Source organism: Streptomyces sp. NPDC056169, from assembly GCF_042268445.1.
In the GTDB taxonomy this organism is placed as follows: Bacteria; Actinomycetota; Actinomycetes; order Streptomycetales; family Streptomycetaceae; genus Streptomyces.
In genome coordinates this window covers 1-228857 of record NZ_JBHJUO010000010.1, presented here as the reverse complement: position 1 = coordinate 228857, position 228857 = coordinate 1, and the positions used below count along the sequence as shown (strand labels likewise).

Sequence of the window (228857 nt, the reverse complement as noted above, 5' to 3'; positions counted from 1 at the left end):
CGGAACTCTCCGACCGCTACATCAGCGACCGCTTCCTGCCCGACAAGGCCATCGACCTGATGGACCAGGCCGGGGCCCGGGTACGGCTCCGCAGCGCCGGCCGCTCCACCGAGGTCGTCAGCCGCGAGGACCGCCTCGCGAAGCTGCGGCGCGAGAAGGACGAGGCCGTCGCCGGCGAGGAGTTCGAGAAGGCCTCGGAGCTGAAGCGGCAGATGGCCGAAGTGGAGGGCGAGCTCGCGGGCATCGAGGAACGGCGCGAGGGCGTCGTCTCCGTCACCGCCGCCGACATCGCCGACATCGTCTCCCGCCGCACGGGCATCCCGGTCGCCCAGCTCACCGCCAGCGAGAAGGAGAAGCTCCTCAAGCTGGAGGAGGAGATGCACGCGAGGATCGTCGGCCAGGACGAGGCGGTCACCGCGGTCTCCGAGGCCGTACGACGCAACCGGGCCGGCATGGGCGACCCGAACCGCCCCGTCGGCTCGTTCCTGTTCCTCGGTCCCACCGGCGTCGGCAAGACGGAACTCGCCAAGACGCTCGCCGAGCTGCTGTTCGGCGACGAAAGCCGCATGATCCGCTTCGACATGAGCGAGTTCCAGGAGAAGCACACCGTGGCCCGGCTCGTCGGCGCACCTCCCGGATACGTCGGTTACGAGGAGGCCGGCCAGCTCACCGAGAAGGTCCGCCGCCAGCCGTACAGCGTCGTGCTGTTCGACGAGGTCGAGAAGGGGCACCCCGACGTCTTCAACACCCTGCTCCAGATCCTCGACGACGGCCGGCTCACCGACGGACAGGGCCGCACGGTCGACTTCCGCCACTGCGTCGTCATCATGACGTCCAACATCGGCGCCCAGCGCATCCTCGCCCACGAGGGCGACGCGGCCGACCTCAAGGACGAGCTGATGCAGGACCTGCGCGGGAAGTTCCTGCCCGAGTTCCTCAACCGCATCGACGACATCATCGTCTTCCACAGCCTCACCGAGGGCGACCTCTCGGAGATCCTCGAACACCTCCTGGACCGCAGCAAGCACCGCGTCCACGCCCAGGGCATGACCCTTGAGGTCACCGAAGCGGCGAAGAAACTCCTCGTCGCGCACGGCTACCAGCCGGCGTTCGGCGCCCGCCCGCTGCGCCGCACGATCCAGCGGGAACTCGACAACCGCATCGCGTCCCTGCTGCTCGGCGGCGAGGCCGGACCCGGCGACACGATCGTCGCCGACATCGTGGACGACTCGCTCCACTGCCTGATCCGCAAGAGCGAGCCGCAGGAGGAGGCCGCCTAAGGGCTGTCACGTAATGACCCTCGGAGCCCGGCAGGTGGGCTATCCCATGACCGCTCGGGCTGCGTCGAGGAACGCCAGCCGGTTGTCCTCCAAGTAGTCCCGCAGGCTCTCGCCGTCGGGCAAGCCTTCCCACACCGTCCGGTTGAGGTCGAGGAAGTACGCACGGGCCGCGTCATGTACGGGCAGCGCGAACTGGATGCGGATGAGCCGCTCTGCGACCCACAGCCTGTTCATGACGCCCTGGGTCGTGACGAACCAGGCGTGGGTATCGTCCCACTCGGCAGGCCGACTGAACGCGGAGCGTTCGGCCTCGGCCGCCACCTCGATGAACCGCTCCAGCAGCGCCAGCCGTTCCGCGCGCCGAGCCTCTGACAACGCGCTCTGCTGCCGCTGCTGTTCAGCACGTTCCGCTGACAACTGAGTCCTGTGCTGGACGAGGTAGGACAGCATGCCGCCGAGGACAACGCCGCCCACCGATATGAGGGACACCCAGACCTGACCTGACATGGTCTCCATGGTCCCATGCACTGTGGCTGGTGTGATCACGGCGTCGGAGCCGTCCTGGATAGCCCCGTTCACCGGGCTGAGCCGTGGACGGCACCCTGGTCCCGACTCGGGACCACGCCGTGGCCGCCCAGTCGAAGAACTATCGGTACTCCACCAACCACCAGGTCGTCGCCGACGCCGACACCCTCCTGATCGTCGTGGTGGGCCGGCCGCTTACCGGAAACCGAAACGACTGCAAGGCATGGGAGGAATCCGGCGCCAAAGCCGCAGTCGGCAAGACACTCACCATCGCCGACGGCGGCTACAGTCCACCACGCCATGCTCGGCCTAGCCCGCGTGTACAACCTCGCCCTCGCCGGATAGGCGAGACAGCGACCGGCCCCGCCTGAGGCGACTCACAGTTCATTTACGGGACAGCCCTTAGCCTCGCCGTTTCACCGCGCTCGCAGCCTTTCTGCTCGCCCAGCCGTGATCAGTTTTGCTGTGAGAGACCCAGTTCGGACAGATCACTGTAGAGGCGGTTCAGCGTGTACGCGCCCAGGCCGAGGCCTTGGTCGATTCGGCGTCGTGCGGCTGGGTTTCGGTAGTGGGGTTCCAGCAGCAGGAAGAAGTCCTCTGCGTGTTGTTCGTCGATTTCGGAGTGGAGGCCGTAGTGCATCAGGTCGGCTTGAGCGACCCAACCGCGGTTCACAGCCGCGTTGCCCGTGATGGCCGATACCGAGGCGAATGCGTACTCGATCGCGCCCATGCAGCCGATTCCTACCTGCGGGTCCTCCCACGTACACACCGCACTGAGAACGCTGTTGTACGCGTGGACGGCCGGCATCATCGTCAGGCCGTTCAGCCGTACGGTGTCGCTGCCGATGCTGGCCAGAAATCCGCGGAAGGTCTCGTGATGGAATTCCTGAGGGCGGAATCCGCCATGTTCTTCCACGACATTGCCCAGGATGCCGATGCGATCCGCGGGGTGCTCGATCCGGGACACCAGCGCAGCCATCGGGCGGGCGAAGTAGGTGACGGCGAAACCTAGTTGCTCCTGGCTTGCGCGGAAGCTCTCCAACGACATGCTTCCGTCCACCAGCGTTCGGAAGTACGGATTGTTCAGGACACCGGTCTCGGTCACGATGTGCTTGGCGCGCGCTGTCACCAGCGGGGCCTTGGTTGTCCGCAGATGGGTGGTCACGGTCGTTTCTCCTGGCGTGTTGTTCCTGAGCGCGGCTCGATGCGGGACCGGCGGAGCCCCTCTGATCGCCGGTGCCGAGTGGAATCAGCACCCGACGGCGAGGGGCTCCGGACGAGTGGACGTTGTCCGGTTCTGTCGGCTCAGGAACGCAGGGGTCCCAGGAGGCGGTGACCTCGGTCGTTCGGGTCAGTACTGCTGTGGAACACGCGAATGGCGTCTCTCAGCTCGTCAGTCGAGATGGAGCCGGAGTTGTCGGTGTCGATGTCGGCGAACGACACGTCGATGTCTTCGTCGCTCAGCGCGAAAGAGGACTGAAACAGGCGCTTGAACTCGGACTTGTCGAGTTCGCCGTCTCCGTCGACGTCGGCGGTGGCCACGAAGACCTTGGCGGACGGCGTGACAATCCGCGCGTAATCATCCGGCTTGTCCCCCAGGCTGACGAACCCGGCCAGGAATTCGCCGCGTGATACGACGCCGTCCCCGTCTGTGTCCATAGGGGCGAACAATCTCTTCCAGTACTCCAGCAGGGATCTCTGCAGCGCGCTGGCGGGGGCGGTTCCTGGTGTGAGCTTGAATTCCTGCGTTGTGCGGCCCACCCAGGCGTACACGTCGGTTTCGCCGACCCACCCGTCGCGCTCGTGATGGAACACGTTGTAGTAATGCTGGGCCTTGCTGTGGATAATGGATTCTTCCGGCACGCGAAGACCTCGAATTTTATTGTTCGGTGGGTGAATCGGATACCCACCGCGACCCGGTCCACGAGCAATTACTCGTGAGCTCAGGGTGGCAGCGTTTCCCTTGCCGGACGCCGGTACCAAAGCTTCACCACTCATTCGAGTGAACGATTCGACCTGGCAGTTTCAGCCCGGTTCACCGGCGGTGGATGTCCTCAAGCAGGTTCCGCATCGCTGTGCGGAAGATTTCAGTCTGGTGGCCACCGATGAAAGAGGTGTGCCCGACAGTTGATGACCAATGCAGCCGCCTCAGCCCAACCGAAACGGCGAGGCCAGGGCCTGTCCGGCCCGGTGGGAAAATCGGTGGCGGGTCGTCGTGGGCCCGTCCTACGATCGTCGCGATGACGACGACTCACTCTGTTCACAGATTGGGGGACCCGTCCGCGCAAGGTGAGTGCTGATGCTCACCTCGACAGCGAACGGGGCCTCCCGCCTCTCCCTCTGGCTGCGCGTGCGCGAGTTCGCCGTGCCGCCCACCATGATCGAAACCGCTACCGCGCGCCGCCTCAGCGGCGACTGGGCGGGAGCCTGTGCCGCCGCCGGGATCGACGTCGACCTCGACCTCCGATCCCTGGCGCGCGCCCACGGCCCGGAACTCGCCCGCCAGGTCCGGGGCGACCTGCGCCATCTGGCACCCGATCTGCTGCGCTGGCACCTGCCGCGGATCGCTCCCGACGGACTGCTGCGCCCGGGCCTGACCGTCGCACTCGCCCGGTACGGGCAGGACGGCCCGGCCGGCGCGGAGCCGGCGCCGCACCTCGTGGTGCGGACGCCGCCCGCCTGGGCGGACGCCGGTCAGCGGATCAGCCTCGCCTGGTGGGACGGTCACACGACCGGGCCCGGCCCCGGGAGCGGTACCGCGCCGCGGCATCCGCATCCCCACCCCAGCCGACGGTTCCGGTTCGACCTGCACCGCCATCTCTGGGACGCCCGCAGGGCCGGCGAACTCCGGTCCCGGTCGGGGGACGGCCGCGCCACCGCGCCCGCCCCCGGTCCGGTGGAGCCTCCGGCGGAGCGATCGACCGGACCCCTGCCGCCCGGGCTCAGCTGCGCCGTCGACCGGTGGGCGGCCGAGGCCGAGCTCCTGAACCTCGCGGAGGGCCGGTCCGGCGGGGGCCCCGTCGTGGTGCGGCTCGGCTCCCGGCGGCGGGTGCTCCTGGAACCACTCCCCGACGGCGGGGCGGCGGTCGCTCCGGCGCCTCCGGAGAACCCCGCCGCCACACTGCCGGTGCTGCCCGACGCGGCCACCTGGACCCTGCCCGACCTCGAACTGCTCCGCGCCGGACTGATCGAGGCCGACCGACTGCACCCGCTCGTCGCCGCGGCACTCGTACCGGACCATCGGCCGACCGGCCCGGTCCGGTCACCGGACCCGGCGGGACAGCCGCGCGTCGTGGAGTGCCGGGGCGCCCGGCACCGGATCGGCCTGGTCGACGGCGTCCTGGTCCCCCTGGACCACGAACAGGGCGAGGTCCGACGAGAGGAACTCCTCGCCGCACTGACCGGTACACCGCTGCCGTGCCTCCAGGCCATCGACGAGGCCCACCGCCGACCGGACTGCCTCACCGGGGTCCGCGAACGCCTGGACCACGGGGACACCGCCGGTGCGCTGGCCGTCGTCGAAGGCCTCGTCGGCCCCGACGCCCTGCTGCGCGCCGGCGCCCTGCGCGACGAACTGGAGGCCGCCGCGCAGCGGCGGATCACGTACGGCCTGTACAGGGCGGGCCTCATCGGCCCCGCCCCCGACCGCCTCCTCCCGGGCAACCGCCGCCCCCGCGACCGGCGTTCGCACCCCCGCAACGTGACTCCTCGCTGACCGGGCCGCCTTGGCCCCACCCTCCGCATCCGCCCTCCCGAACCCTCAGGTGATCACCCATGCCGACGCACACCCTGTACGCCGCCACCCCCGCGCACCCCGCCGAGCACGACCAACTCGACGTCGCCGCCGATCTGTCGGCCCTGCTGCGCGACGCGCGCACCGAGCCACGCCCCGACCCCCAGCTGGAGGCCCTGACCCTGGCCGTCGCCGCCGACCTGCCCGTACTCCTGTGGGGCGAACCGGGCATCGGCAAGACCGCGGCCCTGACCCAGCTGGCCGCTTCCCTCGACCTTCCGCTGACGACGGTGATCGCCAGCGTCCACGAGCCCTCGGACTTCTCGGGACTCCCCGTCGTCGGCGACGATCCCGCCGAGCAGGGCATCCCCATGGCACCGCCCGACTGGGCCGTGCGTCTCGTGCGCGCCGGGCGGGGGCTGCTGTTCCTCGACGAGCTGTCCACGGCGACCCCCGCCGTACAGGCCGCCCTCCTGCGCCTCGTGCTCGAACGGCGGGTGGGAGCCCTGCGGTTGCCGTCCGGGGTACGGATCGTGGCCGCCGCCAACCCGCGCGCGTCGGCGGCCGACGGCTGGGAGCTCAGCCCGCCGCTGGCCAACCGGTTCGTGCACCTCCAGTGGACGCACGACCACGAGGTGGTCGTCCGCGGCCTCGGCGGGACCTGGCCGCGGGCCACCCTGCCACAGCTCGACCCGGCGAAGCTGCCGGAGGCCGTGGGCTTCGCCCGCCGCGCGGTCTGCGAGCTCCTCGCCGCCCGCCCCGCCCTCGTCCACCGGCTGCCGAGCGGGGAGACGCGCCGGGGCGGCGCCTGGCCGTCCCCCCGAAGCTGGGAGATGACCCTCCACCTGGTCGCCTTCGCCACCGCCGCGGGCTCCGCGCGCGACGTACTGTCCCTGCTCGTCAGGGGCGCCGTGGGCGACGGGCCGGGCCTTGAACTCCTGGCCGCCCTGGACCGGATGGACCTGCCGGACCCCGAGACGCTGCTCGCCGACCCCGACAACGCCGACCTCCCCGAGCGGGGCGACCTGCGTCAGACAGCGCTGGACGGCGTCGTGGCGGCGGTCCGCGCACGCCCGGAGAAGTCCCGCTGGGACGCGGCCTGGGCCCTCCTGGCCCGGGCGATGGAGACCGGGGCGCCCGACCTGCTCGTCGTCCCCGCGACGGCCCTCGCCGCACTGCGCAAGGAGGAATGGGACGTGCCCGCGTCGATCGACCGGCTCGCCGGGGCGGTCTCCCTGTCCCGGCGGGCGGACCGCGCGGCGGCCCGGGTCGCGGTCGCGGAGGAGGCGGCCCGATGACCGGGCGGCGGCGTACCCCGAGCGCGGCCTCCGCCTCCCCGGCGGCAATGTCCGTCTCCCCGACGGCGGCTGCACTCGACCGCGACAAGCTCTTCGCCGCCCGGCTGCACGCCGTACGGGCCCGGCCCTACCTGGCGACCGCCCTCTTCGCCCTCCACGTCGTGGAGTCGCGGCGGGTGCCGACGATGGCCGTCGACCGGTACTGGCGTTGCTACGTCTCCCCGGCCTTCGTCGACCGGATGCCGGTGGAGGAGCTGGCCGGGGTGTGGGTGCACGAGGTGTCGCACCTGCTCCGCGACCACCACGGCCGCGGTGACCGGGTCGCGCGACAGCGCGGTCTGAGCGGCCCGGGCGACCGGCTGCGGATCAACATCGCCGCGGACTGCGAGATCAACGACGACGTGTTCGGCGACGGCCTGGCCCGACCCGAAGGCGCCGTCGACCCGGAGTCCCTGGGGCTCCCGGAAGGGGAGCTCATGGAGGACTACCTCCGTCAGTTCCGGCTCGGCCCGCACCTGGAGAGGGCGGCCTGGCTGGACTGCGGCAGTGGCGCCGACGGCCTGGAGCGGCCCTGGGACCTGGGGCCGGACGGCGCGCACGGCCTCAGCGAACAGGAGCAGGACGCCGTCCGGTTCCGGGTGGCCCAGGGCATCACAGGCCGGCCGGGGAACGCCCCCCGGGGCTGGCGCCGGTGGGCGGCGGAGGCCTTCCACACGCCCCAGCCGTGGCGGGAGCTGCTCGGAGCGGCGGTGCGCTCGGCGGCCACCGGCTCGGGAGCGGGCGAGGACCACACGTACGGGCGGCCCTCGCGGCGCGCGGCGGCGGTGCCCGGAGCCGTTCTGCCCAGCCTGCGGCGCAGACCGCCCCGGGTCTCCGTCGTCATCGACACGTCCGCCTCGGTGAGCGACACCGAGCTGGGCGGTGCGCTCCTCGAAGTCGCCGCGATCTCCCGGGCCGTCGGAGGCCGTCGTGACCTGGTCACCGTGGTCCCGTGCGACGCGGCGGCCCGGATCGCGCACCCGCTGTGCCGCGCCGAGGGCATCCCGCTGATCGGCGGCGGGGGTACGGATCTGCGGACCGGCTTCGCCGCGGCGCTCGCCGCGCGGCCCCGGCCGGACGTCGTCGTCGTCCTGACCGACGGCCAGACACCCTGGCCGGAGAGACGGCCGCCGTGCCGGACGGTGGTGGGACGGTTCTCCCGCCCGTACACACCCCGCTGGGACGAGGACGACCCCGACTACGTACCGGACGCGCCGCCCGACTGGGCACGCGTGGTGGACATCGGCTAGCCCCACGCCGCCGCTCCGGCCGCTCCCGCCGCCTCGCCGCACCGCATCGTTTCCACCCGTCGGAGGCCCAGGCTCAGGTGCCCAGCGCCCGTGCCAGGAGTCCGCGGCGGTGGCGGGTGCCCGTCTTCGCGAAGACCGACTTGAGATGGTCCTGGACGGTGTGCGCGGACAGCGACATCGCCAGCGCAGCCGCGCCGGTGTCGGCGCCGTCCGCGAGGTGGCCGAGCAGCTCCGTCTCGCGGCCCGTCAGGCCGTGGGCCCGGCAGAACACGTCCAGGCGGTCGGCCGGGGTGGTCTCCTCGATGGTCACGGCGATCTCCCGATCGAGCGGTGTCGGCCCTTCCGCCCCCGGACCGTCGTCGATGCGCGCCGCGCGCAGTGTCAGCCAGAGGCCGTCGGCCAGGTGCACGCGCGCGCGTGCAGGGTTCGGGTCGACGCCCGCCTCGCGGGCGAGCAGCTGCGCGGCCACGTTGTACGCGGCCGCCGGGATCGGCGCCCGGCCCTCCTCCGGGGGGATCAGGCCCGCCAGATAGGCGGGGGCCCCGGGCGTCTGGCCGCGCACCCGCAGGTCCGGGGAGAGCAGCAGGACCAGCGGGCCCGGCCGGTCCGCCCCCGGCGGGCGGGCCGGGAACGCCTCGGACTGGGCGCGCCGGAGGGCCTCCGTGACCGGCCCGGCGACCGCGTCCAGGTACGCCAGGTCCGCCGGGCCGAACTCCGCCCCGTACCGCCACAGATCGAGGAAGCCCCAGCAGCCGAAGCGGTCCCTGAACACCGCCGAGGCCACGTCCCGCACCCCCGCCGGCCGCAACAGCTCCTCCCACAGCGGCCCCCGCTCGTCCTCCGGCAGACCGCTCAGCGCGGCGGCGCCCGCGAGAGACGTCCAGCGGTCCGCGCGCGTCAGGTACTTGAGCCGGATCAGCCGGGGCAGCTCCGGCAGGACGGGGACCCGTGCCACCGGCGCGCACCCCACCGAGGTCACCGGGTCGGTCAGCAGGAACGCGAAGGCCTCGGCCCCGAGCAGCGCCCGGAACTCCCGGAGCAGCCGGACCCGCAGCGTGTGGGCGTCACCGCCGGAAGCGCCGGTCGCGTCGGTCGCGTCGAACCTGCCGGATCCGCCGGACCTGCTGGGCGCGCCGGACCCGCCGGACCCGCTGGCCGAACCGGTCGAACCCGTCGCGCAGATCCGCAGGACGCGCTCGCGGGAGCGGGCGTGGGCGGCGGGAAGGGCCATGCGCGGAGCGTACGGGCCGATACCCCAGAGATCTGGGATGTACGCGACGCGATGCCGCCGTCCACGCTGGAAGCGTTCCCCCGGACCCAGGGAGGAGGGGCCGTGATCACCCTGCACATCGAACACCCGATCACCGACTACACCGTGTGGAAGGCGGCGTTCGACCGCTTCGCCGACGCCCGCAAAGACGCCGGCGTCCTCCGGCACCAGGTGCGCCGGCCCGTCGACGACCCCGCCTACGTCGTCGTCGACCTGTCCTTCGCGACAGCCGAGCGCGCCGAGGGCTTCCTGGAGTTCCTCCGCACGCGCGTGTGGGCGAGCCCCGCACGGGCCCCGGCGCTGGCCGGCACGCCCGTCACCCGGGTCCTCGCCACGGAAGAGGAGGAGGATGAGGAGGAGACGGAGGCAGGGGAGGGGGAAGCAGAGAGGGAGGGGACCTGACCTACGGAGCGGGGCCGCAGGGCCGATTCCCCCGGACCGATTCCCCCGGACCGGCTCCCCGGAGCGGCTTCCGGCGTAGCCTGAGCGCCATGAGGCAGGACGCCGACCCCGGGCTCTTCGGGCCCCGCTCCGTCACCTGGCAGCTGCACGGCGACCCCGTGATGTGGATCGCCGGGGTCCGGGCCCTCTGGCTTCAGGCACTGCACCCCGTCGCCGTCCGTGGCGTCATGATCAACAGCAGTTTCCGCGAGGACCCCTGGGGCCGGCTCATGCGGACCGCGAACTTCGTCGGGACCCTGAGTTACGGGACCACCGACGCGGCGGAGGCGGCGGGCGCCCGCGTCCGCAGGATCCACCGGCTGCTCGGCGTCGACGACCCCGAACTCCTGCTCTGGGTCCACTGCGCCGAGGTCGACTCGTATCTCTCGGTGGCGCGCCGCTCGGGCATCCCGCTCACCGACGCCGAGGCCGACCGCTACCTCGACGAGCACCGTGTCTCCGCCCGTCTCGTCGGCCTCGACCCGGAGACCGTGCCGGGCTCCGTCGCCGCTCTCGACCGCTACTTCACGACCGTGCTGCCCCGCCTCGCCGCCGGACCCGACGCGCGGACCGTGGAGGACTTCTTGCGCCGTCCGCCGGTGAAACCCGTCCTGATACCGGCGCGCGAGGTGATCTGGCGGCGCGTGACAGCGCTCGCGTACGACACTCTGCCCCCCTACGCCCACGCCCTCTACGGCAGGCCCGCCCCGGCGGCCGGGACCGTCGACCGACGGCTCGTCGCGACCGCCAACCTCCTCCGGTGCATCCCCGACCGCCTGCGCTGGCGACTGCCGCCCCGGCACATCCTCCGGGCCGTGGAACGCCTCGGTCAGGACACCCGCCCCGATCCCTACGCCCGCCTCGGGACCCGGGGCCGGCCGGGTGCCGGCACCCCTTCCGGTCCCTGACACGCGACCTACCCGTACCCACTGTCAGAGGCTGCGGCCATACTGGACATGTCGGGGAGGGTGCACGGAAGCGACGGGGGCGACACCACACGATGGGGGACAGCGGGCTGATCCAGGGCCGGTACCGGCTGCACGAGGTCATCGGCCGCGGAGGCATGGGCGAGGTCTGGCGTGCCACCGACGAGGCACTCGGGCGCGGCGTCGCCGTGAAGTGCCTCAAACCGCTCGGTCCGCAGCACGACCCGCACTTCCTGTCGGTGGTCCGCGAGCGCTTCCGGCGCGAGGCCCGCGTCGCCGCCGCCCTCCAGCACCGGGGCATCACCGTCGTGCACGACTTCGGCGAGTACGACGGCGTGCTCTACCTCGTCATGGAGCTCCTGGAGGGACGCAACCTCAGCCAGCTCCTCGCGGCCAACGCCCAGCACCCGCTGCCCGTCCAGGACCTCGTCGAGATCGCCGACCAGGTCGCCGACGCCCTCGCGTACACGCACCGCCAGGGGATCGTCCACCGCGACCTGAAGCCCGCCAACATCATGCGGCTCGCGGACGGGACGGTGAAGATCTGCGACTTCGGGATAGCGCGACTCGGGACGGACATGGGCTTCACGTCCAAGCTCACCGGGACAGGCATCGCCATGGGGACGCCCCACTACATGTCCCCGGAGCAGATCGGCGGCGGCGAGGTCGACCACCGCAGCGACCTCTACTCGCTGGGGTGCGTGCTGTACGAACTGGCCACCGGCGCCCCGCCCTTCGACCTGGGCGACTCCTGGGCGATCCTCATCGGCCACCGGGACACGGTGCCGAGCCCGCCGCGCTCCCACCGCGCGGAGCTGCCCCCCTACTTCGACCGGATCGTCCTCGACCTGCTCGCCAAGGTCCCCGAGGAGCGGCCGGCCGACGCGGGCGACCTGCGGCGCCGGATCGTCTCCGGCCGCTTCGCCCCGACGGCCGTCCCGGTTCCGGCGACGGGCCCGGGCACCGGCCACGGCACGGAGCTCGCGGAGACCGCGCCGTACCCGGTGCCGGGAGCTCCACGACCCGGCGGCACCGGCGCGCCCGCGCCCGCGTGGGCCCGTGAGATGCGCGGCGGACACCGGCCCGGGGCCGCGGACGCTCCGGCCGGCACCGCCACGGCGCCGCGTCCGGTCGCCCACGACCCGGCCGCGGCCGTGCTCACCACCGAGTGGACCACCGCCACGCGCGCGTCGGACGCGAGCTCGCTCGCCGACGAGACGACCGCCCCCGCGCCCGCCCCCGGGCCCACCGCCGAGCTGCTCGCCGTCCTCGCCGGCCGGTACCGCGCCGGGATCGGCCTCGGCCGGCTCGACCGCTGGGACGAGGCCGAGTCGGTGCACCGGTCCGTCGCCGAGCACCGCGCCCGCGTCCTCGGCGAGGACCACCCCGACACCCTGACCAGCCGTTACGAGGTCGGTTTCGCGCTCGCCCGGCTCAACCGCCCCGCCGACGCCCTGGACGTCTTCGACCGGGTCGCCGAGGGCCGCGCCCGGGCCCTCGGCGCCGACCACCCCGACACCCTGGCGGCGCGCCAGGAGCGGGCGTACGCGCTGGGCCGCCTCGGACGGCACACCGAGGCGTACGAGCTGTACGTCGCCGTGCTCGCCGCCCGCGAGCGCACCGTGGGCCCCGACCACCCCGACACCCTGCGCTGCCGCCACAACCTTGCCTTCACGCTCGGCCGGCTGGGCCGCCTGGAGGAGTCGTACCGCGCGGCGCACGAGGTCGTCGAGGCCCGGGCCCGGCTGCTCGGCGAGGACCACCCCGACACGCTGGTGACCCGCCACGAAGTCGCGTACACCCTCGGGCGTCTCGGCCGCGGGCAGGAGGCGCTCGCCCAGTACCGCGCGGTGGCCGACGCGCGCGCCGCGGCCCTCGGCGACGACCACCCGGACACCCTGACCGCCCGCTACGAGACCGGGGTCTGCCTCGGCCGCATGGGGCAGGCCGCCGACGCGCTCGACGTCTGCCGTGACGTCATCGCCGCCCGCACGCGCGTGCAGGGCTCCGACGGACCCGAGACCCTGCGCGCCCGCCACGCGCTCGCGGTCAACCTCGGCCGGCTCGGGCGCTGGGCGGAGGCGCTCGACGAGTCAGAGAGCGTCCGCTCCGCCCGGAAGCGCGTCCTCGGCCCCGACCACCACGACACCCTCCTGAGCCACCGCGAGACCGCCGTCGCCCTCGGCCGGCTCGGCCGCTGGGAGGAGGCCCTGGCGGCCCACCGGGCCATCGCCGCCGTCCGCACCCGGGTCCTCGGCCCGGACCACCCCGACACCCTCGCCGGTCTCGACGACGAGGCCCAGTGCCTGGAGCGCCTCGGCCGCCCCGCGGAGGCCGCCGCCCTCCACCGGGGCGCGGCCGGCCTGTCGGCCTCGGACGCGCCGTGACCCGGCGGCGGGGTGCCGCCGTGAGCCCCGGCGTTCGGGTGCGGCCGTGAGACGGCGGCGCCCGCGCTGTGCGGCGCGATCTCGGGCGGGGACACGTACCGGCTCGCTGCCGTAGGGCTCTCCGGGCGCTCCGCGGGCTCCCCGGGTGCTCCGAGGGCTCCCCGGTCCTGCCCCTTCCCCGGCCCGTCGAGCCCGTGTGAGCATGAGCCATGACCGACCGTGATCCGCTTCCCGGCGTCCCCACCGCACCCCGCGCGTACGACGCCGTCGTCGTCGGCGGCGGCCACAACGGCCTCGTCGCCGCCGCCTACCTGGCCCGGGCCGGCCGGTCCGTCCTCGTCCTTGAGCGGCTCGGCTCCACCGGCGGGGCCGCCGTCTCCACGCGGCCCTTCGCCGGGGTCGACGCCCGGCTCTCCCGGTACTCGTACCTCGTCTCGCTCCTCCCCGAGAAGATCGTGCGGGAGCTGGGGCTGCGCTTCGCCGTACGGAAACGGTCGGTCTCCTCGTACACGCCGAAGGGCGACAGCGGCCTCCTCGTCGGCGGAGGGCCCGAGCGCACCCGGGCCTCCTTCGCCGCGCTCACCGGCTCCCACCGCGAGTACGAGGCCTGGCAGGCCTTCTACGGCCGCACCGGCCGGGCCGCACGCCGGATCTTCCCCACCCTCACCGAGCCCCTGCCCACCCGCGCCGCGCTCCGCGCCCGCCTCGACGACGCCGAGACCTGGCGGATGCTCTTCGAGGAACCCCTCGGCGTGACCGTCGAGCGGAGCTTCGCCGACGACCTCGTCCGCGGAGTCGTCCTCACCGACGCGCTCATCGGCACGTTCGCCGACGCCCACGACCCCACGCTCCTCCAGAACCGCTGCTTCCTCTACCACGTCATCGGCGGCGGCACCGGCGACTGGGACGTCCCCGTCGGCGGCATGGGCGCCCTCACCGACGCCCTCGCGGACGCGGCCCGCACCGCCGGGGCCCACGTCCTCACCGGTCACGAGGCCACCCGCATCGAGACCGACGGCCGCCGCGCCGCGATCACCTACCGCACCGCCGACGGCGAGGGCACCGTCGAGGCCGGTCAGGTCCTCGTCAACGCCTCTCCGCAGGAGCTCGCGGCCCTGCTCGGCGAGACGCCCCCGCCGCCCCCGGAAGGCGCCCAGCTCAAGGTCAACATGCTCCTCACCCGGCTGCCGAGGCTCCGCGACCGCTCCGTCGACCCGCGCGAGGCCTTCGCCGGGACCTTCCACATCGCCGAGGGGTACGGGCAGCTGGCCGCCGCCCACGCCGAGGCCGCCGCCGGCCACCTCCCCTCGGCCCCGCCCTCCGAGATCTACTGCCACTCCCTGACCGACCCCACGATCCTCGGCCCCGAGCTCGCCGCCCGCGGCCACCAGACCCTCACCCTCTTCGGGCTGCACACCCCCGCCCGGCTGTTCGCCGCCGACAACGACGGCACCCGCGCCGCGCTCCTCAAGGCGACCCTCGCCCAGCTCGACGCCCACCTCGACGAGCCGATCGCCGACTGTCTCGCCCTCGACGAGGACGGCCGCCCCTGTATCGAGGCGAAGACCCCGCTCGACCTCGAACGCGAGCTGCGGCTGCCCGGCGGCCACATCTTCCACCGCGACCTCTCCTTCCCGTACGGGGACGGGGACACCGGCCGCTGGGGCGTCGAGACCCGCCACGCCAACGTGCTGCTGTGCGGAGCGGGCGCGATCCGGGGCGGGGGAGTCAGCGGCGTCCCCGGCCACAACGCCGCGATGGCCGCGCTGGGGCGGTGACCGAACGCCGGTGACGGAACGCCGGTCACGGAACGGCGGTCACGGAACGGCGGTCACGGAACGGCGGTGACCGGGCGCCGGTGACCGAACGGCGGTACCGGGCTGCGGTGACCGAGCAGCGCGCCCAGGTTGACGCCGACCCGCTCCCCGCCAGGGGCGTGAAGCTGATCTGCGAGCGCGCTTAAGAAATCCTCGATGGACCCGGAGCCCCACGTACGGAAGATTCTCTTCCAGGGATCTTGGGCACACAGTCGTGCCCACGCCCGCACATCACAGGACACGCACGTCGGGAGCCGTTGCATTGAAGGCGCTGGTCAAGCTGAAGGCGGAGCCGGGACTCTGGCTCACGGACGTGCCCGAGCCGGAGACCGGCCCCGGGGACGTACTGATCAAGGTCAAGCGGACCGGTATCTGCGGAACCGACCTCCACATCCGCTCCTGGGACGGCTGGGCGCAGAAGTCCATCGCCACGCCGCTGACGATCGGTCACGAGTTCGTCGGCGAGGTCGTCTCCGTCGGCCGTGACGTCTCCGACATCGCCGTCGGCGACCTGGTCAGCGGCGAGGGCCACCTCGTCTGCGGCAAGTGCCGCAACTGTCTCGCCGGCCGCCGCCACCTCTGCCGCGCCACCGTCGGCCTCGGCGTCGGCCGGGACGGCGCCTTCGCCGAGTACGTGGCGCTGCCCGCGTCCAACGTGTGGGTGCACCGCGTCCCCGTCGACCTCGACATCGCCGCGATCTTCGACCCCTTCGGCAACGCCGTGCACACGGCACTCTCCTTCCCGCTCGTCGGCGAGGACGTCCTCGTCACCGGCGCGGGCCCGATCGGCATCATGGCCGCCGCCGTCGCCAAGCACGCCGGCGCCCGCAACGTCGTCATCACCGACGTCAGCGAGGAGCGCCTGGCCCTGGCGCGCAAGACGGGCGTCACCCTCGCCCTCAACGTCGCCGAGCAGACCATCGCCGACGGCCAGCGCACCCTCGGTCTGAAGGAGGGCTTCGACGTCGGCCTGGAGATGTCGGGCAACCCGCACGCCATGCGCGACATGGTCGCCAACATGACCAACGGCGGAAAGATCGCCATGCTGGGCCTGCCCAGCGAGGACTTCGCCGTCGACTGGGCGAAGATCGTCACGTCCATGATCACGGTCAAGGGCATCTACGGCCGCGAGATGTTCGAGACCTGGTACGCGATGTCGGTGCTCCTGGAGGCGGGCCTCGACCTGGCCCCCGTCGTCACCGGCCGGTACGCGTACACCGACTTCGAGGCCGCCTTCGACGACGCGGCCTCCGGCAAGAGCGGCAAGATCATCCTCGACTGGACTGCGGGAGCCTGACCCATGTTCGATTCCGTACGCGACGACATCCGTGCCACCCTCGAAGAGATCCGCGCGGCCGGCCTCCACAAGCCCGAGCGCGTGATCGGCACCCCCCAGTCGGCCACCGTCGCCGTCACCGCGGGCGGCCGCCCCGGCGAGGTCCTCAACTTCTGCGCCAACAACTACCTGGGCCTGGCCGACCACCCCGACGTGGTCGCCGCCGCCCACGAGGCCCTCGACCGCTGGGGCTACGGCATGGCGTCCGTCCGCTTCATCTGCGGCACGCAGGAGGTGCACAAGGAGCTGGAGGCGCGCCTCTCGGCCTTCCTCGGCCAGGAGGACACGATCCTCTACTCCTCCTGCTTCGACGCCAACGGCGGCGTCTTCGAGACGATCCTCGGCGCCGAGGACGCCGTCATCTCCGACGCCCTCAACCACGCGTCGATCATCGACGGCATCCGCCTCTCCAAGGCCCGCCGCTTCCGCTACGCCAACCGCGACATGGCCGATCTGGAGCAGCAGCTCAAGGAGGCCACCGAGGGCGGCGCCCGCCGCAAGCTGATCGTCACCGACGGCGTCTTCTCGATGGACGGCTACGTCGCCCCGCTCGCCGAGATCTGCGACCTGGCCGAGCGGTACGACGCCATGGTCATGGTCGACGACTCGCACGCCGTCGGCTTCGTCGGCCCCGGCGGCCGCGGCACCCCCGAGCTGCACGGCGTCATGGACCGCGTCGACATCATCACCGGCACCCTCGGCAAGGCCCTCGGCGGCGCCTCCGGCGGCTACGTCGCGGCCCGCGCCGAGATCGTCGCCCTGCTGCGCCAGCGCTCGCGCCCGTACCTCTTCTCCAACACCCTCGCCCCGGTCATCGCCGCCGCCTCCCTCAAGGTCCTCGACCTCCTGGAGTCCGCCGGCGACCTGCGCGACCGGCTGAACGCCAACACGGCGCTCTTCCGCTCCCGCATGACCGAGGAGGGCTTCGACATCCTCCCCGGCGACCACGCCATCGCCCCCGTCATGATCGGTGACGCGGCCGTCGCCGGCCGGATGGCCGAGCTCCTCCTGGAGCGCGGCGTGTACGTGATCGGCTTCTCGTACCCGGTCGTGCCGCAGGGCCAGGCGCGCATCCGCGTCCAGCTGTCCGCCGCGCACTCCACGGAGGACGTGAACCGGGTCGTGGACGCGTTCGTCGAGGCCCGCGCCGCCCTCTAGCGTGGCGGGCGCAGGCCCCGCGGCCTGCGAAACTAGGAGCATGATCGAAGCGCGGCGGTTGCACATCCTCCGTGCGGTGGCGGACCACCGTACGGTCACGGCGGCGGCCGCCGCGCTCTATCTCACCCCCTCCGCGGTCTCCCAGCAGCTCGCCGCCCTGGAGCAGGAGACCGGCCACCGCCTGGTGGACCGCAGCGCCCGGGGCGCGCGCCTCACCCCGGCCGGCGAGATCCTGCTCAGCCACGCCAACGCCGTCCTCGCCCAGCTGGAGCGCGCCGAGTCCGAACTCGCCGCCTACAGCTCCGGCGAGGCCGGTACGGTCACGGTCGCCGCCTTCGCCACCGGCATCGGACTCGTGGTGGCCCCGGCCCTCACGGCCCTGGCCCGCACCGCGCCCGGCATCCGGGTCCGGGTGCGGGACGCGGAGGGCGACGAGAGCCTGATGATGGTCCTCGACCGGCAGGTCGACGTGGCCGTCGCGGTCGAGTACCGCGGAGCCCCGGGCGAGGACGACGCCCGCCTCACCCGCGTCCCGCTCTACGCGGAACCCTTCGACGCGGTGCTGCCGCCCGGCCATCCCCTGGCGGCCGGGGAGCGGGTCGCACTCGGCGACCTCGCCAAGGACGCCTGGATCGGCCAGTCCGCCGGGAACCCCTGCCACGACGTGACCGTCCTGGCCTGCGAGTACGCCGGTTTCACACTGCGTCCGGAGCACTCGTCCGACGACTTCCGCGCGGTCGTCGCCCTCGCGGCGGCGTCCGCCGGCGTGGCGCTCGTGCCGCGTTCGGCGCTGCGCGGCACGGATCTGTCGGGCGTGGAGGTCCGCCCGATCGACGGCGTCGCCCCGACCCGCAGGGTCTTCGCCGCAGTCCGGCGCGGCGCGGAGGAACACCCCCTGATCAGCCCCGTACTGACCGCCCTGCGCACGGCGTCGGAAACCGACGACTGACCCAACGGAAACTGCCCCCTCGCCAACGGAGACCGACCCCCTCGACGGGCGGGCGCCCGCTCGCCGCCGAGGGGGTCGACCCGGCTACCAGACGGTGGAGAATCCGAGGCGGAGACGCTCGTCCCCGGTGGCCACGGCGAGCGAGCCGTCCTTCACCAGGGCCGCCTCGTCAGGGGTGAGCGCGCGCCCGAAGAGACGCACGTCGTCCAGGGTGCCGCGGAAGAGCTGCGCGACCCCGGCCGGCTGGTTGGGGAAGTCGGGCCGGGCGCCGATGTGGATGTTGAACTCGGCCGCGGGGGTGAGGTTCCGGTCCGCCGCCGAGCTCCCCGCCGGCATGACGGCCGTGGCCGGAAGGCCCCCGTCCACCGCGAGGCCGAGGGTGAGGCCTTCGCGGGTGAACACGACGTGGTGCCATGCGCCGTCGTTGTACGAGGAGGGCAGGGTCACCTCCGTGGAACCGATGTCCGTGCCGACCGTGGCGCGCAGGACGCCCGTACCGGGTTCGGCCCGGACGGAGAAGTGCCGGCCCTTCTTCAGCGGGTCGGTGCCCGGCATCCCGTACGCCCACACGAGCGGGAGCGTGTCGGTGGTCGCCGAGTGCCGGAACCAGGCCGTGACGGTGAAGTTCCCGTCGTCGACCCGCAGGGACGGAGAGCAGACGAGCCGCAGGTAGTCGTCCTGGCCGTCGAGCTCCATGGCCTTGCCGCCGCCGCGTGCTCCGAGCGCGGCCCCGCCGTGGACGACGGCGTGGTTGCCGGCCTCGCCGGGCGCCCGCTCGCGGGTGTCGGCGGTGCGCGGGCGGCGCAGCTCGGTCGCGGCGTCGTCCATGTCCTTCTCGGTGAAGGCCGTGAAGACGAGGTTGCCGTGCGGGATGTTGCCGGCCGTCTCGTACAGGACGCCGAGGGAGCCGTCGGACCGCACCGCCAGGTCGGAGTAGCCGGTGCGGGCCGGCGAGATCAGGGTGCCGACCGTCTTCCAGGTCTTGCCCTCGTCGTACGAGGAGCGGACGGCCAGCTCACGCCGGTCCTCCAGCGGGCTGGGGCCGAGCCGCGAGGGACCGGAGTAGAGGAGCCGGTCGGGCTTGCCGTCGCGGTCCTGCGCGTGCAGCCGCAGCAGCGAGCCGAACGTCGGGGAGGTGTCCAGGTTGGCCACCGGGGTGAAGGGTGCGGCGAAGGTGGCGCCGCCGTCGGCGCTCGTGGTCTCCAGCCGGTGCTCGTTGGTGGCGCAGCGGGTGGGCTCGGAGTTGCGCGCGTTGACGTACACGCCGCCGTCGACGGTCTGCGCGACCGTCAACTCGGCGGGGAACGAACCGGACTTGCTGACGGGCGTGGTCGTGGCGCCGAGCTGCCAGGTCAGACCGCCGTCGTCGCTGTAGGACAGGTGGGCGCCCGCGGTCGTGTTGTTCCCCGCCGTGTGGTCGCCGGGCACGATCAGCCGGCCGTGGTGCGGCCCGCGGTCGAGCTGAATGCCGTGGCCGGGGCCGGTGGACACCCAGGTCCACCCCGTGGCCTTCAACTGCGGCATCTCGACGCTCGGGGACCAGGTCTGCCCGTTGTCCGTGCTGTGCACGGCGTGGACGGTACGGGGGAAGCCGCCGCGCGCGGGCTTGGCCGCGTCACGGTTCCAGTCGCTGCTGGAGTACAGCAGGGTGATCCGGCCGGTCACCGCGTCCACGACGGGGACGGGGTTGCCGTGCGCGAGCGCGTCGCCCGCGCCGACGACGACCTGGATGTCCGTCCAGGTCGCACCGCCGTCGAGGGACCTCTTGAGCACGATGTCGTTGTCGCCGACGTCGTGGCAGCCGGTCGCCGTCAGCCGCGTACGACCCTCGGCGAAGGCGAGGAGCGCGCCGGTCGTGCTGGTGACGAGGGCCGGTATGCGCGTGCAGTAGTAGTTCTCGCGCACCTTGAACGGGGTGGTGGACACCTGCGTCGTGAGCGATGCGGTGGTGACGGCGGCGGCCGTCGTCGTGTTCGTGGCGGTCGCGGCGGTCGCGGCGGTCGCGGCGGTCGCGGCGGTCGCGGCGGTCGCGGCGGTCGCGGCGGTCATCGCGGGCGGCGCCGACGCGGCCGCGCGCGACGGCGGCGTGACCGCGAGGACGACCGCCGCCAGGACGGCGGGGGAGAGCGCGCACAGCCAGGCGGACAGCGCGAAGCGGCGCGCGCCCGGTGGGCGGCGCTCGGACAGGGGCAGCATGAAGGAACACCTCGATGTGAAGGCGAAGCCCTACGTCCTTCGCCGCCGACATCGTGCGAGTGCGGCAGCTTCTTGCGTGGCCTCTGACACGGCATTCAGGCCATTCGGTGGCCGGAACCAGGAGAAAAATACCTTTCCCCTCGGAATCCGGCGCTGCCCACCTCGGTGCACTGCCATGATCCACCCGCAAGGTATGTGACATTTCACATTGCTCTCAGATGAGGGCAACGGAAGAGGGAGGGACCCCATGAAGAGTCTTGCCACTGTTGCGGTCGCCGCTGCGACCCTGGCTACCCTGGCCACCGGCCAGGAAGCCGTCGCCGCGCCGACCGGGCCGGTCGGCGCCGTCGTCACCTGCGGCACCCCCGGTGCGCCCGGGATCCTACTGACCAGGGCCTGTGTCGAGGTGACCGGCAACCAGGTCCGCTTCTACGGGGTCGCAGCCACGACCAACTCCGGGTGGCAGCCCCAGCAGGTCGGCTTCACGGTCTCCGGCACGGTCGTCGGCGGCGCCCCGATCGCGCCCATCAACCCGACCGTGCTCGTGCAGGCGGGCGCGACCTCGGTCGGCAGCATCATCACCACCGCGCCGTGCGGTTCGACGGTCACCGGCAACTTCTCCGTGAACCAGGGGGGCTGGCCCCCGTCGACCGCGACCGTCTCGGCCGTGGTGTCCTGCTGACCAGAGGCTCCACCCGGCTCCCGAGCCCGCACCAAGAGCGACTCGCCGCCACCCCGGTGACCCACGCACTCTGAGCCCCTGCGACAGCACCCCGCCCCGGGAACGGCACCGGAACCTCCGGACACAGACCGCCTCGGGGGTCGCGAACTCAGAGTGCGTGTACGGGCCGGGCCGGAGAAGTCCTCACCGAGGTCGGCCCGGCAGAGCCGGGCGGCCGGCCCCCTGCGCCCCGCGCCCCACCGAGCAGGAGCTGTCGAACTGGGAAGGCCTGCCGGTGTTCGTCCGCGAGGGCGTGTTCGGCGAGCCGGTCAAGGTCCACCTGACGTTGGCGCTGGGATCCGCTGGGGCTGAGGCCGGGTCTACTGAGGGCTGCGGGAGGCGGGCTGACGTTCGGGGAGCCGGCGGCGGGCAGTGGCTGCGAGCCGGTGGCGCGGCCGCCGAGCTGGCGGCTCTGGATCCGCAGCAGGCCCGGCTGCTGGGGCTCGCCTCGGCCGGCGACCGAGATCAAGGACGATGGGGCGGCTGGGCCTGGAGGCGGTTGTGCCGCGTTCGTCAGCGGGCCGGTTGCGGCGACCCCCGCGGACCGGAAGGGCACCGCGAACGGGCGACGCGACAGACGCTCGCCCAGGCGTTCGTCTCATCCCCCCGGTGAGATCTTCCCGCCGGGACGGTACCGCACGTGATCACTTGTGCGCACTCCGTCCCGACGGTTCGCCCCGGGGCTTGCCCTGTACCTCTCAATCGGCCGACCTGGTCCAGCCGTTGGCGTCGATCCGCGCTCCGTCGGCCGGCCGCACCTCGTCGAACACGGGGCGTCCCGCGCTGTCGAGAAGCCGCAGCCCGTCCACGTACACGCCCCGCCCCACGTACCGCTGGTCCGTGGTGTACCGCCAGCGGAGGAGGGTGTCCGGCCCGGGCAGCGGCGCGGACGCGGTGTGCCAGACGCGGCCGGACCAGCCGCCGACGGCGCCGGTCGGGTGCTCGGTGCGGCCGTCCGTGGTGAAGGGCACCGGCTGCCAGGTCGTGCCGCCGTCGGTCGAGGCCTCCAGGGCGACCGGGTCGGCGCCCGGCTCGGTGTCCCACCACAGCGCGCACTCCAGGCGGGCGGCGCCCGGCACCTGAGGGAGCGTCAGCGTGGCGGTGGTGGCGCTCGCCATGCCCGAGAACCAGGCGGTACGGCCCCGGGCGGGGCGGACGGGGACGGCGCGGGCCAGGCCGTTCGCCGCGGCGACCCGGGGCGCCGAGCCGGACCGCCACGAGCGCACCGGGTGGACCGAGTTGCCGAGGACGATCAGGAAGGCGTCGGTCGTCGGGTCGAGGACGAGGCTGGTCCCGGTGAATCCGGTGTGACCGGCCGTGCGCGGTGTGGCCATCGCGCCCATGTACCAGTGCTGGTAGAGCTCGAAGCCGAGGCCGTGCTCGTCGCCGGGGAAGGCGGTGTTGAAGTCGGTGAACATCAGCTCCACGGACTCGGGGGAGAGGATGCGGGCCCGGCCGTACGCGCCGCCGTTGAGGAGGGTGCGGGCCAGGATCGCGAGGTCCCAGGCGCGGGAGAAGATCCCGGCGTGGCCGGCGACTCCGCCCATGCTGTAGGCGTTCTCGTCGTGGACCTCGCCCCGCACCATGCCCCGGTCGAGGCCGGACCAGGGGCGCCGGGCGTCCTCGGTGGCGGCGATGTCCGCCCGCCAGGAGAGCGGTGGATTGAAACGCGTGCGGTGCATCCCGAGCGGAGCGGTGATCTCGTCGTGGAGCAGGACCTCCAGACCGTGACCGGTGATCTCCTCCAGGATCAGCTGGAGCGAGATCAGATTCAGATCGGAGTAGAGGTACGCGGAGCCCGGCGGGTTCGCCGGCACCTCGTTCCACAGCAGTCGCAGCTTCCCCTCCCGGGTCGGCTCCCGGTACAGCGGGATCCAGGACCGGAAACCCGAGGTGTGCGTGAGCAGCTGACGTACCGTGACGTCCTGCTTCCCGCCGCCCCCGAACTCCGGGAGGTACGCGGTGACCTTCGCCTCCAGATCGAGCGCCCCGCGCTCGATCTGCTGCACCGCCAGGATCGAGGTGAAGAGCTTGGAGACGGACGCCAGGTCGAAGACCGTGTCCTCGGTCATCGGGCGCTGCTCCTCCGGCGGCAGCTCGACGCCCGTGTCCGTCTTCTCGTCGTACGCGGAGTACCGCACGGCCGAGCCGATCGGCCGGTGCAGGGCGACGGTCCCGCCGCGCCCGGCGAGCAGCACGGCCCCCGCGTACCAGGGGTGCGTGGGGGAGGGAGCGAGGAAGGCCTCGGCGTCGGCGACCAGCCGGTCCAGCTGCGCGGGGAGCAGCCCGGCCCGCTCGGCCGACCCGCGCCGCAGGGTCGTCCGCCGCGCGGCCCGCCCGGGTCCCGCACCTGCGGACCCCGCCCCTTCGGCCCCCGTCGCCTCGGCCCCGGTCCCCTCGGACCCCGGCGCCGCCGCGGCCCCGGGCACCGCACCGATCACCACCGCGCCTCCCAGGGCCAGTACGCCGCCGCCGAACGCGCGCCGGCTCAGAACTCCGTCTCGTGCCGCATCCTCCGTCATGCCCACCCTCTCCCACGAGGAGCCGCGACGAAACGTCGACGTGCCGACGCTGTACGACCGGATGCGCAGCGGGGACGATGGGGCCGACCGAGGAGAGGAGGGGCGCCGTGTCCCAGGAGGAACGTGACGCCAGGCTGGGTCTCACGGGCTTGACCGGTGCGGAGCGGGAGGCCCGGGTGCGTCTGTTGACGGAGCGGGTGGAGCGGGAGGCCGCCGCGGCGAGGGCCGCGCTGGATGCGCAACGAGCAGAGCGCCGCGCGCGACGGGACGCCGCGTCGGTCCCCGACGCCTCGGAAGGAGGGTGAGGCGCGGCGGGCGGCATCCGAGGCGGGGGCGCCGTGACCAAAGAATCTGACGCAGCATCAGAAAATCTCTTCCCTCCGCCGCGCCGCTGCGGCATCCTGCCGCCCATGAAGACGGAGCTGAGTCGCACCCTGGGGATCGAGCACGCCATCTTCGGCTTCACGCCCTTCCCCGCGGTGGCCGCCGCCCTCACCAGAGCCGGCGGATTCGGAGTTCTCGGCGCGGTCCGCTACACCGCGCCCGACGACCTCGCGCGCGACCTCGACTGGATGCAGGAGCACACGGACGGGCTGCCCTACGGCCTCGACGTCGTGATGCCCGCCAAGAAGGTCGAAGGCGTCAGCGAGGCGGACGTCGAGGCCATGATCCCCGAGGAGCACCGCGCGTTCGTCCGCGCGACCCTCGCCAAGCACGGCGTGCCCGAACTCGCCGAGGGCGAGGCCTCCGGCTGGCGGATCACCGGCTGGATGGAGCAGGTCGCCCGCGGCCAGCTCGACGTTGCCTTCGACTACCCGATCAAACTGCTCGCCAACGCCCTCGGCTCCCCGCCCCCGGACGTCGTCGCCCGCGCCCACGACCACGGGGTCCTCGTCGCCGCCCTCGCGGGCAGCGCCCGCCACGCCCGCCACCACGCCGACGCCGGCATCGACGTCGTCGTCGCCCAGGGGTACGAGGCGGGCGGCCACACAGGCGAGATCGCGTCCATGGTCCTCACTCCCGAGGTCGTCGAGGCGGTGTCCCCGCTGCCCGTGCTCGCCGCCGGCGGCATCGGCAGCGGAGAGCAGATCGCCGCCGGACTCGCCCTCGGCGCCCAGGGCGTCTGGCTCGGTTCGATCTGGCTCACCACCACCGAGGCCGACCTGCACTCGCGCGCCCTGACCGCCAAGCTCCTCGCCGCCGGCTCCGGCGACACGGTCCGCTCCCGCGCGCTGACCGGCAAGCCCGCGCGCCAGCTCCGTACCGAATGGACCGACGCCTGGGACGACCCGGCGGGCCCCGGCCCGCTCCCCATGCCGCTCCAGGGACTCCTCGTCGCCGAGGCCGTGTCCCGTATCCAGAAGTACGAGGTCGATCCGCTCCTCGGCACGCCCGTCGGGCAGATCGTCGGCCGGATGAACTCCGAGCGCAGTGTCCAGCAGGTCGTCGACGAGCTCACCCGGGGCTTCGAGAAGGCCGTCGACCGCATCAACCGCATCGCGGGACGGAGCGCGGAATGAGCCAGTCCACCAGCCCTGCCGGATTCTGGGCGCAGGCCGCCGCCGACCCCGGCCGTACGGTGCTCGTCGCCCCCGACGGCGAGGAGTGGACCGCCGGCCGGCTGCACACCGAGGCCAATCGGCTCGTCCACGGGCTGCGCGCCGCCGGACTCGAACGCGGCGACGCCTTCGCGGTCGTCCTGCCCAACGGCCCCGAGTTCTTCACGGCCCATCTCGCCGCCACCCAGGCCGGGTTCTACCTGGTCCCCGTCAACCACCACTTCGTCGGCCCCGAGATCGCCTGGATCGTCGCCGACTCCGGCGCCAAGGTCCTGCTGGCCCACGAGCGGTTCGGCGAGGCGGCGACCCTCGCCGCCGACGAGGCCGGGCTCGCCCCCAGCCACCGGTACGCCGTCGGCACGGTCCCCGGCTTCCGCCCGTACGCCGAACTCCTCGACGGGCAGGACGGCTCCGCGCCCGCCGACCGCACGCTCGGCTGGGTCATGAACTACACCTCCGGGACCACCGGACGCCCCCGGGGCATCCGTCGCCCGCTGCCCGGCAGGCTCCCCGAGGAGACCCCCCTCGGCGGCTTCCTCGGCATCTTCGGCATCCGGCCCGCCGACGGCAACGTCCACCTCGTGTGCTCGCCGCTCTACCACACGGCCGTCCTCCAGTTCGCCTCCGCGGCCCTGCACATCGGGCACCCGCTGGTCCTCATGGACCGGTGGACGCCGGAGGAGATGCTGCGGCTCATCGACCGGTACGCGTGCACCCACACCCACATGGTCCCCACCCAGTTCCACCGCCTGCTCTCCCTCCCCGAGGAGGTACGGGAGCGGTACGACGTCTCCTCCATGCGCCACGCCATCCACGGCGCCGCGCCCTGCCCCGAGCACGTCAAGCGGGCGATGATCGACTGGTGGGGCCGGTGCGTCGAGGAGTACTACGCCGCCAGCGAGGGCGGCGGCGCCTTCGCCACGGCGGAGGAGTGGCTGAAGAAGCCCGGCACGGTCGGCAGGGCCTGGCCGATCAGCGAACTCGCCGTCTTCGACGACGACGGGAAGCGCCTGCCGCCCGGCGAAGTGGGCACCGTCTACCTGAAGATGAACACCGGCGGATTCCAGTACCACAAGGACGAGGCGAAGACGGCGAAGAACCGCATCGGCGACTTCTTCACCGTCGGCGACCTCGGCGTCCTCGACGCGGACGGCTACCTCTTCCTCCGCGACCGCAAGATCGACATGATCATCTCCGGTGGGGTCAACATCTACCCGGCCGAGATCGAGGCCGCGCTCCTCACCCACCCGGCCGTCGCGGACGCCGCCGCCTTCGGCATCCCCCACGCCGACTGGGGCGAGGAGGTCAAGGCGGTCGTCGAGGCGGCCGAAGGACACGAGCCGGGGCCCGCGCTCGCCGACGAGATCCTGGCCCACTGCGGCGACCGCCTCGCCGGCTTCAAGCGCCCCAAGTCGGTCGACTTCATCACCACCATGCCCCGCGACCCCAACGGCAAGCTGTACAAGCGCCGCCTCCGCGACCCGTACTGGGAGGGCCGCGAGCGCCCGCTGTGACCAGGCCGGCCGTAGCCGCACCCGCGTCATGCGGTGCGGGTCCGGGAGAAGGCCGTCAGCCCCCGCCGGGATCGCGTTCACCAAGCACACCGGCCGCGCCCCCGTCGGACAGGTCCGTGCGGACTGCGAGTTCCGGGTCACGGGACACGACACGCCGCGTCCCATGCAGGAGCGCGCGGCCGGTCCGCGGGGTGAAACGTCGGGGTTCTGGTGCGGTCGGATGGGCCAACAGGCTCCCTCGTGAGCGACTTGGGTGTCGCTACCGAAGGTGACGTGTGGCCAAGTCCGGCCACACGAGCTGGAGCAGGTCGACCAAGCTCGCCGCGAATTCCGCGCTGCTGTGCACCGTGCCCTCAACGAGACCTGAGCGGGCGCCGGCCGTGCCACGCAATCCTGAGAAATCGTAGGGTCCGCCACCGACCATACGGCCGGGTGGACCTCAGCGCTTGCGCTTCCAGGTGGTTCGAACGGTGTCGGCGGTGCGCCTGCCTGCGATGAGCCGACTGCTCCGGTTCCTTGTCGATCATGTGGACACGACCAGCTCGGGCCCTGGCCATCGTGCTCTTCGCCTTGGCCGCCACTCTCGCCGCTGCACCGGACGACACGGTTGCGCAGCAGACATGCACGGCGGCCGAAGCCCATCTCTCGGCGGGATCCCTGGACCGGGCGCAGCAGCTGTACGAGTCGCTGAAAGCCGGCGACGGCGACCAGCAATGCGCGGCAGACGGCCTCAGGCTGGTGGCCGATGCGCGTCGGGACGCGGCTGAGCTGGTCACTGCCGGGCAGCTCTTGATCCGCTCCGGAGACCTCGACGCCGCCAAGGGCAAGTTCGACGCGGCCGTCGAGCTTGATTCGGCGAGCGCCGCCGCGGCCGCCGGCATCGCGCGTGTCTCGGACCTGAAGAGCCGTCCTCTCCCGACCGCCGTGTCGAACGGCGATCGCTTCTACAGGGACTGGGCGCTTCCTCTGGGGCGTCTGGTCGTGCTCACCGCGATCGGGTTGCTGGTCCTCTACGCTCTCGCAGGCCTGTGCTCGCGGTGGCTGGTGAAGGTGGACGCGGTCACATGGCCGGTGTGGATCCGGCGAACTGCCGCTGTCCTCGGTGTGTTTCTGCTGTTCGCCGCAGCGGTCATGGCACCGCTGTTCGCCATGTTCAGCCCCTTCGAGCCCACCTGGACGCAGTGCTGGATCGGAGTGCTGGTAGTCGCGGTCGTCGGCGTGGGGGCAGCAGGTCTCGTGACCTGGGGTGCACGCGGCGCTACGTGGGAGCACTGGCGCGGGCTGTTGCTTGCCCTCGGTGTCGTCATGGTGGCCGGGGTCCTTCCGGTGCTTCTGGCATCGGAACTCGGTTACGACGTGCGGCTCATGTTCGTGCACATCGCTCTCGCGGCGATCGGCGTCTTCCTGACGGCGGCGGCGTTGGGACAGAACCTCCGTCTCCAGGTCGAGGTCCAGCAGCCCGACGGGCAGGTGAACGCCGCGTCCTCCGACTATCTGCTCGCCAGGATGAAGGGCCTCGGCACGGAGTCTCCGCAGTCCCTGAACAAGAGCACGTCCACACCGGCAAGCACGCCCCTGAGCCAGATTCCCGTCGAGGAGCTCAGTGTCCTGCCCGCGGGCAAGTTCGTGGGACCGCTGACCCGTTTGTTCTTCGCGCTCAGGCCCGATCTCACCTGGCGTGCCAGGGTCACTCTCGTGGACGACAACCGCGTGGCGACCACCCTCTCGCGCAACGGACAGCATGCTGCCGGCGCGGTATTCAGCAGGGCGGACCTGAGGCTTCCCGCCGACCCGGACACGGACAGGGCCAAGGCGCAGATGATCACCGGCGCCGCCGCCTTCATCCTGGTCGAGCTGAGCGCGGTTCACCAGGAACTTCAGGACGGCCTGTACGGCGCCTCCCAGTGGAAGAGCGTCACCCGGCAGGTGATCGCGCACAGCAGGTCGCTGCTTGCAGAGGACGAGAAGCGTGGGGCCACGAAGGTGGAACTCCTTGCCAAGGCCGTCGACGACGACCCGGACAACGAACTGGCGCGCTTCGAGTACCTGTGGGCTGCCTACGAACAGCAGCCGGACGAGAAGACGGATTTCGCCGGGTTCGCGCGCTCCATCGACCACCAGTACGCCCGGTCACGGATCTCGCGGATGACCGACGACCACGAGGGCTGGATGCCGCTGAAGATGCGCATCCTCTACAGCAGCGCCACCCAGTGGCTCAACGCCTACGTCGAAGGGGGCGGAACGGCCGCGGAACGCGCCGCGATGCTGATCAGCTCCCGGACGTCCGCGGATGAACTCGACCGCCTCTGCGATCCGAGAACGGTCACCTGGAAGGGCAGGACGCTGCGGCGCATGCAAGCCGTGATGCACCCCCACGCCCGCACACTCGTGGCGTGCCTTGAGGCACTGCAGGACGGTCCCGAAGCCGGGCCGACCACTGCGGAGCACTCTCACGAAGGTGCTCCCGCCTCACCACGGCTGGCCTACGACCATGCCTGCCTGCACATGTTCACCGCGCGGCGGAGGGATATGGGGGAGCAGGCCCGTCAGCAGCAATGGTCGTACGCGATCGACGACCTGCGGCAGACCCTCGTCACCGAAGCCGACAAGAGGACCGTTCAGCACGACCCGTGCTTCAAAGAACTCCACACGAACTCGAGTTTCCGGGAACTGGTCGGCCTGGGGTCCGCTCCGTAGGACGGGGCCGACGGCACCGAGTAGCGCGCTCGCCTCGGTGCCGCCGCGATTACCGTCCTGCCGGGACGTTCGGCGTCATCGGACCGGGCGCGGGGGGAGAGGTGCCTGGCTGCCGATGTCGTCGAAGGCGTTGACCTGTGTCGTGGGGATGTGGCTCTCGTTGGCCTCGCTGCCCCGACCGAAGTGGTTCAGGAGCAGGTTGAGGAGGACGGCGACGAGGCATCCCGCCGTGATGCCCGATCCCAGCACCATGGTGACGGGCGCGGGGAGCCGGTCGTAGAAGTCGGCCGCTGCGATGGGGAAGAGGCCGAAGGCGAGGGCGACGGACACGATGATGCCGTTGTGCCCGGTGGCCAGGGACGCCTTGGCGAGGGTGCGGATCCCGGCGACGATGATCGAGCCGAAGAAGACGACTGCCGCCCCGCCGAGTACGGGCAGGGGCACGAGGGCGACCAAGGAGCCCAGGACCGGCACGAGACCCATGAGGACCAGGATCGCTCCGCACAGGGTGACGGCGTACCGGCTGCGGATGCGGCTGATCGCGACGAGGCCGACGTTCTGGGCGTAGGCGCAGCCCACGAAGGCTCCCAGGGCGCCGCCGAGTGCGGTGCCCAGTCCCTGGGCGCGCAGGCTGCCCGCGATGACGCGGTCGTCGACCGGTCGGTCGACGACCGTTCCCACCGCGATCAGTGACGCGGTGGACTCCGTCATGGAGACGAGCATGACGACGAGCATGGTGGCGATGACCGGCACCTGGAACTGCGGGGCGCCGAAGGCGAAGGGTTCCGGGAGTGCGAACAGCGGTGCCTGGGAGAGGTGGTGGAAGTCGACCTTGCCCATCGGTACCGCGGCGGCCGTGCCGGCGATGAGGCCGAGCAGGATCGCCACCCTTTGCAGGAAGCGTCCGCTGAGGATCCGATGGAGGAGGAGGGTGAAGGCGAGAGTCCCGGCGGCGAGCGCGAGGTTGGAAGGTGAGCCGTAGCCGGTGGACTCGGGGTCGCCACCCCGGGCCCACTCCCCGGCCACCGGCAGCAGTGAGAGGCCGACCAGTGTGATGACGGATCCGCTGACGACGGGTGGGAAGAAGCGGACGATCCGGCAGAAGACCGGAGCCAGGAGGAAGCAGACCACCCCGGCGACGAGAGTGGCGCCGAACACCAGGGGCAGGGTGTCCGGTCCCCGTGACACGGAAGCCGCCAGGACCGGGGAAACCACGGCGAACGAGACGCCGTTGGTGACGGGCAGCCCGGCTCCGACACCCCAGAAGCGCAGCGTCTGGGCGACGGTGGTGAGGCCCGCGACGAGCAGGCTCGCGGCCAGCAGCGCGGTGAGCTGCGCCGCGGTCAGGCCGAGCGCGCCGCCGATGATCAGCGGGGGCGCCGCGAGACCCGCGTACATGCTGGCCACGTGCTGCAGGGCGGCGGGGAACATCCGCCGCATGGGGAGCACTTCGTCCGCGGGATGGGCGGGGAGGGGCGGGTGGGAGCGGTCGTGCGTGAATGGTGCAGGGGAGCGCAAGGGGACAGTCCCTCCGAGGGGCCGCCCGGCCGGCACACGGCGGGGACGGTCGAAGCGAAGCACGGCCGGATGAGTCGGGCAGGCGGACGGACCTGTCCGGGGGACGGAAACCGTGCCGGGATTCCGGGTGCGGAGAACGGCACGATTCCTTATTGCGGAATTCACTTTCCACTGTGGACGGCTGTGACCCTACGAACGGGCCCTCGGGCCGTCAACTCCTCCAGGCGGACGAATTGGTTCCTGGATTTCTTTGGAGGTACGCACAAGCGCGTCGCTCAAGGGGGTCGACGCGCGTCGACCGGCGTTCTGGGTGTCCGGGGAAGCCGGAGGTCTTGGCCGGAGCGGCCCCTGGCCCCTACGGTGTCCGGCTATGCCATCCCGAGATGATCTCCATGGAGCGTCCGAGGGCGAAAACTCCGCCTATCCGCCGCTCGAGCCCCGCCGCGCCGCCCGTGTGCGCGAGGAGCTCGGACTTACTCGAGGCCAGGTCGCCTGGGCCGTCTCGGCCTTCCAGGGGCGCCCCCTCCATCCCGACACGCTCCTGGCCTGGGAGTCCGGCGCCGAGGTGCCGACGACCCGTCAAGTCGACGCGCTGGCGGCCGCGTTGTGGTGTTCGCCGAGTGATCTGCTCGGCGAACCGGGCACGCTGCTGCAGTGCCGGAGGCTCCTCGGGCTGACGGTGGAGGAGGTGGCCGTCGGGGTCGGCATGACCCGGGACCGCTATGCCGAGGCGGAACGGCGCAACCGCTGGCGCGGGTCCGGGCGCCAGACCCAGGCGCTGTTCGACGTGCTTCGGCCGCCGCCGGCCTGCTTCGTCGGCGCGTGCGGCAGGACGGGGCAGCTGCGGGTGCTGTTGCGGGAGGCGGTCACGGGGTGGTGGCCGAACTACGTACGGCCCGTCGCGAAGATCGTCCCCGTGGCGCCGGCAGAGATCCACCACGCCCTGGAGCAGCTCCATCTGGCGTACCAGCGGATCGACAACCACGGCCGGACCGGAGCTGCCGCCGAAGCGGTCGAGCGTGAGGCCTTGGCGTTCCTCGACCGGGTCGACGAACAGCTGTGGCGGCGGCTGGGTCCTCGGGAGGCCTGACCGTGCCGCGCCCGTCCGCCCGGAGGGGAGGTCTTGACAGGCTTGCCGTCGGGTGAGCCAATAGGGCAACCCTGCAATTATGGAAACTTCGTTCCGCATCGTGGACGATTCGTTTGAAGCAGTCCTTGGCAAGGGCCTGTCGGGGTTCGCTCACCCCGTTCGCGGGTGGCGAGGACGGCGGCGGGCGGGTCGGCCCGGGCCCGCGGGTCGGCGTCACGTCCCCCTTAGACTTCGTGCGCGAGACGGTCTCCCTTGGTGACCGACTTCCCCGTTCGGCACGGAACTTGAGAGGGACAACACGATGGCGGGCCGCGATCCCTTCGTACTCGACGACCCCGTGGGCGAGTCCCTCCGGGGCCGTCACGCCCCTCTCGCCCGCCGCGTCGGCAGGGCCTTCACCTATCTGCCGGACGTCTCGACCTTCGCGGCCGTGTCCACCGACCCGGATCCGGTGAGGTGGGCCGACCTCACCGAACTCCTCGGCCGGGGGGAGTTCGCCGACATGTTCAGCTGCCCGGTCCTCCCGCCGTCGGACTGGGAGCCCGTCTTCGTCCTGGAAGGCCGCCAGATGATCCGGCCGGGCGACGGCGCGTCCGGGACTCCGGGAGACGCGACGGACGACGGCGTGGTCGAACTGGGTACGGACGACGTGCCCGAGATGCTGGACCTCGTCGAACGCACCCGGCCCGGGCCGTTCTGGTCCCGGACCCCCGAACTCGGCACCTACCTCGGCATCCGCGAGAAGGGCGCGCTGGTGGCCATGGCCGGCGAGCGGCTCCGGCCGCCGGGATGGACCGAGATCAGCGCGGTCTGCACCGCGCCCGAGGCCCGCGGGCAGGGACACGCCGCCCGTCTGGTCGGCGCGCTCGCCGCACGCATCGAGGCGCGGGGCGAAGGGTCCTTCCTCCACGTGGCCGAGGCGAACACCGGCGCGATCGCCCTCTACGAGAAGCTGGGCTTCGTGACGCGCAAGCACGTGACCTTCCGCGGCTTCCGCACCCCGTAGGGCCCCAGCCCCTGTCCGGTCTCAGGGTCGGGGCGCCAGCAGTTCGTCGAGTTCGGCCGTGAAGAGCAGGGTCGGGTCGAGGTCCATGCCGGTGAAGTGGCCGGCGAGTTCCAGCGACAGTACGCCGTGCATCCGGGTCCAGAAGGCCAGGAACCGGTGGAGGGCCCCGGGCGGGGCGGGATGGCCCGCGGCCCAGCCCCGATGGTCCTCCAGGTAGCTGCCGAACGGGCTCGTCGCGCCCGTCTGGGGCAGTGCCGCGCACGCGTCGAGCAGCGTCGTCATGATCTCGGAGGAGATGGCGGTGGTGTCCGCGGGCGCCTGGTACCCGGGGACGGGTGTGCCGTAGACGAGGAAGTACCGCTGAGGGTCCGTCAGGGCCCAGTCGCGCAGGGCGTGTGCGAGTCCGGACAGGTCGGCACCGGCGGCCGCGGCGTCGCCGAGGGTGTCGGCGAGGCTCCGGTACGCCTCCCGGACGAGCTCGGTGATCAGCTCGTCGCGCCCGGCGAAGTAGCGGTAGAGCGCCGGTCCGCTCATGCCCATCTGCTTGGCGATCGCGTTGAGCGAGAGCGCCGAGGCCCCCGCCGTGGCGATCTGTTCCCAGGCGCGTTGCGTGATCTCGGCCCGTACCTGGGCTCGATAGCGCTCCCGAGGGGTGTCCGTACCTGTCGCCGCCATGGTCCGCCACCGTCCCCGCTCATCCGGCTACAACCTCAAGGGTTGGTGAGAAGTTATCACGCACCCGTTGACCCGTCACCGGGCGGCGAGTTACAACATCTAACGAAAGTGTGAGCCTCTACCTTCGAGGTGGAGGGTCCTCACGCCCGACCGACAGAGGAGAACTCCATGTCCGGCACCCGCGGCACCCGCAGCCCTCGCAGCACCGGCATTCGCGCAGCCCTCGTCACCGTCCCGGTCGCCCTCGGCCTCCTCGGCACCGTCGCCGCCGCACCCGCCGCACCCGCACCCGCCGGTGCCGTCGCGTCCGCCGACTCCCGCGCCGCCAGGGCCTCCCTCACCTGCCGCGGCGAGGGCGTCGTCCCCGACGCCCTCGTCCGTCACCGGACCGAGATCGTGATCGACGCCCCGCTGCACACCATCTGGAAGCTCCAGACCGACGTGGAGCGCTGGCCGTCCTGGCAGGCCCCCGTCGAGGCCGTGGAGCGCCTCGACCACGGCCACCTCCGCAGGGGTTCGGCCTTCCGGTGGACGCTGCCGATCCCGCCCCATCCCTCGATTCCCGCCACCAGCCTGGAGATCACCTCGACCGTGCGGCAGATCGAGCAGCACTCGTGCATCCGCTGGACCGGCCCGGCGATCGGCGAAGGGCTGCGCATCGACGGCGTCCACGTGTGGACCTTCACCGCGGTCAAGGGGGGAGGTGTACGGGTCAGCACCGAGGAGACCCACACCGGCCCCCAGGTCGAGGCGGACGTTCCCGCCGCGACCCGACTTCTCCGCGAGGGTCTTGAAGCGTGGCTGCGGGACTTGAAGTCCGCGGCCGAAGCCGCTGCCCGCAACCCGGCCCACTGACGCGCGGCGAGGGCTCGCCCCGCCCTCGGGCGGGCGGGGCTACGTCTCGGGCACGGTCCGCGTGCGCGTGAGCGCCGGGACCAACTGCGCCTCCTCGTACGTGAAGTGCTCTTCCAGGCGGGTCGCCAGCCGGTCCACCTCGGCGCGGAGGGCCGCCGGTGCGGCTCCCGAGGTGAGGAGCGCCTCCAGTTCCTCCACCGTGCGGGCGACCACCTTGTGCTCCTCGCGCATCCGGTCCAGCGAGTCGGCCAGCTCCGGGAACTCGCGCTCCAGGAGGTCGAAGACGCTGTCCTCGTTGTGGTGGTGGGCGTGCAGCGCGCCGCAGAAGGTCAGGCAGTGGCGGGCGAGCCGCCGGCCGAGCGCCGGGGTATCCACTGATTCCGCCGCGCCCTCCGCTTCCCCCGTAACCACCGCCTCCGCTTCCCCCGTAACCTCCGCCTCCGTCGCCGCCTCCGCGGAGTCCAACCCCTCGCGTAACGTCGTCAGTTCTGCCCGCAGTTCGGCATGGACCTTGACCAGGTGGCCGGCGATCGCCCGGTGCCGCGCCGGGTCCCCGAGGTCCAGGCGGTGCAGGGCGACGACCGGGATGATCCTGTCCGTGGCCGCCTGGTAGGTGGCGAATCCCGGGTCGCGGTCCGCCTGTTCCGCGTACAGGCGGTCCCGTTCCTCGCCCTCCGTCACCACCGCCGTCGCCGCGAAGCGCTCGACGGTCCCGTCCGGGGTGCCGAGCTCGACGGTCACGTGCGGGTCGGCGCTGAGGTTGTGGAACCAGGCCGGGTGCTTCGGCCCGCCGACGTTCGACGCGAAGACGTGCAGCCGCGCGCCGTCGCGCACGTACACGGCGGGGTTGGTGTGCGGCCGACCGCTGCGGGCACCCGTCGTGGTGAGGAGGAGCAGGGCCGCGCCCTCGAACATCCCGCCCACCCGGCCGCCGTTGGCGCGGAACTCCTCGATGACCTGCTGGTTGAAATCGGACATGGCGGTGCCTTCCGGTAGCATCGATCACGACGGATCTATTTGCTTTGAAAGCAAAGCTAAAAGGGAGGGTGCAGGGTGTCAACCGCGCGCCAGGGGAGCGGGGCCGCCGACGGCCCGGACGTGGACGACGCCGTCCGTACGCTGCTGCTGCTCATGCCCCGGATGGTCGGGCGGGTCAAGCGCATCAGGATCCCCGACGAGCTGCAGTCGCTCACGCTCGCGCCCCGCCACCTCTCCCTGCTCGCCTACCTCCTGTTCGACGGGCCGCTGAGCGTCAACGAGCTCGCCGCGCGCCTGGAGGTCGCCCCCACCACCGTGAGCCTGATGGTCGGGGACCTGACGAAGAAGGGTGTCCTCGGGCGGGCCGAGGACCCCGCCGATCGCAGGCGCAAGATCGTCTCGATCGCCGAAGAGCATCGCGCGGCCATCGATGGCTGGCTCGGTCGCAGCGCCGGCGCCTGGCGCGCGGCCCTGGAACCGCTCGGTCCGGCCGAGCGGCGGATGTTCGTCGAGACCCTCGCCGCGTACGAGCGCGGCCTCACCGACCACGACGACTGAACGAAACGGGCGAAAGCCCCCTTGTGGCAGGATGCGGATCATGAGTTCGAGCACGGCGTCATTGGCCAGACAGTGGACCACCTGGGGCCCGGTGGTGGCGGCGCTTGTGCTCGGCGTGGCCTGGGGGCGCGACCTTCCCGGCTTCGCCGTCGTCCTCATCGCGCTCTGTCTCGTCGCCGCCGTCCTCGCGGCGGTCCACCACGCGGAAGTGGTCGCCCACCGCGTCGGCGAACCCTACGGCTCGCTCGTCCTCGCCGTCGCCGTCACCGTCATCGAGGTCGGACTCATCGTCACCCTCATGGCGGGAGGCGGCGAGAAGACCTCGACGTACGCCCGTGACACCGTCTTCGCCGCCGTCATGATCACCTGCAACGGCATCGTCGGCCTCTCCCTCCTCGTCGGCGCGCTCCGCAACCGCGTCGCGGTCTTCAACGCGGAGGGCTCCGGCGGCGCGCTCGCGACCGTCTGCACCCTCGCCGTGATGACGCTCGTCCTGCCGACCTTCACCACGAGTGAGCCCGGCCCCGAGTTCTCCACCGCGCAGCTCGCCTTCGCCGCCGTCGCCTCGCTCTGTCTGTACGGCGTGTTCGTCGCCGTCCAGACCATCCGGCACCGCGACTACTTCCTCCCCGTGCCCCGGCCGGGCGAGGAGTCGGCGGACGACCACGCCGACCCGCCGACCAAGCGCGAGACCCTCACCAGCCTCGGTCTGCTCCTCGTCGCCCTCATCGCCGTCGTGGGCAACGCCAAGCTGGTCTCGCCCACCATCGAGGACGGCGTCGAGTCGGCGGGTCTGCCGAACGCGGTCGTCGGTGTCGTCATCGCGCTGATGGTGCTGCTGCCCGAGACCCTCGCCGCCGTCCGCGCGGCGCGCCGGGACCGCATGCAGACCAGCCTCAACCTCGCCTACGGCTCCGCGATCGCCAGCATCGGCCTGACGATTCCGGCGATCGCGCTCGCCTCGATCTGGCTGTCCGGGCCCCTCGTGCTGGGCCTGGGACCGGTCCACATGGTCCTGCTCACCCTCACCGGCGTGGTGAGCGCCCTGACCGTGGTGCCCGGACGGGCCACGCTCCTCCAGGGCGGCGTCCATCTCGTGATCTTCGCCGCCTTCGTGTTCCTCTCGCTCAGCCCCTGACGACCACCACCCGCAGCGCAGGCGAGCGCAGGATGTCCTTCTCGCAGAACCGGGAGGTCACCCAGCGCTCGCCCGCGTACAGCCGGGTCTGGTCGCTGTAGTGCGGTGACGCGGGGTTCGAGGACTGGGAGTACGAGAGCAGGGTGCGGGCCACCGGGCACCGGCCCCCGTCCCAGCCCACCGCCTGTACGTGGCTGGTCCCGTGGGCGACCTCCACATAGCCGCCGCCCGCCGCGTTCCACACGGGCTCCGTCTTGTTCCAGACGCCCAGCGACTCGGTTCCGCCGCTGATCGGCAGCCGTTCCCCGTTCCGTACGACGAACTGGTGGGAACCGAGCGGTGCGTCCAGCGGGATCCCCGCCGCCCGCAGCTCGGCCGCCGCGTCCCGCAGCGCCTTCGCGAAGCCCGGCGCCGCCGTGTTCACGGTGTGCGGGGTACGGACCGGGTCGGCCGCCGAGAACGGCACCTTCCACTGCTCGGCCGCCGGCACCGAACCGGCGAACTTCCGCCAGAACCGGTCGAAGAACAGCGCACCCCGGCTCTCCGCGTTCATCGTCCGGTCCCAGGCTCCGATCACCCGGCAGGCCTCGGGGTCGTCCGGCAGCGCCGCCGGGCAGGCCGCGGCGACATCGGCCGCCGCCAGGTCACCGGCCGGAGCCCGGTTCGCGAACTGCTGGCGCTGGAGGTCGGCCACCGTGAGCCGCCCCCGCTCCGCCATCGCCGCCACGTCCTCGACACCGCCCCGGGTGCGCAGCGAGCGCTGCGTGGCCGTCGTGCCGAAGACCCGCTCGTAGCCGGTCAGCGGCCGGTCGGCGTTGGTCAGCCAGGCGCTGTCGTTGGAGTTCTCGACGTACGGAGTGTCCTGGAGCGTCGGCATCCGCGCCGGTCCGAAGGTCCCCGGCTGGAGCGCGTCCGGGTCGGAGCCGAGCGCGCAGTCGGAGCGCGAGCCGTCGAGCACCGCGACGCCCGAGGCCGGGTAGGTGGCCCGGCCGAGCGGGGTCGAGCAGCGCTGCGCGAGCTCGTCGGTGATCCGGGGCAGCACCTGCGACTGGCTGAAGTAGGAGTGCCCCGCCGAGTCGGCCGCGATCGTGTTGACCCACGGCAGCCCCTGCGTGCGCCGCAGGGTCTCGGCGACGTCCCGCGTCGAGCGCGCCTTGCCGAAACCGAGAGCGGTGTCGGAGCCGCGCAGATTGGCCGCGTTGGGGTCGTTGAGCGCGTACGCCGTCGTGGCGGTCCACGGCAGCGGGAGCTGCGGACCGAGGCCGCCGACGACAGGGCCGTACCGCGTCCACCACTGGGTACGGGTGACGGGGTCGCCGCCCTTGACCGGCACGGTCACCGTGCGCGCGGTCATCCGCTCCGGGCGCCCGTCCACCAGGTAGGAGGTGGGGTCGCCCGGGGCGAGCGTCAGCTGATGGAGGTTGAGCGGCACTCCGGTGGCGACGGTGTGGCTCCAGGCCACCTTGTCGTTGAAGCCGATGTTGACGACCGTCGTGCCGAGGAGCGAGGCGCCCGACACGTTCAGCTCGCCCGGGATGGTCTGCTGGGACTGCCAGAAACGGCGGCCGCCCTGCCAGGGATAGTGCGGGTTGCCCAGGAGCAGCCCGCGCCCGTCGGCCGTCGCCGCTCCGGAGAACGCGACGGCGTTCGAGCCCATCGTGGCGTTCTCGGCGGCGAACAGCGCACGGGCGGCCTCGGCGGTGCGCGCCGGGTCGGGTGTGGTCCCTGTGGTTGCTGCCGTCCCTGCCGTCCCTGCCGTCCCTGCCGTCCCTGCCGTTCCTGCCGTTCCTGTCGGGGGAGTGGCGGGCGGTCGGGCGGCGGTGATGCCGTCGACGGCCCGGCCCTGTCCGCCGAGGACCGAGACCGCGAAGCCGCGCCGGGCCACGTCGAGCGCGCTCACCGGGCGGACCCAGTCGGCGCCCGCGCAGGCGGGGTCCGTGATGCGGTTCTTCCGCAGCCAGGCGTTGTAGCCGGCCGCCCAGCCGCGCATCAGCTCCTTCAGGTCGCCGCTCGGCCCGGCCGGCGCGGGCGTCCGGAGCAGCGCCTCGACCGTCCCGGCGTCCTTCACGCCGCGGAAGTACAGATCGCTGGACACGTTGGTGGCGGCCGAGGACAGCGAGCCGTCCGGGGCGGCGTCCGGACCGAAGTGCCGGGAGCGCTCGCCGTTCACGGTCAGGAAGCCGTCGGCGAGGACGCAGACCTGGTCGGCGGCCTGTGCCCAGCCCGTACCGAAGCCCAGGTTCGCGTAGTCCTTCGCCACGATGTGCGGGATGCCGTACTCGGTGTACCGGATGACGGCCGACAGGCCCCGGTCGGACGGCCGATGGCCCCGGTCCCCGGAGTCGGCCGCCGCCGCGCCGGGCAGCGTGGCGGTGACGACGGCGAGGGCCGCGCCGGTGAGTGCCAGGTGTTTCAGGCGGGTGCGGAGGTGCAAGGTGCCTCCCAACGGATGGACGAGCACTGCGGGTTGGACCATGCACGCAGTTGCGTGGCCCCTTGTCAACATCCCGTTCGGTATCCGAGGTCGGGGAGGTTCGGGGAGAAGTCCGGGGAGAGGTTCGCGGGGAGGTTCGGGAGGATGTACGGCGCGCCGCACGGTACTTGACCATCCGCCCGCCGCACGCCGAGGATCACGGCATGGAACGACTCCTCAGCCGCACCGTCGACGGCGTCCTGCGCATGAGCGCCCAGCGCGTACCGGACCGCATCGCCGTCCGGTACGCCGACCGGACCTGGACGTACGCCGAGCTGGACGCGGCCGTCACCACCGCCGCCGCCGTCCTGCGGGAGCCGCACCACGGCCTCGGCCTGCCCGACCAGGCCAGGGTCGCGACCTACGGCCACAACTCGGACGCCTACCTCATCGCGTTCCTGGCCTGCGCTCGGGCGGGCCTGATCCACGTGCCGGTCAACCACCATCTGACCGGCGACGACCTCGCGTACCTCCTGGAGCAGTCGGAGAGCTCGCTCGTCCTCGCCGACCCGGCCCTCGCGGACCGCGTTCCGGACGGCTTCGCGGTCAAGCCGCTGCGGGACGCGCCCGGTTCGCTCCTGGACGCGGTCGCCGTGCCGGAGGAGTACGACACCGACCACGACGCCCGGGACATCGTGCAGCTGCTCTACACCTCGGGCACCACCGCCCTCCCCAAGGGCGCGATGATGACCCACCGCGCGCTCGCCCACGAGTACGCGAGCGCCATCGAGGCCCTCGACCTGCGCGAGGACGACCGGCCGGTGCACGCGCTGCCGCTGTACCACTCGGCACAGATGCACGTCTTCCTGCTGCCCTGTCTCGCCGTCGGCGCCGAGAACACGATCGTCGACGGACCCGACCCGGCCGTCCTCTTCGACCTGATCGAGGCGGGCCGTGCGGACAGCTTCTTCGCCCCGCCGACCGTCTGGATCGGCCTCGCCAACCACCCGGAGTTCGCCGGGCGGGACCTCTCCGCGCTGCGCAAGGCCTACTACGGGGCCTCGATCATGCCCGTACCGGTCCTCGAACGGCTGCGGGCGCGGCTGCCCGGCCTGCGCTTCTCCAACTGCTTCGGCCAGTCCGAGATCGGCCCCCTCGCCACCGTCCTCGGCCCCGACGAGCACGAGGGCCGGATGGACTCCTGCGGGCGGCCCGTCCGCCACGTCGAGGCGCGGGTCGTCGACGAGGACGGCAAGGACGTGCCGGACGGCACCGCCGGGGAGATCGTCTACCGTTCGCCGCAGCTGTGCGAGGGCTACTGGCGCAAGCCCGACGAGACCAATGCGGCCTTCCGCGGCGGCTGGTTCCACTCGGGCGACCTCGCCGTGCGCGACGCCGAGGGCTTCCTCACCATCGTCGACCGCGTGAAGGACGTCATCAACTCCGGGGGAGTGCTCGTCGCCTCACGCCAGGTCGAGGACGCCCTCTACACCCACCCCGGCGTCGCCGAGGTGGCCGTGATCGGCCTCCCCGACGAGCGCTGGATCGAGGCGGTCACGGCCGTCGTCGTCCCGCGCGGCGAGGTCACGGAGGCCGAACTCCTCGCGCACGCGCGGGAGAAGCTCGCCCACTTCAAGGCGCCGAAGCGCGTCCACTTCACTCCCGAACTGCCCCGCAATGCGAGCGGCAAGATCCTCAAGCGCGAACTGCGGGACCGCTTCGGCGGGGCGGCGGGGGAGTCCTGACAGAGGCCGTGAACTCGTGACGGAGGCCGACGAGCTCGCGACGGAGCCCGGCGAACTCGTGACGGAGTCCTGATTGAGGCCGGCGAGCCCGGCGAGTCCTGACGGGACCGGGAGACCCGGCCCCGTCAGCCCGCACGAGGAGGCGCGGCCCCGCCGGCCCGTCGGACGAGTCCCGGCCCCGTATGCCGGCCCGTCGGACGAGTCCCGGCCCCGTCAGGCCTCCCGCTCCCGCAGGTCCACGATCCGCTTGATCTTGCCCACCGACCGTTCCAGCGTCTCGGGGTCGACCACCTCGACCCCGACCGAGACCCCGACCCCGTCCTTGACCGCCGCCGCGATCGCCCGGGCCGCCTCCGCCCGCTCCTCGCCCGTCGCGTCCGCGCGGGCCTCGGCCCGTACCGTCAGGGCGTCGAGCCGGCCCTCCCGGGTCAGCCGCAGCTGGAAGTGCGGGGCCACCGCGGGCGTGCGGAGGACGATCTCCTCGATCTGGGTGGGGAAGAGGTTCACCCCGCGCAGGATGATCATGTCGTCGCTGCGCCCCGTGACCTTCTCCATCCGCCGGAACACCCGTGCCGTCCCCGGCAGCAGCCGGGTCAGGTCGCGCGTCCGGTAGCGGATCACCGGCATCGCCTCCTTGGTGAGCGAGGTGAAGACGAGCTCCCCCTCCTCCCCGTCCGGCAGCACCTCGCCCGTGAACGGGTCCACGATCTCCGGGTAGAAGTGGTCCTCCCAGATGTGCAGGCCGTCCTTGGTCTCCACGCACTCCTGCGCCACGCCGGGCCCGATCACCTCCGACAGGCCGTATATGTCGACCGCGTCGATGGCGAACCGCTCCTCGATCTCCTTCCGCATCGCCTCCGTCCACGGCTCGGCGCCGAAGACGCCGACCTTCAGGGAGGTCGAGCGCGGGTCCACGCCCTGCCGCTCGAACTCGTCGAGCAGCGTCAGCATGTACGAGGGGGTCACCATGATGATCTCGGGGCGGAAGTCCTGGATGAGCTGCACCTGCCGCGCCGTCATGCCGCCCGAGGCGGGGATCACCGTGCACCCGAGGCGCTCGGCGCCGTAGTGGGCGCCCAGTCCTCCGGTGAACAGGCCGTATCCGTACGCCACATGGACCTTGTGCCCGGGACGCGCCCCGGCGGCGCGCAGGGAGCGGGCCACCACGTCCGCCCAGGTGTCCAGGTCCCGGTCGGTGTAGCCGACGACGGTGGGCCGGCCGGTGGTGCCGCTGGAGGCGTGGACGCGCCGGATCCGGGACTGGTCGACGGCGAACATCCCGAAGGGGTAGTGGTCGCGCAGGTCGGACTTGACGGTGAAGGGGAAGCGGGCGAGGTCCGCGAGGGTGCGGCAGTCGTCGGGCGTGAGACCGGCCGCGTCGAAGGAGCGCCGGTAGAACGGCACGTTCTCGTAGGCGTGCCGCAGGGTCGCACGCATGCGCTCCAGCTGGAGCAGCGCCAGCTCCTCGCGCCCGAGCCGTTCGCCGCTGTCCAGAAGGTCCGTCATGCGCCACTCCTCCGCAGTCGTAAAACGGACTACCGATCATTCGGTAGTTTCGTTCGAGCCAGTAAAGCCGGAGGTGCCCAGGGCTTGGCAAGAGGTGGGAGGAAGTCAATCCGGGCGTGCCGGTTCACTCTCCCTGATCATGTAATTCGCTCCGATATCACACCTTGGGGTGTTTTTGTGGCGGTTCAGGCACTTATTGGGTGCTGCACGAGAAAGAGTGGATCTTCCGAGACCGGCCCGGTCTCGCCTCTCCCCCTCCAGCTCCGGACGCGCGGGCCCCGCCCGCGTGCCCGGCCGAAAGTGACGTCATGCCTGTCCTGTGCCGACCCGCCGTCGCCGTCCCCGAGCACACGATCACCCGGCAGGAGACCCTCGATCTCGCCCGCCGGCTGCACGCCGGACACGAGCAGCTCCCGCTCGTCCTGCGCCTGATCGAGAACACCGGGGTCGCGAAGCGGCACCTGGTGCAACCCATCGAGCGCACCCTCGCCCACCCCGGCTTCGAGGCGCGAAACGCGCTGTACGAGCACGAGGCCAAGGCGCGCGTCCCCGCCGTCGTCGAGGAGGCGCTCGCCCACGCCGGACTGGAGGCGCGGGACATCGACATGATCGTCTACGTCTCCTGCACCGGTTTCATGATGCCCTCGCTCACCGCCTGGATGATCAACACCCTCGGCTTCCGCGGCGACACCCGCCAGCTGCCGATCGCCCAGCTCGGCTGCGCGGCCGGCGGCGCCGCCGTCAACCGGGCGCACGACTTCTGCACCGCCTACCCCGGTGCGAACGCGCTGATCGTCGCCTGCGAGTTCTGCTCGCTCTGCTACCAGCCGACCGACCTCACCGTCGGAAACCTGCTCTCCAACGGCCTCTTCGGAGACGCCGTCGCCGCCGCCGTCGTCCGCGGCTCCGGCGGTGTCGGCGTCCGTCTGGAGCGCAACGGTTCCCACCTCGTCCCGGACAGCGAGGACTGGATCGCCTACAAGGTCCGGGAGACAGGTTTCCACTTCATGCTCGACAAACGCGTTCCCGGCACCATGGAGCAACTCGCCCCCGCCCTCGTCGACCTCGCCGCCCTGCACGGCCAGGACGCCGGGGGCCAGGACTTCTACCTCGTCCACGCGGGCGGCCCCCGCATCCTCGACGACCTCGGCAGCCACCTCGGCGTCCCCGCCGAAGCCTTCCGGCACAGCCGCGCCACCCTCACCGAGTACGGCAACATCGCCAGCGCCGTCGTCCTCGACGCCCTGCGCCGCCTCTTCGAGGAAGGCGGCCCCGCGGCGGGCGCCACCGGCCTCCTCGCCGGATTCGGGCCCGGCATCACCGCGGAGATCTCCCTCGGCCGCTGGACCGGCGTCCCCGCCCCGGTCGGCGTCCCCGCCCCGGCGACCGCCGGGCTCGGCCTGCCGGCCACCCACGGAAGCGCCACAGTCGGCACCGCAGCCACCGCAGCCATCGCCGTCCCCGCGGGGGTGGCCTCGTGACCACCACCGCCTCCGGCACCGCCGACACCCCCCAGACCCACTTCTGGGCCGTGCCCGACCTCACCGGCCTCGACTTCGACCCGCTGCTCGCCCGACTGCTGCACGAGGACCCCGTCACCCGGGTCCGGCTGCCGCACGGCGAGGGCCACGCCTGGCTCGTCACCCGCTACGAGGACGTCAAGTTCGTCTCCGTCGACCCCCGTTTCAGCCGCCAGGCCGTCTGGGGGCGCTCCATCACCCGCGTCGCCCCGCACTTCATCCCCATGGAAGGCGCCGTCGGCTTCGCCGACCCGCCGGACCACACCCGGATGCGGCGCGTCGTCGCCCGCGCGTTCAGCGCCCGCGCCCTGCGCGAGCTCCGCGACCACGCCCAGGAGGTCATGGACCGCCTCCTCGACCGGGTCGAGGAACACGGCGCCCCCGCCGACCTCATGGAGCTCGTCAACCGCCCCTTCCCGCTCGCCATGGTCAGTGAACTCATGGGCGTCCCCGAGGGCGACCAGCCGCTCATGGCCCGCTGGTCCGACACGATCATCTCCGCCGCGGCCGGCCGGGAGGCCAGCGAGCAGGCCAAGGCCGCCCTGGGCCGGTACTTCACCGAACTCGTCGGCCGCAGCCACGGCACCGGCAAGGAGACCCTGGCCGCCGTCCTCGCCGACGCCGTCGACGAGGACGCCGTCACCGAACACGAGGCCGTCGGACTCGCCGTCCTCATCCAGATCGGCGGCGCCCACGCCGTCCGCAACAACAGCGCCAACATGGTGTACGCGCTGCTCACCCACCCGGAGCACCTCGCCCGGCTGCGCGCCGAGCCCGCCCTCGTCCCGCAGGCCGTCGACGAGCTCCTCCGCTACATCCCGCACCGCAACGCCGTCGGCCTCTCCCGGATCGCCCTGGAGGACGTCGAGGTCGGCGGCGTCACCATCCCGGCCGGCGAGCCGGTCTACGTCTCGTACCTGACCGCCAACCGCGACCCGGACGTCTTCGCCGAGCCCGATCGGCTCGACTTCGACCGCGGCTACAACCCGCACGTCGCCTTCGGCCACGGACCGCACTACTGCCCCGGCTCCGCCCTCGCCCGCATCGAGTCGGAGATCCTCCTCGACTCCCTGTGGACCCGCTTCCCGAACCTGCGCCTCGCCGTCCCCGAGGAGCAGCTCAGGTGGCAGCGCGGAGCCCTCATCCGGGGCCCCGAGACCCTGCCCGTCACCTGGTGAGAGGAACCGACACCCCGTGACCGCCACAGCCATCGGACCGGGCGGCGGCCTCGTCGTCCCGCCCGGCCACGGCAGGACCCTCACCACCGCCGCCCAGCACGTCACCTTCAAGGTGACCGGCGAGCACTCCCGTACCGCTTCCACCTTCGAGGTCGTCGTGCCGCCCGGCTTCGACGTCGGCGCCCACACCCACGGGCACAGCGAGGAGCTCTTCTACGTCCTGGACGGCGAGCTCGACGTCCTCGCCTTCGAGCCGCTCGTCCGCACCCCGGACAGCTGGCGGGAGTGGGAGTCCGGCTCGGGACAGCGCGCGGTGCGGGCCACCCGCGGCACGCTGATCCTCGTGCCGCCGGGCTGCCCGCACGCCTTCGCCAACCCCACGGGGGAACCCGTACGGATGCTCTTCCAGGCCTCGCCCCCGCCCGACCACGAGCGTTACTTCGAGGAGCTCATGGAGATCCTCGGCCCGGGCGGCGAGGTCGACCACGCCGCCGTCGAAGAGCTCCGCCTCCGCTACGACATCGAACAGATCACCCCACTTCGGCACGACGCCGACCGGCCGGGCACGGCCCCTGCCCGGGCGGAGGCGGCCCCCATCCCATGACCCCACCAGCAGAGCACCACGGCCCGGTCGTCCACGACTGGGCCGTGGCCCCGCTTCCCGGCACCGTCTTCGACCCGTTGCCCCACCGGCTCCTCCGCGAGGAGCCGGTCGCCCGGGTCCGCCTCCGGTACGGCGAGGGCGACGCCTGGCTCGTGACCCGCTACGAGGACGTCAAGCAGATCGCCTCCGACCCGCGACTGAGCCGGGCCCTGACGGTCGACAGGCCGGTCACCAGCATGACCCCGCACACCCTCGCGCCGGCCGGGGGAGTGGGCCGCGCCGACCCGCCCGACCACACCAGGCTCCGCAAGCTCGTCGCCCCCACCTTCGGCCGTCGCCGCATGACCGCCCTGCGCGAGCACACCCGGCGGACGGCCGACGCCCTCGCCGTCCGCACCCTGGAGGCGGGCCCGCCCGCCGACCTCGCCGAGACCTTCGTCGGCCCGCTCGCGGCCACGGTCATCGCCGAACTCCTCGGCGTCCCGGCCGCCGACCTCGACCGGGTCGAGCGGTGGCGCGCCGGAATCCTCTCCAGCGACACCACCGCGGCCGAGGGCGAGGCCGTCAAGAAGGAGATCGCCGGCTACTTCGCCGGGCTCGCCCGGCACCGGACCGAGCACCCCGGCGACGACCTCGTCGGCGAACTCGCCGCCGCCCGCGCGACCGGCGGCATCAGCACCCCCGAACTGGTGTCGATGTCCGTCATGCTCACCCTCAACGGCCTCGACGCCGTACGGAACATCGTCGCCACGATGGCGTACGTGCTGCTCGTCCACCCGGAGCAGACGTCGAAGCTCCGCGCCGAACCCGACCGCCTCCCCAGGGCCGTCGACGAACTCCTCCGCTACATCCCGCAGCGCAACGGCGTCGGCATGCCCAGGATCGCCACCGCCGACATCGAGGTCGGCGGCGTCACGATCCGGGAAGGGGAGGCCGTCTACGTCTTCTACCCGGCGGCCAACCGCGACCCGTCCGTGTACACCGAACCCGACCGGCTCGACCTCGAACGGGACGAGGCCCCGCACCTCGCCTTCGGCCACGGCGTCCACTACTGCGCCGGCGCCCAACTGGCCCGGATGGAGGCCGAGGTGATGCTCTCCACCCTCCTCACCCGCTTCCCCGGACTCGCCCTCGCCGTGGAACCCGAACGGATCGCCTGGCGCCGCGGAACCGTCAACCGCGGCCCGGTCTCCCTCCCCGTCACCTGGTGAAGAACCGCCGGCGCCCCGGGCCCCTGGCGGCCGGGGGCCCGGGCACGGTTCCCCGGCGCCCTGGCCAGGCAAAACCTGTTGCCGGGGCGCCGGGCCCGGTGCTGGAGTGGCCGGCATGGAACCCCAGTACCTCCGCGACCTCTACGACCGTCAGCTCCGCCGCGAGGCGCGCCCCGACGGGCCCGGATGCCGTGTCGAGCGCGTCGGAGCCGTCGTCCGGCAGACCGGTCCCGCGCACGCCTGGAACGGTGTCCTCTGGTCCGGCCTCGACGCCGCCGGGGCCGACGCCGCCATCGCCGCGCAGATCGACCACTACCGCACCGCCGGCCTCGCCTTCGAGTGGAAGCTGTACGGGCACGACGGCCCCGCCGACCTCCCCGACCGCCTCCTTGCCGCCGGCTTCACCGCCGAGGACCCCGAGACCCTGATGGCCGCCGACGCCGCGGCCCTGCCCCAGGACGTGCCGCTCCCCGAAGGCGTCGAGCTCCACGCGGTCACCGACGAGGCCGGGGTACGCCAGGTCGTCGAGGTCCACGAACGCGCCTTCGGCACCGACAGCTCCCACATCGGCCGCCAGCTCCTCGACCGGCTCGCCGCCGACCCGGACACGGTCACCGCCGTCGTCGCCGTCGCGGCCGGCGAGCCCGTCAGCGCGGCCCGCCTCGAACTCTGCCCGGGCACCGACTTCGCCGGACTCTGGGGCGGCGGCACCGTCGAGGCCTGGCGGGGCCGCGGCCTCTACCGCGCGCTCGTCGCGCACCGCGCCCGCATCGCCGCCGCCCACGGCCACCGCTACGTCCAGGTCGACGCGGCGGACACGAGCCGTCCGATCCTCCAGCGCCTGGGCTTCCTGACGCTCTCCACGACGACCCCGTACACGTACGCCCCCTGAGGAGCGGGTTCAGCAGGGCGGCGACCTCCTCGCGCAGGCCCCGCCGCGTCGCGTCGCGCGTGAAGTCGGCCTGCGAGACCGGGCGGTGGACGATGTCCCGGCCGGTCGCCCGGGCAATCTCCCCGCCCGCATCGGACGGGCGCCACGCGTGACCGGGGCCGTCAGGCCGTCCAGTGCGCGGGGCGCTCGAAGCCGGCCGGCAGGCGCGTCGCCGCGTTCCCGCGCGCCGCGTTCAGCTGCGGCTGCGTGAGGAAGAGGGCGCCCGTCAGATCCGCCCCCGACAGGTCGGCGTCCCGCAGGTCGACGCCGATGAGATCGGCGAGCGTCAGGTCCGCCCCGGTCAGATCGGCCGCGATCAGGAGCGCCCCGCGCAGATCGGCGCCCCGCAGCTTCGCCCCGCGCAGCCGCTTGCCGATCAGGTCGGCCCCCCGGCGGCTCTTCGGCTTGCCGCCGGCCGTCGCCCGGACCAGCTCGCTGGTGCGCAGGAGCAGCGGGTTCACCTCGGCCCGTACGGGAGCCACGTCGAACTTCTCCAGCGCCTCGGGCGTTCCCCCGGCCAGCTCCTCGACCCGGGCGACCGCCGCGCGCAGCTCGGTGCGGAGCGGACGGGCGGCCGGCAGGGCCAGGGCCTCGGTGAGGTAGCGCAGCAGCTCGTGGAGCTGGCGTACGACGGGGAACACCTCGTACATCCGGCGCGCCGTCTCCGGCGCCTCGCGCCAGGACACGCCGCCGAAGGTCACCTGGGAGACCCGCTGGCCCGCGCCGAAGCAGTCGTACACCGTGCAGCCCTGGAAGCCACTGTCGCGCAGCCGCGTGTGGATGCCGCAGCGGAAGTCCTCCTGGAGGTTGCGGCAGGGCTCACCGGACGACTTGTTCACGGCGAAGTCGGCCGACTTCGCGAAGGGCAGCGCCACGCAGCACAGCCCGAAGCAGTTGGCGCAGTCGCCGCGGAGCGCGGATTCCCGGGTCTCGGGCACGGTGGAACGGTTCCTTCGCATGTCGGGGAGGGTCGACCCACCGTATCGCGCCCCCGGGGAGCGTCCTGTCGATCTTCCGGACAGCCGGCCCACCGATCGTGCAGCCCTCGGCGAAACCCGTTGCGAAGATCAACAACAGGCCGTGATGATCGGCGGCATGCCCACCTTCACGACCTACGACGGCACCGAGCTCGCCTACCGGACGCAGGGGGAGGGGGAGCCGCTGATCTGTCTGCCGGGCGGGCCCATGCGCGACGCCTCCTACCTCGGCGACCTCGGCGGTCTCACCGCTCACCGCACCCTCGTCGTCCTCGACTCCCGCGGCACCGGAGCGAGCGCCGAGCCCGCCGACCCCGGCACGTACCGCTGCGACCGCCAGGTCGGCGACGTCGAGGCCCTCCGCGCCCACCTCGGCCTGGAGCGGATCGACGTCCTCGGCCACTCCGCCGCCGGGAACCTGGCGACCCTGTACGCCGCCGCGCACCCCGAGCGCGTCCGCTCCCTCGTCCTCGTCACGTCCAACGGATGGGCGGTCGGCCACGGCACCACCGACGAGGAGTGGGACGAGGCCGTCACCGTCTTCGCCGACCGGCCCTGGTACGCGGAGGCCCAGGCCGCGCTCGCCACGATCGGGCCCGACACCCCGCTGCCGCGCGTCCTGGAGATCGTGGCCCCCTTCGGCTACGGCCGCTGGGACACGGCCGCCCAAGAACACGCGGCGGCAGCGGAGCGACAGATCCGCTGGGAGGCCGCCTCCGCCTACCACGGCGAGGGTGCCTACGACGCGGAGACGACCCGCCGCGCGCTCACCGCGCTCAAGGCACCGGTGCTGATCCTGGCGGGGGAGTACGACGCGGGACCCACCCCGGCCAAGGCCGCGGAGATCGCGGCCTGCTTCCCCCACGCCGAACTCGTCGTCCAGCCCGGCGCCGGACACTTCCCCTGGGTGGACGACGCGGACGCCTTCGTCCGCCCGATCGCCGCCTTCCTCGACCCGGACGTCCGCACGGTCACCGTGGGCGGCGTACGCCTCGCCTACCGGGTGCGCGGCCCCGAGTCCGCGCCGCCCGTCGTCCTGGTGCACGCCCGCGGCGAGAGCGGCGCCGACTGGCACGACATCGTGGGGGAGCTCGCGGCCGATCACCGGGTATACGCCCTCGACCTGCCCGGCCACGGACTGAGCGACCGCACGGGCCGCTACGGCTTCGAGGACTTCCGCGACGCGATCGGCGGCTTCCTGCACGTCCTCGGCCTCGCCGGGGCGACCGTCGTCGGCCACTCGATGGGCGGCGGGGCCGCGTACCTCCTCGCCCAGCGGGAACCCGGCCTGATCGGCCGCCTCGTCCTGGAGGAGGTGCCCGGGTTCCTCCCGCTCGACCCGCCGCGCGCTGTGGCCGAGCGACCCGAGGGCCCGCTCTCCTTCGACTGGGAGGTCGTCACGACCACCGACGCCCAGCTGAACGCCCCCGACAGCGCCTGGCGGGAGGGCCTCCCGGCGATCACGGCCCCCACCCTCGTCCTGGCCGGGGGCCCGTCCAGCCACGTGCCGCAGGAGCACCTGTCCCGGCTCGCCGAGCGCATTCCCGGCGCCCGCCTGGTCACGATCGAGGCCGGGCACCTGATCCACGCATCGCGGCGGGACGAGTTCCTCGACGCCCTCCGGGAGTTCGGGCTGTGAACGAGCCGAAGGGCTCCCGTCGCACCCGGCATCCCGTACCGGGTCAGCTTCCAGTGACGGGCCTTCCCGCTGCCGCTCCCGCTCCCGTTCCCGGTTCCGTGTCCGCCTCCACGGCCACCGAACGGGCCCAGCGGTAGTCCGCCTTGCCGCTCGGGGAGCGCTGGATCCGGTCGGTGAGGACCAGCTGGCGGGGGACCTTGTACCCCGCGAGGCGCGGGCGGCAGTGGTTCTGCACGGCCTCCAGGTCCAGCGGCGGGGCGTCCGCCCGGAGCTGGACGACCGCGGCGACGTGGTTGCCCCAGCGGGCGTCGGGGACCCCGGCGACCAGCGCGTCGTACACGTCGGGGTGGGACTTCAGGGCCTGCTCCACCTCCTCCGGGTAGACCTTCTCGCCGCCCGTGTTGATGCACTGCGAGCCGCGGCCCAGGACCGTGACGACTCCCTGGGCGTCGACGGTCGCCATGTCGCCGAGGAGCACCCACCGCACGCCGTCCTTCTCGAAGAAGGTCTCGGCGGTCTTGGCCGGGTCGTTGTAGTAGCCGAGCGGGACGTGGCCGCGCTGGGCCAGGCGGCCCGTCTCGCCCGCCGCGACGATCTCGTGGGTCGCCGGGTCGACCACCTGGGTGCGTTCGTTGACGTGGAGCCGGAAGCCCCTGTCCGGACCGGAGTCGTCCGTGGCGCGGCCGTTGGAACCGGACTCCGTGGAACCGAAGTTGTTGAGGAGCAGGACGTTCGGCATGAGCTCCTGGAGCTGGGCCCGCACGGTGTCGGACATGATCGCCCCGGAGGACGAGAGGCTGAAGAGCGCCGACAGGTCGGTGCCCTTGAGCGGCCCGCGCAGGGCGTCGACGAGCGGGCGCAGCATCGCGTCGCCCACGAGGGAGATGCTGGAGACCTTCTCCTTCTCCAGGGTGCGCAGGACCTCCTCCGGCACGTACTTGCGGTGCAGGACGACCCGCTGGCCGTAGTTGAAGGCGATGAACGCCGTCAGCGTGGAGGTGCCGTGCATCAGCGGCGGCGCGGGGAAGAAGGTGATGCCGGGGCCGCCGGCCGCGACCCGCTCGGCCAGCTCCTCGGGGCGCTTCACGGGCTCGCCCGAGGGCTCGCCCCCGAACAGGCCCGCGAAGAACAGGTCCTCCTGGCGCCACAGGACGCCCTTCGGCATCCCGGTCGTCCCGCCGGTGTAGATGATGAAGAGGTCGTCCCCGGAGCGCGGGCCGAAGCCCCGCTCCGCCGATCCGGCGGCCTCCGCCTCGGCGAACGCGACGCAGTCGAGCGCCGGCGCCCCCTCGGGCGGGGTCCCCACCCGCACGAGGTGCCGCAGCTTCTCCGTCTGCGGCAGCGCCGCCGCCACCCGCTCCGTGAACTCCGCGTCGAAGACGAGCGCGGCGAGGTCGGCGTCCCGGTAGAGGTAGACGAGCTCTTCCTCCACGTACCGGTAGTTCACGTTGACCGGCACGATCCGTGCCTTGAGACAGGCGAGGACCGTCTGCAGGTACTCGACGCCGTTGTACAGGTGGAGGCCGAGGTGCTCGCCGGGGCGGATGCCCGCCTCGACGAGGTGGTGGGCGATCCCGTTGGCGGCGGCGTCGAGTTCGGCGTAGGTGAGCCGGCGTTCCTCACCCGTGCCCGGGTGATCGACGTAGACCAGAGCCTCGCGGTCCGGGACCACGTCGACCACCGATTCGAACAGGTCGGCAAGGTTGTACTCCACCGTTCCTCCTGACCCCGGCTCGCGCTGACTCGTACGGGTGCGCAGTGACTCGGCGGTCATTAGAGCGCCGACCGGCGACGGGGGGAAGGGGATGCGCAGAAGAATCTGACTGAGTGTCAGAAAACTATTGAACTGGACCCCCTCCTCCTGCAACCTGTTCCAGAACTGGAGACGGGAGACCCCATGGGTGGCACCGAACACCTCGACGTACGGCGCGAAGGCGCCACGCTCGTCCTCACCTTGAACCGGCCCGAGGCCAAGAACGCCCTCTCGCTGCCGATGCTCGTCGGCCTTTACGACGGCTGGCTGGAGGCCGACGCCGACGACGGCATCCGCTCGATCGTCCTCACCGGCGCCGGCGGGGCCTTCTGCGCCGGCATGGACCTCAAGGCGCTGGCCGGCAAGGGCATGGAGGGCGAGCAGTACCGGGACCGGCTGAAAGCCGACCCCGACCTGCACTGGAAGGCGATGCTCCGCCACCACCGCCCCCGCAAGCCGGTCATCGCGGCCGTCGAGGGGTACTGCGTCGCCGGCGGCACCGAGATCCTCCAGGGCACCGACATCCGGGTCGCCGGCGCCTCCGCCACCTTCGGCCTGTTCGAGGTCCGGCGGGGCCTCTTCCCCATCGGCGGCTCCACGGTCCGCCTGCCCCGCCAGATCGCCCGCACCCACGCCCTGGAGATGCTCCTCACGGGCCGCCCGTACAGCGCGGAGGAGGCCGCCCGCATCGGACTCGTCGGGCGCGTCGTCCCCGACGGCACCACGCTGGAGGCGGCCCTGGAGATCGCCGAACGGATCAACGCGTGCGGGCCGCTGGCCGTCGAGGCGGTGAAGGCCTCCGTCTACGAGACGGCCGAGATGACCGAGACCGAGGGACTGGCCGCCGAGCTCAAGCGGGGGTGGCCGATCTTCGACACGGCGGACGCGAAGGAGGGAGCGCGGGCGTTCGCGGAGAAGCGGGCGCCGGTCTATCGGCGGGAGTGACGTTTCCCCACCCCATCCGCCCCGCCCCTTCCCGAACCGGGGGCTCCGCTCCCGGACCCCCGCGCCTCGAACGCCGGCGGGGCTGAGTTTCACGCCACCCCCAACGAAGGAGCCGCCCCATGAGCCCAACCCCCGCCTCCCCGCCGGAGGCCCTCCACGCTCCCCTCGTCGTCGAGTTCCCCTTCACCCGCTCCCTCGGCCCCGTCCAGTCCGCCTTCCTCACCGGACTGTGCGAACGGACCGTGCTCGGGGTGCGGACCGAGGCGGGCGAGGTGCTCGTCCCGCCCGTCGAGTACGACCCCGTCACCGCCGCCGAGCTCCGCGAGCTCGTCGAGGTCGGCGCCACCGGCACCGTCACCACCTGGGCCTGGAACCCCGAGCCCCGCGCCGGCCAGCCGCTCACGACCCCCTTCGCCTGGGTCCTCGTCCGCCTCGACGGCGCCGGCACCGCCCTCCTGCACGCCCTCGACGCCCCCGGCCCCGAGGCCGTCCGCACCGGACTGCGGGTCCGGATCCGCTGGTCCGCCGAACGCTCCGGCGCCATCACCGACATCGCCTGCTTCGAGCCGTACGACAGCGACGACTCCGGGTCCGAACCCCCGCTCCACGACGGCCGGTTCGACGAACCCGTCACCGGCATCGTCGCCCCCGCCCGCCTCGACTACACCTACAGTCCAGGCCGCGCCCACACCCGCTACCTCCAGGGGCTCGCCGAGCGCCGCACCGTCGGCGAACGCTGCCCCTCCTGCACCAAGGTGTACGTGCCACCCCGCGGCGCCTGCCCCACCTGCGGCGTGGCCACCACCGACCAGGTCGAGGTCGGCCCCCGCGGCACCGTCACCACCTACTGCATCGTCAACATCAAGGCCAAGGGCCTCGCCATCGAAGTCCCTTACGTCTACGCCCACATCGCCCTCGACGGAGCCGGGCTCGCCCTCCACGGCCGCATCGCCGGCATCCCCTACGACGAGGTCCGCATGGGCCTGCGCGTCGAACCCGTGTGGAGCGAGGACGGCCGCTACCCCGACCACTACCGGCCCACCGGCGAGCCCGACGCCGACTACGACACCTACAAGGAGCTGCTGTGACGCCGCACCGGCCGGCACGAGAGGTGGCGATCGTCGCCTTCGCCCAGAGCGACCACCGTCGGCGTACCGACGACCTGTCCGAGGTGGAGATGGTGATGCCCGTCCTCCACGACGTGCTCCGGCAGACCGGACTCAAGACCTCCGACATCGGCTTCACCTGCTCCGGCTCCTCCGACTACCTCGCCGGGCGCGCCTTCTCCTTCACCATGGCCCTCGACGGCGTCGGCGCCTGGCCGCCGATCTCCGAGTCCCACGTCGAGATGGACGGCGCCTGGGCCCTGTACGAGGCCTGGGTGAAGCTCCTCACCGGCGAGGCCGACACCGCCCTCGTCTACGCGTACGGAAAGGCCTCGCCCGGCTCCGTGCGCGACGTCCTCACCCGCCAGCTCGACCCCTACTACGTCGCCCCGCTCTGGCCCGACTCCGTCGCCCTCGCCGCGCTCCAGGCCCAGGCGCTCGTCGACGCGGGCCACACCGACGAACCCGCCCTCGCCGCCATCGCCGCCCGGAGCCGCACGGACGCGGCGGAGAACCCGCACGCCCAGCTGCCCGGCGCCCGCCCCCAGGGCGATTACCTCGTCCGGCCGCTGCGCACCGGCGACTGCCCGCCGATCGGCGACGGCGCCGCCGCCGTGATCCTCGCCGCCGGCGACCGGGCCCGCGACCTCTGCGAGCGCCCCGCCTGGATCCGGGGCATGGACCACCGCATCGAGGCCCACTCCCTCGGCGTCCGCGACCTCACGGACTCGCCCTCCACCCGCCTCGCCGCCGAACGCGCCGGCGCCTTCGACCGGCCCGTCGACACCGCCGAACTCCACGCGCCCTTCACCTCCCAGGAAGTCGTCCTGACGAAGGCACTCGGCCTCGACGACACCGTCCGGATCAACCCCTCCGGCGGCGCCCTCGCCGCCAACCCCGTCATGGCCGCCGGACTCGTCCGCCTCGGCGAGGCCGCCGCCCGCATCCACCGGGGCGCCTCCGACCGCGCCCTCGCCCACGCCACCTCCGGGCCCTGCCTCCAGCAGAACCTGGTCGCCGTCCTGGAAGGGGAGAACCGTGCCTAAGGAGCCAGTAGCCGTCGTCGGCATCGGCCAGACCAAGCACGTCGCCGCCCGCCGGGACGTCTCGATCGCCGGACTCGTCCGCGAGGCGGCCGTCCGCGCCCTGGAGGACGCGGAGCTGACCTGGGCGGACATCGACGCCGTCGTCATCGGCAAGGCCCCCGACTTCTTCGAGGGCGTGATGATGCCGGAGCTGTACCTCGCCGACGCGCTCGGCGCCGTCGGCAAACCCATGCTCCGGGTGCACACGGCCGGGTCGGTCGGCGGCTCCACCGCCCTCGTCGCCGCCAACCTCGTCGCGGCGCGCGTCCACCGGACCGTCCTCACCCTCGCCTTCGAGAAACAGTCCGAGTCCAACGCCATGTGGGGCCTCTCCCTGCCCGTCCCCTTCCAGCAGCCGCTGCTCGCCGGCGCCGGCGGCTTCTTCGCCCCGCACATCCGGGCCTACATGCGCCGCACCGGCGCCCCCGACACGATCGGCTCCCTCGTCGCGTACAAGGACCGGCGCAACGCCCTCAAGAACCCGTACGCCCACCTCCACGAGCACGACCTGACCCTGGAGAAGGTCCAGGCCTCCCCGATGCTCTGGGACCCGATCCGCTACTCCGAGACCTGCCCGTCCTCGGACGGGGCCTGCGCCATGGTCCTCACCGACCGCGAGGGCGCGGCCCGTTCGCCCCGCCCGCCCGCCTGGGTGCACGGCGGCGCGATGCGCAGCGAGCCCACCCTCTTCGCGGGCAAGGACTTCGTCTCGCCGCAGGCGGGCCGGGACTGCGCCGCCGACGTCTACCGACAGGCCGGGGTCACCGACCCCCGGCGGGAGATCGACGCCGTCGAGATGTACGTGCCGTTCTCCTGGTACGAGCCGATGTGGCTGGAGAACCTCGGCTTCGCCGAGGAGGGCGAGGGCTGGAAGCTCACCGAGGCCGGCGTGACCGAACTCGACGGCGACCTGCCCGTGAACCCCTCCGGCGGAGTGCTCTCCACCAATCCCATCGGGGCCTCCGGGATGATCCGCTTCGCCGAGGCCGCGCTCCAGGTACGCGGCGAGGCGGGCGCGCACCAGGTGGAGGGCGCACGCCGGGCGCTCGGCCACGCCTACGGCGGCGGCGCGCAGTTCTTCTCCATGTGGCTCGTCGGGGACACCCCGCCCGCCACCTGAGCCGGGCGGCCGGGTCGGGCCCGCCGTTTACGCTGGCTCCCATGAACGCGGAACGTGACCTGACCCTGCTCCTCGCCGGCATGCGGCCGGAACTCGCCCCCGGGCGGTACGTCTTCACCACGGTGGCCGGCCCCGCCGCACCGGCCGGGGTCGCCCCCGTCGTCACCGTCGCCGAACGGGAGGGCCTCACCCTCGTCGTCCGGCAGGAGGAGGCGGACGCCGCGGCGCTCGCGTACGACTACGTCGCGGGGTGGATCACCCTCCGGGTCCACTCCGCGCTCGACGCCGTGGGGCTCACGGCCGCCGTCGCGGGCGCCCTCGCCGACGCCGGCATGAGCTGCAACGTCGTGGCCGGATTCCATCACGACCACCTGTTCGTCGAACACGCCAGGGCGGAAGAGGCGTTGGCCGTCCTGAACGGACTCGCGCAGGGCGCGGGAAGCTTGCGCGATTGACGGTCACAGAGAGCACCGTCGGGCGTACGCTGGGGCCTTCGCGGGGCCACCCGCCCGGCACCCTGCACCGTGCGCCGGGCGTGCGCCCCCGGTGTGGGGGTGGAACGTGGTACATCAGGACGGCAGGCCGGACCGTAAGGGTTTCGGCCTCTTCGAACGCGAGGCGGCGCTCACGGCGGCCGAGGAAGCACTCGACCTTCTGACGGGCCTCGCCGAGGAGCCCCCTGCCCGACCCCACCGCGTGCCCGCGCCCCGCGAGCACCGGGGCCCCCACCTCGTCGCGGTCCCCGACGCAGGACCGGCCCCCGGTCCGGCGTCCGCGCTCCACAGCGCCTCCACCGACAGCGCCTCCCCGGACGTGCTCCGCGCCGACGTCCCGAGCCCCGACGCCTCCCGCGCCGACGTGCCCCGCGCCGATGCCTCCCGCCCCGACATCCCCCGCGCCACCCGCCGCGGCGGCATCCTCGCCTACGCCGCCCCCGCCGGGCTCGGGAAGACCACCCTGCTCGCCGAGGTCCGGCGCCTCGCCGCCGCCCGCGGCTGCACCGTCCTCTCCGCCCGGGGCGGCGACCAGGAACAGCGGGTCGCCTTCCACGTCGCGCGGCAGCTCCTCCAGCCCCAACTGGCCCACGCCTCCGACACCGAACTCCGCGAGCGCCTCGGCTCCTGGTACGACATCGTCGGCCCCGCCCTCGGGCTGCGCGCCACCGGCGCCGACTCCCCGCCCGACCCGCAGGGCCTGCGCGACGGACTCGACTGGGTCCTCACCCACCTCGCCGTCCGGCGCGCCCCGCTCGTCGTCGTCCTCGACGACGCCCACTGGGCCGACCCCGAGTCCCTCGGCTGGCTCGCCGCTTTCGCTCCGCGCGCCGAGGAGCTGCCCATGCTCCTCGTCGTCGCCTACCGGCCCGACGAACTCCCCGACGAGGGAGTGGAGTTCACCGGCCACCGGTCGGGGCAGCGGCCCCTCGGCCTCGCCCCGCTCACCACGGACGCCATAGCGCGGCTCGTCCGCGACCGCGTCGGCGCCGACGCCGACGACGCCTTCTGCCGCGAGTGCTGGACCGTCACCTCCGGCAACCCCTTCGAGGCCGTCGAACTCGCCGCCAAGGTCCGCGACCGCGGCCTCGAACCCACCGCCGGCGGCGCCCACGAACTCCGCGACCTCGCCGCCGCCCTCAAGGGCAGCGGCCTCGTCACCCGCCTCGAACGCCTCGGCCCCGCCACCGTCCGCCTCGCCTGGGCCTGCGCCGTCCTCGGTACCGAGATCTCCCCGCAGCTCGCCGGGGCCGTCGCCGGGCTCGGCGAGGAGGCAGTCGCCGACTGCGCCGGACGACTGCGCGAGGCCCGCGTCCTCGCCGAGGCCGAAGGGCCCGACGAGCCCCTCCAGTTCGTCCACCCCCTGATCGCCACCACCGTCTACCGCTCCATCCCCGCCGCCACCCGCGTCGCCCTCCACGGACAGGCCGCCTGGTGCGTCGTCGACGCCGGCCTCGGCTCCACCGCCGCCGCCCGCCACCTCCTGGAGACCCACCCCGAGGGCGACTCCTGGGCCGTCGGCCACCTGCGCGCCGCCGCCCGCGAGAACCTCCGCGCCGGCGCCCCCGACGCCGCCCGCCGCTTCCTCGCCCGCGCTCTGCGCGAGCCCCCCGCTGCCGACGACCGGGCAGCCGTCCTCTTCGAGCTCGGCTGCTCCTCCCTGCTCACCGAACCCGCCACCACCGTCAACCACCTCCGCGCCGCCCTGGAGGAGCCCATCGCCGACCCGGCCCTCCGCCACGGCATCGTCTACCGCCTCTCCCAGGTCCTCGCCCACAGCGACCGGCTCGTCGAGGCCTCCGAACTCCTCGGCCGCGAGGCCCGCCAGACCACCGACGCCCGCAGCCGCCTGCGCATGCAGGCCGAGAAGTTCATGTGGGACGCCTTCCGCGCCGACGAACCCGAGTCGCCGGCCCGCTCCCGCCGCCTCACCGCCCTCGCCGACCGGCTCACCGGCCGCGACCTCACCGAGCGGTACGTCATCGGCCTGCGCGCCTGGGACGCCACCCTGCGCGCCGAACCCTCCGCCGTCGCCGTACGCCACGCCGAGCGCGCCCTCGAAGGCGGCCTCAGCTGGGCCGATGAGAGCCGCGGCTTCGAGGTCCCGGTCCTCACCGCCCTCACCTTTCTCTACGCCGACCGCCCCGGCCGCGCCGAGGAGCTGTTCGCCGCCGGCACCGCCGAGTTCGAGAGCCAGGGCTGGCGCGGCGCCCACCTCTCCTTCGCGTACACCCTGCTCGGCTACATCCGCTACCGGCGCGGCCGTCTCGTCGAGGCCGAGGACTTCGTCCGCGCCGGACTGCGCCTCGCGGAGCGCGTCGGACCGCGCACCCCCGCCCAGTGGTACGCGGTCGGCGTCACCATCGAGGTCCTGCTCGCCCGCGGCCGCGTCGAGGAGGCCGACCGCATCGCCCGTGACCACGACTTCGGCGAGCCCTTCCCGGCCGCCGTCACCTTCCCCGACTCCCAGACCGTCCACGCCGAGCTGCTCCTCGCCCGGGGCCGCATCGACGAGGCCGCCGCCGAGCTGGCCGCCGTCGGCCGCCGCCTCGACCCGCGCGGAATGCGCAACCCCGCCTGGTGCCCCTGGCAGCTCCACCTCGCCGTCGCCGAGGCCGTCACGGCCCCCGCCAGGGCCCGGCGGACCGCCCAGGAGGCGGTCGCCCGCGCCCGGCAGTACGGCGCACCCTCCGCGATCGGCTCGGCGCTCCGGGTGCTCGCCGAGGTCTCCGAGCCCTCCGCGCGCGTGAAGCTCCTGGAGGAGTCCGTCGACTGGCTCGACCAGTCACCCGCCGCGTACGAGCTCGCCCGCTCCCTCGTCGCCCTCGGTACCGCCCTCCGCCGCACGGAGCGCGCCGGGGAGGCCGCCGAGCACCTCTACCGGGGCCTGGAGGCCGCCCAGGACTGCGGCGCCGACGGCCTGGTCGACGAGGCACGGGCCGAGCTGGCGGCCGCCGGACTGCGCCCCCGCGCCCTCCATCCGGCCGGCACCGACACGCTCACCGCCCGTGAGCGGCAGGCCGCCGAGCTCACCGTCCGCGACCGGGACGCGGCCCTCGACCTCGGCGTCGACGCGGCGACCGTGAGCCGACTGCTTTCGGCCGTCTACCGGAAACTGGGAACCGACAGGACCGGCCTCGACCAGGCCCTGCGGAACACGCGACGCCCCGGTGAGACGCCCTGAGCGGAGCGGGGCGCCCGGCGCGCGGCATCGCGCGCCGGGGCACGTACCATGGCCGTATGTCCTTCCTCCGCCGCCGCAGCGCCGCCACTCCCGCGGGCCCGGACTTCGACGTCCTGGCCATGGATCCGGGCGACTGGCCCGGCAATCTCGGCGCCGGTCTGCTGCCCGCCCCCGACGGCTCCTGCCAGGGCGTGTTCCTCCGGTACGACCTGTTCGGCGGCCGTGGCCCCGCGATGATCATCGGTAATCTCCCCGAGGGCTCCCCGGCGCGCGAGCTCGCCGACGGGCAGATCCCCTTCGAGGTCGCCCAGCTCCTCGCGGCCCTGGAGAACGACGAGCCGGTCGAGGTGCTCGACACCGAGGACGTCCCGGTGATGCAGGGCGACAACCTCCTCATTGTCCGCCGCCTCAAGCTCTCCGAGAGCCGCATCTCCTGCGTCCAGTTCGACCGCAGCGACAACGTCCTCGTGACGATCGCCAGTTGGGACCGGCCGATCACCGACGACCTGTACGCGCTGCTCAAGCCGCTGCCCGCCGAGCTGTTCCAGCAGGGCTGACGGGGAGCGGGGCCGATGAGCGCGCGCGTCGACGCCTGGATCTGGGCGGTCAGGCTCACCAAGACCCGGGCCCAGGCCGCCGCGGCCTGCCGGGCCGGGCACGTGAAGGTCAACGGCGACCGGGCCAAGCCCGCGCAGTCCGTGAAGCCGGGCGACGAGGTCAGGCTCCTCCACGGCGGCCGCGAACGGATCGTCGAGGTCAAGGAGTTGCACGTCAAGCGGGTCGGTCCGCCCGTCGCCGTCGAGGCCTACGTGGACAACAGCCCGCCCCCGCCGCCCCGCGAGCACGTGGCCGTCGCCGCGGTGCGCGACCGGGGTGCCGGCCGCCCCACCAAGCGCGAGCGCCGCGAGATCGACGACCTGCGAGGCCGTCGCGCCTGACGGCCCACCCCTTCTCCCACGCGAGGGCCGCCCCCGGGAATCCCCGGAGGCGGCCCTCGCCGGTTGCTCAGCGCGGTGCGGAGCCGATCAGCGAGGCGACCCGCGCCGCCGAGGTGCCGATACCCGTCGGGCCATGCCCCACCAGCGGGGTGCCGCTGCCCGCGTGGACGTCCTCGGCGCCGTAACGCCGCACGCTCCGGTGCCAGTTGAGGATCCCCGCGAGCCAGTCCTCCAGCTCCCGCAGATACGCCTCGAAGGCCGCCCTGCCCGCCTTGTCGAGACCGAAGTCCTCGTACAGCAAAGGAACTTCGTTCTTCTTCAGGTGCTCGTACTGCCGCAGCCGCCCGCGCATCAGGTCGTCGACCATCGCCACCCCCGTCGGGTAGTCGCAGTCGAAGAACTTCTGCAGGACGAGCACGCCGTTGTGCACCTCGCCCTCGACCTCGATCTCCTTCTGGTACGAGAACAGGTCGTTGACGAGCGTCGCGTAGTCGGCGACCGAGTTCTCCAGGGCGCGCACCGTGCCCGTCCGGTAGATCTCCGCCGGCAGCGCCTCCGTGTGCCGCAGCCGGCACAGCAGCATCGTCAGCTCGGAGCCGAAGGTGGTCCGGCGCATCTCGATGTAGTCGACGGGGTCGGGCACGCGGTGCTGCGCCTGGTTGTGCAGCTCCCAGAGCCAGCTGTCCAGCATCGCCTCCAGGGCCGCACGGAGCTGGGCCCGCGCCTCCGGGCCCATCGGGCCCGCCGTGCGCGCCCACAGATCGGCGAGGGAGACCTCCAGGGGGTGCGTGGCGCGCGCCGCCCCGGACGCGGGATCGTCCACCGGCATGAAGGACCTGAGCCCGTCCGTGAACCGCTTGGCGCCGCTCAGGTCACGCGGCCGCCCGAAGACGAGGGGGTAGTAGTCGTCCCCGTACGTCCCCCAGGTCAGCCACTCGGCGCTGAGCTCCAGCTCCTCCGGGGTGGCGTCCGGGTCGAGCCCCGCCGAGCAGAGCGCGAAGTCGAAGCCCTCCAGCATCGGCCGGTCCCAGATGTCGTTCAGGAGACCCATGCGCTCGGCCCAGTCCACCGAGAGCCGCAGCGCCTCCTGGTGGTGCGGGCTGAGCGTGAGCGGGTAGGGCAGGTCGAACTCCGGGAGCAGAGACGGCCCCACGTGCTGATGCGGCACATGCGTGAGCGCGCGCAGCCGGGACGCCGCCGGCCGCCCGAAGAGCGTCCGGATGTCGAGGGCGGAGGTGCCGAGCACCCCCTCGAAGCGCGAAGGGCCGCCCACCATGCCCTCGTTCATGTACCGGCTGGAGCGCATGTGCCACTCGTGGCCGCCGGACTGCCAGTCCTGGAGCCCCTTCGCGTACGCCGCCACGGCCGCGCACTCCGCCGGGCTCAGGCCCTTCTCCGCGGCGAGCACCGGCACTTCGGTGAGGGCCGTGTTCTCGAACTGCTGGAGGCGGGAGGTCAGCAGGTCGTTGACGGCGTTCGCCGCCTCCTGCGTCGTGCAGCCGAGGAACTTCTCCAGGACCAGGACGCCGTTGCTGTTCTCGCCCTCGTCCTCCACCTCGCGCTGGTAAGAGAACAGGTCGTTGCGCAGGTGCACGGCGTCCGAGAACGCGTCCTTGAGGACGCGCAGCGGCCGGGAGTGCGCCACCCGGTCCGGGACCTCGGCCCCCGCCGCGTACTCGACGAGCCCGGCGGACCAGGGCGCGCCGCCCACCTTGCGGCGCATCTCGATGTACTCGACGGGGTTGGCGATCCGCCCCTCGTTGATGTTGTCGAGCTCCCAGAGCGACTCGTAGAGCAGGTGCTCGGTCGCCTCGGCGAACCGGGCGCGCCAGGCGTCGGACATCGACGGGATCGTCCGCCGCCAGAGGTCCGCGAGACCCGCCTCGACGGGGTTGGTCGGCTCGGGCATCCCCGTCGCCGGGTCCGCCGGCATGAACATCGGCAGCCGGTCCAGATAGGCCTTGCTGCCCGTCCGGTCCTGGGTGCGCTTGAAGATCTCCAGGAAGTGGTCGTCGAAGAAGAAGACCCACGTGTACCAGTCCGTGACGAGGTCGAGGGCCTCCGCGTCGCAGTCGGGGTGGGTGTACGAGCAGAGCAGCGCGTAGTCGTGGGAGTCGAGGTCGTCCTGCTCCCAGACGCCGGAGCCCTCCAGCATCCCCATCTCCCGCGCCCAGTCACGGGTGTGCGTGCGGGCGGTCTCCAGATGGGGATTGAGCCGCGCCGGATACGGAACATAGAAGTCCGGCATAACGAAGGGCTGAGGCATTTGCTGAGGGGCCTTCCGGTGAGCGGGGCTGTGACCGGCCCAGCCTTACCCGTCGCCCGGATGGCACACGCGATCTCCCGAATAGTCGTATGAACGCCGAGGGGGTGGTGCCGGAGCGCTTCTCCGGCACCACCCCCCGTCTTTCGGCCACCCCTCCGTCAGGCCTGAGAAACCCGCACGTCAGAGGCCTTCACAAAGGCCACGCGATGGCCGAACTGGATCTCGTAGTACTCCTCCTGGCCCCGGACGACGGTGTGCCCGCTGCTGTCGAACACCGGAGCGAAGTAGTACTCGCCCGGGGTGCGGTCACCCACCACGTACCTCTGACCCGCCGGCAGCTTGTACGGCAGCGGCGACACCGCCTGGACCGGAACCCCCGCCGGGTACGCCGAGGCCTCCGGATAGGCCCGCCCGTAGACCGGCACCTCCGCGAGCCCCTCGCGGGGCGTGAGCACGAGCCCCCGCGCGTTCACCGCCGTCGGCTCCTTCCGCGGGTTGTGGAACCACGCCTGCTGCCCGAGGTACCAGATCGCCGTCCACTCGCCCCGGCGCTCCGCCACCGCGAAGCTCTGCCCCGTCGAGGCGCGCGCCCCGGTGTCGTTGACCCCGGTCGTCGACTCCTGCCCACCCGGCCGCAGCCCGATGTCCTTCACCAGGGGCGCGTCGGCGCTCGGCGCGGTGTGCAGGCGCACCGCCCCGCTCCCGTGCGGCGCACAGACCTCGCCCGCCGTCACACAGCCCGTGTAGACCGGCTGATGGCCGCTGTAGTCGGGCCGGATCGTCACCACTCCGGCGGACGGGCCGGCGCTCGGCGTGATCGGGCGGCCGAGCAGCCGGAAGTAGTGCGCCCAGTCCCAGTACGGGCCCGGGTCCGTGTGCATGCCCCGGATCGTCGAGGTCACCGTCCCCGGCACGGTGTCGTGCCCCAGGATGTGCTGCCGGTCCAGCGGGATGTCGTACCGCTGCGCGAGGTACCGCACGAGCCGCGCCGACGTCCGGTACATGGCCTCCGTGTACCAGGAGTCCGGCGAGGTGAGGAAGCCCTCGTGTTCGAGACCCACCGACTTGGCGTTCACGAACCAGTTCCCCGCGTGCCAGCCGACGTCCTTGAGCGGCAGGTGCTGCGCGATGTGCCCGTCGGAGGAGCGCAGCGAGTACTGCCACGACACGTACGTCGGGTCCTGCACCAGCTTCAGCGTGACGTCCCAGGTCGCCTCGGTGTCGTGGATGACGATGTAGTCGATCGACTGCGAGGCGGGCCGGTTCGCCTTGTCGTGGTTGCCGTAGTCGCCGTCGCCGAACTCCTCGTACGGCGCCGGGATCCACTCGCAGGCCACCGAGCGCGGGCACTCCACCGGACCGGCGGCGGGCCGCCGCAGCCCGAGCGAGTCGACCTGCTCGGTGGCGGGCGCCACGGCGGGCACGGCCGCGAGGGTCACCCGCTGGCCGCTGTCCGTCGTCCGGGACTCCCCGCTCCGGATCACGTCGAACACGTCGTTCGCGTACGTCGCCGCCGTCGCCGAGTCGTCGGCGCCCGAGTAGCGCGCCACCGCCCCGAACCAGTCCGCGGGGTCGGTACTCGCCGGCAGCCCGGCCTCCCGCTGCGCCGCGGCGAGCAGCGCCGCCCCGCCCTCGATGTTCGCGGCAGTGGAGTCGCGCAGCTCCTCGGCCGGGATCCCGGAGAGCGCGGACGCCCGCTCCAGGGTCCGCAGCCGGCCCGGCAGCGCCTCCGGCGCGGGCACGGGAGCGGGTACGGGAACCTCCGACGCCGTCCGGACCGCGCGGGCGTCGTCGCCGCGCGCGTCCTCCGAGGCCTCGGAGTGGTGCGGGGTGGACGCGGCGAGCGCCGTCACGGCGTCCGTCAGGTGCATCGGCCCGTAGCCGCCGGTCACGCTGGGCGCACCGCCGTGGGTGTCCCAGCGCGACTGGAGGTACGAGACGCCGAGCAGGACGCTCTCGGGCACGCCGTGGCGCGCGGCGGCCCGCGCGAACTGCCCTTGGAGCGTGCCCGCCTCGGGCACGTCGGCGACGGCGGCCGGCGCCGACGACAGCAGGGGGAGCAGCAGGGCGGCGGACGCGACGGCGCCCGCCACCCTCGGCACACGGCGGACGGGCCGTGGCGGGGGAGTCACACGTCTGTCGGGCGCGGAACGCAGCAAGGCAGCCTCCAGGGGGCGGGGTGACGCGGGGGCGTGCGGGACCGAACCCGTACAGGGGTATCGGCTCCCGGACGATCCGTCAATCACGCCTGCATGGAGGGAAGTTCCCACGTCAGGGCGGGAATGGAGGCCGTTCGGCGGAGTTTCGCGACGAAGGGTCCCGGGCCTGGGACGCGTCAGTGGAGTGGACCAATGGGGCCGCCGCCCGGGAGGTCCGGGAGGCCGGCCGCTCCGGGCCTGCCGAGCTGGTCCGCCGGTGAACTCCGGGCTCGCAGGGCCGCGACTTCACCCCGTAGCTCGGTCAGTTCCCGGTGCAGTGCCTGAATGGCGACGATGGCCACCCCGTTGGCATCGGTGCAGCAGATCGTCCTGTCGTTCTCACCTACCCCGAACGCTTTCCACCAGTCCTGCGCCATGGGCCCCAGGTGGCGTACATGCGGAGGGTCCCAGTGGTACCGCCACGTACTCACCGGCAGTTGTACCACCTGCTCCAGCACCTGGTAGCCATTGACCGGATCGCTGCCGCACACCGCCCCCGACACGGCCCCCGATGTCAGGCCGGCCGGGGTAGCGTCCTGCCGAAGACGCCTCCCGGCGAGGGCCGGCATCCACATCCTGGCCAGGGTCCTTCTCCACCGCCGGCCGCTCATCGCTCCCAGACCACCGCTGTGACCTCGGTCTTCAGCCCACGATCCGAGAAGAGCAGGCTGCCACCCCCACCGCGGTTGCTGGTGTGGTCCACCGGCAGCTGGACGAGACCGTTCCCCAGCCCGCTGCTGTAAGCGGTCTCACCCACCGCCGTGACTTCATGGCCTTTGTTGATCATCGTGGTGTAGTAGGCGGCATTTCCCAGGGCCAGGACGTTCGTACTCGCCACGGCCGGGACGCTCAAGGCGCCGGTGCAGGCAGCCGCCGTGGTCGACAGCACCAGCAGGCGGCGGGTGACTCGCTTCGTGGGCATGGAGGATCCTTCCGGCCGGGACGCCGAATGCGTCCGCGACACCCCTAACGGCCTAACGCCCCAAAGGGCACGACCGGCCGCGCGAGTGGTGCGCCCGTACGAACGTGGAGTTCACCGGCACGCGATGCCGGCCTTGTGGTACGCCGTGTCCCGGTGTGTCGGCACCGGGCGCACGGCGCGCCACCCCCGTGTCGCCGGCCGGACCCGCCCCTTCAGCGCGTTCCGACCGCCGCGCGCACGGCCCGCCGTGCCATGGCGCAGTCGTCGTGCAGCCGCCTCAGGAGCAGCCGCTGTTCCTCACCGGCGGAGAGCGCACCGGAGGGCACCGGGACGGTACCGGCCGGCGGAGCCTCCTTGATGGTGCGCTGCACCGCCGTCTCGTAGGTACGGATCTCCCGCGTCAGCACGATCATCAGGTTCACCAGGAAGGCGTCCCGGGAGGCCGGGCCCGCCTGCTGGGCGAGCTGACTGATCTGGCGCCGGGCCAGCGGCGCGTCACCGAGGACCGCCCACAGCGTCGCCAGGTCGTAGCCGGGCAGGTACCAGCCCGCGTGCTCCCAGTCGACGAGGACCGGACCGGCGGGGGAGAGCAGGATGTTGGAGAGCAGGGCGTCACCGTGACAGAACTGGCCCATGCCCTGCCGGCCGCCCGCGTGCGCCAGACCGTGCAGCAGCTTCTGCAGGTCGTCCCGGTCCCGGTCCGTGAAGAGACCGAGCTCGTGGTAGCGCGCGATCCGCGTCCCGTAGTCCAGCGGGGCGTCGAAGGTCCCGGCCGGCGGCCGCCAGGCGTTGAGCCGGGCGATCGCACCGAGCGCCGCCCGCACGTCGGCGCGGGGCGGGGCCTCGACGGGGTGGCGCGAGAGCGCCGCCGCCCGTCCGGGCATCCGCTCGATCACCAGTGTGCAGTTCTCCGGGTCCGCGGCGATGAGCCGGGGCGCCCGCACCGGCGGCCGGTGCCGGACGAAGGAGCGGTAGGAAGCTATCTCGTGACGGAACCGCTCGACCCACGCGGGGGAGTGGTCCAGTAAACACTTCGCGACCGCCGTCGTCCGCCCGGTCGTCCCGACGATCAGCACGGAGCGGCCGCTGCGGCGCAGCACCTGGACCGGATTGAACTCCGGGCAGATGCGGTGCACCGAGGCGATCGCCATCTTGAGCTGCGCCCCCTGCGGGCCGGACAGGTCGAGTCTTCCGCTCACCGGCTGCGTGCCGGTGCCGCCCGTCCAGCGCCGGGGCCGTACGGCCTGGGGCGCGGGGGCGAGGTACGGCCCGGCACCCGCCGGGACGATGCGGTGCTGCGGCCGGGGCGGGGCGGACACGGAGGACGATGCTGTGTACATGGAGGTGACAGATCCCTTCGTGGTCCGACGAGTTGCGTGCGTCGCCCCGCCCGCCCCCGGGTCCGCACCCTGGGGAATGAGGGCCGGTCGGCGGGGCGGGGTGGCGCGTTCCTACCTGACACCCGGGCGCGGGTGGCGGAACATCGGGCGCACCCTGGCGAACCCTGGCGAATAGTCGCCAGCCCTATGACAGGGGGTTACTGTCAACTCAGCCGAGAACCTGGGGGCTTAGACGTGACCGGACAAACCAACACCCGCCTGGCAGACCTGTTCGGCCTGGCCGGCTGGTCCAAGGGCGAACTCGCGAGACTCGTCAACCGGCAGGCGGCGGCCATGGGCCACCCCCAGCTGGCGACCGATACCTCGCGGGTGCGGCGGTGGATCGACCGGGGCGAGACCCCGCGCGATCCCGTCCCCCGGGTGCTGGCAGCACTGTTCACCGAGCGACTCGGCCGTGTCGTGACCATCGAGGACCTCGGGTTCGAACGACACGGGCGCGCCGGAAAGCGGCAGGCCGTCAGGAACGACGACAACCCTGACAACCTGCCCTGGCCACCCGATCGTACGGCTGCGGTCCTCACCGAATTCACGGGAATGGACCTCATGCTCAACCGACGCGGCCTGGTGGGCGCGGGTGCCGCGCTCGCCGCCGGCTCCGCACTCAGCAGCAGCATGTACGACTGGCTGCAGACCGACCCCGCACGAAAGGCCACCGCCCAGCGCGCCACCGATCCCCTCCACGCCGACCCCGCCGGGTTCGACCGCTATGAGGCCGCCCCCGTCGGGTCGGAGGAGATCGAGGCGCTGGAGTACTCGGTGAACGTGTTCCGCGCGTGGGACGCCTCACGAGGCGGCGGCCTCCAGCGCAAGGCCGTCGTGGGCCAGCTCAACGAGGTGGGCGGCATGCTCGCCTACCGCCACGCCGACCACCTCCAGCGGCGCCTCTGGGGCGTCGCCGCCAACCTGGCCGTCCTGGCCGGTTGGATGTCCCACGACGTGGGTCTTGAACCCACCGCGCAGAAGTACTTCGTCATCGCCGCCCACGCGGCCCGCGAGGGCGGCGACCGTCCCCGGGCAGGCGAGGCGCTGTCCCGGGCCGCCCGCCAGATGGTGCACCTGGGCAGGCCCGACGACGCCCTCGACCTGATGAAGCTGGCCAAGGCCGGCGGGGGCGAGGAGATGCTGCCGCGGACGCAGGCCATGCTGCACACGATCGAGGCCTGGGCGCAGGCCTCGATGGGGCGTGGCCAGGCCATGAAGCGGACGCTGGGCGAGGCGGAGGAGCTCTTCGTCTCCGACCGGGCGGACGTGGAACCGCCCAGCTGGATGCAGAACTTCGACGAGGCCGACATGCACGGCATGCAGGCCCTCGCCTACCGCACCCTCGCCGATCACGACGCCTCCGCCGCGGTCCCCGCGCAGCGGCACGCCAGGCTCGCCCTGGAGCTGCGCAGTCAGGGGCACAACCGCTCGAAGCTCTTCGACTTCATCTCGATGGCCTCGGCGTGCTTCATCGCGGACGACCCGGAGCAGGCCGACCGGTACGCCAGGCTCGCTCTCGTCTCCATGGGGGAGACCTCGTCCCACCGGACGTGGCACCGGCTGCGGGAGATGTACCGGCTCACCGGGCAGTACGCGGGTCACTCGAAGATCGAGGACCTGCGCGAGGAGATCGAGCTCGCCCTGCCCAAGTCGCCGGTCAACCGGCCGAGAACGGGTGAGGCGTGAGCCCCGCCTGAGGACATCGCGGGGCCCTGGTCCTCTCATGGGGGCGGGGTGCGAAGGGGGCGACCCGGAAGCCGGACACGTCGGCGACCCGGAACCGGTCAGTGATCCCGGGCTGCTCGACGATTCCTGGCTCCGTCAGTGGCCGACGCGTACCACCATCACGCAGGCGTCGTCCTCGCGCGGCTCCTCGCCGAACTCCTCGATCACCGCGCGCACGCATTCCTGGGCGTCCCGCGCCTCGGTGAGCCGGGGGCCGAGGGTGAGCAGCCGTCGCGTGCCGGTGTCGTCGTGAACGCCGCTGCCACGGGTCAGTCCGTCCGTGTGCAGCACCAGCAGGTCACCGGGGAGCAGGCGGGTCTCGGTCTCGCCGTACCTCCCGCCGCTCGTCGCCCCGAGGAGCACGCCCTCGGGCCGGCGGAGGGCGAGCCCCGTCCCGTCGCGGAAGAGCAGCGGGGCGGGGTGCCCGGCCTGCGACCAGGTCAGTGTCTGGGCGACCGGGTCGTACCGGCAGCACATCGCGCTGCCGAGCGCGGGCTGTACGGAGGTCTCCAGGAGCTGGTTGAGGTGGCCCATCAGGGCGCCGGGGCGGATTCCGGCCACGGCCATGCCGCGCAGCGCGCCGAGGAGCATGGCCATCGAGGAGGTCGCGGCGACCCCGTGGCCCGTCAGATCGCCGACGGTGAGGAGGGCGTCGCCGCCCGGCAGCGCCAGCGCGTCGTACCAGTCGCCGCCGATGAGGCCGGTGCTGGCGGCCGGCAGGTAGTGGGCCGCCACGTCGAGCGGGGCGGGGCCGTCGTGGGCGAAGCGGAGCGAGCCGCGCCACGGCGGGAGCACCGCTTCCTGGAGCTCGACGGCGACGCGTCGCTCGGTGCGCTCCATGTGACGGCTGCGCTCCAGGCTGTCCCGGCTCTCGCGGACCGCCCGCTGGCTGCGCCGCAGTTCGCTGACGTCGCGGAGAACGGCCCACATGGAGGCGGTGCAGCCGTCGGCGTCGAGGACGGGCTCACCCGTCATGTGGACGGTACGTACACGGCCGTCCGTCCGGATGATCCGGAACTCGCCGTCGATCGGCTTTCCGTCGATGAGGCAGTCCGTCACCATTCCCTGGAGGACGGACTGGTCCTCGGCGAAGACCATGGAGGGCAGCTCGTCCAGCGACATCGGGCCGCTCTCGCGGGGGCGGCCGAAGATCTGGAACAGCTCCTCGGACCAACTCACCTCGTCGGTGAGGAGGTTCCACTCGGCACTGCCGACGCGGGAGAGCAGCGAGCCGGTACGGGCCGGGGGGGCCTCGCCGTAGGCGGTACCGGGGGCGGCGTCGGCGGTGAGTGCCGTGCCGAGGACGGCCTCGGGATCGGCGTCGGCCTTGGCGTCGGTCCCGGGTGCGGCCCCCTCCGGGACGCCGACCCGGAGCTGTCCCAAGTGGGCGCCCAGGTCGTCGAGTTGGTGCACCGCGAGGTCGCACAGGGCACGCTGCCACCGCTGCTGGGGATCGTCGTCGTCCGTCACGGAGTCCCGGCGGACGGCGTCCACCTCGCCGCGCAGGCGACGGGTCTGCGAGATCAGCGCGTCCACCGCATCCGGTTCCGGCGGCTGGGCGGGACGGTCCGCGAACAGATGGGACGGCATGTCGTACTCCGATACAGGCGCGGCGCGGCCAGGTGGGAAAAGGAGGCCCGTCCTCGACTGTTGCACAGCCCGAGACAGCTCGTAAGGGATTTGGCAACACTCGATCCGGTGGTGCTTCCGGCATATGCCAACGGCCCGACGATTATCGGACAGGCCGCGACGCGTTACGGTGCGGGGGTGGTGATCGACGACGGAAACGGCACGGTGAGCACGCACGCGGCAGGTACGCGGATGCGGGGAACGAGCGCGCGTACGGGCGCGCCGGCCGACGCGCGGCCACGCGCGAATCCGGGTGCGGACATACATCCGGGCGGGGGCGCGGACGAGGGTGTGCGTACGGTCACGGGCGCGGCGGGTACGGGTGGGGCGGGTGTGAACGATGTGGGTACGGCGGTGCTGCTCGCCGCCGCGCCCGCCGGACGGGGCCGCGCGATGGACGCCGCGTCCGTACTGCCGGCTCTCGCCGCCGTACCGCCCGCCGTCCTCACCGGCACGGCCACCGCCACCGTCGTCGAACTCGCCGACCCGCTGGACCCCCAGACCGTCCTCACCCGCCTGCGCGCGGCGGCGGCGAGCCCCGGCCCCCTCGTCCTCTTCCTCGCGGGCCAACTCCATCTCGACAAACGGCAGTTCCTGCCCCATCTCGCCCTTGCCCGCACCACCACGGCGACCCTGCGCTACACGGCACTGCCCTGGCACTGGCTGGCCGGCGAACTCGGCGGACGGCCCCCCGGCACCACGACCGTGGTCGCCGACCTCGCGGCGGACCCCGAGGTCTGGCAGCGCCTCGCGGCCGCACCGGACCTGCTCCACCTGGGCCCCGGGCCGTACCTGTACGGACGGGTGACGCCGGCCCCGCGCCGGGGCGAGCCCACGACCCCCGACTACCTCCGCGCCTGGGCGGAGCTCTGGCGCGCCGGCGCCCGCCCGCCGCACCCCGCGATGCACGCCGAGGCGGCCATCCGTGCGGCGGCTCACACGCCCGCCCCGGAGGCGCTCCTCCTGGCCCCCGGGAACCTGGCCCCTGCCCCGAACCCGGCTCCCGCCTCGAACCCGGCCCCTGCTCCGTACGCGGCCCCCGCTCCGTACGCGGCCCCCGTGACGAACCATGCTCCTGCTCCGTACGCGGCTCCCGTACCGCACCAGGCTCCTGCTGGGCACCCGGCTCCTCCTCCGTACCAAGCTCCTCCCGCACGCGCACCCGCACCGGCACCCGCCGTCGCCCAGGATCCGCATCCCGCGATCCTCGAAGCGGCGAGGGCCGGCCGGCACGGCGAGGCGGCCGCGGTGGCCGCCGCCTGGGAGAGCGATGCCCTGCGCCGTCACGGACCCCGGTCCGCGGAGGCCGTGCACTGGACGGAGGTGCGGGCCGACCTCGCCCGCCTCGCCGGCGAACCGGCCCGCAGCTGCGAACTGTGGCTGTCGGCAGCCGAGTTCAGACTCGCCCTGCGGCAACAGGCGGACGACCCCGACGTCGAGGCCGCCGTCGACCGGGCCCACCACCAGTGGGAGCAGATCGGTGACCGTGCCAGGGCCGACTCCCTCGGCCCCGCCCTGGTCGCGCTGCGGGAGAAGGTCCCCGGCCGCCGGCCGGGCGCCCTCGCCGCGCTGCGCCGACGCATGGGCTGAACCGGACCGCCACCCGAACCGGAGAGTCGACGGCACCACCACCCGAAAGGCCATCGTGTGAACCAGCCCGCCACGGCACACCGCTCGCTCGCCACCGCCCAGCGCTCGCTCGCCGATCCCTCCGTGCGCCACCCGCTGTGGCCGCCGCTCACGGCGGGCTGCCCCGTCACCTCCACCGACGAGGTCGCGTATCCCCTCGACATCGACTACGCGTACGACCAGGTCCCGGCCGACCTGTTCACGCGCCCGGCCGCCCATGGCCTCGAACGGTGGGCCCCGCTGCTCCCGCCGCTCGCCGCGCCCGGCCTCGGCGAGGGCAACACCCCGATGGTCGCGCTCTCCGACGGCGTCTGGGTCAAGGACGAGTCGCGCAACCCCACATGGAGCCACAAGGACCGCCTCAACCGGGTCGCCGTCAGTGCCGCCGTCGCCTCGGGCGCGCGCGGGATCGTCGTCTCCTCCTCCGGCAACCACGGCGCTGCGGCCGCCGCCTACGCGGCCCGCGCCGGACTGCCCTGCGCCGTCTTCACCTCCCCGCACGCCCCGCCCGCCGTGGCCTCCCACCTCCGCGCCTACGGGGCGACGGTCCTGACCGTCCCGTACGCGTCGGTCCGCCCCCTGATGCGCCGGATCGTCGACGAACTCGACTTCCAGGCCGTCAGCAGCGTCACGGACACCGCCCACACCGGGCACCCCTTCGGCCCCGAGGGCTACAAGACCCTCGCGTACGAGATCGCCCTCGACCTCGGAAGGGCTCCCGCGGCGGTCCACCTCCCCACCGGATACGGCGAGTTGCTCTTCGGAGTCGCCAAGGGGTTCCAGGAGCTCGCCCGACTCGGGGTGACCGACTCCGTCCCCCGGATGTACGCGACCGAGCCCGCCGCCGCCGGCGCGCTCACCGAGGCCCTCCGCACCGGCCGCCCCACCGCCCGCGTCCCCGTCGGGCCCACCCTCGCCTACGCCATCGACTGCGAGATCAACAGCTACCGCGGCGTCCTCGCCGTCCGGACGACCGGGGGAGCGGCGCGGACGGTGACGGACGATCAGATGATCGCAGCCCGTGTGGAGTTGGCCTCCCAGGGGCTCTGGTGCGAGACCTCGTCGGCGGCCGGCCTCGCCGGTCTGCGGGCCCACGGGCCACGCGAGAACGACGGCCCGGTGGTGTGCGTGGTCACGTCCAGCGGCTACAAGGACGTCGCCACCGCGACGGAGACGTACGAGCCGACGGCCCCGGACTGGCCGGCGATCAAGGCCGCCCTGACGGCTGCCGTGGCGGACTGAGGCACCGGGGAGCGGGGAGCGGGGAGCGGGGCCGAACGGCGTTCGCCCTCAGCTCTGTTCGTCGTGGGCGGCCGGAGGCACGACCCGGATGTTGAACGCGAAGGTGCCCGTCGACAGGGCGATCCCGACGAAGAGCAGCGCGAAATGCTCCTGTCCCCGGGCGGTGGCGATGCCGCCCAGGTCGAGCAGCGAATCGGCGGGCCAGCCGAGGTCGGTCACGAGCCCGCCCACGACCCGCTTGGCCTCCGCGTCCTCCCCGGAGAGGAAGAGCGTGCTGGGCCCCGCCAGGGAGTCCGGTGCGACCATCACCTCGCGGTCGATCGTGCAGAGGGTCTTCACCACGCGGGTCTCCGGGAACGCCCGCTGGATCTCCTCGCCGAGGCTGACGACCGGGTGCGAGAGCGACTCGTCCTCCAGGAAGCCGACCGCGACGTCGAGGAGGACCTTCCCGGCGAGGGCCGGGGCGCCGATCGACGCGAGCAGCGCCACGGAGGCCGTGCCCGGGGTCGCGTTCACGAGGACCTCCGCGTGCGCGGCGGTCCCGGCGGGGTCGTCGACCCGTAACCCCGCCCGGTGGAGCTCCTTGAGCCCGGTGAGGAGCTCTTCGTCACCGGGCCGCCGTGACCCGAGGACGACGTCGTGGCCCGCCCGCAGCCAGCCGGCAGCGAGAGCCCGTCCTACATTGCCTGTTCCGAGGATTCCGATCTTCATGACGCTCATCCTGGTGTCACCGGCGCCCACCCCGCCTCGGCCGGGGGACCGGACCCGCGTCGGCCGCTCGGACTAGGCCGAGCGCTTGGCTGTCTCCTGGGCCGTAGCGTCGGCCGGGTCCTGGGCCGAAGCGGGTGCGGCGGGTGGGACGGCCCCCGGACGCCACAGGCAGAGGACGATCAACAAGACGAACGCGGCGAGCGCCGTGAGCGTGCGCAGGTTGTTGAACAGCTCCCAGCGCCGCAGGATCTCCGCGTGGTCGGCGGGGGCCGCGGTGAGCGCCCACTCCTTGATGCGACCGTTGATCGGCACGTTGCCGAGGCGGGTGATGAGGAAGGACGCGAGCGTCAGCAGAGCCGCCGCGCCCGCCATCAGCCGGGCGCGGCCGCGGGTGAGGACGGCGAGGGTCAGGGCACTCAGCGTCGACACCGCCATGGCCGCCTGCATCGTGATGCCGTTCATCTTCATCAGCTCGGCGTGGAAGGAGAGCCGCATGTCGAGCGGTACGGCGTTGAACGTGGGGACGAGGTTGGCCGCGCCGTACCCGAAGGCACCCGTGAGGAGGCCGGTGGCGAGGAGGGCGAGTCCCTGGAGGACACGGATGGGCATGGTGGAGGGCTCCGGTGGTCGGGTCAGGCGAGCGAGGGGTCGGCGAGGTCGAGGCGCAGCTCGTTTCCCCAGTCGTTGGTGAAGACGGCCGCCGTTCCTTCGTAGCGCACCCCCACGAACGGGTTCGAGCAGTACATGAAGGCCACCCAGCGCAAGGAGCCGTCGGCGTTCAGACGGGCGAGGTGGCCGGTGTTGCCCATGCCGGCGCCACCGCCGCACATCCGTCCCGATCCGTCCGGCAGCGCGCTCTCGAAGAAGTGGTCCACCTCCGCGGTGCCGTCCTCCTCGACGGCCCGGTCCACGTCGATCGGATCGCCGAGACGGAACGGGATCGGTTGCCGGGCGTCCGGGTGGTACGCCCCGGGGCCCTCCACGTGCACCTCCGTGCCGGTGTCGTCCGGGCGGTACAGCCCGTCGCGGTACGGCAATTCCCCGGCCGCCCACAGCCGTACGACTGTCCCCACGTCCCCCGCCACCTCCACACCGTCGTCGATCAGAGGACCGTAACGTGCGGGACCACCGGTGTCGTTCCCGGGGGCGGGCTGAGAGGATCGGAACCATGCCCGTCTCCCCGACTCCGACATCGACCCCCACCACGGCGCCGCCCGCGCCGCCGGCCACCGACCGGCTGCTCCTGCGGAGCGTGCGCCGTGGCGACCTCGCGGCCGTGACCCGGCTGTGGACCGACCCCCAGGTGCGGCATCACCTCGGCGGCCCCGTCACGGAGCCCGTCGTCCGGATCCGGCAGCGGCGGATCGTCGGGGCGGCCGGGTTCCACGCCGTGATCCGGGCCGAGGACGACGTCCTGCTGGGGCTCGTCACCGTGGAGCCCGGCGCGCGGAACGGGGAGACGGAGGTGTCGTACCAGTTCCTGCCCGAGTACTGGGGGAGGGGTTACGCCCGGGAGGCCGTCGGCGCGGTCGTCGCACGGGTCCTGGAGAGCACGCCGAGCGTGGTCGCGGTCACCCAGGAGGCCAACGACCGCTCGCGCCGCCTCCTGGAGGCCGTCGGCATGGAGCACGCGGAGTCCTTCGTGGAGTGGGACGCCCACCAGGTCCTGTACCGGCAGCGCCGAGACTGACCGGCTGCGCCGCGACCGACCTGCCGCGACCGACCTGCCGCGCCGTGACTGACCTGCCGCGCCGTGACCGGCCGGCCCGCGCTCAGCGGGGCCGGCCGCCCGCCGCGAGCGCCGCCACGGCCCGCTCCAGGCGGGCCGCCCGCGTCTTCGCCGTACGCGCCTGCCAGAGGCTCAGGATCACCAGGTAGCGGTCCGTCTTCCCCAGGGCGTCGAAGGCCGCCGCGGCACGCGGATCCGCCGCGAGCGCGACCGCCAGGTCGTCCGGGACGGTCGCGTCCTTCTGGGAGGGGTACGCGGACTCCCACCGCCCGTCCGCCTGTGCCGCCCGCACCTCCGCGAGGCCCGGCTCGCGCATCCGGCCGGCGGCGGTGAGCGCCTCGACCTGGCGGACGTTGACCTGGGACCAGAGGCTCCGCGGCCGACGCGGGGTGATCTTCTGGAGGTACGTGTGCTCGTCGCGCGCGATGCGCTTGCCGGTGATCCAGCCGTAGACGAGCGTGCCGTCGAGGATCTCGTCCGCCGTCGGCGAGGGGAGGTCGCTGCCCTTCTTGGCGAGCAGCAGCCAGATACCCGGGGTGTCCCCGTGGTGCTTCTCCAACCAGGCCTCCAGCTCCTTCCCGTCGCCGAACGCGATGACCGCGAGCCCCTCGACCGTCTCCACCGTCGCCACCGGAAAGTCCTTCCCCCGCACCGCCGCCGACACCGCCGGCGAGTCACGCCGCCATCCTTCGTGCACACGATAGTGACAGCGGCCCGATGACGGCCGGAGCCCGCGGCGACGTACCATCTCCGGGTCGTCCACCAGGGCACCCGCGTCCGGGACACCTACGCCGAGGAGCGCCGACCCATGTCCTTCCTGGTGATCGGCGAGTGCGTCGCCGACATCGTCCGCGCCCCCGCGGGCTCCGGCGCCGCCGACCGCGTCCACCCGGGCGGCAGCCCCGCCAACGTCGCCTACGGTCTCGCCCGCCTCGGCCGGGACGTCACCCTGCTCACCCAGCTCGCCGACGACCCCGCCGGCCGGCTGATCGCCGGCCATCTGACGGGCGCGGGCGTCCGGATCGCCCTCGGCGGCACACCCGCGCGCACCCCTTCGGCGGTCGTCGGCCTCGACGAGCGGGGCCGGGCCACGTACACCTTCGACATCGCCTGGACCCTGGAGGCCGGAGCGGCTGCGGAGGCCGACGCGTCTCCCTCCCATGTGCACATCGGCTCGATCGCCGCCGTCACCGCGCCCGGCGCGGACACCGTGCTCGCCGAGACCGGGCGGCTCCGCGACCGGGTCACGGTCAGCTACGACCCCAACGTCCGCCCGGAGCTGATGGGGGAGCACGCCGAAGCCGTCGCCCGGGTCGAGCGCTGCGTCGCCCTCAGCGACCTCGTCAAGGCGAGCGACGAGGACCTGGCCTGGCTCCACCCCGGCGAGGACCCGCTCGCGGTCGCGGCCCGCTGGCTCACCCTCGGACCGGCCGTCGTCCTGGTCACCCGGGGCGCGGACGGCTCGTTCGCCCTGACCCGGCACCACGCCGTCGCCGCCGGGGCGCCGCCGGTCTCCGTCGTCGACACCGTCGGCGCGGGCGACTCCTTCATGTCCGCCGTCCTCGACACCCTCGCCGGGCAGGACAGGGCGGCGCTCGGCGAGCTCTCCGCCGAGGAGCTCGCGCGGCTGCTCGACCGGGCCGGCAGCGCGGCGGCAGTCACCGTCTCCCGCGCCGGCGCCCAGCCGCCCGACCGAGCCGAACTGGACGCCGCGCACGAGGAGTTCGCCCTCAGGTCCGGGCGTGCGTCGTGATGTCCGAGGCGAACTGCTCGACCATCTCGGGGGTGACCGTCGGGCGGCACTGCCCGATGGCCTCCAGATAGTCCGCCGTGCTCGCCCCCGGCGTAGGGTCGTCCGCGCCCCGGCCGCCGACCGCGACCAGGTCCCGCTCGAAGGAGGCCTGAGCGGCGATCCGGGCCGCGTGTTCGATGTCGGCAGGGGTGAACAGATCGCTCGCCAGGACGAGTTCGTCGATGTCGACGTCCGTCCGGCCGTCCGTGTAGCGGGCCCAGATCGCGGCCCGCGCCACCTTGTCCGGCGTACCGATCGGGATGAGGTAGTCGAAGCGGCCGGGGCGCAGGAACGCCGGGTCGAGGGAGCGGATCGAGTTGGTGGCACAGACGAGGAGGCGCTCGTCCCGCTCCCGGAAACCCGGTATCAGCTTCAGGAGTTCGTTGGTGACGCCGTGCATGCCGCCGGGCTGCGCGGGCTCCGAGCGGACCGGGGCGATCTCCTCGACCTCGTCGATGAAGACGAGGACCCGCTCCAGTTCGGCGATCCGCGCGAACGCGGAGCGCAGCGCGGCGGCGAGGTTCCCCTCGTCGGCGAGCCGGGACGGCAGGATCTCCACGAAGGGCCAGCCGAGCCGGGAGGCGATGCCCCGCGCGAACGTGGTCTTGCCGGTGCCGGGAGGGCCGAAGAGACAGACCGCGCGCGGCGGCCGCACCCCGTGCCGGGTGGCCCGCTCCGGCTCGGCGAGCGGCAGGACCACCCGGCGCTCGATGAGGTCCTTCTCCCGCTCCATCCCGGCGACCTTCGCCCACAGGTCGCCGGGGAGCAGCCGTCCGCCGAGGTCGTCGAGGAGTCCGGCGGCGGGCCCGTGCAGCGGCTCCACCTTCTCGAAGTACGCGACGGCCGGCTGCCGCGTGTACCCGGCGTTCAGCAGACCCTCGCCGAGGAGCTCCTCCTCCGGGAGGACGTACGCGATCCGCCCGACCCGGGCCGCCACGAGCCGCCGCTCCAGCTCCACGAGGAGGGCACTGGCCAGGCCGCGGCCGCGCCACGCCGAGGAGATCGCGATCCGCATCACCCAGGCCCGCTCGCCGGAGACGCAGGCGAGCGCGGCGCCGATGGGCGCGCCCTGGTGGACGGCGACCACGGCCGGCTGCCGGGAGGTGAGGGCCCCGATGCACTCGGCGAGCGAGAACACGGACTCCTGCCCGAGCTCGGCCGTGGTGTCGATCAGATGGACGACGGCCGCGAGATCGCTCTCGCGATAGTCATGGATGTGCCAGTTCACCGCTGGTACCGCCCCTCGTTGGTGCCGATGCGGCGAGGCTAGGCGCGGCCGCGGACACCGGTCGTGCGCCACCGTGCACAAGGCGGCACGGGCAAACGCTCCGTACCGGCTCTATGCCGCTCGCGGTCGCCGGACGGACGCGGTGAACGGCGGCGCCTCCGCGTAGGGGAGGCGCCGCCGTTCCGGGAGAGGTCAGTAGGTCACGTCCTTCTCTTGGTCATGAGCAGCCCGCCGGCCGTGAGGGAGAACAGGCAGACGCACGCACCGGTGATCACGTTGCTCAGGATCGTGCCGGTGTCGGGGTTCTGCCCGACCAGCCACGGAGCGACGATCAGCCAGACGCCCAGGATCAGTACGACGAAGTTCAGGTCCTGCGACCGCTCGGGGGCCATCGACATGCAGAGGCCGAGCGCCGCGATGCCGATGCCGACGACCAGGTTGCTGATGGCGAGTTCCGGCTGGGCGGCGGAGAAATGAACCGTCCACGCGGAGACCGCCGCGTAGATTCCGGCGAGGACCACGAGTTCCTCGACCGCCGCGACACCTCGGGTCTGGAGCATGCGGGCGTAACGATCCCGCATTTCCGACGCATCGGGGTGTCCCGCGATATCACCGGGACGGTGAGAGACGTCGGCCATACGACTCGCCTCCTTATGGCGTCATGCGCGTCTGACCGTTTGTGTGGCAATCATGCCGCGGCTCCATTGTGCGCTTATCTGTCCTTTATGTGTAGGTTTACCCGCTAGGGGAAGCGCACAGAATTCGCCCCGTGAATATGCCCGGAACCACCAAACGAAGGTGGGCCCGGCCGGCCCGGCGTAGCCTGGAAGTGGACTCGGGGCCAGGCCTTTCCACCGCCGGGAGAGCGTGATGGCCGGGATCGTACAGAAGAGCTTCGATTCAGCGGACGAGACCCGTCCCTTCGAGGACGGCAAGGGCAGGCTCGACCTGATCAACGGCGATCGCGGAGCGGTCGGCCGTGCGGTGTTCGAGCCGGGCTGGCAGTGGTCCAAGCACGTGAAGCCGATCGCCGGCACCGACAGCTGTCAGGCGTCGCACGTCGGATACATCGTCAGCGGCAAGATGAAGGTCGTCATGGACGACGGGGAGTCGGTGGAGTTCGGCGCCGGCGACTTCATGGAGGTCAAGCCCGGACACGACGCATGGGTCCTCGGCGACGAGGCCTGCGTCGCCCTCGACTGGGTCGGCTTCGGCGACTACGCCCAGTCGTCCGGTTCCTGACGCACCCCGTCCCGGCCTCCGTCCCGACTTCCGTCCTGACGCACCCACCGTCCTGACGAACTCCCCGACCTGACGTATCCCTCCCGTCCTGGGGCGCGCCCCAGGACGGGAGGAACGCCGCGCCGTCGGCCCTTCCGGGCGCCCCCGGTCAGACAGCGACGGGCTCCTTCGTGGACGCGCCGGAGGCGATGCCGAACGCCGGGTCCGGGACGGACTCGGGCGCGAGGAGGACCGAGGCGGCGCCGTCCACGCCGACCGGCACGTCGCCGTCGATGGTCACCCGGCGCAGCTTGCGCTCGTGGTCGTCGGAGTCGTCGACGCCGTAGTGCTGGGTGGCGCGGTTGTCCCAGATGGCGACGTCGCCGACCTGCCACTGCCAGCGCACCGTGTTCTCCGGGCGCTCGATGTGCGACTGGAAGAGCGCGAGCAGGGCACGGGAGTCGGCGCCGGTGAGGCCGTTGATCCGCTGCACGAAGTTGCCGAGGAGGAGCGTGCGCTCGCCGGTCTCCGGGTGGACCCGCACGACCGGGTGCTCGGTCAGGTACTTCGTCGAGGCGAAGACCTCACGGAAGCGCGCGAGCTGCTCGGGCAGCACGCCCGGGCGCAGGGCCGCGTAGTCGTAGTCGTTGGAGTGCACGGCGCGCAGGCTGTCGGCGAGCGCGCGGAGCGGCTCGGGCAGCTTGGCGTACGCGGTCGCGGTGTTGGCCCAGAGGGTGTTGCCGCCGTACGGCGGAATGGTCACCGCCCGCAGGATCGAGAAGGCCGGGTACGCCGGCACGAAGGTGACGTCCGTGTGCCACTGGTTGGCCCGGGCGCCGTGGTCCGAGTCGATGGGGAAGGAGTAACGGCCGTCGACGGAGGGGACGGTGGGGTGCGCGACGGGGGTGCCGAGGAGCTTGCCGAAGGCCTCGTGGGCCTCCTCGTCCAGGTGGTCCTGGCCACGGAAGAAGACGACCTTGTGCGCGAGGAGCGCGGCACGGATCTCGGCCACGGTCTCGGCTGAGAGGTCGCCGCCGAGGCGGACGCCGGAGATGACGGCGCCGAGGCGGCCGCCGACCTTCTGAACGGTGACGGTGGTGGTCGTGGTCGACATGGTGGGGTGGTCCTTTCGGAGGTGTGTGTGAACGCGCTCAGGAATTAATTCCGGAGCGGAAGCAATGACGTGACGACGAGGAACCCGTCGGCCGGGGGAGGCGCACCGGAGTACGGGACTACCGGTGTGCGGGACCACGGGAGTGCGGGAGTACGTCGCACGAGAGCGGTGTACGGAGGCGGCGCAGCGCGCCGGAGTGGTGCGGGTACGGGCGGCCAGCCCGTCACGCGAAGGGGTCGCGAGAATCAGGCGCCGGAGCCGGCGGGACACGAGGAGGTCGCGAACATGTCCCGGAGACTGACAGCGGCCGTCGCGGGACGTCAAGCGACCGTCCGGGCCCCGAACAGCGCCCCGTGATGGTTGAATCGGCGCCTGCCCGGCGCCGTCCTCCTCGGTCTCCGCAGCCCAGTTCGCCCGCAGCACCCCTGCTGACCAGCGGCGATGCGTCACCACTCCGAGGGATCGGCCCGCACGGGCGGAGCCTCGACGGCCCCGCCGCCGACGGCCCCGCGAATTCACACCGCCGCAACAGTGACGCAGAGAGGCACCCATGACGACCCCCTCCCACGCTTCCCGGATGGCGGGCGACGGCCGGCGCGAGGCCAACGCCGCCACCGTGCTGCGGACCGTCCTCGACCACGGCCCGGTCGCCCGCGGCGCGGTCGCCCGGCTCTCCGGTCTCAGCCCGGCCGCCGTCTCGCGCCAGGCCACCGACCTCACCCGGCTCGGTCTCCTGCGCGAGCTGCCGGAACTGACCGGAGGCGGCGGTGTGGGACGACCGCAGATCCCCGTCGACCTGCACATCGGAGCATCGGGCGGGCCGGTCGTCGGCGGCGTCCATCTCGGCGTGCCCAGCTCGACGTTCGGCCTGGTCGACCTGCGCGGCCGGGTCCTGGCCCGCCGTACCCACCCGCACGGCGGCACCGCGTCGGACGGCCTGCCCGCCGCCGTCGCCCGCGCCCTGCGGGGCTTCCTCGACGAGCACACCCAGGGGCGCCCGCTGCTCGGCGTCGGCGCCGCCGTCGGCGGCTGGGTGGACCCCGCGGCGGGAGTCGTCGTCCGCCACGACGCCCTCGGCTGGCGTCGCCGCCCGCTGGCCGCGGAGCTCGCCCGGGGCCTCGGCGGGCACACCGTACGACTCGACAACCACGCCCGTTCCATCGCCCAGTCGGAGATCCTCTTCGGGCGTCCCGCCGCCCGGCGCAGCCTCGTCCACCTCTTCATCGGCAACGTCGTCGACGCGGCCGTCGGTCTCGCCGGGATCGTGCACCAGGGCCCCGGTTCGGCGGCCGGCGACGTGGCGCACCTGCCGGTACCGGACTCCACCGTCCCCTGCCCGTGCGGGCGTTCGGGCTGCCTGGAGGCGACCGCCTCGAACACCGCGCTCGGTCTCACCGCCGTGCGCAGGGGGATCGTCCCCGAGCCCGACACCTTCCTCGTCGTGGACGCGGCGGCGGCGGGGGACCGGCGCGCCGATCGCCTGCTGCGCGAGCGGGCGCGGGCGGTGGGGCGCGCCATCGCGCTGCTCATCGACGTCCTCAACCCCGACCTGGTCGTCGTGACCGAGCACGCCAGCGTCCTCGAACCGGACTATCTGGAGGAGATCCGCGGGGCGGCGATCGACCTCTCGCACGTCTGCGACGACCCCGAACGCATCGTCAGTCCACATGCCGGACCGGCCACGCTGCCCGTCGCGGCGGGCACGGTTCTGCTGAATCCCCTGTTCAGAAGGCCTCTTCGGACGGTCGACGAGCTGCTCGGCGAGGGCCGGGAAGGGTGATGTCGTCTCAGAATGCGGGCATGACCGGTTGACCGCCTCGCGGAGCCGCTGTCATATTGCTCCCGTGAATCCGGACATGCGCCTCATCTCCCGCAGGCACGTCGACCTCTGTCGACAGGCCAGTGCGGTCTGTGCCGTCCGCATCTGATCCTTCACGGCTGACCCCTCTGCTCCGGTTGCTCGGCCGATCGCCCCGGCGGGTGCGCTGACTCCGTCCCTTCGGGTGCGTTGACTCCGCCCCGGCCGCGCCGAACACCCCCGGACCCACAGCCTTCCGGCCCCCTTTCGCGCCCTGTCGTCCCGGCCACCGACGGCCGGCGACGACTCCTGGCAACCACTGGGAACCACCGGCAATCACTGGGAACCACCGGCAACCACTGACGGCCGCCGGACCGGCCGTCTCGCCGTACGTACACCGTCACACCCCGTCCCGTACCGCGCATCCCGCGTCCCCCGCGTGCCCGGTGCGCGCATTTCTCCCGCAGCGGAAGGAATGCGCGCACCCCGCGCCCTCCGACCTCTTTCACAGGCAGGCAACGATGACCGAGTCGTACCCCACCACGCCCACCGCTCCCACCCGGCGCACCACCCTGCGCGCCGCGGGCGGCGGCGCCCTGCTCCTCGGGCTCGGTCTCGCGGGCTGCCGTTCAGCGGTCTCCGAGACCGAAGCCCCCTCGGGCCAGGCCGGCGAGGCGGGCAAGGCGGGCGCGCAGCCCCGGCGCGGCGGCACCCTCAGCGTCGCCGTCAACGCGGACTTCACGCCCAGCCTGCTCTTCGCCCAGAGCGCCCAGTCGCTCCAGCAGCGGCTGATCTACAACACCCTCACCCGCTACGACGACGGGCTGAAGCCGCAGCCGGAACTCGCCACCTCCTGGGAGTACGCCAAGGACGGCCGCAGCATCACCCTCGCCCTGCGCACCGGCGTCACCTTCCACGACGGCCGCCCCTTCACCGCCGACGACGTGATCTTCGCGGTGAAGAACCTTCAGAACCCTCTCCGAGCAGCCCAGTTGAGGGCCACGGCCGCAGCCGTCACCGGTTTCGAGAAGCGCGGTGACAACGAGCTCGTCCTGAAGCTCGCCCACCCGGTGAACAACCTCTTCGACCTCTTCGAGTTCATGATCATCACCGATCGGCACAGCGTCGAGGACGCCGTCACCGGCAAGAAGCTCATCGGTACGGGACCCTTCCGGCTGACCAAGTGGAGCCCCGGATCCGGGGTCAGCCTCACCCGCAACGAGACGTACTGGCAGCCCGGCCGGCCCTACCTCGACGGCGTCGAACTCCGCGTCGTGCCCCAGGCCGACGCGCTCCTCTCCTCGCTCAGGACCGGCCAGTCCCAGCTCTCCTTCAGCGTCCCCGGCAAGAACCTCGCCGTCGTCGCCGCCACCCCCGAGCTCGCCATCAGCGAGTACGCCACCGGCGGGGGAGCCGTGTACCTCGGCGTCAACACCACCGTCGCCCCGCTGAACGACAAGACCGTCCGGCAGGCCCTCGCCTGGGGCATCGACCGCGAGCGGATCCTCCAGCAGGTCCTCGGCGGCTACGGACTCGCCTCCGCCACCCCCTGGCCCAAGTCCTCGCCCGCCTTCACCGAAGCAGGCCGCACCCACTACACCCACAACCCCGGAAAGGCCCGCGAGCTCCTCAAGTCCGCCGGCCACACCCGCCTCGACCTGCCCCTCCTCCACGTCAACCTGCCCGGCGAGACCGCGGTCGCCGAGGCCGTCCAGTACGACCTCCGGCAGATCGGCGTCCACGTCACCCTCCAGCCCACCGACTCCGCCGCCGCCCAGAAGAACCTCATCTCCCAGAACATGCCCGGCCTCTGGACGATGAGCCACGGCTTCGCCCAGGTCCAGCCGTCCACCCTCGCCGTCAGCGCCTACCCCTTCAACGAGGCCAAGAACACCTCCAAGTTCCGCTCCGCCGCCTACACGAAGGTCGTCCGCGAGGCCTGGACCACCCCCGCCGACGGCGCCCGCGCCAACACCCTCCGGCAGCAGATCACCGACACCCTCCTCGACGAGGCGTTCATCATCGACCTGGCCATCCGCGGCGCCGTCCAGGTCTCCGCCAAGAAGCTCCACGGCGTCACGCTCAACAAGTTCTCCTACCTCAACCTCGACGACGCCTACCTGGCGGGCTGAGATGCGCGGCTATCTGCTGCGGAGACTCCCCTCCGCCCTCCTCGTCCTCCTCCTCGCCTCCCTCCTCGTCTTCGCCGTCCTCCGGCTGGTCCCCGGCGACCCCGCGGCCGTCCTCGCGGGACCCGACGCGAGCGCCGAGGCCGAGGCCGCCATCCGGGCCCGCCTCGGCCTCGACGACCCCCTGCCCGCCCAGTACGCGCGGTGGATCGGCGGCCTCCTCACCGGCGACCTCGGACCCTCCTACGCGATCGGCGGCCAGACCGCCGACCTGATCGGCGACGGCATCGGCGCCACCGTCGAACTCACCCTCGGCGCCCTGCTGTTCGTCGTCGTCCTCGGCACCGCCTTCGGCATCGTCGGCGCGACCTCCCACAACCGCTGGCTCCGCGGCACCGTACGGATCCTCACCACCGGAGCACTGGCCGTCCCGCCCTTCGTCACCGGCGTCCTCCTCGTCCTCCTCTTCGCCGTCCTCCTCGGCGTCCTACCCCCGGGCGGCCGCGTCCCGCTCCTCACCGCACCCGACCTCGGCGTCCAGTACCTCCTGCTGCCCGCCCTCTGCCTCGCCCTGCCCAGCGCCGCCGTCCTCGGCCGCTACCTGGAGGACAGCATCGGGCGCGCCCTCGCCGAGGACTACGTCCGCACCGCCACCGCGGCCGGCATCGCCCCCCGGCGCCTCCTCTGGCGCCACGCCCTGCCCAACGCCCTCCCGCCCGTCGTCACGCTCCTCGGCATGCAGACCGGCCACCTCCTCGGCGGCGCCGTCCTCGTCGAGGCGATCTTCGCCTGGCCGGGCCTCGGCCAGCTCGCCGAACAGGCCCTGGTCCGCCGCGACTACCCCGTCGTCCAGGACCTCCTGCTCCTCCTCGTCACCGTCTTCGTCCTCGTCCAGCTCCTGACCGACCTCGCCCATGCCTGGCTGGACCCCCGGATCAGGTGGGAGTGACCATGACAACCCGCGCTGTCAAACCGTCCCCAGCCACCGTCGAAACGGCCCGAGCCCGCAGGCCCCTTCACCCCTACCGGGCCGCCCTCGCCACCGCCCGCGGCCGGACCGGCCTCGCCCTCGTCGGCCTGGTCGTCCTCGCCGGGCTCCTCGCCCCGCTCCTCTCCGGCCACGGCCCCACCGACCAGAGCGCCCTCGCGCTCGCCGGACCCGGCACCCCCGGCCACCCCCTCGGCACCGACGACCTCGGCCGTGACCTTCTCTCCCGCCTGCTCCACGGCATCCGCGCGGACCTCGGCATCATCGCCGTCGCCGTCCCGCTCGGCGCCGCCCTCGGCTGCCTCCTCGCCCTCGCGGCGGCCGCCCACCCGGTCGCGGACACCGTCGTCCAGCGCGCCTTCGACCTGGTCCTCGCCTTCCCCGGACTGATCCTGGCGCTCGCCGTCACCGCGATCCTCGGCCCCGGCCGGACCCCCGTGATCCTCGTCATCGCCCTCGCGGAGATCCCCGTCTTCGGGCGGCTCCTCCGCACGGGCATCCTCGTCCAGCGCGGCCGGGAGTACGTGACGGCCGCCCGCGTCGGCGGCACCTCCGGCGGCCGGATCCTCACCCGCCACATCCTGCCCAACGCCGCCGACCCGCTCGTCGTCCAGCTTGCCGTCTCGCTCACCGTCGCCGTGTTCATCGAGGGCGCCATGAGCTTCCTCGGTGTGGGGGTACGGCCCCCCGAACCCACCCTGGGCGCCGTACTCAGCCAGTCCATGCCCTACCTCGCCCAGGCCCCGCACTTCGCGGCGGGACCGCTCGTGACCGTGACCGCGCTCGTCCTCGGCCTCTCCCTGACCGCCGAGGCACTGAACCGGGAGATACGCCGATGACCACCCCGCCGCTCCTCGAAGTCCAGGGCCTGGACGTGGAGTTCGCGACCCCGGACGGCGGGGCGCTGCACGCCGTCCGGGACGTGTCCTTCACGCTCCGCCGCGGCGAGACGCTCGCCGTCGTGGGCGAGTCGGGCTCCGGCAAGTCCACCACCGCCCTCGCCCTCCTCCGGATGCTCCCCGGCACCGGCCGGATCAGCGGCGGCTCCGTCCGCCTCGACGGGCAGGACCTCGCCACCGCCGACGAGCCCGCCCTGCGGGCCGTGCGCGGAGCCCGTATCGGCATGGTCTTCCAGGACCCGATGACGGCCCTCAACCCCGTCCTCACCGTCGGCCGCCACCTGGACGAGGTGCTGCGCGCCCACGACGGACACACCAAGCGCGGAGGCCGCCGCGACAAGGCCGCCCGGCGCGCCCGCGCCGTCGAACTCCTCCGGCTCGTCGGCATCCCCGACGCCGAACGCCGCCTCGACGACCATCCGCACCAGTTCTCCGGCGGCCAGCGCCAACGCGTCCTCATCGCCATGGCCCTCGCCGGCGAACCCGACATCCTCCTCGCCGACGAACCCACCACCGCCCTCGACGCCACCGTCCAGGACCAGATCCTCACCCTCCTCGGCGACCTCACCCGCACCTCCGGCACCGCGCTCGTCCTCATCACCCACAACATGGGCGTCGTCGCCCGCGCCTGCGACCGGGTCCTCGTCATGTACGGCGGCACCGTCGTCGAGGACGGCCCCACCGCCGAGGTCCTGTCCCACCCCCGCCACCCCTACACCGCCGGCCTCCTCGCCGCCGTGCCCCGGCTCTCCGCCCCCTCGGGCACCCGGCTCACCGGCATCCCCGGCACCCCGCCCGACCTCTCCCTGCCGCTCGCCGGCTGCGCCTTCGCCGCCCGCTGCTCCCTCGTCGAGGACCGCTGCCACACGACCGTCCCGCCGCTCACCGCCGTGAACGGAGCGGGCACCGGGACGGGCATCGCGACGGGCACGGGCCCGGCCACCGGCACAGGGACCGACGCGGGTACCGACATACGTACCGACATACGTACCGACACAGGTACCGGCACCGTCCGCGCCGCCTGCCTGCCCGCCGCCGAACGCACCACACCCCTGCCGCCGCCGCCCCCGCCGCCCCTCCGGATCGACCGGCCCGCACCCGGCGCCGTCGTCCTCAGCGCCGAGGGGATCCGCAAGACCTACAAGGACCGCGGCCGCCGCTCCTTCACCGCGCTCGACGGCGTCTCGCTCACCCTCGCCGCGGGCGAGACCCTCGGCATCGTCGGCGAATCCGGCTCCGGCAAGTCCACCCTCGCGCGGGTCCTCGCCCACGCCCACCCCGCCGACGGCGGCCGGATCGTCCTCGACGGCCGGGACGTCACGCGCCCCCGCCGGGCCGAACTGCACGCCGTACGCCGCCGCGTCCAGATGGTCTTCCAGGACCCGTACGCCTCGCTCAACCCCCGCATGACCGTCGGGGAGATCGTCGCCGAACCGCTGCGCGCCTTCGGGACCGTCGCCCCGGGGGAGCGCGCCGAGCGCGTCGCGGAACTCCTGCGGCTCGTCGGCCTCGACCCGGCCGCCGCCGACCGCCACCCGCGCTCCTTCTCCGGCGGCCAGCGCCAGCGCGTCGGCATCGCCCGGGCCCTCGCCCCCGAGCCCGCCGTCCTCATCTGCGACGAACCCGTCTCGGCGCTCGACGTCTCCGTCCAGGCCCAGATCGTCGGCCTCCTCACCGACCTCCAGCGCGACCTCGGCCTCGCCCTCGTCTTCATCGCCCACGACCTGGCCGTCGTCCGCCAGGTCAGCCACCGCATCGCCGTCATGCACGAGGGCCGGATCGTCGAGACCGGCGGCGCCGACGAGGTGTGCGAGCGCCCCCGCGACCCGTACACCCGCGCGCTCCTCGCCGCCGCGCCCGAACCCGTACCGGCAGCCGTTCCCGCCCGCGTACCCGTCCCCGTTCCCGTACCCGCCGGGGTGGTGGCCGAGTGAGCGCCTGCTGCACCCCCGGACGCGGCTGTACGGCAGCGGCCGGCGCCGCCGGGACCGTGGATCTCCTTCCCCTGCCGACCGTACGGACCGCCCCGCCGCCCCGCCCCATGGTGGAGCTGCCGGGCGGGACCTTCCGCATGGGCGACGCCTTCGGCGAGGGCTACCCGGCCGACCGCGAGGGACCCGTGCGGGAGGTCACCGTCGCCGCCTTCGCGATCGACGCCACTGCCGTCACCAACGCCCAGTACGCGGAGTTCGTCCGGGCCACCGGGTACCGCACCGACGCCGAACGCTTCGGCTCCTCCTTCGTCTTCCACCTCCTGCTCCACCCCGCCGCCGCACGCCACGTCCTCGGCCGGGTGGAGCAGGCCCCTTGGTGGCTGGGGGTCGAAGGCGCCGCCTGGCACAGCCCCGAGGGCCCCGGCTCCGGCATCCAGGACCGCGCCGACCATCCCGTCGTCCACGTCTCGCACGACGACGCCCTCGCCTACTGCGCCTGGGCGGACGTCCGGCTGCCCACCGAGGCCGAGTGGGAGTACGCGGCCCGCGGCGGCCTCGACGGCGCCCGCTACCCGTGGGGCGACGACTTCACCCCCGGCGGCGAGGAGCGGTGCAACACCTGGACCGGCGACTTCCCGTACCGCTCCGACCGGCCCGGCGGACACATCGGCACCGTGCCCGTCACGGCGTACGCACCCAACGGCCACGGCCTGTACAACACCTCAGGCAACGTCTGGGAGTGGTGCCAGGACGCCTTCGACCCCCCATCCGATGCCGCCCGCCCCGCCGAGCGCGTCATCCGAGGCGGCTCCTACCTCTGCCACACCTCCTACTGCAACCGCTACCGGGTCGCCGCCCGCTCCCACAACACCCCGGACTCCTCGACCGGCCACGGCGGATTCCGCACCGCCCGCTCACTTCCCCCGAATCCGGAAGGACCCGTCCCCGTATGAGCACCGCACCCCGCCGCGACCCCTACGAAGGCTTCCCGGGCCGCGTCGGCCGCACCTTCGCCGAGTCCGAGCCCGCCTGGCCCGGCCGTACGACCCCGCCGGCCAAGGCCCCCAACATCGTCGTCGTCCTCGTCGACGACATGGGCTTCAGCGACATCGGACCCTTCGGATCCGAGATCCCCACACCGGTCCTGGACGGCCTCGCCGACGACGGCGTGCGGCTCACCAACTACCACACCATGCCGCTGTGCTCGCCGGCCCGCGCCGCCCTGCTCACCGGCCTCAACCCGCACCGCGTCGGGTACGCCATGGTCGCCAACTCCGACCCGGGATTCCCCGGCTACGGCATGGAGGTCGCCGACGACATCCCCACCCTCGCCGAACTCCTCCACGACACCGGCTACGCCACCTACGCCGTCGGCAAATGGCACCTCGTCCGCGACTCCGCCTCCAACGCGGCCGACGGCCGCGCCAACTGGCCGCTGCAGAAGGGCTTCGACCAGTACTACGGCGTCCTGGAGGGCCTCACCAGCCTCTTCCACCCGCACCAGCTCGTCCGGGACAACAGCCCCCTCGACATCGACGAGTTCCCCGACGACTACTACTACACCGACGACATCACCGACCAGGCGATCTCCATGGTGAAGTCCCTGCGCGCCCACGACCCCGACAAGCCCTTCTTCCTCTACCTCGCCCACAATGCCGTCCACGGCCCCCTCCAGGCCAAGGCCGAGGACATCGCCCGCCACCGAGGCCGCTACGACGAGGGCTGGGACACCCTGCGCGAGCGCCGCTTCGCCGCCCAGATCGCCGCCGGCCTCTTCCCGCCCGGCACCGAACTCCCCGACCGCAACAGCGAGGCCGGACTCGACGTCCCCGCCTGGGAGTCCCTGACGGTCGATCAGCAGCGGCTCTACGCTCGCTACATGGAGGTGTACGCGGCGCTCGTCGACAACATCGACCAGAACCTCGGCCGGCTCACCGACACCCTCGCCGCCCTCGGCGAACTCGACAACACCGTCATCGTCTTCACTTCCGACAACGGCGGCACCGGCGAAGGCGGCGCGGAAGGCACCCGCTCCTACTTCAGCCGCTTCGTCCACCACCCCCGCCTCCCCGGAGACTGGGACCCCGACGTCGACCGCGACCCCGAACTCATCGGTGGCCCCCGCAGCCTCGTCCACTACCCCCGCGGCTGGGGCATGGCCTCCAACACCCCCTTCCGCCTCTACAAGGGCCACACCTACGCGGGCGGCGTCCGCGTCCCCTTCGTCCTCTCCTGGCCCGAAGGGGTACGCGACGGCAGGCTCGCGACCGGGCTGCGCTCCCAGTACCAGTACGTCACCGACATCGCCCCCACCCTCCTCGAACTCGCCGGTCTCGCCCGTCCCGAGAGCCGCCGCGGCATCCCGCTCCAGGAGCCCGACGGCATCAGCTTCACCCCCGTCCTCGCCGACCCCGCCCATGCGTCGACCCACCCCGAGCAGTACTGCGAGATGACCGGCAACCGCAGCCACTACCGCGACGGCCGCAAACTCGTCACCCTCCACCGGCCCGGCACGCCCTACGACGACTCCGAATGGGCCCTGTACGACATCCGCACCGACCCCACCGAGATCCACGACCTGGCGGCCGAACAGCCCGAGCTGGTCAAGGAGTTGTCAGCGGCCTGGGAGGAGGCCGCCTGGCGCAACGGCGTCTTCCCGCTGCCCGACCACAGCGGCGCCCTCGCCCGCCGCAACCCCGCGGAACAGCGCCTCAGCCGCTCCGTCACCCTGCTGCCCGGCACCCCGGAGCTGGAGCGCTACCGCTCCTCCAGGCTCGTCTCCCTGCGCTCCTTCGACATCACCGTGGCGGTCGAGGAGACCGGCGACGGCGTCCTCGTCTCCCACGGCGACCAGGGCGGCGGCTACAGCCTCTACGTCGAGAACGGCCGGCTGGCCTTCGCGTACAACGAGTACGGCCGCCTCCACGAGACCGACGCGGGCCCGCTCGCCCCCGGCCCCCACGAGATCGTCCTCGTCGCCACCGCCGAGGAGGGCCTGCGCTGGCGGTTCACCGTGCTCGTCGACGGCGAGCACCGGGCCGCGCCCGACAGCGTCCACCAGCTCGTCGGCATGGCACCCTTCCAGGGCATCAGCGTGGGCGTCGACCGCAAGTCCCCCGTCTCGTGGCCCCTCTTCGAACGCCACCGCTCCTTCCGCTTCACCGGCAGGCTCCGCTCCGTCACCTACCGCCCCGGAGCACCCGGCCCCGACGCACCCGAGGCCGTCGCGGCGGCCCTCAAGGAGGCGGCGGCCGCCTTCGAGTAACGGAACGCGGGCACGAACACGGACGGGTCGGGCCCGGGCGGAAATTCCCGGGCCCGACCCCACCCGACCAGCCATAATGCCCCCATGACCACCCAGGATCCCGAGATCACCGAGGCCATCGAGGGCGAACTGCGTCTGCTGGACCCGACCGTCCGCGGCTCCCGCGCCCTCGCCACCGAACTCCTCGACCCCGAGTTCGTCGAGGTCGGTGCCTCCGGCCGCCGCTGGACGTACGAGGAGATGCTCGCCGCGCTCCCCGAACTGACCGGCAGCAGCGAGAGCGGCCCGCGCCACGAACCCGGTGCCTTCACGGGCGCGGTACTCGCCCCGGGAATCGTCCACCTCACGTACGAGTGTGTGCACGACGGCCGTCGAGTCCGCCGCAGTTCGGTGTGGCGGCGCACCCCCGGAGCGCCGGGCGACACCCCCCTGCGGATGTACTACCACCAGGGCACGCCCGCACCCGAAGAACGCGCGTGACGATCCGCCCCGAGCCCCCTGTCGCACCGCTGCTCGCCGCCGCCCGGCGGCTGTGGGAGGACCTGGCGGGCGTGCCCGCGTCGTTCCCGCCGGCGGCGGGTGCGGTGAACGTGGTCGTGTCCCCGGAGTCGGACCTGTGTCCCGCGGGCTGGGTCGGAATCGTGACCCTCGGCGGATCGGCGCTCGTGACCGCTCCGGACGAGCACACCGCGGAGACGGTACGGCAGGCGCTGCGGGGGCTGCCGGTGGAGGCCCTGGCGGACGCCGCAGCGGTCCGCGACGCCCTGCCCGTGACGGCCCTGCTGGGCCCGGCCGCACTGGCGTACGTCTCTCCGGAGAACTTCCGCCCGGCAGAGGCGTCCTCGCAGGTGGAGCGAGCCGATGGCCACCACCCGGCCGTGCGCGCCCTGGAGCGGACGGCGGGCCCCGAGGACGCGGCGGAAGCCGCCCTGGACGAGATCACGTCCCCGGCGTTCGTACTCCGCGAACACGGCGATCCCGGCGATCCCGGCGATGCGGTGGCCGCCGCCGGCTACCGGTCATGGCCCCGGCGGACCGCCCACCTCAGCGTGCTGACCGCGCCGGCCGCGCGGGGACGCGGATGCGCGCGGACCGTGGCATCGGCGGCGGTCGCCCACGCGCTCGCCGCCGGACTGCTGCCCCAGTGGCGCGCCCGTCCCCCGGCCTCGCGGCGGGTCGCCGCCGCACTGGGCTTCGAGGAACTGGGCGCACAACTCTCGGTCGAGCTCGCTCAGGACCGGCGCGGGGTGACGTTGCCGCCGTCGTAGACGTTGTCCGGGGTGATGATCCGGGTGACCGCCTGGGCGAGCAGCGTGGACGGCTCCTGATCGGCGACGCGGCGGATGTCCGTGTTGAGCATGAGGACCAGGGTGGCCTTCTGCGAGGGCAGGTAGACGGTCACCGTCTCGTACCCCGGCAGGGAGCCGTTGTGCCCGATCCAGCCCTCGGTCTCGAAGATGCCGAGGCCGTACGTGGTGCTGGGGAAGCCCGTCGGCAGCGTCTTGAGACGCTGTGCCTGGGTCTCCGGGCTGAGCAGCTTCCCGGTGGCGACGACCTCGGCCCAGTGGCGCAGGTCGTGCAGGTTCGAGATCATCGCCCCGGCCGCCCAGCCCCAGCTCGGGTTCCAGTCCGTGGCGTCCTCGACCTTGCCGCTCAGCGTCTGGTCGGTGTAGCCGTGCGAGTGCGGCTCGGGGAACTCGGCCCCCTCCGGGAACAGCGTGTGGAACAGGCCGGACGGGCGGAGCACCCGGTTGCGGATGACGTCCTGGAGCCGCTGACCGGTCACCTTCTCGACGACCAGGCCGAGCAGGACGAGGTTGGTGTTGGAGTACTGGAACTGCGTGCCCGGCTTGAAGGTGTTCTTGTGCTTCATGCCGTACGGGAGCAGCTCCTCCGGGGTGAAGGGGCGCTGAGGGTCGCTCAGCAGGTCGTGGACGAAGTCCGCGTCGGACGTGTACGGGAACAGGCCGCTGCGCATCTCCGCGAGGTGACGGAGCGTGATCCGGTGCCCGTTGCGCACGTGGGGGACGTACTTCGAGATCGGGTCGTCGAGACCGACCCGGCCGTCGTCGACGAGCTGGAGCAGCGCGGTCACGGTGAAGGTCTTGGTCTCGCTGCCGATCCGGATGTACGAGCCGGCGGACATCGGCTCGCGGGTCACGGTGTCGGCGACGCCGGTCGCGCGGACGTAGCTCCCCTTGCCCGGCATCCACACGCCGACGACGACCCCGGGGATGCCGGCCTTCTTGCGTACGTCCTCGATGGCCTTGTCCAGCCGGGCGTTCACCTCGGGGCCGAGTCCGCCCGGCGGGCAGTCGTCCTTGTCGTGCCGGTCGATGCCCGCGGCGTGGGCGACCGGGGCCGGGGCCACGGCCATCGGGGCCAGCACGGACGCCACGAGCAGCGCTGCGGCGAACAGACGTCGGGTGGGGGTGCGTCGCATCTCGGAGGCGCCTCTTCCAGGTCGGGGGAGCAGGCAGCCACATCACCATCCGAACCCCGGGCGGAGGCCGCCCTCCGAGGAGCGTCCCGCCGAGTCCACTCGTTCGGCGCCGCACGGATCGCTGAGGCGGCCCTGACCCTTCAGGCCCCGCTCACCAGTCCCGGCCGCCGATCAGCTCCTCGACGTCCGCGTCCGCGAACCCGTACGCCGACGCGACGGCCCAGAAGTCCTCGGCGATCGCCTCACGCGCGACGGTCTCGATCTCACTCCCCGCCGCCTCGAACTCCGCCTCCAGAAGGTTGAACTCCTCCGTCGCGGCACGGGTGAGCACGTACAGCGCCGCCAGCTCCGAGGGCCGCTCCGCCTCGATCCGCTCGCACAGCCGCAACAGGATCGCCCTGCCCCGGTCGACGACGTGATCGGGGAAGTACGAGTCCGCGTAGAGCGGCCGCAGAAGCGCGTGCCCTGCTACCTGCTGGTTGGTGATCGGCATGGCACTTCCCCGCCTCCGTAGAAGAACTGACGAGCCGATCATGCACGAGCACACTGACAACGACGCCGACCGTGGACGCCGGACCGCAGGTGACCGCACCTCGCGCCGTCTCACCTGATCAGGAACTTCACCGAACCGAAGTGATCGGGCGCGTTCTGACCCGACTCGAGGAAGGTCACGATCGCACCGTCGTGGCAGTCCGTACCCCGGAACAGAACGGCGCGGCGGTCGGTGTGGTTGGCCGGCCCGTGTGCTTCGGCCATCGTGTTGTAGCAGCGCCCGTCCTCGGGATCGGTGAACTCGAATCCCCCGAACCAGCCTTCCACGCTGTAGGCGAAACTCCCTCGCCCTGCCTGAGCGGGCGTCGCGAACACCGTGCTCAGGGCCGCGGCGGCAACGGCGACGGCCAGCGCCTTGCGGAGGGTCTTCATGGAGTGCTCCTTCAGGTGACGTCTTCGCGGGCAGCCAGTGTGTCCGCCCGGATACGCCGCCAGGACGGCCGTCACCCGAATGGCTGTGGAGGAAACGATCCCCCCTCACCCAAGGGAGCTATCACTCGCTCCGTAAACCCTGCCCCGGCAGCGCAAGCACACGGGCTGAAGAAGCAGTGGACCGACACCGGGCACGACAAGCGGTCCGGACCTGCCCTCGGACCGGACCGCTCACCGCGTGCTGTTCCTCGCTAGGAGGCTCGGCCCGCCGGGTGGAAGTTGATGCGTTCACTGGTGACGGGGAAGCCGGCCTTGGCGAAGTTCGCGGCCATGGGGAAATTGCCCCGGTCCGTCGCCGCGCTGACGAACTCCGCGCCCTGCTCGACGAGGAAGTGGGTGCACTCCGCGAGGAGGTCGTAGGCGTAGCCGCGACCGCGCTGTTCCGGGACGACTCCGATGAAGCCGATGGTCGGTCCGGAGGGGTTGTGCGCCGGGATGTGGATGCCGGCGAGGTCGCCCTCCGGCGTGTGGGCGACCTGCCACCACTCCCGTGGGGACGGGCACCAGTGGAAGAAGTCGAGCTCCTCTTGCGCGGCCTGGTCGAGGCCGCCCTCCTCGATGGCCCTGAGCGCGTGGGCGTCCAGGGTGACGGAGTGGATGCGGCGCAACGCGTCGAGGAACACGGCGTCGTCGGGTTCGGCGCCGAAGCGCAGGCGTCCGGGCCGCTCGGGCAGACCCCGCTCCGGAGTCCAGCGGTACAGGAAGCGTTCCACCAGGAGTTCGTACCCCGCGGCTCGTGCGGCGGCGAAGCGCGCCTCGGCGGCGGCGCGCAGGTCGGTCTTCTCCCGCCAGCCACCGGGCAGGTTGATCTCGAGTTCGACCTGCCAGGGAGCGGAGCGCAGGAGTTCAGCCCCGGCCTCCTCCTGGCCCTCGGCCACGTCGAACCAGTTGATGTTGACGGGCTCCGAGTCGTCGGGCCCGCCCCACCAGGCACCGCGTGCGACGACCTCGCCGTCGCGCAGGGCGACGCGCTTCCAGTCGGGGCGGAACCGCGTACGCCGATGCTTCTCACGGGCGCCCAGGGGGTCGGGGAGTGTGTCGAAGAGATGAGCGTCGCTCGCGGAGAGCGAGCGGATGACCGGATCGGTCATGGATTCCTCCGGGAAACAGGCTGCTTGGAGCGCTCCCGGTCAGAATTGACGAACCACGCCGGGATGGTGGAAAAGGGAGCGCTGGAATGTGGTGAACTGCACGGCACTCGCCTCCTTCCATCCGTCTCAGGGCGTGAAGCCACACCGTACGTGATCTTCCCCGGGCCCGTCCACGGATTTCCGCGCCCCGTGAACCGCAGCGGTGGGGAAAGGCGATCACGATCTAGTGCCGCATCAGGCAGCGTTCGCCCCGACGTGACGCATCGTCCGGTTGCCGTGTTTGGGCGGCATCGACCTGGTGACCGGACTATGCCGAATCACACCGTGATGAGGTGTGTCGCCCTGATGGTGCAATGGCGGAGTGGTCAGTTCGCATTGCCAAGAACATCACCGGCTGCCGTGCGGAAGCCCTTCACGGCCTGGTAGAGGGTGTGCTGTCGCTCGGCGGCGAGAGCGGTGTCCACCACCTTCTGGGAGGAGTCTCCTGAATGGGCGTTCTTCACCATCCGCCGCATCACGTTGGAGAGGTCGCGGGATGCGTGAGCCACACGGTCGGCTGCTTCCACTGTCGAAGGCGGACCTTCAAGGCTGACAACTTCAACGGCACGATGGACGTCCCGAGCCAGTGCGACGAAACGGTGGACCTTCTCGTCCACATCCCGCAGGTCAGGAGTCTCTGGCTGGAGTGCGCCCAACACCGCGTCCATGGCGATGTCTCGGTCGTGAAGAGCGCCGAGGTAGTTCGCGTAGGCGTCCCTGCGGTGCTGCCTACGCCACTGGCCGGACTGCGAGCGTGCGGTAGCACGCCCGTTCACCATCGCCGCGCCGATGGTGGCGAAAGAACCTACTGCGGCGCCGAGCAGCGCGGCGAGTCCAGCATCCATGATTCCATTTTGCCTTTCCCTCTGATCCGTCAGCAGTCAGGTCTGCGGCCCGCCACGGTCTGGAAGCGGGCAGCCAGAATGATCACGTGGCTGAACGTGTGCGGGTTCGTGAGATCGACGACGACGAGGGGCGACGACTGCTGCGGATCGAGGGCGAACGTTGCCTGATGCGGCGCTAGAGGAGCCGTCGGACGAACGGTGCCGTGCCCAGGACGAGGGCGGTGAACACGACCAGTCGTTGCAGGCCGGGCTGAGCGGCGAGGCTGCTGTGCTGGATGCCGTAGGTGGCGTACCAGTTGGCGGCGAGATCGGTCGTCACGATGAAGCAGGCGAGGTCCGTCCCTCGACGCTTGCCGCTGATCAGAAGCGCAGCTGCGAGCGGGTCGAGGAGTGCCAGCGAGGACCAGTAGAGGTTGAGCCACCTCGGAGCCCAGTCGTACGGCTGAAGGCCATGGCGCAGCAGGTCGGTGACGTGCGCGACGGTGCCGACGAGGAGCAGGCCGGCCGCTATGGCGCACACCACTGTCACCACCCAGAACGGGGTGCGGTACATCCACGTGATCACGCCGTTGATGGTCTCAGCCGCTGGTGTTCCCCGTCAGGCACTCTGCCCGGGTGCGGGCCGACCTCGCCGCAAATCGGTTTGCCTCGCCGTGCGGCAAGGGCGAAACTCGCCGCCATGACCACCGATGCGATCGTGCGTCCGGCCCGGCCCTCCGACGCCCGGGTCCTGGCCGAACTGCGGTGGACGTTCAAGCAGGAGGACGACGACGGGCAACCGCCCACCCCTGCCCGGCCCGTGGAAGAGGCCGAGCGTTGGATCCGCGACCGGCTCGGCGATGGCCGCTGGTCGGCCTGGGTCGCGGAGACCGACGGCGAGATCTGCGGTCACGTCTTCCTCTGCCTGGTGGAGCGGATGCCGGAGCCGTACGCGGACAACAACCCGTTTGGCTATGTCACGAACTTCTTCGTCCTGCCGTCCCAACGGAACAAGGGAGCCGGTGCGGCACTCCTGGAGGCCCTGAAGCAGCATGCCCGCAGCGCCGGCCTGGAAGGCCTGATCGTCTGGCCCTCAGAGCGCAGCACCCCGCTCTATCAGCGCTCCGGCTTCCAACCTCCGGAGGAGCTGTTGGAACTCCCGCTCGACACCTGATGAGAGCGGTTGCCAACGAACGCGGAGACCTCGCGAGCCTCTCCGGTGTTCCACGCTGCGACGTCCGCATCGGCCCGATGCCGAGCATCTCCCGTGAACTGTTCGATGAGGCGACTCGGATGCCGGAGCAGATCCGTGAAGGACTGTGTCCCCGCAGCCCGTTGTACCTTTCGATCCACCTCTGCATCCTCCTGCATCGCGGTTTTGGCGGTGTCGTATCAGGCTACGTTCGCCCTGTGTTCGGTGTGGGGTAGGGTCCTTCGCCATGGGTGAGCTGGTGGTGGTCAGGCACGGCGAGACCGTATGGAGCCGGACCGGTCAGCATGCCGGGCGTACCGACCTGCAGCTGACCGAGGCAGGGGAGGGCGCGGCGCGTGCGCTGGCGCCTCGGCTGGCTGGACGGGAGTTCGCCGCCGTCTACAGCAGCCCGCTGACTCGTGCCGTGCGGACCGCCCAACTGGCGGGGCTGAGCGGCGCGGAGCCCGACGTCGACCTGATCGAGTGGGACTACGGCCGCTACGAGGGGCTGACCGCCGAGCAGATTCAGGAGCTCAGGCCCGGCTGGGAGCTGTGGCGCGACGGCGTCGATGCCGGCGAGGACCTCGGGCACGTGACGGCGCGGGTCGACGCCTTCCTCGGCCGGGTCCGGCCGCTGCTGGACAAGGGCGACGTGGCCGTCGTCGCCCACGGCCACCTGTCACGCATCCTCGCCGCGCGCTGGCTCGGGCTCGACGCGTCGGCCGCGCGGCAGTTCGGGCATCCGCATCCGGGGACGATCAACACGCTGGGTTACGAGCATGGCCTGCCGGTCGTGCTCGGGTGGAACGTGCCGTAGTGGCGGGGCTGTCCCTTTCCTCCGTCCAAGGTGTGGCTACCGGCGTGCAGGGGACGTTCGCTCGGGCGATGCGGCGATGCGGCGATGCGGCGACGTGCCGTCGTCGGGGATCTGCGGGGAACGCTCAGGCTCCGTGGTCGCGGGCCGTCGCGATACCCGCCCGTACCGCTTCCAGCAGGGCTTCCAGGCCCTGCGCCCGCTGCCATTCCTCGGCCGAGTGGTGCCAAGTGTGGCGCGTCGCCGGGGTTTCGGGCGGGCCGGCGATGACCTCGACGGTCCGCCTCCCCTTCCGGTCGGGGCCCGTGACCCGCAGGTCCATGTTCCGGATGTGGAACCGCGTCGGATAGTTGCCGAAGATCTCCAGGATCCGGCCGTCGAACGTGTAGAACTCTCTACCTGCCCTGGCCGTGATCTCGTCGGTCATGGGGCGACGCTACACGCGGGGACTCGCGCCTGTCAGGCCCCCGTCCGCCGGCAGCTACGGGACAGCCCCTACGTGTACGCGTCCGTGACGCAGTCGACGGCGCATCGCCAGTGTTCGAAGCGTCGGCGCAGTGCCGCCGCCGCGTGGCATCGTTCCACCGCCGCGTAGCCGTAGCGGTCTCGCGTCACCCGCACCACGGCCTCGACCGTGACGATGGCCGGTTCGCCGTCGCCTGCGGAGCGGCGGGCCGTGGCGATCACATGGTCGGCCGCCCGCTGGAGATCGCGTGCGTACTCCCGTTGGGCGACGGACCGTGCCCGGGAAGCGGCGAACGGTCGTACGGCGCGGCCCTTCCAGACGATGCCCGCCGCGATGAGTCCCACCCCGACGAGGCCGACGAGCACGCCGATCACGATATCGAGGTTCCATCTCATCGCGCACCGCCTTCCCCCAGGACCGCCGTCCTGCTGCCGGTTGATCCGATTCTAGAGCGCGGGACGCCGCGTGCGCGGGCGTGCCCAGGAGGGTGTCCAGATGTCGGCCTCCGAGGGCTCGGCGGCGGGAGCGGACAGGTGGTCGCGGAGGGCCAGGAGCGCGGGGTGTGGATTGTCCACGGACCAGAGCAGCGAGTGCGGATAGACCGGCGTCGGGTCGTGTACGGGGATGCGCCGCAGGTCGTGGGCCTCGGGCCAGACGAGGCGCGTTCCCTCGCCGACGAAGGTCGCGAGCTCGGGGGAGTCGGCCACGGTGTCGAGGAGCGGCTCGGTCCCGAAGTCGGGGCCCGTCACCTCGATCGTGAGCCCGAACGCCGCGGCGAGGTCGGCGTAGTAGGCCGCCCACTCGGTTCCGCTGACGATCCCGGGCACCCAGATCCGGTGCCCGGCGAGCCGCGCCGGCGTGACGGAGCGGGCGGACGCCAGCGCGTGGGCCGGTCCGGTGAGGAGCTGGATCGGCTCGTCCAGGACCGGCAGGGCCCCGATGCCCTCGGGGAGGTGCATGCCGGGCATGGTGACCGCGCGGAAGGACGCGTCGATCGTGCCGGACCGCAGGGCGGCGACCGCCGCTTCGGCGTCGAACAGCGTCACGACGTCGAGCTCGATCTCCGGGTGCGCCCCGTGGAACGCGCGCAGCAGCGCCGCCGGTGCCAGCCGCCTGCCGATCACGTCCACGCGCAGCGCGCGGCTGCCCGGCCGCACGGACGCGATCGCCCGCGCCTCGGCGTGGAGGAGGGCGCGGGCGTGCGGGAGGAAGGCCTGGCCGTCGATCGTGGCCTCGGCGCCGTGCGCGGTACGGGTGAGGAGCCGTACGCCCAGCTCCTTCTCCAGGGCGGCGACGCGCTTGGAGACGGCCTGCTGGGTGATCGACAGTTCGTCGGCGGCCTGCCGGAACCGCCCCGAGTCCAGGACGGCGAGGAAGGTGCGTACGGCTTCGAGATCCACGACGCGAGCCTACAACCCTGGGTTGTCCGCTGTTGCTGATCGAGTTGTTTGCTCCCGGTATCGGGGAGTCGCTTGGATGGTGGCCGGCGACGCGCGGTTGTTCGCGGTGGTTCGACGCGTCGCGGAGAGGGGTACGGGCATGGCGGGCGGACGGGTGGCGCCGGGGCGCGATTTCGGGTGGTTGTGGGCGGCGTACGGGGCGAGCGCACTCGGCACCGGGCTCGCGTTCAGCGCCTTCCCCCTGTTGGCGATCACGGTGCTCCACAAGGGCGCCGCCGAGGTCGCCTCGCTCGCCGCCGTGGGGGCGGCCGTGGGCGCGGCCGTCGCGATCCCGCTCGGACCGTGGGTGGAGTTCCGCCGCAAGCGGTCGGTGATGATCGCGATGGACCTCGTCCGGTGCGCGGCACTGCTGAGCGTCCCCGTCGCGTACGCCCTCGGCCGGCTCGGCCTCGCCCAGCTCCTGCTCGTCTCGGTCGTCGTCGCCGCGGCCGACATCACCTTCGGCGCGGCCGCCGGTGCCTGCCTGAAGGCGCTGGTCCGACCGGAGGCCATGGTCACCGCCCAGGCCCGTCTGGAGTCCACGACCTGGACCGCCACCGTCGTCGGGCCGCCGCTCGGCGGCGCCCTCATCGCCCTCCTCGGCCCCGTCGCCACCGTGGCAGCCGACGCCGTCAGCTATCTGCTCTCGGCGGCGGGCATCCGGGCGATCCGCGGCCGGGAGCCCCGCCCCCGAAGGGCCGAGCGGTCCGGAGCACGCTTCGGCGACCTCGTCGAAGGCTGGCGGCACATCCTCGCCCACCCCCTGCTGCGTCCGCTGTTCTTCCACACCGTCCTGGTCAACGGCCTCATCATGGCCACCGCGCCCCTACTCGCCGTCCTGATGCTCGGGCCGCTGGGGTTCACCCCCTGGCAGTACGGCCTCGCGTTCGCCGTCCCCTGCCTCGGCGGCCTCGTCGGCGCCCGGCTGGCGCCCGGGCTCGTCGAACGGTTCGGCCGCCACCGGGTCCTCCTCGTGTCGGGCACGCTGCGCGTGTGCTGGCCGGTCGGCCTGGTCTTCATCCACCCCGGAGTCACCGGACTCCTGCTCGTGATGGCCGTCGAGCTGGCGCTGATCACCTGCATCGGCGTCTTCAATCCGGTGTTCGCCGCCCACCGGCTCCGCGTGACGGAGACCGACCGGGTGGTCCGGACCCTCACCGCCTGGTCGGTCACCGGCAAGGCGGTGACCGCGACCCTGACCGCCCTCTGGGGCCTGCTTGCGGGCCTCGCCGGGCCCCGGGAGGCGATCGCCCTCGCGGGCGTCCTCCTCCTGGCGACGCCGCTGCTGCTTCCTCGGCGCGAGGCCGGTGGCGAGGCCGGCAGCGAGGCCGGTGGCCAGGCCAGTGGCGAAGCCGGTCGTGAGGGCGGTAGCGAGGCCGGTCGTGAGGGCGGGGCCGAGGGCGGGACGGATACCGAGGGCGCCACCGTCCACACGGGCTGAGGGGCCGCCTCGGAACGGCGGCGCCGACATCAGGATTGACACGTGTAAGTCGACGGTGACACGCTCCTGGTCCGGCACCCGTGTCGCCCCCGCGCAGAAGGAGCAGGACCGCATGAGCACGACCGTCACCACCACCCGAGGACCCGTCCGCGGCGAACGCCGTGCCGACGGCAGCCTCCGCTTCCTGGGCATCCCGTACGCGCAGCCTCCCGTGGGCGACCTGCGGTTCGCCGCGCCCGTCCCGCCGGAGCCGTGGACGGAGCCGCTCGACGCCACCGCGTACGGCCCGACGGCCCAGCGCCGCCCCTTCGGTGAGATCGTGATCATCCCCGAGCCCACCATCCCGGGTGAGGGCGTCCTCAACCTCAACGTCTTCACCCCCGGCGCCGACCCGGAGGCCGGGCTTCCCGTCCTCGTCTGGATCCACGGCGGCGGCTATGTCGCCGGTTCCGCCGCCAGCCCCTGGTACGACGGGGCCGCCTTCAACCGCGACGGCGTCATCGTCGTCTCGCTCGGCTACCGGCTCGGCATCGAGGGCTTCCTGCACCTGGAGGACGCCCCCGACAACCGCGGCGTACGGGACTGGATAGCCGCCCTGGAATGGGTCCGCGACAACATCGCGGCCTTCGGCGGCGACCCGGCCAAGGTCACCATCGCGGGACAGAGCGCCGGCGGCGGAGCCGTCCAGACCCTGCTCGCCGTCCCGTCCGCCCGGGACCTCTTCCGTGGCGTGATCTCCGTCTCCGGCGCGGTCCTGCGCCCCGACGGCCCCGAGGTCGCCCGCGCCGCCGCCCGGCTCCTCACCTCCCGCACCGGCGTCCCCGCCACCGCGGCGGCGCTGCGGGACCTCGGCGACGACGAGATGCTCGCGCTCCAGGACCGGCTGGCCGAGGACGGCCCCGACCGCGAGGGCCTGCCGCCGATGCTGGCCCTCGCCCCCTTCGCGGACGGCGAGCTGATCCCCGTACCCGCGCAGGAGGCCCTGACGACGGGCGGCGCGGGCGACGGCGTCCCGCTGATGCTCGGCTTCACCGAGCACGAGTTCTCGATGGTCCCCGCGCCCGAGGGCGTGCCGGTGCCGCTGCTGCTCGGCGGCGTCGGCCTCGACGCCGCCCGTACCGACGCCTTCACCGAGGCGTACGCGGCGGGCGGCGAGGCCTCCTTCTTCGGCCAGGCGATGACCGACGTGGTCTTCCGCGCCCCGAACCTCGCCGTCGCGGACGCCCGCGCCGCGCGGGAACAGCCCACCTGGCTCTACGAGTTCGCCTGGCGCTCGCCGGTCATGGGCATCGCCTTCCACTGCCTCGACCTGCCCTTCGCCTTCGACGTCCTCGACTCCGAAGGCGTCGCCCCCGTCGCCGGGGACACCCCGCCGCGCGCACTCGCCGACGCCGTCCACCGGGCCTGGGTCGCCTTCGTGACCGACCAGGACCCGGGCGCCGACTGGCCGCGCTACACCTCCGACAAGCGCGCCACGATGATCTGGGACGCCGAGCCCCGGATCGCCGACGACCCGCTGAGCGCGGTCCGCGCGATCTGGCTGGACTGAGCGGGAATACTCCCGCGGAGCTCCCCGCGGACCGTGTCACACGTTCTTCATGCGCTGTGCATGGTCCGTGGGGGAGGGCGCGCGGATGATCGGCTGTGGCCCCGGGAGCCGCACGACAGTGCCCCGGGACGCCTCCTGAAGCGCCGTCAGTCGCGCCCGCCGCCCTGCCCGAGGAGCCCCGTCATGTCCAGCCGCCGCCGTTTCCTCGCCGGGTCCGCCGTCACGCTCGGCCTCGGTGGGCTCCCCGCGACCGGCGCCGTCGGGGCCGGTGGGGCCGTCGGTGCCGGTGGGGCCGTCGGCGCCGTCGGGCTCCTCGGGGCCGTCGCGGGACCGGCCGGGGCCGCCGTGCCCGAGGACACCACCCGCCCGCCGAACCTGATCGTGGTGCTCGCCGACGACCTCGGATACGGCGAGCTCGGCGCGTACGGGCAGAAGCTCATCTCCACCCCGCGCATCGACGCGCTCGCCGCCGACGGACTCCGGTTCACGGACGCCTACTCGACGGCGGCCGTCTGCGCCCCCTCCCGCTGCTCCCTCCTCACCGGACTGCACACCGGGCACGCGACCGTACGCGCCAACCCGTCCGGCGCCCAGGGCTCCCTCACCGCCGCCGACACCACCTTCGCCCAGGTGCTCAGGGCCCGCGGCTACCGCACCGGCGTGATCGGCAAATGGGGATTCGGGCCCGAGAGCGCCGGCCAGGACAGCCACCCGAACGCCCGCGGCTTCGAGGAGTTCCACGGCTACATCGACCACGGCCACGCGCACCAGTACTACCCCGAGTACCTCTGGCACAACGGCGCCAAGGAGCCCCTGCCCGGGAACGCGGGCGGCGCCAAGGGCACCTACGCGCCCGACCTGCTGCGGCAGCGTGCCCTCGACTTCCTCGACCGCCACGCCGCCGAACCGTTCCTCCTCCTGCTGACGCCGACCGTGCCGCACGCACCCAGCGACATCCCCGACACCGGCGCGTACGCCTCCCGGACCTGGACCGCCGCCAACAAGGGCCACGCCGCGCAGGTCAGCCTCTTCGACGCCCTCGTCGGCGACGTCGTCGACCGGCTGGGCGCCCTCGGACTCGCGGACGACACCGTCCTCCTCGTCACGAGCGACAACGGCCCCCACGAGGAGGGCGGGGTCAATCCCGACCTGTTCGACGCCAACGGACCGCTGCGCGGTTACAAGCGCAACCTGTACGAAGGCGGTGTACGCGTCCCCCTCGTCGCCTGGGGCCCCGGCCGCGTCCTGCCCGGCACGAGCGACCGCCCCACCCCGCTCACCGACCTCCTCCCCACCCTCGCCGAACTCGGCGGCGCACCCGCACCGTCCGACGTGGACGGCCTGTCGGCCGCGCCCCTCCTCGCGGGCGGCGGCAGCGCCGCCCACCACGACCACCTCTACTGGTTCCGCGACGAGCGGGGCGTCACCGGCCGCGCCGACGCGCAGGACAAGAAGCGGGCCACCTGGCTCGCGGAGGCGCTCCGCAAGGACCGGTGGAAGGCGGTGCGCTTCGCCCCCGTCCGCGACCACACCCTGCCCGACGACCAGTGGCAGGTCGAGCTGTACGACCTCGCCACCGACCTCGGCGAGACCTCCGACCTCGCGGCCCGGTACCCCGCGCGGGTCGCCGAACTCGTTGCGCTCATGCGCTCCTCCTGGCAGGACGAGTACCCGCGAGCCGCGTTCGGCGCGACCCTGACGATCCCTCAGCTCGCCGTGCCAGGACAGCCGTTCGCTGTCACCGCCACCCTCGCCAACGGCTCGGCACGGGCCTGGAACCAGGCCGCCGTCGCCCTGCGCGCCCCCGCGGGCTGGACCGTACGGGCCACCACGGCCACCGCCGCCGCACAGCTCGCCCCCGGCGCCCGCATCTCCGCCGCCTGGCAGGTCACCCCGCCCGCCGGCGTACCCGCCGCCACCCCGTGGACGCTGACCGCCGAGGGCACCGCCCTCGCGCCCGGCGGCCCCGTGCGGTACGCCGCGGACGGCGTCGTCACCACCCCGCCCCCGGCACCCACCCGCGACGGCTACCTCTCCGACCTGCCCTGGATCAGCGCCGTCAACGGCTGGGGCCCGGTCGAGCGCGACAGCTCCAACGGCAAGAACGGGGCCGGCGACGGCACCCCCATCGCCTTCGGCGGCACCACGTACCCCAAGGGCCTTGGAGTCCACGCGTACAGCGACGTGTCCTACCACCTCGGCGGCGCGGGGAAGCGGTTCACCGCCCTCGTCGGCATCGACGACTTCTCGGCGCGCCAGAGCTCCACGGGCGCCACCCGCGCCACCGTGTACGGCGACGACCGCGTGCTCCTCACCACCCCCACCCTGACGGCCGCCACCGGCCCCGTACCGGTGGACGTGGACGTACGCGGTGTCCGCGTCCTGCGCCTGGAGGTGACGGACGCCAACGCCAGGACGTCCTTCGACCACACCTCCTGGGCCCTCGCCCACGTCACGGTCGGCTAGGGGGTGTCTTGTCGATCAGGTCGGATCAGGGAGCGGCGTCTGGTGCCGTGGATCGCAAGGCGAAGGAGGGAGTCAACGCGGAGCGTTGGCGAGTGACGACAACGCGGCGAGGCGCGGTGCCGGACGCCGCGAGCCCGGCCTGATCGACAAGACACCCCCTAGGGCGTCTCTTCCGTCGAACTCCCGCAGGCGTGCGCTAGGTTGCCGACCATGACCGGACACGAAACCCTTGCCTGGCCGCCCGCCCCGATACGGACCGAACGACTCGTCATCCGCGCGTCCGAGCACCGGGACCGTGCCGCGTTCATCGAGCTGTTCGCCTCGCCGGAGGTGGGCACCTACGTCGGTGGCGCCCGCCCGCGCGATGAGCTCGAACGGGCGGTCCCCGAGGTGCCCGGGCGGCGCCCCGGCCTCTTCGTGATCGACCTCGACGGAGCGATGATCGGAATGATCACGCTCGACCGGCGCGACGCGGACCGTCCGGGTCACGTCCGTCCCGAAGCCGGAGAGGCCGAACTCGGCTACATGGTCCTGCCGCAGGCGTGGGGACGCGGGTACGCGGCCGAGGCATGCGCGGCGGCACTCGCCTGGTTCGCCGACGCGCGGCGCGGCGAGCCGGTGGTGCTCACCACCCGGACCGCCAACGACCGCGCGATGCGCCTCGCGGCGAAACTGGGATTCACTGAGGTCGAGCGGTTCGAGGAGTACGGCGCCGAGCAGTGGTTCGGCGTGTGGTCCCCGGCCACGCCGAACGGCTGAGCGGGAGCGGTCGGGTGACAGGGGCGATGCGGGAGTATCCGCTGGTGGGCGGGCCGGTGGAGGTACGGGGTGCGCTGGACCTGGAGAGGACGCCGGCGGGGGTGATGCCGCGCCGATTGCCGGCGTGGACCAAGGAGCAGTACCAGGACCCGTCGGTCTACGGGGGAACGGTGATGCCTTCGGGGGTGCGGCTGGTGTTCCGCACCGACGCGCGGGTGCTCGAGTTCGAGGTCCTCACCTCCACGGGGCAGCTCGACGGCGACCCCCGGCCCCGGCCGACCGGGATGCTGGAACTGACGGTGGACGGTGCGCTTTCCGGCCGCCGACGAGCTCCGTTGGGTCATGTGGTGCGGATGGCGGGCCCCGGGGCCGCGCAGCGGCTGATTCCGGGGAAGCCGGGAACGGCACGGTTCGCCGGTCTGCCGAGCGGCATGAAGAACGTCGAGCTGTGGCTGCCGCAGCAGACCCCCACGGAACTGGTGGCGCTCCGCGCCGACGGTGAGGTCCTGGCGCCCCTGCCCCACGGTCGGCCCCTGTGGGTGCACCACGGAAGCTCCATCAGCCACTGTCTCGAAGCCGACGGCCCCACCGGCACCTGGCCCGTGGTGGCGGCGTCGCTCGGGGGCGTGGAGGTGACCAACCTCAGCCAGCCGGGCAACGACATGCTGGACCCCTATGTCGCCCGGACGATCCGCGACCTGCCCGCCGACCTGATCAGCCTCAAGACGGGCGTCAACATCGTGGGCCTGGCCACCTTCCGACTGCGGACGTTCGGCCCGGCGGTGCACGGATTCCTGGACACGATCCGGGACGGCCACCCGGACACTCCGCTGCTGGTGATCTCCCCGGTGAGCTGCCCGGCACTCGACGAGCGTCCCGGCCCGACCGCGATGGGCCGGGACGGGAGGATCACCGCGCTGGGCGACCCGGCCGAGCTGGCCCGTGGGGCGTTGTCGCTGCAGGTGGTCCGTGACGAGCTGGCGAGAATCGTGGCGGCCCGGCAAGCACACGACCCTCACCTGCACCACCTCGACGGACGCGAACTGCTCGGCCCGGCCGACGTGGACGACCTACCCGATGGCCTGCACCCCTCTCCCGCCGCGTACCGCCGGATGGGCGAACGCTTCGCCGCCCACGCCTTCGCCGCCGAAGGACCGTTCCGCGCCCGCTCGCATTCGCAGCCGACCGACTAGGACGCCCGGCTGTTCTCGGTCAGGCTCTGGCCTGTTGTCCGCCTGGAGGTTTGTGCGGGGCGCTTCATCCGTTCGTGTGGCCGGCGTGGAACATCTCCCCGGGGTGATCTTGGCGGTGTGAGCATGTATCCGGCACTTTGTCGCCATCCGAATTTCACAGAAGGTGGGTACAGCCATGTCTGTCGACGGAACCCCGGAGACGCCGTTCGCGCTCAGCGCCGACGACCTCGCGAAGCTCGACGCGATCCGTGAGGCGCTGCTGGACCCGTCGCCGCGCCGGATCGGCCGTCTGGACCAGTGGGGTCTGGCCGACGAGTACGAGGTGTACGCGGAGATCGGCCTGTACTCGGAGGTCTCCCTCACGATGGCGGACGGGACGGTCCTGGACGCGTCGCTGAGCGTCCCGCGGAACCTCGCCCCCGGACAGACCTGCCCCGTAGTCGTTCTGCCCGCCCCGCTGGTCGGCATCGGACACCGGGCCTACCTCGGCATGATCGGCCGCTGGGCGCTGGGCGGCTACGTCGTCCTGGCCTACAGCCAGCGCGGTCTGGCCAACTCCACGGGCGAGATCCACGTCGCCGGTCCGCAGGACGTCGCCGACGCCACCGAGGTGATCGACTGGCTGATCCGGCAGGACGCGGTCGATCCGGACCGGATCGGCTTCTTCGGCGCCTCCTACGGCGCGGGCACGAGCCTGCTCGCGGCCGCGCAGGATCAGCGGATCAAGGCCGTCGCGGGCGCCAGCGCCTGGGCCGACCTGTTTGCCTCCCTGTACGAGAACGGCACCCGTCACCTCAAGGCGTTCGAGGCGCTCGTGACGCTCTTCGGCGAGGACCGGTGCTCGGAGGAGTTCCGCGGGATCATCCAGAAGATCCGCGCCAACACCATCGACGACCAGGTCCGGAAGTTCGCCGAGGCACGGTCGCCCAAGAACCACCTCAAGGCGTACAACGAGGCCGCGACGCCCATCCTCCTGACCACCACCTGGCACGAGACCATCTTCTCGGTGCCCGCCGTCATCGACTTCCACAGCCGTCTGACCGGACCCAAGACGCTCCTCGTCCAGGTCGGCGACCACGGTAACGCCGAGCTCCCGGGCCTGATCGGCCTCCCCGCCAAGCCCACGGACATGGCTTACCGATGGATGGACCACCACCTCGGCGGCACCGCCGGCGACGGATTGACCCCACGGTTCGACGTCCGCTCGGAGTACATGTTCAACTCCCTCTCCGACCTCCGCCACGCCTCCTGGGCCGACTACGCCCTGCCGAAGAAGCGGTTCCACCTCGCCGACGCGGCCTCCGGGCAGAGCGACGGACAACTGGTCGAGGGCACCGCGGCAGCGGGCTGGACCCGTTCGGTAAAGGCCACCGGCACGGGCACCGACATCGTCGTCGCCCCCCAGCTCATCCAGACCGGCCTGGCCGAACGCCTGGGCCTGCCCCACGTCTACAAGACGGCCGACATCGACCGCGGCCTCGCGGCGGTCTTTGTCACCGCGCCGCTGGAAAAGGCCGCGCGCGTACGGGGTGACCTGGAACTGCGGGTGACGGTGAAGCCGCAGCAGACGGACGCCACGATCGTCGCCTACCTGCTCGACCACAACCCGGCCACCGACAGGGCGCACATCATTACCCACGCCCCCTACACCTTCACCGCCGAGCAGGCCGGCCAGGCCACCACCGTGACCTTCCCCCTCCAGCCCGCCGACTACGCCCTGCCCAAGGGCCACCAGCTCCAACTGGTCATCGACACCCACGACCCCCTCTTCGCCGCCCCCAACACCACCACCCCGGTGTTCACCATCGACATCACCTCTCCCAAGGGCACCGAGTCCTACCTCGACATCCCCCTCCACCCCATCGACTGATCCAGCCCCTCGGAGCACCGGTGCGGCCCGCCCGAACACGAACGGGCCGGCCGCACCGTCCCCCCCCTTATCCGGTCAGCCCTCGAAGCCGACCGTGCCGTCCGGCAGGATCGCCTCGACGTGTGCGCCGTGCTCGACGGTTCGGCTCACCGTGCAGAACTTCTCGTGCGTCAGACGGACCGCCCGGGCGAACACCTCTTCCGCCTTCGGGTTGTTGTCCGGCAGCTCGAACTCGTAGCTGACCCTGATCCGGCCCACCCGGCCGTCGTCCTCGGGGCCCGAGACCGACTCCACCACGATCCGCAGGTCGTCGTGGTCCACGGCGCGCGCGGTCCGGTCGACGACCAGGCCGCCGCACCCGCCCATCGCCGCGAGCAGCAACTCGACCGGCGTGAACGAGGGCTGCGCGTCCGCGTCGTCGGCGGCGGCCATCCGGACCTCCGCGCCCCGGTCGTTGCGGGCGGTCCAGTTCCGGTACCCGGTGCGGACGGTTTCGATCCGGTAGTCGGCCATGGCGGTGCGGCTCCTTCGTCGTGGTGCGGTGGTGGTGGCGGTACGTCGACCGCCACACAATCCCACGGTCACCGCCCCGCCAAGCGGACGCGCCCGTCGCGCAGCCACCCCGGGACGTAAGTATCCGCACTCATGACTCAGTACTCATGAGTCATGACTCATGGCTCATGACGCATGCGGTGCGTGCGACGGGCATGGGCCTGTACGACCGCGCCCCACGCCTCGGACACCGCGCCCCAGACGGTGCGGAGTTCCGGGTCCGCCTCCCGTACCGATGCCACCACGGCCGCCGGGTCGCCGCCGTCCGCGCGGACCTGCGCGTCGTCGGCCTCCGCCCACCGGGCGACCGTGTCGGACTCCGCCTCCGGGTGGAACTGGAGCCCCCAGCCCACGGGCCCCACCCGGAACGCCTGGTACGGGCAGTCGTCACCGGTGAGCAGCGGTACAGCTCCCGCCGGCAGCCGGTCCATCTCGTCCCAGTGCCACTGCGCGGCCCGAGCCCCCTCGGGCACCCCGCCGAGTACGGGGTCGCCGTCGGCGGCGGCCAGCCGCCGCAGCGGCACGGCGCCCAGCTCGGGCCCCCGCGACCGGGTCACGACAGAACCGCCCAGGGCGTCCGCGACGATCTGCCCGCCCAGGCATATCCCGAGGAGCGGCACCTCACCGGCGACCGCCTCGCGGACGAGCGTACGGACCCGGGGCAGCCACGGGGCGGCCCCGTCGTCCCGGCAGTTGACGGACCCGCCGAGGACGAGGAGCCCCGCGTGGCCGCGCAGGTCCTCCGGAAGGGGCTCGCCCTGCCAGGCCCGCACCACGTCGAGGCGGAGACCGGCCCGTACGAGGTGGTCACCGACGAGACCGGGACCGGCGTCCTCCTCGTGCTGCACGACGAGAACGGCCGGGGTCGGGGTCGGGGCCGACGCCGTGTCGTCAGCCGCCTCGCGGGTCACAGTCGTCTCACTCGTCACGGCGGTCGCGCCTCCACACTCCGGCCCGGGACGCCCCGGGCTGTTCGATTCCCCCGAGGATCTCCGAAGAAGCCCGCCGGTGGGAGTCCCTTGGGCTGCTGGCCTGTGACAACGAACGGTGAGCGTTGTCACCGTAGATTGATCGTCAGTACGTTCGTCCATCGAAGTCCGAGCAGGTGGCGGTTGTGGGGGGTGCTGGGGTGAGGGTGCTCACGCTGACGGAGATTGCCGACGATCCGCTGGTGCTGACGCGCCGGCTGGCGCTGGAAGGCGGGTCGGAGGTGGTGTTCCGTCCACTCGTCCGGGCCGACGCGGGGCGTCTGGCCGGCTTTCTCGAGGGACTGTCCCCCGAGTCCAGGCGGTTCAGCACGTACGACGGATACGACCTCGTGGCCGCCGGCGAACTGTGTGACGCGATCGCACGCTACGACAAGCTCAGGCTGGTGCTCGAAGAGGCACCGGCCGGCAGGATCGTCGGCCTCCTCGAATTCAGTCTCGATCTCCACCCCGACGACATCGCGCGCTACCAGGAGGTTGGCATCCGCCTCGCAGTGACCGACTGCCGCTTCGGCCCCACCCTGGCCGACGACTACCAGGGGAAAGGAGTGGGAACGCGCGTCTTCCCGCTCATCGCGGATGTCGCACGGCGTCTGGGCAGGAAGAGGATCATCCTGTGGGGCGGCGTCCTCGCCGACAACCCGCGCGCCATCCGCTACTACGAGAAGAACGGTTTCCGTCCGGTCGGATCCTTCACCGGGGCGGACGGCACCCGGTCGCTCGACATGCTTCTGGACCTCGATCCGCTGCCGACGTGTGAAGGCCGCCACGCGGACTTCGGTGGCACGGGCCCCATCCCTCTCCGCGAGCAGGTGAGTAGGTCGCGCCGCCCCGGCTGAGTACGTCGACCGATACGCGGGCCGCCGCCGGCCGCTGGAATGGAGGCATGACCTCCGACGCCCGGCCCACGACCCGGCCCGCCGCCCGGCCCCTCCAGCACGTCACCGCCACCGGTACGGCCCTCGCGGTGGCCCTCGGTCCTGTGCTGCTGGGCGCGCTGCTCGTCCGGTCGGCGGGTGGCGACCCCATGGCCTCCGTCAACGCCCTCATCGCGGGCGGCGGCCAGCGCGCCCGGGTCTCCCGGGCACAGCTCCGCTCCTGCGGCGGCCGGGTTCAGTCGCGCGGCCTGCGGGCCAGCAGGAAGGCCTGGGGCGTGCTGTCGTCGGGGCCCGGCTCCCGCACCAGGCGGGCCGTCTCGACCAGGCCGGCGCCGGCCAGGAGTTCCGCGACGCGGTCCGGCGACCAGCGGTACACGTCGAGCGCGACCTCGTGACCGTACGCCCGCTCAAGCCGTACCTTCTCGTTCCCCACCTTGAAGGCGACCAGGGCGAACCCGCCCGGAGCGAGGGCGCGGTGGAACTCCGCGAAGGAGGCGGCGAGTTCGCCCTCCGGCATGTGCACCGTGGAGTACCAGGAGAGCGCCCCGCCGAGTGAGGCGTCGGGCAGGCCGAGCGCGGTCATCGACCCCACCTCGAAGCGCACGCCCGGGTACGTGTCGCGCGCCACTGCGACCATCCCCGGCGACAGGTCCACGCCGAAGACCTCCGCGCCCAGCTCCCGCAGATGCGACGCCACGCGCCCCGTACCGCACCCGAGATCGGCCACCGTGCGCGGTCCGTCGAGGGTGTTCACCTGTTCGACGAAGGCGGCGAGCATCGCCCGGTCCAGCGGCGTCGTCGCCAACTGGCCGCCGAGCAGCCGCTCGTAGTCGACGGCGACGGTGTCGTAGGAACGGCGGGTGGCGGTGAGGTGCGCGGCTTCGGTCATTGCGGCACCCTACCGGCGGCATCCCTCCGAACGGTTCCCGGAGGTCCCCCGCATGAGCGATGATCGTCGCATCGGAAGATACCCGGCGGTAGCAAGACCGGTAGCAAGACCGGTAGCAAGACCGGGAACACGACCGGGAACACGACCGGGGCCAAGACCGGGACCCATGCCGGGACCATGACGAAAGGGCACACCGCATGCCGAGGCGGCACCCCGCGCGGGACAAGGACGACATGAGCGGTATCGGGGACGGGGGCGCGCCCTCCGCGCCGCCCGCCGGGAGCGAACCCGGCATCGCCCGGCGGCGGTTCCTCGGGTACGTCCTGGCCGCGCCCACCCTCACCGTCGCCGCCCAGCTCGGCGCCGAGGCCCTCGCGCCCCGGCAGGCCGCCGCCGCGGCCCCGGCGCTCATCCCGTCCCTGCCCGGCCCCGCCGAGCTCCTGGACCTCAACGAGCTGCTGACCCTCGCGGCCCTGCCCACCAGCAACCTCATCACCATCCGCGTCGACGCCGACGGCACGGCCCACTTCGCCCTGCCCCGCGCCGAGGTCGGCCAGGGCGTCACCACCTCCAGCGCCATGATCGTCGCGGAGGAACTCGACCTGCCCCTGGACAAGGTCAAGGTCACCCTCGCCGACGCCCGGCCCGAGCTCCTCTTCAACCAGCTGACCGGCGGCTCCAACACCACCTACTCCACCTACACCCCCATCCGGGTCGCCGCCGCCGTCGCCCGCGGCCGCCTGCTGCACGCCGCCGCCCTCGTCCTCGGCGACGCCGTCGAGACCCTCACGACGAAGGCCGGCGCCGTCGTCTCCCCGGCCGGCACGCTCCTCGGCTACGGCGAACTCGCCGCGAAGGCGGCCGCCCTCGCCGACACGGCGGTGGAGGTGGAGCTCAAGGACCGCGCCGACTTCCGCGTCATCGGCACCGCGCAGCGCAGGCTGGACGCCCTCGACGCCGTCACCGGCCGCAAGAAGTTCGCGATGGACCTCCAGGTCCCGGACGCACTGCCCACGATGATCTGCCGCCCGCCCACCATCAACGGCACCGTCCGCTCCGTGGCCAACCTCGCCGAGGTCCGCGCCATGCCCGGCATCACCGACGTCGTCACCGTCTCCACCGGCGTCGCCGTCCGCGGCCGCACCTTCGGCCAGTGCGTCGACGCCGTCCGGGCACTCAGCGTCGACTGGGGCCCCGGCACCGCCGAGGGAGCCTCCGACGCCACCGTCCTGGCGAAGCTCCGCCGGGCCGAACTCCCGCTGGTGGTCCCGCCGCTGCCGCTCCTCACCAAGGCGGTCGACGCCCGCTTCACCTTCCACTTCGCCAGCAACGCCGCCCTGGAGACGAACTGCGCCATCGCGGACGTACGGGAGGACTCCGCGGAGATCTGGGCCTCGGTCAAGGCCCCGATCGTCGCCCAGGAGCAGATCGCCCTCAAGCTCGGTCTGCCGCCCACCGCCGTCCGCGTCCACGTCACCGAGGGCGGCGGCTCCTTCGGCCGCAAGCTCTTCCACGACGCCGCCCACGAGGCCGCCGAGGTCTCCCGCGCCCTCGGCAAGCCCGTCAAGCTCATGTGGCACCGCACCGACGACTTCCGCCAGGGCCGTACGCACCCGATGTCCACCTCCCGGGTCCGTGCCACGTACTCGCTCGGCGAGGTCCTCACGTACGAGCAGCGGCACACCTCCGTGGCCACCGACTTCGGGCACGGCATCGGCGAGCTGCTCACCGCCGAGGTGGCCCGGCTGCCCGTCGCCGATCTCGCCTTCTCCGAGACGATGTTCCAGCTCACCCAGGTCAGCCCCTACCACCTCGGCGTCACCACCCAGCTGCTCTCCGAGACCGACAAGGGCTTCAACACCGGGTCCATGCGCGGCATCTACTCGCCCAACGTGCGCTGTGCCCAGGAGCTCGTCATGGACGAGCTGGCCCGCCGCATGGGCAAGGACCCGTACGCGCTGCGACGCGGGCTCATGAAGGACCCGCGGGCCCGCGCCGTCCTCGACAAGGTCGCCCAAGCGGGGGAGTGGGGGCGGACGATGGCGCCCGGCACCGCCCAGGGCATCGCCGTCCACGCCGAGTACCACTCCTTCGTCGCCGTCCTCGCCGAGATCGACTGCCGTCCCGAGACCACCGGGCGGACGGTCCCGAACGCGTACACCGGGCCGCGCGTGACCAAGGTCGTGTGCGCCGTCGACGTCGGGCTCGCCGTCAACCCGCGCGGTCTGGAGGCCCAAATGATGGGCGGCATCGCCGACGGCATCGCCGTCACCCTCACGTCCGGACTCCACCTGCGCGACGGACACTTCCTCGAAGGCAGCTGGGACCAGTACTTCTACACGCGGCAGTGGAACACCCCGCCCGAGCTGGAGATCATCGTGATGCCGTCGAACGGCGAGAAGCCGGGCGGCGCGGGGGAGCTGGCGGTCGCCGGCGCCATGGCCTCCGTCGCCTGCGCCTACGGGCGGGCCACCGGCACGATGCCGACGGTCTTCCCCGTCAATCACGCCGAACCGCTCGCCTTCACCCCCCTGCCGACCGTCCCGCCCGTCCCGGCGTCGCCCACCGACGGCCGCGACCGCACCATCTGAGAGCTGGAGTCCCCGTGCCGCAGCACACCTTCATCCTGAACGGCAAGGCCGTCACCGCCGACGTCGAGGGCGACGTCCGGCTCCTCTGGGTGCTCAGGGACGTCCTCGGCGTCACCGGACCCAAGTACGGCTGCGGGGTCGGCGTCTGCCGGGCCTGTACGAGCCACCTCAACGGCAAGGCGTTCACGCCCTGCGCCGTGCCCGTCGACGACCTCGCCCCGACCGACGAGGTCACCACGATCGAGGGGCTCCCCGACACCGTGGGCAGCGACCTCCATCCGATGCAGGAGGCCTGGCTCGACCTCGACGTCGCCCAGTGCGGCTTCTGCCAGCCGGGCCAGATCATGGCGGCGGTGGCGACGGTCCGCCGGGCGCGGGAGGCCGGGCGGGAGATCACCGAGGCCGACCTCGACACGATCCGCAACATCTGCCGGTGCGGCACCTACCACCGCATCCGGCAGGCCGTCCTCGAAGGGTCCCGGCGCATGGAATGACCAGTGGTTCGTAGCGCGGAGGCATTCGGGCCGTCCGCGTCACCCTCACCGAGGAGGACGCGCGCGCAGCTCGCCGGCCTGATCGACAAGGCCCCCCTACGCCGAGCCGGCCGCCAACTTCTCCCGTACGGCGTGCAGATACTCCGCCACCGCGTCCCGGTTCCGGGTCAGGCACCGGATCCGCTCGGACATCCGGTCCCGCTCGCCCTCAAGGGTGGCCAGCATCTCCGGCGTCGCGTCCGGGAAGTGGATGACCCTCGGCTTGTTCAGGCACGGCAGGATCTGCTTGATGATCCGGGTCGGCAGACCGGCGTCGAGGAGCCCCCGGATCTGCACGACCCGGTCCAGATTCGACTCGTCGTAGACGCGGTAGCCGTTCGGCAGCCGATCGGCGACTATGAGGCCCTGCTCCTCGTAGTAGCGCAGCAGCCTGCGCGGTGTGCCGGTGCGCTCCGACAGCTCCCCGATGCGCATGGGACGCCCCCTCCCGGGACTCGCTTGACCCTCACATCAATGTGAGGGTTCGAGCATAGGTCCATGAGCAACCACGCGACAGTGGCGGCCGGTTCCGCCACGACGACCCCCGGCCACCCCAAGCACTCCGACCGACTTCCCCTCCCCGCCCTGCTCGCCCTCGCCACCGCCGTCTTCGTCACCAGCCTCACCGAGACCCTCCCCGCCGGCGTCCTGCCCGGCATGAGCGCCGACCTGGGCGTCGGCGAGGCCGCCGCCGGCCAGTCCGTCACCGTCTACGCCCTCGGCACCGCCCTCACCGCCGTTCCCCTCGCCGCCCGCACCGCCGACTGGCGCCGCAAGCGCCTGCTGCTCGCCTCGGTCGCGGGATTCGCCGCCGCCAACACGGTCACCGCCGTCTCCTCCTCGTACGCCCTCACCATGGGCGCCCGCTTCCTCGCCGGCGTCGCCGCGGGGGTGGCCTGGGCCCTGCTCGCCGGATACGCGCGCCGCCTCGCCCCGCCGCACCTCCAGGGCCGGGCCGTCGCCGTCGCCATGACCGGCATCCCGCTCGCGCTCTCGCTCGGCGTCCCGGCGGGCACCTTCCTCGGCGCCGCCGTCGGCTGGCGGGCCGCCTTCACCGCCATGACCGTCATCGCCGCCGGACTCCTCGCCTGGATCGCGCTCGCCGTGCCCGACCTGCCGGGCGAGGGCCGCGGCGGACGCGCCCCCGTCCTTCGGACGCTGAAGGTCCCCGGCGTCCTGCCGGTCCTCGCCGTCACCTTCGCCCTCGTCCTGGCGCACACCGTCCTCTACACCTACGTCGCCGCCTACCTCGGCCACCTCGGCCTGGGCGGCTCCACCGGGCTCGTCCTGCTCGTGTTCGGCGTGGCCTCGCTCGCCGGGATCTGGATCACCGGCCGGTACATCGACCGCAGGCTGCGGGCCCTGACGCTCGCCGGGACCCTCCTCGTCGCCGTCGGGGCCGCAGCCCTCGCCGTACCGGCCGGGAGCACCGCGCTCGTCCTGGTGGCCGCCGGGCTGTGGGGCCTGGGCTGGGGCGGGGCGCCGACACTGCTCCAGACGGCCGTCGCCGACGCGGGCGGGGACGCCGCCGACACCGCCCAGACGATGCTGGTCAGCCTCTGGAACGCGGCCATGGCGGCCGGCGGTCTCGCGGGCGGCCTGCTCCTCGGCGCCCTCGGCGCGGGCGCCCTCCCCTGGAGCGTCCTGCTCCTCCTGGTCCCCGTCGTCGCCGTCGTCGCGGGAGCCCGCGCCCACGGCTTCTCCGCTCACCGGACCTCCTCCTGAGTGCGGCCGGAGTGTGCGAAGGCCCCCACCGCGCCAGGGCGGTGGGGGCCTTCGTACGGAAGGAAGGGTCGGCTCAGACGGCCGGCGGGACCCGGGACGGGCGGCCCGAGCCGCGCGTCAGGACGAAACCGCCGACGCCCGCGATCGCCGCGAGGACGCCGCCCGCCACGGTCCAGATCCAGCGGTCCGACCACCAGCCCGAGGACCAGCCGTCCTCCGGGGCCGCGGCCTCCACGACGGAGGGCCGGCCCGCGTCGGCGTCCGCCTCCGCCTGGTCGGCGGTGGTCGCCCCCGGCACGAGCGGCGCGGCGAGCGAGCCGTCCGTGGCGTAGGCGCCGCCCTTGTCGAGGGTGGTCACCCCGACCCTGGCCGTGAACGGCTGGCCGAGGTCCTCGTCCGACAGGCCGGTGACGGTCAGCCGGACGTAGTAGCTGCCGGGCAGCGGGTCGTTCGCCCAGGCGTCGGCCGAGGCGCGGACCGGCCGCAGCACACAGGCGAGCGCCACCGACGCGGTCTCCTTGCCGGCCGTACGGGACTGGGTCCCGTACATGCACGGCTGACGTCGCCGCAGCCCGTCGTAGACGTCGACCCGCCAGGTGGTGGGGCCGTGCCGCAGCGCCGCGTCGGGCAGCGTGACCGTGGCGTTCACCGTCGGCCGCTGCCCGGTGTCCGCCGGGAACACCCAGTACAGGTAGTCACCCGTGGCGGCCTGCGCGGTGGCCTGCTGCCCCGGGAGGAACCTCGCGGCGGTACGGAACGTGGTCCCGGCCTCCGTCGGCCCGGCGCTCGCGCTCGGGTCCGCGGTCGGGGTGGTGTCGGCCGAGGCGCCCGGCGCCGCGAGACCGAGGAGCGCGGCGCCCGCGAGGGCGGCCGTGGCGAGCATGCGTACCGTACGCATCAGTTGGTCCTCCAGACAGCGACGCGCCAGCGGGACACCCAGCCCCAGAGCAGACCGGCCAGGAACCCGGCGAGCACGAGCACGCCGAGCAGCCACCAGCCCCGGCCGAGACCGAAGGCGGCCACGTCCGAGGCGGCCGACGGGCCGTCGACGACGTCCACCGTCAGCTCGATCGGCATGCCGGGCGTCGTCTTGACCGACGGGGGAGCGGAGAAGGAGTTGCTGACCTGGAGACAGACGGTCTCGGCGGCCGGCTTGGCGTCCCCGGGAGCGTCGTCGAGGTCCGGCTTCGGGTAGCGCAGGCCGGTCGAGATCACGTCCGTACGCCCGTCACCCGCCTCGGAGCCGCGGACGATCTCCCGGCCGTGGAGGGTGACCGCGCGCAGCAGCACCCCGTAGTCGTTGTTGACGGCCCGGTCGGCCGACACGCTGACGGAGGCGCGCAGCTCCTGGCCGGGCAGCAGGTCCACCCGGTACCAGCGGTGCTCGCCGAAGGTCTCGCGGTCGGTGTACAGGCCGGCCTTGAGCTGCGGGGCGTCGACGCACCGCGCCGCACCCTTCGTGCCCACAGGAGTGACGACCGGGTCGGCGGCACGGTCGACCAGCTGTTTCACGCGGCGCGAGAGTTCGTCGGTGCGGTGGACCGAGGTGTACGTGCCTCCGGTCGCCTCCGCGATGCAGGTGAGCTGCTGCCGGGTCTTGGCGTCCGGCACGAGGCCCAGCGTGTCGATGACAAGGTGGATGCCCTTCGCCGCGATCTCCCGCGCGACCTGGCAGGGGTCGAGGGGAGCGCAGGTGTCCTCGCCGTCCGTGATGAGCACGATCCTGCGGGTGGCGTCGCCGCCCTCCAGGTCCTCGGCCGCGCCGAGCAGCGCCGGACCGATCGGCGTCCAGCCGGTCGGGGCGAGGGTGGCCACGGCCGTCTTCGCCTCGGTCCGGTCGAGCGGGCCGACCGGGTAGAGCTGCCGGGTGTCCTTGCAGCCCCGCTTGCGGTCGGGCCCGGGGTAGTCGGCGCCGAGCGTACGGATGCCGAGCCGGACCTCCTCGGGCACCGCGTCGAGGACCTCGTTGAAGGCCTGTTTGGCCGCGGCCATGCGGGACTTGCCGTCGATGTCCTTGGCCCGCATGGACCCGCTGACGTCGAGGACCAGCTCGACCTTGGGGGATTCCTTCGCCACCGGCTCGTCGGCGGCCGCGCTCGTCGGCAGGAGCGCGGCGGTCAGGACGGCGAGCAGCGCGACCGCCCCGGTCGCCAGCCGTTTTCTCGTGATCATCGCCGGATCGTATTGATGATCCTCCGACAATCCAAAACGAGGGTGGCCTGTTCGCCCTCCAGGGCCCTTGACGTCCGGTCAGCGGTGCTCGGGGTTCGGGAACTCGGGCTTGCAGCCGGCGTCCCACACCGAGCGCATCGGCATGTGAAGACGGCGAGAGAGGCAAGAGCGGGAAGAACGGTGGAGGCGGTGGGGTCTCGGACCCTCACCGCCCCCTGTTCTGCGGTCAGACGCCGCGGTGGCTCAGGACGGCGATGGCGAGATCGGCCAGCAGGCCGACGCCTTCGGGGCCTATGCCGTCGACCGCCTCGTCCAGGATTCCCAGGCAGCGTTCACGCCGGCGGGCGATCGCCCGCCGGGTCGCGGTGAGCGCACCCGAGGCACGGACCCGGTGTGCCGCCTCTCCGGCCGGCCCGGTGCGTGGCCCTTCGCACCGGGCGAGTTCCTCCAGGAGCCGCCGCAGCCCGGGGTCGCGGCGCAGCGCCCAGAGCGTGGGGTAGGTGTAGACGCCGTTGGCGATGTCGTGCCCCACCGGCTTGCCCGTGGAGGCTTGACTCGCCGTCAGGTCGAGCATGTCGTCGAGGAGTTGGAACCCCACACCGAGATGGTGGCCGAAGCGCCCCAGGGCCCGGGTCGTGGTGGCGTCCAGTCCTGCGGCGAGCGCGCCCGTGCGGCACGCCGCGTCGATCAGGGCACCGGTCTTCCCGCCGATCGCCCTGAAGTACGACTGTTCACCGCGGTCGGCGTCGAAGAGTGTGGAGGCTTCCTCGGCCTGGCCCTCGCACAGCCGCACCAGGGTGTGGCCAAGGAGGGTTCCGGCCTCGGCGCCGAGGCCGGAAGCGGCGGCGTGCGCGTGGCCGATGAGGTAGTCGCCGGTGAGCAGGGCGCGGCTGTTGCCGGCCCGTGCGCTGATGGTCGCGACCCCGTGCCGGGTCACCGCCTCGTCCATGATGTCGTCGTGGACGAGACTTGCCAGATGCAGCAGTTCCACGGCGCGGGCACCGCTGACGGCGCGGCCGCGCGTGCTCGCCGACGGCGGGCCGGCGGCGTGCGCGACGGCCAGGACCAGCAGCGGACGCAGCCGTTTGCCGCCCGAGAAGACGTCGGCCATCGCCGGCGGGATGACCAGCGGCGCGGCGCGGACGACGGTGTCGATACCCTCCAGGCAGGCCCGCAGGTCCGCGTGCACGGTGGCGGCTCCCAGCCGCCCGGCCAGCACACCGTACGCCGCGGTGGGCCGCATGCCCTCGACGGGCGGGCGCAGGGGAGCGTCCACGAGACGGGCCGGCAGTGTCGTCTGGGTCATGACGCCACCGCCCGGGACCCGACCGGCGCGCCGCCGGTGGCCGCGCCGCGGGGGGTACGTGCTTCGACTCTCAGCACAACGTTCTCGGCACCGAGCGAAGCACGGACCAGGGGCCGTGCCGTCGTACCGGGAACGGCCCGCAGGCTGAACCGGGACGCCACGGCGGCGACCGCGAGGCACAGTTCCGTCAGGGCCACCTCGTCGCCGATGCACTTGCGGTTGCCGGCCCCGAAGGGCAGCAGTGCGGCGCGGGCGGCGGGGGAGGGGGAGCGCCAGCGGCCCGGGTCGAAGCGCGACGGATGCGGGAACACGTCCGGGTCATGGTGGAGTTGGTACGGGCTGAACAGCACCGTGGCACCCTTGGGCACCGGATGGCCCAGAAGGTCGGTGTCCTTGGTGGCGACGCGGCTGAGCAGCCACGCCGGCGGGTAGAGCCGCAGTGCCTCGAGCACGATGTGCCGCGTGTGTTCCAGGCGCGCCAGGTCCGCCGCGCTCAGGGCGCGGGCCGGCCTGCCGCGCAGCACGTCGTCGGCCTCGGCCTGCAGGGCGCGCTCGGCCTCGGGATGCTCCGACAGCAGCTGGAACACCCAGGTCAGCGCGGAGCCCGGCGGCTCGGTCGCCCCGATGAGCAGCGTCATGACCTGGTCGTGGATCTCGGCGTCGCTCAGTGACGAACCGTGCTCGTCGCGGGAGCTCACGAGGATCGACAGGACGTCGCCGTGGTCCTTCCCGGCGTCGCGGTAGGAGCGGACGGTGTCGGCGATGACGCGGTGCATCGTGGCCCGGGCCTGGTCGAAGCGGCGGTTGGCGGGCAGCGGCAGGCGGTGCACCCAGTCGGCCGGGACGAGCATGTGCCGGTAGACGCCCCGCATGACCAGCGGCATGCTCGCGACGACCTCGGTGACGGCCCGCTCGCCCAGCTGGGCACCGAACATCGTCCGTGCCGCGACCTCGAGGGCCAGCGTGTGCATCTCCCGGCCCACGTCCAGTGTCCGGCCGTGCTGCCACCGGTTCAGCGCCGTGTCGATCTGCTCGGCCATCAGCCCGGTGTAGCCGGGAAGCCGCGAGGTGCCGAACGCGGGCTGCATCAGCAGGCGCTGCCTGCGGTGCGTGGCGAAGTCCGAACTGACCAGACCGTCACCCACCAGCAGCCGGGCCTTCTCGAACAGCGGGCCGCCCTTGTCGAACGTCCGCGGATCGTGCAGCACGGTGCGCACCGCGTCGATGCCGCACGCCAGATAGGCGCGGTGGCGGCCCAGGCGCAGCGTCACGAGGTCACCGCGCCCGTTCAGCTCACGCAGGAAGGGCAGCGGGCGCCGCCACAACTGCACGGCATGGCCCACGACCGGCAGCCCGTGCGGGGCCTGGGCCGGTGCCGCAGCGGCCCAGGTCATGAACGCCCGCCCTGGTAGGGGCATTCGCCCGGTCGGGCCGAGGGCGCCGGGGTGTGATGCGCGGCGGCGCGGCGGTGCAGCACCATCGGCATCGGGCCGGGGCCGAGCGTCGCCTCGGGCAGCGAGACCCGCTTGGCGTCCGGGATCATCCGCAGCGACCAGCCCGACAGGATCGTCGCGATGACGATCATCGCCTCGTTCAGCGCGAACTTGTCACCGATGCACTTGCGGTTGCCCATGATGAAGGGCTGCATGGCGGCCTCGGTGATGTCGTCGACGCGCTCCGGCAGCCACCGGTCCGGGTCGAACGTCTCGGGCCGCGCGAACAGGTCCGGGTTGTGGTGCAGCAGGTAGGGGCTGAGCAGCACGATGGTGTCCCGGCCGATGCGGTGGCCGCCCAGCTCGGTGTCGCACGTGGTCATCCGGGTCAGCAGCCACACCGGCGGACGGATCCGCAGGGTCTCGTACAGCACCCGGTACAGATACGGCAGGCGGGGCAGGTCCTCGAACTCCGGCGGCCTGCCGGCCAGCACCTCGTCGAGCTCCGCGCACAGCTGCCGTTCGACCTCGGGGTGCTCGGTGATCAGGTGCAGGGCCGAGCAGATCGCGTTCGCCGTCGTCTCCATGCCGCCGGCCAGCAGCGTCATGACCTGCTTGTGGATCTCCGTCTCGGACATGTTCTGCCCGGAGCCCTCGTCGACCGCGCCGATCAGGATCGACATCAGGTCGCCATGGTCGACGCCCGCACTGCGGTACTGCTCGATCGTCTCGTCGACGACCTGCTCCATCCGCTCGTGCGCGAGCTGGAACTCACGGTTCTCCCGGGTGGGCAGCTTCTCCAGCAGCGAGGTCGGCGCGACCATCCGCTTGTAGACGCCGCGGTTGATGATCGGCATGCACTCCTGCACCTCGGCCGCGGCGCGCCCGCTCATCGGGTTGGTGAACATGGTGCGCGACGCGATGCGGAGCGTCACCGTGTGCATCTCGTCGCGTACGTCGCGTTCCTGGCCGTCGGCCCAGCCGTCGAGCAGCGCCGCGATCTCTTGCCGCATCACCGCCACGTACCCGGGCATCCGCGACTTGTGGAAGCCCGGCTGCATCATCCGCCGCTGCCTGCGGTGCGGCTCCCAGGTCGCCGCGAACAGCCCGCTGCCGACGAGTTGCTCGGCCTTCTCGAACAGCGGCCCGCCCTTGTCGAAGGTCCGCGGCTCCAGCAGCACACGCTTGATCAACTCGGGGTGGCAGACCATGACGGCCTGGCGGCGCCCCAGCCGGACCTCCACCAGGTCCCCGTGCCGGGGCAACCCGGTCAGGAACTCCAGCGGTCGGCGGGCAAGCGGCACGGCGTGGCCGAGCAGGGGCAGGGCCCCGGGCGCGAGCGCGTAGGACATCGTGCGGGGCGGTGGCGGGACGGTGGTCACGGCGCTCCTCAAACCAGCGATCGGGTGGGTCGGGTGCTCGGCGGGGCAGCGGGTGCGTCACGGAAGCGGGCCACCGACGCGGTGAGACTGATCCAGCCGGAGGTCGAGCCGTCCCACACCGAGCCGTCGCCGAAGTAGCGCGGCGTCAGATACTCGAACTCCTGGCTTCCGCCGATCAGATGGTCGAGCCCCGACAGATAGGCGCGGACGTCCTCGCCGTGCCCGTGGGGGCCGGCCAGCACCGCGTCGCGTGCCGCGATGTAGGCGCGTTCGTGGTGCTCCACGAGGGCGCACAGCCGGTCGACGGCGTCCTGCAGCTCAAGCCCTTCGACCTCGCACAGCACGCGGACGGTCGTCATGGTGTCCTGCTGGGCGTACTCCTTGCGCCACGAGAGCAGGTCGTTGACGAGGATCAGCTGCCGCATGCCGTGGTGGTGGACCTCGTCGAACAGGCCCTCTGCGGCGGCCCGGCTCATGTCGACCTCGGCCGCGTACTCGGTGAGCAGTTCCAAGAACTCGCACCCGAAGCTGTCGACCCGCACCCGCATGCACGCCTCGAACTGCGGAACCCGCTTGTCGAGTTTGCTGCGGATCTCCTCCGCGCACCCGCGCAGGAACGCCTCGAGGGCCGCGACGAGCCGATCGACCTGCCCTGCGCTCATCCCGGCCGCGATACGCCGCCACAGGTCCTGGGCGGCGCGGCCGTACAGGCTCGCGGCCGGGCCGCCGACCCCGCCCTCGCGCAGGTCGGCGACGACGGCGGCGAAGGTCTCGGCGGCCGCCGCGTGGTCGGCGCCCAGTGCCGCCTCGTCGGAGACGAAGCTGTCGATCACCGTGACGAACTGGTACCAGTCGGCGATGTTCTGGGCCCTGCCCGTCTCGGCGTACGGCACCGTCAGCGGCCCGTAGATCCCGTTGCGCTGACGCAGGAAGAACAGCAGCGACTCCTCGGAGTCGAAGCAGTCCGCCAGCATCTGCCGCACCCAGCCGTTGGAGGCGATCTCGATGCGGGCGGCGTCGGGGTGGTAGCCCGCGGGCAGCAGCCGCGGCAGCGGCGGCAGGAAGAACTCTCCCGGCCCGTCACCGGGCAGGAGGCGACGGGTGAGGTCGGTGTCGGTGATCACCTTGGGGCTCCAGATCGGCGGAAGCGGGCTGAGGCGTTGCTGACTCCCCACAGTGGGACCGCCCGCTAAAGATTCACTTGAGCGTCGACGGCGCGTGTGCGCCCAAGGCCGGGACAAGGCCCGCTCCATGCGGCTTGAGCACGCGGTCGAGGTGCATGGCAAGCGGGACCGAGGCCGTGAGGCGTGGCGCACCTCGACCTGTGTGAAGAGTGATCTTCACCACCAAGGGAGGGTTGTCATGGGGTTGTTTGTCGAGGTATACGGGCAATCGGAGTTCGGTTCGGCACGCCCGGGACCGTGCATGGTGCGTCAAATTCCGGCCGAATGTTGTGAGTTCGCTGTGAAAGTAGATAGGACAACCCCACTGATCATCTACATGGGGGACATCCGTGCGCACAGCGCGACCACTGGTACTCCTGGTGGCCTTCGTCATGGCCACTCTGGCGGGTACGGAACAGGCCGCACTAGCGGTGAACCGATGGGACATCGCACAACCCGGCTCCAGTCCCGGTGAACTGCCCGAACAGCAATGGGGATCGGCGCGTTGGCGCGGCCACAGCGCCGCCGGCGACGCCACCGACGCGGCGGCGGGAGGGGGACGGAGCGGCCCGCTGAAGGCGCCGGGCGAACTCCCGCCGGACGGCGGCACCGCGCCGCCCGGGCGGGGAGACGCCGCGAAGCCTCCGTCGAGGATTCCGTTCGCGAAGGTCCCGGCGCCCACCATGGCGCCGCCGAAGGGCTTCGACGCGAAGACCAGCACCGAAGTGCCGGCCAAGCGCACCGAGCGCGCCCGCACCTTCGCCAACCCGGACGGCACCTTCACCACCCGCTACTACAACGAGCCGGTCAACTTCCGTTCCTCCGACGGGACATGGAAGGGCATCGACACCGCTCTGGCCCGCACGTCGCAGACCGGGACGCGCGCCGTGAACGGCTCCGGCGCCGACTGGGAACCGCGCTCCACCGAGGAACGGCTGCGCTTTGCCGAGTACGCCGACGCGCGGACCCTGGTCCGGCTCGGCGTGAACGACTCCGCCGCCATCGGATGGGGGATCGAGGGCGTCGCGCACACGCGGGGCAAGGTGGCCGGAAGCGTCATCACCTACCCCGAGGCCCGTCCCTCCGCGGACGTGGAACTCATCGCCGGCAGCAGCTCGGTCAAGGAGACGCTCATCCTCAAGAGCGCCGACGCCCCCACCCGGTGGCGGTTCCCGCTGGCCCTCGAAGGGCTGACGGCGCAGCTCGACGGCCACGGCGGCGTCGCCTTCGTCGACGGCTCGGGCCGCCGGCAGGGCTGGATGCCCGCCGGCTGGATGGAGGACTCCCGCCAGGCCCCGAACTCCCACGAGGGCGTCATCTCCTCAGGGGTCGGCTACGACCTTGTGCGGGAGGGCGGCCGCCAGGTCCTGGTCGTCTCCCTGGACAAGAAGTGGCTCTCGGCCCCGGAACGGGTCTTCCCCGTCAAGGTGGACCCCTCCGCCACGCGTGAGGGCGCGTCGTCCGGCACGTACGTCCAGGCCTCGTACAACCAGAACTTCTCCTCCGACACGGTGCTCAAGGTGGGCACGTCCAACGGTGGAGGGAACCGGGCCGCGTCCTTCCTGCGCTTCGACGGCGTCAGCAGCTCGCTGAGCAACGCGTGGGTGCTGGGCGCACAGCTCAACCTCTTCAACACCTGGTCCTACTCGTGCACCGCGCGTCCGGTGACCGTGCATCCCATCACCTCGAACTGGTCGGAGACCTCGACCTCCGCGTGGCCGGGCCCGGCCACCGGTGACGCCCTGGCCTCGAAGAGCTTCGCTCACGGGTGGAGCAACGACGGCCAGGTGTTCCCCTGCGGGAAGCCCGCCTGGGAAGGCATCGACCTGGGCGCCGGTGGACGTCAGCTCATCGACGACTGGACCCACGGACGCAAGCCGAACTACGGCCTCGCGCTTCGGGCCTCCACCTCGGATTCCTCCGCGTGGAAGCAGTTCGGCTCCGACGACTACCCGAACGGCAACCCCCGGCTCGACGTCACCTGGACCAAGTACGGCGCCACCTACCAGCTGGGCCAGTGGGTCCAGCCGATGACGGCCACGACCGAGGGCGCCTTCAAGGTCACCGTCACCAACCGGGGCCGGGAGACCTGGGGCAAGGGCAGCAACTACAAGCTGCGCTACGACCTGTACGACGGAAACGGCAACATGGTGGGCGGTGACTACTGGAGCAAGATCCGGTGGACGCCGATGCCCTACGACGTGGCACCCGGCGCCTCCGCGACCGTCGACGCCAAGATCGCCCCGCTCGCCCCCGGCCGCTACACGCTGGTGTGGACGATGGACGAGTACGGCGTGTCGAGCTTCGCGGCCGACGGCGTCCCCGGAGTGGCCATCACCTTCGACGCCGTCAACACACCGCCCTACCTCACCGGGGCGGCGCCGCCGAGCGGCACCCTCGTCGACACCCTGACGCCGACGCTGTGGCTCTCGGCCACCGACATGGACAAGTCCCCCGGCTCCCTCACGTACCAGTTCGAGGTGTGTGAGGTCGAAGGCAGGGACACCCGGAAGAACTGCCGTGGCAACACGCACGCGGCCTCGCAGAGCTGGACCGTTCCGTCCGGCTGGCTGAACTGGGCCAAGACCTACGCCTGGTACGGCTACGCCAACGACGGCAAGGACCAGTCCGCCCGGACCACGCCCTCGATCCTGACCACGCAGGTCCCGCAGCCCCTCATCACCTCCCACCTGGGCGGTGCCGCCCCGGGACGGCGCTTCGACGAGCGGTCCGGCAACTACGCCACGGCCGCGACGGACGCCGCCGTGCCCTCGGTCGGCCCGGAGCTCGCGGTCACCCGTACGTACAACTCGCAGGACCCGCGCAGGACCAGCGCCTTCGGCGCCGGCTGGGCGACCCGCTGGGACATGCGGGCCGCCCCGGAGCCCGACGGCAGCGTCGTGATCACCCTCGCCAACGGCGCCCAGGTCCGCTTCGGCAAGAACGCCGACAACAGCTACAGCGCACCCTCCGGCTCGCAGGGCGTTCTGACCGCCGTCTCCGGCGGGGGCTGGACGCTCCGCGACGCGTCCGCGGCGCTGTACACCTTCGACGCGACCGGCCTGCTGACCAAGGTCAAGGACGCTCACGCCCGCGAGCAACTCCTCACCTACACCGGCGGCAAGCTCACCAAGGCGACCGACGCGCCGTCCAAGCGGTCGCTGACGTTCACCTGGAGCGGCGCGCACGTCGCGTCCGTCTCCACCGACGCGGTCGGCCCGTCCGCCCCGGCCCTCGTCTGGTCGTACACCTACCAGGGCGACCAGCTCGTCAAGGTCTGCCCGCCCACGTCGACGACGGCGTGCACGGTGTACGAGTACACCGCGGGTTCCCAGTACCGGGGCATGGTGCAGGACGCCAATCCGGTGGCCTACTGGCGTCTCGGCGAGAGCGAGGGCGAGACCGCCCGGAGCGACGCCGTCTCCCGTACCGGCATGAACGCGGCGCACTACCGTGACGCGGGCCTCGGCAGCGCAGGCGCCCTGACGGGCACCGGCAACAAGGCGGCGTCCTTCGACGGCACGAGCTCCTTCGTGGAGCTGCCGGAGTCGACCCTGGCCCCGTCCACCGTGCTGTCGGTCGAACTGTGGTTCAAGACCGACAAACCCGGCGGGGCGCTCGTCGGCTTCCAGGACGCTCCGGTGGGCCCGACACCCCCCGTCCGCTACAACCCGGTGCTCGCCATCGACGCCGCCGGCAAGCTCCGCGGCGCCTTCGAGAAGGCGGACGGCGGACTGGTACCCATCACCTCCACCGCCCCGGTCACCGACAACGCCTGGCACCACGCGGTGCTCACGAGCAGCGGAACCAACCAGACGCTGTATCTGGACGGCACCGCCGTGGGGACCCTCGCGGGTCCGGTCGACCACGCCGGCAAGACGTACGCCTACCTCGGCACGGGCTACTCCAACAGCGGCTGGGACGGGATCGCGGCCACGGGCAACCGCTACTTCAAGGGCCTCATCGACGAGGTCGCGGTCTACCACCGCGCTCTCGACGCCGGCTCGGTGCGGGCGCACCACGCGGCCCGCACCGGCGCGGCCAAGCTGTCGAAGGTGACCCTGCCCTCGGGCCGGACCGGCGGCACGGCGGAGTACGACAGCGACACCGAGCGGGCCACCAAGGTCACCGACGAGAACGGCGGCGTGTGGCAGATATCCGCACCCCGCTACGCGTCGGGATCCGAGGCGTACGCGAACGCGGTACGGGGCGCGGGCCCGGTCGACTACTGGCGTCTCGGTGAGAGCAGCGGCGCCGCGGCCCTGGACGACATATCGACCGGCGGCAACGGCTCCTACCGTGACGGCGTCGCCCTCGGTGGCTTCGGCGCCTTCCTCGACGGCGACGACGGCGCGGTGACCCTTGACGGGGCCAAGGGCGCGATCTCCGTTCCGGCCGAGTCCATCAGCGACGCCACCTCGCTCTCCGTCGAGCTGTGGTTCAAGACGGACAAGCCCAGTGGCGTCCTGCTCGGTCTGCAGAACGCCGAGCTCGGCGCCACCCCGACCATGTGGAACGCGAGCCTGCTCGTCGACGGCGAGGGCAAGCTGCGCGGCCATCTGTGGGACGGTCCTTCGGCCGGCTGGCCTGTCATGGGTGGCGTCGCCGTCGCCGACGGCACGTGGCACCACACCGTGATCACCGGCGGTCCGGCAGGACAGTCGCTGTACCTCGACGGCGTGAAGATCGGCTCGAAGACCGGTGTGGTCAAGCCGGAGACCCTTGCCCACGCCTACCTCGGCGCCGGTTACTCCAGCGAGGAGTGGGACGGGCAGGCACGCGCGACGCGCTACTTCGACGGCCGGCTCGACGAGGCCGCCTTCTACACCAAGGAGCTGAGCGCCCAGACCGTCGCGGAACACTACAAGGCCCGCACCCGCCTGGTCTCCGGCAGCGGAACCCAGTACCGGGGCACGGTCATGGCGGACGCTCCCTCCGGGTACTGGCAGCTCGACGAGACCGGCGGCACCACTGCCGTGAACAGGGTCGCCGTCACCGGAGGCACCAGCACCTACACCAGGGCCACGCTCGGCGCCTCCGGCGCGTTCGGTCCGGGTGACGGATCGGCGGCGCAGTTCGCCGGCGACGGCTACGCCGAACTCGCCGGCGGTCACCTTCCGCAGACCGACCTCTCGGTCGAGCTCTGGTTCAAGACCACCAAGCCGGGCGTGCTCTTCAGTGACCAGGAGAAACCGCTCCCGGACGCCGTCGCGTACGCGCCCGTCCTGTACGTCGGCTCCGACAACAAGCTCCACGGCCAGTACTTCACCCGCGGTGTCGGCGCGACCAACACCTCGCCGAACACGGTGACGGACGACGAGTGGCACCACGCCGTGGTGACCGCCCTGGGCGGAACCCAGACGCTGTACCTGGACGGCGCCCAGGTCGCCCAGGCCACCGACGTGCCGGTCACGCACGAGACGAACAAGCTCGCCTACATCGGCGCCGGCTACACCAAGTACTGGCCCGCGTCCCCGGGCGACGGGGTCAACTACTTCACCGGCCGGATCGACGAGGTCGCCGTCTACCCGCGGGCGCTCACGGCCGACCAGGTCGCCAGGCACCACAGCGCCCGTACGAACGCCTCGGGTTCCTCCCTCTCCTCGACGGTGACGGTCACCGACCCCGGCGGCGCGCAGACGAGCAGCACCTTCGACGCGGTGCGCGGCCAGCGCCGGGTCGCCACGACGGACGCGGAGGGCGGCACCACGACCTTCGCGTACGACACCGGCGGCTTCCTGCACACGGTCACCGACCCGAACGGTCACGCGACCACCACGGGGCACGACGAGCGCGGCAACACCGTCTCGACGACGACGTGCCGGGACGCGAACTCCTGCTGGACCTCGTTCGCGGAGTACCACCACAACGCGGCGGACCCGCTGGACCCGCGCAACGGCAAGCCCACGGCCGTCCGTGACGCCCGGTCCAGCGGCCCCGCCGACGACCGCTACCGCACGTCGACCTCGTACACGGCCCTCGGTCTGATCGACACCGTCACCCTGGCGGACGGCCGGACGAAGTCGACCACCTACACCACGGGCACCGAGCCCGCGGTCGGTGGCGGCACCACACCGGCCGGTCTGGTCGCCACGACCAGGACCACCGGCGGCGCCACGGCCTCGTACGCGTACTTCGCGAGCGGTGACCTGGCGAAGGCGACGGCACCCTCCGGGCTCGTCACCACGTTCACCTACGACGGCGTCGGCCGGAAGCTGACGGAGACCCAGGTCTCCGACGCGACGCCCGGCGGTGTCACGGCGTCGTACACGTACGACGCGATGTCCCGGGTCGTCTCCGAGACGGGCCCCGGCATCCAGAACGAGATCACCGGAGTCACGCACACGGCGAAGACCACCCGCACCTACGACGCGGACGGGCACCTGCTCACCGAGTCGACGCAGGACACCACGGGCGGCGACGCCACCCGCACCACGACGTACCGCTACGACGCCTTCGGACTGAACGAAAGCGTCACGGACGCGGCGGGCAACGAGTCGACCTTCGGGCACGACACGCTGGGCCGGGTCATCCGGGAGACGGACCCGGAGGGCAACGTCGTCACGCACGCGTTCACCAAGCGCGGGCAGCTGGCCGAGTCGGTCCTCAAGGACTGGACCGGCGACCCGTCCGGCCTGACGCGCGATCTGGTCCTCGTCTCCCACGCCTACGACCCGGCGGGCCGGCCGGCCTCGACGACGGACGCGATGGGCGCCACGACCGCCTTCACCTACTACGACGACGGTCTCAAGGCCACGTCGACGGCGAAGCAGGTCACCCAGGCCAACGGCGCCAAGAAGGACGTCGTCCTGGAGTCGGCGCTCTACGACGGCGCGGGCAACACGGTGTCCCGGACCGAGAGCGGCGGACGCACGACGGTCAGCACGGTCGACGCCACCGGACGGGTCACCCGCTCGGTGTTCGACCCGAACGGCCTGAACCGCGTCACGACCGCGGCCTACGACGGTGACGACAGGATCACCGAGGAGACCCGGTCGATCGACAGCTCGGGCCGGAAGCTCACGTCGACCACCGAGTACGACGCGCTGGGCAACCCGAAGAAGGCGACCGTCACCGACGGCACCGGGACCCGGGTCACCTCCGCGACCTTCGACCAGCGGGGACTCCAGCTGACCGAGGTCTCCCCGCGGGGCAACACCTCCACCAGCCGCCACGACGTCCTCGGCCGCCTGGTCGAGACGACGCAGCCGCAGGTGCAGGCCGAAGAGAACGGCGGTACGGCCGCGGCCGTCACGCCCAGGACCCTCACCGGCTACAACACCTTCGGCGAGGCCACCGAGACCCGCGACGCCCGCGGCCTGGTGACCCGGGTGGAGCACGACAAGCTGGGCCGCTCCGTCGCCGTCACGCTGCCCGACTACACGGCGCCCGGTGCCACGACGCCGATCACGGCCGTGGCCCGCACGACGTACGACAAGCTCGGGAACACGGTCTCCACCACCGACCCGCTCGGCCGCACCCGGTCCTACCGGTACGACCAGATGAGCAACCTGGTCGGCGCCACGGACCCGGAGGTCGGCGGCGCCCAGGGGCTCCAGGCTCCGGGGGGCACCACCCTCGGCGGCACCACCACCGGCCTTTCCGCCGGCGGCGTCTCCACCTACAGCTGGACCCCGACCGGTCTGGCGCTGTCCGCGACCGACCCGACAGGAGCACGCACCGAGTCCACCTACGACGAGCTGGGCCGCAGGCTCACCGCCACCACGATCGAGCGCAGGCCCACCCCGGCCAACCTCGTCTCCCGCTTCGTCTGGGACGACGCGGGCAACCAGACCGAGTCCACGACGCCGGGCGGACGCCGCTCATCGGCGACCTACGACAAGGCCGGCCGGCTCCTGACCGTCACGGACCCGCTCGCCGGCATCACCCGGTTCACCTATGACGGCCTCGGCCGCCGGACCGAGTCGAAGGACGCCACCGGGCGCAAGACCGTCACGGCGTACGACGTCACGGGCCGACCGGTCGCGGTCTCCGACTACGGCACCGGAACGACGGTCCTGCGGTCGGTCGCGACCGAGTACGACAACGACGGGAACATCACCGCGGCGGTCTCGGCCACCGGCGCCCGGCGCACCTACACCTACGACGCCCTCGGCCGGATGACCAAGGAGATCGAACCGGTCACCGCGACCGACTCGATCACGACGGCCTTCGGCTACGACGCGGCGGGGCACCGCACCCGCCTGACCGACGGTCGCGGAAAGGCGACGTACTACACCTTCACCGCGTGGGGCCTGCCGGAATCGACCATCGAGCCCAGCACCACGCTCCACCCCGCCCTGGCCAACCGCACGTGGACGAACGTCTACGACGCGGCCGGCCAGATCGTCACCGAGCTGCTGCCCGGCAACGTCAAGCGCAACAAGACGTACGACGCCCTGGGCCGGCTGACCGGCGAGACCGGCTCCGGCACCGCGGTGGCGACCCGGCCGCGCACCCTGTCGTACGACCTCGCCGGCCGGCTGACCGGAGTGGGCGGCGACGGAGTCCTCGCGGGCAATACCTACGAGTTCGACGACCGCGGGCAACTCCTCCGCAGCGACGGCCCGTCGGGCACGTCCGCCTACGCGTACGACGCGGACGGCAACATGACGTCCCGCACGGACGCGGCGGGCACGACGGCCTTCACCTACGACCCGGCCGGCCGTCTCGACACCACGAGCGACCCGCTGACCGGTACTCAGGTGCGCAGCGACTTCGACGCGGCCGGGCGACCGACCGCGCAGGAGTACGCCCGCCCCGCGGCCGGCGGCACGTTCACGATCGGCGCGAAGCGCTCGTACACGTACGACGCCCTGGGCCGGCTCGCGGACGACAGCGTCAAGAAGACCGGGACGGGCGCCGTGGTCCAGGGCTCGGCCTACGAGTACGACCTCGACGACCGGCTGACCAGGAAGACGACCACCGGCACGGCCGGAGCGGCGCCGGAGACGTACGCCTACGACCTCGCCGGGCGCATGACCTCGGAGACCGGCGGAGGAACCACCACCGCCTTCGAGTGGGACAAGTCCGGCAACCTCACCAAGAAGGGTGACACCACCGCCACCTACGACTCCCGCAACCGCGTCCAGACCTGGGGCACGCAGACCTTCGACTACTCCGCCCGCGGCACCATCAAGTCGGTCACCGACGGAGGGACGACCCGGGTCATCAACTCCGACGCCTTCGAGCGCACGGTCAACAACGGCACGAGCACCTTCACGTACGACTCGCTCGACCGGGTCATGACCAAGGGCGGGACCGCCTTCACGTACGACGGTGGCTCCAACGACCTGGTGGGGGACGGCACGTCGGCCTACAGTCGCGGGCCCGACGGCACGCTGCTCGCCACCGCCACGACCGGTACGCCGGGCTCGGCCCGGCTCGTGATCACCGACGGTCACACCGACGTGGTCGCCGGCCTCTCCGCGGACGGCACCACGGTCTCCTCGTCCCGCGCCTACGACGCCTTCGGCAACGTGACCGCGTCCACCGGCACCAACCCGTCCCTCGGCTACCAGTCGGGCTGGACGGACGGCTCCACCGGGGAGGTCAACATGGCCGCCCGCTGGTACCAGCCGGGGATCAGCGGCTTCACCAGCCGCGACACCTGGCGGCTCGACCCGGAGCCGTCCGTCCAGGCGAACCGTTACACCTACGCCAACGCGAGCCCGCTCAACGGCACCGACCCGACCGGGCACGCGATGATCATCTGGAACCAGGCCGAATACGAGCGTCAGCAGGCGATCGCGGGCGAGAGCTCCGCGTGGGGCTGGCAGATGCTCTGGGAGACCGAGGAATCCATCTGCGGCAGGCGCTGTGACTGGGGCGGTGGCGGCGGCGGTGGCGGTGGCGGTGGCGGTGGTGGCGGAAGCCACGGCGGCCGTGGCGGTGGCGACAAGCGGCCGCCGGTGACCCAGCCGGTCCCCGTGTACGACCCGCCCTGGAACGGCCCCAACCCCATTCCCGCCCCGGATCTGCCCCCGATCATCGCGCTCGTGGTGGCCGGGACGGCCACGGTGCTCACCGAGGCGACGGCCGCGGCAGCCACCGTCTTCACGGCCCAGGCCGTCCTCGACGCACTCGCCATCGCCATCTTCACGCCGGTCGTCGTCGGTTCCCCGGACCCGGCGCTGGAAAAGCAGGGGGACGGTGACAACAAGTGGCGGGACCGGACGGACGGCCAATGTGACGACGGCCCGGGCAGGAGCGAGAACGGGCATCAGGTGTACCTTCCGCGAGAGCGGTACTTGGACACGTTCTCCCATCGGGAGGAATGCCGTGCGACGGGCGTCTACGGGATCCTCGATTCCAAGGACCTGACGACGAAGGCGTTTCCCAACGGCCCGGGCACACACACGAACGACCGGCTCCGTCCACCGGGCTACGATGAGATCAACAGCCAGCCCGGCCAGAAGGCGAACAACGGGCACCTGATCCCGAACCTCGGAGGAGGATCGGGCACCGACCTGCGCAACCTCGTGCCGCAGTACTACTGGGTGAATTCGCCCTACATCCGCGACACGATCGAGAAGGACATTCGCGGAGCCCTGGAATCGGGCAAGAGAGTGACGCTCTCGGTCGTTCCGTACTACGACAGGTCCGGCAGCGGCATCCCCACGAGGATCGAGTACAACTACTCGGTCGTGGGCAGCGGTGAGTGGAAGCACTGCACCGTGTACAACAATCCGGACAAGACCGCCGTCACGGTCGGGACGTCGAACTGCCCGCAGAAGAAGAAGAGATAGGTGGCGAGATGGTCGACTATCACGAGGCCGTCACGGCGCTCCTCGGAGAACCACGGCACGTCTTCGCCGGGCATGACGCCTGGCGACCGTGCGAGGAGGCACTGGGCGCTCCGCTTCCCCCGGACTATCGGCGGCTGGTCGACGAGTACGCTCCGATCCAGCTGAACGGTCACCTGTACCTCGATCATCCGGCGAACGCCCACTCTCCGCTCGGTCAGTGGATGGCGGACGTCATCGAGGACTTCCAGGACGTCGAATGGGAACCGGAAGCGTCCTGCCCCGGATTCGAAATCGACGGACCGATCTTCGGCGGCGGTTCCGGAATGATCCCTCTCGCCTCCACGGACAGGAGTCAATACGTCTTCGTGGCTCCCGGGACCGAAGGCCATCGGTGGCGGATCCTCTCCTGCGGCAGGGATGAGCAGGATTTCCATGAACACCAAATGGATTTCTCGGAGTGGCTCTACCGGTATCTGATGGGGGAGGAGATGTTCGAACCAGGACAGTCCGACTTCTACCCCGGCCCGGTCCGTCTGGAAAGCCGTCCCACGTCCGGTGACGACGAGAAGTCGGACTGGTACGGGCCCGACAGGGGTCTGTAAGGAGCCGGACCGCTGAACTGAACAACCCGAAGGGCCGAACTCGTGACGTCGAGTTCGGCCCTTCGGCGCACCGGCCGTCCAGTTGACGATCCCGCCACATGCCGAGCGGGGCCCTGACGCATGTTTCGCCTGGTCAGATGCCCCAACTCAGCGCACCGGAACCCAGCAACCCAACGGGATTCCTCATATGGCGGCGTGCGGCCCGACGACCCGTCGGGAGGCCACGTGCCCGCCCGGCGCCGGCCACGCCGTGGTCCAAGAACGGTCAGCCATCGCCACGGCTCTGCCAGGCCGCGCGCTGGCGCAGCGAGATCCGGTTGCCGTCGGGGTCCACAGCCTCGATGCGGACCCCGTAGCCGTAGTCCTCCGGCTCGGGCTGGTCGAACGTCACGCCGCGGTCGCGAAGCACCTTGAAGTCTGCGCGCAGGTCGTCCGATTCGAGGAAGACCGGGCCGGGTGTGGTGCCGGGCCGAAGCTCGGCCGGCTGGCCCGAGGCCGCGGTGTGGGGCCAGAGGATGATGTCGAGCGGGCTGCCGGGGACGCCCACGGTGAGGAACCGTCCGTCGGGACCCGGATGGTCGATGCGCTTCTCCAGACCGAGCTGGTCTGTGTAGAACCTCAGCGCGCGCTCCTGATCGGTGACGTAGAGCGTCACGTACATGATGTTTGTCAGCATGGTGCTCCTTCAGCGGTTACCTGGGCCCCTCCGGGCCCGTCATCACTCATGACGGAGCGGATTCGGGGAAGGTAACAACATGTTCGAGACCGGTACGGCGGATCCGGTGGCCCAGGCGTTCGAGTCCCAGCGTGATCGGCTGCGTGCGGTCGCCCACCGTGTGCTCGGGTCGCACGCCGACGCCGAGGACGTGGTCCAGGAAGCCTGGCAGCAGCCCGCGATGGCGACTTCGAGGGTCTGCTGCGTGTGCTCGACCCCGAGGTGCGGCTCGCGGTCGACACCCCCGGCGGCGTGGTCGTCACCCTCGGCGCCACCAAAGTCGCCGCGGGCGCGCGGCTCGCCGCCGGCTCGACCACCCTGGGCCGGGCAGCCCTCGTGGGCGGCCGTCCCGGAGTCGTCTCCTGGCGCGAGGACGGCACCCCGCTCTCCGTCCTCGCGTTCACCGTCACCGACGGCCGTATCACCGCCATCACCGCCGTGGTCGACCCGGCCAAGCTCGCGCGGATGAACCTGCCGGACCTGGCCTGAGCAGCCGCGCTACAGGTCTTGATGATTGCCCTCTGAGTGTCCGGACCGGCTCAGACGTTCGGTCAGGAAGGCGAGGATCTCGTCCCTGGCCTTCAGCGTGGGATGTCCGTCCTCGTCGACGAGGTGGGCGGTGACAACGCTGTGGGGGGACCCGACCACGTTGCGGAAGAACGGGGGCGGGTTCGTGTTTGCGGAACTGCCCGGAAGGACGCGGCCGTCGAAGGCGTCGCCGAGGAGTGCCTGGTACGCGGCGAAGCGCTGCCCGGTGCACCAGCGGTCGTCGTCGAAGCGGAAGGCGAGGATCTTCAGTCCGTCGCGCGCGATGCGGTCTTGGACCGCGCGCGCGTCCTCTTCGCTCATCTCGAGTCCGGCGGGATCGTCCAGTGGCAGGGACGGGTGGTTGACCACTGGCGCGATGACAGCCGGCTCAATCGCCATGGTGAGTGCGAAGTTGCCGGTGAAGCACAGTCCGATCGCACCGACTCCCGGACCGCCGCACTCGGCGTGGGCTTGGCGTGCCAGCCCGCGCAGCCACGCCGTGACGGGGCTGGTGCCGCCTCCCGCGAACGCACGGAACTCGGCACTGACACACGCGCGACGGACTACCTCCTCACTGCCCTCGACCGTGGGATAGGCACCGTCGACCCCGAAGAGTGAGGGGACGTAGACGGTGAAGCCCGCATCCCGCACCCACCGCGCCAGCCGAAGGACGTCAGGACTGATACCGGGCATCTCTGGCATCAACACGACGGCCGGCCCGGAACCCGCGGCATACACGGTCTTCACTACCCCTTCCACGTCCACCAGTCGGCGGGAGAAGTCCGTGATCGCGTCGTCAAGACGTCCGTTGGGTGCACTCATGGCGACAGCGTGGACTGAGGCACCCGCACAAGGCGATAGGCTAGATCGCCATGTAAAGGGGCGATCTCGCCATAGGCATGATGCTCAGGAGGCGAGCGTGAGCGCGCTGCGGGTCGGTGTCCTGGCCTATCCGGGCTGCTTCGCGTCCGAGGTGTTCGGCGTCCCCGACCTGTTGACGATGGCCACGCACGTTGCCGGTCCGGACCGCGCCGGCTACGAGGTGTCGATTGTGTCGCCTCGTCGTCGCGTCGCCGCATCAGGTGGGGCGGCGTTGGCCGTCTCTCCGCTGCGCGAGGTCGACGTTCTTGTCGTGCCAGGGTTCGAGCTCGTGCCGGGCCTCGACGTGGACGCGAAGCTCGTAGCCCTCGCCCCTGAAATTGCGGCGATCCGCTCACACGCCGCTGCGGGCAATACCGTCGTCTCGATCTGCGTCGGTGCGTTCCTGCTCGCCGAGGCAGGGCTCCTCAACCGACGCCGGGCTACGACGGCGTGGTTCCTCGCCGACGAATTGGCTCGACGCTGTCCGGAGACCGATGTCCGACCCGAACGTCTCGTCGTCACCGACAAGGGGGTGACGACGACGGCGGCCTTCAGCGCCATGTACGACTTCGCACTGGAACTCATCCGCCGGCACAGCGGTGCCGACGTGGCACGGACAACCGCGCGGGTGGCGCTCCTCGACACTGCGCGGTCGTCCCAGACTCCATACGTCGACGCGCGACTTCTTCCGCAGCCCGGAAACGAGTTCTCCCGCAAGGTCATGCGGCACCTCGACCAGAACCTCGCCGCCCGATACGACCTCGCCGCGTTGGCGGACACACTCAGGGTCAGCACTCGGACTCTGCTGCGGCGCTTCGCAGACGCGACCGGCCAGAGTCCTCTCGAGTACCTACAGTCGTCGCGCGTCCGTCGCGCCCGCCACCTCCTTGAGACCACAGACCGAACCGTCGCCAGCATCTCCACCGCGGTCGGGTACAAGGACTCCGGAACCTTCGCTGCTCTCTTCGCCAAGCACACCGGACGACGCCCAAGGGACTACCGCGCAACCTTCCGGTCTGGTGCCAACTGATGGTGGCCTTCCCTGGTGGGAGCTCGCCGGACTCCAGCGCGAATGTCGTGGGCTGGGTGATGGCCTTGCGCTCGGTGAGCTCCTTCTGGGTCGTCACCTGTTCTCCGTGCCGACCACCGGGCATGGGCGGCTGCGCGGATCTTCAGCGCCGTGCACTTCCGCCGGAACTCCGACCGTTCCGGCCCGCACTCAACGGTGCTCGGGGTTCTCGAAGTCGAACCGGCAGCCGGCGTCCCACTCGGAACGCTGGTTTCCGTGGGCCGGGATGCCACCGGCGTCCTTGAGCATCCTCGCCAGGTGGAGCTGGTTCCAGGTCATGAAGGTCGCGTTGCGGTTCGTGAAGTCGTTCTCCGGACCGCCCGAGCCGGGGTCGAGGTAGGACGGTCCCGGGCCGGCCGGGCCGACCCAGCCCGCGTCGGCCTGCGGCGGAATGACGTATCCGAGGTGCTGGAGGCTGTAGAGGACGTTCATCGCGCAGTGCTTGGCGCCGTCCTCGTTGCCGGTGATCAGGCAGCCGCCCACGCGACCGTAGTAGGCGTACTGGCCGTGCTCGTTGAGGATCGACGAGCAGGCGTACAGGCGCTCGATCACCTTCTTCATGACTGAGGAGTTGTCTCCCAGCCACACAGGCCCCGCCAGGGTCAGGATGTCGGCGGCCATCACCTGCGAGTAGATCACCGGCCACTCGTCCGTCTCCCACCCGTGCTCCGTCATGTCCGGCCAGACACCGGTCGCGATGTCGATGTCCACCGCCCTGAGCACCTCGACCTGCACGCCCTGGCGCTCCATGATCCCGGTGCTGATGTCGATCAGTCCCTGCGTGTGGCTGCGCTCTGGGGAACGTTTCAGGGTGCAGTTGATCACCAGGGCGCGCAGGTCGGCGTACGACGTCGTTGAGTCCGGCACGGAATCCTCCTCCATACGCTCCGGGATTCCGGACGTGAGGCACCGGAGATCTCCCAGTACAGCTCACCAGGCCTTCGCCCCGGGCGCTCGTGGAGCTGGGCCGGTTGCCTGACAGCCCGCCCTCCGGTCCACCGGCCAGGGCCACACACCGGTCGCGATGCCGAGTCGCTCCTACGCCGTCGGGTGCGAGGGCACGGCGTCGACGAGTGCCGCGAGCGCGGTGCCGAGGGCCCGCACTCCCGCTCCCGCCGCGCCGCCCGGCTCGCTCATGTAGACATCACGGCGGATCTCGATCATGAGCGCGCTCACCCTCGGATCCCTGCCGTAGTACGACAGGGGTACGTACGTCCCGGCGAAGGGCGTGTCCGTCGCGAGGCCCCCGAACCCGCCGAACGCCTCCCGTGCCGCGTCGAGCAGGGCCGGCGGCGTGTGGAAGGCGTCCGTGCCGAGGCAGACCGGGGGACGGGGCCCCTTGCCGTGCAGCTCGTACGGCAGCGGCTCGGTCGGGTACGAGTGGACGTCGACGATCACCGCACGGCCCGTCGCGGCGAGCCGCCCGGCCACGGCGTCGGCCATGCCCTCGGCGTACGGCGTGAAGTACCGGTCGATGAGCGGCGCCGGATCGAAACCGGCAGGCCGGAGCGCCGTGCGGTGCGTCGTCCGGGTGTACACCGCGCCCATCCCGACGGCGAGCATCTCCTCGCGCTCGTCGGGGAAGCGCTCGGGGTCGACGACGAGCCGGGAGAGCCGGTTGACGAACCGCCAGGGGGCCTTGCCGGCGGTCGCGGAGGCCGCGGCGGCGATCTCCGCGGTGTGGGCGTCGGTGATGTGGTCCAGCTCGCGGTCCAGCTCCTCGTCGCCGAGCAGGATGCCGTCCCGCACGTCCGGGGGTATCACCCGGGAGGAGTGCGGCACATGGAGGAGGACGGGTGAGTCCGGGGCGCCGGCGAGGAGTTCGTACGAGGGTGAGGTCATCGGCTCACCCTTCCACGGGCGGACGTCATCGGTCGAACGCCACCGCCGCGTGGATGGTTTTGCCGTCCGGGCCCGTGTCCACGGTCACCTCGCAGCACAGCCGCAGCACGATCGGCCAGCCGAAGCCGCCGGGACGCAGCTCCTCGCGGAGCTCGTACAGCGGGGACTCCGTACTGGCGTCGGACACGGACACCGTCACCCGGTCGCGTCCGATGCCGATCCCGAAACCGGTGACGCCGCCCCCGTGGCGGTGCGCGTTGGTGACCAGCTCCGAGGTGACGAGCAGCAGGTCCTCGACCTGGGAGGGCCGCAGAGGGCCGAGACCCGTGAGCATGCGGCGTACGAGCTGCCGTGCCTCGGCCGGTGTCGTACGGACCGGGGGCCATCCGGCGTTCCGGGCGCCGAGCGGGTCCGCCCCGAGGGCCGGGGACCGGGTGTAGCTCCGGGTCGTCATGGCGGATCCCTTTCATTCCGTTCTTGCCGGTTCCTCAACAGCTGACAGGTTTCGTCTGCCCGTTCGCACCGGGGTGATTCCTCCTTCCCGTGAGGAAGGGGCCGGGCACGGGCGAGGAGTGCCTCCGGGAAGCCGGGGTACGAGAACCAGGACCGCTGAACGGACCGCGAGCCAGAGGAGGTTGTCCCCGTGCGGACCGATCCGGCCGAGGCGACGACGACGTACGCGACGAGCGGGGCGGGTGAGGACCTGCCCTGTCCCGAGGTCCCGCAGGCGGTTCCGCCCCGGGACGCGCGTGCCCTGTCCAAGGTGTTCTTCCGGGAACTGGCGGTGCGGGAGGAGGGCACCGAGGGGCACCAGTACGTCCGGAACACCCTGATCGAGATGAACATGTCCCTGGTGGTGTACGCGGCGGGTCGGTTCCGCGCCCGCGGCGACGAGAGGGAGGACATCCTCCAGGTCGGCATGGTCGGTCTGATCAAGGCGATCGACCGCTTCGACCTGTCGCGCGAGGTGGAGTTCGCCACCTTCGCCGTGCCGTACATCGTGGGCGAGATCAAACGGTTCTTCCGCGACACCACCTGGGCTGTGCACGTCCCGCGCCGGCTCCAGGAGGCACGGGTCGAGCTGGCGAAGGCGACCGAGGAGCTGAGTTCACGGCTCGGCAGGGCCCCGCGGATCGCGGAGCTGGCGCCGGTCATGGACCTGTCCGAGGACCAGGTGATCGAGGCCCAGGTCGCGGCCAACGGCTACCACTCGACGTCCCTGGACGCCACGTTCGCCGCCGGTGACAGCGACGACGAGGACGCCGCCCTGGCCGACCTCATCGGCCAGGAGGACCCGGCGCTCGCCCTCTTCGAGGAGTTCCACACCCTCGCCCCGCTCCTGGAGGCCCTCGCCCCGCGCGACCGGCTGCTGCTGCACCTCCGCTTCGTCGAGGAACTCACCCAGACGCAGATCGGCGAGCGGCTCGGCGTCTCCCAGATGCATGTCTCGCGCCTGCTCGCCCGCAGCCTCGACCAGCTTCGGGAAGGCATGGCGGTCGAGCAGCAGGGCGACGCCTGAGAGGAAGGTGACGCCTGAGAGGAAGGTGACGGCCGGGAGGGTGACGGCCGAGAGGAAGGTGACGGCTGGGAGGAGGTGCGGCCAGGCCCGCGCCCGGCCGCACCTTCCCCTCAGCGGACCGAACTCAGGAAGGTACGCGTGCGCTCCTCGGCGGGCGCGTCCAGGAGTTCGTCGGCCGGCCCCGACTCGACGATCCGGCCACGGTCGAACATCATGATCCGGTCCGAGACGTCCCGGGCGAAACCCATCTCGTGCGTCACGCACAGCAGCGTGATGTCGGTCCCGCGGGCGATGTCCCGCAGCACGTCGAGCACCTCCGCCACCAGCTCCGGGTCCAGCGCGGACGTCACCTCGTCCAGGAGCAGGATCTCGGGCCGCATCGCCAGGGCGCGGGCGATGGCCACCCGCTGCTGCTGGCCCCCGGAGAGCCGGGTCGGCCGGGCGTCGACCTTGTCGGCGAGCCCGACCAGGTCGAGCAGCTCCCGGGCCCTGCGTCCCGCTTCCTCCCGGCTCTCGCCGAGGACGTGCACGGGCGCCTCGACGACGTTCTCGAGAACGCTCATGTGCGGGAAGAGGTTGAACTGCTGGAAGACCATGCCGATCTTCCGCCGCCGCTCGGCCAGATGACGCTCGCTCGCCGGCACCGGTTTCCCGCCCGCGCGGCCCGGCATGTGTGAGAAGGGCTCCCCGTCGACATGGATGACGCCGTCGGTCACCCGCTCCAGCGTCATGAGCAGCCGGAGGATGGTGGTCTTCCCGGAGCCGCTCGGACCGATCAGGGTCACCCGCTCCCCGCGGGCGACCTCCAGGTCGAGGCCGTCGAGCACGGTGTGGTCGCCGTACCGCTTCGTGACCAGGTCGAAGCGGACCGCCGGGTCCTCAGTGGGCAAGGCGTGCCTCCAGTCGTCGCAGCAGTACGGACGTCGGCCAGCTCGCGAGCAGGAACACCGCGGCGGCCAGGGTGAAGCTCTCCAGATAGGCGAAGTGGGTGCTCCCGAACGTGTTCGCCTCGTGGACCATCTCGTGCACCGTGATCACCGACAGCAGCGGCGTCTCCTTGAACATGGAGACCGCGTAGTTGCCCAGCGGCGGCAGCACGTTGCGGACGGCCTGCGGCAGCACCACCGCCCGCCACACCCGCCGGCTCGGCAGCGACAGCGCCGTGCACGCCTCCCACTGCCCCTTCGGTACGGCGTCGATGCCCGTCCGGTACACCTCGGAGAGGTACGTGGCGTAGTGCACGCCGAGGACCAGGACGCCCAGCGCCGGCGCGTCGAGCCCCGGGATCAGCACCCAGGCCGCGAACAGCTGCACCAGGAGCGGCGTCGAGCGGACGAACCCGGCCGCCCCGCGCAGCGGGAGGGCCAGCCACGCGGGAGCCGCGCGCCCGGCGAAGGCGAGCACGAGTCCCAGGACCGCCGCGACGGCGAAGGCCAGTACGGTCGCGACAAGCGTGACGCCGAACCCCTCCAGTACGGTCGGCAGCGCGGCCCGGGCCGCCTCCCCGTCCCACATCACACGCCTCCTTCCTGGCCCAGGCGGGCCTTCGCGGCCCGCTCCAGAGCGTTCATGAGGAGGCTCAGCACGACGGCCATGCCGAAGTAGAGCCCCAGGAGCAGCAGGTACGAGGCGGCCGTCGAGCCCGTCGCCGAGCGCAGCTGGTCGATCCGGAAGGTGAGGTCGGGGACCGTCACCAGGGAGAGCAGCGGCGTCGCCTTCAACAGCTGGACGAGCAGGTTCTTGAACGGCGCCACCATCAGCGCGTGCGCCTGCGGCAGTACCACTCGCCGCAGCCGCAGCGCCGGCCCCATGGACAGCGCGATCGCCGCCTCGGTCTGGGCGCGGGGCACCGCGGCCACCGCGCCCCGGACGACCTCGGAGCCGTACGCCCCGAAGTTGAGCCCCAGCGCGAGGACACCGCAGGCCAGCGGCTCCAGCCGGAAACCGAGCATCGGCAGCGCGAAGAACAGCCAGAAGAGCTGCACGTACAGCGAGGTCCCCCGGAAGAACTCCACGACGAGCCGCGCCGCCCCGCGCACCGGCAGCCGCGCCGACCGGGACAGCAGCCCCAGCGCGTACGCGAGGACCAGGGCGAGCGCGGCGCCCAGCACCGTGGCCTCGGCCGTGACCAGGAGCCCGTCGGCGAGCCCGGGCGCCGCCCGGCGGAGCTCGGGGAGGAAGTCAGCCACGTCGGCCGCCCCTCACCCGGCGCACAGGTCGGCGGTCCGCAGGGAACGGGGCGGCACCTCGCGCGAGGTGAAGCCGTAGCGCCCGATCAGCTCCACGAACCGGTCCGGAGCACCGGTGATCTTCCGGAGCTCGATGTCGAAGGCATCCCGCAGACCGGTCGCGCCCGGCCGGAACACGGCTCCGCCCGCGCCGAGCTGCCGTACGCCGTCGACCACCGGGACGAACGGCTCGGCCACCTCCACCGCCGCGCCCCGGTTCGTCCGCGCGAGCCAGCGCAGGGAGATGGCGGTCAGCGCGAAGGCGTCGATCCGGCCGGCCAGCAGGGCGTCGAGACCGTCCTGCTGCTTGGCCAGCGTCTTCACCGAACCGTCGGGGACACCCGCCGCCTTGGCGAAGGACGCCTCCACCGCGGCCGTCAGCACGCCGACCGTGGCGCCCTTCGCCGCGCAGGACGCCAGATCGCTCACCCCCTTCGGATTGCCCTCGCGGACCATCAGGGCGGTGGGGGAGACGAACTCCGGCTCGGAGAAGACCACCTTGGCGCAGCGCTCGGGCGTGATCGACATGCCCGCGCTCACGACGTCGAACCGGTCGGCGAGGAGCCCGGGGATCAGCGCCCCGAACTCGGTGAGCGTCGGGCGCAGTTCGCCCACGCCGAGCGCCGTGAAGATCTCGCGGTGCAGCGTCGGGGCCTCGCCCGCGAGCTCGGAGCCGTCCTGGAAGCCGTACGGCGCCTCGCCGGCGAAGCCGACCCGTACGAAGCCCTGCTTCCGCAGCTTCGCCAGGAGCGCGCCGTCGTCCTCGGGAGCCCCTGACCCGACCTGGGTGCGGGTGCAGGCCGCGAGCAGCCCGGGTGTGAGGGCGAGTCCGCCCAGGAGCGCCGTTCTGCCGAGGAAGCGGCGGCGGTCGAGGTGTGCGGGACCGGTCATGACCGGTCCGGGGCGGGCGCGGCGATGAAGGAGGGCCGCCGGACCGGGGCGGCGAAGGGTGCCTCCGGCTGGTTCTCGACGCTGTTGAAGACGAGGAACACATTGCTGCGGGGGTACGGGGTGATGTTGTCGCCCGACCCGTGCAGGGCGTTGCAGTCGAACCAGGTGGCGGAGCCGGCCGGACCGGTGAAGTGGCGGATGCCGCAGGCGTCGGCGAAGGTGGTCAGCGCCTCGTGGGAGGGGGTGCCGGCGTCCTGCATCCGGAGCGACTTCTTGTAGTTGTCCCGGGGGGTGGCCCCGGCGCAGCCCAGGAAGGTGCGGTGCGAACCCGGCATGATCATCAGGCTGCCGTTGGTGGTGTGGTTCGGGGTGAGGGCGATCGAGACCGAGACGGTCCGCATCCTCGGCAGGCCGTCCTCCGCGTGCCAGGTCTCGAAGTCGGAGTGCCAGTAGAAGCCGCTGGCGCCGAAGCCGGGCTTGACGTTGACCCGCGACTGGTGGACGTAGACGTCGGAGCCGAGGATCTGGCGGGCGCGCCCGAGGACCCGCGGATCCTGGGCCAGCCGGCCGAAGACCTCGCTCATCCGGTGCACCTCGAAGACGGACCGGATCTCCTGGGAACGGGGCTCGACGACCGCCCGCTCGTCCGCCCGTACGGCGGGGTCGGCGACGAGCCGGTCCAGCTCCGCCCGGAGTGCGTCGACCTCGTCGGGGGTGACGATCTCGTCCACCGTGACGAAGCCGTCGCGGTCGTACTCCTCCAGTTCACGGGCCCAGAACGGGCCCGCCGTGCCGGGCTCGGACCACACGACGGGGTCCTTGCGGCCGATCAGTTCCTCCTTGGGGCCACGGGTGGGGTAGAGGTCGACGGGACGGGTGGGTGCGGAGGGCATGGGGGAGCGTGCTTCCTTTCGCGTAGGGGTGTCGGTGTCGTGCCGGGCTCAGACGTCGTCGGATGCGGGCTCGGGTTCGGTCAGCAGCGGGTAGACGCCGTTCTCGTCGTGGTCCTCGCGCCCCGTGACGGGCGGGTTGAAGACGCACAGGCAGCGGAAGTCCGCCTTGACCTTGAGGGTGTGGCGCTCGTGCCCGTCGAGCAGGTACATCGTTCCGGGCACGATCGTGTACGTGCGGCCCGTCTCGTGGTCGGTGAGCTCGGCCTCGCCGGCCGTGCAGACCACGGCCTCGACGTGGTTCGCGTACCACATGGCGGTCTCGGTGCCGGCGTACAGCACCGTCTCGTGGAGGGAGAAGCCCACCCGCTCACGGGCCAGGACGATGCGCTTGCTCTCCCAGGTGCCCGAGGCGGCCCTCACGTGCCGCTCGGTGTTCTCCAGCTCGTCGAAGGAACGGACGATCATGGGGTGTTGCCTTTCCGGTCATCGGGTCAGGAGAGGGATCAGGCGGTGTGCCGGACGGAGCGGGCCAGGATGCCGAGGCCCTCGTCGAGTTCGTCGTCCGTCGCGGTCAGCGGCGGGAGCAGCTTCACGACCTCGCCGCGCGGCCCCGAGGTCTCCACGAGGAGGCCGGTCTCGAAGGCGCGCCGGCACACGGCCTCGGCGCGCTCTCCGTCGGCGAACTCCAGGCCCCACACCAGGCCGCGGCCGCGGACCGCCAGGCCCGTCCGCCCGTCGCCCGCGCACAGGTCCAGGAGGGCGCGTTCCACCCGGTCCGCGCGGCTCAGGGTCCGCTCGCGCAGGGCGCCGTCGCGCCAGTAGGCGTCGAGGGCGGCCGTGGCGGTGACGAAGGCGGGGTTGTTCCCGCGGAAGGTCCCGTTGTGCTCGCCGGGCTGCCACACGTCCAGCTCGGGCCGGAAGAGGCAGAGGGCCATGGGCAGGCCGTAGCCGCTGATGGACTTGGACAGGGTGACGATGTCGGGCGTGATGCCGGCCTCCTCGAAGGAGAAGAAGTCGCCGGTGCGTCCGCAGCCCATCTGGATGTCGTCCACGATGAGGAGCATGTCGTGTCGGCGGCAGAGCTCCGCGAGGCCGCGCAGCCACTCGGCGCGTGCGACGTTGATGCCGCCTTCTCCCTGGACGGTCTCGACGATCACGGCCGCCGGGTGGTCGAGGCCGGAGCCGGCGTCGTCCAGGAGCCGCTCGAACCAGAGGAAGTCGGGGAGGCGTCCGTCGAGGTAGTCGTCGAACGGCATCCGGATGGCGTGGTTGAGGGGCACGCCCGCCCCGGCGCGCTTGGCAGCGTTTCCGGTGACGGCGAGCGAGCCGAGCGACATCCCGTGGAAGGCGTTGGTGAAGGAGACGACCGTCTGCCGCCCGGTGACCTTCCGGGCCAGTTTCAGCGCGGCCTCCACGGCGTTGGTGCCGGTGGGGCCGGGGAACATCACCTTGTAGGGCAGGGCGCGGGGCTCCAGGACCGTCTCGTGGAAGGTCTCGAGGAAGGCGCGTTTGGCGGTCGTCGACATGTCGAGGCCGTGGGTGACGCCGTCGTCGGCGAGGTAGTCGAGGAGGGCACGCTTGAGGGCGGGGTTGTTGTGGCCGTAGTTCAGCGAGCCCGCGCCGGCGAAGAAGTCGAGGTACGGACGCCCCTGCTCGTCGTACAGCCGGCTGCCACTGGCGCGTTCGAAGACGACGGGCCAGGCGCGGCAGTAGCTGCGGACCTCCGATTCGACGGTCTCGAAGACGGAGGGGGCGGCGATGTCGGTCAGGGTCACGAAGTCTCTTCTCCAGAGTGGGGTTCGGGGTGCACGGGGGCGCGGACGGGGGCTCAGGACACCGGGGCACCGAGGGGGCCGATGCGGTACAGCACCTCGGAGTCGTGTCCCGCCGCGGGGAAGGCGGCCGACGGGAAGAGGACCTCCTGGGTCACGTCCGCGCCGTGCCGGCGCGCGTAGGACCGGAACAGCCGGTCGGACGCCAGGTTCCCCGGGGTGACGGTCGCCTCGACCCGGCTGATGCCGTGGTCGGCGGCCACGCGTGCGGACAGGTCGTCGAGCAGGGACCCGGCCACCCCGCTTCCGCGGTGCGCGTCCTCGACGGCGATCTGCCAGACGAAGAGCGTCTCGGGCGCGTCGGGCCGCAGATAGCCGGTCACGAAACCGATCGGGCGTCCGGAGGCGTCACGGGCGACGGAGGTCGTGTCGGCGAAGTCGCGGCACCACAGCAGGTAGCTGTACGGCGAGTTGAGGTCCAGGTCCCCCGAGCCGCGGGCGATCCGCCAGAGCTCGGCGCCGTCCGCGATCGTCGGGGGTGTCGTGCGGGCAGTGGTCATGGGCGCCGAAGCTACCGAGTGGATCTCCGAACTTCCTGGCCCTGGGGTCTTGTTCGGGGTCGGTGGAACGTGATAGGTGCACCGGCGGTCGCCATGGCGGGAATGCGGGCTTCGGCGTACGGCAAACTGGGGCACGAGCGGGCAAAATCACCGTTTATAACGGATGGGTAACGCCTTGCGGGTGCCCCTCACGGTTGCGCGAAGAGCGTGAGAAAATCTGCGATTTCGCGTTTGAAGGCGCCGGGAGCGGTCAGGCGTAGAGGCCGGTCCCGCGGAACGCGAAGCAGCCGGGCCAGGGGTGATGCGCCCGGCCCGGCTGTGTACGTACGGTCGTGCTCGATCTACCAGATCGCCTCGACCCACTCGGGGTGGTCGATGAAGGGATTGCGGTTGCCCTGGTAGGTGCCGTAGATGACGTCGTTGCGGCGCTCCTCGAAGGCGCTCGGCGGGTCCTGCTCGTTCCACTGCTTCAGGATCGCGAGCCGGCCGTGGAAGGGGACGCTGCCGTTGGAGGTCGACTCGTTGGGCTCCAGGTCGGCCCAGGCGTCGTCGCCCTCGTAACGGACGGCCATGTAGAGGATCATGCGGGCGACATCGCCCTTGTCGGCGTTGCGCGGCTCGAAGGAGTTGGAGTCCGTGTAGCTGCCGGGGGCGCCGCTGACCGCGCTGCCACCGGTGTCCCAGTCCTTGTTCCCGCGCGTGCTGTTGACCTGGACGTCGCACGCCCGCAGGTGGTGCAGGTCCGTGCCGGGCCCGGCCGAGGTGCCGAAGTTGCCGTGGGACTGCGCCCACACGTGCTCGCGGTTCCAGTCGCCCACGTCGCCGCCGTTGAGGGACTTGCTGCGCGAGACGCCGCTGTAGAGCAGGACCACGTTGCTCGTGTTGTTGGGGTCCTGGTCGGTGACCTTCAGCGCGTTCCAGACGGCGTCGTACGAGATCTTGCTCTGGCTGCTGATGATCGTGTGCAGCGAGGACTTGAGGCTCGTGCCGGTCTTGCCGACCGCGTTCTTGTAGTACGTCGTGTCGTACGCGGTGGTCGTGGCGCTGGCGGGAGTCGCGGTGACCGCGGGGAGCGTGACGCTGAAGAGGGTGGCGGCGACGGCCGCTGCCCACGCCTTCCATCTGGCGATCCGCACAACGGACATGGGGGGCCCTTTCCCGGGGACGGTACGCGCGGGGCGGCGGGGACCGGCTCAAGGGCCCCGCTGTCTACGCGTGTTGACTTCGTGTCATCGGGAGGGTGACACACGTCAGGTACCTGTCATGTAACGAGGAAGAGGCTGTTCCGTGACGTTCTCGCATATGGAGCGACCGGAGGACCCGAAGACTGCCTCCGTGCCGTGCCGTGATGGGACGTGCCCGGTCGCGATCGGCGTACTCGGGCGTACTCGGGCGTACTCGGGTGCGCTCAGGCGCCCCGGACGTCCACGGGCATGCCCTTCGGCTCCTTGATCCGCTTCATGATGATCTGCGAGTTGACCTCGGTGACCCCGGCCAGCGTCGTCAGCCGCTCGATCCACAGCCGCTCGTACGCCGCGAGATCGGCCACCGCGATCCGCAGCAGGCAGCCCGGACTGCCGAACAGGCGGTACGCCTCGATGACGTCCGGCACGTCCTGGAGCGCCTCCTCGAAGGCCTCCACCGTCTCGCGGTCCCGTCGCACCTCCACCGAGACGAGCACCTCGAAGCCCCGCCCGACCGCCTCCGGGTCGATGATCGCCCGGTAGCCCTGGATCACCCCGTCCTGCTCCAGCTGGCGCACCCGGCGCAGACAGGGGGAGGGGCTGAGCCCGACCCGCTGGGCCAGCTCCTGGTTGCTCAGCCGGCCGTCGTTCTGGAGCTCGCGCAAGATATGGAGATCGATTCGGTCCATGGCGCAATTATCTATCACGCACAGCCGCTGGCCGGGCTGAATTGGCAATCGTCTTGCGCGGCCCCTGTCCTATCGTTGCGGATGTAGGGCGCGTGGGTATGACGCGCACGTCGGTATCGAGTGAGGGCGGGCAGGCATGAAGCGGACGAACGACGGAGGACCGCGCCGGATCGTCGTCATCAGCACCGGCGGCACGATCGCCAGCCGCTGGCAGGGCACGGGCTACGCGGCCGACGCCTCCGGTGACGACGTCCTGGCCACCGCCCCCCTCCCCGAGGGCGTCGGTGTCGAGGTCGTCGACCTCTTCAACGTCAACAGCTCGCGCATGACCTCCGCGCACCAGCTCGCCCTCCTGCGGACCGTCCACGAGACGTTCGCCGACCCCGGCGTCGACGGCATCGTGGTCACCCACGGCACCGACACCCTGGAGGAGACCGCCTTCCTCCTGGACCTCCACCACTCCGACGCCCGCCCGGTCGTCCTCACCGGCGCCCAGCGCCCCTTCGGCACGGGCGACGGCGACGGCCCCGGGAACCTGTACGACGCCCTCCAGGTCGCCGCCTCCGTCCGCGAGCTGGGCGTCCTCGTCGTGTTCGACGGACGCGTCCACGCGGCCCGCGGCACCGTCAAGACCCAGACCCTCGCCGCCGACGCCTTCTCCGACCCCTCCGCCGAGCGTCTCGGCCGCGTCGGCTTCTCCCGCGTCGACGTCGAGCGCCTCCCGGAGCGCCCCGCCCCGCTGCCGCTCCCCGACGCGGCCCTGACCGCGAACCCCGGCGCCACCGCCCCCGGCGTGGCTCCGCTGCCGCGGGTCGACATCGTCACGCACCACGCCGACGGCGACGCGCTCTTCCTCAAGGCGGCCGTGGCCGCCGGTGCCCGGGGCCTCGTCCTCGAAGCGACCGGCGCGGGCAACGCCACCCCCGAGATCGCCGCCGCCGTCGCGGACGCCGTCGCCCAGGGCGTCCTCGTCGCCGTGAGCACCCGCGTCCCCGCGGGACCGCTCGCCGAGATCTACACCGGCGGCGGAGCGGTCGACCTCGTCGCCGCCGGAGCGCTGCTCACCGGCACGCTCCGGGCCGCCCAGGCGCGGATCGCCGTCCTCGCAGCCGTCCTCGCCGAGGGTGACGTCAGCCCGGACCCCGCGCGCCGCACCGCGCTCCTGCGCCGTCTTCTGGAGGGACCCGTCCGCGCGGAGCCCGCGCTCGCCACCGGCGGCTCCCGGTCGGCCTCGGCCGTCGCCACGCGCGCCTGACCCGGACGGCGGCCCGGGGGCCGGTCCGCTCGACCGGCGCCCCCGTCCCACCGGCCCCTGACCCGGGCCCCTGAAACCCCGGTTCGCGGGCGGAGTGTTCCCCACCCTCCGCCCGCGAACCGGCGCCAACCTTCCTGCACCCCCTGCCGGCGTACGGCCCCGCGACCGCCCGTCGGGCCGCGGGGCCGTACGCCCCGCGACCGCCCGTCGGGCCGCGGCGGAGCCGTGCCCGCGCGTCGGACCCACGCCACTGCCGGCGGCCGTCACGCCGGCGCGCGCACTCCGGGCAGCCCTCCCGTACTCCGAGCGGCCCCTCCCGTACTCAGCGCGGCCCCTCCCGCACGCCGAGCTGCCCGCACCCGTACCCCGTACTCCCAGCGGCCCGTACCCCATACCTCGTACGCCGCTTCCCCCTCCCCGCAAGGACGGCTCCCATGGTTTCCGCACCCGCCCCGCACACCCCTTCCGTCCGCAGCGAGCACGACCTGCTCGGCGACCGGGACGTTCCCGCCGACGCCTACTGGGGCGTGCACACCCTGCGCGCCACCGAGAACTTCGCGATCACCGGCACGCCGATCTCCGTCTACCCCCTGCTCATCGACGCGCTCGCCGCCGTCAAGGAGGCCGCGGCCCGCGCCAACGAGGAGCTCGGCCTGCTCCCCGCCGACAAGGCCGACGCCATCGCCGGTGCCTGCCGGGAGATCAGGTCCGGACACCTCCACGACCAGTTCGTCGTCGACGTGGTCCAGGGCGGCGCCGGCACGTCGACCAACATGAACGCCAACGAGGTCGTCGCCAACCGAGCCCTGGAGCTCCTCGGCCACGCCAAGGGCGACTACGCCCGCCTCCACCCCAACGAGGACGTCAACCTCGGCCAGTCCACCAACGACGTCTACCCGACCGCCATCCGCATCGCGGCGATCGGCGCGGCCCGTGAGCTCCTCGTCGCCATGGCCGTGCTCCAGGACGCCTTCGCCGCCAAGGCCCTGGAGTTCCGCGAGGTCGTCAAGATGGGCCGCACCCAGCTCCAGGACGCGGTGCCCATGACCCTGGGCCAGGAGTTCTCCACGTACGCCGTGATGCTGGAGGAGGACCGCGGGCGCCTCGCCGAGGCCGTCGAGCTCATCCACGAGATCAACCTCGGCGCCACCGCCATCGGCACCGGCCTCAACGCCGCCCCCGGCTACGCGGAGACCGCCCGCCGCAACCTCGCCGACCTGACCGGTCTGCCGCTCGTGACCTCCGCCAACCTCATCGAGGCCACCCAGGACTGCGGCGCCTTCGTCCAGCTCTCCGGGGTCCTCAAGCGCATCGCGGTCAAGCTCTCCAAGACCTGCAACGACCTGCGCCTGCTCTCCTCGGGGCCGCGCGCGGGCCTCGGCGAGATCAACCTGCCGGCGGTCCAGGCGGGTTCGAGCATCATGCCCGGCAAGGTCAACCCGGTGATCCCCGAGGTCGTCAACCAGGTCGCCTTCGAGGTGATCGGCAACGACATCACCATCACCATGGCCGCCGAGGGCGGACAGCTCCAGCTCAACGCCTTCGAGCCCGTCATCTTCCACGCCCTCTCGAAGAGCCTCCTCTCGCTCCGCGCCGCCTGCCTCACCCTCGCCGAGCGGTGCGTCAGCGGCATCACGGCCAACACCGAGGCCCTCCGTGCCGCCGTGGAGAACTCCATCGGCCTCGCCACCGCCCTCAACCCGCACCTCGGCTACACGGCCGCCACGGCCATCGCTCAGGAGGCGCTCGCCACCGGCCGGGGGGTAGCCGAACTCACCCTGGAGAAGGGCCTGCTGCCCGCACACCGGCTCGCCGAACTGCTCACTCCGGAGCGGCTCACCGGCGCCCCCGGTTCGTCACTCGCCTGACCGTCGGGCCGCTCCTCCTCCGGCCTTCCTTCCTCCGGCCGCTCCTGCTCCGGCCTTCCCTGCTCCGGCCTTCCCGTCTCAGGCCGCCCCGTCCTCGGTAGCCCCCCTCCGGCCGCGACGGTACGGTGACGGCCCCGCGCCCGTCGCCCGTCAGGAGCCGCCGCATGCCCGCTCACGCCCACGACGGCGCCGACCACGAGGCCGCCCGCCGTGTCGTGGGGATCGTCCGCGAGACCCTCGGCGGGGACACCGTCCTCGCGGCGTGCCTGCACGGCTCCGCCGTCCTCGGAGGTCTGCGCCCCACCAGCGACGTGGACGTGATCGTCGCCCTGACCCGGCGCACCACCGAGGGGGAGCGCCGCGCCCTCACGGACGCCCTGCTCGCCGTCTCGGGCGAGCGGGCGTACGGCGGGCCCGCCCGGCCCGTCGAACTGAGTCTGGTCGTCCACGCCGACGTGCGCCCCTGGCGCTACCCGCCCGTGTGCGAGTACCTGTACGGGGAATGGCTCCGCGACGACTTCGAGCGCGGTCTCACCCCCGCTCCCGCGCCCTGCCCCGACCTCGCCCCGCTCCTCGCCATGGCCCGCGCCGGGGACCTCTCCCTCCACGGCCCCTGCCCGTCCGTGCTCTTCGAGGCGGTGCCGCCGGCCGATCTGCGGGCCGCGGTCGCCGCGGGCGTACCCGAGCTGCTCGCCGACCTCGACGGCGACACCCGCAACGTGCTGCTGACCCTGGCCCGGATCCTCACCACCCTGCGCACCGGCCGGATCCGTTCGAAGGACGGGGCGGCGGCGTGGGTGCTGGGCGAGCTGCCGGAGGAGTACCGGCCGGTGCTCGCCGCCGCGCGGGACCAGTACCTGGCGGGGGAGTACGGGGACTGGGCGGAGCTGCTGCCCGCGGCGCGGGCCCACGCCGCGTACATGGCGGAGGCGATCAAGAAGGCGTATGCGGCCTGAAGTTACTCGGCAGTTTCTCGTGACTTCCTCGGCGGCCGGTCGTAGAACGTGTTCCCATTCACTCGCGAGTGAGGACGATCACATGAGTGAACACCCCCAGCCCGGCCAGGGAAATCGCCACGTCAGCCGCCGTGGCTTCCTCGCGGGAACAGGTTCTGTTCTCGGCGCCGCCGCCCTCGCCGGCACGATCACGACCCCCGCCCGAGCCGAGGTCCCCGGACTGAACTGCACCCCCATCCCCGACGGATCCCAGGTGCGCGCCCTCGTCATCGGCACCGGCTACGGCGGCTCCGTCGCCGCCTTGCGGCTCGCCCGGGCGGGCGTGGACGTGCACATGATCGAGATGGGCATGGCCTGGGACACCCCGGGCCCCGACGGCAAGATCTTCGCCAACACCACCACCCCGGACTACCGTTCCTTCTGGCTGCGCACCCGCACGAAGCAGCCGCTGAACCAGTTCCTCGGCTTCCCGCTCGACAAGGACGTCCCCATCCACACGGGCATCCTCGACGCCGAGGACTTCGCCGGCATCACCGTCTACCAGGGGCGCGGGGTCGGCGGAGGTTCCCTCGTCAACGGCGGCATGGCCGTCACCCCGCTCCGGGAACGCTTCCCGGCGATCCTTCCGACGGTCGACCCGGCCGAGATGTACTCCACCTACTACCCGCGCGCCAACGCGGGCCTGGGCGTCACCTCGGTGGACGTCAACTGGTGGGAGAACGCGGACTGCTACCAGTACGCCCGGGTCGGCCGCAAGCACGCCCAGCGCTCCGGCTTCCCCTTCGTCTTCGTGCCCAACGTCTACGACTGGGACTACATGAAGCAGGAGGCCGCCGGGTCCGTCCAGAAGTCCGCCCTGGCGGGCGAGGTCATCTACGGCAACAACGTCGGCAAGAAGAGCCTCCAGAAGACGTACCTGGCCCAGGCCGCCGCCACCGGCAGGGTGAACGTCTCCCCGCTCCACCGGGTGACCTCCGTCAGCCCCGCCGCCGGAGGCGGCTACACCGTCGTCATCGACCAGATCGACACCACCGGCGCCACCCTCGTCACCAAGACCGTCCGTGCCGACCGGGTCTTCTTCGCCGCCGGCAGCGTCGGCACCAGCAAGCTCCTCACCCGACTCAAGGCGACCGGCGCCCTGCCGTCGCTCAACGAGCACATCGGCAAGGGCTGGGGCGACAACGGCAACGTCATGTGCGGCCGCGCCAACCACATGTGGGACCCGACCGGGAAACTCCAGTCCTCCATGCCCACCGCGGGCATCGACAACTGGGAGGCCGGAGGCGCCTTCGCCGAGGTCGCCCCGCTGCCCACCGGCATCGAGACCTACGCCTCCTTCTACCTCTCCATCACCCGCACCCCGCGCCGCGCCGAGTTCACCTGGAACCCGTCCACCGGCAAGGTCGACCTGAGCTGGGACCGGGCCTGGAAGCAGACGTCCATCGACATGGCCAAGTCCATCTTCGACAAGATCAACAGCAAGGAGGGGACGATCTACCGGACCGACCTCTTCGGCGCCTACAAGATCTGGGGCGACCACCTCACCTACCACCCGCTCGGCGGTGCCGTCCTCGACCGGGCCACGGACAACCACGGGCGCCTGCACGGCTACCAGGGGCTCTACGTGATGGACGGCTCCCTCATCCCCGGGAACACCAGCGTCAACCCGTTCGTCACCATCACCGCCCTCGCCGAGCGCAACATCGAGAACATCATCGCCGAGGACTTCTGACCCGGCGGGTACACGAAGGGGCCGGCCGGTTCGAGAACCGGCCGGCCCCTCCGTGCGCCGGGCCTCACCCCGTCGGCAGCACGCACACCGTGTCGAGACCGAGCACCCGGTTGAGCCGCCCGAAGGCCAGCCACGAGCCCAGGCTCATCGTCAGCTCCACGATCTCCTCCTGGCTGTACCGGGCCGTCATCCGCGCCCAGAACTCCTCGTCCAGGCCGTGGTGGTCCAGCGCGTACCGCTCCGCGTACTCGGCCGCCAGTCGCGTCCGCTCGTCGAAGGCCTCCGACACCTCCGTCGTCCGCCAGGCCGCGACGACCTCGTCGAAGCCCTCCTCGACCTTCTCGCCGTCCCGGTCGGTACGCCAGTCCAGACAGAACCCGCAGCCGTTGATCTGCGCGATCCGCAGGCGCGCCGCCTCGAACTCGCGCAGCCCCAGGGTCGTATGGGCGTACACCGACAGCGAGAAGTTCGCCGCCGCCGTCCCGATCTCCGGGACCATGTCGCCCCACACGTACCCGATCGGCTCCTGGCCCTCGGGAATGTCGATGATCACCGCGGTCTCCTTCCGAGTTTGCCGACCGCCGGCCTCAGCGGTACGTCCAATGCGTCGTACAGTCCCGGCTCCGCCGCCACCAGCCAGTCGATCGCGCCGACGAGCCGGCCCACGGCGGTGGCGTTGCCGCCCGCCGAGCGGTTCTCGCCCTCGTCGGTCGCCGCCACCGTCACCTCGATCCGCGGGCTGCCCTCGACGATCACCCGGTGCGCGCCCGCCCCGTCCGGGGGCACCGGCCAGTCCGGCGCGCACGAGGGGTGGATGCGGGTGACGTGCTCGATGACGATCCGGGGCTCGCCGTCGACGATGCCCTGCACCTCGAAGCGGATCGCGCCCTGCGTCCCCGCCTCGAAGACGCCCATCGTCCGCGTCTTCACGGTGGTCTCCAGCGGCCGCCGCTCCATCGTCTCGCGGATCTCGTCGAGCTCGGCCCCCAGCGCGCGGGCCATCAGCCGCACCTGCCCGCCCCAGATCATGGTCGGGACCGAGGGCCACAGCATCGGCGGCTCGTACTCCATCGGCCGCCCCATCCCGACCAGCTCCCGGACCGACTCCTCCTGCTCGTACGTCGAGTAGTCGAAGATCTCCTGGCAGCGGATCGCGTCCACCGTGGCGCCGAGCCCGCTCACGAGCAGCGGCAGCACGTCGTTGCCCCAGCCCGGGTCCACGCCCGACACGAAGAGCGAACCGCCGCCCTCGGCGACCGCCGCGAGCACCGGATCGCGGAACTCCGGCGGCGCGTTGCGCTGGTCGTACAGCGGGTACAGCGCGGGCGTGACCACCACCGCGCCCGCCGCCACCGCCCGTGCCACGTCGGCGAGCGCCCCGTCGGGCCGGGTGTCGCCCGAGGCCGCGTACACCACCGCCCCCGGCCGCCCGCCGAGCACCGCGCCGACGTCGTCGTCGGCCACCACCCCGAGGTCGCACCCGAGCCCCGCGAGCCGGCCCGCGTCGCGGCCGACCTTCGCCGGGTCGGACACGAGGACGGCCGCGAGTTCGAGACCCGGGTGGGCGTCCACGGCACGGATGGCCGCGCGCCCGACATTTCCGGTACCCCACACCACTGTCCGAATCATGCGCGGAGGGTAGCGTCGGGCCGCGAAGGTTCCCATACCCGCGACGCAATGATCTGACGATTCGTCAGATAGCGGTCGGGGAGCGGGGACTTCAGGCCAGCCGGAGCGCCACGAACGGCACCGTGTCGCCCGGCAGGACGTACCGCTCCACCTCCACGAAGCCGCGCGCCAGGGCGAACCGCAGCCCCTCCTCGTTCGAGGCGAGGACCACCGTCTCGACCCCCTCGTCGCTCAGCGTCCGCGCGTGCGCGAGCCCCCGCTCGTACAGCGCCGTCCCGAACCCCCGCCCCCGGAAGGCGGGCAGGGTCCGCGCGATGACGGTCGCGGCCGTCGTCTCCTCGTCCGGCGGCCGGACCGTCGAACAGCCCACCACGACGTCCCCGAGGTACGCGACGTCCAGCCGGTTCCGGCCCGCCCGCTCCCGTACCTCGTCGAGGGAGAGGACGGCCGTGGGGATGATCGTGTTGTGGACGGCCCGCCAGTCCCCGAGCTGGGCCTCGCTCCCCGCCCGTTCGATGCGAAGACCGTCATGAAGATCGTTCATTCGGGCAGGAAACCGCGCCCGGCTCGACCGGTCAACCGTTTTCTCCTCGGGGCGGGGGGGTACTCCGTACGGGTGGGGGCGCGGGCCCGGCGACAGCCCCGACCGCCGAACGGGTACGGATCGCTGCATTGCCCCCGGCCAGGAGGATGCCCCCATGCCCGTCCGCAAGGGCGCCCCCGCGCTGCTGAGCGCCGCCACACTGTGCGCGGCCCTGCTGTTCACGGGCTGCGCGCCCGCCGCCCCGCCCGCCCCCGCGCCGTCCACTCCCAAGCCCCCGGCGGCAGCGCCCGCACCCACCGCCGGTGACGCCCGCCCCGACCGCGCGCCCGGGACCCCCGCACGCGCGCCCGGGATCCCCGGCCTCGGCCCGGACACCCTGGCCCGGATCCCCGACGGCACCTCGCAGGCCTTCGTGGTCAGCGGGGCCACCGTGGACAGCAGCACGGCGACGGCCGTGCTCTACGAGCGGAACGCGGCGGGCCGGTGGACCGAGGCCGCCGGTCCGTGGCCCGCCCACAACGGGCTCGCCGGGTGGACCGCCGACCACGACGCGGGGGACCTGCGCACCCCGATCGGCGTGTTCCGGCTCGGCGACGCGGGCGGGCGGCTTCCCGACCCGGGTGCCCGCCTCCCGTACGACCAGGACGAGGAGTTCGCCATCAGCGGCACCGGCTTCTCCGGCGAGTCCCTCGAAGGCTCCTTCGACCACGTCATCGCCATCGACTACAACCGCGTGCCCGGCCGCACCCCCCTCGACAAGGAGCGTCCGCTCGGCGCCGAGAAGGGGGGCGGCGTCTGGGTCCACGTCGACCACGGCGGCCCCACCCAGGCGTGCATCGCCCTGGAGCGCGGCCCGCTCCGCGACCTCCTGGTCGCCCTCGACCCGGCCCGCGAACCCGTCGTCGTCATGGGCCCGGCCCCCGACCTCGCGCGCTGAGGGCGACCTCGGGCGCGCGAGGCGAGGGCCGGCCGGTCCGAGGGCAGGCCGGGCCGAGGGCAGGCCGGGCCGGCGTGTCGGCCGGGCGGGCGCGTCAGCCGGGCAGGGAGGCCCGGAGTGTCAGCCGGTCGGGCGCGTCAGCCGGCCCCGACCGCCCCGCCGCGGAACGAGGCCGTGTGGAGCCGTACCTGCTCCGGCGTCAGATAGACGTCCGCGTACTCGAAGTCCCGCAGCGTCCCCGCCTTCGACGCGAGGAACCCGGTCCGTACGAAGTCGTCCCCGGCGGCGGCGTTGAGGAGCCAGTTCGTCATGACCCGGGTCTTGGCCACGTTCGTCCGCAGCGCGGACCAGTGATAGGCACGGGCCACGGCCTGCGCCGGCATCCCGTGCAGCTCCACGCCGAGCGGCTTCGACACCCCGTCCATCCCGCCGAGGTCGACCACGAGCCCCAGGTCCTTGTGGACGTACGGGTGGGTCTTCTCGCCGCGCAGCGTCGCCACCACGTTGTCGGCGAGCGCCTTGCCCTGCCGCATCGCGTGCTGCGCGGTCGGCGGGCAGACCGCCCCCTCCTCGCCCTTGGCGAGATCGGGCACCGCCGCCGCGTCGCCGAGCCCCCACACCCCGTCGAGGCCCGGTACGGCCATGTCGGGGGAGACGACGAGCCGCCCCCGGAGGGTGTCCACGCCCAGCGTGCCGATCAGCGGGCTCGCCGCCACCCCGGCCGTCCAGATCAGCGTCCGGCTGGGCAGGACGCGCCCGTCCGTGAGGGTCACCGCCTCCTCGTCGACCGAGGCCACCGACACGCCGAGCGACACCTCGATGCCCCGGCGGGTCAGGATGTCCATCGCGGCGCCGCCCAGCTTGTCGCCCAGCTCGGGCATGAGCTTCGGCGCGATGTCCACCAGATGCCACTTGATCAGCCGCGGATCGATCCGCGGATACCGCTTGACCGCGTTGTGGGTGAGGAGCTGGAGACAGGCCGCCGTCTCCGTCCCCGCGTAGCCGCCGCCGACCACCACGAACCGCAGCCGCGCGGCCCGCTCGGCCTCGTCGTTGCTCGCGTCCGCGAGGTCCAGCTGGGCGATGACGTGGTCCCGGATGTACACCGCCTCCGCGAGCGTCTTCATGCCGCGCGCGTGCTCGGCGAGGCCCGGGATGTCGAAGCTGCGGGTCACGCTGCCGGGCGCGAGGACGAGATGGTCGTACGGCTCCGTCACGTACTCGCCGGAGATCGTCCGCACCACGCAGACCTTCGCCGCCGTGTCCACGCCGACCGCCCCGCCCGGGACGATCCGTGTCCGGTGCCGCTCGCTGCGCCGCAACGACAGCGCGACCGACTGCGGGGTGAGCACACCCGAAGCCACCTGGGGGAGCAGCGGCAGGTACAGCTGGTACGAGAACGGCGACAGGAGCGTGATCAGCGCCTCCCGGTCCGTGAGCCGCCGTTCGAGCCGCCGCACGCAGGCCACTCCGGCGAATCCGGCGCCCACCACGAGAATCCTCGGTCGAGTCACGCTGTCCGCCCTTTCGTATGAGCGTGCAAAATGCCCTCGGATATGACTGGGTAATCCCATGTGGCAATTTTTCGCTGACTATCCGTGGTTCACCCTTTTTATCGTCATTGCGGCTGGATCGCTCTTCGGCATGGTCCGCTTCGGTCCGGTCAAGCTGGGTGCCGCGGGTGTCCTCTTCGTCGGACTTCTGCTCGGCGCGCTCGACCCCGACATCGGCCCGGCCGTCCCCGCCGGCCTCTCCGTCCTCGGCCTCGCGCTGTACGTGTACACCGTCGGTCTCGAAGCGGGACCGGCCTTCTTCCGCGAACTCCGGCCCCAGCTGGCCGTGATGCTCGGCGCCGTCGCCGCGCTCGTCGTCACCGCCCTCGCCGTCGGCTTCCTCGGCAGCACCGTCTTCGGCATCGACGGTCCCTACCTGGCGGGCGGGTACGCGGGCATCGGCACCACCACCCCCGGCCTCGCCGCCGCCCAGGCCGCCTCCGACGACCCGGCCCAGGCCGCCACCGGATACGCCATCGGCTACCCCCTCGCCGTCGTCCTCACGATCCTCTTCGTCGCGGCGATCGCCGCCGTCCGGAGCTGGTCCGCCCGCCGCGACCCCGGTGCCGGACTCCCCAGGGAGCTCGTCACCCGCACCGTCGACGTGACCCGCCCCGTCCGCTGGGCCGACGTCCCCGGTGCCGCCGAAGGGCTGCTCCTCGCCAGCGTCCACCGGCCCGCGGAGGGCACGCCCCGGGTCGCCCGCGACCTCGACGCCCTCGCCCCCGGCGACCAGGTCGTCCTCGTCGGCGGCCCCGAGGCGGTCGCCGCCGGCGTCGCCGCGCTCGGCGTCCAGGCCCCCGCCCACCTCCTCGACCGGCGCGACGTCGTCGACTACCGCCGGATCCTCCTCACCAACCCCGACCTCGCCGCCCGCACCGTCGCCGAACTCGGCCTCGGCGACCGGTACGGGGCCAAGGCCACCCGCGTCCGCCGCGGCGACCAGGATCTCCTCGCCCACGACGACCTGCTGCTCCAGCTCGACGACCGGGTCCGCGTCGTCATGCCCCGCGAACGCACCGCGGAGGTGACGGGCTTCCTCGGCGACACCGAGGCGAAGGTCAGCGAGGTCAGCGCCGTCAGCATGGGCCTCGGACTCGCCGCCGGCTTCCTCATCGGCATCCCGAAACTCACGATCGGCTCCACCGTGCTGTCCCTCGGCACGGCCGCCGGGCCCCTCGTCATGGCCATGGTCCTCGGCAGGCTGCGGCGGACCGGCCCCCTGGTGTGGGTGCTGCCGACCCGCGCCAACCTGACGCTCCGGCAGATCGGCCTGCTGATCTTCCTCGCCTGCGTCGGCCTCACCTCCGGCTACGCCTTCCGCCGCGAGGCCTTCTCCCTCTTCGGCCTGAAGCTCCTCACCGTGCTGCTCGTCAGCGCGGTGCTGAGTTACGCCCTCATGGTCCTCGTCGCCCGGCTGCTCGGCCAGAGCCGGCCCCGCACGATGGGGCTCCTCGCCGGCTACGTCGGCAACCCCGCCATCACCGCGTACGCCAACAGCAGGGTCTCCGACAGCCGGGTCAACACCGGCTACGCGACGCTCTTCGCCCTCGCCATCCTCGTCAAGATCATCTGCATCCAGCTGATCGTGGGGCTCTGACCCGCGCCGGGACCCGCGCCGGGACCCGCGCCGGGACCCGCGCCGGGACCGGCTCCGGGCGCCGGGACGGTCAGAGGACGACGATCCCCAGCGGCCGCGAGCCCGCGGGGAGACGCCGGGTGTCACCCGAGTCGAGGTCGACGACGGTCAGCCCGTCCCAGTAACCGTCCCGGGTGAACCCGCCGGTCACATAGGCCGTGCGCCCGTCCCGGGACACGGCCACGCTCTCGTGCGGCCCCTCCAGCGGATAGACCCGCTCGGCCCCGCCGGGCGTCCGCACGGTGAGCGAGGGCCCCTCGTCCACGTCCGGGTCGATCGGCCCCGTGCCGACCGTCAGGAGCGTCCCGTCGGCGGTCACGGTGGCACCGTGCTGGTGCGTGTTCGCCGTCATCGGCTCGATCGTCGTCCGGCCCGTCCGGGGATCGACGACGGCGAGTCGCTCGCCCTCGAAGGGCAGCAGCAGCCTGCCGTCGGAGGGCCGCACGGCCGCGTAGTGCGGCTTGAGCCAGGAGCCCAGCCCGCCCTCCGTCCCGTACGGGGCGACCTCCACGCGCCGCGGACTCAGCGAGCCCGCCGCGACGACCGTGACGTCGAAGGAGTCGTGGTTCGTCACGTACACCTCGGCGCCGTCCCGCGACACGTCCACGTCGAAGGGGCGCCGCCCCACCGGCACCGTGTCCGTGAACCGCAGGGTCGCCGTGTCGAGGACCTCCAGCGTCCCGTTCCCACCGGGCACGTTGACCCCGACGTACACCCGCCGGCCGTCCGGCGCGAGCGCGATGCCCATGCCGCCGCCCCGGTACTCGCCCGTGGTCGCGGGCCCGCTGTCCGTCCGGTACGGGACGAGGGCAAGCCGCTCCCGGTGGACCGTGTCCACGACCGCCACCCCCTCGGCCGTCGCCACCCAGGCCCGCCCGTCGGCACCGAGGACGACGCCGTACGGCGCCGTGCCGACCTTCACGGAGCCCGTGGCACCGCGCTCGGGGTCCACGAAGGTGACGGTGTCGGAGCCGAAGTCGGTCACGAGCAGCGTGCCCGGGGCGGCCTTGGCGGAGCCGTCGGGAAGGGCCGAGGCGCCGGACGGAGTCGGTGTGCCGGTGACGGCCGGACCGGCGGAGGGCGAAGCGCTCGCTGCCGCACCCGTGGCGCTCGCGGCCCCGCCAGACCCCTGGCCGCAGCCCGCGAGCAGGGCGACGGCCACCGCGCCGGGCACGAGGACCCGGGCGGAACGGGACGCACGGCGGAACTTCGTCATGTCGGACTCCTCGGTACGGGACGCACGCGGACGGCACCGCCCGGAAGCGGTCTCCGCGCCTGCCCCGATCCTCCGCCCGCACCGGGCCCGGTACGGTCCGCCGCCCGGCCCCGGGCCGACGGCCGGACGGTCGACCCCGAGGTCGACCGATCGGCTGACCCGATCCCGATCCCGACCCCGCCTTACGCGGTGAGACCGCCCAGGAACCCGAGGACCCGCTCGACACAGAGGCCGGTCGCCTCCGGTACGTACGACTCCGCACCGCGCTCCGCGAACAGGTGCGCGCTTCCGGGGTACAGGAACAGCTCGCGGTCCCCGGCGTCCGCGACCAGCTCGCGCGCCGCCTCCAGGTCCCCGTCCCCGACGAAGAACGGGTCCGCGTCCATCGCGTGCACCTGCACGGGGACGCCGTCCGGCCAGGCCGGGCCGAACGCGCTCACCGGCACACAGGCGCTGAACAGCAGCGCGCCGCGAGCGCCCGGCCGGGTCTGCGCCAGCTTCTGTGCGGGCAGCACGCCGAGCGAGAACCCGGCGTACACCAGTCCCGCCGGAAGACCCTCGGCCGCCTTCTCGCCGCGCTCCGTGAGGGCGTCGAACCCGACCTCCTGGGCGTACGCGGCCCCGGCCTCCAGGTCGTCGAACGTGCGCCCTTCGTACAGGTCGGGCACGTGCACCGTGTGCCCGGCCCGTCGGAGCTCGCCGGCGAACGCGGCGACCCCCTCCGTCAGCCCGAGCACGTGGTGGAAGAGCAGAACCTCAGCCATGTCGTCATCCCCTGATCGCGGTACGAGGCCCGTCCGATCGCGGCACGGGACTGTTGGGAGACAGAGTGACGCACGGCACTGACAACGCCCCGATGACAGGGGCGGACACTCCCTAGCGCATCGGCCGGTGCGGAACGACGGCGCCGCTCGCCTGCACCATGGCGGCACCCTGAGCCATCGCGGCGCCCTGACCCATCGGACTGCCCGGCCCCATCGGACCGCCCTGGCCCATGGGACCGTTCTGCCCCATCGGGCCGCCCTGGCCCATAGGACCGCCCTGGCCCATCGGACCGTTCTGACCCATCGGGCCGCCCTGGCCCATCGCACCCGGGTGCCCGGCGACGGCCATCTGCGCCCCGACACCGGCGTGCGCGACGCCACCCTGCGGACCCGGAACGCCCTGCGGCGGCAGCTGGATCACCCGGCTGAGGTCCCGCAGCACCTCCTCGGCGACCTGTCGGACGTCGGCCGGAACATCCCCTCGCTCCCGTATGAGCTCGGCGTAGATCGGTGCCGTGCCGTCCGCGTGGTTCATGGGGCTCGCTTCCTTCGACTGCGCCGGTTCCGTCACCGGCGGGGCGACGGCGAGTCTACGGGGCACCACCGACACGCCCGGGCTCGGGGAGCCGCCCGCCCTGCCCGATCCCGGCCCCCGCCGGGGATATTCGCTGTCCTTCGAGCCCGCCCGCCCCGAGAATGGATCATCGGACCAATGGGAGGGACCCCATGAGCCAGGAGACCCTGACTCTGCACGACCTGATGGCGCCCGAGGAGCTCGACGAAGCCCTCGCGGCCGGGCACATCGCCCGCAAGAGCCACCCTGAACTGCCGCTGTCGATCTACACGTACACCCGCGCGTGCCAGTACGAACAGCGCTGGAACCGGGCCACCACCCGCTGCCGCGGTCTCGTTGCCGACGACACCACCGGGCGGATCGTCGCGCTGCCCCTCCCCAAGTTCTTCAACCTCTCCGAGCACGCCTCGGGCCGCCCCTACGCGCCGCCGCTGCCCGACGAGTCCTTCGAGGTGTACGACAAGGTCGACGGCAGCCTCGCCGTCGTCTTCCACTACGCCGGCCGCTGGCGCGCCGCCTCCAAGGGCTCCTTCACCAGCACCCAGGCCACCTGGGCGCAGCGCCGCCTGGACGCCGCCGACACCACGGGCCTGACGCCCGGTGTGACGTACCTCGCCGAGATCCTCTACCCGCAGAACCGCATCGTCGTGAACTACGGCGACCGGCGCGACCTCGTCCTGCTCGCCGCCTTCGGCCCGGACGGCACCGAGACGCCCCTGGCGGAGGCCGCAGGCCCCTGGGGCCCCATCGGGTCCGTCGTCCGCGTCTGGCCCGCCATGACCGTCGCCGAGCTCGTCGCCCTGACCGAGTCCAACACGCTCCCGGGCGGCGCCGCCGCCACCGGCACCGACGCCGAGGGCTTCGTGCTCCGCTTCGCCTCCGGCGTGCGCGCCAAGGCCAAGCTCGCCGAGTACGTACGCCTCCACAAGGTGCTCACCGGCGTCACCGAGCGGGACATCTGGCGCGGCCACGGCATCCAGCGCTTCGCCGCCGTGCCCGCGGACCGGCTGGCCAAGGGCATCGGCTGCGCCGTCGCCGAGGTCGAGGCCTCCGGCGGCAAGCCGCTCGACGCCCTCCTGGAGCAGGTCCCCGACGAGTTCGACGCGTGGGTACGCGAGGTGATCGCCGGCCTCGAAGCGGCCGCCGCCCGCCGCGAGCAGGCCCTCGACGAGGCGTACGCGCGCCTCGCCCACCTCGCGGGCGACCGCGCCGCCTTCGCCCGCGCCGCCGCCGACGAGCCCGACCGGGCCCTGCGCGCCCTGCTCTTCCTGCGCCTCGACGGGCGCCCCACCGACCTCCTCGTCTGGCGCCAGCTGCGCCCCGAGGCCTCCGACCCCTTCACGCACGACGAGGAGAACTGACCGTGCCTGTCGTCCACGTCATGACCGGCCTCCCGGCCTCCGGGAAGACGACGGCCGCCCGCGCCCTCCAGGCCGCCGCCGAGGGGCGCGTACGCCGCGTCAACCTCGACGACCTCCGGACCATGCTCGACGTGCCCGCCCCCGAGCAGGGCCGTTCGCACGCCCATGAGCGGACCGTCCTCGACATCCAGGACGCCGCCGTCCGGGCCGCCGTCGACGACGGGTTCGACGTCGTCGTCGACAACACCCACCTGACCCCGCACATCCCCAAGAGGCTCAAGGCCGCCGTCGTCGGCAGGCCCGTGACCTTCGTCGTCCACGACTTCACCGACGTGCCCGCCGACGAGTGCGTCCGCCGGGACGCGGCCCGCGAGCGGCCCGTCGGCGAGGAGATCATCCGCATTCTCGCCGACAAGCACGCCAAGGCCACGCGCGGCGGCTGGCGCCTCACGGCGGAGTGGCTCGGCGGCGGGTCCGATCCGGGTACGCCGTACGTCCCCGACCCGGCCCTCCCGTCGGCCGTCATGTGCGACATCGACGGCACCCTCGCGCTGCGCGGCGACCGCGGCCCGTTCGATTTCAAGCGCTGCGACCTTGATCTGCTCAACGTTTCCGTACGCGACGCCCTGCGTGCCTTCCGGAAGGCGGAGAGCGACCGGATCGTCCTGCTGTCGGGCCGCAGCGAGGACGACCGGGTGATGACCGAGGAGTGGCTCGCGCGCCACGGCGTGCCCTACGACGAGCTGTGGATGCGGGCCTCCGGCGACGGCCGTGGCGACGACCTCGTGAAGGCGGAGCTGTTCGACGCCCACGTACGCCACCGCTACGCCGTCCGCGTCTCCCTGGACGACCGTGACCGCGTCGTCGCCCTGTGGCGCCGCATGGGCCTGCCCACCTGGCAGGTCAACTACGGCAACTTCTGACCGGCGGCGCCGACCGGCAACTTCCGACCGGCGGCGTTGAGCGGCAGCTCTGACCGGCTCGTCCTGACCGGCAGCTCCTGACCGCGGCGGGGGTGGGGCCGCCCACCCCCGCCGCCGTGTCAGGATCGTGGGATGGTGAAGAAGATCATCGCGGCGTGCGACGGCGCGTCCAAGGGAAACCCCGGCCCCGCGGCCTGGGCATGGGTCATCGGCCGAGCCGACGGATCGGTCGACCGCTGGGAGGCCGGCCCCCTCGGCAGAGCGACGAACAACGTCGCCGAACTCACGGCCCTGGAGAGACTGCTCGAAACCCTCGACCCGGCCGTGCCCGCCGAGGTCCGCATGGACTCGCAGTACGCCATGAAGGCCGTCACGACCTGGCTCCCCGGCTGGCGGCGCAAGGGCTGGAAGACGGCAGCGGGCACCCCCGTCGCCAACAAGGACCTCGTCGTCCGCATCGACGCCCTGCTCACCGGCCGGGACGTCGATTTCGTCTACGTCCCGGCGCACCAGGTCGACGGAGACCCCCTGAACGACGCTGCCGACCGCGCGGCCAGCCACAGCGCCCGCACGCAGGAGCCCCTCGGCTCCGACGCCGGCACCCCGCTGCCGCCGCCCGAACCCGCGACACGCGCCTCCGCGCCCCGTACGCGCTCCTCCGCGCCCTCCGGGTCGTCCCGGCCGACCGGATCGTCCCCGGCCCGATCCGCCTCGTCCTCCGCCGGCGGGAGTCGCCCGAACGGCGGCACGCTGAAGGCCCGATTCTCCGGCCGCTGCCGCTGCGGCAAGGCGTACGACAAGGGCGAGATCATCGCGAAGAACGCCGACGGCTGGGGCCATCCCACCTGCGTCTGAGCGGGATCGGCGTCCGGCTGGCGGGAGGCTCCGTCCGTCCTGTGAGACCGGCGAACCCGGGTGTCCGAGAGGCTTCACCCACGCGTGTATCCGGGTTCGTTCCGGGTTCTGTTCTCCGAGCGTTTGTGGCTGCATACTGTCCTCCTCGCACCGGTGACGAACCGTTTTACCTGCTCGTTTGTCGCTCTCTTGACGTGATCGGCACCCAGCGAGAACCTCCCTCCTGCTGCCGCCGCGGCCCACCCGCGGCGGGAGCTTTCCCTGCCCGTGAAAGACCCGAGGTTCCGTGCCAGTACCTGTTCTCCTGACCGGGCGCACCGTGCGCCTGGAGCCGCTGGCGATGCGGCACGCCGAAGCCCTCGCCCGGGCCGGCGGGGCGGACCGATCGGCCTACGCCTTCACTCCCGTACCCGACGGCCTGGAATCGGCCCTCGACTACATCGCCCGCGCCCTCGCGGATCAGGCGGCGGGCCGGTGCCTGCCCCTCGCCGTGGTCAGTACCGCCGACGAACGCGTCATCGGCTCGACCCGCTTCCTCGAACTCGACTACTGGCGGGGCCCTCTGATCTGGCCCCCCGTTCCCGGCCTGCCCCATGGCGATCCCCTGACCGCCATCCCGGACGCGGCCGAGATCGGGAACACCTGGATCGCCGGCGACGCCCGGGGTACCGGCATCAATACCGAGGCCAAGTACCTGATGCTGCGGCACGCCTTCGAAACCTGGGGCGTCCGCCGCATCACGATGCGTGCCGACGCCCGCAACACCCGCTCCCGGATCGCGATCGAACGGCTCGGCGCCACCTGTGAAGGTGTCCGCAGGGCCCACTCCCGCGGCCTCGACGGCGCGGTCCGCGACACGGCCTTCTACTCGGTCCTCGACGAGGAGTGGCCCACGGTCCGCGACATCGTCGAGCTCCGCATGGCGACCCCCCGCCAGGTGCGCGTCCCCCAGGACCTGCTCCCGGCCTGATTCCGCCCGGTCTCCGGAAGGACCCGCTCCGACGGGCGCTCGCGCCCTCACCGGAGCGGTGGTTCCATGGAAGGGACGGGAAGGACTCGCCATCGAGGACGCGGGGTAGCGGTCGATCGATGACCGTGCACCGTGCAATCAGGATCCGCGAGAAGCGGATGAGTCCTTCCCGCCCTCATTCCAGGCGTGCTCAGCCCGCCCCGACGGGCAGCGGCCCCAGCCGCGACTCCAGCCAGACCGGCAGGTCCAGGAGGCGTACCCCCTCCTGCTCGTCCGGGTCGGTCCGCGCGACCCGGCACACCATGTCCTGGTCGCCGCTGTTCACCGGCAGGTGCGGGGTGTCCGCCGGGATGTGGAGGTAGTCGCCCGCCGCGAGCACGACGTGCTCGGCCAGCCCCGGCCCGTGCCAGACCTCGACCTGCCCGGACTCGATGTAGATGGCCGATTCATGCCCCTCGTGCAGATGCGGCCGGCCCCGCGTCCCCGCCGCCATCACCAGCCGGTGCAGACACAGCCGCTCCGCCCCCGTCGACTGCGCGCTGACGCCGGCACCGAACACACCCCCCTGGGCACCCTCGTACGATCCGGTCCGGACCACCGTGCACTGTCTCTGATCTGCCATGCCCGCAGTAGAACAGCCCGCCCCCGGTGTTCGATCAGATCGAGCCGAACCCCGCGCGGGACCGGTACGGTGACCGGGAAACGAGCAGCCGAGGGAAAGGGCCGAGTGATCGTGCCGACCGGAACGCCCGACGTACTCCTCCGGACGGAGGGCCGGGCCGGGTTCATCACCCTGAACCGCCCCCGCGCCATCAACGCGCTCACCCACACCATGGTCCTCGCCGTCGACCGGGCCCTCACCGCCTGGGAACACGACCCGGCCGTCACCACCGTCGTCATCGAAGGCGCGGGGGAGAGGGGCCTCTGCGCGGGCGGCGACATCCGCGCCATCCACGACGACGCCCGCGCGGGCGGCACGGCCTCCGAGGCCTTCTGGCGGGACGAGTACCGGCTCAACGCCCGCATCGCCCGCTACCCGAAGCCGTATGTCGCCTTCATGGACGGCATCGTCATGGGCGGCGGCGTGGGCGTCTCCGCGCACGGCTCTGTCCGGGTCGTCACCGAGCGCTCGCGCGTGGCCATGCCGGAGACCGGCATCGGCTTCGTCCCGGACGTCGGCGGTACGTACCTCCTCGGCCGCGCCCCCGGCGAACTCGGCACCCACCTCGCCCTCACCGGCGGCCACGTCGGCGCCGCAGACGCGCTCCTCGCCGGCCTCGCCGACCACGTCGTGCCCTCGACCGAACTCCCCGCCCTGGCCCGGGACCTGACCCGCCTGCCCGCCGACGAGGCCGTGTCGCGGCACACGGTGACGCCCCCGCCGGGCGTCCTGGCCGAACAGCGGGAGTGGATCGACGCCTGCTACCGAGCCGAGACCGTCGAGGCGATCGTCGAGCGGCTCTTCGACACCGGCGTCCCGGCCGCCAAGGAGGCGGCCACCACCCTCCTCGCGAAGTCCCCGACCGCGCTCAAGGCCACCTTGGCCACGCTCCGCCGCTCCCGCGCGCTCACGACCCTCGAAGAGGTCCTGGACCTGGAGTTCCGTGTCTCCTGCGCGGCGCTGACCACCCCCGACCTCGTCGAGGGCATCCGCGCCCAGGTCGTCGACAAGGACCGCGACCCCCACTGGACCCCGCCGACCCTCCCCGAGGTCACGGACGCGGACCTGGTGCGCTTCTTCGCACCCCCGCCCGGCGGCGACCTCGGCCTGCACCCGTAGGCTGAAGATCACGCGTCCGTCGAACGGACGCCTTCCGAACGGGGGTTGGGAACATGACCAAGGCCAAGGTGCTGCGAGGGCTCGTCCTGGTGATGGGCTACGCCTGCGTGGCGATCGGGATCCTCCACGTCCTCCTCGGCAACGCCTCGGTCCCGGGCGCCGAGTCGGCCGGCCCGACCATGGACAACCTGGGCCGCTTCCTCGGCGCGACCTTCGCCGGGTACGGCCTCGCCTGGCTGTGGGCGGCCCGGCAGCGGCCGATCCCCGCCACGATCGTCCGCTGGCTCACCGCCGTGTTCCTGCTGGGCGCTCTCGGACGCGTTCTCTCGCTCGTCACGGAGGGCCGGCCCCACGGGTTCCAACTGGTGCTCGCCGCGGTCGAATTCGTCCTCTCCCCGCTGCTGTTCTGGCTGGCGGACGCGGAGGAGAAGGCGAGCCCGGCGCCGCGCGCCCAGGCCGAGACCGCCTGACGCACGGCGCACGCGTCAGTCCCGGCGCAGGGCGGCCGGCTCGCCCAGCGCCCCGGCCGCCGTCCGCCAGGCCTCGGTGACGGCGCCGTGGGCCAGGGCGGTCGCCGCGGCCACGTCCTCCGGCAGCCGGAGCGGCGCACCGATGTGGACGTGCAGGCCGGGCCTGCGCACGGGCGCCGTGAGGACCCCGGCGAGCTGCTTCGTCCGCCCGCCGGAGGTGATCCGGCGGGCACCGGCCTGTCCGATCGGGACGACCGGCGCCCCCGCCGCCCGCGCCAGCCGCGCGAGCCCGGTCCGGAACAGCTCCGGCGGGTTCTCCGCGGCGTCCCTGCGGGGCGGGATGCGGCCCTCCGCGTACAGCATCACGTGCCGACCCGAGGCGAGCGCGACCGCCGCGTGGTCCAAGGCGGCGGCGGCCCGCGCCGAGTTCCGGTGGACGGGCACGTGACCCTCGCGGGCCAGCGCCCGGCCGAGCAACGGGACCCGCCACAGACCCGCGGCGGCCAGCAGGACGGGCTCGACGGCCAGCTGCCCGCGCAGCGCGGCGAGCACGAGCGCCGGGTCGGCCAGCGACGTGTGGTTGACGACGAGGATGCTGCCGGGTTCGAGACGCGCCCCGGGGTCGGTGGTGACGGTGAGCCGCCCGAAGAACGGGACGAGGTTGGCTGCGATACGGCTGAGCACGGGCGGGCCCCCTGGATCCGAGGACGAAGCGGTGACACGACCATCGTCCCGGGGCTCCGCGGCGCGGACATGAGCACGCGTACTCATCCGTCGTGCGCACGGGTACCCCCGTGGCCGGAGCCGGTGGCCGGAGCGTCTCCCGCCCGGTCTACGCTGAGGCGCGAAGGAACTCAGGACACCGGGACGGCGTTTCAGGGAGAACGGGAAGAGGGGGGACACCAGTGGCACGCGCCGCGCGACAGCTCACGGCCCTCCTGCCCGCGATCCTCTGCGCGCTGTGGTCCCTGCTCCTGATCCCCGCGCCGAGCGCCCAGGCAGCGCCCGCCCCTCTGACCGCCACCTCCCCGGCCGCCACCGGCCCGGCGCCCGCCGTCGCGGCACCGCCCGCCGGCGCCGCGCACGCCACCGCACACGCCGGATCCGGGCGCCTCACCACGTCGCCGGAGCCGCCCCACCTCGCGTCCGACGCCGTCGCCGAACTCCCGGCCGCCGTCGAGCACTCCGTACGGTTCCCGGCTCCGCCCGCCGCGCCCGCCGCCGCGGCGGTCGACCTCTCCGTACCCGCCCGTGGCGTCCTCGCAGGCGACCCCTGCTGTGAGCGTGCGCCGCCCGGCGACCGCCACGAGCCGCGCGACCCCCGCGCTCCTCCCACTCCCCGGCACAGCTGACGTTCTCCCGCGCCCGCCGTCCGGGCCATCGGCATGTCCCGGACCGGTCCGTCATCGGCGCGCATCCGACCGTTCGTCCGGCACGGACGGCAGGGCCCCGCCATGTGCGGAGGCCCGCCGCCGTGCGCCGCCCGTGGAGTCACCCATGTCACCCCTGTCCTCCCGTGCCGTCCTCTGGCGCGCGCTCCTCGCGCTCGCCGTCGTCGCGCTCTCCGTCTGGATCACCCTCACCACCCCGCCCCGTCTCGGACTCGACCTCCGGGGCGGGACCCGCATCGTCCTGGAGACCCAGGACACGCCCACCGTCCGCGCCGACGCCGCGGCCACCGACCGCGCCCTCGAAGTGCTCCGCAAGCGCGTCGACGGACTCGGCGTCGCCGAGCCCTCGCTCGCCCGCTCAGGAGAGCGGCGCATCGTCGTCGAGCTCCCCGGCCTCCGCGACCCGCGCCAGGCCGCCGAGGTCATCGGCCGCACGGCGCAGCTCACCTTCCACGCCGTCACCGGCGCCGCCGAAGGACCGGCCGGTCCCGCGTCCGGCGACGGGACGCGCGTCCTCGCCGACCCGGACGCGCCGGGCCGCTTCCTCGCCCTGGCGGCACCCGCGCTCACCGGCGACGGCGTCGATGAGGCCGCGGCCACGCTCGACACCGTGAACGCCCGCGGCTGGACCGTCGACCTGTCCTTCCGCGACCGGGCCGCGGCCACCTGGGCGCGGCTCACCGGCGACGCCGCCTGCGCGGCACCCGGCGACCCGGCCCGCAGGGTCGCGATCGTGCTCGACGACCGGATCGTCTCCGCACCCGGCATGCAGTCCGGCGTGCCGTGCGGGGCGGGCATCGGCGGCGGCTCCGCGCAGATCACCGGCGGATTCTCCGGGCAGGAGGCGCGCGACCTCGCGGCGCTCGTCCAGGGCGGCGCGCTGCCCGTCCCGGTGACGACCGTCGAACAGAGCACCGTGGGCCCGACGCTCGGCGCCGAAGCGATCCGGGCCAGCGCCCTCGCCGCCGTCATCGGCCTGGCCTGCACCGGCGTCTTCGTCATCGTCGTCTACCGGCTCCTCGGCCTCCTCGCCACCGTCGCCCTCCTGCTGTACGGGCTGATCTCGTACGCCGCCGTCGTCGCCCTCGGCGCCACGCTCACGCTCCCCGGACTCGCGGGCTTCGTCCTGGCCGTCGGCATCGCCGTGGACGCCAACGTCCTCGTCTTCGAACGGGCCAGGGAGGAGTACGCGGCCCTGGGCCGCCCCGCCGCGCGCGATCCGCGCCGTCCGGTGGCGACGGCCTTCGGCAAGGCGTGGAGCGCGGTCGCGGACTCCAACGTCACCACGCTCCTCGCGGCCGGCCTCCTCTTCGTCTTCGCCTCCGGCCCCGTCAAGGGCTTCGGCGTGACCCTCGCGATCGGCGTCGTCGCCTCCATGCTCACCGCGATGGTCATCACCCGGCTGCAGGCCGAGTGGGCACTGCGCCTGCCCGCCGTCCGAAAGCGGCCCGGGGTGACCGGCATCGCCGGCCTCGGCCGGCTGCGGAAGCGGCTGAACCGCCGTGTGCCCCGGCTGATGGCCCGTCGCCGGCGCTGGCTCACCGGCTGCGCCGCCCTCCTGATGGTGGCCCTGGCCGGGATCGGTGTCCGGGGCGTGGAGCTCGGCGTCGAGTTCACCGGCGGCCGGGTCGTCCAGTACACGGCCGAACGCCCCGTGGACGCCGACACGGCGCGCGCGGCGGTCGTCGCCGCGGGCTTCTCCGACGCCGTCGTGCAGACCACAGGAGACAACGACGTCTCGGTCCGCACCCGCGAGACCGGCGACGGCGAGCAGCGGGAGATCCGCGAGGCGCTCACCCGGGTCGCGGGACCGGTGGCCGTGGAGCGCGACGACCTGATCGGCCCGAGCCTCGGCGGGGAGCTGCGCACCCACGCCCTCATCGCCCTCGGGCTGGCGGTGGCGGCACAACTCCTCTACCTGACCGTGCGGTTCCGCTGGACGTACGCGACGGCGACGGTCGCGGCGATGACCCAGGACGTGCTGCTGGTCGTCGGCCTGTTCGCCTGGCTGGGCAAGCCGGTCGACAGCGTGTTCCTGGCCGCGCTCCTGACCGTCGTCGGCTACTCCGTCAACGACTCCGTGGTCGTCCTCGACCGGCTGCGCGAACTGCGGCGCAGGGGCGGTGGCGTCCCGCTCGCCGACCTCGCCGACAGGGCCGTCGCCCAGACCCTTCCGCGCACGGTCAACACCGGGATGGGGGCGCTCTTCGTCCTGGTGGCGCTCGCCGTCCTGGGCGGGGACTCACTCACCGACTTCTCCGTCGCCGTCCTCGCCGGAGTGGTGTTCGGCATGGCGTCCACCGTCTTCACCGCGATGCCGCTGGCCGTCACCCTGGAGTCCCGCCACCCGGCCCCCGCGCCCCCGACACGGACAGCACCGCGTGCGCGGGCGGGCGCCGGCCGGGACCGCTCGGGCGCGGTGGTCTGACGACGGAGGCGGGTGCCCGTTCCCGGAGGAGGAACGGGCACCCGCCCGTGCGGCGGCCCGAGAAGACGACGATCCGGCCGCCGTGCGGGGTGAGGAGGAGTGGCACACGGGGTCAGGAGTCGTGGCGCACGGGGTCAGGACGCGCGCCGCACGGCCATTTCGAGCTCGGCCTCGATCAGGTCGGCCGCGCGACGCGTGCCTCCCTCCCTTGCCATGGCCTCCTGGATCCCGGCGGCCCGGCGCGCCACCTCGGGGTCGCCGACGAGACCGAGCACGGCCTCGCGGAGCCGCTCCGGGGTGACCTCCTCCATCGGCAGGTGCCGGGCGACCCCCAGGGCCTGGAGCATGTCGGCGTTCCCGAACTGGTCGACGGCCTGGGGGACGGCGACCATCGGCGTGGCGGTGGCCAGCCCCTCCTGGCTGCCGCCCGCCCCCGCGTGCGTGACGAAGACGTCGGCCTCCCGCAGGATCGCCAACTGGGGCACCCAGGAGTGCACTTCGACGTTGTCCGGCAGCTCGCCGAGCTCGGCCGCGTCGACGAACCGGCCGATCTGCAGGACGACGTGCCAGTCCGGCAGCGCGCGGAACGCCTCCGCGCACGCCCGGTAGAACTCCGGCCGCTTGGTGAAGGAGGACCCCAGCGAGACCAGGACCACCTTCTCCGCGCCCGCCGCCACTCGCCCTGCCCGGCCCGCGCTCCCCGGCAGGCGCCGACGAAGGTGTAGACGGACTCGTCGACCCGGTCGGCGTGCGGCTGGAGCGCCCGGGGAATGAGCACGAGCGCACGCCGCGGCGGCGCGATCAGCCGGTCCGGGTGGACGTCGACCCCGTGCTCGGCCAGCCACGCCTCGAACCGCGTGTAGTAGGCCTCGCCGCGCGGCGAGGCCTTGAGCTCGGCGGACCTCGGCGCGGCGACCTCCTCCTCGTACCCCTCCCACGGCACGAGGTTCGGCCACAGCGAGAGCGAGGGCACGCCCCACGTGTGGGCGAGGACGGGGGCCGGATAGGCCGTGATGTCGTGGAGGACCAGATCGGGCCGATCCTCCTCGAAGGCCTTCGCGAGCTGCGGTAACGCCTGCACGGCGTCGGTCAGGAACGGCTCGACGTGGTCGATCGGCGCGGTGCCCCAGGCGTCCGGGTCGTCGTCGGTCGGCAGCGTCGAGGCGTAGACGACGGGCGTGGCCCCGGTCTCCGCGACCTTCTCGGCGAAGGGGGCGGGGATGGCGTAACTGACGCGGTGGCCGCGCACGACGAGCTCGCGGATGACGTCCAGGCTCGGATTCACGTGCCCGTGGGCGGCGATGGAGAACATGGCGAGGTGGGCGGGGGGAGCGGTGGTCATGGCGGACACCCTAGATACGGCGATACGGGCCGATTGCCCCGCGAAGTGGCGTGCCGTTCCTCGGTGTACGCGCCCGGCGCCCGCCCTCGGGGGTGACTCGTACGAGAGGGCGGGCGCCGGGACTGCCGTTCGGTGGGCCACTCGGAAGCGGCGGACTGACGGGCGGCTACCGGGGCAGGCGGTCGAGCAGCGCCGCGAAGTCGGTGCCCGCCGGAAGGGTGCCGAAGGCGAGACCGCGGTCGCCGGCGAGCCGGGACGCGCAGAACGCGTCGGCGACGGCGGCCGGGGAGTGGCGGACCAGCAGCGAGCCCTGGAGGACGAGGGCGGCCCGCTCGATGAGCCGCCGGGCGCGCAGCGGCGCGTCCTCGGTGAGGACGAGCTCCGCGCGCAGCTCGCGCCACGCGGCGTCGAGCCGCCGGTCCGCTCCGAGGGCGGCCCCGATCTCCGCGCCGAACGCCTCCAGGGACTCCGGCTCACGGGCCAGCGCGCGCAGCATGTCGAGGGCGTTGACGTTGCCGGAGCCCTCCCAGATGCCGTTGAGCGGGGCGTCGCGGTAGAGGCGGGGCAGGCCGGACGCCTCGTCGTAGCCATTGCCGCCGAGACACTCCAGGGCTTCCGCGACCGCGGCCGGCTGCCGCTTGCAGACCCAGTACTTGCCGACCGCGGTGGCCAGCCGAAGGAACGCGCTCTCCCTGGCGTCGCCGCGCTGGGCGCGGTCCGCCGCCCCGGCCAGGCGCAGCGCGAGCGCGGTGGCGGCCTCCGACTCCAGGCCGAGGTCGGCCAGGACGTTCCGCATCAGCGGCTGCTCGACGAGCCGCGCGCCGAAGACGGACCGGTGGCGCGCGTGGTGCGCGGCCTGGGCGAGCGCGGCGCGGGTGCCGGACGCGGAGCCGAGCACACAGTCAAGCCGGGTCATGGTCACCATGTCGATGATGGTGCGCACCCCCTTGCCCTCGTCGCCGACGAGCCAGGCGACGGTGTCGTCGAACTCGGGCTCGCTGCTGGCGTTGGAGCGGTTGCCGAGCTTGTCCTTGAGCCGCTGGATGCGGAACGTGTTGCGGCTGCCGTCGGGCAGCACGCGCGGCACGAGGAAACAGGAGAGGCCGCCGGGAGCCTGGGCGAGGACGAGGAAGAGGTCGTTCATCGGGGCGCTGGTGAACCACTTGTGCCCCCGCAGCCGCCAGGTCCCGTCCGGCTGCTCCTCGGCGGTGGTGGTGTTGGCCCGGACGTCGGTGCCGCCCTGCTTCTCCGTCATGCCCATCCCGGCGAGCAGACCGCGCTTCCCGCCGGGGGCGCGCAGCCCCGGGTCGTACACCCGACTCGTCAGCAACGGCTCGTACACGGCGGCGAGTTCGGGGGAGCGGCGCAGTGCCGGGACGACCGCGTACGTCATGGAGACCGGGCAGCCGTGCCCGGCCTCGGTGCTGCTCCACACCATGAAGCCGGCGGCGCGCGCCACATGGGCGCCGGGCCGCGGGTCGGCCCAGGCGCTGCCCGCGAGCCCCTCGCTGATCGCCACGTCCATCAGGGCGTGGTACGACGGGTGGAAGTCGACCTCGTCGACGCGGTGGCCGTAGCGGTCGTGGGTGCGCAGCACCGGCTCGTACCGATTGGCCTCGTCGGCCCAGCGCTGTGTCTCCTCGCTGCCGGCCAGCCGGCCGACCCGGTGCAGGTCGTCGAGGTACCACTCCGCGCCCTCGCGGCGCACCCCCTCGATCAGCACCGGGTCGTCGGCGACATCGTGGCCCACGAGGGGCGGGGGCTGGTTGGTCACCTCGTGCGTCACGGCGCTCGGGGCGGTGCGGGGGACGGTGGCGGTCATCGGTCTCCTCCGGGTGACGAGGGGTGACGAGGGGTGACGAGAAGTGGAAGGGGGCGCTGGCGTCGAAATGGAAGGGGGCGCTGGCGTCACGGAGCCGGTGCGGCGCCCGCGCAGCGCAGGGCCATGGCGACGAGCTCGACGAGGAGTTCCTCGGTGCTGCCCTCGTCGGGAGTGGCGAGCGGGTCGACGAGGACCTCGCCGATCGCGCCGGTGAGGGCGGCGGCGGTGATCCGGCCGTCCTGGGGCGGCAGCAGCCCCGCCGCCATGCCCTGCTCGACCGTCTCGGCGAACAGGGCCCGGTAGCGCAGGCGGTAGGCGAGCCGCTCGGCGCCGACGGCCGGTTCGGCGGGCGCGGCGAGGAGCGCGTAGGCCAGACCGCGGTTCTCCAGGGCGCGCCGGGCGAAGGTCTCGACGCCGCGGGTGAGGCGCTCTACGGGGTCGCCGTCGCCGCGCAGCACCTCGCCGATGACCTCGACCTCGTGCCCGGACGCCCGCCGGAACACCTCGACGGCGAGGGCCGCCTTCGACGGGAAGTGCTGGTAGACCGAGCCGGCGGCGATTCCGGCCGCGTCGGCGACCGCCGTCACGGACGCCTGCGCCCAGCCGACCTCGGCGACGACCTCGGTCGCCCGGGCGACGAGATGGTCGCGGGCGGTTTCGAGGCGGCGCATTTCGGCGGGGGTCTTGCGGTAGGCCATGGAAGAAGTGAAGCATCATTCAGAGCTTCTGGCCATGGCCGTACACGGACGCACGGCATCGAGGCGCGTCAGGAGAACCTGACGCGCCTCGATGCTGTGCTGGACGACACCGTTCGCTCGGCTACTGCGCCTGCTGCTGCCGCCGTCGCCGTCGCCGTCAGAGACCGGTGACCTTGGCGCTCGCCGACAGTTCGTAGACGAGGGTGACCGTGCGGCGGCCGCCGGGCGGGAGAGCGACGTCCCAGCGGGCGATGCCCTCGGCGTCGACCTCGTCCGGCACCGGCGAGCTCGCGCCCTTGGCGAGACGCACCTCCACCGCCGACACCTCGGAGACGGGGATCCGCTCCCGGAGCGCGACCACCCGCTCCCCGCGCTCCCCGGGAGCGGAGAACCGGGACAGATGCAGCCGCACCGTGCGGGTGACCAGGGTCCGCTGGGTGATCCCGGTGGTGTCGCGCGTCTCCTCGGTCTCCCGGACGACCCGGTAGTCGTCGCAGCTGCCGAAGGCCAGCTCGACGGGAGCGCCGGGAGCGGTGAAGTCCAGCGTGCCGCGACCGCCGAAACCGCTGTCGCGGACCAGGTCCACGGGACCGGCGAGGAGTGCGTGGCCGGACAGGTTGTCGAACCGCACGACCTGGGTGACCAGGGGAGACAGCTCGGGCGAGCAGGCGTACTCCCGATGCGCTGCCGTCGTGAACGCGGAGAGCGGTACGCGGTGGGCGCGCCCGTCGCCGGGCACCGAGACCGGCACGGGGGCCCTCAGCACCCGCGCCTCGCCGCCGTCGTCGACGCCCGGCAGACCGAGCACCGGAGCCGGGCCGAGGCTCCCGATCTCCTCCTCGCGCAGCTCGACGTCGACCGTACGTCGCTCCGCCGCCGAGCGGTCCTTGAGCGTCAGCCGGTCCTCGTCGAGCAGCGGCGGATCGGTGGCCAGCGCCGACCGGGCCGTCGACAGGGTCAGCCGTACGCCCGACCAGTCCTCGCCCGTGCGCTGCCAGACCACCGCCTCGGTCTCCAGCGTCAGGGACTCCCCGTCGAGGACGGCCCGGTAGGCGGGCCGCCACAGCGCACACGGGGTGAGATGGCTCAGCCGCAGGGCGGCCGGCCCGGCGGCCGAGGCCTCCACGGTGAGCTCGACATGGCCGATCAGCTCGGCGGGCTTGTCCTCGGCGAGTTCCATCGCACGGTGGGAGTCGCCGAGTTCGGCGGATGCGGCCGACAACCGTGCTTCCACTGTGCGGAGTCGCTCAGCGTACTCGTCGCGCTCCTCGTCCACCCGGTCCAACTCACGCTCCCAGCGGGACCGTTCGTTCTCGCCGTGACCACTGCCCTCGCCGATCTCCCGCAGCACGTCCGTGGCGAGTCGGCCCAGCAGGTCGAGACGGGCGCGGAGCCGCTCGCGCCGCTGTTCCAGGGTGACCCGCTCCTCTTCGAGGGCGTGGACGCGGCGGCGCAGGGCGGAGTCGTCGTCGGCCGACGGCAGCGGGCCGCGCGGCGTCCAGTCGCGGACGATCCGCACGTCGAGTACGGTCGCGGGCCCGTCGGCGGTCAGCTCGGCATGGAGCGTACGGTCGACGGCCAGCGCGCTGACCGGCCCGAGGCGCAGCCGCTGGACCCCGGCCCGCAGGTCGAGCACGGCGGAGCGTTCGACGTGGGCGCGGTCCTCAAGGCACGTGACGGCGGTGACGGGGAGGGCGATCGGCTTCGGGGCCGTGGACATGGCGGGTGTCAACTCCTGCGGTTGCCGCCGACCAGGGCCTTGCCGGTCGGGATGCGGATCTCGTAACCGCCGTCGAGGGCGGTGGTGGCACCTGAGGGCAGTTCCACCCGCCAGACGCGGGTGCCCGGCGCATGACGCTCGCCCCCCGCGTCCTCGGCGGGTGCCGTCCAGTCGGCGCGCTCCTCGATCCGGACGTCCGGATCGGAGGTGACCGGCACCCGCTCGCGGACCTCGACGGTGACGGGCCGCGCGAGCCCGTTCGCCAGCTCCACGTGGACGCGGTGGTCGAGGACGGTGGTGTTGTTGCGCAGGCCCGAGGTCGACTCGTGGAGGTTCGTGCGCCGTGTGACCCGGATGCCCTCGGCGGCCCCGAGCCCGACGCGGCGGACCCCGCCGGGGGCGAGCGTCGGCAGCGCTGCGGTCAACAGGAAGTCGTCGTCGACCGTGACCTCCACCGGCCCCGCGAGGAGCGCCTGACCGGTGGCGTTGTCGAGGACCAGCGTCGCGTACACCGTCTGCTCCACGGACGGCACGCAGAGGTACTCGGTGCGCAGGCCGACCGGGATCTCACCCACGGCGACGGTGTGCCAGGTGCCGTCCGAGGGGATGTCGGCGCGGGCGGTGGCGTCGTAGCGGTGGTCGAAGGAACCGGCCGACACGCGGGGCCGCACGGCGTGCCCGGGCAGCGGCAGCGCGGCCACCGCCTCGGCCCGGCGACGGTGCTCGGCCGCCACGGCGTCGAACGGGGCGTCGGGAAACAGCCGGCCCCTGCGCGCACCCCGCTCGTCGGGGGCGGACAGGGCCAGGGCGGCGTAGTCGAGCTCGGCGTCGCTCGGCAGCGGCGGGCCGGGCACCGGCGCCGGGGGAGGCGGCGGTGCGGCGGCGCCGGGAGCGGCCGGTGCCGACGGAGCCATGCGCGCCGGGGGAGCGGGGGCACCCGCGAAGGACCCGTCGACGGAACGCCGCCGGGCCTCCGGCGGCGGACCCGCCGGCCGGGCGCGTCCGGGCGGGAGCCCGGTGGCGGGGGGCATCCCGCCGCCGAAGGCCTCGGGGGCGCCGCCGTACCCCTGCGGCGCCGACGGAGCCGGGGGCGGCGGTGGAGGTGGCGGTGGCGGGGCGGAACCGGGCCCGGGCCCGGCGGCGGCCGCCCCGGCCCAGGCCGCTGCCCCGCGGACGGCAGGACGCGGCCCTGCTGCGTCGTATCCGGAGAACAGGTCGGCGAGCCCCGCCGGAGGCTCGCGCCAGCCGGACGGCGCGGGGGCCGCCTGACGGCGCCCGACGCGGATCGAGCGGAGCCGCGGCAGGTCGGTACGGCGCCGGAGATCGGCGGTGGCCAGGGCGACGCGCACTCCGGTCCAGTCCTCGCCGGTGCGCTGGGCGACCGAGGCGCGCAGCACGAGCCGTCCGGTGCCGTCGCCCTGCCGGTGGTGGAGCCGGTACGCCGGTACCCAGACGGCACCGGGCACCCCGTACTCCACCTCGACCTCGACGTCACGGACTTCGGAGTCGACGCCGTCGAGAGTCAGGACCGCACCGACCGAGGTGTCCACGTGCGCCGCAGGGGCGTCGGTGGAGGCGCGGTCGAGCCGGTCGGTGGCGACGCTCAGCTCGTGCTCGGTGAGGCGCAGCGCCTCCTCCAGCTCGACGAGGCGCGTGTGCAGTCCCGTCAGCCGGTCGTCGACGAAGTCGGCGAGCTCCAGCCAGGCGTCGACCGGGGTACGGCGGTGGGGATCCTCGCGCTTGCGGGCGGGTGCGATCGGGCGGAGGGCCTGGACCTCCTTGACGCGCTCCTGCTGCCGGTCCCGGCGCCCCCGCGCCGCCGCGTACGCGTCGCGGAGCCGCTCGACCTCGCGCCGCAGCGCGTCGGGCACCTCGGGGCCGTGCGGCTCGGCCTCGACCTCCACCCGCGCCTCGGTGACCCGCACTCCGGCGCCGCCCCGGACGCGCGCCCGCAGCGAACCGGGGTCCAGTGAACGGGGCAGCCCCGTCACCCGTACCCGTCCGTCGGACGGCACGACGCCCCGCGCGAGCCGCGTGCAGACGGCACCCTGTGCGTACACGACGACCGCATCGAGGGTCGACCCCCACCGCTGTTCCGCCCCAGCCGCCATGTGCTCCGCCCCCACCGCATCGATTCCGCCCGAAGCCTACGCCCAGCGGATCCCCCTGACCGCGTCTTTTATCGGCGGATCACGCCGCCGGCGGGCGAGGGGCCCGTCGACGTGCCGAAGGAAGGAAGGATGAGGACGCGAGAGCCGTCACGACGCGGGTGCTTGAGGATCCGAGCGCAGCCCCAGCACGCTGTGCTGGATGGCTCCGGCGGGGACGTCGTCGGAGTTCGTCCTCCGGCGCGTCAACTCCACCAGTTTCGCCCGGAGATCCGGTGACGGTTCGCCCAGCACGATGGAGCCGAGGACCAGTTCGAGCATCACGGCGTCGTAGTCGTCGTCCGTCGCCCTGAGGCGCTCGGGGTCGCGTTCGACCACGGCGCCGGTGATACGCCGTCCGCCGCCGTCGACCGGCGCGAAGGTCGCCTCGTAGACCCCGAAGCCGGTCCAGCTCCGGTGCAGGAAGACGACGTCGCCCTCCGTGAAGACATTCCACTTCTCGTCCATGCCGTGCGCCGCGTAGCCCCGCTGGATGCGGTCCCAGTCGTCGTCCGACCAGATCCGTCGGGGCAGTAGGGGCATCGGCCGAGGATCCGATATCGGCTTCAGGCGACGGGAGAGGGAGGACCGGGTCACGCGGTCGTCAGCGGGCATGCCGGGATCCTACGAGCTCACGGCGCGGGCGCGGAGCCTCGGACGATCAACTCGGTCGGCAGGACGAGGGGTTCGTCGGGAATCGGGTCGCCCCCGAGACCGGCCAGGAGCATCCGGGCCGCGGCGCTGCCCATCTCCCGCATCGGCTGGCGGACCGTGGTCAGCGGCGGTTCGGTGTGCCGGGCCATCGGGAGGTCGTCGAAGCCGACGACGGCGACGTCGTCGGGGACGTGCAGGCCCGCCTCGCGCAGGGCGCGCAGCGCTCCCGCGGCGATCAGGTCGTTGTGCGCGAAGACGCAGTCGAAGAGCCGCCGCGCCGCGAGCGTCCGCTCGACGGCCTCCCGGCCGGTCGCCTCGGTGAACTCGCCCTCGACGACGAGGCCGGTGGGCAGGACGTCCACGAACCCGGCGAGCCTCTCCCGTACGCAGCCGAAGTCCCGGCGGCCGGTGACGACGAGCGGCCGGGAGCGGCCCGAGGCCAGGAGATGGTCCGCCGCCGACGCGCCGCCCGCGCGGTTCGTCGTCGCGACCGAGGGGAAGGCCGGGCGGTGCCCGCGGTCGTCGACGAGGACCACGGGCAGCCCGCGGCGGTACAGGTCCGTGAGGGTGTCGAGGGTGTTCTCCGGCTCGACGACGAGCAGTCCGTCGAAGGCTCGGGCGGAGACCTGTCCGATGAAGTGGCGCACCGAGCCGGGCCCCCGGCGGCAGGTGTACAGGAGCAGGCCGTACCCGGCGGCCTCGACCGTGTCGGCGACGCCCTGGAGGACCTCGCCCATCCAGGGCCAGGTGAGCGACGGCGTCAGCATGCCGACCGTACGGCTCGCGCCACGGGCCAGACCGACGGCGCCGGAGCTCGGCACATAGGCCAGCCGACCGATCACTTCACGAACACGGGCGGCGGTGGCGGAGTCCACCTCGGCCCCGGTGTTGAGGACCCGGGACACGGTCGTCTTGCTGACCCCCGCCTCACGTGCGACGTCGGCGATCGTGACACGCATCGGGAGCCTCCGCGTCCGGGGACGACATCGCTGTCGGAACCGCTTCCGGAACCGGTTCCGGTGCCGTGTGCAGAGTCAACAGCCGGACGAGATCGGCGTCAAGACTTCACGACGGAACGGCGATGAGGGCAAGTCAGCTCAGTAGTAAGAGAGTTGTTCGTTCAGGAAGTGAATGCGGGGAGCCTTGACGGGACGGCCCATCGGCAGTTCACTCACGCCTCGGAACACCCACGACTCGGTCCGCGGACCCCCCACCCACACCCGCCGAGAAGGGCACCACCATGCTCCGTTCGACGCACAGGACACCGCTCGCCGACCACCCGACCCGAGGCCGATCGACCCGGAGCCGCCCGCCGGGCGGCCCGCTCACGGGATCGCACCGCACCGGATCGCTCCTCACCCGAGCACTCCTCGCGGGCGCCCTCGCCACCGTCGGCCTCACCGGACTCTCCGCCGCCCCCGCGCAGGCCTCCGGCGAGCAGGTGAACATCTGGCTCACCACCACGGACGACTCCGGCGGCCGGCACGTCACGCGAGGACTCCAGCAGCAGACCCCGCTCGCCTTCCAGGACGGGAACGGCGGTGGCGGCACGAACATCACCGTCGACGAGAACACCCGCTACCAGACCTTCACCGGCGGTGGCGCCTCCTTCACCGACACCGCCGCCTGGCTCATGAAGGGCTCCGGAGCCCTCACCCAGGCGACCAGGGACGCCACGATGAAGAAGCTCTTCTCGCCGACCGAGGGCATCGGCCTCTCCTTCGTCCGCAATCCCATGGGCGGCTCGGACCTGGCCCGGTTCGGCTACACGTACGACGACCTCCCGGCGGGCCAGACCGACCCCGCGCTCGCGCAGTTCTCCCTCGCCCACGACCTCCAGGACGTGCTGCCCCTGACCCGGCAGGCCCGGCAGCTGAACCCCGGCCTCACCCTGGTCGCCTCGCCCTGGACCGCGCCCGCCTGGATGAAGGACAGCGGGCAGCTCAACGGCGGCTGGCTCAAGGCCGAGTACTACGGCGCCTACGCCGACTACTTCGTGAGGTACCTCCAGGGCTGGCGCGACCAGGGCGTCCCCGTCGACTACGTCACCGCCCAGAACGAGCCGACCTGCTGCTCCGGCTACCCGTCGATGAGCTGGAACGGCTCGGGGCTCGCGTACTTCACCAAGAACGAACTGCTCCCCAGGCTCCAGTCCACCGGCCTGCCCACCAAGGTGCTGGCCCACGACTGGAACTGGGACACGTACGACGCCTACGCCGCCCCGACCGTGGACGACGCGGCGGTCCGCAGCCACCCGAACTTCGGCGGTGTCGCCTGGCACGGCTACGGCGGGAACATCGCCGAGCAGACCCAGGTCCACGAGCGGTACCCGCAGCTCGACGCCTTCCAGACGGAGCACTCCGGCGGCACCTGGATCGCCCACCAGCAGCGCGAGGACATGATGAACATCATCGACTACACCCGGAACTGGGCGAAGTCGGTGACCAAGTGGTCCCTCGCGGTCGACCAGAACCGCGGCCCGCACAACGGCGGCTGCGGTACCTGCGACGGCCTGATCACCGTCCACAACGGCGACTCCCGCCACGGCCAGGTCGACTACACCGTCGAGTACTACACGATGGGCCACCTCACGAAGTTCGTGAAGCCCGGGGCGCACCGGATCGCCTCCACGGCCAGTACGGCCGTGCCGAACGTGGCCTGGCGCAACCCCGACGGCTCCAAGGCCCTCCTCGCCTACAACGACTCGGCGAACGCGCAGACGATGACCGTCAACTGGGGCGGACAGCGCTACACGTACTCCCTGCCCGGCAGGACCTCCGCCACCTTCACCTGGGCGGGCGCCCCGACCGGGGGCCAGGACCGCACCGGCACCCTGCGGGGCCTCGACGGAAAGTGCCTCGACGTGGCCGGCGGCGCCACCGTCGACGGGACCCCCGTCCAGCTCTGGGAGTGCAACGGCTCCGCGGCGCAGCGCTGGACCCTCCGGGCCGACGGAACGGTCCAGGCACTCGGCAAGTGCCTGGACGTGACCACGGGCGCGACGACCGACGGCGCCAAGGTCCAGCTCCACACCTGCAACGGCTCCGGCGCGCAGCTCTGGCGCCACGAGTCCGCCTCGGCCGACCTGGTCAACATCCCCGCGGACAAATGCCTCGACGCCACCGGCAACACGTCGGCCAACGGCACCAGGGCACAGATCTGGTCCTGCACGGGCGCGGCCAACCAGAAGTGGTCCCTTGGTAGTTGAGTCTCCGTGGCCCGCGGCACGTGGCTCGTGTGCCGTGGGTCCGCGGGCTCAGGGGGTGGGCCGGGTCGCCGCGTGGCGCGTCTGCTGGGCCAGTACGGCGGTGGCGCGTTCCAGGAGTTCGCAGAGTGCGGTGTGTTCGGCGGGCGTGAACGCGTCGGTGAGGGCGCGCTCCAGGATGACCACCTCCTGGTAGGCGCGGTCCAGCAGCGTCCGGCCCGCGTCGGTCAGGGTGGCGATCTGCACCTTGGCGTGCACGGGGGACGTCTCGCGGCGGATCAGTTCCTTGGTCTCCATGTTGGCCAGCACGCTGCTCATGCTCTGCTGCGTGACACCGCAGGACCGGGCCAGTTGGGCGCCGGACATGCCGCCCTCGCGCGCGAGGGTCAACAGCACGGTGTACTGCGTCATGGTCAGCCCGTAGGCGCGCAGCACTGCCTCGTGGTGCGCCATCAGCGCCTGCTCCGACCGTCTGATCCGGGTGCAGAGGTCGTGTTCGATCGGGGCTTCCACCGCGTACTCTCCCAGGCTGTTAACAGGTTCATGGGTTGACTCAGGAACCTTAGATACCTACCGTTCTCGACTGTAAGGATACTGAGTCAACGCAGGGGGCTGTATTCATGAAGGCTGTCGTTCTCGACATCGACGACCACTACCGGGTGACCGAGCGGGAAGAGCCCGCCCCCGGCCCCGGTCGGGTGGCGATCCGCGTCGCGTACGCGGGGATCCAGTGGGGCGACACCCTGGTCCGGGACGGCCACTTCGCCGTACCCCGGCCCTTCGTCCCGGGGTTCGAGGCGTCCGGGCACATCGTCGCGGTCGGCACGGGTGTCGACGTACGCCGTGTCGGTGAAGCCGTCACCGCGCTGACCACCGCGGGCGCCTACGCCGAGGTGGTCCTGGCACCCGCCACGCTCACGCTGGGCATCGGCGGCCTGCCGCTGAGGACGGCCGCGGGTCTCGGGTGGGGAGCGCCGACCGCCTACGACCTGATCAACACCGTCGCCCGCGTGCTGCCCGGCGACAGCGTGCTGATCCATGGCGCCGCCGGCTCGGTCGGCACGCTGGCCGCCCAGTTCGCCCGACTGGCCGGAGCGGGCCGCGTCGTCGGTGTCGTCGGCACTGCCGAAAGGGCCGAATACGCCGCACGGTTCGGGTACGACCGGCTCCTGCTCCGCGAGGAGTTCCCGGCCGGGCTCGGCGACGAGCAGCCCGACGTCATCCTCGACCCGGTCGGCGGCTCGACCCGCACCGCCGGCCTCGGGCGGCTCGCGGCACACGGCCGACTGGTCGCGTACGGCAACATCGCCACGCACGAACCCGTCTCCGCCGACGCCAACGACCTCCTCATGCAGGGCGCGTCACTTCTGACCTACAACAGCAACCTGCTCGCTCGGACCCACCCCGAGCGGCTCGCCGACAGTGCCCGCCGCGCACTCGGCCTCGTCGCCGACGGCAAGGTCCGCCTGGACATCACCGCCGAGTACGCCCTCGGGAGCCTGGACACGGCGGTGCGGCACCTCGCCGAGGGGACGACCCTGGGCAAGAGCGTCCTCCGCGTCGCCTGACAAGCCGCACCCCCGCACCCCGCACCCCGCATCTCCGTGTCACCGAGGTCCGTCGCGGTCAGTCTCGGTCAGTCTCGGTCAGTCTCGGTCCTTCGAGATCAGCCGAGACGGGCGGCGATGGCCCGCGCGCAGTCCAGGGACTCGGTGTGCGACGTGTCCACCTCCAGGTCGTAGAACACGCCCCGGTGCACCGACTCCGCCTGCGACGCCGCCATTCCCTGGATCCGGTCTCCCCGGGCGACCTCACGGCCCGCGGCGATCACGCTCTCGCACCGCACGCCCACCCACAGCGCCGGTACGTCGCCGAGAGCCGTCCGCCACCGCTGCTGGGACGCCGCTCCGCCGAGGAAGACGTCGTCGATGACGATCCGCGCGCCCGCGCGGACCATCGTCGCGACGCCTTCCCGCCAGGCGGCCTCCAGCGCGAGGAAGTCCGCCCCGACGGTCACCTCGCCGTCCTCCGCGAACGCGATTCCTCCGTCCGCGGCCTGCATCCTCGCCGGCAGGGCGTCGACGAACGAGTCGCAGCCGAACGCCAGCCACGGATCGGGCAGCACGGCCTGGAGGCACCTCACGATCCCGGACTTACCGGAGCTGGAACCACCATTGAGAATGATCATCTGCGTCGTCACCGCGCCACATTAGGTCGTCGGACGCCCGGCGCGAAACGCGTTTTCGCCGGACTTCCCTCCGCCGCCACCCCTACCCTGCTTCGGGTACGACCCACGCCGTCGACCTGCGGAGCGGCCCTGATGACGATCACCTGGCGCCGCCTCGGTGCACCCGACTTCCCGCAACTGGGGCAGTGGCTGGCCCAGCCGCACGTCGCGCGCTGGTGGAACCACGAGACCTCGCCCGAGGCCGTCGCCCGCGACTTCGGCCCCGCCGCCCGGGGAGAGGACCCGTCGGAGGACCTGCTCGTCCTCCTCGACGGCCGGCCGATCGGCCTCGTCCAGCGCTGCCGCCTCGCCGACTTCCCGGACTACGAGGCCGAGCTGGCGGCGGAGCTCGACGTACCGGACGGTGCGATGTCCATCGACTACCTGATCGGCGAACCGGACCTGGTCGGCCGGGGCCACGGCACACGCCTGATCCGGGCGATCGTGGGAGCGACCTGGACCGACCATCCCGAGGCCACCGCGATCATCGTCCCCGTCCACACGGCGAACCGCCCGTCCTGGCGTGCCCTGGAGAAGGCGGGTCTCCACCGAATCGCCGAGGCCTCCCTCGAACCCGACAACCCGATCGACGACCGCGCCCACTACGTCTACCGGATCGACCGCCCGGACACTCCCTAGGGGGTGGCTTGTCGATCAGGCCGGGCTCGCGACGCCTGGCACCGCGCCTCGCCGCGTTGTCGTCACTCGCCGACGTCCCCCGTAGCCCTCCGGGCACGGGAGGTACCCCCACCGCGTCGACTCCCTCCTCCGCCTTGCGATCCACGGCACCAGACGCCGCTCCCTGATCCGGCCTGATCGACAAGACACCCCCTAGTCGTCGGCGGGCTCGTCGATCGGCCAGGCGATCTCCAGGCGGTTGTCCGGGTGGTCCGGTGCCCCGGTCCACCGGCGGTAGACCATCCGGGCCGGGCCCGCGAAGGCGAAGCCGTGCTCGGTGATCCAGTCGGCGACGGCGTCGTACGCGCCGAGGATCCGGGGGAACACGGCGGCGGCGCCCTCGACCTCGGTGCAGGCGAGAGTGTTCTCGGGCAGCTCGCGCACGGTCATCCCGTCGGGCAGGTCCGAGGGCTGCGCGCCCTCCTCCCAGAACGGCAGGCACGCCTCGACGAGCGTCTCGTTCTCGTCGTCGCAGACCCCGTGGAAGCGGACGAAGGCGGGCCCGGTGAAGGTGAGCGGGCCACGCCCGGCGACCTCGTACATCTGCTGGTAGGCGTCGCGGAGGAAGGCGTCGAGCCCGGAGTTGTCCAGGGTCGCCCCGCGGACGAGGATCCGTTCGGCGGTGCCCTGGCGGACGGTGACGCGGTGGGTCATCTCTGCTCCCTCGGTGAGTCGGCTCAACAGGCTGTGGACCACGGAGCGCTGCACTTCCAGCCGTCGCTCGGCCGCCCGCAGGTGCGCCTCCAGGGCGGCGGTGAGCTCCTCCTCGCCGGCGCCGAGCAACCGGCGCACCTCCTCGACCGGGATGTCCAGCTGCCGCAGCACCCTGATCGACTGCGCCGTGCGCACGTGGTCACGCCGGAAGTACCGGTAGCCGCTCACCGGATCGACGAACGCCGGCACCAGCACGCCACTGGCGTCGTAGTGCCGAAGCGCGGTGACCGAGAGGCCGCTGGCCTGCGAGAACTGCCCGATCGGCAGCATGCTTCTTCTGTCCACGGCACTGACTGTGCCGTCTCGCGTCACCCGAGAGTCAAGCCCGTCCCTGGACGACCGCGTCACCGCCGTCGACAAGACACCCGCTAGCCGCGCTCTCGCGGCACGGTCCCCGACGCGGACCGCCGTGCCGCCTCCGCGAGGGCTTCGAGGAGTGTGGTGAGCGCGGGCTGGCCGGGTGCGCCCTCTCGGACGGCGGCCTGTACGGCTCTGACGGGGCGCGGGTTCCGTACCCGGCGCAGGGCGACGTCCGTACGGCGGCCGCCTCCCGTGCCGAGGCGGGGGACGAGGCTGACGCCGAGACCGGCCGCGACGAACCCGAGCGCGGTCGCGTAGTCCTCGCTCCCCGCCACGAAGTCCGGGGTGAATCCCGCCTCCGCGCACGCCGCGAGCACCACGTCGAGGCACGGCCCCTGCGGCTCGCTCCCGACCCACGGCTCGGCGGCGAGCTCGGCCAGGTCGAGGACGCGCCGGGCGGCCAGCGGGTGCCCGGGCGGGAGCGCGGCGAGGTACTCGTCGTCGAGCAGGTGGACGAGCCGGAGGCCCGGGGCCGTGTCCTCGCGCGGCCGGATGACGATCGCGACGTCCGCGTCTCCCCGGGCGACCTCGGGGAGCGCCTCCCGGGCGTCGAGCAGCGTGAGGTCGAGGCGGATCCCCGGATGTTCCCGGCGGAGCCGGGCCAGTGCGGGGGCCACGAGCGCGGGACCGACCGAGCCGAAGTAGCGGACGGCGAGACTGCCGGTCCGCCCGGCCCGCAGATCGGCCAGTGCGGCCTCGGCCTCGGTGAGGGTCCGGCTGACGGTCGCCGTGTACTGGGTGAGGAGCAGGCCCGCCGCCGTCGGCCGTACCCCTCGCCCGACCCGTTCGAGCAGGGCGATCCCGGCCTCCCTCTCCAGGGCCGTGACCTGCTGGCTCACGGCGGACGGGGTGTATCCGAGCTCCGCCGCGGCGGCGGTCACCGATCCGCTGGTGACCACGGCCCGAAGGATCTGCATCCGCCTCACATCAAGCATGTAGCCGAGCTTAAGAGAGGTGAACCATTTTGTGATGGTGCTGAACGGTAGTGGGACGGCATCGTTGCTCTCCTCAGCAGGATTCCAGGGAGGAGACCGAGCGTGAAGAGTGCCGAAGGCGGAGTGCGGGCCGGGGCCCGGATGGGGGTACTCGCCCTGCTGTGGGGGTCGACGTTCCTCTGGATCGAGCTGGCCCTGCGGGCGCTGTCCCCGCTCCAGGTCACCGTGGCCCGCTGCCTCCTCGGCGCGGGCACCCTGCTTGTCCTGTGTCTGGCGACCCGGCGGCGCCTGCCGCGCGGCCGGGCCGTCTGGGGCCATGTCTTCGTGGCGGCCTTCTGGTGCAACGCCCTGCCCTTCGCGCTGTTCAGCCTCGGCCAGCAGACCGTCGGCTCCGGACTGGCAGGAGTGCTGAACGCGACGACCCCGCTCTGGTCCCTGCTGCTCGGTCTGGCCCTCGGTACGGAGCGCGGACTCCGTCCCGTCCGCGCCGGCGGCCTGCTGCTCGGCTTCGCCGGGGTGGTGGTGATCTTCGCCCCCTGGCAGGGAGCGGGACAGGTCGGCTGGGGCGCCCTGGCGATCGTCGGGGCGGCGGCGAGTTACGCGGTCGGCTTCGCGTACATGGGACGCCACCTCGTGGGGCGGGGCCTCGCGACGCTCTCCCTGTCCTCGGCCCAGCTAGTCGCCGCGACGGTGCTGACCGGCCTCGCCCTGCCGCTCGGCGGCCGGCCGCCGGTCGACATCGCCCCGTCGGGCCTGATCGCGGTCGTGATCCTGGGCATCTTCGCCACGGGCGTCACGTTCCACCTCACCTACCGGATCATCGCCGCCGAAGGCGCCACCAACGCCGCGACCGTCGGCTATCTGCTACCCGTGGTGTCGCTGGTCCTGGGATTCCTGTTCCTCGACGAACCCTTCAGCCTGCGGGCAGCGGCGGGCATGGTGATCGTGCTGATGGGTGTGGGCATGACGCGTCTTGTGAAGCCGAAGGAGCAAGCGGTGCTCCCCACGCCGCCGGTCGCCGTGCGATGAGGCCCACGGCGGAGCCGTGACACGCCCCTACCGCTGCGCCGCACGCGGTGTCTCACCGGCCGGGGCTCGCGTCGCCTCACTCGGCGCAGGCCTCCAGGAGTGCGTGCCCGTGGGTGAGCAGGAGTTCGTCGGCGGCGCAGCGGTAGCGCATGCGGCCCGTTCCGCCCGAGTTGTTGTGGCGGCGGGCGGCGGTGAGTTCCTCGCGGACGAGCGGGACGGCGGACCGGGCCGCGGGCCCCATCCGGGCCCATATGCCCGCCACGTCCGGCCGGTTGTCCGCGTGCGCGGACCAGGCGTGGAGCAGGACGGGCAGGCACTCCTCCGTATCGCGGCCGGCCTCCCACAGGGCCGTCGCGAGGGCGCCCGCGACCCAGCCGCCGTTCTCCTCGGGCGAGGCGGCGAGCCGGCGCAGTTCGGGCAGCGCCGCCGCGGCCTCCGTCCCCAGGCGGGCGAGTGCGCGCAGGGCGTCGTGCCGCCCCGACCAGTGGTCCGCGGCGAGCCCCGAGGACAGCACGGGCAGGACGGCCTCCGTCCCGCCCCCGACCGACCACAGCGCCGAGGCCGCGTCGACACGGAGGTGCGTCGCGCCGTCCCGGACCAGCCGTCGCAGTTCCGGCAGTGCCTCGCGCGCGGTCGGGCCGAGCGCGCCGAGCGCCCGCACGGCGTCGCCGAGCACCGGCCGGGTCACGTCCTCGGGAGCCCGCAGGATCCGCAGGGCGGGTCCGACCGCCCTCGCGTCCCCGGTGGCCGCCACGGCCTTCAGGAGGTGCTCCGTGCGACGCGGCTGATGGCCCGGAGCGATCCGTGCCAGCCTCGCGAGCAGCACGGGCACGAGCATCGCGGCCGCCTCCGGGGCCATCCTGCCGATCCAGGCGCCCAGGTCCTCCGGCACCTCGCCGTGCCGCAGGACCTCGACGAGTGCGGGGACGGCCCGCGCGTCTCCCTGCGCGGCGAGCGCGCACAGCGCCGCCCCGTAGGACGTCTCTCTCCATCGGTCCTGAGGGAGGAACTCCGGTCCCGCCGCCACCCGCGCGGCCAGCGCGTCAGCCGCCGGGCCCCCGAGCGCGTACAGCCACTCCAGCTCCTCGGACGCCCACCGGACGATCCGGTGGTCGGTCTCCTGGAGCTGCTCGCCCAGGAGTCGAACGGACTCCTCGTGCGGGCCCCGCCACCCCGTCAGGAGCAGGCCGCCCATGTCGATCGCCTCGCGCCGCTGCCCCCAGTCGGGGCTGCGCAACTGATCCTCCAGAAGCGCGAAACGCTCTGCGACCCGGTCGCCCAGGGCGCGGTGCAGGCCCCCGAGCAGCTCCGTCGCCCACGGGGCCTTCACGGAGCCGCGCTGGGACGCCTTGAGGCGGCGCAGGTACGAGATCATCGTCGGTGTCGGAGTCGCCGGGGCTCGTACGGGCTCAGGCTCGGCGTCCGTCGGATCCTCCTCCGCCTCCCGCGCCGCGCGCATCACGTCGAGGGCGATCCCGACCGCGCGCTCCGGCAGCGGACCGGGCGTGCAGCGCGCCAGTTGTACGAGCGCCGACAGCCGCACCCCCGGGTCATCCCGGCCGCCATCGGCTGCGAGCAGGGCGGTCAGCGCGGCCCCCGACTCCTCGGTGAACTCCTCGTGCCGGACGCCCACTTCTCCCACGGCCGCCGCCAGCGCCCGCAGGACGCTTCCGTCCCGCTCCACCGCCAGTCGCCGCCGCAGGGTCGTCAGCACCTCCGCGGGATCGCCGTGCAACTGCACCAGCGCACCGGGCACGGCCCTCCGCAGCCCCGGGTCGGGATCCGCGAGAACGTCGAGGAGCACCCCGCTGCGTGCCCGGGTGTCCGACTCCGCCCGCGCGAGGGTCTCCGCCCAGGCGGCGTACTCGTCCTCGTCGTCGGACCAGAAGTCCATCTCCTCGGGGTCGCGGCCGTCGCCGTCGATGGAGCGCAGCAGCTCGACGATCTCGCCCCGCCCGGGCAGCCCGGCGGTCGCGACCAGCTCGAACAGGAACGGCACGCACGCGACCGTGCTGTCGTACACGTCCCCTTGGTGATGCACCGCGCCGTACATCCCGTCGAGCGCGACCTCCCGCTCGTCCCCGTCCGGCGAGACGAGCCCCCGCAGGAGCCCCGGCACGTCGGAGGCGTCGCCGTACGCATGACCCATGGACGCCCAGTCGACGTCGTCGATCCCCGTGAACATGATCGCCAGTCTGTCGCACGCCACTGACAACGCCCACGCGCTGTCCCCGGTAGGGCTCCCCGACCGGCATATTCGCTCAGGTGTTCGAGAGTGTGTCTATGCTGGACTCATGACCGCCGCACCACGGCCCGATCTCCCGGGTCCACCCGACCTCCCCGGCTTCCAGGGATCCCTGTTCGACCAGGGGGTCGACATCGAGCCCGGCTCGCTGGACGGCGTGCGGCGGACGGTGCTCGCAGGCGGCGCCTGGGTGGACCACCTGCCCGGCTGGTTCCATGGCGCCGACGCCCTGTTCGAGGAGCTGGCCGGGTGCGTGCCGTGGCAGGCCGAGGAGCGGGAGATGTACGACCGTGTCGTCGCCGTGCCGCGCCTCCTCGCGTACTACCGCGAGGGCGCCCCCCTCCCGCACCCCGCGCTCCTCGTGGCGCGCGAGACCCTCAGCGACCACTACGCGCCCGAGCTCGGCGAGCCCTTCGTCACCTCGGGTCTCTGCCTCTACCGCGACGGGCGCGACAGCGTCGCCTGGCACGGCGACCGGAGCGGCCGCTCCGCCACGCAGGACACGATGGTCGCCATCCTCTCCCTCGGGGACCCCCGCGACCTCGCGTTCCGCCCTCGCGGCGGCGGGCCCGTCGCGCTGCGCCTCCCGCTGGGGCACGGCGACCTCGTGGTGATGGGCGGCTCGTGCCAGCGCACCTGGGAGCATGCCGTCCCGAAGACGGCCCGCGCCGTCGGACCCCGCATCAGCGTCCAGTTCCGCCCGCGGGGCGTGGCCTGAGCCGTACGGCTCCGGAAGTCCCCGCCGATTCCCTCCGGTCGTTCATGATTCCCTGACGCTTGGAATGGGCATGTCACTCGCGCCCCCGCGCCGCGCACCACCGTGCCGCGCGCGCCGTCCAGTCCAGGTCAGGGAGTCGGAGTGAGGATCACGCGCCACCTCGTCAAGGGAGCACTCACCCTAGGCAGTTCACTCGCGTTGCTGATCGCCCTGCCGGGCAGCGCCTTCGCCGCCCCGCCCCCGGCCCTCCCCGCCAACGCGGACGGCCTGGAGCAGACGTTCCAGCCGGCGTTCGACTACGACACGGACGGCTGCTACCCCACCGCCGCCATCGGCGCCGACGGGACGGTCAACGGCGGACTCAACCCCTCCGGCGCACTCAACGGCCAGTGTCGCGACTCGTGGGACCTCACCAACACCAACGGGTACGCCCGGTACAAGTGCAACAACGGCTGGTGCGCGATCATCTACGGCCTGTACTTCGAGAAGGACCAGGCCGTGGCCGGCAGCGGGCTCGGCGGACACCGGCACGACTGGGAGCACGTCGTGGTGTGGGTGCAGAACAACCAGGCGCAGTACGTGTCCACCTCCGCCCACGGGGGCTTCTCGGTGTACGGCCGCGACAAGATCCGCTGGGACGGCACCCACCCCAAGGTCGTCTACCACAAGGACGGCATCAGCACGCACTGCTTCCGTCCCGCGAACTCCAACGACGAGCCGCCCGAGAACCACCAGCACACCTGGCAGTTCCCGAGCCTCGTCGGCTGGAACGGCTACCCCGCGGGAGTGCGCGACAAGCTCACCCAGGCCGACTTCGGCAGTGCGGTGTTCGGACTCAAGGACGGCAACTTCGCCGCCCACCTGGCCAAGGCCAAACCGGCCGGCATCCCCTTCGACCCCTACGCCTGACGACACCCGCCACCGTGCCCCATCGGCCCCTGGATGCCGTCCTGGTGGCGACTCGCACACGGCCGACCGGAGCCCGCGAACGCGTTGTCAGTGCAGGTCGCTAACGTGATCGACATGAGTTCCTCCCTGAGCGTGTACCTGATCGACCCCAAGGCCGCGCGGGCCTTCGTCGGCTCGCGCGACGACCAGCTGCTCCAGGTCGTCCGCGACAGCTTCGGCGACGACCTGGAGTCCGACGACAGCTGGTTCTCCTCCCAGATAGCGGACGGCGCCCCCACCGCGTTCGATGCACTGCGGACCGTGGTGTACGGCGGGCCCTTCCCCGAGGACGGCCAGTACGCCTTCCAGTACGGCTACGCCTACAAGCGCCTCGTCTCGCTCACCGGCTCCTTCCTCGACAACTCCTGCTTCAGCCCGTTCCGGGGCGACTGGCTGGAGATGGTCGACGAAGGGCTGCGCGCGCTGCGGATCACCGCCGTCTCGGTCGCCGAGTTCGGCTACGGCGGCGGCTTCCCCGCCGGCTTCCCGTACTCCGACCTGCCGCGCTGCGGCGAGTGGACGCACGACCAATGCCTGGCGGCACTGGCCCAGTTCGAAGAGACCAAGAAGGCGGGCCACGCCCCGCCGCTGGAGCCCGAGGTGGTCGACGCCGTCATGGACGTCATGGGCTGGCTCCGCCACGTGGAGTCCCGCCCGGGATTCGGCGTCGTGGGCTTCGTCTCCTAGGACACCAGGTCCATGACCGCCCCCGCCACCGCGCTCATCCGGCGCTTGCGGAGATCCAGGACGGATGTCGGGTTCGAGAGGCCCTGGGACGCCAGCAGGTTCATCAGGGCCCAGATCACCTCCGGGCGTCCCGCCAGAGGGAGTTCGCGACCATCGGGGGCGATGACCTTGGCCGCGGCGGTGCCGGCGAGGAGATTGGTACGGGCCCAGTCGACGACGTACGACGTGCCGTTCGGGCTGACGTAGAGGACGACCTCCCTGGTGCGGTGGAGGACCGCGAGGTAGTCCATCGGCACCGTCAGCCGCCGGGTGGCGTCGAACGGGGGTGTGCCGTCCGCGGGATGGATCCGCAGCACGATGTCGAGGACCGGGCCGTGGTCCTGGAAGGTGTTCGTGGGGCTCATCTGCAGGAACCGGGCACGTACGAGGACACCACCGTCGCGCGCCCATCGTCGGCCGACGGAGCCGAACGCCGCCCGCTCACCCGGCAGGTCGTCCACGATCCACCGGGACTCCTCACCCGGTTCGGTCACCGGCGCGGGGCTCTCGGGTCGAGCACGGTCCCGCTCGGCCACGGCGGTGTAGCGCGCCGCCGTGGCCGCGTCCAGGCCGCGGAGGTCGATCAGGTCGCCGGCCATGTCGATCCCTCCGGCGTCCAGGGAGATCCGCATGTGCCGCAGCAGCCGACCGGGGTAGCGGGTCACATCGGTCAGCCGGCCGTCGAGGTCGACGATCCGACTGGTCCTCGTGCCCGCGAGCAGCGTGCTGCGCGGCCACAGGGGAGTGACCCTCCCCGGCGCGGACGGATCGGTGGGATCGGAGGAACCGTCCGGATCGACCAGGACGGCCAGGCGGCCCGCCGTGACCGCCGACAGACAGAGGGACGGCACCCGCCACTCGTCCGTGACCTCGAACCCGGCGGAGCCGTCGGACCCGTGTGCACCGTCCGTCCAGTCCGTCCCGTCGGTCTCCTCGGAGCCGTGGACCCGCAGCCTCAGCCGCACCAGTGGTGTGAACTCGTCGGGCGTGAAGGTGTCCCCGTACGTCGTGTACGTCGCCTCGCCCTCGGGGGCGTACCGCACGAGCGACGCCTCCAGGACGTCCGCCCGCGCCAGCCGCGCCCGCGGATGGCCCTGCGGGGACCGCGGCGCCCACAACACGAACGTGGCATCGCCGTAAGGGACGCCCGCCTGCTTCAGCCGGTCCCGGCGGGTGATCCGGGGGAACTGCTTCCGCGCGTACGAGACGGCCATGAAGGGGATGGGAACCGAGCAGGCCAGCCCGGCGACGAGCGCGATCCAGGCCCAGTCCTCGCCCTGACTCCAGGCGACGTAGCCCAGGACGAGCCCGAAGGGGCCCGGACAGCACCACACGGTGGCGAGCAGCAGATGTCCGACCATCACTCCGGCATAGCTGCGCATGACCCCACCTCATGTTCGTCCGCCGGACGAAGATAACCCGGCGGTGATCACGGCGGGGAGGCCCAGGGAAGGGAGAGAAAAGAGGAGCAGAGGCGTCCGGACTCGCACCCGGGGTCAGGACCCGTCGAAGGCCCAGGCCTCGATGTCGCGGTAGCGGATCGGTGCCGGGCCGCGGCCGAAGTTGCTGCCGACGAGGTGGAGGCGTTCGGTCCGCCATCGGCGGCCGGTGAACCCGGCCAGCCGCGCGGCGGCCTCCACCACGCTGGCGGTGTCGTCGCGGCGCGCGCGGGCCAGCGTCAGATGGGGGCGCAGCGGCCGCTCCTGGAAGGTGATGCCGCACTCCCGGACCACGGCGCGCACCTCGGCGGCGAGCTGCTGCAGTCCTTCGACGTCCCCGTCGATCCCGCTCCACAGCACCCGCTCGTCGAAGTGCCCGCCGCCGAGCAGCCCCAGCTCCAGGGGCCGGCGGGTCGCGGCGAGGCGCGCGAGCGGGGGCCGCAGGAGCGGCACGGCCGAGACCGGGAGCTCCCCGAGGAACGCCAGCGTGATGTGCCAGTCCTCGATGCGGTTCCACCGCATGTGCGGGTACGCGTCGTACGCGGGGCGCAGGGCGTGGGCCAGCTCGTCCTTCGCGTCGTCGGGCGGGGCGAGGGCGATGAACACGCGCACGGTCGAGGGCTCGGGGTGTGCGTCCCCGGGCGCTGGCTCAGTCATGTTCCGTTCCCCGCCATGTTCCGTTCCCCGCTCGTGGTGCGGCCGGCACCACGTACCCCGCCGTCTCGTCGTCAGGTGAGGATATGTGGTCACGGTGACGTGAGGGGCACCAGGGGCGACCGCCGTTGCGGCTCGGTTCAGCTGTCCAGTGACAGGGCGTTCTTGGCGTGCGCGCCGGATTCCTCCGAGGCGGGTCCGCCGGGATTCTCGGTGGCCAGTGCCTGGTTGAGGGTGACGAAGGGGCGCATCCGCCGCTCGTAGCGGGCGTACGCGACGCGGTGGTCGCCCTGGGCCCGGGCCAGGCAGTCGGCCAGCACATGGGCGCCGACGAGGGCCAGGCTGGTGCCCTGCCCCGAGAGCGGAGAAGGGCAGTAGCCGGCGTCTCCGAGCAGGGTCACCCGGCCTCGCGACCACGTGTCCATCCGGATCTGGGCCATGGCGTCACAGTAGAAGTCGGGCGCCTTCCGGGCGGCGTCGGCCAGCCGGGCCCCCTCCCACCGCATCGACGCGAGCTTGTCCACGACGAGCTGCCGCAGGGCGTCGCCCCGGCGAAGGTCGTGGGGGAGGGGTGCGGACTCGAAGCCGAAGGCGATCCTGAGCTCGGTGTTGCAGCGTACGGGCATGATGCCGAAGCCCGTGTCGCCGTCCCGCAGCCACACCTGCCAGTCGTCCAGGGCGAGGAAGTTGTCCGCGCCGAACACGGAGAGGTAGCTGCCCAGGTGGTGGGCGAAATGCTCCTCCGGGCCGAAGGCCAGGCGTCGCACGGTGGAGTGGAGGCCGTCGGCCCCGACCACGAGGTCGAAGGTGCGGGACGGTGCGTGAGCGAAGTCGACGCGTACGCCGGTCGCGTCCTCGTCGAGTGCGGTGACGCTGTCGCCGAAGAGGTACTCGACGCCGGGGCGCGTGTGCTCGTACACCATCCGCACCAGGTCCTCGCGCAGCACCTCGATGTCCTCGCTGTCGAGCCGGCCGCTGCTGAAGGTCGCCTCGGTGGAGCGGTCGACCTCGTGGCCGTCCGGGTCGAGGACCGACATGCCGCGCATCCGGGTCCGGACGTGACGTGCCTGCTCCAGCAGGCCCATCCGCTCCATGACGGCGAGCGCGACGCCGCGGATGTCCACAGCCTGGCCGCCGGGGCGTGGGCCCGGGGCGCGTTCGACGACGGTGGGCGCGAAGCCGTGCCGGTGCAGCCAGTACGCGAGGACGGGCCCGGCGATGCCGCCCCCGGAGATGAGCACGGTCGTCTGCATGTGAGGTTCCTCCAGTGCTTCGTACGGTGTACGCGCACTGAACGTACGCCGTACGCACGCTCGCTCCAACTGGCCGGAGTTCAGGGCTGTACTAGCTCAGCCACCCTCTGCTCGGCGTTGCCGCTGCTACCGTCTGTCCTAGTACAGGAAACGAGGGAGGCGGAACGTGACGAAGGCCACGGACGCGGGCGGCGACCCGCCCTATCTGCGCATCGTCGCCGCGATCCGGCGACGCATCGCGGACGGTGAACTCGCCCCCGGGGACCGGGTTCCCTCGACCCGGCAGATCGCGGGGGAGTGGGGCGTCGCGCTCGCCACCGCCACCAAGGCCCTGACCACGCTGCGGCTGGAGGGGCTCGTCGAGGCCCGCCCCCGGATCGGCACGGTCGTCGCGGGAACGGCCCCCGCCGCGCCCGCCCGTAGGCGAACGGCGCCCGCCCCGGACCCCGAGCGGGAGCTGAGCCTCGACCGGATCGTCCGCACGGCCATCGACATCGCCGACACGGAAGGACTGCCGGCGCTCTCCATGCGCGGCGTCGCGGCACGGCTCGGTGTCGCCGCCATGTCGCCCTATCGGTACGTCCCCGGCAAGGACGACCTCATCCTGCTCATGGCCGACACCGCGTTCGGCGAGGCGTCCTACCCCTCCGACGCCCCCGAGGGCTGGCGCCCCCGCATCGAACTGGGCGCCCGGACCCTCTGGGCGCTCTATCGCAAGCACCCGTGGCTGGCCCAGCTCGGCTCTCTCACCCGCCCGCTGCTCGTGCCCAACCTGATGGTCCACGGCGAGTGGATGCTGCGAGCCCTCGACGGTCACGGACTCGATCCCGCCGAGCTGTTCGACATCCACGTCCTGCTCTACAGCCACGTCGAGGGCCTGGCCGTGCACCTGGAGAGGGAAGCGCACGCCGCGGCGGCAACGGGCCAGTCGGAGGACCAGTGGATGGACAGCCGCACCCCGGCCCTCCAGGAACTGGTGCAATCCGGCCGTTTCCCGACGTTCGCCAAAGTGGTCGGAGCCTTCGGGGATGGCTATGACCTGAAGCTCGACGCTCTCTTCGCCTTCGGCCTCAAGGCGCTCCTCGACGGCCTGACTCCCCTCGTCGAAGGCCGGGGAACCGTCGGCCGGCCCGTCGACTAGTCGTCTATCGGCCCGTCGACCAGCCGTCGACCAGCCCCGTCGAACCACCCCATGTGCGGGTGTGCGGTGGGGTTTTGTGGCGGATTGTTGCGACCTGGGGGAGGGGTTCGAGGGGCCCGGGAGAACTGATGCTGCCGGAGGGGTTGTCAGTGCAATTTCACATTACTATGTTACAGCGCACACGGGGTGATGAACCGCTGTCATACACCGTGCGAACCAGTGCAGTTCTTGCTTGCGAATCCCCGCTCCATCCCCGCACCGAACCCGCACTTACCCCCCTCACCAGCAGGAGTTCTGTTGTCCCTCCACAGGCGTGTGCGCTCGTCCCTGCTTGCTTCCGCCATCGCGGTCACCCTCCTCGCCTCCGCCGGCCAGTCCGCGGTCTCCGCGGCGGACACCGAGAACCAGCCCGCCCCCGCGCCCCCGGTGGCCGGCCCGGCGGCGCCGCAGGCCCAGCCCTCGGCCAACCCCTTCGACGAGGTCGAGCACCTCGCGAACGCCGCCACCAAGAAGACGGGCCCCGCCCCCGCCCCGGGCGGTCTCGCCGCGGGCCGCGTCCCCGGCAAGGCCAAGTCCGTCGCCACCGCGCCCACCGCGCGGACGTTCGCCGCGACCGCCGACACCACCGCGGCGGGCGTGCCCTGCACGCTCGACGGCATCACCGGGCTCTCCCCGGAGCAGTTCGCCGACTTCCTCGCCGACCCGGCCGTCACCTCCGAGGGCTGTCTCAACGGCCTCATCTGGAAGTGGGACGCCCGACTCGTCCCCGTGATGTCCGACGCCCACGTGCAGGCCGTCGCCCGTCGCATATCGAGCCTGGCCCCTTCTCACGACGGCAAGAACTCCTCGCACCTGGAGGAGATGTTCACGTACCTGCACGCCGTCGTGTACCACGACTTCTCCCGCACCGAGATCGACACCACCGACGCGCCCACCGTGAGCGCGATCACCCAGGCCGTCACCGCCTTCGGCAACGCCGCGCGCACCTTCGACGTCACCAAGACCAACGGCACCACCCTGCGCGAGGCCCTCAACGCCGCGAGCGGCCCGGGCCTGCGCCACCACCAGCTCGGTCTGGTCAAGCGGGTCCTCGCCACCATGGACCCGTCCCACACCGCCACCAACCTGGACCCGGCCTGGGCGGGGGCCGCGCTCGCCGCGCTCTCCGTCAACTACCTCGGCGTCTACCCGGGCAACCAGGACTCCGCCTTCCACGCGGCCGTCGTCGCCGACCCGTCGTACCGCGCCGCCTTCAAGGCCTTCGCGACCTACGGGCACCTGAAGGGCACCGCCAACGCCTGGGTGGCCCGCGACGCCCTCAGCGAGTACGGCCGCTTCGGCCAGGTCACGGCCCTCAAGACGGAGATCGTCGCCGGGCTCGGCACGGTGTTCGGCCAGACCGTGAGCACCTTCGGCAGCGGCAGCCAGCAGTGGGCCAAGGTCGTCTCGTGGCTCAACTTCTACGAGGCCTGCAAGCCGTACGGCGTGTGCAAGGCGGACATCGAGAAGCAGATCTTCCCGTACACCTACACCTACGACAACGGCGGCATCAAGGTCCGCACGGCCCTCGACCGGGCCACCGTCGACCAGCTCTACTACGCGAGCAAGCAGGTCAAGGCGCAGTTCCACCGCGTCATCGGCACCGAGCAGGCGCTCGCCGGCGACACCAACACCACCCTGAACATCGTCCTGTACGCCTCCCGCGCCGACTACGAGACCTACCACCCGATCATCACCGGGTACGACACGAACAACGGCGGCATCTACATCGAGAACGGCGCCACCTTCTACACGTACCAGCGCCGCGTCCCCCAGGACTCCAGCCTCACCCTGGAAGAGCTCTTCCGCCACGAGTACGTCCACTACCTCAACGGCCGCTTCGCCGTCCCCGGCACCTTCGGCCAGGGCCCCTGGTACCAGGGCGACCGCACCACGGCCATGGACGAGGGCACGGCCGAGTTCTTCGACGGTGCCACCCGCGACAACGGCATCGCCGTCCGCAAGTCCCTGGTCCGGGGCATCATCAACGACACGGCCGGCGGCGGCCCGCGCATGAGCGTCGGCCAGCTCCTCTTCGCCACCTACAGCGGCGACGGCTTCCGCTTCTACAACTACGCGGGCACCTTCTTCGAGTTCCTGTGGACCGAGCGCCCCGGGCTGCTCCGCGAGATGTACACGCACCAGCGGAACAACGACGTGGCCGCGTACGACGCATGGCGCAGCCGGCTGAGCTCCGACGCCGGCCTCCAGCAGGCGTACGACCGCTTCCTGGACACCCAGATCGCCAAGGTCGACCAGCTGTACGTGCCGAACACCACGTACACGGCGAACAGCAGCCTCCGCGACAACGACGTCTCCGCCGTCAGGACCGCCTTCGCCAACGCCACCGCCAACACTCCCGACTGCGTGGAGGCGGGCGAGGCCGGCAAGCGCCGCTTCGTCTGTAAGGGCCGGATCACCGCCAACCTGTCGGACGCCAACAACTCGGACAAGGTCTTCAAGGACATGTCCGAGACCGTCGACTACTTCATCCTCGACCGCGCGGGCGCCGCCACCAACAACCTCGCCGACATGAACTGTTCCTTCGGCGCCGTCGACATCTGGCCCTCCCGGGTCGCCGGCACGTCGAGCTTCAACTGCGAGGGTCCCCTGCGCAGCTGATCCCCGTCTGTCCGGGCCGGCCTCACCCACGGGGGAGGGGCCGGCCCGGCTTCCGTTTCCCCGACGGTCTTCCTCAGAGGCCGTCGGGGAAAGCGTCACCGAACGTTCCCCCGAACCCGTTTACCGGAGGCCGTACCTCGTGAGCACCACCCCGCACTCCGTGCGCACCACCGACTACCACGCCGCAGGCGAACCCTTCCGGATCGTCGACCGGGACCTCCCACCGATCCCCGGCGACACCGTCGCCGAGCGCCGCGCCACCGTCATCGGCTCCGGCGGGACCGCCACGGACCCGCGCCCGGGTCCGCTCGACGACGTACGCCGCCTCCTCGTCCAGGAACCCCGCGGACACGCCGGCATGTACGGCGGCTTCGTCGTCCCGGCCGACGACGACGGCGCCCACTTCGGCGTGCTGTTCTGGCACAAGGACGGATACTCCACCGCGTGCGGCCACGGCACCATGGCGCTCGGCGCCTGGGCCGTCGACACCGGACGCGTCGCGGCCCCCGACGACGGCGACGTCGCCGTCCGCATCGACGTGCCCTCGGGCCGCGTCACCGCGACCGTGCACCGCGAGGCCGGCCGCACCACGGGTGTCACCTTCCGCAACATCCCCACCTTCCTCACGGCCCGCAAGGTCGCCGTCACGACCTCCTTCGGGACCGTCGAGGTCGACCTCGCCCACTCCGGTGCCTGCTACGCCTCCGTCGCCGCCGCCGACCTGGGCCTCGACACCGGCAAGGCCGCCCTCCCCGCGCTCGTCCGCGCCGGCCAGGAGATCCGCGCCGCCCTCGCCGGCCACCCGGCCACCCGGCACGCCGACGACCCGCGCCTCTCCGGCGTGTACGGCGTCATCCTCTACGAGGACCTCCCGGAGGCCCCCGGGGCCGACGGCCCGCGCCAGCGCAACGTCACCGTCTTCGCCGACGGGCAGATCGACCGCTCGCCCTGCGGCTCCGGCACCTCCGCGCGGCTCGTCCTCCTCGCCGCCGACGGACGCCTCGCCCCGGGGGACACCCTGACGCACGAGTCCGCCGCCGGCACCGTGTTCACCGGCCGCCTGCTGCCCGGGGGCATCACCGAGGTCACCGGCACGGCGTACCTCACCGGCACCCACACCTTCCACCTCGACCCGCACGACGACCTGGGGACGGGGTTCCTGCTGTGACGCACCTGACCCAGATCGACGCCGCGACCACGGCCCGCCTGCTGGGCCCGGCCGCGGCGATCGACGTCCTGGCCGAGGTCCTGCGCTCCGGACTCGACCCGGAGGAAGGACCGGCCCGCACCGCCGTCCCCGTCCCCGCGGGCGAACTCCTCCTCATGCCCGCCGCCTTCGGCCCGTACGCCGGAGTGAAGATCGCCGGCGTGGCCCCCGGCAACGCCGCCCTGGGCCTGCCCCGCATCACCGGCTCCTACCTGCTCCTCGACGGCGCGAACCTGCGGCCGGTCGCCCTCCTCGACGGCGCCGCCCTCACCGAACTGCGCACACCTGCCGTCTCCGCGCTCGCCGTGCGCCATCTGACACCGAGCGGCAGCCCCCTGCGCCTGGTCCTCTTCGGAACCGGACCGCAGGCGTACGGGCACCTGGAGGCCGTCCTCGCCGTACGCCACGTCTCCGAGGCGATCGTCGTCGGCCGCAACCAGATCGCCGCGCGCGCCCTCGCCGGGTACGCGCGGACGCTCGGCGTCCTCGCCCGCACCGGCACGCCCGACGACGTGGCCAAGGCCGACCTCGTCGTCTGCTGCACCACCGCCCGCACCCCCCTCTTCGACGGATCCCTCGTGGCCCCCGGCGCCACCGTCGTCGCCGTCGGCTCGCACGAGCCGGACGCCCGCGAGACCGACACCGGGCTCGTGGCCCGCTCCGAGGTGTACGTCGAGGCGCGCGCCGCCGCGCTGCGCGAAGCCGGCGACCTGCTCGTCCCCACGGCCGAAGGGGCGATCGAGGAGGACCACATCGTGGGGAACCTCGCCGACCTGGTGACCGGCCGCCGCACCCCCACGACCGAGCGCCCGCGCTTCTTCAAGAGCGTCGGCATGGCCTGGGAGGACCTCGCCGTGGCAGGCGCCGTGTACGCGGCGGCACTCGCGGAGTCCTAGACCGCCCCGGCCTCGCGCACACCGAACGCTCCGGGCCCGCGCACACCGAACGCCCCGGCCCCGCACACGCGGGACCGGGGCGTTCGCCGTGCTCAGGCGGCCTCGGGGAAGTGGCAGGCGACCTGCCGCGCCTCGCCCGGTGAGGCGATCCGCAGCAGCGGCGCCTCCGTCCGGCAGATGTCCTGCGCCTTGGGGCAGCGCGGGTGGAAGGTGCAGCCCGGCGGGGGAGCGGCCGGGCTCGGCGGGTCCCCGAGCAGCGTGATCCGCTCCCGGGCCCGCTCGGCCGCCGGGTCGGGCAGCGGGACGGCGGAGAGCAGCGCCCGCGTGTACGGGTGCGCGGGGGCCGCGTACACCCGCTCCTTCACCCCGATCTCCACGATCCGGCCCAGGTACATCACGGCGACCCGGTCGCAGACCCGCTTGACGACCGAGAGGTCGTGCGCGATGAAGAGATAGGCGAGCCCCAGCTCGCGCTGGAGCCGCTCCATCAGATTGACGATCTGCGCCTGGACGGAGACGTCGAGCGCGGAGACGGGTTCGTCGGCGACGACCAGCCGCGGGCTGGTGGCCAGCGCGCGGGCGATCCCGATGCGCTGCGCCTGGCCGCCGGAGAACTCGTGCGGGTAGCGGTCGATGTGCTCCGGGATGAGCCCCACCAGGTCCATCAGCTCCACGGTCCGCTTGCGGGCGTCGGCCGCCGAACTCCCCTGCACCATCAGCGGGTCGGAGATGATCCGGGCCACGGTCTGGCGGGGGTTGAGGGAGGAGTGCGGGTCCTGGAAGACCATCTGGAGATCGCGCCGGAGCGGCTTCAGTTCCCGCTGCGACAGGTGGCTGATGTCGCGGCCGTCGTACGAGACGGAGCCGGCGGTCGGCTCCAGGAGCCGCACGATCATGCGGCCGGTGGTCGACTTGCCGCAGCCGGACTCGCCGACGAGACCCAGGGTCTCGCCCGCCGCCACGTCGAAGCCGATGCCGTCGACGGCCCGGACGGGCGCCGAGCGGGACCGGCGGCCCGGGAAGGTCATCGTCAGGTCCCGCACGCTGAGCAGCGGCGTGGACGTCGTGCTCGTGTTCGTGCCCGCGCCCGAGGCCGCGGTGGTGGTCGTGGTCATGAGGCGACGCCTTCGTACGCGGGGAAGTGGCAGGCGGCCGGATGCCCCTCCGGGCCGACGAGCAGCGGGCGTTCGCCCGCGCAGCGCGCCCGTTCCTCGTCGGAGCCGGCTGCCGCGCGGGAGCAGCGGGGTGCGAACGCGCAGCCCGGAGCGGGTTCGAGGAGGGACGGCGGACTGCCGGGGATCGCCCGCAGCGGCGCGTCGTCCTCGTCGTCGAGCCGGGGCAGCGAGTCGAGCAGGCCGCGGGTGTAGGGGTGGGCGGGGGAGGCGAAGAGGGCGTCCACCGGGGCGTGTTCGGCGGCCCGGCCGCCGTACATCACGAGGACGTCGTGGGCCACCCGGGCGACCACGCCCAGATCGTGCGTGATCATGACGACGGCGAGTCCGCGGTCCTGCTGGATCCGGGCGATCAGCTCCAGGATCTGGGCCTGGACGGTGACGTCCAGGGCGGTCGTCGGTTCGTCGGCGATCAGCAGGTCCGGCTCGCAGGACAGGGCCATCGCGATCATGACGCGCTGGCGCATGCCTCCCGAGAACTGGTGGGGGTACTCGCCGGCCCGGCGGCGTGGTTCGGGGATGCCGACCTCGCCGAGGGCCTCGATCGCCCGCTCGCGGGCGGCCGCTCGGCGGGAGCCGAAGTGGACCCGGTGGTGCTCGGCGATCTGCTCCCCGACGGTGTAGTAGGGGTGCAGGCTGGAGAGCGGGTCCTGGAAGATCATGGCCATGCGCCGGCCGCGCAGCCCGTTGAGCTCGCGGTCGGAGAGGCCGATGAGCTCGCGCCCGTCCAGGGTGACGGAGCCGGTGACCTCGGCGCCCGTGTGCAGGCCCATGACGGCGAGCGAGGTCACGGACTTGCCGGAGCCGGACTCGCCGACGATGCCGAGGGTCCGGCCGGGCAGCACGTCGAAGGAGAGGGAGTCGACGGCCCGGACGGGGCCGCGCTTCGTCGGGAAGGTGACGGTGAGGTCCCGTACCGAAAGGAGGGAGGCGGGGCCGGGGGCAGGGGAGGCCATCAGTACCTCACTCGCGGGTCGACGACGGCGTACAGCAGGTCGACGGCCAGGTTGGCGACGACGATGAAGGTGGCGGCGAGCAGCGTCACCCCGAGGATGACCGGCTGGTCGCCGGTGGACAGCGCGCCGTAGAAGAGACGGCCGATGCCGGGCAGTCCGAAGATGGACTCGGTGATCACGGCGCCGGCGAGCAGTCCGCCGAGGTCCATCCCGAAGATGGTCAGGATGGGCGTCATGCCCGCGCGCAGGCCGTGCTTGACGACGACCGTGCGGCGCGGCAGACCCTTGGCGCGGGCGGTGCGGATGTACGGCTCCGCCATGGACTCGATCATCGCGCTGCGGCTCTGGCGCGCGTACATCGCGGCGTAGAGGATCGCGAGCGCGAGCCAGGGGAGCAGCAGGTTGGTGGCCCAGGACAGCGGATCGTCGCCGAAGGCCACGTACTGCGGGTAGGGCAGCAGCCCGGAGACCCGGATCAGTCCGAAGATCAGCAGCACCGAGGTGAAGTAGACGGGCAGTGAGGCGGCGGCGACCGCGCCGACCATCAGGGCCCGGTCGGTGAGGGTGTCCTTGTGGAGCGCGGCGGTGACGCCCGCGGAGAGGCCGAGGACCAGCCAGATCGCGGCGGCGCCGAGCGCGAGCGAGGCCGAGACGGGCAGCCGGTCGACGAGCAGGTCCCACACGCTCTGGCTGTTCTCGTACGAGTAGCCCAGACAGGGGAAGTCGCACTCCAGGGCGTACTGGCCGGTGCCCATCGTCCGGCCGGTGAAGATGCCGGTGACGAAGTCGGCGAACTGCCGCCACAGCGGGGCGTCGAGGCCCATGTTGGCGCGGATCGCCTCCAGCCGGTCGGTGCTGCACGACTTGCCGCAGGCCGCGGCGGCCGGGTCGGAGGGGAGGACGTAGAAGATGACGAAGGTGACGGCGGCGATGGCGACGAGGACGCCGAGCACGCCGAGGAGCCGGCGGCCGAGGTAGAGGATCACGTACGGCTGCCTCTCGGGTCGAGGATGTCCCGCAGCGCGTCGCCGAGCAGGGTGAACGCGAGCACGGTGAGGAAGAGGCAGAGGCTCGGCACGACGAAGTACATGGGATCCGTGTCGTAGTAGGCGACGCTCTCGGCGATCATCTGGCCCCAGGACGGGGTGGGCGGCCGGACGCCGACGCCCAGATAGCTGAGGGCCGCCTCGGTGGCGATCATGCCGGGGACGATCAGCGTCGTGTACGCGATGACCGGCCCGGCGACGCCCGGGAGGATGTCGCGGGAGAGGATCCGCCAGGGCCCGGAGCCGGCGACGCGGGCGGCGTCGACGTACTCGCGGTGCTTGAGCGACAGGGTCTGGCCGCGGACGATCCGGGCGATGCCGGGCCAGCCGAAGAGGCCGATGACGACGGTCATCAGGACCGTCCGGTTGACGTCCCTGGCCACCGACATCATGGCGATCATGAAGATGAGGGACGGGAAGGACATGGTGAGGTCCATCAGCCGGGACAGCACGGTGTCGGTGCGGCCGCCGAAGTAGCCCGCGGCGATGCCGGCCGCCGTCCCGGCGACGACGACGATCGCCGTCGCCGAGAAGGCGATGAGCAGGGAGACCTGGGCGCCGTACACGACCCGGGCGAACAGGTCGCGGCCGGTGACGGGTTCGACGCCGAGCCAGTGCTCGGCCGAGACGCCGCCGAGCGGGCCGATGGGCAGGCCGCCCAGGTACGGATCGACGGCGCTCTTGTCGAACTCCTCGGGGCCCCAGCCGCCCAGCGAACCGATCAGCGGGGCGGCGACGGTCAGGAGCGCGAAGAACAGGACGACGGCGAGCGAGAGCTTCACGGACGTACGGCGGCGCAGCTCCGCACGGGCGAGCTGCCAGGGACCGTTGCCCGCCCGTACGGCGGGGGCGGCGGTGGTCGGAGGAGAGGTGCCAGTCGGTGGGGACGTGGCGGATGTGGTGGGCGTGGTGGTCATCGGGGCGACGTCCTTCAGTTCGCGCTCTTCGCGGGGTCCTTGAGGCCGACCGTCGCGTAGTCGATCTGTCCGCCGAAGGAGGTGTGGCCGTAGGCGCCGGCGATGTTGGTGCCGATCAGCAGGGGCTTGCGCTCGACGACGGCGGGCGCGGTCGGGGCCTTGGCGAGGATCTGGGCGTCGAGGTCCTGCCACGCCTTGTTCGCCTGCTGGGCGTCGGTCATCGCGGCGATCTCGTCCATGCGCTTCATCGTGGCGTCGTCGCGGAAGAGGGAGTGGTTGCCGGAGTTGCCCTTCTCCTTGATGTAGCGGCCGTCGAAGACGAAGGGGAGGAAGGTCGAGCCGGAGGGGAAGTCCGGGCACCAGCCGGTGTAGGCGAGGTCCGTGCGGTTCTTGGTGTCGCCGATCGTGTCGTAGAAGGCGGACGGGTCGACGGTCTCGATGGTGACCTTGATGCCGGCGCGGCCCAGGGACTGCTGGATCGCCTCGCCGATGGCCTTGTCGCCGGTGGAGACGGTGACGCTGGTGGAGAAGCCGCCGCCCTTGCCCGCCTCCTTGAGGAGCTGCTTCGCCTTCTCGACGTCGCCGGTGAGCGGGATCTTCAGGGTGTCGGGCTGCTTGCCGCCGGGGTAGAGCAGGCCGGGCATGAGGGCGGTGGCCGGGTCGTTGAGCGCGGGGCCGCCGGTGGCGGTGACGAGAGCCTCGCGGTCGAGGGCGTACTGCACGGCCTGGCGCACCTTGACGTTGTCGAACGGTGCGCGGCCGGTGTGCATCTGGACCATCTCGGTGCAGCTGGTCGACTCGGCGAGGAGCCGCGCCCGGACGTCCGGCTTGGTGAGCACCTTGGGCGTGGACTCGGGGCGGAGCGGGGCCCAGGCGACGGAGGAGGCGTCGCCGCCGGCGGAGGCGATGAGGCGGTCGTCGATCTGGTTGGCCTTGAGGCCCATCGTGACGACGATCCGGTCCGGGTACGCCTTGCGCACGGTGTCCGTGGCGGCGCTCCAGTGGGTGTTGCGCACGAGGACCATCTGCTTGTCCCGGGCGTACGACTCGATCTTGTACGGGCCGGAGGAGAAGGGCCGGTTGTCGTACTGCGGGCCCTTGTCCTGGGACTTGGGCACGGGGCTGAAGGTGGAGAGCACCGTCGCGTACGGGAACTCGGCGAAGGGCTTGCGGAGCTCGAAGACGATCGTGCGGTCGTCCGGGGTCTTCACGGAGGCGAGATGCTTGCCCTGCGCGGGGCCCTGATAGCCCTCGGCGCCGACGAGGTAGCGGGCCGCGTAGTCGGGGCCGCCGGGCAGGTCGGGGGAGAAGGACCGCTCGACGTTGTACTTGACGTCCTGGGCGGTGATCGGGGTGCCGTCCTCGTACTTCAGGCCGGGCTTCAGCTTGAAGGTCCAGGTCTTGGCGCCGTTGGAGGAGACACCGAGGTTCTCGGCGAGGTCCGTCGTGAGCTCCCCGCCCTTCGCGCCGGGCGCGGCCTTGTACGTGAGGAGGGTGCGGTAGAGCAGCCGCGAGCCGAAGTCCATGTCGCCCACCACCCAGTTGCGGGCCGGGTCGAGATGGGTGAAGTCCTGGTTGGACAGGATGTTCAGCGTCCCGCCCTTCTGCGGGGTGCCGCCGACGACCGCGCCGTTGTTGGAGATCGCGGGGTTCTTGCCGCGGTCCCGGGAGCCGTCGGACTTCTTGCCGTCGCCGGCACAGCCGGTCGTGCCGAGGGCGAGGGCCGTCACCAGAGCGGTGGCCAGGGTGTACGTGCGCTTGTTCATGAAGGTCACTCCGAGAGAGCGGTCGAACAGCCCGATGGCTGGAATGTGACCTGTAACATAGTAATGTGAAATTGCACTGACAAGGCATCGGGGAGTCCGTTACTCATCCGTGTCCGGGCGGTGCTCGGCGGAGCGCCCGACGAGTGGAATGCTCCGTTTCGGGGTCTTGGCAACCGCCAGTGCAATGTGAAATATTACTGACGTGCCCACGAGAAAACCCTCGGATGTCATCGTCGTCGGCGCCGGCGTCGTCGGCGCGGCCTGCGCCTACTACGCCGCCCTTGCCGGCCTGTCCGTCACCGTCGTCGACCGCGGTTCCGTCGCCGGCGGAACGACGGGGGCCGGGGAGGGAAACCTCCTGGTCTCCGACAAGGAGCCGGGACCGGAGCTCGAACTCGCCCTCCTCGCCAACACCCTCTGGCGGGAGCTGGCGGACGTGCTCCCGCCACACGTCGAGTACGAGGCCAAGGGAGGCCTCGTGGTCGCGTCCGACGAGTCGGGGATGCGCGCCCTGCGCGACTTCGCGGCCCGTCAGGAGAAGGCGGGCGTCACCGCCCAGGAGGTCCCCGGGGACCGGCTCCACGATCTGGAGCCCCACCTCGCTCCTGGCCTCGCCGGCGGCTTCCTCTATCCGCAGGACGCCCAGGTGATGCCCGCCCACGCCGCCGCCCAACTGCTGCGGGCGGCCGGCGACCGCGTCCGGCTGCACCTCGGTGAGGAGGTGACCGGCCTCCTCACCGGAGCAGCCGGAGAGATCCGCGGAGTGCGGACCGCGGCCGGCGAGCTCCACGCCCCGTACGTGGTGAACGCCGCCGGCACCTGGGGCGGCGCCCTCGCCGAACTCGCGGGCGTCCACCTCCCCGTGCTGCCCCGCAGGGGCTTCGTCCTCGTCACCGAACCCCTGCCGCGCGTGGTGCGCCACAAGGTGTACGCCGCCGACTACGTGGCCGACGTGGCCAGCGGCTCGGCCGCCCTCCAGACCTCGGCGGTCGTCGAGGGCACCCCGGCGGGCCCCGTCCTCATCGGCGCCAGCCGGGAACGGGTCGGCTTCGACCGGACCCTCTCCACCGAGGTCCTGCGCCGCCTCGCCGCCGGGGCCACCGGCCTGTTCCCGGTCCTCGGCACCGTCCGGGCCATGCGGACCTACCTGGGCTTCCGCCCCTACCTGCCGGACCACCTGCCCGCGATCGGACCCGACCCGCGCGTCCACGGGCTGCTGCACGCCTGCGGCCACGAAGGCGCCGGGATCGGCCTCGCGCCCGTCACCGGACTGATCGTCGCCGCCTGCCTGACCAACGGCGATGTGCCCCTCGACATCGACCCGTTCCGCCCGGACCGGTTCGGCACGGCCGCAGCCGGCCCCGCATCCGATCCCGTACCCGCCTCCGCGCCCTGATGCGCCCCCCTACCGTCACCCTCACGAGAGGAGGGCCCGTGGCCCGCACGCCCGCCGACCTGGTCGGGGCACAGCCCGACCCGCCGTTCGAGATCACCTTCGACGGCCGGAGCGTCACCGCCCTGCCCGGCCAGACCGTCGCCGCCGCCCTCTGGGGCGCCGGCATCCTGGCCTGGCGCACCACCCGGGAAGGGGGGCGGCCGCGCGGCGCGTTCTGCGGCATCGGCCAGTGCTACGACTGCCTCGCCACGATCAACGGCGCACCCAACCGCCGGGCCTGCCTGGTCCCCGCCACCCCGGGCGACGCGATCACCACCCAGGAAGGGCACGGCCATGACCGCCTCGCCGTCTGAGCCGGGCGGGACGCCCAGAGGACACAGCGCACGCGAACCGTACGACCTCGTGGTCGTGGGCGCGGGCTCCGCAGGGCTCGCCGGCGCCGTCACCGCCTCCGAACTCGGCCTCACCGTCGCCCTCCTCGACTCCTCCACCCAGTCCGGCGGGCAGTTCTACCGGCACCCCGCACCCGCTCTCGGAGCGGTGCGCCCCGAGGCCCTGCACCACGACTGGTCCGCCTTCTCCGACCTGCGGAGCCGGCTCGGAGCGAGCGCGGTCGACCACCTGACCGGGCACCACGTGTGGTCCGTCGTACGGGAGTCCGACGGGGACACCGGGACCTGGGCGGTGCACGCGGTCACCGGCGCCGACGGCACCGAGGAGCGGCCCGTCCTGATCCGTGCCCGGGCGCTCCTCCTCGCCACCGGCGCGTACGAGCGCCAGCTCCCCTTCCCCGGCTGGACCCTGCCCGGAGTCGTGGGCGCCGGCGGTGCGCAGGCCATGCTGAAGTCCGGGCTCGTGCTGCCCGGACGGCGCATCGTCGTGGCCGGCAGCGGCCCTCTGCTGCTCGCCGTCGCCTCGTCGCTCGCCGCGGCGGGCGCCCGGGTCCCGGCCGTGGTCGAGGCCGCGGGCTATCTGCGGTACGCCCGCAACCCCCGCGCGCTCGTCACCAACCCGGCGAAGGCCGCCGAGGCCCTGGTGCACGGGGCCGCACTGCTCAGGCACCGTGTGCGGGTGCTGCCGCGCAGCGCGGTCACCGAGGTGCACGGCACCGACCGGGTCGAGGCCGTCACCGTCAGCCGCCTGGACGGCGACTGGACCCCCGTACCGGGGACGGGCCGCCGCATCGCCTGCGACGCGCTCGCCGTCGGGCACGGGCTCGTGCCCCAGATCGAGCTGGCCACGGCCGTCGGCTGCGCCACCCGCGCCCTGCCCGACGGAACCCTCGGGCTCGCCCTGGACGACCTCCAGGAGACCTCGGTGGCCGGCTTGTGGGCGGCGGGTGAGACCGGCGGCGTGGGAGGCGCCGAACTCGCCCGCACCGAGGGCGAGCTGGCGGGCCGGACGATCGCCGCCCGGCTGCGCGGCCGCGGTGCGGACGCGGGCGCGGGCCGGTTCGGCGAACTCCGGCGCCGCCGGGACCGGATGCGGGCCTTCGCGGACGTCATGGCCGCGGCGCACGCGCCGGGCCCCGGCTGGCCCGCGTGGCTGGAGGACGAGACGGACGTGTGCCGTTGCGAGGAGGTGACCGCGGGGCGTGTGCGCGAGGCGGTCACCGACCTCGGGGCGCGGGACGCGCGGACCGTCAAGCTCCTCACGCGAGCCGGCATGGGCTGGTGTCAGGGTCGGATGTGCGGGACGGCGGTTTCCTGCCTCGCCGCGCGCGGCGGAGCCGCCGAACCGCCCGCGGAGCGCCGCCCGTTCGCCGTCCCCGTGCCGCTCTCGACGCTCGCCGCGCTCGACGAACCCTCCGAACAGATCCCGTAGATCCCACAGATCCCAGGGGAGGGGCCCTCAGGGCCCTTCTTTCCCTTCCTGTAAAATGTCACACACTATAGAAAGGCAGGCGTCGACATGACCGCCTCCACCTGGAACACCGACCGCCCCTGGCGCGGCATCATGGTCGCCACCACCCTCCCCTTCCGCGAGGACCTCTCCGTCGACTACGACGCCTACGCCGAGCACGTGGCCTGGCTGATCGCCAACGGCTGCGACGGTGTCGTCCCCAACGGCTCCCTGGGCGAGTACCAGACCCTCACCGACGCGGAGCGCGCCCAGGTCGTCCGCACCGCCGTCGCCGCCGCCGGGGACGGCGCGCGCGTCATGCCGGGCGTCGCCGCCTACGGCAGCGCCGAGTCCCGCCGCTGGGCCGAGCAGGCCGCCGAGGCCGGAGCCGGTTCGGTACTGCTCCTGCCGCCCAACACGTACCGCGCCGAGCCGGCCGCCGTGCGCGCCCACTACACCGAGGTCGCCAAGGCCGGGATCCCGATCGTCGCGTACAACAACCCGATCGACACCAAGGTCGACCTCACCCCCGACCTGCTGGCGCGCCTGCACGGCGACGGCAGCATCGTCGCCGTCAAGGAGTTCAGCGGTGACGTCCGCAGGGCGTACGAGATCGCCGAACTCGCCCCGGAGCTCGACCTCCTGATCGGCGCCGACGACGTCCTCCTGGAGCTGGCCCTCGCCGGTGCCGTCGGCTGGATCGCCGGCTACCCCAACGCCTTCCCCACCAGCTGCTCCGAGCTCTACCACGCGGCGGTCGCGGGCGACCTGACCACCGCAGTGCCGCTCTACAAGTCCCTGCACTCGCTGCTGCGCTGGGACTCGAAGACGGAGTTCGTCCAGTCCATCAAGCTCTCCATGGACATCGCCGGCCGCCAGGGCGGTCCGACCCGCCCGCCGCGCCACCCGCTCTCCGGCTCGATCGAGGCCGGCGTCCGGACCGCCACCGAGAAGGCCGTGGCCGACGGCCACCGCTGACCACCGCCACGACCGACCGTCCCCGGTCACCGTCCCCGCTCTCCGTCCCCGCTGTCCGTCGAAAGGAACTCCGTGCGTACGCGTCATGTCTTCCACGCGGTCGACTCGCACACCGAGGGCATGCCCACGCGTGTGATCACCGGTGGTGTCGGGGTCATTCCCGGTGCCACGATGGCCGAGCGCCGGCTGCACTTCATCGAGCACCTGGACCATCTCCGTACGCTGCTCATGTTCGAGCCGCGGGGGCATGCGGCGATGAGCGGTGCGATTCTTCAGCCGCCCACCCGGCCCGACGCGGATTACGGCGTGCTGTACATCGAGGTGTCCGGGCTGCTTCCGATGTGCGGTCACGGCACCATCGGTGTCGCGACCGTGCTCGTCGAGACGGGGATGGTGCCGGTCGTCGAGCCCGTCACCACCGTCCGCCTCGACACGCCTGCCGGGCTCGTCAGCGTCGACGTCCAGGTGGAGGACGGCGCCGCGAAGGCGGTCACGCTCACCAACGTGCCCGCCTTCAGCGTGGCCCTCGACCGCAAGGTCGACGTCCCCGGATACGGGACGGTCACCTACGACCTGGCCTTCGGCGGCAACTTCTACGCCTTCGTCGCACTCGACTCCCTGGGCCTGCCCTTCGACCGCGACCGCAAGGACGACCTCCTCGCCGCGGGGCTCGCCGTCATGGCCGCCGTCAACGCCTCGCCCGACCGGCCCGTGCACCCCACGCAGCCGGAGATCGCCGGGCTCAAGCACGTGTACCTGGAGGCGCCCGGCTCGGACGCCACCCGCTCACGGCACGCCATGGCCATCCACCCGGGCTGGTTCGACCGCTCCCCGTGCGGCACCGGCACCTCGGCGCGCATGGCCCAGCTGCACGCCCGCGGCGAGCTCCCGCTCGACACCGACTTCGTCAACGAATCCTTCATCGGTACGGAGTTCACCGGCCGGCTCGTCGGCGAGACGGAGGTCGGCGGCCTGCCCGCCGTCGTCCCGACCGTCACCGGCCGTGCCTGGATCACCGGCACCGCGCAGTACTTCCTCGACCCGGACGACCCCTTCCCCGGAGGATTCCTCCTGTGAACGACGCACATCCCACCGTCATCTCCCGCAACCCGGCCGACCCGGACGACGTGCTCCTGCGGATCCAGGCACCCGGCGCCTTCACGACGGTCGACACCGTCGAGCGGGCCCGCGCCGCCCAGCCCGGCTGGCTGCTCGCCGGGGCCGCCGCCCGCTCGGCCGCCCTGGGCGCCGTCGCCGCCGCCGTCGAGGCCGCGGCCGACGAACTGGCCGCGCTCGCCGTACGCGAGGTGGGCAAACCGCTCGCCGAGGCCAAGGCCGAGGTCGCGCGTACCGCCGCCATCTGGCGCTACTACGCCCAGGCCCCCTTCCAGCCGACCGGCGAGGTCCACGAGACCGCGGCGGGCGCGGGGCTGCTCCTGACCCGGCGCCGCCCGCACGGCGTGGCCGGGCTCATCACGCCCTGGAACTTCCCCTTCGCCATCCCGACCTGGAAGGCCGCCCCGGCGCTCGCCACCGGCAACACGGTCGTCCTCAAGCCGGCCCCCGAGGCCACCGCGTGCGCCCAGGCCCTCGCCGCGATCGTCCAGCGGGTCCTGCCCGAGGCGGTGTTCACCGTCCTGCCCGGCGGAGCGACCGAGGGCAACGCCCTCGTCTCCGCCGCCGACGTCGTCTCCTTCACCGGCTCCACCCCCGTCGGCCAGGCCGTCGCCCGGGCCGCGACCTCCCGGGGCATCCCGGTCCAGGCGGAGATGGGCGGCCTGAACGCGGCGCTCGTCCTGCCGGACGCGGACATCGAGCAGGCGGCCGCCCACATCGCCGCCGCCATCGCCGGGTACGCGGGCCAGAAGTGCACCGCCACCAGCCGCGTCATCGCGGTCGGCGCCGCGCTCGACCCGCTGCGCGAGGCGCTCTCCGAAGCGCTGCGGGCCGTCCCCGTCGGCGACCCCGCCGACCCGGCCACCGTCTGCGGGCCGCTCATCCACGAGTACGCCCGCGACCAGGTCGGCGAGGCCAGCCGAGGGCTCTCCGTCCTCGCCGGCGGCACCGTGCCCGACCGGTCCGGCTGGTACGCGACCCCGACCCTCGTCGAGAAGGTCTCCCCGGGGCACCGGCTCCTGCGCGAAGAGGTCTTCGGCCCCGTCGCGTCCCTGCTGGCCGCCGACGACCTGGCCCACGCGATCCGGATCACCAACTCCGTACCGTACGGTCTCGTCACCTCGGTCCACACCGCCGACCTGAACACGGCGCTGACCGGCCTCGACCTGCTCGACACCGGGATGATCCGGCTCAACGCCCCGTCCACCGGAGTCGACTTCCACCTGCCCTTCGGCGGCTCCAAGGCGTCCAGCCACGGACCGCGCGAGCAGGGCAGGGCCGCGCTGGACTTCTTCACGGCCGGCCGGACGTACACCCTGGCACCGGCGGGCTCCGCGGCGTGACATCGTACGGTGGTGATGTCAACCGGAACGAAGGGATCACCACCGTCATGGGGCACCTGACCCACCGCGACCTCAACGCCTCCCGGGAGCGGCTGCGCGACCAGGTCGCCCATGCCCTGCGAGCCGCCCTGATCTCGGGCGAGCTCCGCCCCGGGGTGGTCTACTCGGCGCCGACCCTCGCCGAGGACTTCGGGATCTCCGCCACCCCGGTCCGCGAGGCGATGCTCGACCTGGCCCGCGAGGGCCTGGTCGAGCCCGTCCGCAACAAGGGGTTCCGGGTCACCGAGGTCGACGAGCGCGACCTCGACCAGTACACCGAGATCCGCGCGCTCATCGAGATCCCGATGGTCGGCAGGATCACCCGGATCGCCGCCCGCGAGGACCTGGAGGCGCTGCGGCCCGTGGCCGAGGACATCGTGCGCGCCGCCCGCGAGCACGACCTCATCGGCTACCTGGAGGCGGACCGTCTCTTCCACCTCACGCTGCTCGGCCTCGCGGGCAACGAACGGCTCGTCGAGACCGTCGGCGACCTGCGCAAGCGGTCCCGCCTGTACGGGCTCACCGCCCTGGACCAGAGCGGCAACCTCATCCCGTCGGCCGAGGAGCACCTGGAGCTGCTCGACCTGATGCTCGCCGGCGACGCCAAAGGCGCGGAGAAGTGCATGACCCGCCACCTGGGGCACGTCCGCTCCCTGTGGGCCAAGGGCGACCGGCCGACCGGGAAGTAGCGGCACCGGCCGGCGGTCGGATGGAGGCTCCTCTCGACGGGCGGACGACGGCCGCCCATCGATGCAATGTCACATCTGACCGGCCGCACGCGGCCGCGGAAGGAACCCATGAACCCGGCGTACGCGACCGTCGACCACCTCTTCACCGTCCCCCTGGACCATCAGGCACCCGACGGCCCCACCATCGAGGTCTTCGCCCGGGAGGTCGCCGACCCGGCCCGCGCGGGCGAGGAACTCCCCTGGCTGCTCTACCTCCAGGGCGGACCCGGCGGCAAGTCGCCCCGCCCGTCGGCCGGTTCGCCCGGCTGGCTGGCCCAGGCGCTCACGACCCACCGCGTGCTCCTCCTCGACCAGCGCGGCACCGGACGCTCCACCCCGATCACCGCACGGTCCGCCGCCCGGTTCGCCTCGCCGGACGGGCTCGCCGGCTACCTCTCCCACTTCCGGGCCGACGCGATCGTCGCCGACGCGGAACTGATCCGCCGCGAACTCTGCGGCGACGCCCCCTGGGAGACCCTCGGCCAGAGCTACGGCGGCTTCATCACCCTCACCTACCTCTCCCAGGCCCCCGAGGGACTGAAGGCCTGCTACGTCACCGGCGGCCTGCCCGGCGTCACCGCCACCGCCGACGACGTCTACGCCCACACCTACCCCCGCGTCCGCGACCGCGTCCTCGACCTCTACGCCCGCTACCCCGAGGACGCCCCCCGGCTCCGGAAGATCGCCGACCTCCTCGCGGCCGACGACGTCCGCCTCCCGAACGGCGACCGCCTCACCCCGCACCGCCTGCGCACCCTCGGACTCGCCCTCGGCATGGGCGACGGCTTCGAGCGCGTCCACTGGCTCCTCGACGAAGCCCTGGACACGGACGGCGAGTTGAGCGACACCTTCCTCCACCAGGTGATGACCCTGACCGGCTTCACCGACAACCCGCTCTTCGCCGTCATGCAGGAGTCGCTGTACGGACAGGGGGACGGCCCGACCGGCTGGGCGGCCTCCCGCGCCCTGGCCGACTTTCCCGAGTTCGCCGAGGACGCGGACCCCCTCCTGCTCACCGGCGAGATGATGTACCCCTGGATGTTCCGGGAGATCGCGGGCCTGCGCCCCTTCGCGGACGCCGCCGACCTGCTGGCCGCGCGCACCGACTGGCCGCCCCTCTACGACCTCGAACGCCTCGCCGCCAACGAGGTCCCGCTCGCCGCGATCGTCTACCACGACGACATGTACGTCGACGCGGGCATCTCCCTCGCCACCGCCCGCCGGATCGGTGCCTCCCGCGTCTGGGTCACCAACGAATGGGAACACGACGGCGTCGCCGCCTCCAGCGGCCGCGTCCTCGCCCGTCTGATGGACCTCGCCGCAGGCCGCGCGTAACCCCCTGACCCCTTCGCAGCCCTCCCGCTCCCGAACACGGAGCCGGAGGGCTTTCGCGTTCCCTTCGAACGTGGCCGGATACCGTCGGCCGCCCGGATAAACCTCCCGCGAAGCAAGATCACTGTTTCGGGGTAATGATCCCGAACCGATGGGGTGGACGGGGCTTACCGGCCGTTACTGTTCCCCGGGATCTGGACGAATTCCCAGAGATTGACCCCCTTTTTCCTCTTTCACCGGATCGGTGCGCGTTCGCCGACCGTCGTCCACCCGAAGGAGAACTCGCCCCGATGACCGTCGAGACAGGACCGGAAGCGCAGGTGGCGCCGCCCCGGCAGTCCAGCCTGAGCACCGCGGCTGCCCGCAACCTCGCCACCACGACCAAGTCCACCCCGCAGATGCAGGAGATCTCCTCCCGCTGGCTGCTCCGGATGCTCCCCTGGGTGGAGACGAAGGGCGGCGCCTACCGGGTGAACCGCCGACTGAGCTACACCGTCGGCGACGGCCGCATCGAGTTCGTCCAGGACGGCCCGCGCGTCCGCGTGATCCCCCAGGAACTCGGCGAACTGGCCCTGCTGCGCGGCTTCGAGGACGTCGAGGTGCTCACCGCGCTCGCCGACCGGTGCGTCCGGCGCGACTTCCGCGCCGGCGAGGTGCTGACCGAGCGCGGCACCCCCGCCGGGCAGATCCACCTGATCGCCCACGGCAGGATCAACCAGACCTCCGTCGGCAAGTACGGCGACGAGGTCGCGGTCTCCGTCCTCGCCGACGGCGACCACCTCGGCGAGAACGCCCTCCTGGACGCCGACGCCAGGTGGGACTACACCGCCACCGCCGAGACCTCCGGCACCCTGCTCACCCTCTCCCGCGCCGACTTCGCCTCGATCGCGTCCTCGGCACCGAGCCTCCAGGCGCACCTCCACGCCTTCAGCTCGCTCCCGCTCCAGCGGCAGAACCGTCACGGCGAGGCCGAGATCGCGATGTCGGCCGGCCACACCGGCGAGGTCACGCTCCCGGGCGCCTTCGTGGACTACGAGCTCAAGCCGCGCGAATACGAACTCTCCGTCGCCCAGACCGTCCTCAAGGTCCACACCCGGGTCGCCGACCTCTACAACGGGCCGATGAACCAGACGGAGGAGCAGCTCAGGCTCACCATCGAGGCGCTGCGCGAGCGCCAGGAGCACGAGCTCATCAACCACCCGGAGTTCGGCCTCCTCCACAACGCCGACTTCAAGCAGCGGATCCAGACCCACTCGGGTCCGCCCACCCCGGACGACCTCGACGAGCTGCTGACCCGCCGTCGGGGAACCAGGCTCTTCCTGGCCCACCCCCGGACGATCGCGGCGATCGGGCGCGAGTGGAACGCCGCCGGGCTCTACCCGGAGACGGTCGAACTCGACGGGCACCAGGTCCCGTCCTGGCGCGGCGTCCCGATCCTCCCCTGCAACAAGATCCCCATCAGCAAGGAGAACACCAGCTCGATCCTCGCCATGCGTCTCGGCGAGGACAACCAGGGCGTCATCGGTCTGCGCCAGACCGGACTGCCCGAGGAGTACGAGCCGGGTCTGTCCGTGCGGTTCATGGGCATCGGCGAGCAGGCGATCATGTCGTACCTGGTCACCACGTACTACTCCGCCGCGATCCTGGTGCCGAACGCGCTCGGCGTACTGGAGAACGTCCAGATCGCCCGCAGGCACGGCTGACTCCCGCCGGAGCCGCACCCGTCCGACCGACACGACAGCCCGGACCCTTCCGGGCCGGGCGAGCACGCCCGGGATCCGGGACGGACCACCCCATCCTCTTCAAGGAGTCACGGATGCCCGAGCCCGGGCTTTCCCCTCTGCAGTCGAGCCTGCCCTCCGCGGCGGCCCACTTCGGGGCCCACGTCCTCGCCCAGGCCGGTTTCGTCGGCGTCGAAGCCGCGGACGCCGCGCCGTCCACCCTCCCCGTTCCCGCCGCGGTGGCGGAGCCGGTACCTGATCCCGGCCGGATTCCCGGTCCCGATCTCGGCCGGATCCTGCGGGGCCCGAGCGGCCTCGGCACGGCGGGCCTGAGTCTGGCCCGGCGCGAGGAACCGCCCGTCGCGGTGGCATCCGAGACGCGGGCGGAGCCGGCGGACGCCCTGCACATCCCGGGTCTCTACTACCACCCGGTGCCGGAGCCCGACCCGGTCCGCGTGGAAGAGGTGAGCCGCCGGATCAAGGACTGGGCGGTGGACGAGGTCGAGCTGTTCCCCGAGGAGTGGGAGGGGCAGTTCGACGGCTTCTCCGTCGGGCGCTACATGGTCGCCTGCCACCCGGACGCCCCGACCGTCGAACACCTGATGGTCGCCACCCGGTTGATGGTCGCCGAGAACGCGGTCGACGACATCTACTGCGAAGACCACGGAGGTTCGCCCATCGGCCTCGGCGGGCGCCTCCTCCTCGCGCACACCGCCCTCGACCCCGTCCATACGACGGCCGAGTACCAGCCGCAGTGGGCGGAGTCGCTCCACGCGGACTCCCCGCGGCGCGCCTACCGCTCGGCCATGGACTACTTCGTGCGGGTGTCCACTCCGTCGCAGGCCGACCGGTTCCGCCACGACATGGCCCGGCTGCACCTGGGCTACCTCGCGGAGGCCTCCTGGGCCCAGACGGACCACACGCCCGAGGTGTGGGAGTACCTGGTGATGCGGCAGTACAACAACTTCCGGCCGTGTCCCACGATCACCGACACGGTGGGCGGCTACGAACTGCCGGCGGACCTGCACGCCCAGCCCGCGATGCAGCGGGTGCTCGCGCTCGCCGGGAACGCCAGCACCATCGTCAACGACCTGTACTCGTACACCAAGGAACTTGCCGGCCCCGGCCGGCACTTGAACCTGCCCGTGGTGATCGCCGACCGCGAGAACCTCTCGGAGCGGGACGCCTACCTGAAGGCGGTCGAGGTCCACAACGACCTCATGCACGACTTCGAGGCCGAAGCCGCCGCCCTGGCCGCAGCCTGTCCCGTCCCCACCGTGCAGCGCTTCCTGCGGGGAGTCGCCGTGTGGGTCGACGGCAACCACTACTGGCACCACACCAACACCTTCCGCTACAGCCTGCCCGACTTCTGGTAAGAAATGGATCTCTCTGTGACCACCACCGAGCTCACCTCCGCCAACGCCACTTCCGCGTTCGTTCCGGCTCCGGCGTCGCCCTACCAGAGCGACATCGCCCGCTACTGGAACCAGGAGGCGCGGCCCGTGAACCTGCGCCTCGGCGACGTCGACGGGCTCTACCACCACCACTACGGCATCGGCGACGTCGACCACGCCGCCCTCGGCGACACCGAGGACAGCGCGTACGAGAAGAAGCTGATCGCTGAGCTGCACCGCCTGGAGTCGGCGCAGGCCGAGGTCCTCCTGGACCACCTCGGCGTCATCGGGCGGGAGGACACGCTCGTCGACGCCGGCTGCGGCCGCGGCGGTTCGAGCGTCATGGCCCACCAGCGCTTCGGCTGCAAGGTCGAGGGCGTCACCCTCTCCTCCACGCAGGCCGAGTTCGGCAACCGGCGCGCGAAGGAACTCGGCATCGAGGACCACGTCGCCGCCCGCGTCTGCAACATGCTCGACACCCCGTTCGAGAAGGGCAGCATCGCCGGCTCGTGGAACAACGAGTCGAGCATGTACGTCGACCTGGACGACCTCTTCGCCGAGCACTCCCGCTTCCTCAAGGTCGGCGGCCGCTACGTCACCATCACCGGCTGCTGGAACCCGCGGTACGGGCAGCCCTCGAAGTGGGTCTCGCAGATCAACGCGCACTTCGAGTGCAACATCCACTCCCGTCGTGAGTACCTGCGCGCCATGGCCGACAACCGTCTCGTCCCGCAGGCGGTCGTCGACCTGACGCCCGCGACCCTGCCCTACTGGGAGCTGCGAGCCACGTCGTCGCTGGTCACCGGCATCGAGGAGGCGTTCATCGAGTCGTACAAGGACGGCTCGTTCCAGTACGTGCTGATCGCGGCCGACCGCGTCTGACCGCGCGCTGTCCGAGAGGGCCGGGGCCGGCACCCCACGGGCCCCGCCCCGTGGGGTCCCCAGAATAAAGGGCTCAGTTATGTTATGCTTTGCTAAGT

General features: G+C 72.5%; 192 protein-coding genes and 3 pseudogenes (1 of these 195 running past the window's edge). 106 read left to right on the top strand and 89 right to left on the bottom strand.

Going from position 1 to position 228857, the window contains the following annotated elements; translation table 11 throughout:
• Positions 1–1280, top strand: partial view of an ATP-dependent Clp protease ATP-binding subunit gene (locus ACFC0G_RS18310; RefSeq protein WP_376404301.1) — the 3' portion only. 1270 nt of this gene lie to the left of the window's left edge; the window shows 1280 of its 2550 coding nt (coding positions 1271–2550); its start codon lies beyond the left edge, outside the window; the stop codon is at positions 1278–1280.
• A 39-nt stretch (positions 1281–1319) separates the two neighbouring features.
• Here the strand turns inward: ACFC0G_RS18310 and ACFC0G_RS18305 are convergent, their stop codons facing one another.
• The gene (locus tag ACFC0G_RS18305) at positions 1320–1796 is read right to left on the bottom strand and encodes a hypothetical protein (RefSeq protein WP_376404299.1); all 477 of its coding nucleotides are present in this window, start codon (positions 1794–1796) and stop codon (positions 1320–1322) included.
• 74 nt (positions 1797–1870) lie between these two features.
• Between ACFC0G_RS18305 and ACFC0G_RS18300 the strand changes: the two are divergent.
• A pseudogene (locus ACFC0G_RS18300) lies at positions 1871–2092 on the top strand (transposase); the annotation flags it as partial.
• Between the two features lie 167 nt (positions 2093–2259).
• Here the strand turns inward: ACFC0G_RS18300 and ACFC0G_RS18295 are convergent.
• Positions 2260–2970: a TenA family transcriptional regulator gene (locus ACFC0G_RS18295; RefSeq protein WP_376404297.1), complete on the bottom strand. Its 711-nt coding sequence runs from the start codon at positions 2968–2970 to the stop codon at positions 2260–2262.
• Between the two features lie 140 nt (positions 2971–3110).
• Positions 3111–3668, bottom strand: a complete 558-nt coding sequence (locus ACFC0G_RS18290; RefSeq protein WP_376404295.1) for an EF-hand domain-containing protein — start codon at positions 3666–3668, stop codon at positions 3111–3113.
• Between the two features lie 436 nt (positions 3669–4104).
• Here ACFC0G_RS18290 and ACFC0G_RS18285 point away from each other — a divergent pair, with 436 nt between their 5' ends.
• From ACFC0G_RS18285 to ACFC0G_RS18275, 3 genes are read left to right on the top strand one after another with little or no spacing between them, the layout of a single operon-like run.
• Positions 4105–5520, top strand: a complete 1416-nt coding sequence (locus tag ACFC0G_RS18285) for a hypothetical protein (protein ID WP_376404293.1) — start codon at positions 4105–4107, stop codon at positions 5518–5520.
• Positions 5521–5579: 59 nt separating this feature from the next.
• A complete protein-coding gene (locus ACFC0G_RS18280; RefSeq protein ID WP_376404291.1) occupies positions 5580–6836 on the top strand; it encodes an AAA family ATPase in 1257 nt (418 codons plus the stop codon).
• 47 nt (positions 6837–6883) lie between these two features.
• The gene (locus ACFC0G_RS18275; RefSeq protein WP_376404537.1) at positions 6884–8125 is read left to right on the top strand and encodes a VWA-like domain-containing protein; all 1242 of its coding nucleotides are present in this window, start codon (positions 6884–6886) and stop codon (positions 8123–8125) included.
• Positions 8126–8198: 73 nt separating this feature from the next.
• Here the strand turns inward: ACFC0G_RS18275 and ACFC0G_RS18270 are convergent, their stop codons facing one another.
• A complete protein-coding gene (locus ACFC0G_RS18270; RefSeq protein ID WP_376404289.1) occupies positions 8199–9356 on the bottom strand; it encodes a helix-turn-helix transcriptional regulator in 1158 nt (385 codons plus the stop codon).
• A gap of 102 nt (positions 9357–9458) precedes the next feature.
• On the opposite strand from ACFC0G_RS18270, the gene ACFC0G_RS18265 reads away from it, so the two are divergent.
• The 7 genes from ACFC0G_RS18265 (at position 9459) to ACFC0G_RS18235 (ending at position 18409) form a co-directional block, all read left to right on the top strand.
• On the top strand, positions 9459–9797 hold the full coding sequence (locus ACFC0G_RS18265) for a hypothetical protein (protein WP_376404287.1): 339 nt from the start codon (positions 9459–9461) through the stop codon (positions 9795–9797).
• Between the two features lie 89 nt (positions 9798–9886).
• A complete protein-coding gene (locus tag ACFC0G_RS18260; RefSeq protein ID WP_376404285.1) occupies positions 9887–10744 on the top strand; it encodes an oxygenase MpaB family protein in 858 nt (285 codons plus the stop codon).
• 92 nt (positions 10745–10836) lie between these two features.
• Positions 10837–13149: a tetratricopeptide repeat protein gene (locus ACFC0G_RS18255; RefSeq protein WP_376404283.1), complete on the top strand. Its 2313-nt coding sequence runs from the start codon at positions 10837–10839 to the stop codon at positions 13147–13149.
• Positions 13150–13358: 209 nt separating this feature from the next.
• Positions 13359–14927: a phytoene desaturase family protein gene (locus ACFC0G_RS18250; protein WP_376404281.1), complete on the top strand. Its 1569-nt coding sequence runs from the start codon at positions 13359–13361 to the stop codon at positions 14925–14927.
• Between the two features lie 301 nt (positions 14928–15228).
• Positions 15229–16263 carry an L-threonine 3-dehydrogenase gene (gene tdh, locus ACFC0G_RS18245; protein ID WP_376404279.1) on the top strand — a complete coding sequence of 345 codons (1035 nt, stop codon included), beginning with the start codon at positions 15229–15231 and terminating at the stop codon, positions 16261–16263.
• 3 nt (positions 16264–16266) lie between these two features.
• Positions 16267–17460, top strand: a complete 1194-nt coding sequence (locus tag ACFC0G_RS18240) for a glycine C-acetyltransferase (RefSeq protein WP_376404277.1) — start codon at positions 16267–16269, stop codon at positions 17458–17460.
• Positions 17461–17500: 40 nt separating this feature from the next.
• Entirely contained in the window at positions 17501–18409 is a 909-nt protein-coding gene (locus ACFC0G_RS18235) for a LysR family transcriptional regulator (RefSeq protein WP_376404275.1), read from the top strand.
• 84 nt (positions 18410–18493) lie between these two features.
• Here the strand turns inward: ACFC0G_RS18235 and ACFC0G_RS18230 are convergent, their stop codons facing one another.
• Positions 18494–20605 (bottom strand): exo-alpha-sialidase, encoded by a 2112-nt coding sequence (locus ACFC0G_RS18230; protein WP_376404273.1) that lies wholly within the window; start codon positions 20603–20605, stop codon positions 18494–18496.
• 247 nt (positions 20606–20852) lie between these two features.
• Between ACFC0G_RS18230 and ACFC0G_RS18225 the strand changes: the two genes are divergently transcribed.
• Positions 20853–21287: a hypothetical protein gene (locus ACFC0G_RS18225; protein WP_376404271.1), complete on the top strand. Its 435-nt coding sequence runs from the start codon at positions 20853–20855 to the stop codon at positions 21285–21287.
• Positions 21288–22024: 737 nt separating this feature from the next.
• On the opposite strand, the gene ACFC0G_RS18220 is transcribed toward ACFC0G_RS18225, so the two are convergent.
• A complete protein-coding gene (locus ACFC0G_RS18220; protein ID WP_376404270.1) occupies positions 22025–23848 on the bottom strand; it encodes a serine hydrolase in 1824 nt (607 codons plus the stop codon).
• 410 nt (positions 23849–24258) lie between these two features.
• Here ACFC0G_RS18220 and ACFC0G_RS18215 point away from each other — a divergent pair, with 410 nt between their 5' ends.
• The 3 genes from ACFC0G_RS18215 (at position 24259) to ACFC0G_RS18205 (ending at position 29618) form a co-directional block, all read left to right on the top strand.
• The gene (locus ACFC0G_RS18215) at positions 24259–25368 is read left to right on the top strand and encodes an NAD(P)H-dependent flavin oxidoreductase (protein ID WP_376404268.1); all 1110 of its coding nucleotides are present in this window, start codon (positions 24259–24261) and stop codon (positions 25366–25368) included.
• Complete coding sequence (locus ACFC0G_RS18210; RefSeq protein WP_376404266.1) at positions 25365–26921, top strand: acyl-CoA synthetase; 1557 nt, start codon at positions 25365–25367, stop codon at positions 26919–26921. The genes ACFC0G_RS18215 and ACFC0G_RS18210 overlap by 4 nt, the downstream gene beginning before the upstream one ends.
• Before the next feature lie 558 nt (positions 26922–27479).
• Complete coding sequence (locus ACFC0G_RS18205) at positions 27480–29618, top strand: hypothetical protein (RefSeq protein WP_376404264.1); 2139 nt, start codon at positions 27480–27482, stop codon at positions 29616–29618.
• Between the two features lie 75 nt (positions 29619–29693).
• Here the strand turns inward: ACFC0G_RS18205 and ACFC0G_RS18200 are convergent, their stop codons facing one another.
• On the bottom strand, positions 29694–31058 hold the full coding sequence (locus ACFC0G_RS18200) for a nucleobase:cation symporter-2 family protein (protein WP_376404262.1): 1365 nt from the start codon (positions 31056–31058) through the stop codon (positions 29694–29696).
• Between the two features lie 448 nt (positions 31059–31506).
• Here ACFC0G_RS18200 and ACFC0G_RS18195 point away from each other — a divergent pair, with 448 nt between their 5' ends.
• Together ACFC0G_RS18195 and ACFC0G_RS18190 are read left to right on the top strand one after the other, a co-directional pair.
• Positions 31507–32226 (top strand): helix-turn-helix domain-containing protein, encoded by a 720-nt coding sequence (locus ACFC0G_RS18195; protein ID WP_376404260.1) that lies wholly within the window; start codon positions 31507–31509, stop codon positions 32224–32226.
• Between the two features lie 301 nt (positions 32227–32527).
• On the top strand, positions 32528–33232 hold the full coding sequence (locus ACFC0G_RS18190; RefSeq protein WP_376404258.1) for a GNAT family N-acetyltransferase: 705 nt from the start codon (positions 32528–32530) through the stop codon (positions 33230–33232).
• Positions 33233–33253: 21 nt separating this feature from the next.
• On the opposite strand, the gene ACFC0G_RS18185 is transcribed toward ACFC0G_RS18190, so the two are convergent.
• Complete coding sequence (locus tag ACFC0G_RS18185) at positions 33254–33907, bottom strand: TetR/AcrR family transcriptional regulator (protein WP_376404256.1); 654 nt, start codon at positions 33905–33907, stop codon at positions 33254–33256.
• A 168-nt stretch (positions 33908–34075) separates the two neighbouring features.
• Between ACFC0G_RS18185 and ACFC0G_RS18180 the strand changes: the two genes are divergently transcribed.
• Positions 34076–34762, top strand: coding sequence for an SRPBCC family protein (locus ACFC0G_RS18180; protein WP_376404254.1), 687 nt, complete (start codon positions 34076–34078; stop codon positions 34760–34762).
• Between the two features lie 39 nt (positions 34763–34801).
• On the opposite strand, the gene ACFC0G_RS18175 is transcribed toward ACFC0G_RS18180, so the two are convergent.
• On the bottom strand, positions 34802–35740 hold the full coding sequence (locus ACFC0G_RS18175) for a nitroreductase/quinone reductase family protein (RefSeq protein ID WP_376404252.1): 939 nt from the start codon (positions 35738–35740) through the stop codon (positions 34802–34804).
• Positions 35741–35893: 153 nt separating this feature from the next.
• Between ACFC0G_RS18175 and ACFC0G_RS18170 the strand changes: the two genes are divergently transcribed.
• Entirely contained in the window at positions 35894–36298 is a 405-nt protein-coding gene (locus tag ACFC0G_RS18170) for a MarR family winged helix-turn-helix transcriptional regulator (RefSeq protein ID WP_376404535.1), read from the top strand.
• 40 nt (positions 36299–36338) lie between these two features.
• Positions 36339–37436 carry a calcium:proton antiporter gene (locus ACFC0G_RS18165; RefSeq protein ID WP_376404250.1) on the top strand — a complete coding sequence of 366 codons (1098 nt, stop codon included), beginning with the start codon at positions 36339–36341 and terminating at the stop codon, positions 37434–37436.
• Here ACFC0G_RS18165 and ACFC0G_RS18160 read toward each other — a convergent pair.
• A complete protein-coding gene (locus tag ACFC0G_RS18160) occupies positions 37426–39870 on the bottom strand; it encodes a penicillin acylase family protein (RefSeq protein ID WP_376404248.1) in 2445 nt (814 codons plus the stop codon). The two genes, ACFC0G_RS18165 and ACFC0G_RS18160, sit on opposite strands and share 11 nt — an antisense overlap.
• A 203-nt stretch (positions 39871–40073) precedes the next feature.
• Between ACFC0G_RS18160 and ACFC0G_RS18155 the strand changes: the two genes are divergently transcribed.
• A complete protein-coding gene (locus tag ACFC0G_RS18155) occupies positions 40074–41594 on the top strand; it encodes a fatty acyl-CoA synthetase (protein WP_376404246.1) in 1521 nt (506 codons plus the stop codon).
• A 213-nt stretch (positions 41595–41807) separates the two neighbouring features.
• Here the strand turns inward: ACFC0G_RS18155 and paaK are convergent, their stop codons facing one another.
• Entirely contained in the window at positions 41808–43100 is a 1293-nt protein-coding gene (gene paaK, locus ACFC0G_RS18150) for a phenylacetate--CoA ligase PaaK (protein WP_376404244.1), read from the bottom strand.
• A 308-nt stretch (positions 43101–43408) separates the two neighbouring features.
• Here paaK and ACFC0G_RS18145 point away from each other — a divergent pair, with 308 nt between their 5' ends.
• The 5 genes from ACFC0G_RS18145 (at position 43409) to ACFC0G_RS18125 (ending at position 48505) form a co-directional block, all read left to right on the top strand.
• Positions 43409–44581 (top strand): type III polyketide synthase, encoded by a 1173-nt coding sequence (locus ACFC0G_RS18145; protein ID WP_376404242.1) that lies wholly within the window; start codon positions 43409–43411, stop codon positions 44579–44581.
• Positions 44578–45798 (top strand): cytochrome P450, encoded by a 1221-nt coding sequence (locus ACFC0G_RS18140; protein ID WP_376404240.1) that lies wholly within the window; start codon positions 44578–44580, stop codon positions 45796–45798. Before ACFC0G_RS18145 ends, ACFC0G_RS18140 begins: the two co-directional genes overlap by 4 nt.
• 16 nt (positions 45799–45814) lie before the next feature.
• Positions 45815–46402: a cupin domain-containing protein gene (locus ACFC0G_RS18135; RefSeq protein WP_376404238.1), complete on the top strand. Its 588-nt coding sequence runs from the start codon at positions 45815–45817 to the stop codon at positions 46400–46402.
• Positions 46399–47613, top strand: coding sequence for a cytochrome P450 (locus ACFC0G_RS18130; protein ID WP_376404236.1), 1215 nt, complete (start codon positions 46399–46401; stop codon positions 47611–47613). The genes ACFC0G_RS18135 and ACFC0G_RS18130 overlap by 4 nt, the downstream gene beginning before the upstream one ends.
• 115 nt (positions 47614–47728) lie before the next feature.
• A complete protein-coding gene (locus ACFC0G_RS18125) occupies positions 47729–48505 on the top strand; it encodes a GNAT family N-acetyltransferase (RefSeq protein ID WP_376404234.1) in 777 nt (258 codons plus the stop codon).
• A 161-nt stretch (positions 48506–48666) separates the two neighbouring features.
• Here ACFC0G_RS18125 and ACFC0G_RS18120 read toward each other — a convergent pair whose 3' ends face one another.
• On the bottom strand, positions 48667–49503 hold the full coding sequence (locus tag ACFC0G_RS18120; protein WP_376404232.1) for a pentapeptide repeat-containing protein: 837 nt from the start codon (positions 49501–49503) through the stop codon (positions 48667–48669).
• 136 nt (positions 49504–49639) lie between these two features.
• On the opposite strand from ACFC0G_RS18120, the gene ACFC0G_RS18115 reads away from it, so the two are divergent.
• Positions 49640–51160: an alpha/beta fold hydrolase gene (locus tag ACFC0G_RS18115; protein ID WP_376404230.1), complete on the top strand. Its 1521-nt coding sequence runs from the start codon at positions 49640–49642 to the stop codon at positions 51158–51160.
• Between the two features lie 43 nt (positions 51161–51203).
• Here ACFC0G_RS18115 and ACFC0G_RS18110 read toward each other — a convergent pair whose 3' ends face one another.
• Entirely contained in the window at positions 51204–52874 is a 1671-nt protein-coding gene (locus tag ACFC0G_RS18110) for an acyl-CoA synthetase (protein ID WP_376404228.1), read from the bottom strand.
• 183 nt (positions 52875–53057) lie between these two features.
• On the opposite strand from ACFC0G_RS18110, the gene ACFC0G_RS18105 reads away from it, so the two are divergent.
• From ACFC0G_RS18105 to ACFC0G_RS18070, 8 genes are all read left to right on the top strand, one after another.
• The gene (locus ACFC0G_RS18105; RefSeq protein WP_376404226.1) at positions 53058–53858 is read left to right on the top strand and encodes a crotonase/enoyl-CoA hydratase family protein; all 801 of its coding nucleotides are present in this window, start codon (positions 53058–53060) and stop codon (positions 53856–53858) included.
• A 119-nt stretch (positions 53859–53977) separates the two neighbouring features.
• Positions 53978–54946, top strand: a complete 969-nt coding sequence (locus ACFC0G_RS18100; protein ID WP_376404224.1) for a Zn-ribbon domain-containing OB-fold protein — start codon at positions 53978–53980, stop codon at positions 54944–54946.
• Positions 54943–56010, top strand: coding sequence for a thiolase domain-containing protein (locus ACFC0G_RS18095; protein WP_376404222.1), 1068 nt, complete (start codon positions 54943–54945; stop codon positions 56008–56010). Before ACFC0G_RS18100 ends, ACFC0G_RS18095 begins: the two co-directional genes overlap by 4 nt.
• Positions 56003–57169 (top strand): thiolase domain-containing protein, encoded by a 1167-nt coding sequence (locus ACFC0G_RS18090; protein ID WP_376404220.1) that lies wholly within the window; start codon positions 56003–56005, stop codon positions 57167–57169. Before ACFC0G_RS18095 ends, ACFC0G_RS18090 begins: the two co-directional genes overlap by 8 nt.
• 41 nt (positions 57170–57210) lie before the next feature.
• Positions 57211–57624, top strand: a complete 414-nt coding sequence (locus ACFC0G_RS18085; protein ID WP_376404218.1) for an ACT domain-containing protein — start codon at positions 57211–57213, stop codon at positions 57622–57624.
• 403 nt (positions 57625–58027) lie between these two features.
• Positions 58028–60847 (top strand): AAA family ATPase, encoded by a 2820-nt coding sequence (locus ACFC0G_RS18080; protein WP_376404533.1) that lies wholly within the window; start codon positions 58028–58030, stop codon positions 60845–60847.
• A 56-nt stretch (positions 60848–60903) separates the two neighbouring features.
• Positions 60904–61404 carry a hypothetical protein gene (locus ACFC0G_RS18075; RefSeq protein ID WP_024757478.1) on the top strand — a complete coding sequence of 167 codons (501 nt, stop codon included), beginning with the start codon at positions 60904–60906 and terminating at the stop codon, positions 61402–61404.
• Positions 61405–61419: 15 nt separating this feature from the next.
• Positions 61420–61785: an RNA-binding S4 domain-containing protein gene (locus ACFC0G_RS18070; RefSeq protein WP_376404215.1), complete on the top strand. Its 366-nt coding sequence runs from the start codon at positions 61420–61422 to the stop codon at positions 61783–61785.
• A 67-nt stretch (positions 61786–61852) separates the two neighbouring features.
• On the opposite strand, the gene ACFC0G_RS18065 is transcribed toward ACFC0G_RS18070, so the two are convergent.
• The 5 genes from ACFC0G_RS18065 to ACFC0G_RS18045 all read right to left on the bottom strand — a co-directional run bounded on the left by ACFC0G_RS18065 (position 61853) and on the right by ACFC0G_RS18045 (position 68511).
• Positions 61853–64051 carry a germacradienol/geosmin synthase gene (locus ACFC0G_RS18065; RefSeq protein ID WP_376404213.1) on the bottom strand — a complete coding sequence of 733 codons (2199 nt, stop codon included), beginning with the start codon at positions 64049–64051 and terminating at the stop codon, positions 61853–61855.
• A gap of 158 nt (positions 64052–64209) precedes the next feature.
• On the bottom strand, positions 64210–66153 hold the full coding sequence (locus tag ACFC0G_RS18060) for an N-acetylmuramoyl-L-alanine amidase (protein WP_376404211.1): 1944 nt from the start codon (positions 66151–66153) through the stop codon (positions 64210–64212).
• A 233-nt stretch (positions 66154–66386) separates the two neighbouring features.
• Entirely contained in the window at positions 66387–66818 is a 432-nt protein-coding gene (locus ACFC0G_RS18055) for a tail fiber domain-containing protein (RefSeq protein WP_376404209.1), read from the bottom strand.
• Positions 66819–66856: 38 nt separating this feature from the next.
• Positions 66857–67171 (bottom strand): hypothetical protein, encoded by a 315-nt coding sequence (locus tag ACFC0G_RS18050; protein ID WP_376404207.1) that lies wholly within the window; start codon positions 67169–67171, stop codon positions 66857–66859.
• Between the two features lie 212 nt (positions 67172–67383).
• Positions 67384–68511 carry an aminoglycoside phosphotransferase family protein gene (locus ACFC0G_RS18045; RefSeq protein ID WP_376404205.1) on the bottom strand — a complete coding sequence of 376 codons (1128 nt, stop codon included), beginning with the start codon at positions 68509–68511 and terminating at the stop codon, positions 67384–67386.
• 234 nt (positions 68512–68745) lie between these two features.
• Between ACFC0G_RS18045 and ACFC0G_RS18040 the strand changes: the two genes are divergently transcribed.
• Positions 68746–70239 carry a hypothetical protein gene (locus ACFC0G_RS18040; protein ID WP_376404203.1) on the top strand — a complete coding sequence of 498 codons (1494 nt, stop codon included), beginning with the start codon at positions 68746–68748 and terminating at the stop codon, positions 70237–70239.
• A gap of 135 nt (positions 70240–70374) precedes the next feature.
• On the opposite strand, the gene ACFC0G_RS18035 is transcribed toward ACFC0G_RS18040, so the two are convergent.
• Positions 70375–71868, bottom strand: a complete 1494-nt coding sequence (locus tag ACFC0G_RS18035; RefSeq protein WP_376404201.1) for a PP2C family protein-serine/threonine phosphatase — start codon at positions 71866–71868, stop codon at positions 70375–70377.
• Between the two features lie 372 nt (positions 71869–72240).
• Here ACFC0G_RS18035 and ACFC0G_RS18030 point away from each other — a divergent pair, with 372 nt between their 5' ends.
• Together ACFC0G_RS18030 and ACFC0G_RS18025 are read left to right on the top strand one after the other, a co-directional pair.
• A complete protein-coding gene (locus ACFC0G_RS18030) occupies positions 72241–73497 on the top strand; it encodes a hypothetical protein (RefSeq protein ID WP_376404199.1) in 1257 nt (418 codons plus the stop codon).
• 57 nt (positions 73498–73554) lie between these two features.
• Positions 73555–74778, top strand: coding sequence for a pyridoxal-phosphate dependent enzyme (locus tag ACFC0G_RS18025; protein ID WP_376404197.1), 1224 nt, complete (start codon positions 73555–73557; stop codon positions 74776–74778).
• Positions 74779–74826: 48 nt separating this feature from the next.
• Here ACFC0G_RS18025 and ACFC0G_RS18020 read toward each other — a convergent pair whose 3' ends face one another.
• From ACFC0G_RS18020 to ACFC0G_RS18010, 3 genes are all read right to left on the bottom strand, one after another.
• Positions 74827–75489, bottom strand: coding sequence for an NADPH-dependent F420 reductase (locus tag ACFC0G_RS18020; RefSeq protein ID WP_376404195.1), 663 nt, complete (start codon positions 75487–75489; stop codon positions 74827–74829).
• Between the two features lie 72 nt (positions 75490–75561).
• On the bottom strand, positions 75562–76098 hold the full coding sequence (locus ACFC0G_RS18015) for an anthrone oxygenase family protein (RefSeq protein WP_376404193.1): 537 nt from the start codon (positions 76096–76098) through the stop codon (positions 75562–75564).
• Between the two features lie 23 nt (positions 76099–76121).
• Positions 76122–76562 carry a hypothetical protein gene (locus ACFC0G_RS18010; protein ID WP_376404191.1) on the bottom strand — a complete coding sequence of 147 codons (441 nt, stop codon included), beginning with the start codon at positions 76560–76562 and terminating at the stop codon, positions 76122–76124.
• A gap of 95 nt (positions 76563–76657) precedes the next feature.
• Between ACFC0G_RS18010 and ACFC0G_RS18005 the strand changes: the two genes are divergently transcribed.
• Complete coding sequence (locus ACFC0G_RS18005; RefSeq protein WP_376404189.1) at positions 76658–77179, top strand: GNAT family N-acetyltransferase; 522 nt, start codon at positions 76658–76660, stop codon at positions 77177–77179.
• A gap of 82 nt (positions 77180–77261) precedes the next feature.
• Here ACFC0G_RS18005 and ACFC0G_RS18000 read toward each other — a convergent pair whose 3' ends face one another.
• Positions 77262–77840 (bottom strand): YdeI family protein, encoded by a 579-nt coding sequence (locus tag ACFC0G_RS18000; protein ID WP_376404531.1) that lies wholly within the window; start codon positions 77838–77840, stop codon positions 77262–77264.
• Between the two features lie 186 nt (positions 77841–78026).
• Here ACFC0G_RS18000 and ACFC0G_RS17995 point away from each other — a divergent pair, with 186 nt between their 5' ends.
• A complete protein-coding gene (locus ACFC0G_RS17995; RefSeq protein WP_376404187.1) occupies positions 78027–78971 on the top strand; it encodes a carbohydrate kinase in 945 nt (314 codons plus the stop codon).
• Here the strand turns inward: ACFC0G_RS17995 and ACFC0G_RS17990 are convergent.
• Together ACFC0G_RS17990 and ACFC0G_RS17985 are read right to left on the bottom strand one after the other, a co-directional pair.
• A complete protein-coding gene (locus tag ACFC0G_RS17990) occupies positions 78949–80238 on the bottom strand; it encodes an ATP-binding protein (protein WP_376404185.1) in 1290 nt (429 codons plus the stop codon). The genes ACFC0G_RS17995 and ACFC0G_RS17990 overlap by 23 nt on opposite strands.
• A gap of 200 nt (positions 80239–80438) precedes the next feature.
• The gene (locus tag ACFC0G_RS17985; RefSeq protein WP_376404183.1) at positions 80439–80798 is read right to left on the bottom strand and encodes an SPW repeat protein; all 360 of its coding nucleotides are present in this window, start codon (positions 80796–80798) and stop codon (positions 80439–80441) included.
• 310 nt (positions 80799–81108) lie between these two features.
• On the opposite strand from ACFC0G_RS17985, the gene ACFC0G_RS17980 reads away from it, so the two are divergent.
• The gene (locus ACFC0G_RS17980) at positions 81109–81480 is read left to right on the top strand and encodes a cupin domain-containing protein (protein ID WP_376404181.1); all 372 of its coding nucleotides are present in this window, start codon (positions 81109–81111) and stop codon (positions 81478–81480) included.
• 148 nt (positions 81481–81628) lie between these two features.
• On the opposite strand, the gene ACFC0G_RS17975 is transcribed toward ACFC0G_RS17980, so the two are convergent.
• A complete protein-coding gene (locus tag ACFC0G_RS17975; protein ID WP_376404179.1) occupies positions 81629–82573 on the bottom strand; it encodes a TauD/TfdA dioxygenase family protein in 945 nt (314 codons plus the stop codon).
• Positions 82574–83123: 550 nt separating this feature from the next.
• On the opposite strand from ACFC0G_RS17975, the gene ACFC0G_RS17970 reads away from it, so the two are divergent.
• The 10 genes from ACFC0G_RS17970 (at position 83124) to ACFC0G_RS17925 (ending at position 94854) form a co-directional block, all read left to right on the top strand.
• Positions 83124–84353, top strand: a complete 1230-nt coding sequence (locus ACFC0G_RS17970; RefSeq protein WP_376404177.1) for an ROK family protein — start codon at positions 83124–83126, stop codon at positions 84351–84353.
• 76 nt (positions 84354–84429) lie between these two features.
• Positions 84430–84501: a putative leader peptide gene (locus ACFC0G_RS17965; protein WP_351768172.1), complete on the top strand. Its 72-nt coding sequence runs from the start codon at positions 84430–84432 to the stop codon at positions 84499–84501.
• 391 nt (positions 84502–84892) lie between these two features.
• A complete protein-coding gene (locus ACFC0G_RS17960; RefSeq protein ID WP_376404175.1) occupies positions 84893–86503 on the top strand; it encodes an ABC transporter substrate-binding protein in 1611 nt (536 codons plus the stop codon).
• A gap of 1 nt (position 86504) precedes the next feature.
• Positions 86505–87449, top strand: a complete 945-nt coding sequence (locus ACFC0G_RS17955; RefSeq protein WP_376404173.1) for an ABC transporter permease — start codon at positions 86505–86507, stop codon at positions 87447–87449.
• Positions 87446–88327, top strand: a complete 882-nt coding sequence (locus ACFC0G_RS17950; protein WP_376404171.1) for an ABC transporter permease — start codon at positions 87446–87448, stop codon at positions 88325–88327. Before ACFC0G_RS17955 ends, ACFC0G_RS17950 begins: the two co-directional genes overlap by 4 nt.
• On the top strand, positions 88324–90321 hold the full coding sequence (locus tag ACFC0G_RS17945; RefSeq protein WP_376404169.1) for a dipeptide ABC transporter ATP-binding protein: 1998 nt from the start codon (positions 88324–88326) through the stop codon (positions 90319–90321). Before ACFC0G_RS17950 ends, ACFC0G_RS17945 begins: the two co-directional genes overlap by 4 nt.
• A gap of 107 nt (positions 90322–90428) precedes the next feature.
• A complete protein-coding gene (locus ACFC0G_RS17940; RefSeq protein WP_376404528.1) occupies positions 90429–91274 on the top strand; it encodes a formylglycine-generating enzyme family protein in 846 nt (281 codons plus the stop codon).
• The gene (locus ACFC0G_RS17935; RefSeq protein WP_376404167.1) at positions 91271–93586 is read left to right on the top strand and encodes an arylsulfatase; all 2316 of its coding nucleotides are present in this window, start codon (positions 91271–91273) and stop codon (positions 93584–93586) included. Before ACFC0G_RS17940 ends, ACFC0G_RS17935 begins: the two co-directional genes overlap by 4 nt.
• Positions 93587–93670: 84 nt before the next feature.
• Positions 93671–94066, top strand: a complete 396-nt coding sequence (locus ACFC0G_RS17930) for a DUF4440 domain-containing protein (RefSeq protein ID WP_376404165.1) — start codon at positions 93671–93673, stop codon at positions 94064–94066.
• Positions 94063–94854 (top strand): GNAT family N-acetyltransferase, encoded by a 792-nt coding sequence (locus ACFC0G_RS17925; RefSeq protein ID WP_376404163.1) that lies wholly within the window; start codon positions 94063–94065, stop codon positions 94852–94854. The genes ACFC0G_RS17930 and ACFC0G_RS17925 overlap by 4 nt, the downstream gene beginning before the upstream one ends.
• On the opposite strand, the gene ACFC0G_RS17920 is transcribed toward ACFC0G_RS17925, so the two are convergent.
• The 6 genes from ACFC0G_RS17920 to ACFC0G_RS17895 form a co-directional block, all read right to left on the bottom strand.
• On the bottom strand, positions 94818–96029 hold the full coding sequence (locus tag ACFC0G_RS17920) for a serine hydrolase domain-containing protein (RefSeq protein WP_376404161.1): 1212 nt from the start codon (positions 96027–96029) through the stop codon (positions 94818–94820). The genes ACFC0G_RS17925 and ACFC0G_RS17920 overlap by 37 nt on opposite strands.
• 151 nt (positions 96030–96180) lie before the next feature.
• Positions 96181–96522, bottom strand: a complete 342-nt coding sequence (locus ACFC0G_RS17915; RefSeq protein WP_376404159.1) for a DUF5713 family protein — start codon at positions 96520–96522, stop codon at positions 96181–96183.
• Between the two features lie 110 nt (positions 96523–96632).
• Positions 96633–96953 (bottom strand): hypothetical protein, encoded by a 321-nt coding sequence (locus tag ACFC0G_RS17910; RefSeq protein WP_376404157.1) that lies wholly within the window; start codon positions 96951–96953, stop codon positions 96633–96635.
• Positions 96954–97204: 251 nt separating this feature from the next.
• Positions 97205–98104, bottom strand: coding sequence for a GNAT family N-acetyltransferase (locus ACFC0G_RS17905; RefSeq protein ID WP_376404155.1), 900 nt, complete (start codon positions 98102–98104; stop codon positions 97205–97207).
• A gap of 365 nt (positions 98105–98469) precedes the next feature.
• Positions 98470–98988, bottom strand: coding sequence for a proline dehydrogenase (locus ACFC0G_RS17900; RefSeq protein WP_376404153.1), 519 nt, complete (start codon positions 98986–98988; stop codon positions 98470–98472).
• Positions 98989–99163: 175 nt separating this feature from the next.
• A complete protein-coding gene (locus ACFC0G_RS17895) occupies positions 99164–99553 on the bottom strand; it encodes a hypothetical protein (protein ID WP_376404151.1) in 390 nt (129 codons plus the stop codon).
• A 114-nt stretch (positions 99554–99667) separates the two neighbouring features.
• On the opposite strand from ACFC0G_RS17895, the gene ACFC0G_RS17890 reads away from it, so the two are divergent.
• Positions 99668–100141: a GNAT family N-acetyltransferase gene (locus ACFC0G_RS17890; protein WP_376404149.1), complete on the top strand. Its 474-nt coding sequence runs from the start codon at positions 99668–99670 to the stop codon at positions 100139–100141.
• 265 nt (positions 100142–100406) lie between these two features.
• On the top strand, positions 100407–100976 hold the full coding sequence (locus ACFC0G_RS17885; RefSeq protein WP_376404147.1) for a histidine phosphatase family protein: 570 nt from the start codon (positions 100407–100409) through the stop codon (positions 100974–100976).
• 124 nt (positions 100977–101100) lie between these two features.
• On the opposite strand, the gene ACFC0G_RS17880 is transcribed toward ACFC0G_RS17885, so the two are convergent.
• The 3 genes from ACFC0G_RS17880 to ACFC0G_RS17870 form a co-directional block, all read right to left on the bottom strand.
• Entirely contained in the window at positions 101101–101400 is a 300-nt protein-coding gene (locus ACFC0G_RS17880) for a hypothetical protein (RefSeq protein WP_376404145.1), read from the bottom strand.
• 68 nt (positions 101401–101468) lie between these two features.
• Positions 101469–101834, bottom strand: coding sequence for a hypothetical protein (locus ACFC0G_RS17875; RefSeq protein ID WP_376404143.1), 366 nt, complete (start codon positions 101832–101834; stop codon positions 101469–101471).
• A gap of 51 nt (positions 101835–101885) precedes the next feature.
• The gene (locus ACFC0G_RS17870; RefSeq protein ID WP_376404141.1) at positions 101886–102839 is read right to left on the bottom strand and encodes a LysR family transcriptional regulator; all 954 of its coding nucleotides are present in this window, start codon (positions 102837–102839) and stop codon (positions 101886–101888) included.
• A 139-nt stretch (positions 102840–102978) separates the two neighbouring features.
• Here ACFC0G_RS17870 and ACFC0G_RS17865 point away from each other — a divergent pair, with 139 nt between their 5' ends.
• From ACFC0G_RS17865 to ACFC0G_RS17840, 6 genes are all read left to right on the top strand, one after another.
• The gene (locus ACFC0G_RS17865; protein WP_376404526.1) at positions 102979–104319 is read left to right on the top strand and encodes an MFS transporter; all 1341 of its coding nucleotides are present in this window, start codon (positions 102979–102981) and stop codon (positions 104317–104319) included.
• 112 nt (positions 104320–104431) lie between these two features.
• Complete coding sequence (locus ACFC0G_RS17860; protein WP_376404139.1) at positions 104432–105868, top strand: carboxylesterase/lipase family protein; 1437 nt, start codon at positions 104432–104434, stop codon at positions 105866–105868.
• A 183-nt stretch (positions 105869–106051) separates the two neighbouring features.
• A complete protein-coding gene (locus ACFC0G_RS17855) occupies positions 106052–108334 on the top strand; it encodes a sulfatase-like hydrolase/transferase (protein WP_376404137.1) in 2283 nt (760 codons plus the stop codon).
• Positions 108335–108544: 210 nt separating this feature from the next.
• The gene (locus ACFC0G_RS17850; RefSeq protein WP_376404135.1) at positions 108545–109093 is read left to right on the top strand and encodes a GNAT family N-acetyltransferase; all 549 of its coding nucleotides are present in this window, start codon (positions 108545–108547) and stop codon (positions 109091–109093) included.
• Positions 109094–109119: 26 nt separating this feature from the next.
• On the top strand, positions 109120–110286 hold the full coding sequence (locus tag ACFC0G_RS17845; RefSeq protein ID WP_376404133.1) for a GDSL-type esterase/lipase family protein: 1167 nt from the start codon (positions 109120–109122) through the stop codon (positions 110284–110286).
• A 175-nt stretch (positions 110287–110461) separates the two neighbouring features.
• Complete coding sequence (locus ACFC0G_RS17840; RefSeq protein ID WP_376404131.1) at positions 110462–112156, top strand: alpha/beta fold hydrolase; 1695 nt, start codon at positions 110462–110464, stop codon at positions 112154–112156.
• 75 nt (positions 112157–112231) lie between these two features.
• On the opposite strand, the gene ACFC0G_RS17835 is transcribed toward ACFC0G_RS17840, so the two are convergent.
• Together ACFC0G_RS17835 and ACFC0G_RS17830 are read right to left on the bottom strand one after the other, a co-directional pair.
• Positions 112232–112669 carry an OsmC family protein gene (locus ACFC0G_RS17835; protein WP_125743993.1) on the bottom strand — a complete coding sequence of 146 codons (438 nt, stop codon included), beginning with the start codon at positions 112667–112669 and terminating at the stop codon, positions 112232–112234.
• A gap of 158 nt (positions 112670–112827) precedes the next feature.
• Entirely contained in the window at positions 112828–113637 is an 810-nt protein-coding gene (locus ACFC0G_RS17830) for a type 1 glutamine amidotransferase (RefSeq protein ID WP_376404128.1), read from the bottom strand.
• A 206-nt stretch (positions 113638–113843) separates the two neighbouring features.
• On the opposite strand from ACFC0G_RS17830, the gene ACFC0G_RS17825 reads away from it, so the two are divergent.
• Entirely contained in the window at positions 113844–114533 is a 690-nt protein-coding gene (locus tag ACFC0G_RS17825; RefSeq protein WP_376404126.1) for a GNAT family N-acetyltransferase, read from the top strand.
• Between the two features lie 274 nt (positions 114534–114807).
• Here ACFC0G_RS17825 and ACFC0G_RS17820 read toward each other — a convergent pair whose 3' ends face one another.
• Positions 114808–115461 carry a class I SAM-dependent methyltransferase gene (locus tag ACFC0G_RS17820; RefSeq protein WP_376404124.1) on the bottom strand — a complete coding sequence of 218 codons (654 nt, stop codon included), beginning with the start codon at positions 115459–115461 and terminating at the stop codon, positions 114808–114810.
• Between the two features lie 233 nt (positions 115462–115694).
• Here ACFC0G_RS17820 and ACFC0G_RS17815 point away from each other — a divergent pair, with 233 nt between their 5' ends.
• Both ACFC0G_RS17815 and ACFC0G_RS17810 read left to right on the top strand, forming a co-directional pair.
• Positions 115695–118052, top strand: coding sequence for a molybdopterin cofactor-binding domain-containing protein (locus tag ACFC0G_RS17815; protein ID WP_376404122.1), 2358 nt, complete (start codon positions 115695–115697; stop codon positions 118050–118052).
• A gap of 14 nt (positions 118053–118066) precedes the next feature.
• Positions 118067–118546 carry a (2Fe-2S)-binding protein gene (locus ACFC0G_RS17810; RefSeq protein WP_024757086.1) on the top strand — a complete coding sequence of 160 codons (480 nt, stop codon included), beginning with the start codon at positions 118067–118069 and terminating at the stop codon, positions 118544–118546.
• A 96-nt stretch (positions 118547–118642) separates the two neighbouring features.
• On the opposite strand, the gene ACFC0G_RS17805 is transcribed toward ACFC0G_RS17810, so the two are convergent.
• Positions 118643–119020, bottom strand: a complete 378-nt coding sequence (locus ACFC0G_RS17805; protein WP_376404119.1) for a MerR family transcriptional regulator — start codon at positions 119018–119020, stop codon at positions 118643–118645.
• Between the two features lie 63 nt (positions 119021–119083).
• Here ACFC0G_RS17805 and ACFC0G_RS17800 point away from each other — a divergent pair, with 63 nt between their 5' ends.
• A complete protein-coding gene (locus ACFC0G_RS17800) occupies positions 119084–120310 on the top strand; it encodes an MFS transporter (protein WP_376404117.1) in 1227 nt (408 codons plus the stop codon).
• Between the two features lie 73 nt (positions 120311–120383).
• Here the strand turns inward: ACFC0G_RS17800 and ACFC0G_RS17795 are convergent, their stop codons facing one another.
• The 6 genes from ACFC0G_RS17795 to ACFC0G_RS17770 form a co-directional block, all read right to left on the bottom strand.
• Entirely contained in the window at positions 120384–121208 is an 825-nt protein-coding gene (locus tag ACFC0G_RS17795; RefSeq protein ID WP_376404115.1) for a hypothetical protein, read from the bottom strand.
• A complete protein-coding gene (locus ACFC0G_RS17790; RefSeq protein ID WP_376404113.1) occupies positions 121208–122482 on the bottom strand; it encodes a VWA domain-containing protein in 1275 nt (424 codons plus the stop codon). Before ACFC0G_RS17790 ends, ACFC0G_RS17795 begins: the two co-directional genes overlap by 1 nt.
• Positions 122483–122708: 226 nt before the next feature.
• Positions 122709–123788, bottom strand: coding sequence for a polyprenyl synthetase family protein (locus ACFC0G_RS17785; RefSeq protein WP_376404110.1), 1080 nt, complete (start codon positions 123786–123788; stop codon positions 122709–122711).
• On the bottom strand, positions 123785–125182 hold the full coding sequence (locus tag ACFC0G_RS17780) for a cytochrome P450 (RefSeq protein ID WP_376404108.1): 1398 nt from the start codon (positions 125180–125182) through the stop codon (positions 123785–123787). Before ACFC0G_RS17780 ends, ACFC0G_RS17785 begins: the two co-directional genes overlap by 4 nt.
• Positions 125179–126603: a cytochrome P450 gene (locus tag ACFC0G_RS17775; RefSeq protein WP_376404105.1), complete on the bottom strand. Its 1425-nt coding sequence runs from the start codon at positions 126601–126603 to the stop codon at positions 125179–125181. Before ACFC0G_RS17775 ends, ACFC0G_RS17780 begins: the two co-directional genes overlap by 4 nt.
• An 8-nt stretch (positions 126604–126611) precedes the next feature.
• Positions 126612–127727, bottom strand: a complete 1116-nt coding sequence (locus tag ACFC0G_RS17770; protein WP_376404103.1) for a terpene synthase family protein — start codon at positions 127725–127727, stop codon at positions 126612–126614.
• Between the two features lie 389 nt (positions 127728–128116).
• Here ACFC0G_RS17770 and ACFC0G_RS17765 point away from each other — a divergent pair, with 389 nt between their 5' ends.
• Both ACFC0G_RS17765 and ACFC0G_RS17760 read left to right on the top strand, forming a co-directional pair.
• Positions 128117–138514, top strand: a complete 10398-nt coding sequence (locus ACFC0G_RS17765; RefSeq protein ID WP_376404101.1) for a LamG-like jellyroll fold domain-containing protein — start codon at positions 128117–128119, stop codon at positions 138512–138514.
• A gap of 8 nt (positions 138515–138522) precedes the next feature.
• Entirely contained in the window at positions 138523–139116 is a 594-nt protein-coding gene (locus tag ACFC0G_RS17760; RefSeq protein ID WP_376404099.1) for an SMI1/KNR4 family protein, read from the top strand.
• 265 nt (positions 139117–139381) lie between these two features.
• Here the strand turns inward: ACFC0G_RS17760 and ACFC0G_RS17755 are convergent, their stop codons facing one another.
• Positions 139382–139792, bottom strand: a complete 411-nt coding sequence (locus ACFC0G_RS17755; protein ID WP_376404097.1) for a VOC family protein — start codon at positions 139790–139792, stop codon at positions 139382–139384.
• 79 nt (positions 139793–139871) lie between these two features.
• On the opposite strand from ACFC0G_RS17755, the pseudogene ACFC0G_RS17750 reads away from it, so the two are divergent.
• Positions 139872–139958, top strand: a pseudogene (locus ACFC0G_RS17750) (hypothetical protein); the annotation flags it as partial.
• Between the two features lie 80 nt (positions 139959–140038).
• Positions 140039–140320 carry a hypothetical protein gene (locus tag ACFC0G_RS17745; RefSeq protein WP_376404547.1) on the top strand — a complete coding sequence of 94 codons (282 nt, stop codon included), beginning with the start codon at positions 140039–140041 and terminating at the stop codon, positions 140318–140320.
• Between the two features lie 9 nt (positions 140321–140329).
• On the opposite strand, the gene ACFC0G_RS17740 is transcribed toward ACFC0G_RS17745, so the two are convergent.
• On the bottom strand, positions 140330–141181 hold the full coding sequence (locus ACFC0G_RS17740; protein ID WP_376404095.1) for a dienelactone hydrolase family protein: 852 nt from the start codon (positions 141179–141181) through the stop codon (positions 140330–140332).
• 97 nt (positions 141182–141278) lie between these two features.
• Between ACFC0G_RS17740 and ACFC0G_RS17735 the strand changes: the two genes are divergently transcribed.
• Positions 141279–142250, top strand: a complete 972-nt coding sequence (locus ACFC0G_RS17735; RefSeq protein WP_376404093.1) for a GlxA family transcriptional regulator — start codon at positions 141279–141281, stop codon at positions 142248–142250.
• A 189-nt stretch (positions 142251–142439) separates the two neighbouring features.
• Here the strand turns inward: ACFC0G_RS17735 and ACFC0G_RS17730 are convergent, their stop codons facing one another.
• The 3 genes from ACFC0G_RS17730 to ACFC0G_RS17720 form a co-directional block, all read right to left on the bottom strand.
• Complete coding sequence (locus ACFC0G_RS17730) at positions 142440–143171, bottom strand: flavodoxin family protein (RefSeq protein WP_376404091.1); 732 nt, start codon at positions 143169–143171, stop codon at positions 142440–142442.
• A gap of 156 nt (positions 143172–143327) precedes the next feature.
• On the bottom strand, positions 143328–144131 hold the full coding sequence (locus ACFC0G_RS17725; RefSeq protein ID WP_376404089.1) for an N-formylglutamate amidohydrolase: 804 nt from the start codon (positions 144129–144131) through the stop codon (positions 143328–143330).
• A gap of 25 nt (positions 144132–144156) precedes the next feature.
• Positions 144157–144585: an ATP-binding protein gene (locus ACFC0G_RS17720; RefSeq protein WP_376404087.1), complete on the bottom strand. Its 429-nt coding sequence runs from the start codon at positions 144583–144585 to the stop codon at positions 144157–144159.
• Positions 144586–144774: 189 nt separating this feature from the next.
• Here ACFC0G_RS17720 and ACFC0G_RS17715 point away from each other — a divergent pair, with 189 nt between their 5' ends.
• Positions 144775–145650 carry an RNA polymerase sigma factor SigF gene (locus tag ACFC0G_RS17715; protein ID WP_376404085.1) on the top strand — a complete coding sequence of 292 codons (876 nt, stop codon included), beginning with the start codon at positions 144775–144777 and terminating at the stop codon, positions 145648–145650.
• A gap of 110 nt (positions 145651–145760) precedes the next feature.
• Here the strand turns inward: ACFC0G_RS17715 and ehuA are convergent, their stop codons facing one another.
• The 10 genes from ehuA to ACFC0G_RS17665 all read right to left on the bottom strand — a co-directional run bounded on the left by ehuA (position 145761) and on the right by ACFC0G_RS17665 (position 153867).
• A complete protein-coding gene (ehuA, locus tag ACFC0G_RS17710) occupies positions 145761–146540 on the bottom strand; it encodes an ectoine/hydroxyectoine ABC transporter ATP-binding protein EhuA (protein ID WP_376404083.1) in 780 nt (259 codons plus the stop codon).
• Positions 146530–147165, bottom strand: coding sequence for an ectoine/hydroxyectoine ABC transporter permease subunit EhuD (gene ehuD / locus ACFC0G_RS17705; RefSeq protein ID WP_376404081.1), 636 nt, complete (start codon positions 147163–147165; stop codon positions 146530–146532). Before ehuD ends, ehuA begins: the two co-directional genes overlap by 11 nt.
• On the bottom strand, positions 147165–147839 hold the full coding sequence (gene ehuC / locus ACFC0G_RS17700; RefSeq protein ID WP_376404079.1) for an ectoine/hydroxyectoine ABC transporter permease subunit EhuC: 675 nt from the start codon (positions 147837–147839) through the stop codon (positions 147165–147167). Before ehuC ends, ehuD begins: the two co-directional genes overlap by 1 nt.
• Positions 147840–147851: 12 nt before the next feature.
• Positions 147852–148769 carry an ectoine/hydroxyectoine ABC transporter substrate-binding protein EhuB gene (gene ehuB, locus ACFC0G_RS17695; protein ID WP_376404077.1) on the bottom strand — a complete coding sequence of 306 codons (918 nt, stop codon included), beginning with the start codon at positions 148767–148769 and terminating at the stop codon, positions 147852–147854.
• Entirely contained in the window at positions 148766–149662 is an 897-nt protein-coding gene (thpD, locus tag ACFC0G_RS17690; RefSeq protein WP_376404075.1) for an ectoine hydroxylase, read from the bottom strand. Before thpD ends, ehuB begins: the two co-directional genes overlap by 4 nt.
• A 48-nt stretch (positions 149663–149710) precedes the next feature.
• A complete protein-coding gene (locus ACFC0G_RS17685; RefSeq protein ID WP_376404073.1) occupies positions 149711–150127 on the bottom strand; it encodes an ectoine synthase in 417 nt (138 codons plus the stop codon).
• Between the two features lie 38 nt (positions 150128–150165).
• Positions 150166–151437: a diaminobutyrate--2-oxoglutarate transaminase gene (gene ectB / locus ACFC0G_RS17680; RefSeq protein WP_376404071.1), complete on the bottom strand. Its 1272-nt coding sequence runs from the start codon at positions 151435–151437 to the stop codon at positions 150166–150168.
• 53 nt (positions 151438–151490) lie between these two features.
• A complete protein-coding gene (gene ectA / locus ACFC0G_RS17675; protein ID WP_376404069.1) occupies positions 151491–151994 on the bottom strand; it encodes a diaminobutyrate acetyltransferase in 504 nt (167 codons plus the stop codon).
• Between the two features lie 341 nt (positions 151995–152335).
• Positions 152336–153139 carry an endonuclease I family protein gene (locus tag ACFC0G_RS17670; protein WP_376404067.1) on the bottom strand — a complete coding sequence of 268 codons (804 nt, stop codon included), beginning with the start codon at positions 153137–153139 and terminating at the stop codon, positions 152336–152338.
• Between the two features lie 263 nt (positions 153140–153402).
• On the bottom strand, positions 153403–153867 hold the full coding sequence (locus tag ACFC0G_RS17665) for an Lrp/AsnC family transcriptional regulator (protein ID WP_024757018.1): 465 nt from the start codon (positions 153865–153867) through the stop codon (positions 153403–153405).
• 136 nt (positions 153868–154003) lie between these two features.
• Between ACFC0G_RS17665 and ACFC0G_RS17660 the strand changes: the two genes are divergently transcribed.
• From ACFC0G_RS17660 to ACFC0G_RS17645, 4 genes are all read left to right on the top strand, one after another.
• Positions 154004–155122: an asparaginase gene (locus ACFC0G_RS17660; RefSeq protein ID WP_376404064.1), complete on the top strand. Its 1119-nt coding sequence runs from the start codon at positions 154004–154006 to the stop codon at positions 155120–155122.
• Between the two features lie 434 nt (positions 155123–155556).
• On the top strand, positions 155557–156990 hold the full coding sequence (locus ACFC0G_RS17655) for an aspartate ammonia-lyase (RefSeq protein WP_376404062.1): 1434 nt from the start codon (positions 155557–155559) through the stop codon (positions 156988–156990).
• Between the two features lie 164 nt (positions 156991–157154).
• Positions 157155–157946, top strand: a complete 792-nt coding sequence (locus tag ACFC0G_RS17650; protein WP_376404060.1) for an aminoglycoside adenylyltransferase family protein — start codon at positions 157155–157157, stop codon at positions 157944–157946.
• An 82-nt stretch (positions 157947–158028) separates the two neighbouring features.
• Positions 158029–159678: a GMC oxidoreductase gene (locus ACFC0G_RS17645; protein WP_376404058.1), complete on the top strand. Its 1650-nt coding sequence runs from the start codon at positions 158029–158031 to the stop codon at positions 159676–159678.
• A 64-nt stretch (positions 159679–159742) separates the two neighbouring features.
• Here the strand turns inward: ACFC0G_RS17645 and ACFC0G_RS17640 are convergent, their stop codons facing one another.
• The 3 genes from ACFC0G_RS17640 to ACFC0G_RS17630 all read right to left on the bottom strand — a co-directional run bounded on the left by ACFC0G_RS17640 (position 159743) and on the right by ACFC0G_RS17630 (position 161851).
• On the bottom strand, positions 159743–160231 hold the full coding sequence (locus ACFC0G_RS17640) for a carboxymuconolactone decarboxylase family protein (RefSeq protein ID WP_376404056.1): 489 nt from the start codon (positions 160229–160231) through the stop codon (positions 159743–159745).
• Entirely contained in the window at positions 160228–161307 is a 1080-nt protein-coding gene (locus tag ACFC0G_RS17635) for a dihydrodipicolinate reductase (protein WP_376404054.1), read from the bottom strand. Before ACFC0G_RS17635 ends, ACFC0G_RS17640 begins: the two co-directional genes overlap by 4 nt.
• Before the next feature lie 91 nt (positions 161308–161398).
• Complete coding sequence (locus tag ACFC0G_RS17630) at positions 161399–161851, bottom strand: GNAT family N-acetyltransferase (protein ID WP_376404052.1); 453 nt, start codon at positions 161849–161851, stop codon at positions 161399–161401.
• 154 nt (positions 161852–162005) lie between these two features.
• On the opposite strand from ACFC0G_RS17630, the gene ACFC0G_RS17625 reads away from it, so the two are divergent.
• Positions 162006–162788 carry a hypothetical protein gene (locus ACFC0G_RS17625; RefSeq protein WP_376404050.1) on the top strand — a complete coding sequence of 261 codons (783 nt, stop codon included), beginning with the start codon at positions 162006–162008 and terminating at the stop codon, positions 162786–162788.
• A gap of 137 nt (positions 162789–162925) precedes the next feature.
• On the opposite strand, the gene ACFC0G_RS17620 is transcribed toward ACFC0G_RS17625, so the two are convergent.
• A complete protein-coding gene (locus tag ACFC0G_RS17620; RefSeq protein WP_376404049.1) occupies positions 162926–164302 on the bottom strand; it encodes an NAD(P)/FAD-dependent oxidoreductase in 1377 nt (458 codons plus the stop codon).
• Between the two features lie 58 nt (positions 164303–164360).
• Here ACFC0G_RS17620 and ACFC0G_RS17615 point away from each other — a divergent pair, with 58 nt between their 5' ends.
• Entirely contained in the window at positions 164361–165941 is a 1581-nt protein-coding gene (locus tag ACFC0G_RS17615; RefSeq protein ID WP_376404047.1) for an aspartate:alanine exchanger family transporter, read from the top strand.
• A 70-nt stretch (positions 165942–166011) separates the two neighbouring features.
• On the opposite strand, the gene ACFC0G_RS17610 is transcribed toward ACFC0G_RS17615, so the two are convergent.
• The 3 genes from ACFC0G_RS17610 to ACFC0G_RS17600 form a co-directional block, all read right to left on the bottom strand.
• A complete protein-coding gene (locus ACFC0G_RS17610) occupies positions 166012–167196 on the bottom strand; it encodes a hypothetical protein (protein WP_376404045.1) in 1185 nt (394 codons plus the stop codon).
• A 182-nt stretch (positions 167197–167378) separates the two neighbouring features.
• On the bottom strand, positions 167379–167960 hold the full coding sequence (locus ACFC0G_RS17605) for a dienelactone hydrolase family protein (protein WP_376404043.1): 582 nt from the start codon (positions 167958–167960) through the stop codon (positions 167379–167381).
• A 112-nt stretch (positions 167961–168072) separates the two neighbouring features.
• A complete protein-coding gene (locus ACFC0G_RS17600) occupies positions 168073–168495 on the bottom strand; it encodes a hypothetical protein (RefSeq protein WP_376404041.1) in 423 nt (140 codons plus the stop codon).
• A 191-nt stretch (positions 168496–168686) separates the two neighbouring features.
• On the opposite strand from ACFC0G_RS17600, the gene ACFC0G_RS17595 reads away from it, so the two are divergent.
• The 4 genes from ACFC0G_RS17595 to ACFC0G_RS17580 all read left to right on the top strand — a co-directional run bounded on the left by ACFC0G_RS17595 (position 168687) and on the right by ACFC0G_RS17580 (position 172643).
• Positions 168687–169895 carry an RNA ligase gene (locus ACFC0G_RS17595; protein ID WP_376404039.1) on the top strand — a complete coding sequence of 403 codons (1209 nt, stop codon included), beginning with the start codon at positions 168687–168689 and terminating at the stop codon, positions 169893–169895.
• 2 nt (positions 169896–169897) lie between these two features.
• Entirely contained in the window at positions 169898–170818 is a 921-nt protein-coding gene (locus ACFC0G_RS17590; protein WP_376404037.1) for an AAA family ATPase, read from the top strand.
• A 132-nt stretch (positions 170819–170950) separates the two neighbouring features.
• Positions 170951–171673 carry a ribonuclease H gene (locus tag ACFC0G_RS17585; protein WP_376404035.1) on the top strand — a complete coding sequence of 241 codons (723 nt, stop codon included), beginning with the start codon at positions 170951–170953 and terminating at the stop codon, positions 171671–171673.
• 286 nt (positions 171674–171959) lie between these two features.
• Complete coding sequence (locus tag ACFC0G_RS17580; protein ID WP_376404033.1) at positions 171960–172643, top strand: GNAT family N-acetyltransferase; 684 nt, start codon at positions 171960–171962, stop codon at positions 172641–172643.
• A 190-nt stretch (positions 172644–172833) separates the two neighbouring features.
• Here the strand turns inward: ACFC0G_RS17580 and ACFC0G_RS17575 are convergent, their stop codons facing one another.
• Entirely contained in the window at positions 172834–173265 is a 432-nt protein-coding gene (locus ACFC0G_RS17575) for a cupin domain-containing protein (RefSeq protein WP_376404031.1), read from the bottom strand.
• 111 nt (positions 173266–173376) lie between these two features.
• On the opposite strand from ACFC0G_RS17575, the gene ACFC0G_RS17570 reads away from it, so the two are divergent.
• Together ACFC0G_RS17570 and ACFC0G_RS17565 are read left to right on the top strand one after the other, a co-directional pair.
• The gene (locus ACFC0G_RS17570) at positions 173377–174423 is read left to right on the top strand and encodes an enoyl-CoA hydratase/isomerase family protein (protein ID WP_376404524.1); all 1047 of its coding nucleotides are present in this window, start codon (positions 173377–173379) and stop codon (positions 174421–174423) included.
• A gap of 53 nt (positions 174424–174476) precedes the next feature.
• The gene (locus ACFC0G_RS17565) at positions 174477–174893 is read left to right on the top strand and encodes a DUF4345 domain-containing protein (protein WP_376404029.1); all 417 of its coding nucleotides are present in this window, start codon (positions 174477–174479) and stop codon (positions 174891–174893) included.
• Positions 174894–174908: 15 nt separating this feature from the next.
• Here ACFC0G_RS17565 and ACFC0G_RS17560 read toward each other — a convergent pair whose 3' ends face one another.
• On the bottom strand, positions 174909–175577 hold the full coding sequence (locus ACFC0G_RS17560; protein ID WP_376404027.1) for a 1-acyl-sn-glycerol-3-phosphate acyltransferase: 669 nt from the start codon (positions 175575–175577) through the stop codon (positions 174909–174911).
• 221 nt (positions 175578–175798) lie between these two features.
• Between ACFC0G_RS17560 and ACFC0G_RS17555 the strand changes: the two genes are divergently transcribed.
• Entirely contained in the window at positions 175799–176245 is a 447-nt protein-coding gene (locus tag ACFC0G_RS17555; RefSeq protein WP_376404025.1) for a hypothetical protein, read from the top strand.
• Between the two features lie 145 nt (positions 176246–176390).
• Positions 176391–178712 carry a protein translocase subunit SecD gene (secD, locus tag ACFC0G_RS17550; protein WP_376404023.1) on the top strand — a complete coding sequence of 774 codons (2322 nt, stop codon included), beginning with the start codon at positions 176391–176393 and terminating at the stop codon, positions 178710–178712.
• A gap of 134 nt (positions 178713–178846) precedes the next feature.
• Here the strand turns inward: secD and mgt are convergent.
• From mgt to ACFC0G_RS17515, 7 genes and pseudogenes are all read right to left on the bottom strand, one after another.
• A pseudogene (gene mgt / locus ACFC0G_RS17545) lies at positions 178847–180054 on the bottom strand (macrolide-inactivating glycosyltransferase).
• Positions 180055–180220: 166 nt separating this feature from the next.
• Entirely contained in the window at positions 180221–181876 is a 1656-nt protein-coding gene (locus ACFC0G_RS17540) for an acyl-CoA dehydrogenase family protein (protein WP_376404021.1), read from the bottom strand.
• Positions 181877–181962: 86 nt separating this feature from the next.
• On the bottom strand, positions 181963–182574 hold the full coding sequence (locus ACFC0G_RS17535; RefSeq protein ID WP_376404019.1) for a TetR/AcrR family transcriptional regulator: 612 nt from the start codon (positions 182572–182574) through the stop codon (positions 181963–181965).
• A gap of 157 nt (positions 182575–182731) precedes the next feature.
• The gene (locus ACFC0G_RS17530; RefSeq protein ID WP_376404017.1) at positions 182732–184294 is read right to left on the bottom strand and encodes a mucoidy inhibitor MuiA family protein; all 1563 of its coding nucleotides are present in this window, start codon (positions 184292–184294) and stop codon (positions 182732–182734) included.
• 8 nt (positions 184295–184302) lie between these two features.
• Positions 184303–186405, bottom strand: coding sequence for a DUF4139 domain-containing protein (locus tag ACFC0G_RS17525; protein ID WP_376404015.1), 2103 nt, complete (start codon positions 186403–186405; stop codon positions 184303–184305).
• 147 nt (positions 186406–186552) lie between these two features.
• Entirely contained in the window at positions 186553–186984 is a 432-nt protein-coding gene (locus ACFC0G_RS17520) for a hypothetical protein (RefSeq protein WP_376404013.1), read from the bottom strand.
• 89 nt (positions 186985–187073) lie between these two features.
• Positions 187074–188054 carry a LacI family DNA-binding transcriptional regulator gene (locus ACFC0G_RS17515; protein WP_376404011.1) on the bottom strand — a complete coding sequence of 327 codons (981 nt, stop codon included), beginning with the start codon at positions 188052–188054 and terminating at the stop codon, positions 187074–187076.
• Between the two features lie 281 nt (positions 188055–188335).
• Between ACFC0G_RS17515 and ACFC0G_RS17510 the strand changes: the two genes are divergently transcribed.
• On the top strand, positions 188336–190303 hold the full coding sequence (locus ACFC0G_RS17510) for a ricin-type beta-trefoil lectin domain protein (RefSeq protein WP_376404009.1): 1968 nt from the start codon (positions 188336–188338) through the stop codon (positions 190301–190303).
• Between the two features lie 48 nt (positions 190304–190351).
• Here the strand turns inward: ACFC0G_RS17510 and ACFC0G_RS17505 are convergent, their stop codons facing one another.
• The gene (locus ACFC0G_RS17505; protein WP_376404007.1) at positions 190352–190813 is read right to left on the bottom strand and encodes a MarR family winged helix-turn-helix transcriptional regulator; all 462 of its coding nucleotides are present in this window, start codon (positions 190811–190813) and stop codon (positions 190352–190354) included.
• A gap of 107 nt (positions 190814–190920) precedes the next feature.
• On the opposite strand from ACFC0G_RS17505, the gene ACFC0G_RS17500 reads away from it, so the two are divergent.
• Positions 190921–191868: a zinc-binding alcohol dehydrogenase family protein gene (locus ACFC0G_RS17500; protein ID WP_376404005.1), complete on the top strand. Its 948-nt coding sequence runs from the start codon at positions 190921–190923 to the stop codon at positions 191866–191868.
• Between the two features lie 98 nt (positions 191869–191966).
• Here ACFC0G_RS17500 and cpt read toward each other — a convergent pair whose 3' ends face one another.
• Positions 191967–192488, bottom strand: coding sequence for a chloramphenicol phosphotransferase CPT (gene cpt, locus ACFC0G_RS17495; protein WP_376404522.1), 522 nt, complete (start codon positions 192486–192488; stop codon positions 191967–191969).
• A 132-nt stretch (positions 192489–192620) separates the two neighbouring features.
• Here cpt and ACFC0G_RS17490 point away from each other — a divergent pair, with 132 nt between their 5' ends.
• Positions 192621–193166, top strand: coding sequence for a GNAT family N-acetyltransferase (locus ACFC0G_RS17490; protein WP_376404003.1), 546 nt, complete (start codon positions 192621–192623; stop codon positions 193164–193166).
• 192 nt (positions 193167–193358) lie between these two features.
• On the opposite strand, the gene ACFC0G_RS17485 is transcribed toward ACFC0G_RS17490, so the two are convergent.
• Positions 193359–194204 carry a MerR family transcriptional regulator gene (locus ACFC0G_RS17485; RefSeq protein ID WP_376404001.1) on the bottom strand — a complete coding sequence of 282 codons (846 nt, stop codon included), beginning with the start codon at positions 194202–194204 and terminating at the stop codon, positions 193359–193361.
• 83 nt (positions 194205–194287) lie between these two features.
• The gene (locus ACFC0G_RS17480; RefSeq protein ID WP_376403999.1) at positions 194288–195214 is read right to left on the bottom strand and encodes a LysR family transcriptional regulator; all 927 of its coding nucleotides are present in this window, start codon (positions 195212–195214) and stop codon (positions 194288–194290) included.
• A gap of 141 nt (positions 195215–195355) precedes the next feature.
• Here ACFC0G_RS17480 and ACFC0G_RS17475 point away from each other — a divergent pair, with 141 nt between their 5' ends.
• Complete coding sequence (locus ACFC0G_RS17475) at positions 195356–196243, top strand: DMT family transporter (RefSeq protein WP_376404520.1); 888 nt, start codon at positions 195356–195358, stop codon at positions 196241–196243.
• A 76-nt stretch (positions 196244–196319) separates the two neighbouring features.
• Here the strand turns inward: ACFC0G_RS17475 and ACFC0G_RS17470 are convergent, their stop codons facing one another.
• Entirely contained in the window at positions 196320–198428 is a 2109-nt protein-coding gene (locus tag ACFC0G_RS17470; RefSeq protein ID WP_376403997.1) for a PBS lyase, read from the bottom strand.
• 109 nt (positions 198429–198537) lie between these two features.
• Here ACFC0G_RS17470 and ACFC0G_RS17465 point away from each other — a divergent pair, with 109 nt between their 5' ends.
• The 3 genes from ACFC0G_RS17465 (at position 198538) to ACFC0G_RS17455 (ending at position 200841) form a co-directional block, all read left to right on the top strand.
• Positions 198538–199206, top strand: coding sequence for an alpha-ketoglutarate-dependent dioxygenase AlkB (locus tag ACFC0G_RS17465; protein ID WP_376403995.1), 669 nt, complete (start codon positions 198538–198540; stop codon positions 199204–199206).
• 141 nt (positions 199207–199347) lie between these two features.
• Positions 199348–200115 carry an NPP1 family protein gene (locus tag ACFC0G_RS17460; RefSeq protein ID WP_376403993.1) on the top strand — a complete coding sequence of 256 codons (768 nt, stop codon included), beginning with the start codon at positions 199348–199350 and terminating at the stop codon, positions 200113–200115.
• A 114-nt stretch (positions 200116–200229) separates the two neighbouring features.
• On the top strand, positions 200230–200841 hold the full coding sequence (locus ACFC0G_RS17455; RefSeq protein WP_376403991.1) for a hypothetical protein: 612 nt from the start codon (positions 200230–200232) through the stop codon (positions 200839–200841).
• On the opposite strand, the gene ACFC0G_RS17450 is transcribed toward ACFC0G_RS17455, so the two are convergent.
• The 3 genes from ACFC0G_RS17450 to ACFC0G_RS17440 all read right to left on the bottom strand — a co-directional run bounded on the left by ACFC0G_RS17450 (position 200838) and on the right by ACFC0G_RS17440 (position 204226).
• A complete protein-coding gene (locus ACFC0G_RS17450) occupies positions 200838–202262 on the bottom strand; it encodes a hypothetical protein (RefSeq protein WP_376403989.1) in 1425 nt (474 codons plus the stop codon). The two genes, ACFC0G_RS17455 and ACFC0G_RS17450, sit on opposite strands and share 4 nt — an antisense overlap.
• Before the next feature lie 114 nt (positions 202263–202376).
• The gene (thpR, locus tag ACFC0G_RS17445) at positions 202377–202976 is read right to left on the bottom strand and encodes an RNA 2',3'-cyclic phosphodiesterase (RefSeq protein ID WP_376403987.1); all 600 of its coding nucleotides are present in this window, start codon (positions 202974–202976) and stop codon (positions 202377–202379) included.
• A gap of 137 nt (positions 202977–203113) precedes the next feature.
• The gene (locus ACFC0G_RS17440) at positions 203114–204226 is read right to left on the bottom strand and encodes an FAD-dependent monooxygenase (protein ID WP_376403985.1); all 1113 of its coding nucleotides are present in this window, start codon (positions 204224–204226) and stop codon (positions 203114–203116) included.
• A gap of 166 nt (positions 204227–204392) precedes the next feature.
• Between ACFC0G_RS17440 and ACFC0G_RS17435 the strand changes: the two genes are divergently transcribed.
• The 4 genes from ACFC0G_RS17435 to ACFC0G_RS17420 all read left to right on the top strand — a co-directional run bounded on the left by ACFC0G_RS17435 (position 204393) and on the right by ACFC0G_RS17420 (position 210131).
• Complete coding sequence (locus ACFC0G_RS17435) at positions 204393–205367, top strand: TetR/AcrR family transcriptional regulator C-terminal domain-containing protein (protein ID WP_376403983.1); 975 nt, start codon at positions 204393–204395, stop codon at positions 205365–205367.
• 297 nt (positions 205368–205664) lie between these two features.
• Positions 205665–208028 (top strand): collagenase, encoded by a 2364-nt coding sequence (locus ACFC0G_RS17430; RefSeq protein WP_376403981.1) that lies wholly within the window; start codon positions 205665–205667, stop codon positions 208026–208028.
• 139 nt (positions 208029–208167) lie between these two features.
• Entirely contained in the window at positions 208168–209196 is a 1029-nt protein-coding gene (locus ACFC0G_RS17425) for a proline racemase family protein (RefSeq protein WP_376403979.1), read from the top strand.
• A complete protein-coding gene (locus ACFC0G_RS17420) occupies positions 209193–210131 on the top strand; it encodes an ornithine cyclodeaminase family protein (RefSeq protein WP_376403977.1) in 939 nt (312 codons plus the stop codon). The genes ACFC0G_RS17425 and ACFC0G_RS17420 overlap by 4 nt, the downstream gene beginning before the upstream one ends.
• A 92-nt stretch (positions 210132–210223) precedes the next feature.
• Here ACFC0G_RS17420 and ACFC0G_RS17415 read toward each other — a convergent pair whose 3' ends face one another.
• The 5 genes from ACFC0G_RS17415 to ACFC0G_RS17395 are packed head-to-tail and all read right to left on the bottom strand — an operon-like array spanning position 210224 to position 215988.
• The gene (locus tag ACFC0G_RS17415) at positions 210224–211246 is read right to left on the bottom strand and encodes an ABC transporter ATP-binding protein (RefSeq protein WP_376403975.1); all 1023 of its coding nucleotides are present in this window, start codon (positions 211244–211246) and stop codon (positions 210224–210226) included.
• Positions 211243–212259 carry an ABC transporter ATP-binding protein gene (locus ACFC0G_RS17410; RefSeq protein ID WP_376403973.1) on the bottom strand — a complete coding sequence of 339 codons (1017 nt, stop codon included), beginning with the start codon at positions 212257–212259 and terminating at the stop codon, positions 211243–211245. Before ACFC0G_RS17410 ends, ACFC0G_RS17415 begins: the two co-directional genes overlap by 4 nt.
• Positions 212259–213245, bottom strand: a complete 987-nt coding sequence (locus tag ACFC0G_RS17405) for an ABC transporter permease (RefSeq protein ID WP_376403971.1) — start codon at positions 213243–213245, stop codon at positions 212259–212261. Before ACFC0G_RS17405 ends, ACFC0G_RS17410 begins: the two co-directional genes overlap by 1 nt.
• Positions 213242–214222 carry an ABC transporter permease gene (locus ACFC0G_RS17400; RefSeq protein ID WP_376403969.1) on the bottom strand — a complete coding sequence of 327 codons (981 nt, stop codon included), beginning with the start codon at positions 214220–214222 and terminating at the stop codon, positions 213242–213244. Before ACFC0G_RS17400 ends, ACFC0G_RS17405 begins: the two co-directional genes overlap by 4 nt.
• A gap of 14 nt (positions 214223–214236) precedes the next feature.
• Positions 214237–215988: an ABC transporter substrate-binding protein gene (locus tag ACFC0G_RS17395; RefSeq protein WP_376403967.1), complete on the bottom strand. Its 1752-nt coding sequence runs from the start codon at positions 215986–215988 to the stop codon at positions 214237–214239.
• Between the two features lie 202 nt (positions 215989–216190).
• Here ACFC0G_RS17395 and ACFC0G_RS17390 point away from each other — a divergent pair, with 202 nt between their 5' ends.
• The 11 genes from ACFC0G_RS17390 to ACFC0G_RS17340 all read left to right on the top strand — a co-directional run bounded on the left by ACFC0G_RS17390 (position 216191) and on the right by ACFC0G_RS17340 (position 228759).
• Positions 216191–217384: an NAD(P)/FAD-dependent oxidoreductase gene (locus ACFC0G_RS17390; protein WP_376403965.1), complete on the top strand. Its 1194-nt coding sequence runs from the start codon at positions 216191–216193 to the stop codon at positions 217382–217384.
• A gap of 38 nt (positions 217385–217422) precedes the next feature.
• Positions 217423–217737 (top strand): (2Fe-2S)-binding protein, encoded by a 315-nt coding sequence (locus ACFC0G_RS17385; RefSeq protein ID WP_376403963.1) that lies wholly within the window; start codon positions 217423–217425, stop codon positions 217735–217737.
• Entirely contained in the window at positions 217718–219208 is a 1491-nt protein-coding gene (locus ACFC0G_RS17380) for an NAD(P)/FAD-dependent oxidoreductase (protein WP_376403961.1), read from the top strand. The genes ACFC0G_RS17385 and ACFC0G_RS17380 overlap by 20 nt, the downstream gene beginning before the upstream one ends.
• Before the next feature lie 87 nt (positions 219209–219295).
• Complete coding sequence (locus ACFC0G_RS17375) at positions 219296–220204, top strand: dihydrodipicolinate synthase family protein (protein ID WP_376403959.1); 909 nt, start codon at positions 219296–219298, stop codon at positions 220202–220204.
• A 72-nt stretch (positions 220205–220276) separates the two neighbouring features.
• Positions 220277–221281 carry a proline racemase family protein gene (locus ACFC0G_RS17370; RefSeq protein ID WP_376403957.1) on the top strand — a complete coding sequence of 335 codons (1005 nt, stop codon included), beginning with the start codon at positions 220277–220279 and terminating at the stop codon, positions 221279–221281.
• Positions 221278–222663, top strand: coding sequence for an aldehyde dehydrogenase family protein (locus ACFC0G_RS17365; protein ID WP_376403955.1), 1386 nt, complete (start codon positions 221278–221280; stop codon positions 222661–222663). Before ACFC0G_RS17370 ends, ACFC0G_RS17365 begins: the two co-directional genes overlap by 4 nt.
• Positions 222664–222710: 47 nt before the next feature.
• Positions 222711–223391, top strand: a complete 681-nt coding sequence (locus tag ACFC0G_RS17360; protein ID WP_376403953.1) for a GntR family transcriptional regulator — start codon at positions 222711–222713, stop codon at positions 223389–223391.
• Positions 223392–223499: 108 nt separating this feature from the next.
• Positions 223500–224765, top strand: a complete 1266-nt coding sequence (locus tag ACFC0G_RS17355; RefSeq protein ID WP_376403951.1) for an alpha/beta fold hydrolase — start codon at positions 223500–223502, stop codon at positions 224763–224765.
• Between the two features lie 287 nt (positions 224766–225052).
• The gene (locus tag ACFC0G_RS17350) at positions 225053–226465 is read left to right on the top strand and encodes a family 2B encapsulin nanocompartment shell protein (RefSeq protein ID WP_376403949.1); all 1413 of its coding nucleotides are present in this window, start codon (positions 225053–225055) and stop codon (positions 226463–226465) included.
• A 113-nt stretch (positions 226466–226578) separates the two neighbouring features.
• Complete coding sequence (locus ACFC0G_RS17345) at positions 226579–227859, top strand: family 2 encapsulin nanocompartment cargo protein terpene cyclase (RefSeq protein WP_376403947.1); 1281 nt, start codon at positions 226579–226581, stop codon at positions 227857–227859.
• Positions 227860–227862: 3 nt separating this feature from the next.
• Complete coding sequence (locus ACFC0G_RS17340; RefSeq protein WP_376403945.1) at positions 227863–228759, top strand: geranyl diphosphate 2-C-methyltransferase; 897 nt, start codon at positions 227863–227865, stop codon at positions 228757–228759.
• Positions 228760–228857: the final 98 nt, after the last annotated feature.

What these genes read in the sequence shown, in the direction of transcription:
- ACFC0G_RS18305 (WP_376404299.1), bottom strand. Translation starts at nt 1,796, where the DNA reads ATGGAGACCATGTCAGGTCAGGTCTGGGTGTCCCTCATATCGGTGGGC.
- ACFC0G_RS18285 (WP_376404293.1), top strand. Translation starts at nt 4,105, where the DNA reads ATGCTCACCTCGACAGCGAACGGGGCCTCCCGCCTCTCCCTCTGGCTG.
- ACFC0G_RS18280 (WP_376404291.1), top strand. Translation starts at nt 5,580, where the DNA reads ATGCCGACGCACACCCTGTACGCCGCCACCCCCGCGCACCCCGCCGAG.
- ACFC0G_RS18275 (WP_376404537.1), top strand. Translation starts at nt 6,884, where the DNA reads ATGTCCGTCTCCCCGACGGCGGCTGCACTCGACCGCGACAAGCTCTTC.
- ACFC0G_RS18270 (WP_376404289.1), bottom strand. Translation starts at nt 9,356, where the DNA reads ATGGCCCTTCCCGCCGCCCACGCCCGCTCCCGCGAGCGCGTCCTGCGG.
- ACFC0G_RS18260 (WP_376404285.1), top strand. Translation starts at nt 9,887, where the DNA reads ATGAGGCAGGACGCCGACCCCGGGCTCTTCGGGCCCCGCTCCGTCACC.
- ACFC0G_RS18255 (WP_376404283.1), top strand. Translation starts at nt 10,837, where the DNA reads ATGGGGGACAGCGGGCTGATCCAGGGCCGGTACCGGCTGCACGAGGTC.
- ACFC0G_RS18250 (WP_376404281.1), top strand. Translation starts at nt 13,359, where the DNA reads ATGACCGACCGTGATCCGCTTCCCGGCGTCCCCACCGCACCCCGCGCG.
- ACFC0G_RS18240 (WP_376404277.1), top strand. Translation starts at nt 16,267, where the DNA reads ATGTTCGATTCCGTACGCGACGACATCCGTGCCACCCTCGAAGAGATC.
- ACFC0G_RS18235 (WP_376404275.1), top strand. Translation starts at nt 17,501, where the DNA reads ATGATCGAAGCGCGGCGGTTGCACATCCTCCGTGCGGTGGCGGACCAC.
- ACFC0G_RS18230 (WP_376404273.1), bottom strand. Translation starts at nt 20,605, where the DNA reads ATGCTGCCCCTGTCCGAGCGCCGCCCACCGGGCGCGCGCCGCTTCGCG.
- ACFC0G_RS18225 (WP_376404271.1), top strand. Translation starts at nt 20,853, where the DNA reads ATGAAGAGTCTTGCCACTGTTGCGGTCGCCGCTGCGACCCTGGCTACC.
- ACFC0G_RS18220 (WP_376404270.1), bottom strand. Translation starts at nt 23,848, where the DNA reads ATGACGGAGGATGCGGCACGAGACGGAGTTCTGAGCCGGCGCGCGTTC.
- ACFC0G_RS18215 (WP_376404268.1), top strand. Translation starts at nt 24,259, where the DNA reads ATGAAGACGGAGCTGAGTCGCACCCTGGGGATCGAGCACGCCATCTTC.
- ACFC0G_RS18210 (WP_376404266.1), top strand. Translation starts at nt 25,365, where the DNA reads ATGAGCCAGTCCACCAGCCCTGCCGGATTCTGGGCGCAGGCCGCCGCC.
- ACFC0G_RS18200 (WP_376404262.1), bottom strand. Translation starts at nt 31,058, where the DNA reads ATGCGGCGGATGTTCCCCGCCGCCCTGCAGCACGTGGCCAGCATGTAC.
- ACFC0G_RS18195 (WP_376404260.1), top strand. Translation starts at nt 31,507, where the DNA reads ATGCCATCCCGAGATGATCTCCATGGAGCGTCCGAGGGCGAAAACTCC.
- ACFC0G_RS18190 (WP_376404258.1), top strand. Translation starts at nt 32,528, where the DNA reads ATGGCGGGCCGCGATCCCTTCGTACTCGACGACCCCGTGGGCGAGTCC.
- ACFC0G_RS18185 (WP_376404256.1), bottom strand. Translation starts at nt 33,907, where the DNA reads ATGGCGGCGACAGGTACGGACACCCCTCGGGAGCGCTATCGAGCCCAG.
- ACFC0G_RS18180 (WP_376404254.1), top strand. Translation starts at nt 34,076, where the DNA reads ATGTCCGGCACCCGCGGCACCCGCAGCCCTCGCAGCACCGGCATTCGC.
- ACFC0G_RS18175 (WP_376404252.1), bottom strand. Translation starts at nt 35,740, where the DNA reads ATGTCCGATTTCAACCAGCAGGTCATCGAGGAGTTCCGCGCCAACGGC.
- ACFC0G_RS18170 (WP_376404535.1), top strand. Translation starts at nt 35,894, where the DNA reads ATGCCCCGGATGGTCGGGCGGGTCAAGCGCATCAGGATCCCCGACGAG.
- ACFC0G_RS18165 (WP_376404250.1), top strand. Translation starts at nt 36,339, where the DNA reads ATGAGTTCGAGCACGGCGTCATTGGCCAGACAGTGGACCACCTGGGGC.
- ACFC0G_RS18155 (WP_376404246.1), top strand. Translation starts at nt 40,074, where the DNA reads ATGGAACGACTCCTCAGCCGCACCGTCGACGGCGTCCTGCGCATGAGC.
- paaK (WP_376404244.1), bottom strand. Translation starts at nt 43,100, where the DNA reads ATGACGGACCTTCTGGACAGCGGCGAACGGCTCGGGCGCGAGGAGCTG.
- ACFC0G_RS18145 (WP_376404242.1), top strand. Translation starts at nt 43,409, where the DNA reads ATGCCTGTCCTGTGCCGACCCGCCGTCGCCGTCCCCGAGCACACGATC.
- ACFC0G_RS18130 (WP_376404236.1), top strand. Translation starts at nt 46,399, where the DNA reads ATGACCCCACCAGCAGAGCACCACGGCCCGGTCGTCCACGACTGGGCC.
- ACFC0G_RS18125 (WP_376404234.1), top strand. Translation starts at nt 47,729, where the DNA reads ATGGAACCCCAGTACCTCCGCGACCTCTACGACCGTCAGCTCCGCCGC.
- ACFC0G_RS18120 (WP_376404232.1), bottom strand. Translation starts at nt 49,503, where the DNA reads ATGCGAAGGAACCGTTCCACCGTGCCCGAGACCCGGGAATCCGCGCTC.
- ACFC0G_RS18115 (WP_376404230.1), top strand. Translation starts at nt 49,640, where the DNA reads ATGCCCACCTTCACGACCTACGACGGCACCGAGCTCGCCTACCGGACG.
- ACFC0G_RS18105 (WP_376404226.1), top strand. Translation starts at nt 53,058, where the DNA reads ATGGGTGGCACCGAACACCTCGACGTACGGCGCGAAGGCGCCACGCTC.
- ACFC0G_RS18100 (WP_376404224.1), top strand. Translation starts at nt 53,978, where the DNA reads ATGAGCCCAACCCCCGCCTCCCCGCCGGAGGCCCTCCACGCTCCCCTC.
- ACFC0G_RS18085 (WP_376404218.1), top strand. Translation starts at nt 57,211, where the DNA reads ATGAACGCGGAACGTGACCTGACCCTGCTCCTCGCCGGCATGCGGCCG.
- ACFC0G_RS18075 (WP_024757478.1), top strand. Translation starts at nt 60,904, where the DNA reads ATGTCCTTCCTCCGCCGCCGCAGCGCCGCCACTCCCGCGGGCCCGGAC.
- ACFC0G_RS18070 (WP_376404215.1), top strand. Translation starts at nt 61,420, where the DNA reads ATGAGCGCGCGCGTCGACGCCTGGATCTGGGCGGTCAGGCTCACCAAG.
- ACFC0G_RS18065 (WP_376404213.1), bottom strand. Translation starts at nt 64,051, where the DNA reads ATGCCTCAGCCCTTCGTTATGCCGGACTTCTATGTTCCGTATCCGGCG.
- ACFC0G_RS18055 (WP_376404209.1), bottom strand. Translation starts at nt 66,818, where the DNA reads ATGCCGGCCCTCGCCGGGAGGCGTCTTCGGCAGGACGCTACCCCGGCC.
- ACFC0G_RS18050 (WP_376404207.1), bottom strand. Translation starts at nt 67,171, where the DNA reads ATGCCCACGAAGCGAGTCACCCGCCGCCTGCTGGTGCTGTCGACCACG.
- ACFC0G_RS18045 (WP_376404205.1), bottom strand. Translation starts at nt 68,511, where the DNA reads ATGTACACAGCATCGTCCTCCGTGTCCGCCCCGCCCCGGCCGCAGCAC.
- ACFC0G_RS18035 (WP_376404201.1), bottom strand. Translation starts at nt 71,868, where the DNA reads ATGCCGTCCCATCTGTTCGCGGACCGTCCCGCCCAGCCGCCGGAACCG.
- ACFC0G_RS18020 (WP_376404195.1), bottom strand. Translation starts at nt 75,489, where the DNA reads ATGAAGATCGGAATCCTCGGAACAGGCAATGTAGGACGGGCTCTCGCT.
- ACFC0G_RS18015 (WP_376404193.1), bottom strand. Translation starts at nt 76,098, where the DNA reads ATGCCCATCCGTGTCCTCCAGGGACTCGCCCTCCTCGCCACCGGCCTC.
- ACFC0G_RS18005 (WP_376404189.1), top strand. Translation starts at nt 76,658, where the DNA reads ATGCCCGTCTCCCCGACTCCGACATCGACCCCCACCACGGCGCCGCCC.
- ACFC0G_RS17995 (WP_376404187.1), top strand. Translation starts at nt 78,027, where the DNA reads ATGTCCTTCCTGGTGATCGGCGAGTGCGTCGCCGACATCGTCCGCGCC.
- ACFC0G_RS17985 (WP_376404183.1), bottom strand. Translation starts at nt 80,798, where the DNA reads ATGCTCCAGACCCGAGGTGTCGCGGCGGTCGAGGAACTCGTGGTCCTC.
- ACFC0G_RS17980 (WP_376404181.1), top strand. Translation starts at nt 81,109, where the DNA reads ATGGCCGGGATCGTACAGAAGAGCTTCGATTCAGCGGACGAGACCCGT.
- ACFC0G_RS17975 (WP_376404179.1), bottom strand. Translation starts at nt 82,573, where the DNA reads ATGTCGACCACGACCACCACCGTCACCGTTCAGAAGGTCGGCGGCCGC.
- ACFC0G_RS17970 (WP_376404177.1), top strand. Translation starts at nt 83,124, where the DNA reads ATGACGACCCCCTCCCACGCTTCCCGGATGGCGGGCGACGGCCGGCGC.
- ACFC0G_RS17960 (WP_376404175.1), top strand. Translation starts at nt 84,893, where the DNA reads ATGACCGAGTCGTACCCCACCACGCCCACCGCTCCCACCCGGCGCACC.
- ACFC0G_RS17955 (WP_376404173.1), top strand. Translation starts at nt 86,505, where the DNA reads ATGCGCGGCTATCTGCTGCGGAGACTCCCCTCCGCCCTCCTCGTCCTC.
- ACFC0G_RS17945 (WP_376404169.1), top strand. Translation starts at nt 88,324, where the DNA reads ATGACCACCCCGCCGCTCCTCGAAGTCCAGGGCCTGGACGTGGAGTTC.
- ACFC0G_RS17940 (WP_376404528.1), top strand. Translation starts at nt 90,429, where the DNA reads ATGGTGGAGCTGCCGGGCGGGACCTTCCGCATGGGCGACGCCTTCGGC.
- ACFC0G_RS17935 (WP_376404167.1), top strand. Translation starts at nt 91,271, where the DNA reads ATGAGCACCGCACCCCGCCGCGACCCCTACGAAGGCTTCCCGGGCCGC.
- ACFC0G_RS17930 (WP_376404165.1), top strand. Translation starts at nt 93,671, where the DNA reads ATGACCACCCAGGATCCCGAGATCACCGAGGCCATCGAGGGCGAACTG.
- ACFC0G_RS17920 (WP_376404161.1), bottom strand. Translation starts at nt 96,029, where the DNA reads ATGCGACGCACCCCCACCCGACGTCTGTTCGCCGCAGCGCTGCTCGTG.
- ACFC0G_RS17915 (WP_376404159.1), bottom strand. Translation starts at nt 96,522, where the DNA reads ATGCCGATCACCAACCAGCAGGTAGCAGGGCACGCGCTTCTGCGGCCG.
- ACFC0G_RS17910 (WP_376404157.1), bottom strand. Translation starts at nt 96,953, where the DNA reads ATGAAGACCCTCCGCAAGGCGCTGGCCGTCGCCGTTGCCGCCGCGGCC.
- ACFC0G_RS17905 (WP_376404155.1), bottom strand. Translation starts at nt 98,104, where the DNA reads ATGACCGATCCGGTCATCCGCTCGCTCTCCGCGAGCGACGCTCATCTC.
- ACFC0G_RS17900 (WP_376404153.1), bottom strand. Translation starts at nt 98,988, where the DNA reads ATGGATGCTGGACTCGCCGCGCTGCTCGGCGCCGCAGTAGGTTCTTTC.
- ACFC0G_RS17890 (WP_376404149.1), top strand. Translation starts at nt 99,668, where the DNA reads ATGACCACCGATGCGATCGTGCGTCCGGCCCGGCCCTCCGACGCCCGG.
- ACFC0G_RS17885 (WP_376404147.1), top strand. Translation starts at nt 100,407, where the DNA reads ATGGGTGAGCTGGTGGTGGTCAGGCACGGCGAGACCGTATGGAGCCGG.
- ACFC0G_RS17880 (WP_376404145.1), bottom strand. Translation starts at nt 101,400, where the DNA reads ATGACCGACGAGATCACGGCCAGGGCAGGTAGAGAGTTCTACACGTTC.
- ACFC0G_RS17875 (WP_376404143.1), bottom strand. Translation starts at nt 101,834, where the DNA reads ATGAGATGGAACCTCGATATCGTGATCGGCGTGCTCGTCGGCCTCGTC.
- ACFC0G_RS17865 (WP_376404526.1), top strand. Translation starts at nt 102,979, where the DNA reads ATGGCGGGCGGACGGGTGGCGCCGGGGCGCGATTTCGGGTGGTTGTGG.
- ACFC0G_RS17860 (WP_376404139.1), top strand. Translation starts at nt 104,432, where the DNA reads ATGAGCACGACCGTCACCACCACCCGAGGACCCGTCCGCGGCGAACGC.
- ACFC0G_RS17855 (WP_376404137.1), top strand. Translation starts at nt 106,052, where the DNA reads ATGTCCAGCCGCCGCCGTTTCCTCGCCGGGTCCGCCGTCACGCTCGGC.
- ACFC0G_RS17850 (WP_376404135.1), top strand. Translation starts at nt 108,545, where the DNA reads ATGACCGGACACGAAACCCTTGCCTGGCCGCCCGCCCCGATACGGACC.
- ACFC0G_RS17845 (WP_376404133.1), top strand. Translation starts at nt 109,120, where the DNA reads ATGCGGGAGTATCCGCTGGTGGGCGGGCCGGTGGAGGTACGGGGTGCG.
- ACFC0G_RS17840 (WP_376404131.1), top strand. Translation starts at nt 110,462, where the DNA reads ATGTCTGTCGACGGAACCCCGGAGACGCCGTTCGCGCTCAGCGCCGAC.
- ACFC0G_RS17835 (WP_125743993.1), bottom strand. Translation starts at nt 112,669, where the DNA reads ATGGCCGACTACCGGATCGAAACCGTCCGCACCGGGTACCGGAACTGG.
- ACFC0G_RS17820 (WP_376404124.1), bottom strand. Translation starts at nt 115,461, where the DNA reads ATGACCGAAGCCGCGCACCTCACCGCCACCCGCCGTTCCTACGACACC.
- ACFC0G_RS17815 (WP_376404122.1), top strand. Translation starts at nt 115,695, where the DNA reads ATGAGCGGTATCGGGGACGGGGGCGCGCCCTCCGCGCCGCCCGCCGGG.
- ACFC0G_RS17805 (WP_376404119.1), bottom strand. Translation starts at nt 119,020, where the DNA reads ATGCGCATCGGGGAGCTGTCGGAGCGCACCGGCACACCGCGCAGGCTG.
- ACFC0G_RS17800 (WP_376404117.1), top strand. Translation starts at nt 119,084, where the DNA reads ATGAGCAACCACGCGACAGTGGCGGCCGGTTCCGCCACGACGACCCCC.
- ACFC0G_RS17795 (WP_376404115.1), bottom strand. Translation starts at nt 121,208, where the DNA reads ATGCGTACGGTACGCATGCTCGCCACGGCCGCCCTCGCGGGCGCCGCG.
- ACFC0G_RS17790 (WP_376404113.1), bottom strand. Translation starts at nt 122,482, where the DNA reads ATGATCACGAGAAAACGGCTGGCGACCGGGGCGGTCGCGCTGCTCGCC.
- ACFC0G_RS17785 (WP_376404110.1), bottom strand. Translation starts at nt 123,788, where the DNA reads ATGACCCAGACGACACTGCCGGCCCGTCTCGTGGACGCTCCCCTGCGC.
- ACFC0G_RS17780 (WP_376404108.1), bottom strand. Translation starts at nt 125,182, where the DNA reads ATGACCTGGGCCGCTGCGGCACCGGCCCAGGCCCCGCACGGGCTGCCG.
- ACFC0G_RS17760 (WP_376404099.1), top strand. Translation starts at nt 138,523, where the DNA reads ATGGTCGACTATCACGAGGCCGTCACGGCGCTCCTCGGAGAACCACGG.
- ACFC0G_RS17755 (WP_376404097.1), bottom strand. Translation starts at nt 139,792, where the DNA reads ATGCTGACAAACATCATGTACGTGACGCTCTACGTCACCGATCAGGAG.
- ACFC0G_RS17740 (WP_376404095.1), bottom strand. Translation starts at nt 141,181, where the DNA reads ATGAGTGCACCCAACGGACGTCTTGACGACGCGATCACGGACTTCTCC.
- ACFC0G_RS17730 (WP_376404091.1), bottom strand. Translation starts at nt 143,171, where the DNA reads ATGGAGGAGGATTCCGTGCCGGACTCAACGACGTCGTACGCCGACCTG.
- ACFC0G_RS17725 (WP_376404089.1), bottom strand. Translation starts at nt 144,131, where the DNA reads ATGACCTCACCCTCGTACGAACTCCTCGCCGGCGCCCCGGACTCACCC.
- ACFC0G_RS17720 (WP_376404087.1), bottom strand. Translation starts at nt 144,585, where the DNA reads ATGACGACCCGGAGCTACACCCGGTCCCCGGCCCTCGGGGCGGACCCG.
- ehuD (WP_376404081.1), bottom strand. Translation starts at nt 147,165, where the DNA reads ATGTGGGACGGGGAGGCGGCCCGGGCCGCGCTGCCGACCGTACTGGAG.
- ehuB (WP_376404077.1), bottom strand. Translation starts at nt 148,769, where the DNA reads ATGACCGGTCCCGCACACCTCGACCGCCGCCGCTTCCTCGGCAGAACG.
- thpD (WP_376404075.1), bottom strand. Translation starts at nt 149,662, where the DNA reads ATGCCCTCCGCACCCACCCGTCCCGTCGACCTCTACCCCACCCGTGGC.
- ACFC0G_RS17685 (WP_376404073.1), bottom strand. Translation starts at nt 150,127, where the DNA reads ATGATCGTCCGTTCCTTCGACGAGCTGGAGAACACCGAGCGGCACGTG.
- ectA (WP_376404069.1), bottom strand. Translation starts at nt 151,994, where the DNA reads ATGACCACTGCCCGCACGACACCCCCGACGATCGCGGACGGCGCCGAG.
- ACFC0G_RS17670 (WP_376404067.1), bottom strand. Translation starts at nt 153,139, where the DNA reads ATGTCCGTTGTGCGGATCGCCAGATGGAAGGCGTGGGCAGCGGCCGTC.
- ACFC0G_RS17665 (WP_024757018.1), bottom strand. Translation starts at nt 153,867, where the DNA reads ATGGACCGAATCGATCTCCATATCTTGCGCGAGCTCCAGAACGACGGC.
- ACFC0G_RS17660 (WP_376404064.1), top strand. Translation starts at nt 154,004, where the DNA reads ATGAAGCGGACGAACGACGGAGGACCGCGCCGGATCGTCGTCATCAGC.
- ACFC0G_RS17655 (WP_376404062.1), top strand. Translation starts at nt 155,557, where the DNA reads ATGGTTTCCGCACCCGCCCCGCACACCCCTTCCGTCCGCAGCGAGCAC.
- ACFC0G_RS17650 (WP_376404060.1), top strand. Translation starts at nt 157,155, where the DNA reads ATGCCCGCTCACGCCCACGACGGCGCCGACCACGAGGCCGCCCGCCGT.
- ACFC0G_RS17645 (WP_376404058.1), top strand. Translation starts at nt 158,029, where the DNA reads ATGAGTGAACACCCCCAGCCCGGCCAGGGAAATCGCCACGTCAGCCGC.
- ACFC0G_RS17635 (WP_376404054.1), bottom strand. Translation starts at nt 161,307, where the DNA reads ATGATTCGGACAGTGGTGTGGGGTACCGGAAATGTCGGGCGCGCGGCC.
- ACFC0G_RS17630 (WP_376404052.1), bottom strand. Translation starts at nt 161,851, where the DNA reads ATGAACGATCTTCATGACGGTCTTCGCATCGAACGGGCGGGGAGCGAG.
- ACFC0G_RS17625 (WP_376404050.1), top strand. Translation starts at nt 162,006, where the DNA reads ATGCCCGTCCGCAAGGGCGCCCCCGCGCTGCTGAGCGCCGCCACACTG.
- ACFC0G_RS17615 (WP_376404047.1), top strand. Translation starts at nt 164,361, where the DNA reads ATGTGGCAATTTTTCGCTGACTATCCGTGGTTCACCCTTTTTATCGTC.
- ACFC0G_RS17610 (WP_376404045.1), bottom strand. Translation starts at nt 167,196, where the DNA reads ATGACGAAGTTCCGCCGTGCGTCCCGTTCCGCCCGGGTCCTCGTGCCC.
- ACFC0G_RS17605 (WP_376404043.1), bottom strand. Translation starts at nt 167,960, where the DNA reads ATGGCTGAGGTTCTGCTCTTCCACCACGTGCTCGGGCTGACGGAGGGG.
- ACFC0G_RS17600 (WP_376404041.1), bottom strand. Translation starts at nt 168,495, where the DNA reads ATGAACCACGCGGACGGCACGGCACCGATCTACGCCGAGCTCATACGG.
- ACFC0G_RS17595 (WP_376404039.1), top strand. Translation starts at nt 168,687, where the DNA reads ATGAGCCAGGAGACCCTGACTCTGCACGACCTGATGGCGCCCGAGGAG.
- ACFC0G_RS17585 (WP_376404035.1), top strand. Translation starts at nt 170,951, where the DNA reads ATGGTGAAGAAGATCATCGCGGCGTGCGACGGCGCGTCCAAGGGAAAC.
- ACFC0G_RS17575 (WP_376404031.1), bottom strand. Translation starts at nt 173,265, where the DNA reads ATGGCAGATCAGAGACAGTGCACGGTGGTCCGGACCGGATCGTACGAG.
- ACFC0G_RS17565 (WP_376404029.1), top strand. Translation starts at nt 174,477, where the DNA reads ATGACCAAGGCCAAGGTGCTGCGAGGGCTCGTCCTGGTGATGGGCTAC.
- secD (WP_376404023.1), top strand. Translation starts at nt 176,391, where the DNA reads ATGTCACCCCTGTCCTCCCGTGCCGTCCTCTGGCGCGCGCTCCTCGCG.
- ACFC0G_RS17540 (WP_376404021.1), bottom strand. Translation starts at nt 181,876, where the DNA reads ATGACCGCCACCGTCCCCCGCACCGCCCCGAGCGCCGTGACGCACGAG.
- ACFC0G_RS17535 (WP_376404019.1), bottom strand. Translation starts at nt 182,574, where the DNA reads ATGGCCTACCGCAAGACCCCCGCCGAAATGCGCCGCCTCGAAACCGCC.
- ACFC0G_RS17530 (WP_376404017.1), bottom strand. Translation starts at nt 184,294, where the DNA reads ATGTCCACGGCCCCGAAGCCGATCGCCCTCCCCGTCACCGCCGTCACG.
- ACFC0G_RS17525 (WP_376404015.1), bottom strand. Translation starts at nt 186,405, where the DNA reads ATGGCGGCTGGGGCGGAACAGCGGTGGGGGTCGACCCTCGATGCGGTC.
- ACFC0G_RS17520 (WP_376404013.1), bottom strand. Translation starts at nt 186,984, where the DNA reads ATGCCCCTACTGCCCCGACGGATCTGGTCGGACGACGACTGGGACCGC.
- ACFC0G_RS17515 (WP_376404011.1), bottom strand. Translation starts at nt 188,054, where the DNA reads ATGCGTGTCACGATCGCCGACGTCGCACGTGAGGCGGGGGTCAGCAAG.
- ACFC0G_RS17510 (WP_376404009.1), top strand. Translation starts at nt 188,336, where the DNA reads ATGCTCCGTTCGACGCACAGGACACCGCTCGCCGACCACCCGACCCGA.
- ACFC0G_RS17500 (WP_376404005.1), top strand. Translation starts at nt 190,921, where the DNA reads ATGAAGGCTGTCGTTCTCGACATCGACGACCACTACCGGGTGACCGAG.
- cpt (WP_376404522.1), bottom strand. Translation starts at nt 192,488, where the DNA reads ATGATCATTCTCAATGGTGGTTCCAGCTCCGGTAAGTCCGGGATCGTG.
- ACFC0G_RS17490 (WP_376404003.1), top strand. Translation starts at nt 192,621, where the DNA reads ATGACGATCACCTGGCGCCGCCTCGGTGCACCCGACTTCCCGCAACTG.
- ACFC0G_RS17480 (WP_376403999.1), bottom strand. Translation starts at nt 195,214, where the DNA reads ATGCTTGATGTGAGGCGGATGCAGATCCTTCGGGCCGTGGTCACCAGC.
- ACFC0G_RS17475 (WP_376404520.1), top strand. Translation starts at nt 195,356, where the DNA reads ATGGGGGTACTCGCCCTGCTGTGGGGGTCGACGTTCCTCTGGATCGAG.
- ACFC0G_RS17470 (WP_376403997.1), bottom strand. Translation starts at nt 198,428, where the DNA reads ATGTTCACGGGGATCGACGACGTCGACTGGGCGTCCATGGGTCATGCG.
- ACFC0G_RS17465 (WP_376403995.1), top strand. Translation starts at nt 198,538, where the DNA reads ATGACCGCCGCACCACGGCCCGATCTCCCGGGTCCACCCGACCTCCCC.
- ACFC0G_RS17455 (WP_376403991.1), top strand. Translation starts at nt 200,230, where the DNA reads ATGAGTTCCTCCCTGAGCGTGTACCTGATCGACCCCAAGGCCGCGCGG.
- ACFC0G_RS17450 (WP_376403989.1), bottom strand. Translation starts at nt 202,262, where the DNA reads ATGCGCAGCTATGCCGGAGTGATGGTCGGACATCTGCTGCTCGCCACC.
- thpR (WP_376403987.1), bottom strand. Translation starts at nt 202,976, where the DNA reads ATGACTGAGCCAGCGCCCGGGGACGCACACCCCGAGCCCTCGACCGTG.
- ACFC0G_RS17440 (WP_376403985.1), bottom strand. Translation starts at nt 204,226, where the DNA reads ATGCAGACGACCGTGCTCATCTCCGGGGGCGGCATCGCCGGGCCCGTC.
- ACFC0G_RS17415 (WP_376403975.1), bottom strand. Translation starts at nt 211,246, where the DNA reads ATGACCACGACCACCACCGCGGCCTCGGGCGCGGGCACGAACACGAGC.
- ACFC0G_RS17410 (WP_376403973.1), bottom strand. Translation starts at nt 212,259, where the DNA reads ATGGCCTCCCCTGCCCCCGGCCCCGCCTCCCTCCTTTCGGTACGGGAC.
- ACFC0G_RS17400 (WP_376403969.1), bottom strand. Translation starts at nt 214,222, where the DNA reads ATGACCACCACGCCCACCACATCCGCCACGTCCCCACCGACTGGCACC.
- ACFC0G_RS17395 (WP_376403967.1), bottom strand. Translation starts at nt 215,988, where the DNA reads ATGAACAAGCGCACGTACACCCTGGCCACCGCTCTGGTGACGGCCCTC.
- ACFC0G_RS17380 (WP_376403961.1), top strand. Translation starts at nt 217,718, where the DNA reads ATGACCGCCTCGCCGTCTGAGCCGGGCGGGACGCCCAGAGGACACAGC.
- ACFC0G_RS17375 (WP_376403959.1), top strand. Translation starts at nt 219,296, where the DNA reads ATGACCGCCTCCACCTGGAACACCGACCGCCCCTGGCGCGGCATCATG.
- ACFC0G_RS17360 (WP_376403953.1), top strand. Translation starts at nt 222,711, where the DNA reads ATGGGGCACCTGACCCACCGCGACCTCAACGCCTCCCGGGAGCGGCTG.
- ACFC0G_RS17355 (WP_376403951.1), top strand. Translation starts at nt 223,500, where the DNA reads ATGAACCCGGCGTACGCGACCGTCGACCACCTCTTCACCGTCCCCCTG.
- ACFC0G_RS17350 (WP_376403949.1), top strand. Translation starts at nt 225,053, where the DNA reads ATGACCGTCGAGACAGGACCGGAAGCGCAGGTGGCGCCGCCCCGGCAG.
- ACFC0G_RS17345 (WP_376403947.1), top strand. Translation starts at nt 226,579, where the DNA reads ATGCCCGAGCCCGGGCTTTCCCCTCTGCAGTCGAGCCTGCCCTCCGCG.
- ACFC0G_RS17340 (WP_376403945.1), top strand. Translation starts at nt 227,863, where the DNA reads ATGGATCTCTCTGTGACCACCACCGAGCTCACCTCCGCCAACGCCACT.